We start from the raw sequence: 228,518 nt of genomic DNA, 5'->3' as shown, positions 1-228,518 counted from the left end.
TGCCCGACATGGTGGTGGAAGTGCTGCAGCAACATGCTCCCGGCACCTACAGCCCGACCGTTCAACCTAGCTCCAAGGGCAACTATCACTCGGTACGGGTGACGGTCACCGCCCAGAGCAAGGAACACATCGAGGCCATGTATACCGCCCTTGGCAAGATCGAGCTGGTTCGTTACGTCCTGTAAGTTGCCTCTCTCGCCCCGCCACCGGGGCGACTGATTATTTGCCGCCCGGTCGCAGCGGCGACCGTACCGACACCGCGCCGCCAGTGAGGAAAGATGTCACTCGAAACGCCCGCCGAGCCACAACCGTCAGCCGGCCAACTGCTCGTCAGACAGCTGGGCCGTCGCCCCTACCAGCCGGTGTGGGACGCCATGAAGGCGTTCACCGACAATCGCACCCCCGACACCCCGGACGAGTTCTGGGTGGTGGAGCATGACCCCGTCTACACCCAGGGTCAGGCCGGCAAGGCCGAACACCTGCTCGCCCCGGGCAACATCCCGGTGGTGCAGAGTGATCGCGGCGGCCAGGTGACCTATCACGGCCCGGGCCAGCTGGTGCTCTACGTGCTGGTGGATGTGCGCCGCAGCAAGCTCTCTGTACGGGAGCTGGTGACCTGCCTCGAAACCGCCATCATCAACACGCTCGCCAAAAGCAATATCGAGGCCTACGCCAAGGCCGATGCCCCGGGCGTCTACGTGAAGAGCGATCTGGGCATGGAGGCCAAGCTGGCGTCCCTGGGCTTGCGCATTCGCAAGGGGTGCTCGTTCCACGGGTTGGCCCTCAACGTCAACATGGACATGACCCCCTTCCTGCGCATCAATCCGTGCGGCTATGCGGGTATGGCCATGACCCAGACCAGCGCCCTGGGCGGCCCGCAGAGCGTCGCCGAGGCACAGTCCCTGCTGGTGACGGAGCTGGCCCGCCTGATTGGCTACCAAGAGATCACGAATACCGAAGAGGCGGCATGAGCAACCCCATGCCCCGTGGTCACGAGGGAGCCGCGAGGCCCCTGGTGACCGTCAACCAGACAATAACAAACACCGAGAGTGAATCATGAGCAAACCCGTTCGTATGGAGCCGGGCGTCAAGCTGCGCGATGGCGACAAGATGGCCCTGATCCCGGTGAAATTCATGCCGGATCCCAACGAGGAAGTGCTGCGCAAGCCGGAGTGGATGCGGATCAAGCTGCCGCCGTCGAGCCAGAAGATCGAGCACATCAAGAGCACCCTGCGCAAAAACAAGCTGCACTCTGTGTGTGAAGAGGCTTCCTGCCCCAACCTGGCGGAGTGCTTCAACCACGGCACCGCGACCTTCATGATCATGGGCGCCATCTGTACCCGCCGATGCCCCTTCTGCGACGTGGCCCACGGCCGTCCGTTGCCGCTGGATCCGGAGGAGCCGAAGAAGCTGGCACTCACCATCAAGGAGATGAACCTCAAGTACGTGGTGATCACCTCGGTGGACCGCGACGATCTGCGGGACGGCGGTGCCCAGCACTTCGCTGACTGCATCCGCGAGATCCGCGAGCACAGCCCCCAGACCCGCATCGAGATCCTGACCCCGGACTTCCGTGGCCGGATGGAGCAGGCGCTGGAGGTGTTCCGCGAGACCCCGCCTGACGTCTTCAACCACAACCTGGAAACCGCCCCGCGCATGTACCGGGTTGCCCGTCCGGGCGCCGACTACAAGTGGTCCCTGGAGCTGCTGCGCCGCATCAAGGAGATGCACCCCCACGTGCCGACCAAGTCCGGTCTGATGATGGGCCTTGGCGAGACCAACGAGGAGATCGTCGAGGTGCTCAAGGATCTGCGCGAGCACGGCGTCAACATGCTGACCCTGGGCCAGTATCTGCAACCGAGCCGCCACCACCTGCCGGTGAAGCGTTATGTGCCGCCCGCAGAGTTCGACGAACTCAAGGATGTGGCCATGGATCTCGGCTTCAGCCACGCCGCCTGCGGTCCCTTCGTGCGTTCCTCCTACCACGCAGACCTGCAAGCCAAGGGGGAAGAGGTCAAATAAGCCTCTTTTCCTGCTGGCAGAAAAAAGAGCGCCTCTGGGCGCTCTTTTTTTTATCGCCGTCACCTCGCAGGCAGCGGTTGTCCCTTTGTGATTGGCGCCGTTCTGGCGTAACGTGGCCACTCCTCTTCTCTGGAGTGCTGTGCCGGATGCCGACTCTCACCGTTCGCCTGATCCCCCTGCGTGACGCAGACTTTCACGCCTATCGCGACTACTTCATCGAGGATTACGCCCAGGATCTTGCCAGCAACCACGGGATGGCGCTGCCTGACGCCCACCGTCAGGCCGACGCCTCGTTGCAGCAGCTCCTGCCACTGGGTGTCGCCACCCCGGGTCATCACCTGCTCGCCATGGTACCTGAAGCCTCGAACACGCCGGGCGAGCCTCTGGGCTATCTCTGGCACGCCATCGACGCCGCCGCCGGCACCACCTTCATCTACGACTTCTATGTGACACCGCCCCATCGTGGTCGCGGCCTCGGCAAGGCAGCCATGGCCGCCCTGGAGGCGCAGCTCGCCCCCCTAGGCATCCACCAGATCAAGCTGAGGGTGGCCCATGACAACCCGAGGGCACTGGCGCTCTATCAGGCGCTGGGCTTCACCATCACGGGCTACAACATGGCAAAGCGTCTGGATTGAGCACCTTCATTGGGCCACCACCCGGCCCATGGCTCAGAGCGAGATGCCGGAAAAAGACATGAAGCCGAGGGACATCAGCCCCGCCACGATGAAGGTAATGCCGATACCCCGCAGCCCCTCGGGCACATCCGAATACTTCATCTTCTGGCGCAATCCCGCAATGGCGACGATGGCCAGCAGCCAGCCCAGCCCTGAGCCCGCCCCGTAGACCACGGATTCGATGAAGTCGTAATCCCGCTGGGCCATGAACATGACGCCGCCGAAGATGGCGCAATGCACCGTCAGCAGCGGCAGATAGATGCCGAGCGCGTGATGGAGCGCCGGGAAATGTTTGTCCAGCACCATCTCCATCACCTGCACCAAGGCCGCCAGCACCCCGATGTAGACGATGAAATCGAGAAAGCCCAGATCAAACTCCCCGAGGAAGGTACTCTCGGGACGCAGGATATGGCGGTAGATCAGGTTGTTGAGGGGGATGGCGATCACCATGACCACCAGCACCGTCATGCCCAAACCGAAGGCGGTGTTGATGTTTTTCGAGACGGCCAGGAAGGTGCACATGCCAAGGAAGAAGGCCAGCGCCAGGTTTTCCACAAAAATCGACTGGATGAAGAGATTGACGTAATAGTCCATGAATGAGTTCACCACTTGGTTGCAATAAGAGCACGTCCGCGCCCGGCCAACGGCCAGTCGCGAAGATGACGTCACGGATGACGTTTACAGAGAGAGCTGGCGCAGCACCCAGAATGACCACGGCAGCCGCCAGACTGCCGAGCAGCCCGGTCAGCGGTACTCAATGACGGGGATCAAACGGGCAGGCGCCCGGCTGGTGAACCTAGTCGCCCTGGCAGAAGCGATATTGCAGGTGGTGGCAGCGAAGCCGCCGTGTGTGCAGAGCGCCGAAGTAGTCGGGCCGCTGCCTGAGATAGATGAGAGGCAGGAAAAACAGCAGGCCGCAGAGCAGGCCGAGGATCTCGTGCTGGAACCAGGCCAGCAGCACCTCATAGAGCTCGGCTTGAGCGGCCCCTTCCAACCGTCGACCCTGCTCGAAGCTAAGCCGCCACTGGCCGCCCGGCGGCAGGCTGACGTTGTCGGCAAGCCCCGGGTTCGCTGGCTCATGGAACAGCATCGGCCGCTCCTGCCCTTGCGTCTCCATTCCCGGCGTTGCAACAACCCCTGCCGCCGCCGCAGCGGCAAGCCAGAGAAGGCAGGCGATGGCAAGCACCATCGGCCATGACGAGGGGCGGCGAGAGGATGACAAGGGGGCTGTCCGTCAAGAAAAATTACAGGTGGAATATATCACAATACCGTCACTTATTGCATTTTCCACCATGAGATATCAGAAAGGTTGATATTAAACACCGCCCCATTCCCTAAAACCGGCAAGGTTGCACCACCTTGAGAAAGCGACTTTCATCTTCCTCAAGGTGAGGGCTCACCCCTGCTCGAAGGCCGGGTGATAGCGCACTTCGCCACTGGGCATGGCAGCGCCGAACAAGCGGGCCATGAAGTACTCGGGCGGCACGCCGGGCAGCGTCAACCCCGGCTCGGGCACGAAACCGAAACGGCCGTAGAAGCCGGGATCCCCCAGCACCACGCAGCCAGCCGCCCCCATCCCCTTGAGCTCGGCCAGACCAGCCTCCATCAGCCGTGACCCCAGCCCCCTGCCGTGCAGCTCGGGAGAGACCGAAATGGGACCAAGACCATACCAGTGCGGGCTGCCATCGCTGATGGTCACCGGCGAGAAGCAGAGGTGGCCGACCACTTGCCCCGCCAGCTCCGCCACCAGCGACAGGCTGAGTGCCCCGGCCTGACGCAGGTCACGCACGATCAACTGCTCGTTGTGATCGGTATGGGGGGCATTGAGGAACGCGGCCACGGTCAGCGCTTCAATGGCGTCGTGATCGGCGCCTGCTTCGGGCCGAATGATGATGTTCATAGGTTTTCTCCGTTTGTTATCTTGCAATGGATGGCCTGATCAGACTGCCTGCAGGCAGCAGATCACATAGCCATAGCTGCCCAGGTATTGGCGGTGGATGGCCACTTCCCGGCTCAAGTCCTGCCAGGCTGGGCTATCCCCCAGCTCGGCACTGTGGCGCGCCAGATTGCGCTCGATGGGATCCAGATAGTTGTCCCAGGCCCTTTGCGGCAACGGGGTGTGCCACAGGCAGCGATAACCCGCCTCCTTCACCGCTTTGAGCAGGCCCGCCAGGGTCTGCATGGCGGGATAATCCCGCTGCCAGAACGCCAGCGCCTCCTCTGGGGGCGTGTCCGTCAGCCACACCAGGTCGCTCAGCACGATGCAGGCATCAGGGCCGGCAAGGAGCGCCCGCCAGGCTTTGAGCGCATTGGCCACCCCTATGGTGTAGGCGCTCCCCTCGGCCCAGATGAGATCGGCGGGGGCCAGGTCCGCCGGCAGCGCCGCCATGTTGGCGCACAGGGTAGTGACCTGACTCAGCCCCGCCGCACTGGCCGATCTCGCCACGGCGGCCAGCGCCTCCTCGTCCAGATCGATGGCCACTATGGTGGCGTCCGTCACCTGTGCCAGCGCCAGGGTGGCGGCGCCGCGCCCACAGCCCATGTCGAGGATCCGGCGAGGCTGGCTGGGCAGCGCGGCAAATTGCTGCTGGGTGAAGAGGATATCGCCCGGCCCCCAATAGCTCATGCCATCCAGCAGCAGCTTGAAATCCCGGATGTAACGTTCATGTTCATTCATGTCTTTGCTGAGCCACTGCAGGTGGTAACGCTCTTTTTCACTGAATCCCTGCTTCATCACCCAGGCAAAGTAAGCCTGCGGGGCTTGATGCTGCAGTTGCTGCTGCCAGGCCTTGAACTCGTCGCCGGAGTGCGCACGCAAACCGGCGAGATCCGCCAGCAGATCCCGGGCGCGTTGCATCCGCGCCAGCTCTTCATCCAGCTCCCTGACCCGGGCTTCCAGTGTCGCCTGCTCCAGCTCGCCCGCCAGACAGGCGAGGCACTGCTTGAGGCTGAGCCCGCCGGCCTGCAGGGCCTGTACCATCCGCAGCCGCTGCAGATCGTCATCGTCGTAGTGGCGATAGCCGTTGGTGCCCCTCGTGCCCGCAATCACCCCCAGTTTCTCGTAATAGAGCAGGGTGGAGCGGGCCAGGCCGCAGCGCCGGGCCAGTTCGGATATTTTCATGACAACCACTCGCTGAGGGGTCTGTGACCCGATGAAGGGAAGCTTAAACTGTGAAGCAATAGACGGGTCAACGACAACATCCGGGTTCACACCATAAAAAAACGGCCACCCTGAGGTGGCCGTCATCGGCAGCAAGAGAGACTCGCGGGAATCAGAGGCCGGCGGCTTCCAGATGCTCCACCAGCAGCTGCACGCTGCGGTTGCCGCGCCACTCGTTGACGTCGAGCCGGTAGACCAGCCGCACCCGCTTCACCGAGGCATCGGGCCAGCGCTGCAAGTCGACGCCAAAGGCGATGGCATCCACCGCGTGGCCGGAATCCGTGGTCAGCATCATCTTGAGGTGCTTCTCCCCCACCAGCCGCTGCTGCACCAGCACGAATTCCCCGTCAAACAGCGGCTCGGGAAAGGCCTGACCCCAGGGGCCGGAGGCGCGAATAAGCTCCGCCAGCTCGAGGGTGAGCTCGTCGGGCAGCAGCTCGCCATCGGTGAGCAGCACCCCGGTCAAGAGCTCAGGGGTCACCAGCTCGCCGATGACCGCCTCGAAGGCCCGGCCGAAGGCCTCGATATTGGCCTTGGGCAGGGTCAACCCGGCCGCCATGGCGTGGCCGCCAAACTTGCCCATCAAGCCGGGGTGGCGGGTATCGAGCAGTTCCAGCGCATCGCGCAGGTGCACCCCCGGGATGGAGCGCCCGGAGCCCTTGAGCTCGGTCTCGCTGCTCTCGGCAAAGGCGATGACCGGGCGGTAGTACTTCTCCTTCACCTTGGAGGCCACCAGCCCCACCACCCCCTGATGCCACTCGTTCCGGTGCAGCACGATGCCGGAGGGCACCTCGCCGTCACGAAAACGGATCTGCTCCAAAGTGGCGAGCGCCTCCTGCTGCATCCCCTGCTCGATCTCCTTGCGCTCCTGGTTGAGGCTGTCCATTTCGGAGGCGAACTGGCGCGCCAGGTTGATGTCGTCACAGAGCAGACAGGCGACCCCGAGGGACATGTCATCGAGCCGGCCCACCGCGTTGAGGCGCGGCCCCAGCGCAAAGCCGAGATCGGCAGCGCACAGGCGACGACCGTCGCGGCCCGACACATCCACCAGCGCCTGGATGCCGGGGCGACAACGGCCGGCCCGGATCCGCTGCAACCCCTGATGAACCAGGATGCGGTTGTTGCCATCCAGCGCTACCACGTCGGCCACGGTGCCGAGGGCCACCAGATCCAGGTAATCCGCCACGTTGGGGGCGCGCAGCCCCTGGCGCTCATACCAGCCGCTCTGGCGCAGATGGGTGCTGAGGGCCGCCATCAGATAGAAGGCGACCCCGACCCCGGCCAGGGACTTGGAGGGGAAGTCGCAGCCATGCTGGTTGGGGTTCACTATCGCGTCGGCGTCAGGCAGCTCCTGGCCCGGCAAATGGTGATCGGTAACCAGTACCTGCATGCCGGCCGCCTTGGCCGCCGCCACCCCGGCGATGCTGGAGATGCCGTTGTCCACCGTGATCAGGAACTCGGCGCCGCGGGCCACCGCCAGCTCGACGATCTCCGGGGTGAGGCCATAACCGAACTCGAATCGGTTGGGCACCAGAAAATCGATGTGGTGCCCCCCCATGGCGCGCAAAGCCAGCACGCACAGGGCCGAACTGGTGGCGCCGTCGCAGTCGAAGTCACCGACGATGAGAATGCGTTTTTGCGCCGTCAGCGCCTCGGCCAGCAGCGGCACCGCCTGCGCCATGCCGAACAGACGCTGGGGCGGCAGCAGCTGGTTGGCGCTGCGCTCCAGCAGGGCAGGGTCTTCGACCCCGCGACTGGCGAAGATCTGGCGAAGCAGCGGGTGCAGGGTGGCGGGCAGATGGGAATCATCAACTCGCGGACGACGACGGATTTGCAGGGGCATTGATGTGATCCAGTATCTTGAGCAGTTGTTCGGGGCTCTGGTAACCGCGCACCAGGTCGCCATTGGGCAGGACCCAGCTCGGTGACGCCTTGATCCCGAGCCATTGGCTCAGGCCGATATGATGGGCAAGGATCGCATTACAGCCGCTCTCAGGCAAACGATCGCTGAAGTTGAGTTCGCGCAGCAGACCGGGATCGCACCAGCTAGCCTGATCCGAGGCGGCGACAGGCGCAGGCAGCAGTTGCACGCTCACGCCCCTCGCCTGCAAGCGGGGCAACTCCTCCAGCGCGATGCGGCAAGGACCGCAGGCGAGATCGGTAAACAGGGTGAGGCGGTGGCGTTCAGGGGTGGCCTTGAGCCAGAGCCGGGCCTCCCCTATCTGGGAGAGCGCCAGCCTGCGTTGCTGCTGCTGGCTGAGCCGGGTGAGGTTTCTCATGTCGTGGGCCAGATCCAGCATGGAGCCCTGCAGCACATAGTCTCCCCTGGCATCGCTGTAGAGCAGTCCCTGGGCCGTGCCCAGCAGATAGAGGCCCGGCATGGGGGTCTCGTCCACCAGGTAGACCTGCACACCGAGGCGCTGCTCTATAGTCTGTTTCAACACATGGGGGTCCATCCCCGCGCTGGCCGCAAAAGCGCACAGCAGCATCATTCCCAGCAGTAAATATCGCATCAGCTCATTCACTTGGCATGATTGAAGGGTCTCATAAGGTAACCCAGACAATTCCCTCTCCCAAAGACCTTAATTAGTGATCGATTAATAACGTCCGCAAGAAAAAATCACGGGATGACAGGTTGCCAATCGGGCTTGAGCCCCGCAAGCTAATCAGGACGACGGGAGACATCTTTAGTCATCCCTCTGTTTTGCTGATGTTTTATTATTCAAATCGACGTGCGCTCAGGTGGCACGTCGTCCATTTCTAGGGGGAAAAATGAGTCTGATTCAAGAGTTCAAGGCCTTTGCATCCAGGGGCAATGTGATCGACATGGCGGTCGGTATCATCATAGGTGCCGCCTTTGGCAAGATTGTCTCCTCCTTCGTGGGAGACGTGATCATGCCCCCCATCGGGCTGATCCTGGGGGGCGTGGATTTCAGCGATCTCGCCGTGACCCTGAAGGCCGCCGAAGGGGATGCCCCTGCCGTGGTCATCGCCTACGGCAAGTTCATCCAGACCTGTATCGACTTCCTGATCATCTCCTTCGCCATCTTCATGGGGCTCAAGGCCATCAACACCCTGAAGAAGAAGCAGGAAGAGGAAGCCGCTGCCCCGGCCGGCCCCACCAAAGATCAGGAGCTGCTGACCGAGATCCGCGACTTGCTGAAATCCCAGCAGGGGAAATAACCGTTTCCTCCCTGTCGTGTGCTGAAAAAAACCGCCTTCGGGCGGTTTTTTGTTGCAAGGCCGGTGAGGCGATCAGGCTCTGGGGTGGTGCTGGCCGTGCAGTGCCTTGAGCCGCTCGTTGGCCACGTGGGTATAGATCTGGGTGGTGGAGAGATCCGCGTGGCCCAGCAGCATCTGCACCACTCGCAGATCGGCGCCGTGATTGAGCAGGTGGGTGGCGAAGGCGTGACGCAGGGTGTGGGGGGAGAGTTCCCCCCTGATGCCGGCTCTCAGGGCATAGAGCTTGATGCGGTGCCAGAAGGTCTGGCGGGTCATCATCCGGGCCCGCTTGGAGGGGAACACCACGTCCGAGCTGGTGCCACCCAGCAGCAGAGGGCGCCCCTCCCGGTAGTAGCGCTCCAGCCAGTGCACCGCCTCCTCCCCCATGGGGACCAGGCGCTCCTTGTTGCCCTTGCCCACCACTCGCACCAGCCCCTGGCGCAGGCTGACGTGTTCGGCGGTCAGCCCCACCAGCTCGGACACCCGCAGCCCGGTGGCGTAGAGCAGCTCGAGCATTGCCTTGTCCCGCAGCTCCAGCGGATCGTCCACCAGGGGGGCTTGCAGCAGCGCCTCCACCTCGGCTTCGCTCAGATCCGATGGCAGCTTTTTGGGGAGCTTTGGCCCCTCCAGCAGCACGGTGGGATCGTCGCTGCGCAGCTTCTCGCGATTGAGGTACTGGTAGAAGCGGCGCAGGGCCGAGAGGAAACGGGCCGTGCTGCTGGCCGCGAACTGATGGTCCACCCGCCAGGCGAGGTAGTGCTGGATGTCGTCCAGCCCCGCCAGCAGCAGGGAACAGCCTTGCTCATCGAGCCAGAGGGCAAATTTTTCCAGGTCGGTGCGATAGGAGCTGACCGTGTTGTCGGAGAGCCCCCGCTCCAGCCAGAGGGCGTCGAGAAACGGCTCGATCAGGGGATGGGATTCTGCTTTGCTCATGGTGCGCCGCGCTCAGGGAAACAGGTCGCCATTGTAACGTGCCGACCCACCCGGGCCGCAAGGCAAGGCTGCACATCCCCTCAGGCGGTGAAGAGCCCGGCGCAATCTGCTAGACTGGCGCCCTCCCCCCGGGCGCCGCTGTGCCGGTCACGCCCCTTGCCGACTGCGATCAAGAGAAGAGCGATGAAGATAGGTTTGTTTTATGGCTCCACCACCTGCTACACCGAGATGGCCGCCGAGAAGATCCGCGCCCTCATCGGCCCCGAGCTGGTCGATCTCCACAACATCAAGGATGTGCCCCTCGCCCGCATGCAGGAGTACGACATCCTGATCCTGGGCATCTCCACCTGGGATTTCGGCGAGCTGCAGGAGGACTGGGAGTCTCGCTGGGAAGACATCGCCGACCTGCATCTGGAGGGACGCATCATCGCCCTGTTTGGCATGGGCGATCAGCTGGGCTATGGGGAGTGGTATCAGGATGCCCTCGGCCTGCTGCACGATCAGCTGGTCCCCAAGGGGGTCAAGCTGGTGGGCTACTGGCCCAACGAGGGGTACGAGTTTGACGCCTCCAAGGCGCTCATCGACGATGGCCGTCACTTCGTCGGGCTTGCCCTCGATGACGCCAACCAGTACGACCAGACCGAGTCCCGCATCGAGCAGTGGGTCGACCAGATCCTGAGCGAGATCCACGAACTGCTCTGATCCTGATCGCCCGGATGTTCGACGACGCCAGCCAATGGACGACCAGACCGACCCCGCATCGAGCAGTGGGTCGACCAGATCCTGAGCGAGATCCACGCACTGCTCTGACCCTGATCGCCTGGATGTTCGACGACGCCGGCCAATGGACGACCAGACCGACCCCGCATCGAGCAGTGGGTCGACCTCATATCAAGCGAGCGCCATGAGCGGCGCCAACCTCCCCTGTCGGTAGCCTGCGCTCGGGCTGCCGGGCGCATAAATCGCACCGATTTTCTCGTTCGGTATCATCGGCTGACGCTATAGCGACTTTTTGCTTCTGGTCTGCAACAATGAGGTCGACACCCCATAACAACACAACGCCGGGTGTCGGAAGCAAACGGACAGACCAGAAAAGGATATTCTATGACTTCATTCTCCCTGTTGGCCCCCGCCATCGCCCGCGACGTGCTCGATCACGCGCTGGCGCTGGGTGCCGACTTCGCCGAGCTGTTTGTGGAACGCAAGCGCCGCAGCCAGCTCAGCCTGCTCTCCAGCCAGATAGAGAACATCAGCGGTGGTCTCGACTTCGGTATCGGCGTTCGCCTGTGCTACGGCCACAAGGTGCTCTACGGCTACACCAACCTGGCCGATCGCAACGAGCTCTTGCGCATCGTTACCCTGCTGGCGGCCAAGGACAGGCGTGACCCCGTGGTCACCGCCACTGCCTTTGACTTCACCCGCCTGACCGACCGCAACCCGATCGCTCTGCCGCTGTCGGCCGACAAGCTGCTGGAGCAGAAGATCGCCTACCTGCATGCCATGGACGCTGCGGCCCGCGCCGAGAGCGACAAGGTGAGCCAGTTCTCGGGCAACGTGCTCGGCTGGGAGCAGGAGGTGGAGATCTTCAACAGCGAAGGGGTGCAGGTGAGCGATCGCCGCCACTACAACCGCATCATGGCCCAGACCATCGCCCTGGACGGGGGCGAGCAGAGCGTAGGTTATGAAGCCCCCGGTGCCATGAAGGGATGGGAACATGCCGAGAGCATCGATCCCCGCGAGCTGGCTCTCACCGCCACCCGCCAGGCACTGGTGAAGCTGGGATCCGCCCCCTGCCCGAGCGGCAAGCTGCCGGTCATCATGGAGAGCGGCTTTGGCGGCGTCATCTTCCACGAGGCGTGCGGTCACCTGCTGGAGACCACCTCGGTGGCCAAAAAGGCATCCGTGTTCCACGACAAGATGGGCCAGCTCATCGCCAACCCCGCGGTCAGCGCGGTGGACGAGGGCTTGCAGGGCAACGCCTGGGGCTCCATCAACGTCGATGACGAGGGGATGGCGACCCAGCACACCCAGCTCATCAAGGACGGCGTGCTGACCGGCTTCCTGGTGGACAGAATGGGGGCCCTTCGCACCGGCTACGCCCGCACCGGTTCCGGGCGCCGGGAATCCTACAAGTTCGCCCCCGCCTCCCGCATGCGCAACACCTATATCGAACCGGGCAACTACAGCCTCGACGACATGCTGGCAACCGTGGAACACGGCATCTATGCCAAGCGGATGGGGGGGGGCTCTGTGCAGCCCGGTACCGGCGAGTTCAACTTCAATGTGCAGGAGGCCTACCTCATTGAGGGGGGCAGGATCACCCGGCCCCTCAAGTCGGCCACCCTGATCGGCACCGGCCCGCAGGTATTGAAGGAGATCTCCATGGTGGGGCGCGATCTGGCCCTCTCCGCCGGCATGTGCGGCTCGGTCTCCGGATCCATTCCCGCCTCGGTCGGCCAACCGCCGCTCAAGGTTGACAGCATTCTGGTCGGAGGGAACGCCTGATGAACATCCATGACACTCTATGCGGTTCCTTCTCCCGCCTCATTCGCGTTTCAGTCGGCCAGCCGCCGCTCAAAGTTGACAATATCCTGGTCGGAGGGAACGCCTGATGAGCCAGCTCGACATGAACCAACTGCTTGCCCGTCTGCTGGACCAGGTCGCCGATCTGGGTGCCGAGGCAGACGTCATCGCCAATCAGGAGAAGGCCTTCTCCCTCAAGGCCGACAAGGGCGAACTCAGTGAATACAAGGTCACCAGCAGCCAGCAGATCGGCATTCGCCTCATCAAGGAAGGCCGGGTCGGCATCGCCTATTCCGAGTCCCTCGACGCGTCGGCCCTGGACGCCATGGTGCAGGATGCGCTCGATGCGAGCCGCTTCGCCAAGGTGGACCCGGATCAGCGCATCACAGTGCAGCAGAGCCGGCTCATCACCGACTGCGCCGAGATACATCAGGCCGACACCACGGCGGTGGAAGAGAAGATCGCCCTGACCCTGCACCTCGAGTCCGACATGCTGGCCCTGCCGGACGTGACCGGCGCCCCCTACAACGGCTTCTTCGAGGGGGAGAGCCGCCTCTGGCTTGCCAACAGCCAGGGCAGCCTCTGCGAACATCAGGAGTTCAGCGTCGGCTGCCACAGCTCCGCTCTCATCGAGCGAGAGGGCCGCCAGTCCATGCACTACCAGGGACAGTACGCACGGCGCTTCGACGAGTTGGAGAGCCAGCCTCTCATCCGCCAGATCCACGCCGTGGCCGATGGCCTGCTGATGGGTGAGGCGGTGCCGAGCGGTCGCTACAGCGTCATCTTCAGCACCCACTGCTTTGCCAGCCTGTTTGGCTGCTTCCAGTCCGCACTGTCTGGCAAGTGGGCCCAGCAGGGGATCAACCCCTGGCGCGACAAGCTGGGCCAAAGCGTGGCTTCTCGCTGGCTCACCCTGGAGAGTCGTGCCTATATGCCGGGGGGCATGAAGATCAAGGCGTTTGACGGCGAAGGGGCCGCCACTTCGGATCTCCTGCTCATCGGCGAGGGGGAGCTCAAGACCCTGCTGCACAACAGCGCCACCGCCCGCCACTTCGGCGTGACGAGCAACGGTGCAGCCGCCCGCAGTGCCCGCAGTGCCCTGGACGTGGCCCCTCGTCACCTGGTGTTCGGGCTCGGCCCCCACGGCGAGGCCGAGATACAAAGCGGTGAGTACCTGGAGCTGGTCAAGCTGGACGGCCTGCACTCCGGGGCCGATGCGGTGAGCGGCGACTTCTCGTTCGGCGCCTCCGGCTTCCTCTGCCGAAATGGCGAGCGCGTGGCGCCGGTACGCGGCATCACGGTGGCGGGCAACTTCTATCGTCTGCTCGGGGAGCTGGAAGCGGTCGGCAACCAGCTACACCACGACGATGGCAAGGACTTCTATGCCCCGCTGATCCGCTTTGGCGGGCTCAGCATTGCCGGCAAATAAGAGGGGGAGCCTTACTCGGCTCCTCCCCCTTCAAGCGGCGCCATCAGGCGCCGCTTTTTTTATCCATGGCGCCCCCCGACAGCCACTTCTAACCTCAAAGAGCCACCGACCGCGTTGGCCGGGAACTCTGGAGAATACGACGATGGACAACACCCTGGTCTGGGCCGATATTCCGACACGGGATCTGGATCGCGCCATGGACTTCTACTCGGCCCTGCTCGATGTGCAGGTCACCCCCATCCAGGAAGAGACCATGCGCTTTGCCATGCTGCGCCACGACGGCAGCAACGCGGCGGCCTGTCTCGGCCCCATGGACAAATATCACCAGCCCGGCGGTGCCGGTCCCCTCATCTATCTCTCCCTCGGTGACAGGCTGCAGGAAGCGGAACTGCTGGTCCCCCGTCTCGGCGGGCGGGTGCTGGAGCCTCTGCACAGCATCGGCAGTGGTCATGGCTCCCGGGTCATCATCGAGGATACCGAAGGCAACTGGCTGGCCCTCTATGCCCCACCAGCCAGCTGACGTCCGGATATGCAGAAACAACAACGGCGACCTGATGGTCGCCGTTGTTGTTTAACTGCACTTGCCGGCCATTACGCCTCTGGATTGAGGCGGGTCGGGATGCCGGTACGCTGTTCCAGCACCTGCTTGACCACGTTGGAATCGCTGTCAGCGTGGGCGATGAAGCGGGTAGTAGCCGGGGTCATGGGCAGCGGCACGGAGGCGGTGGAGTTGAACTCTTCCTCGGTGCGCGACAGCGGCTCGTGCACTTCCATGTAGCGACCGCCATCCGGCTCGACCGTGGTCTTGACCGGCTGGTTGACGAACTGGACGCGGGTGCCGACCGGCACGTGATCGAACAGGTACTTGATGTCGTCGGCGCGCAGGCGCACGCAGCCGCTGCTCACCCGCAGACCGATGCCGAAGGTGGCGTTGGTGCCGTGGATGGCGTATAGGTTGCCGATGTAGAGCGCGTGCAGGCCCATGGGGTTGTCCGGGCCGGCCGGCCAGACCGCGGGCAGGGTCTTGCCCTGGGCGGCGTAGCGGCGACGGATATTCTCGGTCGGGGTCCAGGTCGGGTTGGCACGCTTGCGCTCAACCTTGGTGATCCAGTTCTCAGGGGTGTTGACCCCGAGCTGGCCGATGCCGATGGGCAGCACATGCACCACGTTCTTGCCCTTCGGGTAGTAATAGAGACGCATCTCGGCCACGTTGATGACGATCCCTTCGCGGGGAGCGTTGGGCAGGATCAGCTGATGGGGAATGATCAGCGTGCTGCCCGCCTTGGGCAGGTAGGGGTCGACGCCCGGGTTGGCTTCCATGATGTTGGTCAGACCCAGCTGGAAGTCGGAAGCGATCTGCTCCAGCGGACGGTTGTCTGCGGGCACCACGTATTCCTGGTTCTCACCGATCAGGCGGCTGTTGGCTGCAGGCAGCTGGTATTCAACGGCGGCGGCCTGCTGGCTGACCAGCGCCAGCGTACATAAAAGAGCCGAAGCGGCAATGCGAAGGGGATTCATAAAATTCCTGTATGGTTTCCTGTTCCTGTGGGCCTTTGCCCTGCTCATCATCGGTCTCTTGTGGGCCCGTCACCGGGGACCAACAACCGAGCGCGCATTCTTTCCCGAGCAGGGCAAAATTTCAACTTGGAGATGGTCTTTTTCGCCGAAAAGATCCATTTCACTGCCAACTCGGGGGCATCTTTCACCCCTTGCACTCTAGCAACCCCAGTCTGAGCGTAAAATGAACATGGCGCAGACATGCCAAGGCCGTCCCAAATTGCATGACGAGGCGGTCACGAGTACAATCTCGCACCCCGTATATCCGGAGTATCGAGTCACCTCCTGCTCCGATGTACCCCCATCGGATGGCCGTGCGTCGAAGACGGTCGCGCCACCGATGAACCCACACGACGCCATCAGGTGGCGCCGTCCTGATTTGCAATCAGATAAAAGAGTCCAACATGTTCAGACCAGAATTGCTCTCCCCTGCCGGGACCCTCAAGAACATGCGCTACGCCTATGCCTATGGCGCAGACGCCGTCTATGCGGGCCAGCCGCGCTACAGCCTGCGGGTACGCAACAACGAATTCGATCACGAGAATCTGCAGCTCGGCATCAACGAGGCCCATGCCCTCGGCAAGCAGTTCTATGTGGTGGCCAACATTCAGCCCCACAACTCCAAGCTCAAGACCTTCATCCGCGACATGCGCCCTGTGGTGGATATGAAGCCGGATGCACTCATCATGTCCGATCCCGGTCTCATCATGATGATGCGCGAAGCCTTCCCCGACATGCCTATCCACCTCTCGGTGCAGGCCAACGCGGTCAACTGGGCCACGGTGAAATTCTGGCATCAGATGGGCCTGACCCGTGCCATCCTCTCCCGCGAGCTGTCTCTCGACGAGATCGAGGAGATCCGCATGCAGGTGCCGGAGATGGAGCTGGAAGTCTTCGTCCACGGGGCGCTGTGCATGGCCTACTCCGGCCGCTGCCTGCTCTCCGGCTACATCAACAAGCGTGACCCCAATCAGGGCACCTGCACCAACTCCTGCCGCTGGGAGTACAAGGTGCACGAGGGCAAGGAAGATGACGTGGGCCAGATCGTCCACCGCCAGGAGCCCATCGCCGTGCAAAAGGTGGATCCGACCCTGGGCGCAGGCAAGCCGACCGATGCCCTGGTGCTGCTGGAAGAGTCCAACCGCCCGGGCGAGTTCATGACCGCGTTTGAAGACGAGCACGGCACCTACATCATGAACTCCAAGGATCTGCGCGCCGTCGAGCACGTCGAGCGCCTGACCAAAATGGGCGTTCATTCGCTGAAAATCGAAGGCCGTACCAAGTCCTTCTACTACTGCGCCCGTACCGCCCAGGTCTATCGCAAGGCCATCGACGATGCGGTGGCTGGCCGTCCATTCGATCCAACCCTGATGGGCACCCTCGAGAACCTGGCCCACCGCGGCTACACCGAGGGCTTCCTGCGCCGTCACAACCACAGCGAATACCAGAACTACGACTACGGTTACTCCGTCTCCGACACCCAGCAGTTCGTCGGCGAGATCACAGGTCGCAACGGTGACATGGTCGAGGTCGAGGTGAAGAACAAGTTCCTGCTGGGCAACAGCCTGGAGCTGATGACCCCCCAGGGCAACCTCAGCTTCAACCTGGAGCAGATGCAAAACCGCAAGGGCGAGCTCATCGACACCGCGCCGGGCAACGGCCACGTGGTCTACGTGCCGGTTCCCAAGGAGATCGACGTGAATTACGGCATCCTGCTGCGCAATCTCGGCGAGCGAGAGGATACCCGTCAACCTCACTCGGCGGCCTGAGATGGCACTGCTCATCACCGACAAGTGCATCAACTGTGACATGTGCGATCCGGAGTGTCCGAACCAGGCCATCACCCTGGGGAGCAAGATCTACGAGATAGACCCGGATCGCTGCACCGAATGCGTCGGCCACTATGAGAAGCCGACCTGCATCAGCGTCTGCCCCATCGACTGCATCATCTGGGATCCCGCCCACGTGGAAACCGAAGATCAGCTGATGGAAAAGTTTGTGCGGATGCACAGGCAGTAGCAGTAGCAGTAGCAGTAGCAGTAGCAGTAGCAGTAGCAGTAGCAGTAGCAGTAGCAGTAGCAGTAACACCTGCATCAGCGTCTGCTCTACAGGGACTGCATCCTCCGGGATCCCGTCCATAGGATGGAGACCGAAGATCAGCGGATGGAGAAGTTCGTGCGGATGCACAGGCAGTCAGCGTCTGACACTCGCGGGCGCATTATCCAGAAATAGAAAAAGCCGGGCATGCCCGGCTTTTTCTATTGCGCTGCCCTTCCCTCAGGGTTTGACCAGTTTTTGCAGCGCCTCGAGTTCGCGCTGGGCTTCCAGCAACTCGGCCTGGGACTCCTCCAGCTTGGACTGCTTCTTGGCAATCTTGTCCGGCTTGCCCGATACCCGTGCGCTCTGCAACTCGGCCAGCCGCTCTTCCACTTCTTCCCTCTGCTTGACCACCTTGCGTTGCTGCTCCTCAAGGAGCCCGGCATCGGTACAATGGGCCTCCAGGTTGCGCAGTGCCCGCTCAAGGCCGGCTACCTGCTCCTGGTTGTTGTGCGCCCTGGCGAACGCAAGCTGATCCGTCACGGCCTGCTGTCTGGCCTTGCAGCCGATGTTTTCACTACCATAGGCTTGTCCGGCCAACAACAATAAGCCTATTCCGGCGATCTTCCACATAACAACCTCTTTGTTCTGTCATACTGGATGGCCGTCCATGAGACCTGACTCCCTGTGTGAGGTCAAGACACACGGGGCCGGGCTACGACAGAGTGTGCTCTGCATCATGCCGGGCCGCTTTCGCCGAGGCTACAATGGCCCTTTCAATCAGGAGAGCCACATGACCCAACACATTCTCATCATTGCCAACGGCGCCCCCTATGGCAGCGAGTCCCTGTTCAATGCCCTGCGCCTCGGCATCGCCCTCAAAGAGGAGGGAAAGGTAGACCTCAACCTCTTCCTGATGTCGGATGCCGTCACTGCGGCTCTGGCCGGGCAGGCTCCGGCCGAGGGCTACAACCTGCGCCAGATGCTGGAGATACTGCTGGCTCAGGGCACCCGGATCCGGCTTTGCAAGAGCTGCACCGATGCGCGCGGCATCACCCCGCTACCCCTTGTCGAGGGCATAGAGATAGGCACCCTCCCCTTGCTGGCCCAATGGACTCTGGCCGCCGACAAGGTGCTGACCTTCTAGCCGTCAGGGCCCGACCCGGACCAGCGCAGGGCGCGAGGTCCGGGTACTCAGACCATAGAGCATCAGGATCACCAGGCAGAGCAGCGCCATCAGGGCATAAAGCCAGCTCCCGCCCCAGTGGGCCAGCACCCAGCCTCCCAGCAAGGCCCCCATGGCCACCCCGAGTCCGGAGATGGAGGCCGCCCCGAAATAGCTCCCCTTCAAATGACCAGGCGCCATCTGATCGATCAGCACATTGAGCAAGGGGAAGAGGATGCACTCCCCGACGCTCAAGAGGATCACCGCCACTATCCAGTGCCACCAGATGGCGGTATCCCCCAGCGCAAACTGCAACTGGGCGCCGAGAAAGAGCGCCACCCCGAGTTGCAGTTTGCGCCGCGTGGACCAGCGGGCAGTCAGGTGCAGCAGGGGGAACTGCAGCATCACTATGGTCAGCGCATTGGTCGTCACCAGCCAGCCGATGAGCCGCTCCACCTCCGGCGTCCCCGCGCGGGTCAGATACTGGATGAGGGGCGACTCGAACTGGGCGTAGACCAGCATCAGCAGCAGATTGGCCATGATCAGCAGCAGAAACCCCCTGTCCTGCCAGAGCACCCGCAGCACGGCACGCATGCCGGGCCCGGCCGCCTGGCTGGTGTGGCAACCCGCCAGCCTGAACCCGATGACAAAGACCATGCCAAGCAGCAGATAGCTGGCACTGAGCAACAGGAAGGTCTCCTGACGCGCGCTCAGGCCATAGGTGACGCCGAGCAGAGGACCGATGGCCGCCCCCAGGTTGAGCAGGAAATAACGCAGGTGCAGCGCCAGCTCACGGGCTTTGGGCTCGGCCAGATTGTCGGCCATCAGTGCCTTGCCCGGTGAGTCGATGAGTCCGTAGGAGAGTCCGCTGCCGATCACCCCGAGTGCCAGCCAGCCCACCTGGTGGGAGAGGCCGAGCAGGGCCACGCTGGCGGCGGAAACCAGGCAGCCGAACAGCAGGATGTTGCGCCGCCCCCATTTGTCCGAGAGCCAGCCGCCATAGAAGCTGACAAGAGTGGAAAGCGCCGCCGTGGCCCCCAGGATGGCGCCTATCAGGGTCGCCGAAAGTCCGTAGTCACGGTAGAGCAGGATGGAGAGAAAGGGCCAGACCATGAAGAAGGTGGTACGCACCATGAAAGTGCCCAGGATGACGATCCAGACCAGGGAAGGAAACTGCCTGAGGTAGGCCCATGACATGCTGCAATTCCTTTTGCCAACGAAGCGGGGTCGTCCCTTATATCAAGGGGCACCAAAAGGAACAAGGAGACAATCTGCACCATGCCGGGCGGCAGGCACAAAAAAGCCGACCCAAGGGTCGGCTCTTTCACATACGGCAGCCTTATTCGGCAGCTGGCTCTTCGACAGCAACGGCAGCAGGAGCAGCAGCCGCTTCTGTCGGTGCGTTCGCTTCCTTGATGGAGAGACGCACACGGCCCTGACGGTCCACTTCCAGTACCTTCACCTTCACCACGTCGCCGATTTTCAGGAAGTCGGCCACGTTCTGCACGCGGGCATCGGTGATCTGGGAGATGTGCACCAGACCGTCTTTACCCGGCAGGATGTTGACGAAGGCGCCGAAGTCAGCCAGGCGCACGACCTTGCCTTCGTAGATGCGGTTCACTTCGATCTCGGCGGTGATGGCCTCGATGCGGCGGATCGCTTCCATGGCGGCTTCGTTGGCCACGGCGGAGATGCGAACGGTACCGTCATCATCCAGCTCGATGTTGGTGCCGGTCTCTTCGGTCAGGGCACGGATCACGGAACCACCCTTGCCGATCACGTCCTTGATCTTCTCAGGATTGATCTTGATGGTGTGGATGCGCGGGGCGAAATCGGAGATCTGGGCACGGGGAGCCTGGATAGCTTCGTCCATCACCTTCAGGATGTGCAGACGAGCGCCACGAGCTTGCTTCAGCGCAATCTCCATGATCTCTTTGGTGATGCCTTCGATCTTGATGTCCATCTGCAGCGCGGTCACACCTTCGCTGGTACCGGCTACCTTGAAGTCCATGTCGCCCAGGTGATCTTCGTCACCCAGGATGTCGGACAGCACGACGAAACCTTCTTCTTCCTTCACCAGACCCATGGCGATACCGGCAACGGAGGCCTTGATCGGCACACCGGCATCCATCAGCGCCAGGGAGGAACCACAGACAGACGCCATGGAGGAGGAGCCGTTGGATTCGGTGATTTCAGAGACCACACGCACCACGTACGGGAACTCGGCGGCGCTCGGCATCACGGCAGCAACGCCGCGCTTGGCCAGACGACCGTGACCGATTTCACGACGCTTCGGGCTGCCCATCATGCCAGTCTCGCCGACGCAGTAGGGCGGGAAGTTGTAGTGCAGCATGAAGCGATCGGCGCGGTTGCCGGTCAGCTCGTCGATGTTCTGGGCGTCACGCTCGGTACCCAGAGTGGCCACCACGATGGCCTGGGTTTCACCACGGGTGAACAGGGCAGAACCGTGGGCACGGGGCAGGATGCCGGTACCGACGGAGAGGGCGCGGATCATTTCCGGATCGCGACCGTCGATACGCGGCTCACCACGTACGACGCGACCACGGACGATGCGGCTCTCCAGGCTGTGGAACTCTTCGCCGATCTTCTTGGCATCTTCTTCCACGCCGGATGCGATGACTTGCTCGACCACGCGGCCCTTGATGGCAGCGATGGTTTCGTAGCGAACAGCCTTCTCGGTGATGCGGTAGGCTTCACCCAGCTCAGCTGTGGCCAGTTCGGCAACTTTGGCTTTCAGCGCTTCGTTGACGGCAGGCGGGGTCCAGTCCCAGGGCTTGGTACCGACGTCGGCAGCGAATTCATTGATGGCGTTGATCACGGTCTGCATCTGCTCGTGACCGTAGACCACGGCGCCCAACATCACCTCTTCGGAGAGGATGGCCGCTTCGGATTCCACCATCAGCACCGCATTGGCAGTACCGGCAACCACCAGATCCAGATCGCTCTGGGGCAGTTCGGTGGTGGTCGGGTTCAGCACGTACTGGCCGTTCATGTAACCCACGCGGGCTGCACCGATCGGGCCGCCGAACGGGATGCCGGAGATGGCCAGGGCCGCGGAGGCACCGATCATGGCAACGATGTCGGGAGAAACGGCCGGGTTCACGGACATGACGGTGGCAACCACCTGAACCTCATTGAGGAAGCCTTCCGGGAACAGCGGACGGATGGGACGGTCGATCAGACGGGAGATGAGGGTCTCACCCTCGCTCGGACGGCCTTCACGACGGAAGAAACCACCCGGGATACGACCAGCAGCATAGGTACGCTCCTGATAGTTGACGGTCAGCGGGAAGAAATCACGGCCGTGATCGGCCTCTTTCTTGCCAACGACAGTCACGAAGACACAGGTATCGTCCATGCTGACCATGACGGCCGCAGTGGCTTGACGGGCCATCACACCGGTTTCCAGTGTGACGGTGTGTTGACCGTACTGGAATGACTTTACAATAGGATTCACGTGAATTTCCTTTTAACAATTTGGCGCTTTAAATTCGCGTGCAAGTATACTTGATTCGCATCAAAAGGTAAGCGCGGACGTCAATTCTGTGAGGCAGGCAACGGCCTGCATCCTGTTTGAAACGGGTAATAAAAAAGGGGAACCTCGCGGTTCCCCTTTTTTGCGAAATCTGATGGTCGATTAACGACGCAGACCCAGCTTGGCGATCAGAGCAGCGTAACGCTGAACGTCTTTACGCTTCAGGTAGTCCAGCAGCTTACGACGCTGGGAAACCATGCGCAGCAGACCGCGACGACCGTGGTGATCCTTGGCGTGCTCCTTGAAGTGACCTTGCAGATGGTTGATCTGGGCAGTCAGCAGGGCAACTTGCACTTCGGGGGAACCGGTGTCGTTGGCGCCACGAGCGTTGTCGGCAACGATTTGAGCTTTGATCTCAGCATTTAGAGACATGGTATTACTCCAGTAGAGTGTTTAAAGGTTCACAGCCAATCTCTAATTCAGCCGTGAAATGAGGGCGGTATCATAATCGTCCCCGCCCCTTTTCGCAACGGGAAAGACGCGTGACAGACCGATACCGCCTGAGGATCACTCCTCGTCGTGGTAGCGAACAAGACGCTTGGGCGCCACGCGCCCCTCGTCATCGATCTCGCCAACCCCGATGAATTCGCGCTCCGGGCCGACCGTCATGCGGACCTGGCCGCTTTGGGGGCTACCTGCCACCTGCACGGCCTGACCCTGGTTCACATAGGCGGCCACGGCGACCAGCATGTTCACCTCGGGCAGAGAGGCCACGGCAGTGTCCATCGGCAGCAGCAGGGGATCCAGCTGCTCCCGTGGCGGAATGCTTTCGGCCTTGGCCTGCTCGAAGATACACTCGAGCTGCTCCAGGGTCAGCATCCGCTCGTAGGGGTAGCTCGCCACCTGGGTGCGACGCAGCTGGGTGACGTGAGCGCCACAGCCCAGCACTTCCCCCAGATCGTCCACCAGGGAACGGATATAGGTACCCTTGCTGCAATGCACTTCCAGCTTCACCTCGTCCCCCTCGAAGCCGAGCAGCTTGAGTTCGAAGATGGTGATGGGACGGGCTTCCCGCTCGATCTCGATCCCTTCACGGGCATATTCGTAGAGCGGGCGGCCGTTGTGCTTGAGGGCGGAGTACATGGACGGCACCTGCATGATGGGGCCGCGGAACTGGTCCAGCGCCTCGATCAGGGTACCCACGGCCACGTTCACCGGGCGGGTGGAGACCACCTCGCCGTCGGAGTCGCTGGTATTGGTGCGCTCGCCGAGCTTGGCGGTCACCTCATAGCGCTTGTCCGCTTCCAGCAGATACTGGGAGAACTTGGTGGCCTCCCCGAGGCAGATCGGCAACATGCCGGTGGCCAGGGGGTCCAGGGCGCCGGTATGGCCGGCCTTGGCGGCGTTGTAGATCCGCTTGACCTTCTGCAACACATCGTTGGAAGTCAGGCCGGTCGGTTTGTCCAGCAGCAGGATGCCGTGTACGTCACGGCCTTTGAAACGACGTCTACGAGACATCTCAGGCGTTATCCTCAGTCGTGTCATCCGGTGCGGATTGCTCTTCGTCACGACCGGCTTCAGTCATGCGACGCTTGTCTTCACGCACAGTGTTGGTCACCAGGTTGGAGAGGCGCATCCCCTCGACCAGGGTCTGGTCGTAGTAGAAACGCAGCTCGGGCACCACCCGCAGACGCATGGCGCTGCCCAGCAGGCTGCGGATGTAACCGGCAGCCTCGGTCAGGCCCTTGAGCCCTTCCTTGATGCGCTCGGCGTCATTCTCCAGTTGCAAGAAGGTGACATAAACCTTGGCATAGTTGAGGTCCTTGGAGACCTCCACGTCGGAGACGGTCACCATGCCGATGCGCGGGTCTTTCACCTCGCGCTGCAGGATCAGCGCGATTTCACGCTGGATCTGCTGCCCGACCCGACGGGTCCGGCTGAATTCTCTGGCCATATTCTATCCTGCGATAAAAGGGGGCCGCGGCCCCCTATTTTGTCTAACGCTCGGCTTACAGAGTCCGCTGGATTTCAACGGTCTCGTACACCTCGATCTGGTCGCCTTCACGCACGTCGTTGTAGTTCTTGACCGCGATACCACACTCGTAGCCGTTGCGAACTTCGTTGACGTCATCCTTGAAGCGGCGCAGGGATTCCAGCTCGCCTTCATAGATAACCACGTTGTCACGCAGAACGCGAATGCGGTTGGAACGCTTGACCACACCTTCGGTAACCATACAGCCGGCAACGGCGCCGAACTTCGGCGACTTGAAGACGCTACGCACTTCAGCCAGACCGATAATCTCCTGACGATACTCAGGAGCCAGCTTGCCGCTCATGGCCTGCTTCACTTCGTCGATCAGGTCATAGATGACGGAGTAGTAACGCAGATCCAGGCTCTCGGATTCGATGACCTTGCGCGCAGAAGCGTCGGCACGGACGTTGAAGCCCACCAGGATGGCGCTGGAAGCCGCGGCCAGGGTCGCGTCGGTTTCGGTGATGCCACCTACGCCGGAACCCACGATCTTCACCTTCACTTCGTCGGTGGAGAGTTTGACCAGCGCATCGCAGATCGCTTCCACAGAGCCTTGTACGTCGGCCTTGATCACCACGTTCACTTCGGACACTTCGCCCTCGGTCATGTTGGCAAACATGTTTTCCAGCTTGGCCTTCTGCTGGCGAGCCAGCTTGACTTCGCGGAACTTGCCCTGACGGTAGAGCGCCACTTCACGGGCTTTCTTCTCGTCACGCACGACCGTGGCTTCGTCACCGGCAGAGGGAACGCCGGACAGACCCAGAATTTCCACTGGCAGAGAGGGACCGGCTTCCTTGATCTCGCGACCCAGTTCGTCACGCATGGCGCGAACCCGGCCGTACTCAAGACCACACAGCACGATGTCGCCCTGACGCAGAGTGCCTTCCTGTACCAGCACGGTGGCAACCGGACCACGACCTTTATCCAGGAAGGATTCGATCACGACGCCGTTGGCCATGCCGTCAACCACCGCTTTCAGCTCCAGGACTTCGGCCTGGATCAGGATGGCTTCCAGCAGGTCGTCGATGCCTTCGCCAGACTTGGCGGAGACGTGCACGAACTGGCAATCGCCACCCCAGTCTTCGGACATGACGTTGTAACGGGCCAGCTCGGTCTTGACGCGATCCGGATCCGCTTCAGGCTTGTCGATCTTGTTCACCGCAACAACCAGCGGCACACCGGCCGCCTTGGCGTGCTGGATAGCTTCGATGGTTTGCGGCATCACGCCGTCGTCAGCTGCAACAACCAGCACAACGATGTCGGTCGCCTTGGCACCACGAGCACGCATGGAGGTAAACGCCGCGTGACCCGGGGTATCCAGGAAGGTGATCATGCCGCTGTCGGTCTGTACGTGGTACGCACCGATGTGCTGGGTAATGCCACCGGCTTCGCCTGCGGCGACCTTGGCTTTACGGATATAGTCCAGCAGCGAGGTCTTGCCGTGGTCGACGTGACCCATGATGGTCACGACCGGCGCACGCGGCTTGGCTTCGGAGGTCTCGTCACGATCGCTAAGTACCGCCTCTTCCAGCTCGTTCTCACGGCGCAGCACTACCTTGTGACCCATCTCCTCGGCGACCAGCTGAGCGGTCTCCTGGTCGATCACCTGGTTGATGGTGGCCATGGCACCCATCTTCATCATCACCTTGATGACTTCAACGCCCTTGACGGCCATCTTGTTGGCGAGCTCCGCCACTGTGATGGTCTCGCCGATGACGACGTCACGGTTGACCACGGCAGCCGGCTTGTTGAAGCCGTGTTTCATGGCGTTCGGCATGGCCATCTTGCCACGCTTGCCTTTGCGGGCACGGGGATCGCGGGAGTTGCGGTCATTGCGGTCGTCTTCGCGACGGCCGACCTTCTTCGGCGCCTTGGCAGCGGCAGCCGTGCGACGGCTGGTCTCTTCCTTACGATCCAACTCATCTTCGGCCGCTTGCGCGTGCTTGTTGGTGGTCAGATGGTAATCGCTGCTCTCTTTGGCGCGAGCCGCTTCTTCTTCAGCCCAGCGGGCCGCATTCTGTTCCGCCATGATGCGAGCCTCTTCGGCTTTCTTCGCGGCGAGTTCTTCAGCTTTTTGCAAAGCTGTCTGTTCCTGTTGGCGCTTCAGTTCTTCTGCTTCGCGCTTGGCCATCTTTTCTGCCTCTTGCTGAGCTGTGCTAACGGCTGCTTTGGCGGGCTGTTGAGCCTGTCGAGCCTTCTGTTGTGCCTCGATCCGCGCCTTTTCCTCAGCTTCACGACGAGCCTGCTCAGCCTCACGGCGAGCCTTCTCTTCAGCGTCGAGGCGGGCCTTCTCTTCGGCCTCGCGACGAGCTTTTTCTTCTGCTTCCAAACGCGCTGTTTCCTCGGCTTCCGCCTGGCGCTGTTCATCTTCCAGCGCCGAGCGTCTTACATAGGTGCGAGACTTGCGCACTTCTACCTGCACTTCCTTGTTCTTGCCACCAGTCCCCTGAACACTCAGGGTGCTCTTGGTCTTGCGCTGCAAGGTCATGCGAGCAGGTGCGGTGACCTCGTCACCTCCATGCTGTTTCTTCAGATGTGCCAGCAGAGTCTGTTTCTCAGACTCGCTGACCATGTCGTCGGCCTTGCTCTTCACGATGCCGGCATCGACAAACTGCTGGAGAAGACGATCAACCGGCGTGTCGATGTCAGTGGCAAGTTGCTTAACTGATACTTCTGCCATTCATTTTCCTCCGTTTGACCTTATTCAGACTGCTCTTCTCCGAACCAACAGATATTGCGAGCAGCCATAATGAGCTCACCAGCCTTCTCGGCGGTCAACTCTTCGATGTCGGCAAGGTCATCGATACCTTGCTCTGCCAAATCTTCCAGGGTGCCGACACCGCGAGCGGCCAGGGCATAGGCCATTTCACGGCCGAGGCCGGAGAGATTGAGCAGTTCTTCGGAAGGCTCGACGCCTTCAAAGGATTCTTCTTTGGCCAGGGCCTTGGTGGTCAGGGCATCCTTGGCACGCTTGCGCAGCTCTTCGACCATGTCTTCATCCAGACCGTCGATGGCCAGCAGCTCGTTGACCGGGACGAAGGCAATCTCTTCCAGGGTGGAGAAGCCCTCTTCCATCAGCAGGCCGGCGAAATCGTCGTCGATATCGAGGGTGCTGGTGAACAGGTTCATGATGCGGTCGTTCTCGGCCTGGTGCTTGGCACGCATGTCCTCGACGGTCATCACGTTCAGTTCCCAACCGGTCAGCTGGGAGGCCAGACGCACGTTCTGACCGTTGCGGCCGATGGCCTGGGCCAGGTTGGCGGCTTCCACGGCGATGTCCATGGTGTGGTTGTCTTCATCGACGATGATGGAGGCCACATCGGCTGGCGCCATGGCATTGATCACGTATTGGGCCGGGTTGTCATCGTACAGCACGATGTCGGCACGCTCACCGCTCAGCTCGGCGGAGACGGCCTGAACGCGGGCACCACGCATGCCGATACAGGCACCGATCGGGTCGATACGACGATCGTTGGTCTTGACCGCGATCTTGGCGCGGGAACCCGGATCACGGGCAGCGCCCATGATTTCAATCATCTCTTCGCCGATTTCCGGCACTTCGATGCGGAACAGCTCTTTCAGGAAGTCCGGGCTGGAGCGGCTAACGAACAGCTGGGAACCACGGGCTTCCGGACGCACGGCGTAGAGCAGGCCACGGATGCGGTCGCCGGGACGGAAGGTCTCACGGGGCAACATGTCGTCACGGAAGATCACGGCTTCGGCATTGCTGCCCAGATCCAGGATCACGTTGTCGCGGTTGCTCTTCTTGACCACGCCGCTGATGATGGTGCCTTCCTTGTCCTTGAACTGGTCAACAACTTGGGAACGCTCGGCTTCGCGCACTTTCTGCACGATGACCTGCTTGGCGGTCTGGGTGGTGATACGGTCGAAGGTCACAGAGTCAATCTGGTCTTCAACATAGTCGCCGATCTGGATATCCGGCTGCTCGATCTGAGCGGCTTCGAGAGTGATTTCCCCGTACGGGTTCTCCATGGAAGCCTGATCGGCCACCACGACCCAACGGCGATAGGTGTCATAGTCACCGGTCTTGCGATCGATCTCGACACGCACTTCAATCTCGCCTTCGTATTTTTTCTTGGTCGCAGTCGCCAGCGCAGTCTCCAGAGCCTGGAAAATCTTCTCGCGGGGGACAGCCTTCTCGTTGGACACAGCGTCAACGACCAGCAAAATCTCTTTATTCATATCCGATAGCCTCGTTAACCAAAGTTCGGCACTATGTTCGCTTTTTGGATATTGGTGAAAGCCAACACCTCGTCCTTACCATCTACCGTCAGAGTGATCATGTCCCCCTGCACGGCTTTGATTACGCCTTTGAACTTGCGGCGGTTGTTTGTTGCCATCCGAAGCGTTACCGCCGCCTCCTGGCCAACGTATTTTTCGAACTGGGCGACCTTGAACAGTGGACGATCCAGACCCGGGGAAGACACCTCAAGGTAGTACTCCTCGGTGATGGGATCTTCGACATCCATGATGGCGCCGACCTGGCGGCTCACCTCGGCACAGTCTTCCACCGTCACGCCTTGCTCCGAGTCGATGAAAACGCGCAAGGTCGAGTGCTTACCCGCACGGATAAACTCGATACCCCACAGTTCAAAACCCAAGGCAACGACCGGAGCCTCGAGCAGATCGGTCAAACGTTGTTCCAACGTAGCCAAAGTCACCCTCCGAAAAACGAAAAAAGGGCATATAGCCCAGATAGAAATAGATTCAGAGTAAATTGCACATAACAAAAAGCCCCGATGTCAAATCGGGGCTTGGCGCTTTACCCTGATTGTCGCCTCGCAGCGACCGCCTTCCTGAGCGTAGGAAATGCGTGAAATTTGGTTGCGGGGGCCGGATTTGAACCGACGACCTTCGGGTTATGAGCCCGACGAGCTACCATGCTGCTCCACCCCGCGTCCGAAATCGTGCGAGATTATAGCCACTTCACTCTCGTGAGACAAGACTCAGCGGCTATAACATCCCGGTTACCCGGGTTCACTGCTTAATTGGTGCCGTGGGCGGGACTCGAACCCGCACACCCTAGAGCACTACCCCCTCAAGATAGCGTGTCTACCAATTCCACCACCACGGCAAAACTCTTATTCGGGAACGTCAGTATCTTTCTTCACTGGCGCTTTGCTCTGCTCAACTTGTTGAGTCTGTTGCAGATTTTCCCATTCACTACCCTGTTTGACCTTGTTGCTGGACATGGAACCCAGAACCAGACTAATCAAGAAAAACAGAGTAGCCAAAATCGCTGTTGTGCGGGTCAGGAAACTGCCTGAGCCACCGGAGCCGAATACAGTATTCGATGCCCCTGCGCCGAAGGAGGCGCCCATATCAGCCCCTTTACCTTGCTGAATCATCACCAGACCAATCAGAGCCAGCGATACCAGCAGATAAACGACCAAAAGAATCTCGTACATTTAACTTGCACCCTTTGCCGCTTCAACTATTCCTAAAAACGCCTCGCCATCAAGACTTGCCCTGCCTATCAGACCGCCATCAATATCGGGCTGCGCAAACAAATCTTGTGCATTGGCCGGTGTCACGCTCCCACCATAGATGATTCTGACTTTCTCACCTATTACCGGAGTATCCTCCGCCAAGCGACTGCGAATAAAGGAATGAACCTCTTGTGCCTGCTCGGGTGTGGCGCATTTACCTGTACCTACAGCCCAGATTGGCTCGTAGGCGATGATAGCATTATCGAAAGCCATCGCGCCATTTTTCTCTATAACGATGTCCAGTTCCTCGGCAATTACCTCGAAGGTTCTTCTTGCCTGCCTCGCTGCTCCTGACTCACCCAGACAAAGTATGGGTATCAGACCTGCTGCTCTGACTGCCGCAAACTTCTCTGCGACGATAAAACTGGTCTCACCAAAGAGACGCCTGCGCTCGGAGTGACCAACAAGTACATATCGGCAACTTGCCTCAACCAGCATCTCACACGAGATTTCACCCGTATAAGCGCCCTGTCTGTGCTGGCTCACGTTCTGAGCCCCTAGCTTCACTCTTCCCTGCTCACCGAGCAGTTCGGCTGTGAAACCGAGATGCACATGGGATGGACACAAGACCACATCTACGTCTTCATCAATGCGCTCTGTGCACTGACTCGTAAACTGCTCTAACTGCGACCTACTACCGTGTAACTTCCAGTTGGCTGCTACAAACGGCTTGCGATGTCCCATCGGCAACTCCCTTGCGAAAGCGGGGCTGATAATATCCAGAGGATGCTCAGCTGACAAGTGCTATTTTCAAATTTTCGAATCGTTTGAACAAGATACAACCAAGGCGACTAAAAAGCCGCCTTGGTTGTTCATTAAAACGCCGATTCGACCTGTTTGGCGATGCGCTCTGCCATATCGCGCACCTGCTGTTCGTGTTCACCTTCGACCATGACCCGGATCAGGGGCTCGGTGCCGGATTTGCGCAGCAGCACCCGGCCACGGCCGGCCAGTTCCTGCTCCACTGCCGCCACTTCCTGCTGAACGGCACTGGAGGTCAGCGGATCCTTGCCTTCGGCGAAGCGCACATTGACCAGCACTTGCGGGAACTTGCTCATGCCCGAACGCAATTTGGCCAGCGGCATCTCGGCACTGCGCATGGCCGTCAGCACCTGCAGAGCGGCGACGATACCATCCCCCGTGGTGGTCTGATCCAGGCAGATGATGTGACCGGAGTTTTCGCCCCCGATGCGCCAGCCCTTCTCGTTCATCATCTCAAGCACGTAGCGGTCACCCACCTTGGCACGGGCAAAGGGGATGCCCAGGGTCTGAAGCGCCAGCTCCAGCCCCATGTTGGCCATCAGGGTGCCCACCACACCGCCCTTGAGGCGGCCATGGCGCAGGGCATCCCGGGCGATGATGTAGAGGATCTCATCCCCGTCGATGATGTAACCAGTGCTGTCCACCATCACCAGACGGTCGCCGTCACCGTCGAAGGCGACGCCGAGATCTGCCTTGCATTCCTGGACCTTGGAGGCCAGCGCCTCCGGTGCGGTGGAACCGACACCGTCATTGATGTTGAGCCCATCCGGGCTGCAGCCGATGGCGATGACTTCGGCACCCAGCTCGCGGAAGACGGAAGGGGCGATGTGGTAGGTGGCACCATGACCGCAATCCACCACCATTTTCAGCCCTTCCAGGCTCAGATTGGAGGGGAAGGTGCTCTTGCAGAATTCTATGTAGCGACCAGCCGCATCATCGATGCGCTGCGCCTTGCCAAGCTCCGCGGACTCCACGCACTTGAGTTCGTTGTCGAGCTCGGCTTCGATGGCCAGCTCGACATCATCGGGCAGCTTGGTGCCGTCGGCGGAGAAGAACTTGATGCCGTTGTCGTAATAGGGGTTGTGGGATGCACTGATGACGATGCCGGCTTCGGCACGGAAGGTGCGAGTCAGGTAGGCAACCGCCGGGGTGGGCATGGGTCCCATCAATATGGCTTTGAGACCGGCAGCGGAGAGCCCCGCCTCCAGTGCCGACTCCAGCATATAACCGGAGATACGGGTATCCTTGCCGATCAGCACCTTCTTGGTCCCTTTCTTGGAGAGCACCTTGCCGGCGGCCCAGCCCAGTTTCATGACGAAATCCGGGGTGATCGGGTATTCACCCACCTTGCCGCGCACGCCGTCGGTGCCGAAGTACTTTCTGGTCATTGTCTGTTTCTCGTTTTTCTATTTGGATATGAAATCTTGTCCCGTCATGGTCATCCAGCCTGTACGCAAGACATCCATGGTGGCCCGCACGTCGTGCACCCGGATGATCCTGGCACCATGTTGCAACCCGATCAGGGCGCAGGCCAGGCTACCAGCCAACCGCTCGGCTACCGGGCGGTCAAGCAGGTTGCCTATCATAGACTTTCGTGACATGCCCACCAAGAGCGGAAGTTGGTAATCGAGCAGTGACGCCTGCTGTGCCAGCAGCTGATAGTTGTGCGCCAGCGTCTTGCCAAACCCATAGCCTGGATCCAATACCAGATGCTCACGCGGGATACCGGCCCCCAGACAAGCGGCAATCCGCTCGTCAAAGAAGGCTCTCACCTCCCCCACCAGATCGTCATAGTGCGGCTCCACCTGCATGGTACGGGGCTGCCCCTGCATGTGCATGAGGCATACCGGTACGCCAGCCTCGGCCGCCGCGCCCAGCGCTCCCGGCTCTTGCAGGGCGCGGACATCATTGATGAGGTGACCACCTGCAGCACAGCCCTCCCGCATGACAATCGCCTTGGAGGTATCGAGGGAGATCATCACATCCAGCTCGGCGACCATGCGCTCCACCACGGGGATGACCCTGTCCAGCTCCTCCTGCTCGCTCACGTCGGGGGCGCCCGGGCGGGTCGACTCGCCACCTATATCGATAAGGGTGGCCCCATCGGCCACCATGTCGCGGGCATGACTCAACGCCAGATCGATCTGCTTGAAGCGGCCACCATCTGAAAAGGAGTCCGGCGTCACATTGAGAATGCCCATGACATGGGGACGGTCGAGAGAAAGGGGACGTCCCTTGCTGATTAACTGCATTGCTTCAACTACCTCCAACAAGAGCGGCAAACTCTTCGTGCAAAGAAAAACCCCGGGCAAGCCCGGGGTTTGTATCATGGCAACTTATTTGGCCGGGACATCGTTCGCCTTGTCGATGTCACTCAGAGGTGCATTGCTCTCTTCAGCCAGCGCCTTGGCCTCTGGCCCGTTGTTCACGCTGGCACCACCTTGCGGGGTGTCACCGTGCTCATCATGCCAGTTGCTGGGAGCACGCACTTCGCGACGCGCCATCAGATCATCGATCTGCTTGGCATCGATGGTTTCGTACTTCATCAGCGCATCTTTCATGGTGTGCAGCACATCCATGTTGTCCAGCAGGATCTGCTTGGCACGATCGTAGTTGCGATCGATGACCTGCTTGACCTCTGCATCGATGATGCGGGCGGTATCGTCAGACATATGCTTGGCCTTGGCCATGCTGCGGCCGAGGAAGACTTCACCATCCTCTTCTGCGTAAAGCATGGGGCCGAGACGCTCGGACATGCCCCACTGGGTGACCATCTTGCGAGCGATGTCGGTCGCACGTTCGATGTCGTTGGATGCACCGGTCGATACCTTCTCGGCACCGTAGATCAACTCTTCCGCCAGACGACCGCCATACAGGCTGGAGATCATGGACTCAAGATGCTGCTTGGAGTGGCTCCAGCGGTCCTGCTCCGGCAGGTACATGGTCACACCCAGCGCACGGCCGCGCGGAATGATGGAGACCTTGTAGACAGGGTCATGATCCGGCACCACGCGACCAATGATGGCGTGACCCGCTTCGTGATAGGCCGTCATCTCCTTCTCGGACTCTTTCATCACCATGGAGCGACGTTCCGCCCCCATCATGATCTTGTCCTTCGCCTTTTCGAACTCCAGCATGGAGACCACTCGGCGGCTCTCGCGAGCAGAGAAGAGGGCAGCCTCGTTCACCAGGTTGGCCAGATCGGCACCGGAGAAACCAGGGGTACCACGGGCAATCAGCGCCGGATTGACATCATCCGCCAGCGGTACCTTGCGCATATGCACTTTCAAGATCTGCTCACGACCGCGAACATCCGGCAAGCCGACCACGACCTGACGGTCGAAACGACCCGGACGCAGCAGCGCAGGATCCAGTACGTCGGGACGGTTGGTGGCGGCGATGACGATGATGCCCTCATTGCCTTCAAAACCATCCATTTCAACCAGCATCTGGTTCAGGGTCTGCTCACGTTCATCGTGACCACCACCCAGACCGGCGCCACGCTGGCGACCGACCGCATCGATCTCATCGATGAAGATGATGCAGGGGGAGGATTTCTTGGCCTGTTCGAACATGTCACGCACCCGGGAGGCACCGACACCCACGAACATTTCCACGAAGTCCGAACCTGAAATGGTGAAGAACGGCACCTTGGCCTCGCCTGCAATGGCTTTGGCCAGCAGGGTCTTACCGGTACCGGGAGGACCTACCAACAGGACGCCGGTCGGGATCTTGCCACCCAGCTTCTGGAATTTGGTCGGGTCACGCAGATAGTCGACCAGCTCCTTGACCTCTTCCTTTGCCTCGTCACAACCGGCTACGTCGGCAAAGGTAGTCTTGATCTGATCTTCGCTCATCAGGCGAGCCTTGCTCTTGCCGAACGACATGGCACCCTTGCCGCCGCCGCCCTGCATCTGACGCATGAAGAAGACCCAGACACCGATCAGCAACAGCATCGGGAACCAGGAGATGAAGATGGACGTGATCAGAGATGGTTCTTCCGGCTTCTCACCCATCACCTTGACGTTATGGTTGAGCATGTCGTTGAGCAGTTGGGGATCCGGCGCAGGAATGATGGTGGTGAAACGTTCACCGGTGCGCTTGACGCCATTGATGACCTTGCCATCCATCCGCACTTCACGGATCTGCTCCTGGGTCACTTCTTTCACGAAGCTGGAATAGTCCAGCTGGCGACTGGTGGTATCGCTGGGGCTGAAGCTATTGAACACCGACATCAGCACGACGGCGATGACCAGCCACAGGATTAGGTTTTTCGCCATGTCACTCAAATCAATGACCTCGCAGACTGACAGTTAACGATGAGGGTTAGGGTACTACAGTTTAAAACCGGTAGCCACAATGTAGACTTCTCGTGAACGGGCACGGGACGAGTCTGGTTTTCGAATCTTGACGACAGAGAAAAGTCTACGTATTTCATTGAGATAGGCATCGAACCCTTCCCCCTGGAACACCTTGACTACAAAACTGCCATTACTGCTCAGGACCTGATTGCACATGTCCAGCGCCAGTTCCACCAGGTACATGGCACGGGCCTGATCCACCTGCTGGGTACCGCTCATGTTGGGCGCCATGTCGGACATGACGACGTCCACCTTGTCGGGGCCGACTCGCTCCAGCAAGGCGCCGAGTACAGTTTCCTCCCGAAAGTCCCCTTGCAGGAAATCGACACCGGCAATGGAATCCATCGGCAAAATATCGCACGCAATGACGCGCCCCTTGTCACCAACCTGGTCGATGGCAAATTGGGACCAGCCACCGGGAGCAGCCCCCAGGTCCACTACCGTCATCCCCGGCTTGAGCAGCCGGTCTTTGCCCTGGATCTCATCGATCTTGAAAACGGCGCGAGAGCGCAGTCCCAACTTCTGGGCTTTCTTGACGTATTGGTCGTCGAAATGTTCTTTTAACCAGCGGGTTGAACTGGGGGAACGTTTTTTCTGGGTCATGATTGTCGACTTTAAAAAACCACAAGGGTTATTAGTATTAAGGGCTAAGTGGGGGTAGAATACGCCCCTTTCAACCCTGACTTATGAAGAAATTGCCATGATTCTCAACAATAAACAGAAACAGTATCTCAAGGGCCTGGCCCACAGTCTGAAGCCGGTCGTCCTGCTGGGACAACACGGTCTGACCGAAGGGGTGCTGGCCGAGATCGATCTGGCCCTGAACCACCACGAGCTGATCAAGGTTAAGGTTGCGTCTGAAGATCGTGAGATGAAACAGCTGGTGATGGATGCCATCGTTCGCGAGACCGGCGCCATCAAGGTACAGAGCATGGGCCATGTACTGACCATCTACCGTCAGGCCAAAGAGCCCAAGATCCAGTTGCCGCGCAAGTAACAGGAAAGAGCATTCGCTCTTTCCTTCATTTCCCTTCTTCCCAAGTCGCTTGCCAAAATAGTTGTCAGGCCCTTAACCTGCGATGAATAGTCGCGGACACCCACTATGGACAAGCATCAGCTCCTCACCGATGAAGAACTGGCCATGCTGCGGGACCTGGGAAACGATGAAGACATTGCCACCAGCCAATACCTGCGCGGCACCCTGCCCCTTCCTCTCCAAAGCCTGTTGCAGCGAGCCAAGCCTCTGACACTCGAAGCCCGCATCGCCGGCTACCAATTGCGTTTCCCGCTCCACTGCACCCAGGCAGAGGAGGGCCACGCCGAGCTGCGTATCGCCGCGCCGACCATTACCGAGCTGGGTTCGCCCCATCTGCGCGCCTGGCGACTCGACGAAAAGGCCGTGCTCTGCACCGAAGACGCGGAGTACGAGGTATACAGCCTCTCTCTTGGCGGTCTCATCGTGGCCGGCTTGCCGGACTCCTCTGCCAAGGGAGATCCACTTGGCGGATACCTTCGCATCGAGGGTCTCCCTCCCCTGGCCATGGCAGGCACCCTCGTCAGGCACGTGGATGCCAATCAACATCACCATGACTGGGCCGTCCAGTTCCGACTGGGCAAGGAGGATCAGGAACAATTGCGGGACTGGCTCTTCCAGCGCCACCAGGACGCCTTCGTCCAGGCCTATCAGGGTGACTAAAGACAACAGGGGAGCCCGGCTCCCCTGTCTCTTTCCCCGACGTTCAATCAGAGATAGGCAACTTCCAGGATCTCGTACTCCACATCGCCACCCGGCGTCTTGACGATGGCAACGTCATCCACTTCCTTGCCGATCAGGGCGCGGGCAATGGGGGAGTTCACGGAGATCATGTTCTGCTTGATGTCCGCCTCGTCGTCTCCCACGATGCGGTAGACCACTTCCTCTTCCGTTTCACTTTTGAGCAGGGTCACGGTTGCACCGAAGATGACGCGGCCATTGTTGGCAATCTTGGTGACATCGATAATCTGGGCATTGGAGAGCTTGCCTTCGATTTCCTGAATGCGGCCTTCACAGAAACCCTGCTGCTCGCGGGCGGCATGGTATTCGGCATTTTCTTTCAGATCGCCATGTTCACGGGCATCAGCAATCGCTTCGATAATCTGGGGACGCAGCTCGGTCTTGAGATAATCGAGCTCTTGACGCAGCTTTTCAGCGCCGCGAACAGTCATCGGAGTATGATTCATAGTCGAAACCTGGGTTGCTTTATAAAGAGAAGCTGCGGCAATCAAAAGAGAGCCGCAGCTGTCGGTTCGGATGGGGCATCTTAATATGAAGCCGCCACAAAATCCATGTCAGCCCCTGCGAGCGGGATCCCGCTTTGGGCCAGCATTACTTGGATTCCGAGACGCCAAGCGGAGCCGACACCGTCGGTTTGCCCTGCATGATGGCGATCTCGACACGTCGGTTCATGCGCCGATTCTCCGGGCTGTTGTTGGGCACCAGCGGCTGAGAATCCGCCATCCCTTGCACCACCAGACGATTGCCGTCAAAACCGGGCACCTTGATCATCTGGTGGGCAACCGCTACCGCCCGCTGGGATGAAAGCTCCCAGTTGGACTGGAACAACTCGTCCTCGGTGGCCACATTGTCGGTGTGGCCGGAGACGGTGATCTCCCCCGGCACATCCTTGAGCAGCGCAGCCACCTTGCGGATCACCGGCCAGAACTGGGGTTGCAGGAAGGCGGATCCCGCCGGGAACGCCGCTTTCTCGCGAATGCGAATGATGATCTGCTGACCCAGCGCCTCTATCTCGATGGCCCCATCCTGGATCTGGGCCTGCATCTGCTCCGCCAGTGCCTTGGCCAGGGTGTTGGACTGTTCCTGCGCCTTCTGGGCTTCCTGGGCGGTATCGCCGCCGCTCTGCTGACCTTCGGTCTTGTCATGTCCACCCGCCTTGTCCGCATCCCCAGGCTGGAAATCCAGCTCGGTCTGGGTCATGTCGATGGTCTGCTGCATGATGGTGTCAATAGGCGTCGGCTCGGGGCGACCAGGACGAAACTCCTGGGCGATGACGGAGGTTCCCTTGGGGATATCCTTGACCTCCAGGATGTTCTGCACCCCGAACGCCTTTTCCATGGAACCGGCGATCTGCTTGAACTTCTGCACATCCATCTCGGCAAAGGAGAGCAAGAGCACGAAGAAGCACATCAGCAGAGACATGAGATCCGCGAAGGTTCCCATGTAACCGGGCAATCCGGGAGGCGGGCACTTGCACTTTGCCATCTGTGCGCTCCTATTCGGTCCCGTTGTTGCGTTTGGACTGATTCAGGTAGTTCTGCAACATGGCCTGGATCACCCTCGGGTTCTGTCCATCCTGGATCCCCATGATGGCGTCGAGGATCAGGGTGCGGCTCAACTGTTCCTCGCCGCTACGCAGTTCCAGCTTGTCCGCGATGGGGATGGCAATCATGTTGGCCTCGATGGCGCCATACAGGGTCGTCAGCAAGGCCACCGCCATGGCCGGACCGATGGATTTGGGATCGCTCATGTTGGCCAGCATGGCCACCAACCCCACCAGGGTACCGATCATGCCCATGGCCGGACCGAGATCCCCCAGGGAGCGGAACACCTTGATGGCCGTGGCGTGACGCTCGGACGTCAGTTCGATGTCCTTCTCCATCACCGCACGCACTACGTCGGCATCATGACCGTCCACCAGCATGTCGATGCCCTTCTTCATGAAGGTATTGGGGATCTCCGCCGCCTCCAGGGCCAGAAAGCCCCCCTTGCGGGCCGCATCCGCCAGTTCCACCGCCTTGGTGATGAGATCGTCGAGCTTGTCCCCCTTGTACATGAAGGCCTTGCCCGCGACCTTGAAGGCCATCAGAAACTGGCCTAGGTTGAATTTCATCATGCAGATGAACACGGACCCCAGTATGGTGATGTAGACCGATGGCATGTCCACATACATGCTCATGGGGCCGCCCAGCAACATGCCGTACACCACGACCCCGAACCCCAGCACTAAGCCTATCAGACTCCCTAAATCCACATCCCTACTCCTGTCGCCGAACGTGCCGTCTCATTATATTGCGTTGAATTTTCTGCTATTGCGTCCCCGGCAGCAAGCCCGGTACACCGCAATCGCCGATCGGCAATGCGTGGTTGCATGCCCGTTCTTATCGGCCATGGTCAGGATAGTTTGAGGACGCCGCGTTTTTCTGCCTCCCCCCTGTGGCCGGTCGATGTTAAGATGAGCCGTTTTTTTCAATCCCCGAGGATGGACATGGCCAGTAAAAAAATCGACCGTCTGAGTTTTGATGCCACCCTGGAAGAGCTGGAAACCATAGTGCATCAACTCGAACAGGGCTCGCTCCCCCTCGAGGAGGCACTCAAACAATTCGAACAGGGCATCCATCTGGTGCGTGCTGGCCAGCAGAAGCTGGAACAGGCCGAACAGAAGATCCAGATCCTCCTGACCCAGGCCGATGGCAGCGAACAAGCGGTCCCTTTTCGAGCAGAACAAGGAGAGGAGTGAGTGACCCTGGACGATTTCTCCCGCCTGCATCGGCGCCGCATCGACGACTGCCTCTCGGCACAGCTTGACACCCTGCCCGCCATGGCGCCACGCCTGCGGGACGCGATGAAATATGGCCTGCTGCTCGGCGGAAAGCGGGTGCGCCCCTTCCTGGTCTATGCCGTCGGCGAGATGCTGGGCGTCAAGAGCGAACTGCTGGATGGCCCCGCCGCCGCCGTGGAGTGCATTCACGCATACTCCCTCCTGCACGACGACCTGCCCGCCATGGACGACGACGACCTGCGTCGTGGTCAGCCCACCGTACACAAGGCCTTCGATGAAGGCACAGCCATCCTGGCGGGCGATGCCCTGCAGACCCTGGCGTTTTCCATTCTGGCCGACCACCCCATGCCCGATACATTGATGGCCAACCGGGTGCGGATGCTGAGTGCCCTGGCCCGCGCATCCGGCTATCTCGGCATGTGCGGCGGTCAGGCACTGGATCTGGACGCCGAAGGGCGCAGGATCAGCCTCGCCGAGCTGGAGCAGGTGCACCGCCACAAGACCGGGGCCCTCATTGAGTGCGCCGTGACCCTCGGCGCCCTGTGCAAGGCTGACGTGGAACCCGCCACCCTCATCGCCCTGCAAACCTATGCCGCCGCCATCGGACTCGCCTTCCAGGTGCAGGACGACATCCTCGACATCACGGGCGATACTGCCACCCTGGGCAAGCCGCAAGGCTCGGATCTGGCGCTGGAAAAGAGTACCTATCCGGCCCTGCTCGGACTCGACAATGCCCGTGAGCTGGCTCGCGAACTGCATGACAAGGCCTTAACAGCCCTGCAATCCTTGCCCTACAATACCGACATTCTGGAAGCGTTTGCCGATTACATCATCGAGCGAACCCACTAAACGCTGGATAACAGTAACAATATGAGCGTTGATATTAGCGATTTCCCCAACCTGGCCCTCGCGGACACGCCGGTCGATTTGCGATCCCTCCCCTTCGAGCGGCTGCCCGTGGTGTGCAACGAGCTGCGCGAGTATCTGCTGCGCTCGGTGAGCCGCTCCAGCGGCCACTTCGCCTCCGGCCTTGGCACCGTCGAGCTGACGGTCGCCCTGCACTATGTCTACAACACCCCCTTCGATCGGCTGGTGTGGGACGTGGGCCACCAGGCCTATCCCCACAAGATCCTGACCGGAAGACGGGAGCGCATTCACACCATTCGCCAGAAAGATGGCCTGCACCCCTTCCCCTGGCGGGAAGAGAGCGAGTACGACGTGCTCAGCGTGGGCCACTCCAGCACCTCCATCGGGGCGGCGCTCGGCATGGCGGTGGCGGCCGAGAGCGAAGGGCTTGGCCGCAAGGTGGTCGCGGTCATCGGTGATGGCGCCATCACCGCCGGCATGGCCTTCGAGGCCCTCAATCACGCCGGCGACGTCCACAAGGACATGCTAGTGGTGCTCAACGACAACGAGATGTCCATCTCCGAGAACGTGGGAGCCCTGAACAATCACCTCGCCAGGCTGATGTCCGGCAAGCTCTACACCACGATTCGCGAGGGGGGCAAGAAGGTGCTGGCGGGTCTGCCGCCGGTCAAGGAGCTCGCCAAGCGGGCCGAGGAGCACCTCAAGGGCATGGTGGTGCCCGGCACCCTGTTCGAGGAGTTCGGCTTCAACTACATCGGCCCCATCGACGGTCACGACATCCATGCCCTGGTCGAAACCCTGCGCAACATGCGCAATCTCAAGGGTCCCCAGCTGCTGCACGTCAAGACCAAGAAGGGCAAGGGCTACGAGCCGGCGGAAAAAGATCCCATCGGCTATCACGCCGTCCCCAAATTCAACCCGGATGACTGTGCCCTGCCCAAGAGTGCCGGTGGCAAACCCACCTTCTCCGCCATCTTCGGTCAGTGGCTGTGCGATATCGCCGCCAAGGACGAGCGCGTGGTCGGCATCACTCCCGCCATGCGCGAAGGCTCCGGTCTGGTGAAATTCAGCCAGCAATATCCGGATCGCTACTTCGATGTGGCCATCGCCGAGCAACATGCGGTCACCTTCGCCGCCGGTCTCGCCATCGCCGACCAGAAACCCGTGGTCGCCATCTATTCGAGCTTCCTGCAGCGGGCCTATGACCAGCTGATCCACGACGTGGCGCTGCAGAACCTGCCGGTGCTCTTCGCCATCGACCGGGCCGGTCTGGTGGGGGCCGACGGCCCGACCCATCAGGGGGCGTTCGACATCAGCTTCCTGCGCACCGTGCCCAACATGGTGGTGATGACCCCGTCCGACGAGAACGAGTGCCGCCAGATGCTCTACACCGGCTATCTGTGCAACGGGCCAGTGGCGGTGCGCTACCCCCGTGGCAGCGGCACCGGTATCCAGGCCGAGAGCGAGATGCAGGCCCTGCCCCTCGGCAAGGGACGCGTCGTTCGCGAGGGCAAGGGGACCGCCATCCTGGCGTTCGGCACCCTGCTGCAACAGGCCAGAACGGCCGCCGAGGCGCTGGATGCCACCCTGGTGGACATGCGCTTCGTCAAACCCATGGACGAGGCGCTGGTGCTCTCCCTGGCCGCCTCCCACGATCAGTTCGTCACCCTCGAGGACAACGCCGTCATGGGCGGTGCAGGCTCTGCGGTGAACGAGCTGCTGATGGGCAGCAAGCAGTGCAAACCCGTGCTCAACCTCGGCCTGCCGGACCGCTTCATCGAGCAGGGCACCCAGGATGAGATCTACGCCCTGCTGGGACTGGACAGCGTGGGCATTCAGACCCGCATCGAGAGCTGGCTGCAGGCCTGACAAGGGTTATCGCAAGCAATAAAAAAGGGCGCCTTATGGCGCCCTTTTTTTTTGTTATTCACTGTGCCAGACCAAACCTGCTCACACACTGTCGCGAGAAGGCCGTCAACAAGGTTACAAGCCGCTCAGGAACCGAGACATACGTGAGCACTCCTTGGTTCCACATAAGCGAGCAGCACATGAACCTTGATCACGGCCTCGCAGCCAGTTCGTGGAGAGGTTTATCAGCCCTTGTAGATCTTCGGGTTGAACACATCCCGCAGCCAGTCACCCAGCAGGTTGATCACCAGCACCAACACCACCAGGCAGAGGCCCGGGAAGGCGGTGATCCACCAGGATCCGGAGAAGATGTAGTTGAAGCCCACGCTGATGAGCGACCCCAGGGACGGTTGATCAACCGGCATCCCCAGACCCAGGAAGGAGAGGGCCGCCTCGCTCATGATGGCGTTCGCCACCTGCACGGTGGAGATGACCAGGATGGGCGACAGACAGTTCGGCAGAATGTGGCGGAACATGATGCGCGGGGCGCGGAACCCCATCACCTGAGCCGCTTCCACATACTCCTTCTTCTTCTCCGCCAGCACGGAGGCGCGCACCGTCCGGGCATACTGGGGCCACTCGGCGATACCGATGATCACCACCAGCATCAGGATGGCGAACTTCGAGTAGAACTCGGAGCCAAAGGTCGCCTGGAAGATGGCGGAGATGATGATGGCCACCATCATGGTGGAGAACGACAGCTGCACGTCGGCAAAGCGCATCAGCAGGTTGTCGATACGACCGCCAAAGTAGCCGGCCATCAGACCGATGACGATACCGAGCACCAGCTGCAGCCCCACCGCGAACAGACCAATGGTCAGCGAGATGCGGGCACCATAGAGGATGGTGCTCCAGATGTCGCGTCCCTGGTTGTCGGTCCCGAGCCAGAAGCGGGCCTCGCCCCCTTCCAGCCAGGAGGGGGGCAGCTCCGCATCCATCAGATCGAAGCTGGTCTGGTCATAGACGTTGTGCGGTGCGATCCAGGGTGCCAGCAGGGCCGCCAGCACGAAGACCACAAACACCGCAAAGCTGAACATGGCTACCTTGTCCCGCAGGAAGTAGTAGACGATGTCGGAATTTTTGAAGCGTGCCCAACGGCTTGGGCTTGCAGTTACAGCATTAGTCATCTGTTACCCCTTGGCGGTCAGGTTGACGGTCGGGTTGATCAACCCGTAGAGCAGGTCGACCAGGGTATTGGTCACCACGAAGATCAGGCCCACGAAGATGACGTAGGCGGTGATCAGCGGCGTATCGACCCGGTGGATCGCCTCAAGGAAGAGGAAGCCGGTCCCCGGCCACTGGAACACGCTCTCGGTCAAGATGGTGTAGGCCACCATGGTCCCGATCTGCACACCGCCCACCGTGATGACCGGCAGCATGGTGTTCTTCAGGGCGTGCTGGTAGTAGACCTTGTTGTTGTCCAGCCCCTTGGCACGGGCAAACTTGACGTACTCGGAGGAGAGCTGCTCCAGCATCTCCGAGCGCACCAGCCGGATGAACAGCGGCAGCATGATGGACGAGAGGGAGACCGCAGGCAGCACCAGGTGCAGGATACCGTCCCAGGTAAAGAATCCCGACTCCCAGCCCAGCAGGTTGTAAGTCTCGCCACGGCCATAGGCCGGCAGCCAGCCCAGCTGGATGGAGAAGAGGTACATCAGCATGATGGCGGTCAGGAAGACCGGGATCGAGATGCCGATGCTGCTCACCGCCATGATGACCTTGGTGAGGATGCTGCGCGGTCTTATCGCCGAATAAACCCCCAGCGGAATGGAGACCACGACGATGATGAGCGCGGCGGCAAACACCAGCTCAAGGGTAGCCACCAGCTTGTCGAGGATAACCTCGAGGGCTGGTCGCTTGAAGAAATAGGAAGTGCCCAGATCCCCGTGTACCGCGTTCTTCAAGAAGCGGCTGTATTTCACGAGGAAGGGATCATTGAGTCCCATCTTGTCGCGCAGCTCCTGGCGCACGGACTCGGAGACGGATTGTCCCACCAGCTCGCGCAGCGGATCCCCCAGGTTGTCCTGGATGGAGAAGGCGACCAGGCTGATGACGAACATCACTATCACGGCCTGATAGAACCGTTTCAGCAGGAATGTAAACATGCTTGTCCTTCTACGTGGCCTGTGTCTTGGCACAGGCTTCTGTTAATGGCGGGGCAACCATGGGTGCCCCGCCGGGTCCTTCCTTAAGCGCTTCGCTTACTTGTTGACCACCAGGTCACCCAGGTAAGGGAAGTTCATCACGTTGACCACCGGCTTGATGTCGACGTTCTTCTTGGCACCATAGGCCAGATCTTCCCAGTGCAGCGGCACATAGGCGGCGTCGTCGATCAGCATGGCTTCCACCTTCTGCAGGATGGCGGCACGCTTGGCAGGATCGGTCTCGGTGTTGGCTTCCATCACCATCTTGTCAGCTTCCGCGTTGGCATAACCACCGCAGTTGTACTGACCCATGCCGGTCTTGGCATCCTTGGTGAAGGTCAGGAACTCGAAGAAGTTCGCACTGTCTTCGGTGTCGGAGTGCCAGCCGATCAGCTGCATGTCAGCGGCGCACTTGTCAAACTCCGGCCAGTACTGGGCCACCGGCATGGTCTTCAGATCCACCTTGATGTTGATCTTGGACAGCATGGCGGAGACGGCCTGGGCAATCTTGACGTCGTTGACGTAGCGGGCAGCCGGGGAGATGAAGCTCATCTTGAAGCCCTTCTCGTAACCGGCTTCCTTCATCAGCTCCTTGGCCTTGGCCAGATCATACTGGGGCTTGAGCGCCTCGTTGTAGCCTGCGTAGCCTTTCGGGCTCAGCTGGCCGGCCGGGGTACCGAAGCCCTTGTTGATCTTGTCGACGATGCCCACCTGGTTGATGGCGTAGTTGATCGCCTGACGCACGCGCTTGTCTTTCAGCGCCGGGTTGGTGTTCTGGTTCAGCTCGATGATGATGGCACGGGTACCGGACAGGGTGACCAGCTGGGAATCCTTGCCGTTCTTCACGCGCTCCAGATCGTTCGGGGCAACCGGGTAGATCATGTCCACGTCGCCGCCCAGCAGGGCTGCAACACGGGTGGCGTCTTCCTTGATCGGTACCACGGTCAGGTTTTCGACGTTGCCCTTGGAGGCCTTGTCCCAGTAGTTGGCGTTGCGCACGTATTCCAGCTTCACGCCCTGCTCGCGGAACTTGACGCTGAACGGACCGGTACCGGAGACATTGGTAGAGGCGAAGGAGTCACCGTTCTTCACGATCTCGGCCTTATCCTTGCCCGCCTCTGTCTTGCCGCTATAGAACTTGGAGTCCATCGGGAAGATGTAGGTGACGGTCTGCAGCACCAGCGGGAACGGCTTGGCGGTGACGAGATCCACGGTGAAATCATCCACCTTCTTGGCTTCGGCGATGGGGTCGAAGATCGCCTTGAAGTCCGGGGAGGCCTTCAGACGGTTGACGGTCCATACCACGTCATCGGCGGTGAAGTCGTTGCCGGAGTGGAACTTCACACCCTTGCGCAGGTGGAAACGGACGGTCTTGTCGTCGATGCGCTCATACTTCTCGGCCAGACGCGGCTCGAACTGCAGATCCTGGGTGTAACGCATCAGGGGGTCGAACACCAGGTGAGACATCTCCAGGGTCTGACCGGAGAGCTGCTCCTGCGGGTCCAGCGAGGTGGCGTCGGACGCGACGGCGACCTTGATGTCGGCAGCAGAAACGTTGAACGCGAGACCAGCGGCGAACAGCGCCATGGCGATCTTGGATAATCCTTTCTTCATGTCTTTCTCCATGCTTTTGGCTTTTTATTGACAGACAAACCGGCGAACCGGTGCTTTCCTAGCTTGCGATTTCCAGCCCCTCGCGGGACATTCCCTTGAATTCCGGCATGAGGGAGATCAGCTTGCGGCTGTACTCATGCTCGGCATTGGTGAACAGTTTCTCGGTCTCGGCCACTTCCACCAGATGACCGTGCTGCATCACACCGATGCGGTCGCACATCTGGCGGATGACCGGCAGATCGTGACTGATGAACAGCATGGTGAGCCCAAGCTCCTGTTGCAAGTCTTTGAGCAGGTTGAGGATCTGGGCCTGCACCGAGACATCCAGCGCCGAGGTTGGCTCGTCGCAGATGAGGAAGCGCGGGCGGGTCGCCAGGGCGCGGGCAATGGAGATGCGCTGGCGCTGACCACCGGAGAACTCATGGGGATACTTGACCCCGGCGCCGCGGCCCAAGCCCACGTGATCCAGCAGGTCCCCGACGATCTGCTCTATCTGCCGCTCGCTCTCGGCGAGGCGGTGGAAGCGGATCGGCTCGGCGATGATGTCACGCACCTTCATGCGCGGGTTCATCGAAGAGTACGGGTTCTGGAACACCATCTGCATCTGGCGGCGCAGGGGGCGACGCTCGTGCTCCCCTTTCAGGGCGGTGAGATCGACCCCCTCGAAGACAATCTTGCCGGTATCGGGCGGATAGAGCCCGGTGATGGCACGGGCGATGGTGGATTTGCCGGAGCCCGACTCCCCCACCAGACCGAAGGTCTCACCCTCGAAGATCTCGAAGCTGATGTTGTTGCAGGCGCGCACGTACTGGCGGCGGCTCGGGAAGATGGAATCCTTGGTGACGAACTTCAGATCCACGTTCTCCACCCGCAGCAGCGCGCCTTCATAGGTGCGCTCGTCCTGACTCTGGCCGAGCCAGTGGGTCTTGAGATCGATGCTGGTATCCGCCGCACCGGCATCCTCGATATAGGAGACCAGGGGGAAGCGCACCAGCTTCACATCCGAGCGTGGCACCGCCGAGATGAGGCTGCGGGTATATGGGTGATTGGGGCGGCCCAGCACCTGTTCCGTGGTGCCGAACTCCACCAGATCGCCGCGGTACATCACCGCCACCTTGTCGGTGACGTTGGAGACCACCCCCATGTCATGGGTCACCAGCATGCAGCCTACCTGACGCTCTTTGCAGAGGTTGCGGATGAGCTGGAGGATCTGATCCTGGATGGAGACGTCCAGCGCCGTGGTCGGCTCATCGGCGATGATGAGCTCGGGATCCCCGGAGAGGGCGATGGCGATCACCACCCGCTGGCGCATGCCACCGGAGAACTGGTGAGGATACTGCTTGATGCGCACATCCGGGTTCGGGATCCCCACCGCCCCCATCAGCTCGAGGGCCTTGGCAAAGGCCGCCTCGCGGGACAGGTCGGTGTTGGCGAGGATGGTCTCCACCAGCTGCTGCTCCACGGTGAACAGCGGGTTGAGGGAGGTCATGGGATCCTGGAAGATGAAACCGATGCGCGAGCCGCGAATGGCCCGCATCTCGTTCTGGCTCTTGCCGGAGATGAGCTCGCCGTTGAGGTAGATATCGCCACGGGCGATGCGACCGGGCGGGCTCAACAGATCGATGACGGCGTTGCCGATAGTGGATTTGCCAGCGCCGGACTCACCGACGACGCCGACGATCTCGCCCTTTTCAACAGAAAAAGAGAGATCCTTGACCGCGGCAAGCACCCCGTAGCGGGAGGGGTACTCGATCCGCAAGTTTTTTACTTCAAGCAAGGACATGGTTACCTCTGCGGGGGACATCCGTCCCAAATAATTCGTCCGTAAATCAGCCGCAGATGCTGGTTGTGCCTTGGTACTGCTCGAGAGCCGTTGTTGTGTAATTAACGCTCAATCCATGAGGCAGCCAAACCAGCGATCCGGGCGGGTTTTTTGCATTTTTTTGGAATAACCCGCGAGTAAGTTAGTCGGTTTGCCCGCGGGTGTAAATGATCCAGTTATACAATTTCGCAATACTTTGCCCAGAGAATGCCGACACCCTGGGGTTAAAATGTCGATAAAAGTCACATTACCAGAGATTACGCTGGCATTGCGAGACCATCAACCAATTATGTTTCAACAAAATAGCAACAAACCATCTTATTCACTATCAGCATTATGCTGACCAGCCTCGAATGAGTAGTGAATATTTATGTGAAATGATTTTTTGACGGCAGCATATCCGGAGTAAGGAAAAATAGGCAGAGCTAAATAGGGACAATGCAGAAGGATCAACCTGGGCCACAGGCCCGCCGGCACGGCAAGCCGGGAGGGATTGCATACAAAAAAACGCAGGCCCCTCAGGGCCTGCGTGTGCGGTATATCCGACCTCTTTGCAAGAGGAGAGGAGTGAAAAAACAACGAGACGGGCGTTCGGGAGCCGCCTCCCCTCACCAGTGGGCAAGCAGTTGCATGCAGGCCAGGGCAAACAAGCCGGCGATGAGATCGTCCAGCATGATGCCAAGCCCGCCGTGAATGCGGCGATCGAACCAGGAGATGGGCCAGGGCTTGAGCACGTCGAACAGGCGAAACAGCACGAAACCCGCCAGCACCCACTCCCAGCCGGCCGGGGCCGCAATCATGGTGACCCCGAATCCGATCACCTCGTCCCAGACGATGGCCCCGTGATCCGGCATCCCAATGGCGTCGGTGGCGCTCTGGCAGATGCGGATGCCCGCCACGAAACCCACCACCAGCAGGGCGATGAACCAGGAGGTCGGCAGCCCGCTCACCAACAGATAGAGCGGGATGGCTGCCAGGGTCCCCATGGTGCCCGGCGCCTTGGGGGAGAGGCCGGAGCCAAACCCAACCGCCAGGAAGTGGAGCGGGTTTTTAAGGCTCAGCCGCGTCAGTTCGGGCTTTATCTTGAAAGACATCATGCGAAGTGATCCCAGCCCTTGAGGTGCAGTTCGACGGGTTGTTCGTCCTGCAGGTAGTCGATGCCAGGCTCCCCGGCCAGGATGCGACCGATGCGGGTGAACTTCACGCCACAATTGGCCAGCGCCGTGTCCAGGGCGCCGTGGTGCTCCTGGGGCACGGTGAAGCAGAGCTCGTAGTCGTCGCCCCCGGCCAGGGCCAGCTGCCAGGCATCCATGGCCGGCACCGCATCCTGCAACACGGGGGAGAGGGGCAGCAGATTGAGATCGATCTGGGCCCGCACGCCGGACGCCTTGAGGATGTGGCCGAGATCCGAGGCCAGGCCGTCGGAGAGATCCAGGGCGCTGCTGGCCAGCCCGCGCAGGGCCTGACCGGCCAGGATGCGGGGATGGGGATGGTCGAGGCGCGGCAGCACGGCCGCCAGCTGGTTCTCGTTGAGGGTGCGCTTGCCCAGCAGGTGGGAGAGCGCCAGGGCGGCATCTCCCAGGGTACCGGTCACGTAGACCCCGTCACCGGCCTTGGCGCCGCTGCGCATCAGGGCGCGACCTGCCGGGACCGATCCTTTCACCGAGACGGTGATGGAGAGGGGCCCGCGGGTCATGTCCCCCCCCACCAGCGCCACGTTGTAGTACTCGGCGAGCTCGAGGAACCCTTCGGCGAAACCGGCGACCCAGCTCTCGTTGATGGCGGGCAGGGTCAGGGCCAGGGAGACCCAGCGCGGCTCGGCACCCATGGCGGCCAGATCGGAGAGATTGACCGCCAGCGCCTTGTAGCCCAGATCCACCGGATCCATGTCGGGGAAGAAGTGCACGCCGCTCACCAAGGTGTCCGTGCTCACCGCCAACTGGGCGTCGGGGGGCAGGGTCAGCAGGGCACAGTCATCTCCAGGGCCCATCACCACGTCCTTGCGGGCGTGGGGGACCTTGAAGTACTTCTCAATCAGCTCAAATTCACCCATACAGTAAAAAGCCAGCAATAAGCTGGCTCCTCTCTTAATTGCTGACGGACAGCAGGATCAACGCTTGGGCAGCGTCTTGATCACCTTGTCCAGGACGCCGTTGACAAACTTGTGGCTGTCATCGGCGGCGAAAGCTTTGGCCAGCTCGATCGCTTCGTTGATCACCACGCGCGGCGGCACATCTTCACGACGGGTCAGCTCGTAGGTCGCCAGACGCAGGATCGCCTTGTCCACCATGTCCACTTCTTCCAGCGGACGGGAGAGGAAAGGCGCGAACACCTTGTCCAGCTCGTTGCAGTGGACCGCTACCCCGAACAGCAGATCGCGGAAATAGTTCAGGTCCACACCCTTGGTGTCCTGATCGATCTTGAACTGCTCTTCGATGTCGCCCACGTTGGCCTGGGTCATCTGCCACTGGTAGATGGCCTGGGTGGCGCAATGGCGGGCCTTACGGCGCTCGGACGGTTTCAATGCATTTCTCCTCGTTACACGTCCAGTTGTTTCAGGACGTTGATCATTTCGAGCGCGCTCAGTGCAGCCTCTGCACCCTTGTTACCCGCCTTGGTACCGGCGCGTTCGATGGCTTGTTCAATGTTTTCGGTGGTCAGCACGCCGAAGGCAACCGGAATGTCGTATTCCATCATCACCTGGGCCAGACCCTTGCCGTTCTCGCTCGCTACCAGTTCGAAGTGGTAGGTACCGCCGCGGATGACGGTGCCGAGTGCGACGATGGCGTCGTATTGACCGCTCTTGGCCAGCTTCTTGGCCGCCAGGGGAATTTCGACGGCCCCCGGTACGCGCACCAGGGTCAGATTGTTCTCCTGGACCTGACCTTGACGCTTCAGCACGTCCAGCGCGCCGTTCACCAGGCTGTCATTGATGAAGCTGTTGAAACGGGCAACGACAATAGCAACACGCGCCTCGGGAGCGGCGATATTTCCTTCGATAATCTTCATTGGAAATCCTGTCTCTGTGCAATCAATTAGGGGCCGGGCTCAAAAGTGCACGCATTCTAGCACAACAGAGCCGCGACAAAAAACCATGGCCGCAACGGGCGGCCATGGTGATGAATTCAACCGTACGCAGCGCTTACTCGCCGACGTACTCCACCACTTCCAGACCAAAGCCACCGAGGGCATGGTACTTCTTGGGAGAGCTCAACAGGCGCATCTTGCCGACCCCCAGCGCCTTGAGGATCTGGGAACCGACCCCGACCCGGCGCGAGGTGCCCTGCCACTTGGCCCCTTCCGGCGCCAGCCCCTTGTCGGCGGCTTCAAAACCCTTGACCCTGGCCAGCAGCTCGGCGCCATGGGCTTCCGCCCCCAGGATCACCAGCACCCCGCCCTCGTCGGCGATGCGGGCCATGGATTTGGGCAGCGGCCAGCTGCGGGCGCTGTGGCGGTCGGTGAGCAGCAGATCGCTCAGTACGTCGTGCAGGTGCACCCGTACCAGGGTCGGCTGGTCGGCCTTCACGTCCCCTTTCTTCAGGGCGAAGTGCACCTGGTTGTCGATGGTGTCGCGGAAGGTGACGAGGTCGAACTCGCCGTATTCGGTGGGCAACTTGCACTCGGCCACCTTCTCTACCGTGGTCTCGTGCTGGTTGCGGTATTCGATAAGGTCGGCAATGGTGCCGAGCTTGATGCCGTGTTGCTCGGCGAAGATCTCGAGATCCGGGCGCCGGGCCATGGTGCCGTCTTCGTTGAGGATCTCGACGATGACGGAGGCTGGCTCGAAGCCGGCCAGCCGGGCCAGATCGCAGCCCGCTTCGGTGTGGCCGGCGCGGGTCAGCACGCCGCCATCCTGCGCCATCAGCGGGAAGATGTGGCCGGGCTGCACCAGATCGGCGGCCTTGGCATGGGGCGCCACCGCAGCCTGCACGGTGACGGCGCGGTCGGCGGCGGAGATGCCGGTGGTCACTCCTTCCGCCGCCTCGATGGAGACGGTGAAGGCGGTGGAGAACTGGGCATTGTTGCGATCGACCATCAGCGGCAGCGCCAGCTGCTTGCAGCGATCCCGGGTCAGGGTCAGGCAGATGAGGCCACGACCGTAGCGCGCCATGAAGTTGATGTCTTCCGGGCGGACACAGGAGGCGGCCATGATCAGGTCCCCTTCGTTCTCCCTGTCTTCGTCATCCATCAGGATCACCATCTTGCCAGCCTTGATATCGGCAATGATTTCCTGGGTCGTGCTCAGCGCCATGGGCTACTCCATCAACATGCTTGGGGATTGAGCCAGTCGGCTCGACTTGATACTGCGTATTGTGCTCTAGATGGGGGCACGCGGCCCCGTTTCAATCCGCGCGGGATCACAGAACCGCGTTTTCCCGTCAAAACGGCTCACAAGAATCCGGACTGGGCCAGCTTTTCCAGGGTCAGGGTAGAGGCACTGCTCTGCTCGCGCTTGCCCGTCATCAGCCGCTCCAGATAGCGGGCTATCTGGTCCACCTCGAGGTTGACCCGGTAGCCGGGTTTCCAGCGGGCGATGGTGGTCTCCTGGGCGGTGTGGGGCACGATGGTCAGCCGGAACAGATCCCCCTGAACCGCATTGACGGTGAGGCTGATGCCATCCACCGCAATGGAGCCCTTCTCGGCGATGTAGCGCGAGAGCTCCCCCGGCGCCTTGATCCAGTATTCGATGGCGCGGCCGCTGGACGATTTGCTCTTCACCTCGCCGATGCCGTCCACGTGGCCAGAGACCAGGTGGCCGCCGAGGCGGGAAGTGGGCATCAACGCCTTCTCGAGGTTGACCGGATCCCCCACCTTGGCGGCAGAAAAACCGGTGCGGGAGAGGGTTTCCAGGGAGACGTCGGCGGTGTAGCTGTGATCCCCAAGCGCCACCACGGTGAGACAGACGCCGTTGGTGGCGATGGAGTCGCCCAGCTTGACGTCACTGAAGTCCAGGGTCGGCGCGTGCACGGTGAGGGCTATGTCCTCCCCCTGGCGACGCAGCTCGGCCAGGGTTCCCACCGCTTCGATAATTCCGGTAAACATGCAGATCACCTTGCTGATGACGGGGGCGATGGATGCCCCCGTGAACATTGAAAAATCAGGCTATTTTCGCAGTGATGCGAATATCCTGGCCAAGCATGCGCACATCCTTGAGGCTGAGTTTGGGGGCCTGGAACAGCCGGGTCAGCCCCGGCAGATGGAACAGGCCGCGCCCCTCATCCCCCATCAGTTTGGGCGCCTGATAGAGCACCAGCTCGTCCACCAGCCCCTTCTCCAGCAGGGCGCCGCACAGCCGCGGCCCCGCCTCCACCAGTACCGAGTTGACGTTCTGTTTGGCCAGCAGCATGAAGAGGCTGACCAGATCCAGCTTGCCATCCAGCAGCGGCACCTCCAGCTGCTGCACCCAGGCGGGCCACTCACCGGATGCCTTATGGCGGGCCAGCAGTACCGGGCTCTCGCTCTGGAACAGGGGCAGATCCGGGGTGAGCCGGTTTTGCGAATCCACGATGACCCGCAGTGGCTGGCGCAGGGTCTCTTTGGGATAGACCGCCTTGACCGAGGGGGGCAGCTCATCCCAGCGCACGGTGAGGGAGGCGCCATCCGCCAGCACGGTTTCGGCGCTGGAGAGCACCGCATCGTGACGGGCCCGCAGCCGCTGCACGTCCCGGCGCGCCTCCGGGGAGGTGATCCACTGGCTCTCGCCACTCGCCATGGCGGTGCGACCATCCAGGCTCGCCCCCAGCTTGACCGTCACCAGCGGAAACGCGGTGCGCATCCGCTTGAAGAAACCGGGATTGAGGGCCTCGGCTTCCGCGGCCAGCAGGCCGAAATCGGTCTTGATCCCCGCCTCGGAGAGCATCCGCAGGCCACGCCCGCCCACCTGGGGATTGGGATCCACCATGGCGGCGACCACCCGGGTCACCCCGGCCTTGATGAGCGCCTCGGCGCAGGGGGGCGTGCGGCCGTGATGGGAGCAGGGCTCCAAGGTCACATAGGCGGTGGCACCGCGGGCCTCTTCCCCTGCCGCGTGCAGAGCATAGACCTCGGCATGGGGCTCACCGGCCCGCTTGTGCCAGCCCTCCCCCACCACCACGCCGGCCTTCACCAGCACGGCGCCGACGCAGGGGTTGGGGGCCGTGGTGTAACGGCCGCGCCGGGCCAGTTCGAGGGCCCGGCTCATCCATTGGTAATCGTCTTGACTAAACATCCGGGCTCCTGTGTCCAGCAACCTGTCCCCCGTGGCTCGGCCATCCGATGGGACAAGAAAATAGGGTGTACGCGCTTGCCGCACGCCTTCTCGGGCAGATCGGCCATGGCATCTGACGCCATGGCGACGGGCACACACATCGCAGGATGCGGCCGCACGCCCTCATACTTTTTCACCAGTGCAACGATGCGCTATCTGGATGTCTCACTGGTGTAACAACTGGCGCTGCCGCAACGGCAGCCCCTCTCTTATTCACATAGGGAGCGACAGGCCGACGTTACTTCTCCAGCTTGGCGATCTCTTCCCCGAATTCGCGAATGTCTTCAAAGCTGCGGTAGACGGAGGCAAAGCGGATGTAGGCCACCTTGTCCAGGCTCTTGAGCTCATCCATCACCAGATTGCCCACCAGCTGGGAGGCGACTTCACGCTCGCCGGTGGCCCGCAGGCGGGACTTGATGTGGTTGACCGCCTTCTCGATGGCCTCCATGCTCACCGGCCGCTTCTCCAGCGCCCGCAGAATGCCGGCACGCAGTTTGTCTTCGTTGAAGGGCTCTCGGGAGCCGTTGGACTTGATGACGCGGGGCATGACCAGTTCGGCCATTTCGAAGGTGGTAAAACGCTCGTGACAGAGCAGGCATTCGCGACGGCGGCGCACCTGATGGCCCTCGGCCACCAGACGGGAATCGATCACCTTGGTATCAACGGCACTACAGAAAGGGCAATGCATCTGACCTCCGGCGTGGATGAAAATGGGCGCGGGCCCCGGGGGCTGGCGCTAGGCCGGCCAGTGTAACACGGCCATCCAGAACCGGTAAAAGCCCATGAAAACAAGGGACAACCAGCCAGACCTTCGGGCAGGACTCAGTCGTCATAGGGCAACGCCTCGGGGTCGCAATCCTGGTAATCGGGGGCAGGATCCGCCGCGAACCGGCGAGCAGCCACATGGCTGTGACCCAGCATCAGCGCCTTGCCCACCCGGTGCATGCCATCCATCACCCGGCCGGCGCTGTCCAGCAGGATGGGATAGGCGAGATCCGCCGCCATCATGAGCTGGCAGTGCGCCACCACGCTGCGCACCGTGGGCGTGGCGTCGCCATGGCCGTACCAGTGGTCGCGGTCAAGCTCGGCAATCTCGCCGAGTGCCACCGCCTGCACCGGCAGGTTGCGGCTCAGCCGGATCAAGCGGCGCACATCCCAGGCCAGCAGCCCCTGTTCGCTGGCGCGAAAGTGGTACTGGGCGCGAACCGTCTGCCGCAGTGACGCCTCCAGCACGTCTTCTTCCATGTCATCGCACATGATCACCTCTGTCTCATCTTGCCAGACGCTGCAGAAAAACAATGCCACCCGAGGGTGGCATTGGTCTTCAACCTGAAGGTCAGGCTGATTATGCGTAGACCGGGAAGCGGCGGCAGATGTCCAGCACCTTCTCGCGCACGGTCGCCAGCACTTCTTCGTTGTCGTGGCTGTCCAGCACGTCGCAGATCCAGTTGGCCAACTGGATGGACTCGGCTTCCTTGAAGCCGCGGCGGGTGATGGCCGGGGTGCCGATACGCACGCCGGAGGTCACGAACGGGGAACGCGGGTCGTTCGGTACGGAGTTCTTGTTGACGGTGATGTTGGCCTTGCCGAGGGCTGCGTCGGCATCTTTGCCGGTCAGCTCGCGACCGATCAGGTCAACCAGCATCAGATGGTTGTCGGTACCGCCGGAGACGATCTTGTAGCCGCGCTCGATAAAGGTCGCCGCCATGGCCTTGGCGTTCTTCACGACCTGGGCCTGGTAGGTCTTGAACTCGGGCTCCAGCGCTTCCTTGAAGGCCACGGCCTTGCCGGCGATGACGTGCATCAGCGGGCCGCCCTGACCACCCGGGAAGACGGCGGAGTTCAGCTTCTTGTACAGATCTTCGTCGTCGGCGGCGGAGAGGATCAGACCACCGCGCGGACCGGCCAGGGTCTTGTGGGTGGTGGAGGTGACCACGTGAGCGTGGGGCACCGGGTTCGGGTAGACGCCGGCGGCAATCAGACCGGCTACGTGGGCCATGTCCACGAACAGGTAAGCACCGATCTTGTCGGCGATCTCGCGCATGCGGGCCCAGTCGACGATGCCGGAGTAGGCGGAGAAGCCGCCGATCATCATCTTCGGCTTGTGCTCAACGGCCAGGCGCTCCATCTCGTCGTAGTCGATCTTGCCGGACTCGTCGATGCCGTAGGGGATGATGTTGTACAGCTTGCCGGAGAAGTTGACGGGGGAGCCGTGGGTCAGGTGACCGCCGTGGGCCAGATTCATGCCGAGCACGGTGTCGCCCGGTTGCAGCAGGGCCATGTAGACGGCGCTGTTGGCCTGGGAGCCGGAGTGCGGCTGCACGTTGGCGTAGGTGGCACCGAACAGCTCTTTGGCGCGCTCGATGGCCAGGGTTTCAACCACATCCACATACTCGCAACCGCCGTAGTAACGCTTGGCCGGGTAGCCTTCGGCGTACTTGTTGGTCAACTGGGAGCCCTGGGCTTCCATGACGCGGGGGCTGGTGTAGTTCTCGGACGCAATCAGCTCGATGTGCTCTTCCTGACGACGGGTCTCGTCTGTGATGGCCTGCCACAGCTCTGGATCATAGCCGGCGATGGTCATGTCACGTTTCAACATCCGTTTATCTCCTGAAAATCGTTTGCGCGATAGGTGAAGTGGGCCCGCGCATTGTAACGTGAGCTGGATCAAAGAGACAGTCCAACCACCCAAAAAATTGTTTATAAAATGTAAAATACGTCGCAAATTTCGAATCCCGCCCCCTGGCTTCGCTCATCCCCCCGGCCTCCCCACACCCGCAATCCGGCTCCAGCCATCGTCCCCGCTTCCCGGGCAAGGCGATGAAAACCAGAGCCAGATCATGGATATAGCATTTACTAACAGATAACATCTTTAGGCCATGGGACATCTGCACGAGCGGGTGTCGCTCCCTGCCATCCCGGAACACAAGGGGAAACGCCATGATGGATCATCTGATGCTGTTCGTGATTGTCGCGGTCTTCGCTCTCTTCTACTGGGTCTACTACACCGCCAGCCGCAAGGGTGCCTGCACCGCCAACTGGGAGACACTTCCCACCCGGGAGCAGTACCTGGCGGCCCATCCCGGCGCCGCCGACGGGGATCTCATTTTCTGCATCCATTGCGGTCATCATCAGCAGCGGGAGGTCGGCCTGGTGCACCAGATGGATTACCGCCGCCAGCACATCTGCCCCCGTTGCAAGCAGGTGCTCTATCGCGTCGAGGAGTAGGTCGGCCTCCTCGTCGCCCACGGCGATCCCGCGATAGCGACCCCCTCTCCTGGCGCTATCCGGCCAAAAGGCCCCATGAGTTTCCTTTATTTTTAAAGTCGTTAGAATCGGGGGCCATCAAGGCTCCCGATTGTCATCCACGGAGGAAAAATGCAGGAATTCATGGCGACCAGCGAACGCCGGGCCGAGCTTTACTGGTGGTTTTCCACCCTGTTTGCTGCCGAACTCAGTGATGCACAGATCGCTGAATACGACACCTATGACGTGCGCAGCTTCTTGAAGAGCCTCTCTACTCTCGACCCCATGCGCGAAGCCGTGGCCGAGCTCAACGATGCCATCGCCCGCCTGCTGGTGCGCCCCGAGCGCCAGACGGCCCTGGCCGCTGACTTCGCCGGCCTGTTCCTGAGCGCTCCCGGGCAGGGTGCCCTGCCCTACGAATCCCTCTACCGGGGCGAAGGCAAGCAGCTGATGCAGGCCCCCATGACCGAGATGCAGGCACGCCTCGATCGCCTCGGCATCAACGTCAGCGACAAATACAATGAGCCTGCCGATCATCTGGCCATCGAGCTGGATCTGATGGGCAGCCTCATCATCCGCGCCGCCGAGTCGACCACCGCCGACCAGCGCGAGGCGTGGCTTGGCGAGCAGGAGTCCCTGCTGCACGGCCACCTGCTGGGCTGGTTCGAGCGCTTCGAGCAGGCCTGCCGGGCCGCCGACACGTTTGGCTTCTACGGTGCCAGTGCCCGCCTGCTGGGGGTGTTCCTCAAGATGGACGCCAACTACCTATCCCTGGTCAAACCGGCACCGTCCGCCGACTGAGCCCGGCATGAAGACAGCCCTGCTTCTTATCGCATGCTGGCTGCTGGCCCTGATCCCGCTGGATCAGGGCGTCACTCCCCTCGTGACGCTGCTGTTCAACCCGGACCGCGCGCTCTACGGTACCGCCCAGCTCACCGGCTTTGCCGGCATCCTGCTGACCCTCTACCTCGCCAATCTCGGGGTGGAAGTGGTGCTGCGTCGCCGCTTCCAGATAGCGGGCATGCTGGCCCTGCTCGCCGCCTGGACAGATTTCATCAACAGCAGCGGCACCGAGAGCCACTGGCTGGTGCTCTACGCCATGGCGTTGCCGTTTCATCTGGTGGGCTGGCTGGTATTCGTTCGCGGGATCCAGGCGTTTGGCCGCCAGAAAGGCTGACATCTCGTTGATTTCACACCCTTCTCACACTTTCTTTCTCTCCTGACACTTCCTGCCATACTGACACAGTCGTCCAAATGACAAAGCAATCAATTCAGGAGCCTCCATGGAAAAAGTGCTGCCCGAATCGGTTCCGACACGGCATTTGTCAGGCCCGCTCTCTCCCCACGAGTTGCAACAGCTGTTCGCCCAGGCGCCCGTCGGGATTGGGGTCTTCGATCACGAATTCAGGTGTCGCGACGTCAACGGACGCTTTGCCGAACTGACCGGCCTCGCGCGGGCAGAGCACCCGGGCAAGACGCTGTTCGACATTGTCCCTGCCCAGACTCCCCAGCTGCTCCCGCTGTTTCAGCAACTGCGGCAAGGTCCCCCCCGATGCACATTTGAGGTGGAAATGGTCGGTCTCTCCCGCGCGGCCTCCCCGGCACGCTGGCAAGTGAGCGTCAGCTCCGTGCTGGATGAGGAGGGCACCTTCAGCGGCATCTTCCTCGTGATGAGGGAATCCGCGCAGACATGCCCCCACCTCGACGCACCCGCGTCCCCCGGCCTGCAGGAGATGACCCACCGCCATGCACTGCGTCTCTATCAGGCCGAAGCCCGCTTGCTGCACCTCTCCTATTACGATCCCCTCACCGATCTCGGCAATCGCCATCTGCTGCAAGAGCGCCTCACTCTGGAGATAGAGACGGCCAGGGTGAACCGCCACGTCCTGGCGCTGCTGTTCATCGATCTCGACGGCTTCAAGCTCATCAACGACAACCTGGGGCAAAGTGCCGGCGATCTGCTGCTCAAGCTGTCGGCAGACCGCATTCGCCACTGCCTGCGCCCCGGAGACATCGCCATCCGGCTGGGGGCAGACGAATTTCTGGTGTTGCTGCCCGCCATCAGGGAGACCCAGGATCTGCTGGGTCTCATCGAGGGGTTGCAACGCAGGCTGCACGATCCCGCCGACATCGGCCAGGAGCGGGTGAGGCTCTCCGCCAGCATCGGCGTCTCCCTCTATCCGGAGCATGGCCAGACCCCGGACAGCCTCATCAGCGCGGCGGACAACGCCATGCATGAAGCCAAGCGCCGTGGCCGCAACGGCTATCTGTTCCACTCCCCCGACATGACGGCACAGACCAGGGTGCGGATGCTGCTGGAGCAGGGACTGCTCAAGGCCATTGAGCAGCAAGAGTTTCGCCTGCTCTACCAACCCATGACGGATCTGGCGGATGGTCATCTCAGCGGCCTGGAGGCCCTGATCCGCTGGCAGCATCCCAGCCTTGGCATGATATCCCCGGACCGTTTCATTCCGGTGGCAGAGGAGTGCGGTCTCATCGAACCACTGGGCGAATGGGTGATGCGCACCGCCTGCCGGCAAGGGCAGCAGTGGCTGGCCGAAGGGCTCGCCGTGCCCCGGCTCTCGGTCAATGTGTCGGTCAGGGAGATGCGCTCCCACGACTACGTGGAGCGGGTGACAGCCATTCTGGCTGCGACCGGTTTTCCTGCCGAACGGCTGGAGATCGAGGTGACCGAGAGCATCATCCAGAGCGTGGATCACAGTCTGCGGCTCTTCACCCGTCTCAAGGCGCTGGGGGTACAGATCGCCATCGACGACTTCGGCACCGGTTTCTCCTCCCTGAGCCTGCTCAGGAGCCTGCCCATCGATCGCATCAAGATAGACAGGGCCTTCGTCCAGGCGTTGCCCGACGACAAGCACAGCCGCGAGCTGTGCCGTACCATAGTCCAGCTGGCCAGCTCCCTCGGCATGGCCGTCACGGCGGAAGGGATAGAAACCCAGCCCCAGCGCCAGTTCCTGCAATCCCTGCGTTGCGAGGAGGGACAGGGCTACCTGTTCAGCCATCCCCTGCCAGAACCCAGCCTGCCTCCCCTGCTCCCCCTCCGCCATTGAGCCTTGGCCGCGCCACCACGCAAGCAAAGAAGGGAGCCCATGGCTCCCTTCTTTGACCTCAACGTGTCCTCTCACCTGCTATCTTCGTCGCTATCCAAAAGTCTAATTGCCCTCGGGAACCAAAGGTATAAGTTGTTACTCAATCATTAAGAAAATGTATTCACAGGAGTGAGAGATGAGCGAGAGCAAGGTCTACCCGGTCAAGGCCCACATCGGCAACGGCGCCCTGCTGGACAAGGAAGGTTATGAAGCCATGTATCAGGCGTCGGTGCAGGATCCGGACGCCTTCTGGGGGGAGCAGGGCAAGATCCTTGACTGGATGACCCCCTACACCCGCGTCAAGAACACCTCCTACGATCCGGGCCACGTCTCCATCAAGTGGTATGAGGATGGCCTGCTCAACGTCTCGGCCAACTGCCTGGATCGTCATCTGAACGAGCGCGGCGACAAGATCGCCATCATCTGGGAAGGGGACAACCCGGCCGAAGATCGCAAGATCACCTATCGCGAACTGCACGCCGAAGTGTGCAAGTTTGCCAACGTGCTCAAAGCCCAGGGGGTCAAGCGTGGCCACATGGTCTGCCTTTATATGCCCATGGTGCCGGAGGCAGCCATCGCCATGCTGGCCTGTACCCGCATCGGGGCCGTGCACAGCATCGTCTTCGGCGGCTTCTCGCCGGAGGCGCTCTCGGGCCGCATCATCGACTCCGGCGCGTCCGTCGTCATCACCGCCGATGAGGGGTTGCGAGGCGGTCGCCCCATCCCCCTCAAGAAGAACGTGGATGAGGCCCTTACCCACCCGGATACCAAGGTCAGCAAGGTGATCGTCCTCAAGCGCACCGGTGGCAACGTGGCCTGGCACGATCACAGAGACATCTGGTGGCATGAGGCGGTCAACGCCGCCAGCCCGGATTGTCCGCCCGAAGCCATGGGCGCCGAAGATCCCCTGTTCGTGCTCTACACCTCCGGCTCCACCGGCAAACCCAAGGGTGTGCTGCACACCACGGGCGGCTATCTGGTCTATGCCGCCCTCACCTTCAAATACGTGTTCGACTACCACGAAGAGGACATCTACTGGTGTACCGCCGACGTGGGTTGGGTCACCGGTCACTCCTATCTGGTCTACGGGCCGCTGGCCAACGGCGCCACCACCGTCATGTTCGAAGGGGTGCCCAACTACCCGGCTACCAACCGCATGAGCCAGGTGGTGGACAAGCATCAGGTCACCATCCTCTATACCGCCCCCACCGCCATTCGTGCACTGATGGCCAAGGGCAAGGAGGCTGTCGAAGGCACTTCCCGCACCAGCCTGCGCATCATGGGGTCGGTGGGTGAACCCATCAACCCGGAAGCCTGGGAGTGGTACTACCGCACCATCGGCGACGAGCGCTGCCCCATCGTCGACACCTGGTGGCAGACCGAGACCGGCGGCATCCTCATCACTCCGCTGCCCGGCGTCACCGCGCTCAAGCCCGGCTCGGCCACCCGTCCCTTCTTCGGAGTACAGCCTGCTCTGGTGGACAACCTGGGTGAGCCGCTGGAGGGCGCCACCGAGGGCAACCTAGTGATCACCGACTCCTGGCCCGGCCAGATGCGTACCGTGTTCGGCGATCACGAGCGCTTCGAGCAGACCTACTTCTCCACCTTCCCGGGTCGCTACTTCACCGGCGACGGTGCCCGTCGCGACGAGGACGGCTACTACTGGATCACCGGCCGGGTGGATGATGTACTCAACGTCTCCGGCCACCGCATGGGCACCGCCGAAATCGAGTCCGCTCTGGTGGCCCATCCGAAGATCGCCGAAGCGGCGGTGGTGGGTGTTCCCCACGAGATCAAGGGACAGGGCATCTACGCCTATGTCACCCTGATCGCCGGGGAAGAGCCGAGCCGCGAGCTGCACAAGGAAGTGAAGGAGTGGGTGCGCAAGGAGATTGGCGCCATCGCGACCCCGGACGTGATCCACTGGGCCGAGGGGCTGCCCAAGACCCGTTCCGGCAAGATCATGCGGCGTATCTTGCGCAAGATCGCCACCGGCGAAACCGACAGCCTGGGGGATATCTCCACCCTGGCGGATCCGGGGGTCGTGGACAAGCTGATCCGCGAGAAGTCGGAAGCGGCGTGAGTCTCTTCCCCACGTCAACAGAGCCGGCCACGTGCCGGCTTTGTTGTCTTCGGGATCCGGACAGGGCAGAGTTCGGTGGCAGGCCGGGCTTGCGGGCAAACCAGGCCAATAAATAGCCAGATGTAGAGATTAGACCAGTAAAATGCTGCTAATTTTCACGAAATCAATATAATTGCGAAATCTGTGTGTCAGGGCACACCGATTTGTGCAAAAATTGGCTAGATTTTTGGTAGTCCAAAGATAGCTGATAGATAGCAGCATAATCATCGAGGATGTACTCAATATGTCGCAACATCACCGAATCCTCCTGCTTAACGGCCCCAATCTGAATCTGCTGGGCAAGCGGGAACCGGGAATCTACGGCAGCAAGACGCTCGATGAGATCGTCGCCGATCTGACGCGCAGCGCCAGCGAACTCGGTGTCACCCTGGAACATCTGCAATCCAATGCCGAGCACGAGCTGATCGGCCGCATCCATCAGGCCATGGGCCAGGTGGATTTCATCATCATCAATCCCGCCGCCTTCACCCATACCAGCGTTGCCCTGCGCGATGCCCTGCTGGGTGCGGCCATCCCCTTTATCGAGGTTCACCTGTCAAACGTTCATGCCAGGGAGCCCTTCCGTCATCACTCCTATCTGTCTGATGTCGCCAAGGGGGTGATCTGCGGGTTGGGTGCCGATGGTTACCAATTCGCTTTAACCGCGGCCGTGCATCAGTTGCGCGCGGCTTGATAATCACTGATCAGATAAAGAAGAAAGAGAATGCTAATGGATATCCGCAAAATCAAGAAGCTGATTGAACTGGTTGAAGAGTCCGGCATCGCCGAGCTGGAAATCTCCGAAGGGGAAGAGTCCGTTCGCATCAGCCGTAATTTCTCCGGCCAGGTTAGCGTTGCCCCGCAGATGATCATGCCCCAGGCCGCAGCTCAGGTTGCCGCACCGGTTGCCGCTGCTCCGGCAGCAGCCGCTGCGCCTGCTGCCGATGCCGCCCCGAGCGGTCATCTGATGCGCTCCCCCATGGTGGGCTCCTTCTACCGCTCCTCCAGCCCGGAAGCCAAGCCGTTCGTGGAAGTCGGTCAGCACGTCAATGTCGGCGACACCCTGTGCATCGTCGAAGCCATGAAAATGATGAACCAAATCGAGTCTGACAAGGCCGGCGTGATCAAAGCGATCCTGGTTGAAAATGGTCAGGCCGTCGAGTTTGACGAGCCGCTGTTCATCATCGAATAAGGGAAAATGCCACCCATGTTGGACAAAGTAGTCATCGCCAACCGCGGTGAAATTGCCCTGCGGATCCTGCGCGCCTGCAAAGAGCTCGGGATCAAGACAGTGGCCGTTCACTCCACTGCCGATCGGGAGCTCAAGCATGTGCTCCTGGCGGACGAAACCATCTGCATCGGCAAGCCTGCCAGCGGTGAGTCCTACCTCAATGTGCCGGCCATCATCGCCGCCGCCGAGGTGACCGGTGCCGTCGCCATCCACCCGGGCTACGGCTTCCTCTCCGAGAATGCCGACTTCGCCGAAGTGGTCGAGAAATCCGGCTTCATCTTCATCGGCCCGCGCGCCGAGACCATTCGCCTGATGGGTGACAAGGTCTCTGCCATCGAGGCGATGAAGAAGGCGGGCGTGCCCTGCGTACCCGGCTCCGACGGCCCGGTGGACAACGATGCCAAGCGCAACGCTGCCATCGCCAAGCGGATCGGGTATCCGGTGATCATCAAGGCCGCCGGTGGCGGTGGTGGTCGCGGCATGCGCGTGGTGCGCAACGAGGCCGAACTGGCCTCCGCCATCGCGCTGACCAAATCCGAAGCGGGCCAGTTCTTCAAGAACGACATGGTCTACATGGAGAAGTACCTGGAGAACCCGCGCCACATCGAGATTCAGGTGCTGGCTGACGGTCAGGGTACCGCCCTCTATCTGGGTGAGCGGGACTGCTCCATGCAGCGCCGTCACCAGAAGGTCGTGGAAGAGGCGCCGGCCCCCGGCATCACCGAGGAGATGCGCAAGTTCATCGGTGAGCGCTGTGTGCGCGCCTGTCTCGAGATCGGCTACCGCGGTGCGGGTACCTTCGAGTTCCTGTACGAAAACGGCGAGTTCTATTTCATCGAGATGAACACCCGTATCCAGGTGGAACATCCGGTCACCGAGATGGTCACCGGCGTCGACCTCATCAAGGAGCAGCTGCGCATTGCCGCCGGTCAGCCCCTGTCGATCACCCAGCAGGACATCCGCATCCGTGGCCACGCCATCGAGTGCCGGATCAATGCCGAAGATCCGGCCACCTTCCTGCCCTCTCCCGGTCTCATCCAGCGCTTCCACGCGCCGGGCGGCCTGGGCGTGCGCTGGGAATCCCATATCTATGCGGGTTACAAGGTCCCCCCCTACTACGACTCCATGATCGGCAAGCTGATCTGCTACGGGGAGAACCGCGACGTGGCCATCGCCCGCATGCGCCACTCCCTCGACGAGCTGGTGGTGGAAGGGATCAAGACCAACATCGCCCTGCAAAAAGAGATCATGAAGGACGAAAACTTCCAGCACGGTGGCACTAACATCCACTACCTGCACAAGAAGTTGGGTCTGTAATGGCTTGAGGCCCGACCCATTGAGCACGGTGGCAGCACAGAACAGCCACCACCTGCACAAGAAGTCGGGTCTGTAATGGCTTGAGGCCCGACCCATTGAGCACGGTGGCAACACAGAACAGCCACTACCTGCACAAGAAGTCGGGTCTGCAAAGACCCCTTTCATCGGGATATTGCGCGATCCACCCGGATCGCCAACGTAAAAAAGGGCCATGGCGACATGGCCCTTTTTTGTTATTCTTGCGCCCCGCTCACTCGTCGGAGGCCACAGTGAACCGTTTCGCACTCGCTCGTCGGGAAGCAGCCTTCTGCCTGCTGCTGACCCTGCTCTACTTTGTCGCCTGGTATGGCTCGGCTTATTTCATCCCCGAGGATCTCGAGCTGTGGGACCTGCCCCTCTGGTTCCTGCTCAGTTGCATCCTGATGCCCCTGCTGTTCATCGGCCTCTGCGCCCTCATGGTGGATCGCCTGTTCGTCGATATTCCCCTGGATAGCGAGGTACCACCCCATGAATCTTGAGCTGATGCTGCCGCTCTGCATCTACCTGGTGCTGGTACTGGGGGTCGGTTTCTGGGCCAGTCGCCACCGGACCGGCGGCAACTTCATGCAGGAGTACTTCATCGGCAACCGCAGCATGGGGGGGCTGGTGCTCGCCATGACCCTGGTGGCCACTTATACCTCTGCATCGTCCTTCATCGGCGGGCCGGGTGCCGCCTACAAGGTCGGCCTCGGCTGGGTGCTACTGGCGATGATCCAGCTGCCCACCGTCTGGCTCACCCTGGGGGTGCTTGGCAAGAAGTTCGCCATCATCGCCCGCCGGGTCAACGCGGTGACCATCAACGACATGCTGTGGGCCCGCTACCAGAGCAGGGCGGTGGTCGTGCTGGGCTCGGTCACCATCATCCTCGCCTTCATTGCCACCATGGTGGTGCAGTTCATCGGCGGCGCCCGCCTGCTGGAAACGGCGACCGGCCTCAGCTATCAGCAGGGGCTCTTCCTGTTTGCCAGTTGCGTGCTGCTCTACACGGTGATCGGCGGCTTTCGCGCCGTGGTGATGACGGATGCCCTGCAGGGCATCGTCATGCTCATCGGCACTGGCGCCCTGCTGGCGGGCATCCTCATCGCCGGTGACGGGTTGCCGAATCTTGTCCACCAGCTCAAGGAGATAGATCCCAAGCTGGTGAGCCCCCAGGGGGCCGGCGACATGCTGACCCAACCCTTCATGCTGAGCTTCTGGGTGCTGGTCTGCATCGGGGTGGTGGGCTTGCCCCACTCGGCGCTGCGCTGCTTTGGCTACCGGGACAGCAAGGCGCTGCACCGGGGCATCCTCATCGGCACCATCGTCTGCGCCCTGCTGATGTTCGGCATGCACCTGGCCGGGGCGCTGGGCCGCGCCATCCTGCCCGGCATGGACAGCCCGGACAAGATCATGCCCTCCCTGATGATGGAGGTGCTCCCCCCTTGGCTGGCGGGGGTCTTCCTGGCCGCCCCCATGGCGGCCATCATGTCCACCATCGACTCCCAGCTGATCCAGGCCTCCGCCACCCTGGTGAAAGATCTCTACCTCAATTACCTCAACCCCAGGCAGGAGAAGCTGGAGGTCCGGGTGCCGCGCCTCTCCCTGCTCTGCACCCTGATCCTGGGTACCCTGGTGCTGCTGGCGGCGCTCCAGCCCCCCGAGATGATCATCTGGCTCAACCTGCTCGCCTTCGGCGGCCTGCAGGCGGTCTTCCTCTGGCCCCTGGTGCTCGGCCTCTACTGGTCCAGGGCCAACGGCCCGGGAGCCCTGGCCAGCATGGTCTGCGGCATCCTCTGTTACGGCACCTTGAGCCAGTGGGGGATCAAGCTGGCCGGCCTGCACGCCATCGTCCCGAGCCTGGCCCTTGGCCTGGCGGCTTTTGTCCTGGTCAGCCTACTCACTCCTGCCCCGGATCAGCGTGTCCGTCGATTGTTTGATCAAAATTAAGAAAAGGATCAATAAAGGAAGGCTCGCCTATTCCCAAATGGGGGCTCACGGGTAAAATGTGCGCCACGTCACAAATACCGTGCCCCCATGCCAGTCCAGAACGCCAGAAAGATCCTGACCCAGTCCTTGCAGCGCCTAGGCTATGCCCTGTTGCTGCCCGTCTCCATCCTGCCCCTGGCCGCCCTGCTCCACCGGCTCGGCCAGCCGGACGTGCTGGATCTCGCCGTGCTCTCCCTCGCCGGTCGCGCCCTCTTCAGCCAGATGCCACTCATCTATGCGGTGGCCATCGCCTTCGGGTTGAGTCGCCAGGGGCAAGGAGCCCAGGCGCTCGCCGGTGCGGTCAACTTCCTGCTGCTGAGCTCGGCGCTGGGCACCCTGGTGCCCGGGCTGCATGCGGACATGATCTGCGGCCTGCTGGCCGGGCTCGTCACCGCCATGGTCTGCTCCCGGGCCCGCGCTCTGCGGCTGCCAGGCTGGTTGCGCCCCCTGCAGGAAGATCTGCCGGGCATGTTGCTCTCGGCGCTGGCCTGCCTGCTGCTGGTGATCCCCCTCTCCATCCTCTGGCCGCTGCTGGAACAGGGGCTCACCCTGCTCGCCTCCGATCTGCTCACCACGCCATTTGGCGCCTTCTGCTACGGCGTGCTGAACCGGCTGCTGATCCCCCTCGGCCTGCACCAGGTGCTGGGCAGCCTCATCGGGCTCGGGGAGAGCAACCTGCAAGCCCTCTCGACCGCCCAGCCGCTGCATGAAGGCTATGTGGCCGGGCTCTATCCGGTCATCATGTTCGGCCTGCCCGGTGCCTGTTTTGCCATCTGGATCCATCGCCAGCGGATGCAGCAACTGCCCCAGGGAGGGCTGCTGCTCACCCTGGCGCTCACCTCGGCACTGGTGGGCATCACGGAGCCCATCGAGTTCCTGTTTGCCTTCACTGCTCCCTGGCTGTTTCTGGCCCATGCCCTGCTGACCGGGCTGTCGCTGGCCATCTGCAGCGGGCTCGACATCCAGGTGGGCAGCTACTTTTCTGCCGGATTGCTGGATCTGGTGCTGAGCTACCACGCCGGTCTGCACAGCTTCTGGCTCATCCCCCTGGGCATCCTCTTCTTCGTCGTCTATGCCCTGCTCTTCTCCCGGCTGCTGGAACACGCCCCCCTCAGTCTGCCGGGCAAACCCATCGCCGGGGATCTCTCCCGGCTCGCGACCGTGGCCCCCACCGATCCCCAGATGCTGGCTATCCAGTACCTCAAGATGCTGGGGGGCATGGACAACCTGCAGGCCATGAGCGTCTGCCTGACCCGCCTCAGCCTGCGGGTTCGCGACATGGCGCTGGTGGATCAATCCTGCCTGGCCAGACTGGGTTGCCTCTCCTGGATCGTGCTGAACGAACATCAGCTGGTGCTGGTGCTCGGCCCCCATGCCGGCCTCATCGAAGGGCAGATCCGCATGCTGGCGGAACGCCAGTCGGTCCCGCTCGGTCTCGAACCGGCTCAGGCTCCCCTTGGCCAGCACCAGTGATCAGGCGAAGGGAAGACGCTCGGCCACGAAGTCCATCAGGCTGCGAAGGGCGGGGGCCAGGTGTTCCCGGCTCGGGTAGATGAGATAGAAGGGGTTCACCGGAACCAGGAGATCCGGCAGCACCTTGAGCAGTCGCCCCGCCGCCAGATCGTCGCCGCAGACATGGGCCGGCAGCAGGGCAATCCCCCCGTCATGGAGTGCCAGCTCCCGCAGCGCCAGCAGGCTGTTGCTCTGGCAGGCCCCGCGAGGGCGCCAGCCCCCCTCCTGCAATGGCCACACCGGCAAGGAGCCATGTACCAGGCAGGCGTGTCCGGCCAGCTCCGAGAGCTGGAGCGGCGTCCCGTTGGCCGCCAGGTAACCGGGAGATGCCACCAGATGGCGCGCCACCTGGCCGATGCGCCGGCAGATGAGGCTGGAATCTTTCAGCGGCGCCGCCCGCAGCGCCAGATCGTAACCTTCCCCCACCAGATCCAGCTGTTCATCGCAAAGGGTCAGCTCCAGCACCACCTCGGGATAGAGGGCGCGAAATTCGGCCAGTATCCGGCCAAGCAGCAAGGTTCCCGTGGCTTCGGGAGCAGTGATCCGCACCCGCCCTCCAGGAGCCGCGCGCAACCGCGCCATCGCCAGATTGGCGCTACGCGCCAGTGCCAGCAGCTCCTGACAATGGGCCACATAGACCTCCCCCTGGGGCGTCAGGCTGAGCCTGCGGGTGGTGCGTTGCAGCAACCTCACCCCGAGCCGGGATTCGAGGCGCGAGATCTTCTGGCTCACCGAGGACTTGGGCATGCCGAGCACCTCGGCCGCCCCGGTGAAGCTCCCCTGCTCCACCACGGTGGCGAACAGCCCCATCAACTCCAGTTCGACATTGTTCATATATTCAAACAGTCTTTACCAATTACCCATCTTAATCTTGATAATCATCCAGACTAGAGTGAGTGGCAATCCCGAACACTGCTATTTGAAAGGAAAAGCCATGAAAGCCATCGCCCTGACTCACTATCTGCCAAGCAACCACCCCCACTGCTTTATCGAGAGCGATCTGCCCGATCCGACACCGGGCCCGCGGGATCTGCTGGTACGGGTCAACGCCACCTCCATCAATCCGGTCGACACCAAGGTACGCGCCCCCAAGGACAAGGTCGAAAGCAGCCCCCGCGTGCTGGGCTGGGACGCCGTGGGCGAGGTGATCGCCGTCGGTAGCGACGTCACCCTGTTCAAGGCCGGTGACAGGGTCTGGTATGCAGGCGACATCAGCCGCCCGGGCAGCAACAGCACCCTGCAACTGGTGGACGAGCGCATTGCCGCCATCGCCCCAGTCACCCTGACCGCTCTGGAAGCCGCCGCCCTGCCGCTCACCGCCATCACCGCCTGGGAAACCCTGTTCGAGCGCATGAGCCTTACCCGCGAAAGCACCGGGCGACTGCTGATCATCGGGGGCGCCGGCGGGGTCGGTTCCATCGCCATCCAGCTCGCCCGCCAGCTCACCGGCATGGAGGTGATCGCCACCGCATCGCGCCCCGAAACCCGGGAGTGGTGCCTGGACATGGGGGCCCACCAGGTGGTGAGCCATCACCATCTGCAGGCGGAGCTCAAGGCTCTCGGCATCAGCGAGGTGGATGCCATCTTCTGCACCAACGCCACCGAGCAGCACTGGAACACCATGGCCAGCCTCATCCGTCCGTTTGGTCACATCTGCACCATCGCCGAGTCCAGTGACCCCTGGGATCTGGGTCTGCTCAAACCCAAGAGCGTCACCTTCAGCCAGGAGTTCATGTTTACCCGCTCCCTGTTCCAGACCCCGGACATGATCGAGCAGCACAACCTGCTCGGCCGGGTCGCGGCCCTGATCGATGAAGGGGTGCTCAAGACCACCCTCAGCAAGGTGGTGCCCGAACTGACGCCCCTCACCCTGGCCCGGGCTCATGCCGAGCTGGAAGCGGGTCGCATGGTGGGCAAGCTGGTGATCGACATGAGCGGTTTCCATCGCTGAGGCGCAGCCCAGGCGGGCCTTACCGTCCAGCCTATTCCCTTGTAGGTAAATAAATGCACCATCATGGGGTGAAATCACCAGTGACAAGCCCCAAGAGTGCACAGCCCCGCAGGTGACCTTTGTCCCTGACGGGGCATCTCCCCCGAAAAAACCATAAAAAAGAGGCCATCCCGTCGGGATGGCCCTAAAAACCTGAACGTTGGGGTAACAATCACACACATATCCTTATGCAGGACATCTGTAACTTTGCAGATAGCGTGCCAATCTCTGCTTTTCCCTCCCAATTAACCGCTTTTCAGCGCGACGGCATAAAAAAAGCCACCCGAAGGTGGCTGAAAAAAGATGACGGAACTTCATAGAGCAAAGCATTCAGCGGGAACAAGTTGCTTCCCGTCACCCATGAAGGAATACATTAACCGTGCCAACTCGGCAAAGTCCGCATCCTCCACCACACTGCATGGTCAAACCACGACAGCACGGGCCCATGATGATAGAATCCCGCGGTTTCACATTTATGAAGAGCCGACGCCATGCCCTGGATACAAATTCGAATCAACGCCACTGCCAAGACCGCAGACAAGGTGAGCAACATGCTGCTGGGGCGTGGGGCCCAGGCGGTGACCTTTATGGATGCCAAGGATGTGCCCGTCTATGAGCCCATGCCCGGTGAAACCCCGCTCTGGGGCGAGACCGAAGTAATGGGACTGTTCGATGCCGAAACCGATCCGGCTCCCACCATCGCCTTCTTCCAGCAGATCTTCGGCGAAGACGTGGGCTACAAGGTCGAACAGCTGGAAGACAAGGACTGGGTGCGCGAGTGGATGGATCACTTCCACCCCATGCAGTTCGGCGAGCGGCTCTGGATCTGCCCGAGCTGGCGCGACGTGCCGAACCCCGATGCGGTCAACGTCATGCTGGACCCGGGCCTGGCCTTCGGCACCGGTACCCACCCCACCACGGCACTCTGCCTGCAGTGGCTGGACGGGCTGGACCTGGCCGGTAAAACCGTGGTCGACTTTGGCTGCGGCTCCGGCATCCTCGGCATCGCCGCCCTGAAACTGGGTGCCGCCCGCGTTATCGGTATCGACATCGACCCGCAGGCGATTCAGGCCAGCCGCGACAACGCCGCGCGCAACGGCGTCGCCGACCAGATTGAGCTCTATCTACCAGCCGACCAGCCGCAAGATGTCGAAGCGGACGTGGTGGTCGCCAACATCCTGGCCGGCCCGCTGCGGGAGCTGGCGCCGCTTATCGCCGGCCACGGCAAAGCGGGCAGCCTGATGGCTCTCTCCGGCGTGCTGGAAAGTCAGGCCCCGGAGCTGGAAACCATCTACGGCCAGTGGTTCGAGATGGACCCGACCGCCGTGAAGGAAGAGTGGTGCCGCCTTTCCGGCCGCAAACTCGGCTGATAAACAACAAGCCACGGCAGTTGCCAACCCATCAGCCGCACACTCGGCTGATAAACAACAAGCCACGGCAGTTGCCAACCCATCGGCCGCACACTCGGCTGATAAGCAACAAGCCACGGCAGTTGCCAACCCATCAGCCGCACACTCGGCTGATAAGCAACAAACTACTGTGGCAACCAACCCATCGGCCGCAAACTCGGCTGATAAACAACAAGCCACGGCAGTTGCCAACCCATCGGCCGCAAACTCGGCTGATAAACAACAAGCCACGGCGGCAACACTTAGGTCGCTGAACGACAAGGGCACCCCAGGGTGCCCTTGTCGTTTCCGGACGCCGTTCTCCTTCTGCCCACTCTGGGGAGAGCCTCACGCTTCTCTGCCTCCCGATGGCTTATCCTCTCTTCCTCCACCCCATCGAGGCCCAGTCATGACCGAATACGAGAAGATGATCGCCAGCCAGCCTTACAACTGCATGGCGCCAGAGCTGGATCTGTTGCGCCGGGAGACGGCCCGCCTGTACCGCCGCTTCAATCGCAGCGACGAGGAGGATGAACAACTGGCACTGCTGCTGCAGATCGTCGGCGAGCTGGCACAGGGTGCCTTCATCTGCCCACCCTTCTACTGCACCTATGGCCGCCACATCCACCTTGGCAAGGGCAGCTACATCAACATGGGGGCCACCCTGCTGGACAATGCCCCCATTCGCATCGGCGCCGAGGTGATGATTGGGCCGAACGTGCAGATCTACACCGCCGCCCATGCGCTGGACGCCGATGAGCGCATTCAGGGGGTTGAGACGGCGCTGCCGGTCACCATCGAAGACAGGGTCTGGATAGGCGGCGGCGCCATTCTGCTTCCCGGCGTCACCATAGGGCGGGAAGCCGTCGTGGGTGCGGGCTCGGTCGTGACCAGAGATGTACCGGCCGGTGCCAGGGTGGCAGGCAACCCGGCACGGCTGCTGCCAGTCAAAGGTTGAGCGGAAGGCCCGAGGCTCGCTCAGGCGCTTTCCAGCAAGCGGTCGATGCAGTGCACCACCTGCATGCTGGCGTTTTCCATGGTCTTGAGCTGCTCGACCATCCCTTTGATATCCCCCTGCTCGCGCGCGTGCAGGGCGGCCTTGCCGCTCTCGTGGACCCGCTTGTGGGGCCCGTCCAGTTCACGAAAGCCCGGCTTGTGGGCGAAGAGCTCCGCACCCTGCCCCTCTAAATACCATTTGCCCAGCCTGCACTGAGCGTGGTCGCTCACCGGCTCGTGAAAATGCTGCTGATCGATGAGCCGATAGATGGTGTTCTTCCAGACGGCGTGATCCAGCTTGGTGGTATTGAGGAAGGAGGTGGAGGCCGCACTGTGGATCACCTGCTGCATCCGGCCTGATTGTGCCAGCACCTGGGTCACCACCACATCGATCTGGGAGGAGGAGGTCGCCACCTCGGCGGCACTGGCCTGGTTGTCATCGATGATGGACTTGATCTCCTGCGCCTGTGCCACTATCTGTCTGACCAGCACCTCGATCTGGCTGCTGGCTTCATGAGCCTTGCTCGCCAGTTGACGCACCTCATCGGCGACCACGGCGAATCCTCGACCAGCTTCACCGGCCCTGGCCGCCTCGATGGCCGCATTGAGTGCCAGCAGGTTGGTCTGATCCGAAATGCCCTGGATGGCGGTCACGAACTGGTTGATGGCGGATGTACTGGCATCGAGCTGATGGACGGCTGCGAGGCTGCGAGCTGCCTCATCCGTGATGGCATGGGCGCGATCGGAGAGACGGGTGATGGCGCCCCGGGTCTGGGCAAAGAGCTGATCCAGCTCGCAGAGCGCGCCCTTTTCCGCCATCAGGTGCTCGGCACTGCCAGCCAGCGCTTCCCGCACGCTCTGCAGCATCTCACCTCCCTGGTTCTGGCAGGAGATCACCTGATTGAAGAGATCGCCACGTTCCCGGCTGGTGCGCTGCATGTGCTCGTATTCACCGATGGTGGCACGCAATTCGGCCAGCTCGCTCTGGTGCTGCTGCTCTTTGAGAAGCATCGCCTCCCTGAGCTGTTGATTCTCTTTTTCAAGCTTGCGGTTGAACCACATATGGCCTCCGGATGGCAAAGGTGCGGACAGTCGACGTCGAAGGGAAGCCTCTGGCTCTCTTGTCTCTGCCGATGCTGGCGGATCCCGGGCCGGATTTCACCTGCAAATGCAGGATATTTGACCCTGATCCTGATTCCAATCGAGGCCACATCAATGGCTGTGCAAAAGATCGCCGGAAAGAGGCCGGGTGAGGTAGAGAAGAGGCAGAGGAGAAAGAACGCTGACGTGCCGATCCCGCAAAAAATGAAGCCCAATGTCATCAAGACGTTGGGCTCTAAAAAGGTGCTACGGAATTGCGACTCTCATCGCAGAAAATTAGAAGGGGTCACCTTCTAAACTGGCAGTGGGATAATAACGTGGCGCAAACGTTTTACATAGCGTAATAAACCAGGAGTGAGAAGAATCTCTCACAATTCAAAAAATGTCCGGCCAACCCCCTTCTACCCTCTTGGCAAGTGCGCATTTATCAGTACAGCCTGACGGCTTTGTCAGAAAACAAAAAAGCCCTGAATAATCAGGGCTTTTGGCGTTCTGCGCTTCAGAAGTTGCGCACGAAGTCCTGGATGGGCAACTCGCGCAGCTTGCGGGCCTCCAGCATGGGGGTGCCAAGGTAGAGGAAGCCCACCAGTTGATCCTCCGGTGCCAGCTCCAGTGCACCATGGATCTGCTCGTCGAAGATGAACCAGCCGGAGCGCCAGATGCCGTTGAAGCCCTGGGCCTGGGCCGCCATCTGCATCGCCATCAGGGCGCAACCGGCAGAGAGCTCCTGCTCCAGTTTCGGTACCTTGGGGTGCGCCTGATAACGGGTCGCCACCGCGATCACCAGGGGAGCACGCAGTGGCGCGGCGCGGCACTTCTCGACACTGTCCGCATCCTCGCCACGGGCATGGGCGGCATCGGCCAGCAATGTCCCCAGGCGCTCACGCCCCTCCCCTTCAAACAGGATGAACTGCCAGGGGGTCAGAGTGCCGTGATCCGGCGCCCGCAGCCCGGCCTTGAGGATATTGTCGAGCACTTCGCCACTCGGGGCAGGCTCGGCCAGACGACCACAGGAGTGGCGATTGAGTAACAGATGGAGGGCATCCATGGGGCAGTTCCTTGTCAAAGGCGATGATGGCGCTACCTTAGCACAGCACCGGATGAAGAAAACCCCTGAGGTTCAGGGGTTTGTCAGGATACGAAAGGGTCGGGAGGCTAGATGACGGCAGCCAGCTCCGCCCCTTGCCGGATGGCGCGTTTGGCATCCAGCTCGGCGGCCACGTCGGCCCCGCCGATGATGTGCACCGGCTTGCCAGCAGCCTGCAGACCAGCCTGCAACTCCTTGAGGGGTTCCTGTCCGGCACAGATGATCACCTGATCCACCGGCAGGCACTGCTGTTGGTCGCCCACCTGGATGTGAAGCCCGGCATCGTCGATACGCAGGTACTGGACGCCGGAGAGCATCTGCACCTTGCGATTCTTGAGCACGGTGCGATGGATCCAGCCGGTGGTCTTGCCAAGGCCGTCGCCCACTTTGCTCTCCTTGCGCTGGAGCAACCAGATCTGGCGCTCGGGTGCATCGATTTCGGGGGTAGTCAGGCCGCCGCGCTCACCCAGTTGCTTGTCGATGCCCCACTCCTTGAGCCAGTGATCGCGATGGCTTGTAGCATCCGGCGATCCTCTCTTCTCCACCAGGTATTCGGCCACGTCAAAGCCGATACCACCGGCGCCGATCACCGCCACCTTCTCGCCCACCGGCTTGTGATCACGCAAGACATCGAGGTAGCTCAACACCTTGGGGTGCTCGATACCCGGAATGTTGGGAGTGCGCGGGCGGATGCCGGTGGCGAGGATAACCTCGTCAAAACCGCCGCCCAGCAGGCTCTCGGCACTCTGGCGCTGGCCCAGATAGAGCTCGACGCCGCACTTCTCAAGCCGTTTGGCGAAGTAGCGCAGGGTCTCGTGAAACTCCTCCTTGCCCGGGATCTGCTTGGCAAAGTTGAACTGGCCGCCGATTTCGCTCGCCTGATCGAACAGGCTTACCTGATGGCCCCGCTCGGCGGCGTAGCAGGCAAACGCCAGCCCCGCAGGACCCGCCCCCACCACCGCCAGCTTCTTGGGCTGGGGTACCCGGCCAAACGTCAACTCGGTCTCGAAGCAGGCACGGGGGTTGACCAGGCAGGAGGCACGCTTTTGCTTGAACACGTGGTCGAGGCAGGCCTGGTTGCAGGCGATGCAGGTGTTGATCTCGTCCGCCCTGTCTTCAGCCGCCTTGATGACGAACTCGGGGTCTGCCAGGAAGGGGCGCGCCATGGAGACCATGTCCGCCTCACCCCCCGCCAGGATGCGCTCCGCCACCTCGGGGGTGTTGATGCGGTTGGTGGTGATGAGGGGCACCTTGAGGTGCTTTTTCAGCTCGGCGGTCACCCAGCTGAAGGCACCGCGCGGCACGCTGGTGGCGATGGTGGGAATGCGCGCCTCGTGCCAGCCGATACCGGTGTTGATGAGGGTGACCCCCACCTGCTCCAGTGCCCGGCCAAGGGCGATCACTTCCTCAAGGGAGGAGCCCTGCTCCACCAGGTCCAGCATGGAGAGGCGGAAGATGATGATGAAATCCGTGCCCACCCGCTCACGGATGGCGCGGACAATCTCTACCGGGAAGCGCATGCGGTTTTCGCTGCTGCCGCCCCAGCCATCGGTGCGCTTGTTGGTGCGTTCGCAGATGAACTGGTTGATGAGATAGCCTTCCGACCCCATCACCTCGACCCCGTCATAATCGGCCGCCTTGGCCAGCGCCGCAGTGGCGGCGAAGTCGCGAATGGTGCCGCGGATCTGCCGCTCGCTCATGGCCCGCGGCTTGAACGGGGAGATGGGAGCCTTGAGGGCGCTCGGCGCCAGGCTGAACGGATGGTAGGCGTAGCGGCCCGCATGAAGGATCTGCAGCGCTATCTTGCCCCCTTCCCGGTGCACTGCCTCGGTCACCTTGCGGTGTTTGGCTACCTGCCAGGGAAAGCTCAGCTGGGAGCCGTGGGGCACCAGCCGCCCCCGCAAATTGGGGGCGATACCGCCGGTCACGATGAGACCGACCCCGCCACGGGCCCGCTCACCATAGAAGGCGGCCAGCTTGTCAAAGCCCCCCTTTTCCTCCTCGAGGCCGGTGTGCATGGACCCCATCAGTACGCGGTTGCGCAACTGGGTAAAACCCAGATCGAGGGGGGTCAGCAGCGTGGGATAACGGCTCATGATGCACTCCTTGTCGAGGTCGATGTGCACGGGGTCATGCTCCAGCCTTCCTGGCTGCCTCGGGTGACGGGCAGTAAAAAGAAGCGGTGGGTGGAGATGGGGCCGGCTCATCGGGCCTTTCAGTTAATTTTTTGTTATCAAACTGGAGCTAGAGTAAAGAATCGAAAACTCTTTTTCAAACAAATGTTTGGACATTTTTTCAGCGAACAGCCGTGTTCCGAAGTGGCGGGGAGGCAGTCGACTCAAGGGGAAATGGCAATTGGCTGCGCAACTGGTTAATAATGGCTGCTCTCAACCCATTAACAGGGCGACAACGCAGCTATGTCTATTTTCAAAGGTCTGGGATGGCTCTTTCGCAGCCTCTGGCGCCTGCTCAACTTTACCCGCTTGATGCTGGTCAACCTGCTGTTTCTTCTCGTCGTGCTGGTCATTGTCTTCAGCGTCAGCCAGAGCGAGACCCCAAGCACCCCCATCGAGGGGGCGCTCACCCTCAATCTCTCCGGTGTGCTGGTAGAGCAGCGCACCCAGACCGATCCCACGGTGCAACTGCTCAGGCAGATGGACAAGGGGGACGAGCAGCCAAGCGAAATCGTCCTCTCCGATCTGCTGTGGGCCATCAAGAGTGCGGGGAATGACGATCGCATCAAGGCGCTGGTGATCAAACCCCAGGGTCTGCAAGGGGCCAGCCTCTCCAAACTGCAGGAGGTGACGGCCGCCATCGACGCCTTCAAGGAGAGCGGCAAGCCGGTCATCGCCATGGCGGACTACTACAGCCAGGGGGCCTATCTGCTCGCCGCCCACGCCGACCACGTGCTGCTCAACCAGAGTGGTGCCGTGCTGATCGAGGGGCTGGGTGTCTACCAGACCTACTTCAAGTCGGCGCTGGAGAAGCTCAACATCACCCCGCACGTCTTCAAGGTCGGCACCTACAAGTCCTTTGTCGAGCCCTACACCCGGGACGAAATGTCCCCCGAGAGCAAGGAGGCGAACCAGCGCTGGCTGGATCAGCTGTGGCAATCCTATGTGGCCGACGTGGCGGAGCAGCGGGAGATCGAGCCGGATGCCGTCGCGCCGAACAAGGATCACTTCCTCGAACTGCTGCGCAAGGCCGGTGGCAATGCGGCCAACTACGCCCTCGACAACGGTCTGGTGGATCAGCTCGCCACCCGCGACGAGATGACCCAGGCGGTGATCAAGGAAGTGGGCGAGGCCGATGATCACGGCTGGAAGGGCGTGGGCCTGAAAGAGTATCTGGCCGCCATCCCGGAGCAGTACCCCCAGAGCGGCAAGGATGAGGTAGGCCTCATCACCGCCAGCGGCGCCATCATGGATGGCGTCCAGCCTGCCGGCACCATCGGCGGCGACAGCCTTGCCGATCTGCTGGCCGAAGCCCGCCGTGACGATCAGGTGAAAGCCGTGGTGCTGCGAGTGGACAGCCCGGGCGGCAGCGCCTTCGCCGCCGAGCAGATCCGCGCCGAATTGCTGGCCCTGAAACAGGCGGGCAAGCCGGTGGTCATCTCCATGGGCAGCTACGCCGCCTCCGGTGGCTACTGGATCTCCGCCGATGCGGACAAGATCTTCGCCTCTCCCACCACCCTCACCGGCTCCATCGGGGTGTTCGGCATGTTCGCCACCATCGACAAGGCACTCTCCCAGTACGGGGTACACACCGACGGCGTCGGCACCACCGACTTCGTGGGAGTCGGGCTGACCCGTGCCCTGCCGGATCACGTGGGTGAAGCCATTCAACTGAGCGTGGAAGACACCTATCAGCGCTTTGTCGGCCTGGTGGGCAAGGGCCGGGGCCTTAGCCCGGAAGAGGCGGAAAAAGCCGCCGAAGGCCGGGTCTGGACCGGGCAGGATGCCAAGGCACTGGGGCTGGTGGACGAGTTCGGCAATCTGGATGACGCCCTCAAGGCGGCCGCCGATCTCGCCAACCTCAAGAGCTGGCAGGTCACCCCCATCGCACCGGAAGAGTCGGCCAGGGACAAGTTCCTGCGCGAGCTGTTTGACAGCAGCGCCCAGGCGCTGGCCCCGCACCTGCAAAGCTGGCTGCCCGCCGGGCTTGGCAAGGCGCTGCTGGAGATGAACCGCACTCTGGACCCGCTGACCCGCTTCAACGATCCCCAGGGCACCTACGCCTTCTGCCCGGTCTGTCTCCCCTGACGCCGGGGACAGCCATAAAAAAACCGCCGACAGGCGGTTTTTTTATGGGGCAAGCGGCCTTGTCAGGTCAGCAAGCCGGACGCTTGCCAGCGGTGCAACTCTGCCAGCACCCGGGTCTCTCGCGCCGTCCACTGGGGACAGGGACCCGCCAGCTGGGTCTTGTTGGTTTGCAGTGCCTCGGCCAGGGGGAACCAGCCCGGCGTGAAGCCGAGGCGGATTTCGTAGGGCTGGGGGCGCGGCGCACTCCAGTCCTCCCCGACCCGGCAGAGGTAATAGGACGATCGGATGCAGTAGGCATCGTAATCCGGCTCGCGCGCGGCACGATACTCCCGGGTCTCTCCCAACAGGGGGCCCACGGCCACCAGCTCGGCGCCACACTCTTCCCGCAGCTCCCGGGCCAGGGCCGCATCGTGCGCCTCCCCGTGCTCGATGCCGCCACCGGGGAACATGAGATCCCCGTTGACGCGGGAGTGCACCAGCAGCAATCGATCACCGCGCATCACCACGGCCCTCACCGTGGCCCGTTCAAGCACCCTGTCCTCGCCGCGGATCTGGCCGTGGACGAGGCGGATATCGAAGGGATGGGCCCACTCCCGGACCTCTGTCAGGGTCGGATTCATGGTGTGCGGTAGCTCCCCTGCCTGAGTGCGTCGACGATGGTAGCCGCCTGGTCGTCCAGCGTCTCCTGCTCCTCCTTGCCGATGGCATGGTAAATGCCGAGCCGGGTGGCGGAGACCTCGGGGCTCTCCTGGAATGACTCGCTCACCTTGCCCCACAGATAGGCCTGATCAAATCGCTTCTGCCCCATGTAGAGGGTGCTGAGGGCGGTGAGGATCCGGCTGTTGACCTTGTCCCCCTCCCGATAGAGGGAGAGCGCATGGTGCATCAGCCTGATGGCCTTCTCGGGCTCGCTCTTGGCATAGATGCCGCCGAGCGCCAGTTGCAGCTCGGGCTCCTCGAGGCTCGGCGTCCCCTCCTGCGCGAGGAAGCTGGCGCGGGCCTCGGGACTGGTGTTGTTGGTCCAGTGCCAGAGCAGCAGGTAGGGATCCCGGGAACCCCGGGTCTGAGCATCCAGTTGCTCCAGTTGACGGCCGGCGGCCAGCATCCCTTCCACTCTGGGGCTCTTCTGCTCCCTGGCCCGCTTGTACTCGATATTGGTGGAGTGCTCGGCGCACTGCAGATAACGCTCCAGGCCGCGCATCAGATCGTACTTGCGCCTGTCCGTCCCCTCTTCCTGGAGATAGTAACGACCGCGAATGACGTCGCTGCGCTCATAGCGACACCAGCCGTCGTCCACCAGGTCCGCGCACAGGGCGGGATATTGGGAGCAGATGTTGTGGATCCTGTCGTCGTCGCAGGCCGTCAACGTCAGGCAACAAGCGAGGGAAAGCAGTAACGGACGCTGTGAGAATAGGGTCATGGTTCACATCTGGTTGATAACAATCGCAACCCGCACCGGCCACCGCCAACTAGCAAACAGGCTACATATCCATTACAATGCGCGCGCCGTATAAGGCCGCGATTGCAGAATAATATAACGAAACCATCAGCCCTACACTGATCTGCCTTCGACGAATTTCAATTTGCCCAGGCAACTTGCTTCAACAACGTGAAATAAAAGGATCTGGTTAATGACCCACGAGCACTACTTGCAGGCGTGGCAGGAGAGCCAGGAGCTCGCCGAAGCCATGCAACCCTTGATAGGTCGCCTCTACCGACAGCAAGGGATAGAGATCACCCTCTACGGACGCCCGCTGCAAAACGCCTCCACCATCGATATCCTCAAGGCCCACCGGGTCGTTCGCCGCCACCAGGGCACCCCGCTGCCCATCCAGCAAAGCTTCCCTCTCCTGCGCGCCATCGTCGCCTTGAACCCCACCGCCGCCGAAGTCGATCTCGGCAAACTGGCCGTGGGCTACTGGCAGGATCACCAGGATGAAGCCGGCATCGAGGACTATCTGCGTGCCAAGCTGGCACCGGCCCTGAACCGCAGTGCCGTGCCCGCCCCGACCGACGTGGTGCTCTACGGCTTCGGCCGCATCGGCCGCCTGCTGGCCCGTCTGCTCATCGAGCGCACCGGCGCCGCCAACTCCCTGCGCCTGCGCGCCATCGTGGTGCGCGGCGGTCGCGACGGGGATCTGGAGAAGCGTGCCAGCCTGCTGCGCCGCGATTCGGTGCACGGCCCCTTCAACGGCTCCATCGAGGTGGATGTGGAACGCAGCGCCATCATCGCCAATGGCACCTTCATCCAGGTGATCTACGCCAACAGCCCGGCCGACATCGACTACACCGCCTACGGCATCGACAATGCGCTGATCGTTGACAACACCGGCGTCTGGCGTGACGAGGCGGGCCTGTCCGAGCACCTCAAGGCCCGCGGCGCCGCCCGGGTACTGCTGACCGCCCCCGGCAAGGGGGAGATGAAGAACGTGGTGTTCGGGGTCAACCACGAGGTGATAGGTCCGGATGACAAGATAGTCTCCGCCGCCTCTTGCACCACCAACGCCATCACCCCGGTGCTCAAGGTGATGCAGGACAAGTACGGCATCCGCCACGGCCACGTGGAGACGGTCCACTCCTATACCAACGATCAGAACCTCATCGACAACTATCACAAAGGCGAGCGCCGCGGTCGCAGCGCAGCCCTCAACATGGTGATGACCAGCACCGGTGCCGCCAAGGCGGTGGCCAAGGCGCTGCCGGAGCTCAAGGGCAAGTTGACCGGCAACGCCATCCGGGTGCCCACACCCAACGTGTCCCTGGCCATCATCAACCTGTCGCTGGAACAGACCACCGATCGGGAGAGCCTCAACGCCTATCTGCAGCAGATGGCGCTGAGCTCGGCCCTGCATCGCCAGATCGACTTCAGTGCCAGCACCGAGCTGGTCTCCTCCGACATGGTGGGCTCCCGTTTTGCGGGCATCGTCGACTCCCAGGCCACCATCGCCGAGGGGGATCACTGCGTGCTCTACGTGTGGTATGACAACGAGTTCGGGTACAGTTGTCAGGTAGTACGGGTGATGGAGCAGATGGCTGGCGTAGTCCGCCAGGATCTACCGGTATAGTCCGCCAGGATCTGCCGGTATAGTCCGACAGGATCTGCCCGCCGGAACCCGTGTTCATGGCTCAATTTTCAAGGAGAGGCCGGATGTCGTCTCAGCAAGTGACGTTTCAACAAGCGATAGCGCAGATGCCCAAAGAGGTGTACGAGCGGCTCAAGACTGCGGTCGAGCTCGGCAAATGGCCGGATGGCAAGCCCCTCACCGAGGAGCAGAAGGCCACTTCCCTGCAGGCCGTGATGGCCTGGCAGGCGATGCACCTTGAGAACCCCGAGCACATGAACATCGGCCGTGACGGCGAGATCGTGATGAAGAGCAAGAGCGAGCTCAAGCGCCAGTATCGCGATGAGGAAGAGATAGTACGGGTAGACCTTAGCCACTGAGACTGACCCGCCCGCCACAACTAAAAAGGGGAGCCAATATGGCTCCCCTCTCTTTTCCCCTCTCCCCCATGGTAGGGAGGTCAGCAGCTGTTCACGACCTGTCGCGAGAAGACGTCAGCAAGGTGAAGAGCAGCGCAGGAACCGGAGCGTATAGATATACGTGAGGATTCCGAGCAGCACATGAGCCTTGACCACGGCTTCGCAGTAAGGTCGTGGACAGTTTCTCAGGGGGTCAGTTCACCCCGCAGAGACTGCTGCATCAGCTCGCGGATGCGCGGCGCCGGCAGATCCTGGCTCAGCAGGAAGTGCAGCTTGGTGAGCGCCGCCTCGGCGGTCATGTCAAAGCCCGAGATGACTCCCGCACGGGAGAGGGCGTTGCCGGTGGCATAGCCCCCCATGTTGACCTTGCCGTGCAGGCACTGGCTCAGGTTGACGATGATGACGCCCCGGGCAGATGCCTCGGAGAGCAGCGCCAGCATGGCCGGGTTCTGGGGCGCATTGCCCACCCCGAAGGAGAGCAGGATCAGCGCACGCACCGGCTGTTGCAGGATGTTCGCTATCACCTCCGCCGATATCCCCGGATAGAGGGTCACCACCCCGATGGGCTGGGGGGTGATGTCGTGCAGCACCAGGGGGCGATCGCACGGCACGCCCAGCTCACCTGCCTCCAGGGAGATGGCGATACCGGCATTGAGCAGGGGCGGGTAGTTGGGCGAGTCGAAGGCGTGGAAGCCGTCGGCGTGCACCTTCTTGCTGCGGTTGCCGCGATAGAGCTGATTGTTGAAGAAGAGCGTCACCTCGTGGATCGGGTAGTTGGCCGCGATATAGAGGGCGTTGAGCAGGTTCTGCTGACCGTCCGAGCGCAGCTCGGCCAGGGGGATCTGGGAGCCGGTGATGATGACCGGCTTGTGCAGATCTTCGAGTATGAAGGAGAGCGCAGACGCGGTGAACGACATGGTGTCGGTGCCGTGCAGAATGACGAAACCGTCGTACTTGTCGTAGTTGCCCTTGATATCCTCGGCGATGCGCTGCCAGTCTGCCGGCGTCATGTCGGAAGAGTCGATGAGGGGGGCATATTCGTGGATATGGTAATCGGGCATTTCCGGTCGATGGAACTCGGGCATCCGTGCCAGACAGTCCTCCATGAAGCCCGCCATCGGTACATAACCGTGGTCGGAACGCTGCATCCCTATGGTGCCGCCTGTGTAGGCAATGTAGATGGACTTCTTCACACCCTCTCCTCTCTCTGGACTGGAAACCGGCAAATCAAACAGGGCTCAACCGATACAGCCCCCGTCCTTCAGATGGTGCGGGCGGGCTCAATATCGGTCATCAGCAGACCTCTTGAGGGTCTGTGTCCTCCCGTGGGGGCGGAACCGGGCGAATTATAAAGAGTGCCGCTGCAAATGACAGCCACAGCAGCATTGTTGCGATCCGGAGCACACTCGGCGAGGCAGTTTTAAATGCCATGTTAACACCATGTTTTAATCATTAATGTGACATAAGTGGATGTACTTGGTGTTTTTTGCTAGTATCCGGCGGATTTTTCACAAATCTCATCTGGACGCCCGACGAACACGGGCTCGTGTCGACCCCCTCTTTTGCAGAGGGACGGGGCTGCGGCCCCTCTGTCACTGGCGCGTTCGCCACTCTGTTTCATCCCGGCTGGATCCGTGAGTCTTTCTCGCCAAAGACACAGCCGATCAACATGGGAGCACTGAATGCTACAACTTGATGCCTACGCCACCCTGGTCGCCGCGACCCTGGTGCTGCTGCTTGGCCGCCTGCTGGTCAACAAGATAGGACCCCTGCGCACTTTCAACATCCCCAAACCCGTGGCCGGTGGCCTGGTGGTTGCCCTGGTGCTGCTGGTGCTGCGTTCCACCCTGCAGATCGAACTGCAATTTGATACCAGCCTGCAGACGGCCCTGATGCTGACCTTCTTTGCCTCCATCGGCCTCTCCGCCGATCTGGGCAGCCTCAAGCGCGGCGGCAAGGCGGTGGCCACCTTCCTGCTGGTGGTCACCGGCCTGCTGCTGGTGCAGAACAGCCTGGGGGTGGGTCTGGCCACCCTGCTAGGGCTGGATCCCCACATGGGGCTGCTGGCCGGCTCCATCACCCTCTCCGGCGGCCACGGCACCGGGGCGGCCTGGGGCTCCATCTTCACCGAGAAGTACGGCGTGCAATCCGCCGCCGAGCTGGCGATAGCCTGTGCCACCTTCGGCCTGGTGCTGGGGGGCCTCATCGGCGGCCCGGTGGCCCGTTATCTGGTGAAGAAGGTGCAGGTGCCCGGTGAGGAGCACAACCGTGACGGCGCCCCCCAGGGCTTCGAAATGCCGGACATGGAGCGCCCGCTCACCACCTTCAGCCTGATCGAGACCCTGGCACTCATCGCCATCAGCCTGAAAGGGGGCGAAATGCTGGCCCTCTATCTCAAGGGCGGCGTCTTCGAGTTGCCGATCTTCGTCTGCGTGCTGTTTGTCGGCGTGCTGCTGCGCAACCTGCTCACCCTGCTCAACTGGCACGAAGTGAGCGACCGCGAGGTCTCCCTGCTCGGCAACGTCAGTCTGTCGCTCTTCCTCGCCATGGCGCTGATGAGCCTCAGGTTGTGGGAGCTGGCAAGCCTGGCTCTGCCCATCTTCATCCTGCTGGCCGTGCAGACGGTTGCGATGGCGCTCTACGCCATCTTCGTCACCTTCCGGGTCATGGGGCGCAACTATGATGCGGCCGTGCTGGCGGCGGGTCACTGCGGCTTCGGCCTCGGCGCCACCCCCACTGCCATTGCCAACATGCAGGCCATCACCCAGCGCTTTGGCCCCTCCCACCTGGCCTTCCTGGTGGTGCCCATGGTCGGTGCCTTCTTCATCGACATCATCAACGCCGTGGTGATCAAGCTGTTCCTGGCCCTGCCCTTCCTGTGATCCCGGACGCAGGCCCCGTATGACAGAGCCCACCTTGCGGCGGGCTCTGTCATTTCTGCTCGCCAACAGCACGGCATCCCATCCTTCATGGGTGCCCGCTGCGAGACACCTAAACAAAAAGCCCCGCACTCGGCAGAGTGCGGGGCTTTGTCATGGCGGCCTTGCTCGCCGCGTGTCAGTACTTACAGGAGGATGGTCGACACCTGCTGGTTCAGATTGCGGCCTGACCTTCCTTACAAAATAAAGGTCGACACCTGCTGGTTCAGGTTGGTGGCACGCCCCTTGAGGTTGTGCGCCTGATCCAGGTCGCGCATGGCGGAAGCGGTGATCTCGTCGCTCACATCCTTGATGGCGGTGGTGTTCTGGGTGATTTCACCGGTCACCTGGGTCTGCTCCTCGGCGGCGGTGGCGATCTGGCCCGCCATGTCGGAGATGAGGCTGACGGCCTGGGTGATCTCCTCCAGAGCCGCAGCGGCAGCGTCGGCATCCTTCACGCTGTTGTCCGCCAACCCCTGGCTGGTCTGCATCAGGCTCACCGCGCGGGCCGTGGTCTGTTGCAGGGTTTCGATGGTGGACTGGATCTCCTGAGTGGAATCCTGGGTACGGCGCGACAGCACCCGCACCTCGTCCGCCACCACGGCGAAACCGCGACCCTGTTCGCCGGCACGGGCCGCTTCGATGGCCGCGTTCAGCGCCAGCAGGTTGGTCTGCTCGGCGATGCCCTGGATGGTGGAGAGGATGCCGGAGATGGCCTGGGCGTGACGGCTCAGCTCGCCGATGACGCCGGTCGCCTGCCCCACTTCCTCGGCCAGGTTGTTGATGGATTGGCGAGTCTGGTTCACCAGGATCTTGCCCTGTTCACTGCTCTGGGCGGATTGCTGGGCGGCGGCAGCGGTGTTCTCGGCGTTGCCCGCGATCTCCATGGTGGCACTCGCCATCTCGGTGACGGCGGTGGCGACCATGGTCACCTCCTGTTGCTGGCGTTGCAGCTCTTCCACCGCGGCCTGGTTGGTCACCAGACTGCGTTCGGCATCGGCGTTCAGCTCGTTGGCAAGCTGACGGATGTTGGCGATGAGCTGATGCTGGCTGCCCACGAAGCGATTGAAGCTGCCGGCGAGCTGTCCCACTTCGTCATTGGCGTCGATCTTGATGCGCTGGGTCAGATCGCCGTTACCGTCTGCGATGCGGGCCAGGGCCTGGGACACCTTGGTGAGGGGGCCGAGCAGCAGGCTGACCAGCCAGGAGATGGCCAGGATGCTGCCCACCAGCACCAGCAGGGCCAGGCCGAGCTGGGTCATCAGCAGGGAGGAGAGCGGCGCCTCCAGGGTGCTCTTGTCCAGTACCAGCACCAGCTCCCAGTCGGTGTCCGGAATGTCCGTCGCCCACAGCAGCTTGTCACGCCCCTCGCTGTCGAAGAAAGCAGGCACCAGGCTGTTGCTCGCCTTGCTCTGCTCGATCAGGGCATTGGTCAGATCGTTGTCGATCTCGCTGGCTGGCTTCATCGCCTTGGCCGCATCCTTGTAGGCGATGACGGTGCCATCCTTGTGCATCAGGATGGCGAAGCCGTCCGCTGGCAGCTTCATCTTGGTGATGTCATCCACCAGGGAGGCGATGGAGAGATCCCCCCCCACCACGCCGCCCTGGGCAGGCTGGGCCAGGGTCACCACCAGAATGTTGTAGGCCACGTCGAGGTAGGGTTTGGTGACGATCATGCCGCCCTTGGCCATGGCTTCCTGATACCAGCCACGGGAGCGGGGATCGTAACCGTCGCGGTTGATGGAGGGGTCGGAGTCGTTCATCTTGCCGCTGCCCTCACCAAAATAGGTGAGCTGGAAACGGCCGGACACCTGGGCCTGTTGCAGGGCGTTGAGGGGCTCGGCACCGGCCTTGTTGCCAAGGGCCTGGATGACGTCACGACGGGCGGCAAGCCAGTCGCTGACGCTGGCGGCCTGCTGGCTGCCAAGGCGTTGCACCTGTTCCTGACTGCCTTGCAGCAGCATGGACTTCTGGCTGGTGTAGCTCTGCCAGGAGAGCAGCAGGATCACCAGTGACAAGGCGATGACCACAGACAACAGTATCTTCTGCTTGAGTGATAGGTTTTTCATCGTGTTTTCTTCTTGTGGGGGTCGGGAACAGGATCAATCGGGAGTGCGTGGCACTGTGTGTTGTTAGCGGCCAATCTGCGCAAAACTGAAGCGGAGAATGGCGTGAGTGACGATATTTTACGCGGAAATTTTAAAAATGCTGCGGAAAATTGGAGCAGGAAAAAGAGCGGGACTAGCCAACCCTGTTTATTCCTTCTGCAATTGGCTAGAATATCCCGTTTTTAAATCACATCGACCCCGAGAGTTTTCACGATGTTTGAAGTCAATCCTGTATTAAACAAGCTTAAGGAGCTGTCTGAGAGGACCGAGCTGCTTAGGGGGTACCTTTGACTATGACGCCAAGAAAGAGCGTCTAGAAGAGGTCAATGCCGAGCTGGAACAGCCGGATGTCTGGAACGAACCCGAGCGCGCACAGGCGCTGGGCAAGGAGCGCGTCTCCCTGGAGAACGTCGTCAGCACCATCGATACCCTGACCCAGGGCGTCGATGACGTCGAGATGCTGGTCAGCCTGGCCGTCGAAGGCGAAGACGAAGAGACCTTCAACGAAGCCGTGGTCGAAGCGGACGAACTGGAGGCCAAGCTGGTGGATCTCGAGTTCCGTCGCATGTTCTCCGGTCAGCACGACGGTTCCGACTGCTACATCGACATCCAGTCCGGTTCCGGTGGCACCGAGGCCCAGGACTGGGCCAACATGGTGCTGCGCATGTACCTGCGCTGGGGCGATGCCCACGGCTACAAGCCCGAGCTCATCGAATGCTCCGAGGGCGACGTGGCCGGCATCAAGTCCGCCACCATCAAGTTCACCGGCGAGTATGCCTTTGGCTGGCTGCGCACCGAGACCGGCGTGCACCGCCTGGTACGCAAGTCGCCGTTCGATTCCGGCGGCCGTCGCCACACCTCGTTCTGCTCCGTGTTCGTCTACCCCGAGATCGATGATGACATCGAGATCGAGATCAACCCGGCTGATCTTCGCATCGACGTCTACCGCGCCTCCGGTGCAGGTGGTCAGCACGTCAACCGGACCGAGTCCGCGGTGCGTATCACCCACGTGCCGACCGGCGTGGTGGTGCAGTGCCAGAACGACCGTTCCCAGCACAAGAACAAAGATCAGTGTATGAAGCAGTTGAAGGCCAAGCTCTACGAGCTGGAAATTCAAAAGCAGAACGCTGAGAAGCAAGCCCTCGAAGAGACCAAGTCCGACATCGGCTGGGGCAGCCAGATCCGCTCCTACGTACTGGATGATTCCCGTATCAAGGATCTGCGCACCGGCGTCGAAACCCGCAATACCCAATCGGTACTCGACGGCGACTTGGACAAGTTTATCGAAGCCAGCCTGAAATCAGGCCTGTAAACAGAGCAGCAGGAATCACCATGTCTGAACAAACCACCACCCCGGAAGTCGACCAGACTCTCGAACTGAACAACGAGATGCTTGAGCGTCGCTCCAAGCTGGCCGCCTTGCGCGCCCAGGGCAACCCCTTCCCCAACGATTTCCGTCGTGACAGCCTCTCCGGCGATCTGCACGCCGAATTCGGCGACAAGAGCAATGACGAACTGGTCGCCCTGGGTAAACAGGTGAAGATTGCCGGTCGCATCATGACCCGCCGGATCATGGGCAAGGCGTCTTTCGCGACCCTGCAGGACATGGCTGGCAAGATCCAGATCTACGTGACCCGTGACGACCTGCCGGAAGGCTTCTACAACGAGCAGTTCAAGAAGTGGGATCTGGGTGACATCGTCGGTGTCGAGGGCACCCTGTTCCGCACCAACGCCGGTGAGCTCTCCGTACACGTCTCCACCATCCGCCTGCTGACCAAGGCCCTGCGCCCGCTGCCCGAGAAGCACAAGGGTCTGACCGACCAGGAAGCCCGCTGCCGCCAGCGTTACCTGGACCTGATCGCCAACGAAGAGTCCCGCAAGACCTTCGTGACCCGCACCAAGGTGGTGGCAGGCATTCGCAAGTTCCTGAATGACAAGCGCTTCATGGAAGTGGAAACCCCCATGATGCAAGTCATCCCGGGTGGCGCTTCCGCACGTCCCTTCATCACCCATCACAATGCGCTGGACATCGACATGTACCTGCGTATCGCTCCGGAACTCTATCTGAAGCGTCTGGTGGTCGGTGGTTTCGAGCGTGTCTACGAGATCAACCGCAACTTCCGCAACGAAGGCATCTCCGTTCGCCATAACCCCGAGTTCACCATGCTCGAGTTCTATATGGCCTACGCCGATTACATCGACCTGATGGATCTCACCGAAGAGATGCTGCGCACCCTGGCGCAAGACATCCTGGGCGACACCAAGATCCGTTACGCCAAAGAGGGCGAAGAGGGTCTGACCATCGATTTCGGTCAGCCGTTCCAGCGCCTCTCCATGGTTGACTCCATCCTGAAGTACAACCCGGATGTGACCCGTGACGATCTGGCAACCCTGGAGAAGGCCACCGCTGTCGCCAAACGCCTGCACATCGAGCTGATGAAAAGCTGGGAACTGGGCCACGTGATCACCGCGATCTTCGAAGAGACCGTGGAGCACATGCTGCTGCAACCGACCTTCATCACCGAGTACCCGGCCGCCGTTTCTCCGCTGGCCCGTCGCAACGACCAGAACCCGGACGTCACCGACCGCTTCGAGTTCTTCATCGGCGGTCGCGAGCTGGCCAACGGCTTCTCCGAGCTGAACGATGCGGAAGATCAGGCCGAGCGCTTCCAGGCCCAGGTTGACCAGAAAGCCGCAGGGGACGACGAAGCCATGTTCTACGACGCCGACTTCGTCACCGCGCTGGAACACGGTCTGCCGCCGACCGCCGGTCAAGGTATCGGCATCGACCGTCTGGTGATGCTGTTCACCAACAGCCACACCATCCGCGACGTCATCCTGTTCCCGGCCTTGCGTCCACAAAAGTAAGCGCCGCAGAAACAGGGCCGCAGCAAAACGCTGCCGTCCATGGCAATCAAAACGCCCCGTAATTGCGGGGCGTTTTTTTATGCAGAAGTCACACCGTGACGAGCGGTCATCGGTCCGCTGGTGCGACAGGCGGCAGCAGCCACTCCCCCTGCCACAGGGTCAGCGCACGGCCCGCCATCAGCACCCGCCCCTCCTGCAATTCCAGCCTGAGATCCCCGCCCCGGGCCGAGATCTGGCGGGCCCGCAATTGCCGTTTGCCGAGCCGCTCGGCCCAGAAGGGCACCAGGGCGCAGTGGTTGGAGCCGGTCACCGGATCCTCGTCCACTCCGACCCAGGGAGCGAAGTAGCGGGAGACGAAGTCGTCCTCCTTCCGGCTCGACGGCGCCGTCACCATGATCCCCCGGCCCGGCAGCGCCCGCAGGGCGTGAAAATCGGGGGTGAGCGCGCGGACCTCTTCCTCGCTGGCGAGCTCAAGCAGGAACTTGGCCCCGGCCGCCAGTGTGCGCAGCGGCTGGTAGCCAAGAGCCGCCCCATAGGCAGGATCCAGCTCAAGAGGAGCCAGAGAGATACGCGGGAAGTCGAGCCAGATCCAGCTCTCTTCGCGCCTGGCCACCAGCTCGCCGCTGCGGGTCGCGAAGCGGATGGGGAGATCCCCTGACACCTCCCCCGTCTGCCACAGCACATGGGCCGCCGCCAGGGTGCCATGGCCGCACAAGTCCACCTCCACTTGCGGGGTGAACCAGCGCAACCCGTAATGCCCCTCCCCCAGTTGGGTCAGAAAGGCGCTCTCAGAGAGGTTGAACTCCGCTGCCATGGCCTGCAGCTCGGCGTCGGGCCGCGCTTCCCCCAGCACCACCACGGCGGGGTTGCCTCCGAAGGGGTGATGGCTGAAGGCGTTGACATGATAGAGACGGGACATGGTTGCTCCTTGGGGCATGAGAGATCACCGGGACAGGGGGCTCGGCAAGGCCATTTTTATATCACGGCCCCCCCGGGGCTGAGATGGATTTTGGCTTTATAAATTCATAAATCGCATAAAGAAGATATTTTTATTCTTTGTTGTTATTCATTACACCCCTTACCCTGACCAAAAATCAGACCATGGAAGACATGTGTGATGCCATTGACAGCCCCCACCCTGAGCCCGCTCTCTGACGAACAGCAGCGCCAGCTCAACCAAGTTCTCACCACCCTCAATACCCAGCAACTGGCCTGGGTCAGCGGTTATCTCTACGGCCTCTCCCAGGCGGGCGTCCAGCCCGTGGCGAGCGCAGGCGCAGAAGTCGCGGCACCCGGCGGCAGCCTGACCATTCTCTACGGCTCCCAGACCGGGAATGCCAAGGGCGTGGCCAGCGCCATCAAGGCCCAGGCCGAGGCCCGCGGCCTGCCGGTGACCCTCACCTCCATGGCGGACTACAAACCCAAGCAGCTCAAGAAAGAGAGCCACCTGCTGGTGGTAGTGAGCACTTACGGGGAGGGGGAGCCCCCCGAGAGCGCCGTCGATCTGTTCGAGCAGCTTAAAAAAGGCAAGGTCGGCAAGCTGGAAGGGCTCAAGTTTGCCGTGCTGGGGTTGGGTGACAGCTCCTATGAGTTCTTCTGCCAGACCGGCAAGGATTTCGATGGCTTCCTCGCCAAGGCAGGGGCCGAGCGCATCCATGAGCTAGCTAGCCTCGATGTGGATTATCAGGATGCCGCCAAGGCCTGGGGCGAGCAGGCCGTTGCGGCGGTCGCCGCCACCCTCTCTGCCGGCGCCGCGACCGCCAGCGTGGCGGGCTCGGTGCAGGCCGCCGTCGGCCACAGCCAGTACAACAAGGAGAACCCCTTCCCGGCCAGACTCTCGGTGAAGCAGAAGATCACCGGCCGCGACTCCACCAAGGACATCCGTCACATCGAGATCAACCTGGAAGAGTCCGGCATCACCTATCAACCGGGGGATGCGCTCGGTATCTGGTTCGACAACGACGCCGATCTCGTGGGGGAAGTGCTGGCCCTGACCGGTCTGACCGGTGACGAGGCCACCCCCCATGGCAGCCTGCGTGAGGCGCTGACCCGTCACTACGAACTGACCCGGCTGCACGGGGGCCTGATCACTGGCCTCGCCGAGATCACGGACAACGCGGCGCTGAAGGATCTGGCCGGTGACAAGGCCCAGGTCAACGCCCTGGTCGCCTCTGCTCAAGTGGTGGACGTACTGAAACGCTTCCCGGCTTCCTTGAGTGCCGATCAACTGATCGCACTGCTGCGCCCCCTCACCCCCCGCCTCTACTCCATCGCCTCCGCCCAGAGCGAGGTGGAAGAAGAGGTGCACCTGACCGTCGGCGTGGTGCGCTACCGCCAAGAAGATGGCACAGTGCGAAGCGGCGGCGCCTCCTCCTATCTGGCGGACCGTCTGCCGGAAGATGCCGAGGTCCGGGTGTTCGTGGAGCACAACGACAACTTCCGTCTGCCCGCCAATCCCGATACCCCCGTCATCATGGTGGGCCCGGGCACCGGCATTGCTCCGTTCCGCGCCTTCCTGCAGGAGCGGGAAGCACAGGGGGCAGAGGGCAAGAACTGGCTCTTCTTCGGCAACCCCCACTTCACCCAGGACTTCCTCTATCAGGTGGAGTGGCAGCGTTATGTGAAATCGGGCCTGCTGTCCAAGATCTCCCTGGCCTTCAGCCGGGATCAGGCCAACAAGATTTATGTGCAGGACCGCCTGCGCGAGGCAGGGCTTGAGCTCTACCAGTGGCTGGAAGCAGGCGCTCACTTCTATGTGTGTGGCGACGCCAACCACATGGCGAAGGATGTGCAGGAAGCCCTGCTGGAAGTGATTGCGGAACACGGCCACAAGAGCCGTGAGGAAGCAGAAGAGTATCTGAGCGAATTGCGTCGTGCCAAACGTTATCAAAGGGATGTCTATTGATGAGCAAACAACTTATTCCGGGACCGGTCGAAGGGCCGCTGGCTGACAACGAACGCCTCAAGCGCGAGAGCAACTTCCTGCGCGGCACCATCGCCGAAGATCTGCAGGACCCGCTCACCGGCGGCTTCAACGGCGACAACTTCCAGCTGATCCGCTTCCACGGCATGTATCAGCAGGATGACCGCGACATCCGCCCGGAGCGCGCCGCCCAGAAGCTGGAGCCCCTGCACAACGTCATGCTGCGCGCCCGCCTGCCCGGCGGCATCATCACCCCGGCCCAGTGGCAGGTGATCGACAAGTTCGCCGAAGAGCACAGCATGTACGGCAGCATCCGCCTGACCACCCGCCAGACCTTCCAGTTCCACGGGGTACTGAAGCGCGACATCAAGCTGATGCACCAGACCCTCAACAGCACAGGTATCGACTCCATCGCCACCGCGGGGGACGTGAACCGCAACGTGCTCTGCACCAGCAACCCGGTGGAGTCCGAGTTGCACCAGGAGGCCTACGAGTGGGCCAAGAAGATCTCCGAGCACCTGCTGCCCAAGACCCGCGCCTACGTGGAGATCTGGCTGGATGGCGAGAAGCTGGGGGGTGACGAGGAGCCGATCCTGGGCTCCAACTACCTGCCGCGCAAATTCAAGACAACCGTGGTCATCCCGCCCCACAACGATGTGGACATCCACGCCAACGATCTCAACTTCGTGGCCATTGCCGATCACGGCAAGCTGGTGGGCTTCAACGTGCTGGTGGGGGGCGGTCTGGCCATGACCCACGGCGACACCACCACCTACCCGCGCAAGGCGAGCGACTTTGGCTTCATTCCGCTCTCCCACGTGCTGGAGGTAGCGGCCGCCGTGGTCAGCACCCAGCGCGACTGGGGCAACCGGGTCAACCGCAAGAACGCCAAGACCAAGTACACCCTTGAACGGGTGGGGGTCGAGGCCTTCAAGGCCGAGGTGGAGAACCGCGCCGGCATCCAGTTCGGGCCGGTTCACCCCTATGAATTCACCAGCCGTGGCGATCGCTTCGGCTGGGTGGAGGGGATCGACGGCAAGCACCACCTGACCCTGTTTATCGAGAACGGCCGCCTGCTGGACTTCCCGGGCAAGCCCCTCAAGACCGGCATGCTGGAGATCGCCAAGGTGCATCAGGGGGACTTCCGCCTCACCGCCAACCAGAACCTCATCATCGCGGGCGTGCCTGCCGGCGAGAAGGCACGCATCGAGGCGCTGGCGCGCCAGTACGGTCTGCTGGATGACGGCGTGAGCGAGCAGCGCAAGCAGTCCATGGCCTGTGTGGCCCTGCCCACCTGCCCCCTGGCGATGGCCGAGGCCGAGCGCATGCTGCCTGCCTTCGTCACCGACATCGAGGGGCTGCTGGCCAAGCATGGCCTGGCGGATGACGCCATCATCTTCCGGGTCACCGGTTGCCCCAACGGCTGCGGCCGCGCCATGCTGGCGGAAGTGGGTCTGGTGGGCAAGGCGCCGGGTCGCTACAACCTGCACCTGGGGGGCAACCTCGAGGGGACCCGCATCCCGCGCCTGCACCTGGAGAACATCACCGAGCCGCAGATCCTGGCCGAACTGGACGCCCTGATCGGCCGCTGGGCCAAGGATCGCAACCCGGACGAGTGCTTCGGCGATTTTGTCATTCGCGCCGGCATCATCGCCCCGGTTATCGACTCCGCGAGGGACTTCTATGCAGCCTGAACAGACTGATACAGCCCGGCTGGCGCGCACCGCCGACGGCCGGCTCGACCTCGACGCCCTCCTGGCCCTGGGCCGGGAGGAGCAGGTCGAGGCGCTGGCCCCCCTCAACCGGGCGCTGGACGCCATGAGCGCCCCCGAGCGGGTGCGCTGGGCCCTGGCCAACCTGCCGGGGGAGCATGTGCTGTCGTCGAGTTTCGGCATCCAGGCGGCGCTCATGCTGCACCTGGTGAGCCGCGAGCGGGCCGACGTGCCCGTGGTGCTCACCGACACCGGTTACCTCTTCCCCGAGACCTACCGTTTCATCGACGAACTGACCGAGCGTCTCGCGCTCAACCTCAAGATCTACCGGGCCGAACTCAGCCCGGCCTGGCAGGAGGCCCGCTTCGGCCTCCTGTGGGAGCAGGGGGTGGAGGGGATCACCCGCTACAACCAGCTCAACAAGGTGGAGCCCATGGACCGCGCCCTGAACGAGCTGGGTGCCCGCACCTGGTTCTCGGGCCTGCGCCGGGAGCAGTCCGGCAGCCGGGGCAAGCTGCCGGTGCTGGCCATCCAGCGCGGTCGCTTCAAGTTCCTGCCGGTGATCGACTGGAGCAACAAGGACGTCTTCTACTACTTCAAGGAGTTCGACCTCCCCTACCACCCCTTGTGGGAGCAGGGCTACCTCTCGGTCGGCGACGTGCACACCACCGCCAAGTGGGAGCCCGGCATGAGCGAGGAGCAGACCCGCTTCTTCGGCCTCAAGCGCGAGTGCGGCCTGCATGAGGAAGGTGGCGAGAGCGACGGCTCCGGCATCTGATCCCCCGCGGCCCGGCCATGTGCTGCGCCCACAAAAAAACGCCCGGCAACTGCAGGGCGTTTTTCTTTGCGCAAAAGGGTGATGTACCGCCCCTCATTACATGGCGGCGGCGCGCGCCTGATTCAGCCAGTCGTTCACCAGCGCCTCGTGGCCCTTGAGCCAGGCATCGGCATGACGTTCCACGTCCGCCGGCTTGTTCTGCCCCTTGTTCATCAGGCCGTTCTGCACGTTGATGTCATTGAGCGGCAGCTTGACGATGGAGAAGAGCTTGGCGGCGGCCGGATTGGCCTCGGCAAACCGCTTGTTGGCAACGATGTGCATGGTGTTCACCGCAAAGCCGTAGTTCTTGCCGTTCGGCAGCCGGGTCTTGGCCGCATCCTTGGCATCGGCGGGCACCTCCAGCCACACCACATCCTTGCCCGGCACCAGTTCGCTGCTGAGCCAGTAGGGGGTCCAGGTGTAATAGAGCACCGGCTTGCCGGCCTGGTAGCGAGCCAGGGTATCGGCGATCAGCGCCGCGTAATTGCCCTGCTTGTGGGCCACCGTGGGGGTCAGACCAAAGGCATCGAGGTGATGGTTGATCGCCCCCTCGCAGCCCCAGCCGGGGTTGCAACCGATGAGGTCGGCCTTGCCGTCGCCATCCCCGTCAAACAGCGCCGCCACCTCGGGATCCTTGAGCTGGCCCAGGTTGGTGATGCCGTATTGGGTCGCGGTCTGCTTGTCGATGAGGTACCCCTGGGCGGCACCGGCCACATAGGTGCCCTCACGGAAGAACACCTTGTCGCCCCCCGCCTGCTCGTACTTGTTGTCCTGCAGCGGCACCCAGTTGAACGCGAGGAAGGTGCCGTCTCCCTGGGCCACCGAGGCATAAGCCACGTTGTAGTCCACCTCCTGGGCGGGCTGGACATCGTAACCCAGACGCCCCATCAGCTTGCTCACCAGCAGGCTCTGGAAGGCCTCTTCCGGCAAGGAGCTCTGCAGGGGCTGAACGCGAACCCCCTCCCCCGGCAACTCGGCGCTGGCCATGGCGAGCGGGCTCAGCAGTTGGGTACTCAGCAGCAATGTGCCCAGGGTCAATCCTTTGGTGGTCTGTCTCATGCATTTACTCCTTTGTAATCGATTTTCTTGTCACGACCGGCCAGGCGCAGCAGCAGGGCGGCGGGGCCGTGCTGATACCAGCGGCCGGTACGGGTGCGATCCGGTTGCCCCATCGCCTGGGTGAGGCGGTCGAGCACGATGGCCAGCAGCACGATGCCGAGGCCGCCGATGGAGGCGAGCCCCATGTCGAGCCGGCCGATGCCGCGCAGCACCATCTGGCCGAGGCCCCCCACCGCGATCATGGAGGCGATCACCACCATGGAGAGCGCCAGCATCAGGGTCTGGTTGACCCCGGCCATGATGGTGGGCATGGCGAGCGGCAGCTGTACCTTGAACAGCAGCTGGGAGGGGCTGGCACCGAACGAGTGGGCCGCCTCCACCAGATCCGTGGGCACCTGGCGAATGCCCAGCATGGTGAGCCGGATCATGGGCGGCAGGGCGAAGATGACGGTCACCACCACCCCGGGCACGTTGCCGATGCCAAACAGCATCACGATGGGGATGAGGTAGACGAACGCCGGGGTGGTCTGCATGGCATCCAGCAGCGGCCGGGTCCAGGTGGAGAGCCGCTCGCTGCGGGCCAGCAGGATGCCGGTGGGCAACCCCAGCAGCACACAGAAGAACAGCGAGGTCAGCACCAGGGACAGGGTCACCATGGCATCGGACCAGGCCCCGATGAGCCCGATCCCCACAAGAGATACGAGCGTGCCTAGCGCCATGCGGCCGTTCACCAGTTGCCAGGCGATCAGGGTCAGGAGCCCCATCATCAGGGTAGAGGGCACCGTCTGCAGCAGATGGGTCATGGCGTTCAGGGTCAGCTCCACCGGCGCGCGGATCAGCTGGAACAGCGGCCGCAGGTTCTCCACCAGCCAGCCGATGCCCCCTTCCACCCAGGTATCCAGCGGCACCAGCGCCTGCTGGAAAGGATCCAGCCAGTCGATGGCGGTTGTGGTGTCGGCGGCTTCGATCTGGTTCTGCCAGTCGGTGGCCTGGGTGTCGGTACTGCCCCAGGGATCGGTCACCTCGGCGGACGCAGGCGCGCTCCAGGGGTCTGCCGCCACCTCATCGGCCCGCAGAGAAGGGCTCGCCAGCAGCACCAGGGCCAGCAGCCCGCTCAGCAAGAAATGGGGATTCATCAGCTTCATGCCGGAGTACTCCTGTCCAGGGTGTTGAGCAGATTGGCCTTGGAGATGAGGCCGAGGTAAGTGCCATCCTCCTCGACCACGGGCACCTGACAGGGAGCGGCCGCCACCTGGCTGATCAGTTCATTGAGGGCGGTGTCCGCCAGAATGGGCTGAATGTCCGCCAGCAGCGCCTGCTCCAGGCTGCCTTTGGCCCTGACCGCCTGACCGAGCGACTCCACCGAGACGACCCCGAGGAAGCGGCGGCTGCGATCCACCACGTAGCCGAACTCCCGCTCAAGCTCCTTGAGCTGGCGCAGGGCGTTGCCCGGCCCGTCGGTGGTGTGTTTCTTGATGAGGGGCACCTGCTTGCGGCTGGCCACATCGCGGGCGCTGAACACATGGGCCAGATCCACCCCGCGAAAGAAGGCGCGCACATAGTCGTTGGCGGGCTGGTTCAGGATCTCGTCCGGGGTGCCCACTTGCACCAGCTGGCCATCCTGCATGATGGCGATGCGATCGCCGATGCGCATCGCCTCGTCCAGATCGTGGGAGATGAAGACGATGGTGCGCTGCTGACTGGCCTGCAGCTTGAGCAGCTCGTCCTGCATCTCGGTGCGGATCAGGGGATCCAGCGCGGAGAAAGCTTCGTCCATCAGCAGAATGTCGGGGTCATTGGCAAGGGCCCGGGCCAGCCCGACCCGCTGCTTCATGCCGCCGGAGAGGGCATCCGGATAAGCCTCTATCCACTGTCCCAGCCCCACCTGATGGAGCGCCTGACGGGCGCTCTGCTGGCGCTCCGCCAGCGGTACACCGGCCAGCTCCAGCCCGAAGGCGGTATTTTCCAGCACACTCAGGTGCGGCATCAGGGCGAAGGACTGGAATACCATGCTGATCTTCTTGCGGCGCACCTGGCGCAGTTCGCGCTCCGAGATGGCGGCGATGTCCTCGCCATCGATCAGCACCTGGCCGCGGGTCGGCTCGATCAGCCGGTTGAAGAGACGCACCAGGGTGGACTTGCCCGAACCGGAGAGGCCCATCACCACGAAGATCTCCCCTTCGTTGATGGCCAGATTGACATCCTGGACCCCCAGGGTCTGTCCGGTCTTTTTCAGGATGCTGGCGCGATCATGCCCTTTCGCCAGCAATTTGAACGCTTTATCCGGCTGATCGCCGAAGATTTTGTAGAGGGATTTGACCTCGAGTTTGACTGTCATATTGTCCTTTTTTCTTGGCCGACGCCTTGCCTGGCAAACCGTCGAACGTGAGCCAATTACTTTTAACACTAAGCAATTTCACACCCAAACAAAAGAACCAATTGAAGCCAACCTAGAAAGGTTAAATTTAACTCATTGATTTTTATTGGTTATTTTCATTCATAAAAATCCATTAAATCACGATAAAAACGCCTATAACAGACAGGGTCGCCACAGTAGCGATGCACTTTCAGCACATTTCATTAATGATTAAAAGGCGTTAGCAGCAGGCGAAAAGAGAGGGTGGGGACGACTGCGCCCATCGGAGCGATGAATGGCTTATTAATTACATAACTAATCATTTTAATGTCACGCATTCTGGATATTGCTTCAGGCATCTTCAGCAATGTCGGTTCAGCGCTCTTCTCTTTGCGGCAACAGGGCACAAAAAAGCCCCCGGCTGTCGCAAGGGGCTCTTCATGGCATCAGAGGGCTCAGCGCCGCTGCCAGATCTCGAAACAGTAGGGATGGGGGTTCTTCTCGTCGGGGTGATGGGACTCGCGCTCGATGCACGACCAGTCGCCCTCGTCGAAGGCCGGGAAACGGGTATCCCCCTCCACCGCCAGATCGATACGGGTCAGATAGAGCCTGTCGGCCCGTGGCAGTAGCTGGCCGTAGAGATGCCCCCCCCCGATCACCATCAGCTCGGCCACATCGCTGCCCGCCAGCAGCGCCAGCGCCGCTTCCACCGAGTCGATGACCTCCACGCCGTCGGCCCGGTAGTCGGGGTTGCGGCTGATCACCAGATTGCGACGGCCTGGCAGCGGCCGTCCGATGGACTCGAAGGTCTTGCGCCCCATCAGCACCGGCTTGCCCAGGGTGACACGCTTGAAGTGGGCCAGATCCGCCGGCAGATGCCAGGGCATCTGGTTGTCCAGGCCGATCACCCTGTCCTGGGCCATGGCGGCAATCATGGAAATCATCATGGGGTCAACCTCTCGCACCGTCGTCAGATAATGGGGCGGTTACGGTACACGACCAGAGAGGGGATCGCCAAACCGAAACTCAGGGCCCCCACGATAAAGAGCGCCTTGAGGCCGTTCTCCACCGCGCTCTGAAGCAGCTCCATGGTCACCCCGGAGATATTGAGCTCGACGATAGCGATCATGGTCTTGAACGCGTAGCTGCCCGGGATCATGGGGATGATGGAGGCTACGCTGAACACCGGGCGTGGTGCCAGCAAGCGGCGCGACCAGTAGACACAGACAAAGCCGACCGTTGTCGCCGCTGCCAGGGTGGCCCACTCGATGGGCATGCCGTAGTGGATGAGCAGGGTACGCAGGCTGTGGGCCAACGCGCCCCCCATGGCGCAATATTTGAGCATCCGTGGCGGCACGTTGAACAGCATGGCAAAGCCCACCGCCGGAATGGCCGACCAGAAGGCATCCTTGGCCAGCAGCCAGAGCAGTTCCATCATACCTTCCACCCCCAGATACCGGTCACCGACATGGCGAGAATGATCCCGATATGGTTCCACGCGCTGATGGATAGCCGGTTTGCCCCGATCAACAGGGTCGATACAACGTCAAAGATCTTCATACTTTCCACCCCCAGATGCCGGTCACCGACATGGCGAGAATGATCCCTATGGCTGCACTGATGGTCAGCAGTGTCGCCGTGCCCCAGCGGGCCAGCCCCATGTTGAAGTAACCCTTCACCATGTCGGAGACCGCATTGATGAGCGGGAACCCCGGCACCAGCAGCAACACGCTGGCGGCCATGGCGAGATAGGGTTGTTCGCCCCAGCCGAAGAAGGTGGCGCTGGAGGCGAGCAGGGTGGCGATAAACCCGGTGGCGGCAAAGTTGATGAGGGGGCTGTGGTGATGGCGGGCAATGAGCTGGCGCACCCGCATGGCGACCGAGGCCGAGCAGCAGGTCACCAGGAAGATGGGCCAGTCACCGCCAAACAGCAGGCTGAAGGCACCGCAGGAGAGCCCCACCATGGGCACCACCAGCCAGGGGTGATAGTGGAACGGCGTGATGGCCTCGAGGCGCTGACGTACCTCGCGCGCGCCGATAAGCGACTTCTCCGTCATGATGCAGATGCGCTGGATTTCGCACACCACCTGCATGTTGATGCCGTGCTCCCGCACCCGGCGGGTGGTGGTGACGCAACTGCCCTGGTAGAGACTGGTGAGGACGATGGCGCTGGAAGAGATGGCCATCTCGACGCTCTCCAGCCCGAGCGCCATGCCCAGGCGGACCGTGGTCTGCTCGATGATGCGGCTCTCCGCCCCAAACTGGGCCAGCATCTGGCCCGCCTTGACGATGATCCGGGTGATCTCCGTCTGCTGCTCTCGCGACAGCACCCTTCCTGGTGTGATGCTTCTCATGATCCCTTTGAGTCATAGCAAGATGAAATGTGTCTGGATATTACCCCAAAATAAATACACCTTCATCCATCTCTATCGGACTGCGTACACTGGTCACTATTATTCAGCCGCCCGGGGAATATTTGCAGCAAATAAAAAACAATTTACCCAACTTGCTTAACAACTTGTTTGAGAAGGGGTTAAACAAATTAATAAATACCCTGTTTTTTTATATCTTGAACAGGGCCGTGAATTATTTCCGTTTCAGATAACTGGAAAACGCTATCACATTATCCGGCAGCGGGGGCTCTGCCATTTCCTGACAAGATTCGTTCTGCAGATCCAGAATGTGCTGGCGCATGGCGTAGACGGAGTCATGCATCATGTTGGCTATCCGGATGCAGCTGTCGAGGTTGTTTCTTGCCAGGCGGCGCTGGCAGTCGATGCGAAATTGCAGACCTCGCAACCGACGTTGCCGCTCTGGCCCCACCTGGGCGATCAGGGTCTCTATCTGCTGGTGCAGCAGCGCGTCGAGTCGCTCCGGCTCGGCCAGCGCCCAGTACTTCAGGGTATCGAAATCAGGCAGCTCCATATACCCTCCTGGCCGGACCTCGCCCATGGAATGGAACGACGCCGGGCACATCACTATTTCACTGTCCCTAGGGAAGGTTATATAGGATGGTGGCGATTTTGGGTCATTCACCGCCGAGCCACAGGAGTCCGGTTTTTGGCACGGATTGCGCATTGTTGGCGGAAAAGATCATTTATTCCTTATGATTCATGAAATTAACCGAATCCGGCCTGCGTCAGTTTTTTTATAAAATTTCAGCACCATTTTTCTCGGCCTTATGCCTTATTAAGGGACTTTCCTCAAAATTGTTTTTCATTCGACTCTCTCCCTGGCTCGACGCCCTCCCCTTGTACCATCCGGCGGTTTAACATATCTCACTGATTATGTTATTTTATTTACCACTTTATTGCGGCAACCAAGGGCAGACCATGAGCAAGGCAAGAATCGGTATCGTCACCGTCAGCGATCGCGCCAGTGCAGGCATCTACGAAGATCTCTCCGGCAAGGCCATCATCGACACCCTGAACGCCTACCTGACCTCGGAATGGGAGCCCGTCTATCAGGTGATCCCCGACGAGCAGGATCAGATTGAGGCGACCCTGGTTCGGCTGGTGGACGATGAGCAGTGCTGCCTTGTCGTTACCACGGGGGGCACAGGGCCGGCCAGGCGGGATGTGACCCCGGAGGCCACCGAGGCGGTGTGCGATCGCATGATGCCGGGCTTTGGCGAGCTGATGCGGGCCGAGTCCCTCAAGTTCGTGCCGACCGCCATCCTGTCGCGCCAGACCGCCGGCCTGCGCGGCAGCTCGCTCATCGTCAACCTGCCGGGCAAGCCCAAATCGATCCGCGAGTGCCTGGATGCGGTCTTCCCTGCCATCCCCTACTGCATCGACCTGATGGAAGGGCCCTATCTCGAGTGCGACGAGGCCATCATCAAACCGTTCCGCCCGAAGAAATAAGCACTGGGCGGGGATTTCCCCCGCCCTTTGCTTATTTACGCCCGTACACCTTGACCCCGGCCCTGCTCCCTTCCGAATTGCCGTACACCTCGATGCGCTTGATGCAGAGTCGGCTGCCGAGGGATTGCCACCCCGACTCCTGATCCTCTTTCAACACCTTGTCGAAATAGAGGGTCTTGCTGCGATCGTTGCCGTAGAACACCTTGACCCGCTCCAGGGTCAACTCCCGCCCTGCCTTGACCATGATGGATTTGGTCGGTCGGCAGGCGAGCATGGGAATGATGGCGGGATGATCGCCGACCCCGAGCAGAATGGTCTGCCCCAAGCGGATATCCTCGTCGGCCATGGCGGGGGGAACAGCAGCCCCCAGCAGCGCCATGGGTACGCAGATGCGCAACGCGCGGGCAAAAGTGGACAAGGAGTAAAGGGAAAACAGCGCTGACATGATGCTTCCTGAAAAAAGGAGTCATGATAAGGGCCCGATGCCAGACCCAAGCTGTACTGGCCCTGTACCAGGGGCCATGACAATGGCCGGAGGCCCGTGTGGGTAACGGGGGCCTGGGCCCCCGTTACCCCTGCCGGACGCGCTAACCGCCCCACATGGCCGACAGCCGCGACTCCATAGCCTCTTCCTGCTCATCCGGCAGCTCGGTGAAGAAGTCGAGCCCGGTCTGCTCCTCCACCTCATCCACCGTCACCACATAGTCCGCCAGCCTGCTGGCCGAGACGTTCTCTTGCGGCAGGATGAAGGCGATGGCCCGCTTGCCCGCCAGATCCATCACCACCCGGTAGTAGGCGTGGGGCACGGTCACGCCGTTGCCGATGGCGCCATCGGAGTGGGTGAAGATGGGGCCGGTGATCACTTGCACGCTCTTGTAGGTGATGGCCCACTGCCGGGTCTTCTCCTCCAGGATGCGCCAGGCCCCCTGGTTGAGCGCCGGCAGTTGCGGGGTCATGTTGGTCAGCAGGAAGCTCTGCTTCATGGTGTTGGCGGTGGAGCGCATGTCCGCCGCCGGCGCCTGGTGGCCGCGGTCATAGCCCGAGCCCTTGTAGTCCGACAGGGTGGCGCGAAACTGCACCGGCACCTCCTTGTCCTCGGCGAAGGCATCCTTGCGCGGCACCTGGCCCTGGGCGCTGGCGGCCGTCATCCGGTAAGAGACCCAGTCAGAGACCTTAGTGTCGTAGTTGTACCCGGCGGCATAGCCCTCCCGGCACAACAGCTGACTGGATTGACCGGGTACCCCCAGGGTGACGTGCTCCCCGCACTGGAATCCCGCCGCCAGGCTCGGGAAGGTGGTGAGAGTGAATCCGATAGCCAGAACTAATTTATTGATATTATTCATTATTATGCCACTCCTTGTGTTAGGCGGAGTGATTTGACACCAGGTCGGATGAGTAAGGCAATCGCACAAATAGCGAGCAATCCGGAAATGTGAAGAGGACGGCAAAACCGCAAACAAGGCGCCGCCAACCGGGGGATTGTCATCCCGCCGTCACTGTGCTGAGGGGGGAATTTCTCCAGCACTATCAGAGAGATAAGGGGTCAACACCGAGGCACTCTGTCAGCGCAGCGCCCGGCTCCCGCCACGCACGCCCCTGGCCGGGCCAGGGAATATCGAAAAAATCCCAACGAAATAAGGGATCCTCAAGCCCGATAATTAGTCCGCGCTTGTTTGCTCGAGATCAAACGGAGCCATGAAAAGCCCTCTAGAATCAGCCCGTCATCTATTTGGGGCGCCATGAAAGGGGGCCGTTCATGGCAAAAATGCCCGCAGGATTTCTCCTCCATGAATAAGCGGGCCCCGTTGCCGGAATACATCATGGCGCCGCCTCATGCCACGCTTCAAATAACGATGACGACAGACCTTTCATAACAATTAATCCGGTCTGGCACCGCGTACCCTGCGTTTCCAACGATGCCATTGACGAGGCCTTCCTGCCGGAAGGCCAGGAATGGTCGTGCTTTTCAATCAGGATAAGGATGCATGATGAAAAAGTCCCTGCTGGCTGGCGCCCTGCTGCTCTGCCCTGCCGCCTTTGCCGCCACCACACACTGGGAATACAGCGGCGAGGCCGGCCCGGCGAAATGGGCCAGCCTGACCCCGGAATATGGCCAGTGTGCTGGCAGCAACCAGTCGCCGGTCAACCTCTCGGGTCTGGTGAAGGCCGATCTGGCCCCCCTGCAGTTCCACTATCAGGCGGGTGGCAAGACGCTGGTCAACAACGGCCACACGGTGCAGGTCAACTATGCCCCCGGCAGCACACTTGAGCTCGACGGCATGCACTTCGAACTCAAGCAGTTCCACTTCCACGCCCCCAGCGAAAACCTCATCGAGGGCAGGTCCTACCCCCTGGAGGGTCACCTGGTCCATGCCAATGACAAGGGGGAGCTGGCGGTGGTCGCCGTGATGTTCGAGCCGGGCCAGGCCAATGGGGCACTGAGCCAGGCCTGGCAGGTGCTGCCAGCCAAGGCGGGGGAGATCCATGCCTTCAAGGAACCCATCTCGGCAGAGCAACTGCTGCCCGCCCAGCACGACTACTACCGCTTCAGCGGGTCCCTGACCACCCCACCCTGCTCGGAAGGAGTGCGCTGGCTGGTGATGAAGGAGCCGGTCCAGGCCAGCCAGGCCCAGATCGATGCCTTCAAGGCGGTGATGCACCACCCCAACAACCGCCCCGTCCAGCCTCTCAACGGGCGACTGGTGCTGGAATAAGGGGTTATCTCACCGATTTGCGCAATAAAAAGAGGGCTCGTTGGCCCTCTTTTGCATCTTTCGCAAAGGTGTTTACAGGCTGGCGGCAATCTTTGCCCTCTGGGCTATGTTGCTCAACACCCGCTGGTATTGGCCGCCAGGGAGTTGCCGCCGGTCAGCTCGCACATCCGGACGACCGATCACAGGCTGGCAGCGATGCGCGCCCCCAGGGCGGCGTTGTTCAGCACCAGCTGGATATTGGCTGCCAGGGAGTTGCCACCGGTCAGCTCGCACACCCGGGCCAGCAGGAAGGGGGTGGACGCCTTGCCCTTCACCCCCTGCTCGTCCGCCTCACGCAGTGCCTGGGCAATGGCGGCGTCGATGTCGGCCTTGGGCATGGCAAACTGTGTCGGGATCGGGTTGGCCACCACGGCGCCCCCCGCCAGCCCCAGCTCCCACTTCAGACGCAGCGCCTCGGCAATGGCCGCCGGGCTCTCCAGGCGGTAATCCACCTTGAAGCCGCTCTCCCGGGTGTAGAAGGCGGGCAGCTCCTCGGTCTGGTAGCCGATCACCGGCACCCCCTGAGTCTCCAGGTACTCCAGAGTCAGACCGATGTCGAGGATTGACTTGGCACCGGCGCAAACCACGGCCACCGGGGTCTGGGCAAATTCCTGCAGGTCAGCGGAGATGTCGAAGGTCTCCTGGGCGCCGCGATGCACGCCACCGATGCCGCCGGTGGCGAACACCCGGATCCCGGCCATGGCGGCCACTATCATGGTGGAGGCCACCGTGGTCGCCCCCAGCCCCTTGTTGGCCAGCACGAAGGGGATGTCGCGACGGCTGCACTTGGTGGCGGCGTGGCCGGCCCGGCCCAGCGCCTCCAGGGCCCCCGCATCCAGACCCACCTTGAGGCGGCCATCGATGATGGCGATGGTGGCCGGCACGGCGCCGTTGTCCCGCACCACCTGCTCCACCTGGCGCGCCGTCTCCACGTTCTGCGGATAGGGCATGCCGTGGGAGATGATGGTGGACTCCAGGGCCACCACCGGCTTGCCGGCAGCCAGCGCGGCGGCAACTTCAGGTTGGATATCGAGGTAAGCGTTCAACATGGGTACTCCTCCAGCATGCGTTCAACGGCGGCCTTGGATAGGCCGGAAAAGACGGTATCGGAACAATTGACGGTGAGGGCGGCGCAACCGAGGGCGAACCGGGTTGTCTCCATGATGCCCTGCTCCTGCAACCAGGCGTGGGCCAGCCCTGCCATGAAGGCATCGCCGCCGCCGGTCACGTTGACGACCGGGCTGCCGAGCACGGGCAGATGGCCCTGGCAGGCCCCGTCGCTATAGAAGATCCCCTGATCGCCCAGGCTCAGGAAGAGCCGCTGCACCCCGGCGCGGTGGAACCAGGCCGCCGCCATGGGCCAGGTGTCGGGCCCGGCGATGGTGAAGCCGCACAGCTGCTCCGCCTCGGTGCGATTGGGTTTGAGGGTGTGGATGCGGTGCAGCCAGGGGCGGATCTTCTCCACCTTGGCCACCGACACGGTGTCCACGAAGATGATGTGCTCCCCCTGGCGCTCGAACAGCCAGTCCAGGGTGTGGGTGGCTAGGTTGGTGTCGAGCACCCAGAGCCGGGCCGCACCGAGAAAACCGCTCAGGGGGGTGAGCCGGGCCGGGGTGAGCTGCTCGATGATCCCCATGTCGTTGACGGCGCAGCTCATCTCGCCGCTGCCATCGTGCAGGCTGAGATAGCAGGAGGTCGACTGACCCTCCAGTACCAGCACCTGGCGCACATCGACCCCGGCGCGCTGGCTCACCTCCAGCAGGTGGTGGCCGTATTGATCGTTGCCCACCGCAGTCAGCAGCCGGGTGTCGGTGCCAAGGCGCGCCAGGTTCTCGGCGATGTTGCGCCCTACCCCGCCGGCGGAGGTGCGTACCCGGCCCGGGTTGGAATCCCCGATGCGCAGGTTGTCGTGGCTGCAGCCACAGATATCCATGTTGGCGCCGCCGATCACCACGGCGTAGGGGCCTTCGCGCAGCACATAGCCGCGCCCCTGCACATAGCCCTGGCGCATCAGGCTGGAGATGTGGCTCGCCAGCGCGGAACGGCTGATGCCGAGCCTGTCCGCCAGCTCCTGCTGGGCAATCATGGGATCCTGGCGCAGCAGGGCGAGGATCTCTTGCTCACGTTCCGTCATAGACAAACATCCAGTTACAAACGTTTGTCCATTATTTCCGAAAAACGTTTTCCCGCCATCCTCTCGTACAAGAAATGTCGGGTCGCGCACAAAAAATCACCGGGCAGTGCCCGGCGATCACAACATGGTTTTCAGATGGGCCACTCACCCCAGCTGTACCCAGACCTCGCTCCCCTCCAGCCGCACCGGCCAGCAGGCGACGCTCAGGGCAGGATCGTCCAGACAGCGACCGTCCATCAGGGCGTAGCGCTGCTTGTACAGCGGCGAGGCCACCACGGGCTCCCCACCGGCATCCCCCACCAGGCCACGCCCCAGCACGGCGACGCCGGCCAGGGGGTCCACCCCGTCCAGGGCATAGACATGCTCCCCGAGGCGAAACAGCGCCAGTACCCGCCCCTCCAGCCAGGCGCTGCGCCCGGCCTGCTCCGGCAGCGCCGCCAGCTCGCACACCCGGTGCCACTGCCCATGCTCAAGGTGTGCTGTGTCCTCCTTGAAATCCTTCATACCACCTCCTTGATATTGATGGCGGGCGTGCAACCCGTTGTCCCCGCTCATACCACTTCCTTGACAGCGATATCCGGCACCCATTGCCCCCGCTCCTCACGGCGCGGCGGCGTCTCGTCCTCGGGCCGGTTGACGAAGGCCTCGAACAGCTTGAGCTTGTCCGGATCCGCCAATGTGCTCTTCCACTCGCACTGCCAGGTGCCGACGATCCCCTCCATCATGGCCTCCAGCTCGGCACCGATGCCGAGCCTGTCCTCGATGATCACCGACCTGAGATAGTCGAGCCCCCCTTCCATGTTCTCCATCCAGACCGAGGTGCGTTGCAGCCTGTCCCCGGTGCGCACATAGAACATCAGCAGCCGATCGATGTAGCGGATCAGGGTCTGCTCGTCGAGATCCGTGGCAAAGAGGTCGGCGTGGCGCGGCCGCATGCCGCCGTTGCCACACACATAGAGGTTCCAGCCCCGCTCGGTGGCGATGACGCCGATGTCCTTGCTCTGGGCCTCGGCGCACTCCCGGGTGCAGCCGGAGACCGCAAACTTCAGCTTGTGTGGCGCCCGCAGCCCCTTGTAGCGGTGCTCCAGGGTCTGGGTCAGGGTCATGGAGTCCTGCACCCCGTAACGACACCAGGTGGAGCCCACGCAGGACTTCACGGTGCGCACCGACTTGCCGTAGGCCTGACCGGTCTCGAAGCCCGCCGCCACCAGCTCGCCCCAGATGGCGGGCAGCTGGTCGACCCGGGCGCCGAAGAGATCGATGCGCTGGCCGCCGGTGATCTTGGTGTAGAGGCCGTACTTGCGCGCCACCTCCCCTATGGTGATGAGCCCCTCCGGGGTGATCTCCCCCCCCGGGATGCGCGGCACCACCGAATAGGTGCCGTCCTTTTGCAGGTTCGCAAGGAAGGCGTCGTTGGTATCCTGCAACGCGCGGTGGGGCTTCTCCAGCACGTGCTCGTTCCAGAGGGACGCCAGGATGGAGGCCACCGTCGGCTTGCAGATGTCGCACCCCAGCCCCTGGCCATGCTTGTCCCGCAGCGCCTCGAAGCTCTTCAGCTCGCCGACCCGGGCCAGGTGATAGAGCTCTTGACGGCCGTAGGCGAAGTGCTCGCACAACCCCTTGTCCGCCTCGACGCCAAGGTCCGCCAGGGTCTGATCCACCACCTGCTTGAGCAGGTTGCTGCAACCGCCGCAACCCGTGCCGGCCTTGGTGCAGCTCTTCACCGCCGAGAGCTCGTGATTGCCCGCCCGAACGGCGGCCACCACGTCCCCTTTGCTCACGTTGTGGCAGGAGCAGAGGATGGCGCTGTCCGGTAGCACCAGGGGTGCCGGAGCGGTCCCTGCCTCCCCCACCAGCAGGGAGAGCGGCGGCTGGGGCAGCGCCACCCCGTTCTGGTAGTACTGCAGCAGCCGCTCGTAATCGGCCCCGTCCCCCACCAGGATGGCGCCGAGCAGGCGGCTCCCCTCGCCGTCGGTCACCAGCTTCTTGTAGATGCCCTTGACCCTGTCCAGCAGCAGCAGCTCCTGGGCCCCGGCGGTGCTGGCGTGGGCATCGCCGATAGAGCCCACGTCCACCCCCATCAGCTTGAGCTTGGTGGACATGTCGGCCCCGACAAAGCGGGTCTCGCCACCGCACAGGCTGGCCACGGCGGCCCGGGCCATCTGGTAGCCGGGGGCCACCAGGCCGAAGATGCGCCCCTGCCAGAGCGCGCACTCGCCGATGGCGAGGATGGCGGGATCCGAGCTGTGGCAGCCGTCGTCGATGCAGATGCCGCCGCGCTCCCCGACCTCCAGCCCGGATTGCCGGGCCAGGGCGTCGGCGGGGCGGATACCGGCGGAGAACAGCAGCACATCGGTCTCAATGTGAGTGCCGTCCTTGAAACGCAGGCGATGACGGGCCTGCTCCCCCTGCTCGATGCACTCGGTGGCTTTCCCCACCAGCACCTCGACCCCGAGGGCCTGGATCTTGTCCCGCAGCACGGCGCCGCCGCTCTCGTCGAGCTGTACCGGCATCAGCCTTGGGGCGAACTCCACCACCTGGGTCTTGAGTCCGAGCAGGCGCAGGGCGTTGGCCGCCTCCAGCCCCAGCAGGCCGCCACCGATGACCACGCCGCTGCGGGCCTGGGCGCAGGCATCGCGGATGGCGGCAAGATCTCCCAGGGTGCGATAGACGAAGCAGCCCTCTCGCTGATGGCCGGGGATGGGGGGCACGAAGGGGACAGAGCCGGTCGCCAGCACCAGACGGTCGTAAGGGAACTGCTCGCCGTTGGCCAGCGTCAGGGTGCGGGCCGCCCGGTCGAGCACCTCCACCTCGGCCCCCAGCCGCAGCGCAATGCCGCTCTCCTCATACCAGGCGGGATCCGCCATGCGCAGGGCCTGGGGCGCCTTGCCGCCGAATACCTCGGACAGATGCACCCTGTCGTAGGCGGCGTCAGGCTCGGCGCCAAACACCGTCACGTCGAACCGCTCGAGGCCGCCCGCCGCCACCAGTTGTTCGATGAAGTGGTGACCCACCATGCCGTTGCCCACCACCAGCAGCCGTTGCTTGTCGGCCGTGTCGGCGGAACCACTGTTCTGGCGACCGAGCAGGTCCATGCCGCCCCCTGTCACCCACTGTTGCTCTTTGTCAGTCATGTCTCTCTTCCTTGAATCCGGCGGGCTCAGGCGCGCAGCTTGCTGCGCACCTGCCCGGCTGCCTTGAGGGGGGTCACCTTGCGTTGCTTCTCGTAGAGGAAGCGCAGCACCTGCTGACGCAGCTTGTGGTAGTGGGGATCGTCCGCCAGGGCGACCCTGTCTCTGGGCCTTGGCAGGTCCACGGTCAGGATCTCCCCGACGGTAGCGCTGGGGCCATTGGTCATCATGACGATGCGATCGGAGAGCAGCACCGCCTCGTCCACGTCGTGGGTGATCATGATGACGGTGTTGCCAAGCTCCGCCTGGATCGCCATCAGCGCGTCCTGCAAATGGGCCCGGGTCAGGGCATCGAGGGCGCCGAACGGCTCGTCCATCAGCAGCACCTTGGGGGAGAGCGAGAGGGCGCGGGCGATGCCGACCCGCTGCTTCATCCCCCCCGACAGCTCGTGGGGCATCTTCTGGCTGGCGTGATCCATCTGCACCAGGGAGAGGTAGTAGTCCACCCGCTCCGCCACCGCCCGCTTGTCAGACTCCACCTGGGCCACCGCCAGCGCCACGTTCTGCTGGACGCTGAGCCAGGGCAGCAGGGCGTGGTTCTGGAACACCATGGCCCGCTCGGGCCCCGGGCCCGCCACCTCGCGACCATCGAGAATGATGCCGCCCAGGGTCGGCTCCAGCAGCCCGGCCACCAGGTTGAGCACCGTGCTCTTGCCGCAGCCCGAGTGACCGATGAGGGAGACGAACTCCCCCTTCTCGATGCGCAGGTTGACCCGGCTCAAGGCCTCGAAGCTGCCCTGCTCCGTCTCGAACGAGATGCCGACGTCGCTTATCTCCAGATAACTCTTCATTGGCTCTTCTCCTGCCTGAATAGAAATGTGATTAACGCAGCACCTGGCCACTGCTGCAGGGCCTGTGCTGTCTTGGCTGCCCGCAGGCGTCCCTAGCGCAATACCTGGCGCTTGTCCCAGGACAACCACTGCTGCAGGGCCAGCATGCCCCTGTCCAGGGCGCAGCCGATGAGGCCTATGGTGATCACCGCCACCATGATGCGGGCCAGAGACGCAGAGCCGCCGCTCTGGAACTCGTCCCACACGAACTTGCCGAGCCCCGGGTTCTGGGCCAGCATCTCCGCCGCGATCAGCACCATCCAGGCCACCCCCAGGGAGAGCCGTAGTCCGGTGAAGATCATGGGCAGGGCCCCGGGCAGCACGATGCGCCGCACGTGGGTCACAAAGGAGAGACGCAGCACCCGGCTGACGTTGTGCAGATCCCCATCCAGCCCCGCCACCCCCACCGCCGTGTTGATCAGGGTCGGCCAGAGGGAGCAGAGGGTCACCGTCAGGGCCGAGGTGAGGAAGGACTTGGCAAGCCAGGGGGCGGGATTGGCGTAGAGGGCGCTCACCACCAGGGTGATGAGGGGCAGCCAGGCCAGCGGCGACACCGGCTTGAGCAGCTGGATCACCGGGTTGGCTGCGCGATAGAGCCCCTGATTCATGCCGAGCAGCACCCCGCACGGAATGGCGATCAGGGTCGCCAGCGCGAAGCCGCACAGCACGGTGAGCAGGCTGGTGGCTATCTGATCGAAGAAGGTGGGGCGCCCTGTGTAGGGACGCAGCTTCACCTCGGCCGCCGGATCCGCCGCCAGCCTTGCCGCATTGCGCACCTGCTGGCGTTCGAGGAAGGCCGCCGCCTTCTCCCGCTCCTGCAGATGCTCCTGCCCGAGGGACCAGAGCTGGCTGGCGGTGGCGAGCGGCCCCGGCAGGGTGCCCAGACTGGTCTGCACCTGGCTCGCCCCCCACTGCCAGAGGCCGAGGAAGAGCAGCACGCCGAGCAGGGGCTGCACCATGATTTTCCAGTTGATGGCTTTTAAATGGATGAGGGGCCATGTGTGTCGTTTCATCGGGATCTCCTTGCTCATTGCACCCGCTCATCGCCCTTGAGGCCGATGGCGAACTGTTGCAGGTAGGCGTTGGGGTGGCGGCCGTCGTAGATGAGGCCGTCGATGAAGCCATCCTGGGGGCCGCGATAGCCCTGCTCGCTGGCAAAGTCGGGGAAGTCACTGGCCTTGAGCTTGCCCTCGGCGATGAGGGCCTCGGCGGCCTGGCGATAGACGTCCGGTTGATAGACGGCCTTGGCCACCTCCTCGAACCAGGCATCCGGCCTGGCTTCGGGGATCTGGCCCCAGCGCCGCATCTGGGTCAGGTACCAGATGGCGTCGGAGTAGTAGGGATAAGTGGCGTGGTGGCGGAAGAAGACGTTGAAATCCGGCACCTGGCGCTTGTCTCCCCTGGCGTACTCGAAAGTACCCGTCATGGAGCTGGCGATCACCTGCTCGTCGGCCCCCACGTACTCGGGTTTGGCCAGCAGCTTGGCCGCCGCGCGCCGGTTGCCGTTGTCGTCTGCATCCAGCCACCAGGCCGCCCGCAGCAGCGCCTTCACCAGCCGCACATGGGTGTTGGGGTGACGTTCGGCCCACTGCCGGGTGACGCCGAACACCTTCTCCGGGTTGTTGCGCCAGATCTCGTTATCCGTGATGACGGGCACCCCTATGCCCCTGGCGACCGCCTGCTGGTTCCAGGGCTCCCCCACGCTGTAGCCAGCGATGGTGCCCGCCTCCAGGGTGGCGGGCATCTGGGGGGGCGGCGTCACCGACAGCAGCACGTCCGCCTGGCGCTGGCCCGAGTTGTCGCCGAGTCGGGGTGCATAGAAACCGGGATGCAGGCCACCTGCCGCCAGCCAGTACCTCAGCTCGTAGTTGTGGGGGGAGACGGGGAAGACCATCCCCATGTTGAAGGGCTTGCCCCCCTTGCGATACTCCGCCACCACGGGCTTGAGGGCGGCGGCGCTCACCGGGGGCGGCACCTGGCCCGCCTGCGGCCTGGGCAACTGGGGCGCCATGGCGGCCCAGACGCTGTTGGCCACCGTGATGGCGTTGCCGTTGAGATCCATGGCAAACGCCGTCACCAGCTCGGCCTGGGTGCCGATGCCGATGTGGGCCGCCAGGGGCTGGCCCGCCAGCATCTGGGCACCGTCCAGCTCGCCGTCTATCACCCGATCCAGCAGGATCTTCCAGTTCGCCTGGGCTTCGAGGGTGACGTAGAGTCCCTCATCCTCGAAATAGCCACGCTCGTAGGCCACCGCCAGCGGCGCCATGTCGGTCAGCTTGATGAAGCCGAGCCTGAGCTCCTCCTGCTCCGGGGCTCCCAGTGCCAGCACCGGCAGCGACAACGCCGCCAGCAGCAGTCCCGCACATCCTTGTCGTCCGTTCATTGCATCTCCTCCCTCGGTTCCGGGTCAGGGCCATGGCGCCAGGCTGCCTGGAATCGCAGTGCCACCTCGTTGCAGCGCTGCGACCCAAGGTGCGTCGCGACCAAAAAAAGCCCCGCCGATCCGGGATCGGCGGGGCTTCTTTGCCCTGTTGCGGGTGAGTGACCTGACCGGCCCCTCACTGCGCATCGTTACTTCATTGCTATCGTGTTTTTGTTATTCACTTTCCGTGCCAGCTCGTCCAGGGTGCATCAGGCGGCCCTTTGCGGTCTGTGGTGCCCTGATCCTCCCTCAAATTTGCCTCAATTAAGCGCAGTTGCACCAAAACGGTTGGCCACGGGAGCGCTCAGGCGGGCAAAGCCTGCAGCAGTTGCCGCGCCAGCTCCCCCAGGCTCAGGTGACGGCTCATGGCGGTGCTGCGCATCAGGCGATAGGCCTCATCCTCGTCCAGCCCCTGATGGCGCATCAGGCGTCCCTTGGCCTGCTCGATGAGCCGCCTATCCTCCAGCTTCTGGCGCAGCTCGCTCTCGGTCTGCATCAGGGCCTGCACCATGGCGAGCTGACTGCGGGCCAGACGCAGCCACTGCTCCACCGGCTCACGCTCGCCGCAAGGGTGGGGCACCAGCAACACCCCCTGCTGCAACAGGGCGAGCTGGGTATCGCCCCCCAGCCGCTCGCAGAACAAGAGCCGCGGCATGTCGGGCCAAAGGGAGAGGCCAAGGCGTACCTCGGCGCTGAACTGGCGACAACTGACGAGCAGGGCATCCCCCCTCTGCGTCGGAGTCAGCAACTGGCGGGTATCGAGGATCCCGGGCTGATGGCCGTAGTGACTGACCAGCAGGGCCAGGCGGTTCGCCTGGCCCGGGTCATCGGCGTGGATCAACAGCCGGGAAGCGGGGCCGTCCTGGCCCCGGGTGGAAAAAGTGGTCATGGCGCTCCTTGCCGGCGACGATCGCGTTCTGTCTGGCGAAAATGCCGCAACATGAAGGCCAACTCTTTGAATCTACCTCCTTTTTATCTATCAGGAGGTAGTGGGGGTAGAGGGAAAATCGCCCCTCAGGCGACCCGTTCCAGGGCCTCCGTCAGCAGCCCCTGCAGCTCGGCGCGCAGCCGCACCACCTCCCCCATGATGATCAGCACCGGGCTCTGGCCCAGCAGGGCACGGGCGGCCTGCTCCAGGCCATCGAGCGTGGCCTCGTGCACCTGCTGGCGGGGGCTGCAGCCAGCCACCACCAGGGCCACCGGCAGCGCACCCGGAGCCCCCGCCCTCAACATCCCTTCCCGAATGCGGGCCGCCCGCTCCAGCCCCATGTAGAACACCAAGGTGTGGCCCGCCCGGGTCAGCCCCTGCCAGCCCTGATAGTCGCGCTCGTCCATCAGGTGCCCCGTCACCAGGGTCAGGGAGCGGGCCAGCCCCCTGTGGGTCAGGGGAATGAAGCTGCTGGCGGCGCACCCTAGGGCCGCCGTGATCCCCGGCACCAGCTCGGCCTCGATGCCGTGCCGGGCCAGGTGCAGCGCCTCCTCGCCACCGCGCCCGAACACCAGGGGATCCCCTCCCTTGAGGCGCACCACCCGCTTGCCCGTGCGGGCCAGGGCCAGCAGCAGGGCGCTGATCTCCTCCTGGGTCGGGCTCGGCTCACCACAGCGCTTGCCCACGTCGAAGCGGGCCGCCCCGTGGGGAATGCGGGCCAGGATCTCGCTCCCCACCAGGCGGTCATAGACCACGACCTCTGCCGCCTCCAGACGGTGCAGGGCGCGCAGGGTCAACAATTCGAGGGGCCCGGGGCCCGCTCCCACCAGACTGATTTGGCTCATCTCAGGCTCCTTGTGTCCTGGCACCGCACTAAGCGGATGCCAGGAAAACATGTTTGATCAACAGCTTGTCGATTTCGGGCAGACAGGTGCCGCAGTTGCTGCCACAGCCGAGCAGAGCCTGCAGCCCCGCCAGCTCGCTCACCCCCTGCCGGGTGATGGCATCGACGATGCGCTGCTCCGAGACCCGCAGGCAGGAGCAGACCAGCCGGCTCTCCCCGGCCAGGGCCTGGCTCAGGGTCTGGCTCAGGCCCCCCGCCTGGAGCGGCGTGCCGAGCAGACTGGCCAGCAGGTCGACCTTGATGTCCAGGCGCCGCGCCCCCACCAGCAGGATCCCCTCGATGCGATCTCCGGCCAGGGCCACGGCCAGCCACCCCTCCTTCATGGGCAGTCTGAGCCAGTGCCCCTCGGCCCCCAGCCGTTGCCACAGGCTCTCTGTGCTCTCTGACCAGGAGGCCAGCAGGGTGCAGTTCCCCTCGGGCAGGGGACGCCTGGCCCACCAGTCCACCGGCTCGCGCCACTCACCCCGGCCACACCAGAGCCCTTGCCAGCGGGTGGGCTGCGCCCTGGCCTGCACCCGCCCCTGTTTGAACATCGGCTGGCCGGAAAGGGGATCCACCACGGGGGCGATGAGGCGGTTGACCGCCCCCTGGCTGCACTGGCTGTCGGTCCAGTGCATGGGCAGGAAGGCCTCCCCCTCCCTGAGCCCCTCATCCAGTCCCACCAGCAGCAGCGCCTCCCCAAGCCCGTTGCAAAGGCGCACCAGGTCCCCCTCCTTCACGCCAAGCGCCAGCAGGCTGGCGGCCCCCATCCGCACCCTGGGCCAGGGCTCGGCCTCCTGCAACCGGGGCACATGGCCGGTGCGGGTCATGGTGTGCCACTGATCCCGCAGGCGGCCACTGTTGAGGAGCAGGGAGACAGCCCCTGCAAGCGGGGGCGTTTCTGGCTGCTCGGGGAAGCGCTGGGCCAGGGGCAGCAGGCGGGCCCGGCCATCCGGGGTGGCAAAGCGCCCATCCTCGAACAGGCGGGCCCTCCCCTGGGGCCAGTCAGCGTTGACGGGCCAGCGCAGGGGAGAAAGGGCCTCGAATTCGGCACGGGTGAGACCCGCCAGCCCGGAGATGTCGAACTGGCGGGATCCGTCGTTCTCAAAGCCGGAGAGGGCGGCATGCTCGCAGAAGATCTCGTGCTCGTGCTCATAGGCGAACCCCTCGCCAAAGCCGAGCCGACGGGCGAGCCGGGTCAGGGCCCACCAGTCGGGCCTGGCCTCCCCCGGCAGGGGCAGGAAGGCGCGCTGGCGGCTGATGGTGCGCTCGGAGTTGGTGACGGTGCCGCTCTTCTCCCCCCAGGCGGCGGCAGGCAACAGCAGGTGGGCGAGGCGCGCCGTGTCGGTGTTGGCCGTCACCTCGGAGACCACCAGCAGCTCGCAGCGGCTCAGGGCCTCGCGCACCCGGTTGCCGTCCGGCAGGGAGACCGCCGGGTTGGTGCCGAGCACCCAGAGCGCGCGGATCTCCCCCCGGTGCACCGCCTCGAACAGCTCGACGGCCTTGTGCCCCGGCCCGCGCACCATGGTCGGGCTTCCCCAGAAGCGCTGTACCCGATCGCACTCGGCCTCGCCAAAGCCCATGTGGGCGGCGAGCTGGGTCGCGAGCCCTCCCACCTCACGCCCTCCCATGGCGTTGGGTTGCCCCGTCATGGAGAAGGGAGCCGCCCCCGGCTTGCCGATGCGACCGCACATCAGGTGGGCGTTGATGATGGCGTTGGCCTTGTCCACCCCCTGGTTGGACTGGTTGATCCCCTGGCAGAACAGGGTGACGGTCTTGGGGGTGCGGGCAAAGAGCTGGTAGAAACCGAGCAGATCGCTGCGGGAGAGGCCGCAGCTGCGGGCCACCTCGTCCAGTTGCCAGGCCGGATCGTCCAGCGCCGCCGCCAACGCCTCGAAGCCGCTCACGTGCTGCGCCACATAGGCCTTGTCCCAGCCATCGACATCGAGCAGGTAGCGGCACAGGCCGTTCCAGAGCGTCACGTCGCTGCCGGGTTTGAGTGCCAGATGCAGATCCCCCTGCTCCGCCGTCATGGTGCGGCGGGGATCCAGCACCACCAGCCTGAGCTCGGGGCGCCGCGCCCTGGCCTGCTGCAGGCGGCGAAACAGCACGGGATGGGTCCAGGCGGTGTTGGCACCGGTGAGCACCACCAGATCGGCGAGCGCCAGATCCTCGTAACAGGCGGGCACCAGATCCTCCCCGAAGGCGCGCTGGTGGGCCACCACCGCCGACGACATGCAGAGCCGGGAGTTGGTGTCCACGTTGGCACTGCCCAGATACCCCTTCATCAGCTTGTTGGCGACGTAGTAATCCTCGGTGGTGAGCTGGCCCGACAGATAGATGCCGATGGCACCCGGCCCGGACTCGGCCAGGATGGCGGCAAAACGCTCCGCCAGGGTGTCCAGGGCCTCCTCCCAGCCGATGCGCTGCCCCATCCAGCGCGGATAGAGCAGGCGATCGGGAAAGGCCAGGCTCTCCAGCAGGCTGGCCCCCTTGACGCACAGGGCGCCGCCGTTGGCCGGATGCTGCTCATCCCCCTGCAACTGCCAGTTGTCACCCTCCCGGCTCAGCCGGATGCCGCACCCCACTCCGCAATAGGCACAGGTGGTCTTCATTCCCTTGCTCCTTGTCATGTGTCTGACGAAGGGCCCATAAAAAAAGCGTCCGCCCCCCTGCGGGGACGGACGCCTTTGTCCAGATGCCTCATCGTCTTGTATGGGGAAATGACTGCAAACCCCGCGCCAGGATGCAAGGGGCGCCGCCATTGCGCATCAGGGGGTCGGGCTGCGCCGCCACGGTGCAGCCGCCCCCTTGTTGGGCCCGCCTTGCGGGAATCCGCCCCGCACGCTGGGAAAGGGGCCCACCGGGGGTATAATGCGCCGCCACACAGGAGAGAGAGATGAAAGTGTCAGATGAAGGCGCTGCCGGGCAGCACCGGGCAGATACCCGGGAGAGAGGGGACTATTGCGCCATCGGGCTGGTCAATCCCAAATCCCCGGAGAACGTGGGCGCCGTGATGCGGGCCGCCGGCTGCTACGGGGCGGACGAGGTCTACTACACGGGGCAGCGCTTCGAGCTGGCACGCCGTTTTGTCACCGACACCAAGCAGATGGTGGAGAAGATCCCCCTGCTCGGGGTCGAGGCGCTGCTGGACTTCGTGCCCGAGGGCTGCACCCCTGTGCTGGTGGATCTTATCGAGGGGGCCACGCCCCTGCCGGATTACGTGCACCCCGAGAGAGCCTTCTACATCTTCGGCCCGGAGGATGGCACTCTGGAACCCGCCCGCTTCGCGGCGGTGAAGGAGGTCATCTATGTGCCGACTCAGGGTTGCATGAACCTGGCCGCCTCGGTCAACGTCATCCTCTATGACCGGTTGGCCAAGACGCTCAGAGCCAAAGACTAAGGGCGGGGCAAGAGGGGCCCGATGACGGCATCAGGCCCGACAGCTAGGGCTGTGGCTTGTTCGCCCGCACCACCTGCTCCCTGAGAAAGTCCTGGTAGTAGTCGTAGAGCTTGTTCTGCCGATAGATCTCCGCCAGCTTGCCCTGCCTTATCAGGGTGCGCATGCCGGGATCCCAGAGCCCGTGCAACTGCCTGCCCTTCGGGGTATCGGCGAAGATGGGGTAGGTCGGGATCCAGCGCAGGAATACCTGTACCAGCTCGGGGGGAAGGGAGCCTTCGGGGTAGAGGGCGCCGTCGGTCAGGTAGTAGCGGTAACGCCCCTTGATCAGCAATTGCAGCGCCATCTCGTGGCTGTCTATCTCGAACCAGCGCATCGGCTCCGGGATGAACTTGTCAAAGGCCCACCCCCTCAGCCAGAGCACCTCCTGCTCCTTGAGGCTGTGCTCCCCTGCCCAGTGCGGCAGCCAGCGCTTTTGCATCACCACGCTCACGTAGTCCGCCGAGTCGGGGTAGTCGGGCTGATGGACCCCGGGCACCTCTCCCCGATAGACCCCCATCGCCATGTCCCCCTCCTTTTGCGACACCACCGCCAGTGCCCGTTTGTAAGGCACCATATGAAGCTTCACCTCGTGCCCCAGGGGTTCATAGATGGCTCGAACCACATCCAGATAGACCCCCTTGCCGTCCCGGTGACAGAAGCCGGGCCAGTCGTCGCAATAGACGTGTATGGTGTCTGCCCGCACGAACGAGGTGATCAGCAGGCAACAGAACAGAAAAAGACGAACCATGAATATCCTCAGTGATATGGCACTCGGCAGATGCTCACCGCCGGACGGCCCGTTCAGGCATACAGATAGCATAGAAAAACAGAGTCCCGGCCGACATTTTCCCCATTTTGCGAGCGGGTCGAGGGTTATTGTCGCCCCACAGCGTATCATGGCAAACAAGATTCATTAGTAGCCCAACCTGAGGGGAGATTCTCATGCCAACCATCAAATCCCTGCTCTGCCCCGTCGATTTCTCCGAGATGTCCAGAGCGGTACTCGACTACGCCGTCTTCATGGCCAACACCCACCAGGCCGAGCTCAAACTGGTCCACGTGGTGGATCAGCTGCACGGCTTCGACAGCTACAAGATCCTGCACATGACGGCCATCGAGATCACCCACGAGATGGAACGCCAGGCCAAAAGTCAGCTCAAGGAACTGGTCGCCTGCCTGCCCATTCCGGCCAAGTTCGAGGTCCGTTTTGGCCGCGCCGCCGATGAAATCGTCCTCCAGGCGAAGGAAGACAAGGTGGATCTCGTGGTCATGGGCAGCCATGGCCGCTCCGGCATCACCCACCTGCTGGTGGGCAGCGTGGCGGAATCCGTGGTGCGCCACGCCCCCTGCCCTGTGCTGGTGGTCCGCAAATAATCCCCCCCTGATGCGCCAAGGCCAGCATATGCTGGCCTTTTTGCTGTTGATTGCCATGAGATGCTCATCGCAGCACACTCGCGGGCAGGCTCTCAGCCATGGGCATAGATGACGCTCCCTCCCTTGATGGTGTCGATGATCGCCCTGGACAGCTCCCTTGGCAGGGCCGGGCATCCCCAGCTGCGCCCCAGCTTGTCAAACTTCTGCAGATGCCTGGGGCTGGCGTAGTCCGCCCCGTGCACCACGATGGCGCGCTTGCGGGCATTGCTGTTCTTGCCGGGACTGAGGCCGTCGAGACGCAGGGAGTAACCGTGCTTGCCCTGATAGGTCTCGGCGGTGCGATAGACCCCGAGGGAACTTTGCCGGGAATTCATCTGATTGGAGAACTGGCGGGCGGCCAGCTCCCCCGAATTGCGGCCGTGGCTGACCCAGGTGTGGTAGAGCAGCTTGTGGCGCTTGACGTCGATGACGAACAGCCGGCGCATGGTCGAGGGCTTGCTGTAGTCGATGATGGTGAGAATGGGTTTTCGCTTGTGGCGCACGCTCTGGTAACCGTCCAGGGCCTTGCGAAACACGCGGCTGTCGAGCTTGCCAGCCAGGCCGATCTGACGATAGAGATCCTGGTCCCAGCTGGCGTGGCTGGCGCCGCTGAAACAGAGCGCCCCCAGCAGCAGTGGCAGGCTCAGCCAGAGGCTGCCCCACCACGCACTCCTATCCTGTCCCTTCATCCTTGAAGTTGCTCCCCTTGCTGTCGCTGGCCTGATGCCCCGGGTGACACCGCATCCTGCTGGATAGTTATATGCAAGCCATTGATTGCGAGCAATAAAAAAGCACAAAAATGCCGACCTGAGTCGGCATTGTCCTGCTTGCTGAGCGTGCCTGGATCAGGCACGGCTGAGATAATCCGCCTGCCCCACCCACTTGTAGCTGGTGAGTTCGGTCAGCCCCATGGGGCCACGGGCGTGAAGCATCTGGGTCGAGACCGCCACCTCGGCCCCGAGGCCAAACTGGCCGCCGTCGGTGAAGCGGGTGGAGGCGTTGACATAGACCGCCGCCGAACCGGCCCCGTTGACGAAACGCTCGGCATTGGCGAGGGAGTTGGTCAGGATGGCATCGGAGTGGCCGGCGTTGTGCTCGCGCATATGGGCGAGCGCCTCGTTGACGTCCGCCACCACCTTGACCCCCAGGGTCAGCCCCAGCCACTCGGTGTCGAAATCTTCCGGCCCCGCGTCGCACAGGTTGTCGCTGCCAGCCAGCAGCGCCATGGCATTGGGCGCCCCCACCAAGGTCACCTTGCGCTCGTTCATCAGAGCCACCAGTTGCGGCAGCAAGGTTGCCGCCACCTTCTCGTGTACCAGCAGGGTATCGAGGGCGTTGCAGGCGGAGGGGCGCTGCACCTTGGCGTTCTCGATGACCGCCAGGGAACGCGCCAGATCGGCGCTCTCGTCCACGAAGATATGGCTGATACCGAACCCGCCGATGATGACGGGGATGGAGCTGTTCTCCTTGCACATCTTGTGAAGACCCGCGCCGCCGCGGGGTATGATCATGTCCACGTAGCGGTCGAGGCGCAGCAACTCGGCCACCAGCGCCCTGTCCGGGTTGTCGATGTACTGCACCGCCGCCTCGGGCAGGCCGGATGCCGCCAGGGCATGCTGGATCACCCGCACCAGCTCCAGGTTGGAGTGGAAGGTCTCGCGACCGCCACGCAGAATGCTGGCGTTGCCGGTCTTGAGGCAGAGGCTGGCGATGTCGATGGTGACGTTGGGGCGCGCCTCGTAGATGACGCCGATGACCCCGATGGGCACCCGGCGACGGGAGAGGCGCAGGCCATTCTCCAGCACCCGGCTGTCGATTTCGGCCCCGACCGGATCGTCCAGGGTGATCACCTTGCGCACATCCGCCACTATGCCGGCAAGGCGCGCCGGGTTGAGCAGCAGGCGATCCAGCATGGCTTCCGTGAGCCCCGCCTCGCGCCCGGCGGCGATGTCTTTCTCGTTGGCCGCCAGGATCTGGGCACTGCGTGCTTCCAGTTCATCGGCGATGGCCGCCAGCGCCCGGTTCTTCTGTGCCGTGCTGACGGTGGCCAGTTGATAGGCGGCTTCACGGGCCGCCTGCCCCATTTTCTCCAGACTCATCACAGTTCCCTTTTGTTCATGCGGTGCCGCCCTGTTCAGAGCAGCACCATGTCATCACGGTGGATGGCCACGGCCCCATAGCCGTAACCCAATACCTGTTCAATCTGATCCGAGTGGACACCCCGCAGCCGATCCAGCTCCAGATGGTCGTAACGGCAAATGCCGCGAGCCAGCTCGCTCCCCTTGGGATCCAGGATACGCACCACGTCGCCACGCACGAAATCTCCCTTCACCGCGACGATGCCCTTGGGCAGCAGGCTGGAGCCCTTCTCCTGCATGGCGGCCACGGCCCCCTGATCCACCTGCACTTCGCCGTGAGGGGGGGGGCCTGCCAGGATCCAGCTCTTGCGCCCTTCCAGGGGAGATGCCAGGGCCGGGAACAGGGTCCCCACCCGCTCCCCGGCGGCGAGGCGGCCGATCACTTCCGGGATCTGGCCGGTGGCGATCACCACGTCCACCCCGGCGCGGCGTGCCACGTCGGCGGCCTGCAACTTGGTGGCCATGCCACCGGTGCCAAGGCCGCTCACGCTGTCACCGGCAAGAGAGCGCAGGGTGTCATCTATGGTCTGCACCTCTTCGATGAGCTGGGCATCCGGGTTGGTGCGCGGGTCGGCGGTGAAGAGCCCCTTCTGATCCGTGAGCAGGATCAGCAAGTCCGCATCCGCCAGGATGGCGGCACGGGCGGAGAGGTTGTCGTTGTCCCCCACCTTGATCTCGGCGGTGGCCACGGCGTCGTTCTCGTTGATGACGGGGATGATGCGGTGATCGAGCAGAGTGCGCAGGGTGTCGCGGGCATTGAGGTAGCGCTCCCTGTCTTCCAGGTCGGCGCGGGTCAGCAGCATCTGGCCGATGTGCAGCCCGTAGAGGTTGAACAGGTCCTGCCATACCCGGATGAGCTGGGTCTGACCCACCGCCGCCAGCATCTGTTTGTTCGGCAGGGTAGGCGCCAGCGGAGGGTGGCCCAGATGCTCACGACCGGCGGCGATGGCCCCCGACGTGACCAGCACGACACGGTGCCCGTGTCGATGCAAGGCGGCACATTGTCTGACCAGCTCGACCATGTGGGCACGGTTGAGGCGGGCAGATCCCCCGGTGAGCACGCTGGTGCCCAGTTTGACGACTATGGTTCTGTTTTCCATGGGAACGAAGGGTTAGAAAAGTAAGGAATCCCTTTATACCCACGGCCCCCCTGCCCTGCAAGGCAATTAAGCCTCGCCAGGCAGTTGCGGGCTTGGTGACAAAGCATCGGGGTACCCCGCACCGGGAAGATGCGGGGCTTGGGGATCAGGCTGCCGTCACGCTCAGTTCGGCGGTCACCTGCTTCGCGGGGGAGAGGGTGCACTCCAGCTGGGTCAATTTGCCGCTGATGAGCTTGTAGAAATGTTGCAGGGTGCGTTCCACTTCCGCCTGATGCTTCTTGGGCAGCGCCTTGTCGATCCACTCCCCGTCCGCGTTGTAGAACCCCGTCTGATAGTGGTAGCTGAAGCTGTGATCCGCCTGCTCCAGCACCAGCCACCAGCCCCAGAACTCCCGCTTGTCCGGGGCAGGCTTGGCGCTGACGCAGACGGACAGGCAGTCAAAGCGGTAGCGGCCCTCCTCGCACAGGTCTTCACGCAAATAGGGGCCAATGGCCGCGAACTGCCGCAGCAATCGCTTGTAAGTCACTCTTTCTGACATGCTAACCTCCCTGTTGAACAAGCCATACCATCACATGGTGATGTTACATTTTTAGTTTTATATCATGTACATAAGTGCTTTTTGAGCCAATCTACCGTCTCTTTCAGTGCCTCGTCATAGACCTCGAGCAGTGGTTGCTTGTCAAACACCACCGCCTTGCCGTTGCGACTCGCAGCGGCCAATGCCCGGACATCCTGCTCGGGACAAATAAAATCTTTCTTGTGCCCGATACTCAATATCGGCACGGAAGTGCGACTCCCCAGCAATCCCTGGGTCTTGAGGGAGAAGACCTGACACTTGGTGCGCAGCAGATCCCACTGGGCCGCGTCCGCCCCCAGCCGGTTCGCCAGCCCGTCGCGCATCATGCGCGGGCAGCGGGCGAACATCTCCTGATTGGTGAACACCTGGTTGATGCCGGCACCGATGCAGACCACGGTCCTAAGCTTGAACGGCTCGACGAAGGCGAGACGGGCCGCCACATTGCCGGCGAGGCGGAACCCCACCATGGCGATGCGCTGGTGATCGACCCAGGCCACCTCCGAGAGGTAGTTGAGCACCGCCTGGTGCAGGCGGCTGGTGTCCTGCACCAGGGGCCAGTGCTCGGCATAGCCGGTGCCCGGCATGTCCAGGGAGAGCATCCCGATGCCGTGGGGCTCGAGACACTTGAAATAGAAGTTGAGGAAGTCCACCTGAAGCGAATCGATGCCACCGCTGACGATGACCAGGGGCACAGGTTTCTCGGTGGTGGGCAGATGCAGGTAGCCCTGGATGGTCTTGCCCCGAAACGGGACCTGCAACTCCTTGAGGGGCACCTTGAACAGGCGTCCGGCCTCGCGATAGGCCATGTTGCCGAGCAACTGGGCCTGATCCGCCAGCTCGTCGTGCTTGAGGTGGGGGTAGCTTGCGATGGAGTAGTAGCGCACTGCCTTGAGCAGGCTCTTCAGCGCCGCGGCGCGATCCCCTTCCCCCAGCAGCGTCCGCCCCGTATTGAAATAACGGCCGGCGAGCTGACTCCACTCATAGACCCAGTTGCCGGGCACATAGCCCTTGATGGTGTCCAGATAGCGTTCGTGACTGCGCTCCCCCTGCCCCATGGCGATGTGCGCCAGGGTCTGCTCCACCTCGACGGGATCGGCCCCCTGCCAGGCCCAGGTCGGTCTGCGCAGCAGGCGATACCAGCGGGGCGACAGGGCGCCATCGATGAAGCTGTCAGACAGTGCGCTGTCTTGCTCGTCGACTGGGCTCGAGTTGGAGACTTCGGAAGTTTCCAATACCTTTTTGACCCGGGTAAACAGCTTTTCCGTCAGATTGGTATCGTCGTTTGGTTCCAAAATGGTGGCTCTTCTGTCTCAAACAATGTCCCATCTTAACCACTTTTCACATCGAGCAGCCACACCAGAAACGCATTGAGCCCCAAAAGGGGCTCAATGCGGTCAACCTTGCATCACGACGGATCAGTCCGCTCCCGAATGCCGGGGAGTCACTGGTCGCGACCGGTACAGCGATTACGCTTCGTCGCAGATCGGCTTGGCAAACTCCAGCGCCATGTCCCAGGGCTGTTCAATCCAGGTGTCCTGCGGAATGGCGACTTCGAAGTCATCCACCAGGGGTTCGCCCATGGGCTTGGCGAAGATGGTGATGAACTTGGCTCTGGGGTAGAGCTCGCGGATCGCCTTGGCGGTGCCGCCGGTGTCCACCAGATCGTCCACCACCAGCCAGCCTTCGCCGTCACCTGCGGTGGTGGCAGCCTTCACCACCACCAGCTCGCGCTGGTTGTCGTGGTCATAGCTGGAGATGCAGAGGGTTTCGACATTGCGAATGCCAAGTTCGCGGGCCATCAGGGCCGCAGGCACCAGACCACCGCGACTGACGGCGATGATCCCTTTCCACTGGCTGACAGGCAGTTGACGACGGGCCAGACGGCGCGCTTCGCGTTGCAGGTTATCCCACGATACATAGAACTTTTTTGGCATGCTATCGATCTCAACGAGTTATAAAGCAATCACTTATGAGGCGAAACCCGGCAAAGAGACGGGTTCAGGTCAATTCTGGCACCCCGTTTCCCGAATTTTGCTTGCACTTTTTCGGCCTCGGGGCTGACGCCTCGGCGGCAAAAACGGATGCAATGCGAACAGGGATGGGATGTAGCTGGCGGCCATCTCGGGTGGACTCCCGATCTCGGGCCGGCTGTTGGGCCGGTATGATAGCACTCTTTATGAATAAATTGAGCGGCAAACGTATGCGAAAAACAGGAAATGTCCGCCATCTTCCGCTCTGTCGCCCTTTTGGGAGGGCTCCGGCGACACCGACCGGTTAGCCGTTTGACACACATTCCATGACATTCGGGCAAAAAAATAGCAGGGGGAGGAGAGGATCCTCACGCACCTGCTGCTGTTACCTGTGACGCCTGCGAGCCTTAACGGCGGGTGGCGTAGGGATTCGGGTAGTTGAAGCCCTGGGTATAGAGAGATTGGGCAAACCAATAGGTTGAATTGCTGCCTGACATCATAAACTCCTGATTGCTTAACAAGTTACGTACCTTAATGCGGGTTCACATCCTTGAACTGACACTCGGTTCCATGGAGGCGCACTTGCTTTGCTTCGGTTCCCTGGAGGCATTGATTGTCATCCTGACAAGTGGGCTGGCCACGGCGGCTAATTTACCACCCGCCGCCAAAAAGACAATATATTTGTGACTGACGTCACAAAATTGATGTTGTGCTGACACAAATAAGGCAGGTAGTGAAGTTCGCCATCCACGCTCCCTTTCCCAGCACAAGCAGAGCGTCATTTGCGCTGATCGCTCACATTTTTGCGTGATTGACTGTATTATCGTTATCCTCTTCCCCGGCCCGCAGAGTGGGGCCCGACATTTTCCATGCTGGTAAGGAGTCCCGACGTGGCACAGCTCAGTTCTCTGTCTCCCAAGTTGATTTGGCAATTCTTCGAGCAGATCTGCTCCATCCCCCACCCCTCCAAGCACGAAGCCCAGCTGAGCGCCTGGATCGTGGCGTGGGCCCAGGGAGAAGGCCTGGCGGTCAAGCAAGATGCCGTCGGCAACATCATCATCAAGAAACCGGCCACGCCGGGGATGGAAAACCGCAAGGCCGTGGTGCTGCAAGCCCACATCGACATGGTGCCCCAGGCCAACGCCGACACCCAGCACGACTTCACCACCGATCCCATCGATGCCTACATCGATGGCGAATGGGTCACCGCCCGTGGTACCACCCTGGGTGCCGACAACGGCATGGGCATGGCGGGTTGCCTGGCCGTGCTGGCCGACAAGACCATCAAGCACGGCCCGCTGGAAGTGCTGCTGACCACCGACGAAGAGACCGGCATGACCGGCGCCTTCGGTCTGGAAGCGGGCTGGCTGGAAGGCGAGATCCTGCTCAATACCGACTCCGAAGAGGATGGCGAGGTCTACATGGGCTGCGCCGGCGGGGTGGATGCCAATATCCGCTTCCCCCTGGAGCGGGTCGCTGCCACCGAGGGTGAAGGTTTCGAGCTGCAGGTCAAGGGCCTGCGCGGCGGCCACTCCGGGGTCGACATCCATCGCGGCCGCGGCAACGCCAACAAGCTGCTGGTCCGTCTGCTCAAGGCCGCCGAACCGCTGGGGGTGCGCCTTGGCGATCTCAGTGGCGGCACCTTGCGCAACGCCATCCCCCGCGAGGCCCGCGCCAGCCTGCTGGTGCCCGCCGCCAGCGTGGCTGACTTCAAGGCCCTGGTGGACCGCTACGCCGGCATCTATCAGAGCGAGCTGGCCGCCACCGAGGCCAACCTCACTGTGCTGCTCACCGCCCGGGAGAAACCGGCCCAGCTCATGAGCGAGTCCCTGCAAAGCCGCCTGCTGGATGCCCTGATGGCCTGCCCGAACGGGGTGATGCGCATGAGCGACGCCATCCCGGGCGTGACCGAGACCTCCACCAACCTGGGTGTCATCAAGACACTCGAGGGGGAAGTCTATGTGCAGTGCCTGATCCGCTCCCTCATCGATTCCGGTCGCGAGAACATCGAGCAGATGACCCGCTCCCTGTTCACCCTGGCCGGCGCCAGCTGCGAGTTCACCGGCGCCTACCCGGGTTGGGCCCCGAACGTCGACTCACCGGTCATGGCACTGGTGCGAAGCAGCTACCAGACCCTGTTTGGCGAGATGCCGAACGTCATGGTGATCCACGCAGGCCTCGAGTGCGGTCTGTTCAAGAGCGCCTACCCGGAGTGGGACATGGTCTCCTTCGGCCCGACCATCCGCGGCGCCCACGCCCCGGGTGAGAAGGTGCACATCCCGGCGGTCGAGCGTTTCTGGCAACTGCTGGTTCACGTGCTGGAACATATCCCGGCCAAGTAAGCCAGCTCACGACCATACCGATGCCCCGCCCCGTGCGGGGCATCTTTTTTGTGCTCCCTCCTCGGCCACCTCTCTCATATCCCCGATTCCACGCGTGGCACTGGCTTGAAACCGTATCCATGAACAGGTCTGCATTTGAAAACCCTTTCCATGATTTATGTAAATTTACAACACAAAAAGTTGATCCAGCTCACATATGCCCCTAGGATCAGAACGTGACCAAGGTCACACAACCCATGAACCACAGAGAAACGAGGTCATCATATGTTCGAGAATCTGGCAGTGCTGTTCCACCTGAAGGGTGCAACCAGCAAGAAAGGTGCTGAAGAGAAAGACACTTATGCGCCTGCAACCCGCAATTACTACTTCCGTTATGGCGCCTGATATCGCCTGTCCGGAAGTTGAAATTAGCAACGTAATAAAACTACAAAACAACTCAGCAATCCACACAACAGCCACCCCCATCGGGGCGCTGTCCTGCCCGGGCCAGAATTCCCACGGCCAAACCTGAACTCCAACCATGAAGATGGGGCCCGCAGGCCCCATTTTTTTATCCCGTTTCCGCTTTTATTGCGCCTCCTCGGTGCCACCTTGCAGCGATGCCGGTCGCGACGCGACGGGCGCCGGCATCATATCGCCTTTCCCAGTGGCACCGCCTCCTGCACGGTCAAGGGGAAATGGCAGGCTACCTGATGCCCCTGCCCGCCGCACGCCTCAAGGGCGGGCGAGAGGGTGCGGCACAGATCCGTTGCATGGGGGCAGCGCTGGTGAAAGTGGCAGCCACTCGGCGGCGAGATGGGGGACGGCACATCCCCCGTCAGCAGGATGCGCTGGCTGCGCCGCCGCGGATCCGGCACCGGAATGGCGGAGATGAGCGCCTGGGTATAGGGATGGCGCGGTGCCAGGTAGAGAGCTTGGGCCTCGGCCAGCTCGACGATCCGGCCCAGATACATCACCGCAATCCTGTCCGAGATGTGCTTGACCACCGACAGGTCATGGGCGATGAAAATGATGGCGAGGTTCATCTCCCGCTGCAGATTGAGCAGCAGGTTCACGATCTGGGACTGCACCGACACGTCGAGCGCCGACACCGCCTCGTCACACACCAGCAGCTTGGGCTTGAGGGCGATGGCGCGGGCGATGCCGATGCGCTGTCGCTGGCCGCCAGAGAACTCATGGGGATAGCGATCCACCGCGCTGCCGGGCAAGCCAACTTTCTCCAGCAGCTCCTGCACCCATGTCCGACGCTGTTCGGCGTTGCCCTTGCCGTGGATGATGAAGGGCTCCTCCAGGATCTGCCCAACCGTGTGGCGGCTGTTGAGGGATTCTGCGGGATCCTGGAACACGATCTGCATCTCCTGACGCAGGGATCGCATCTCCTTGGGCGAGAGGTGGGTGATGTCACGCCCCTCGAAGGTGATGGAGCCGGCGCTCGGCTCGAACAGCTTGAGCAACGAACGCCCCAGGGTGGACTTGCCGCATCCCGACTCCCCCACCAGGCCAAGGGTCTCCCCCTGCCTGAGATCAAAGCTGATGCCATCCACCGCGTAGACAGTGTATTGCTTGCGCAAGAAACCGCCACCCATCTTGAAATGCTGCTTTAAATTGCTTACCGACAACAAGCTGGTCATGACTTCCATCCCCGACGATTCATGGCAGCAGACGACCTGGTCGCCTTCCCGCCGCCTGGCTGTCCTGCGACACCCCGTCCCCGCACCAGGCCGTTCATAGGCTCACCTCCTTCCAGTGGTGGCAGGCCACCCCGTGGCGTTCGCTCAACTGCTCGGTCACCGGTATGGTCTCCACGCAAAGGGGCGTGGCATGGGGGCAGCGGTTGGAGAAACGGCACCCCGCCGGCATCTCGTGCAGGGCGGGCACCTGACCCTTGATGGTCTTGAGCAGGCTCTTTGGCACATCTTCCAGACGCGGGATCGAGGCCATCAAACCATGAGTATAGGGATGGCGCGGGTGGTCAAACAGTTCATAGATATCGGCCCGCTCCACCGCACGCCCGGCATACATCACCACCACCTCGTCGCACAGCTCCGCCACCACCCCGAGATCGTGGGTGATGAAGATGATGGCCATGCCGGTCTGGGCTTGCAGCTCCTTCATCAGATCCAGGATCTGGGCCTGGATGGTCACATCGAGCGCCGTGGTCGGCTCGTCGCAGATGAGCAGGGCCGGTTCGCAGGCCAGCGCCATGGCGATCATCACCCGCTGGCGCATGCCGCCGGAAAGATTGTGGGGATAAGCCGCGAAACGCTGGGCAGGCTCGGGGATCCCCACCTTCTGCAACATGGCGATGGCGGCGTCACGGCGCTGGGCCTTGCTGTAATCGGGGCAGTGGAGGCGAAACACCTCCATCAGCTGATCGCCGACCGTCTGCACCGGGTTGAGGGCCGTCATGGGCTCCTGAAAGATCATGGAGATACGGTTGCCACGCACCTTGTACATCTGCTCCGGCGGCAGATTGAGCAACTCCTCCCCCTGAAAGCGGATGGAGCCCGCCACCACCTGACCGTGGGGCCTTGGCAGCAACCCCATGATGGCCAGCGAGGTGACGCTCTTGCCGCAGCCGGACTCGCCGACTATCCCCAGGGTCTTGCCCGGGGCGACCTGGAAGCTGACCCCGTCGAGCACCTTGATCTTGCCGTCGTCGACGGCGAACTCCACCTCGAGATCCCGCACCTCGAGGATGGGGGACAGAGACTGCCCCTCATGATCGCTGGTGCCGGGGGCGGTGGCCTGTGTGTTGGGCATGACTGCTGCTCCCTTCTGGGCCACATCAATGATGTGCATAGGTCTTGTCGATCAGGGTGATGGGGGCCAGCGCCTTGCCGTCAGCCTTGGCCTTCTGGGTCTCCTCCTTCACTTTGGGATCGATCCAGAGCAGGCCGCCACTGCTGTGGGGGTAGCCATCCATGGGCCAGTAGAGCAGATCCGGGGTGTTGCGGGTGGCGGGCACCTCCGGCAGCATCACATAGCGCCAGCTGCTGGCTCGCACGTAGTTGAGCTGGACGCCGGGCACGAAGATGGCGAGATCATAGATGCGCTGCTGGATCTGGTGGGAAAGCGCGGCCCGCTTGTCCATGTCGAACTCGACGTTGTAGGCGTCGATCAGGCTGTCGAGCTCTTTGTCAGCCACGTTGAACAGGTTGTTGGTCTGGGGCTTGTTGGCATTGTCGGAGTGGAAGGACTCCCAGTATTGCGGATAGAGACCACCGCCCCCCCAACCAAGCCAGGCCGCCTCGTGTTTCTTCTCCAGCATCACCTTGAAGCCGGTGGCGCCATCCACCAGATTGAGCTCCAGATCCAGGCCCGCCTTCTTGGCCTCTTCCTTGAGCACGGTCAGCCGCTTGGAGTGCTCCTGGCTGGTGTAGGTGAGGGCCAGGGTGAGCCGCTCTCCCTTGTCGTTTTGCAGGATGCCGTCCGGTCCCTGCTTGCCGTAACCGCCCTTGGCGAAGTACTCCCGTGCCTTGGCGATGTCGTAGGCCCGCTCAGGGAGCGCGATGTCGGTGAAGGCCCCAAAGCCAGAGCCGAAGGTGGTAGCGCGGTCATAGTCGCCGTGCAGCACCGTCTCTATCATCTTGTCGATGTTGAAGGCGTGCTGGATGCCGAGCCGCACGTTGAGATCCGCCAGCTTGGGATTGGCCACGTTGAGGTGAACCCCCTGCCCCCCCTGCTTGGTGTCGGTCATGGCCATCACCTTCTGCACGTATCCCTGCTTGTACTCCGGGGTGACCGCCTTCTCATGCCACCAGTTGGGCAGGATCATCTCGAAGGTGTCCAGCTCCCCCTTGAGGAAGTGGCGGAACGCGATGTTGTGGTCGCGGATCACCTGCACCTTGATGGTGTCGAGGTTGAACCTGTGCTGGTTGTAGCGATCGTCTTTTGCCCACCACTCCTTCTGCTTGCTGAAGGTGACGGATTTGCCCTTCTTCACGTCGCTCATCACGTAGGGGCCCGTGGTGGGTACCACGGCCCAGTTGTACTGCTTCACCCAGTTCGGGCCCATCTTGTAGTAGTGCTTGGGCTGGGGCCACAGTTCGGTGGTGTTGAGGAGATCGAGCTTGGCCTTGCGGCTGCCCGCCTTGACCAGGATGGTGTGGTCGTCAATCTTCTCCACCGCCACCACCTCGGTGGTGTAGTAGTTGTTGAACCAGGGGCCCTTGATGTCCTTGGAGCGCATCATCTCGTAGCCGAAGGTGTAGTCATCGGCGGTGACCGGCTTGCCGTCGGACCACTTGGCGCGCGGGTCGAGCTTGAAATAGACGGTCTGGCTGTCCGGCGCGATGGCCCAGGCATTCGCCAGGGCCGGAATGGGGTTGCCCGTGTTGGGATGGAAGCTGATGAGCCTCATCTGGTTGTCGAGGATGAAGGAACGGAACGAGCCGTTGGAATCCGGCCCCACGGTGCGAAACGTCAGCGGGAAGCTGTCGACGAAGAGATTGAGGTTGCCGCCGGGCAGCGCCTTGGGAGAGGCGAACACGGGGTCGGTGTCGTTGGTCTCCCACGTCAGATCCGCGGGCAGGCTGGCCGCCCACACCCAGGATCCGTTCAACAGCAGAAAGAGAGCACCTGTCCATTTGATTTTATTGTTCATGTTTGACTTCCTGGTCATGCCCCTGCACTGGGGGCGTCTTCATTAAGGGTCCTGTCGATGTGCCCTGGCAAGGCGCCACCGCTCACTGATAACGGGTAAATTTGCGCGGATCGAACGCCTCCCGGATGGCCTCCCCGATAAAGGAGACCATGATGAGCACCAGGCTCACCGCCGCCACCACCGAACTCACGATCCAGATGGCGTCGAGGTTGTTGATCCCCTGGGAGAGCAGCTCCCCCCAGCTCGGGGTCGGCGGCGCCAGGCCAAAGCCCAGGTAGTCCAGCGCCGTCAGGGTGGAGATGTTGCCCACCACGGCAAACGGGGCCAGGGTGACGATCATCATCAGGGTATTGGGCAGAATGTGGTTGAAGATGATGCGCCTGGTGCTCGCCCCCTGGGCCCGCGCCGCCATCACGTAGTCCCGCGCCCGCTCCTTGTAGGTGAGGGTGCGCATGTACCAGGTGATCCCCATCCAGCCGAACAGCACGTTGATGCCGACGAACAGGCCGAAGTTCGGCTTGGCCAGGGAGACCAGGATCATGATGACGTAGAGGAAGGGCACCTGGGACCAGATCTCGATGAAACGCTGCATCAGGAGATCGAACCGACCGCCAAGGAACCCCATCATGCAGCCGATGCTGACCCCGATGACATAGCTCGCCACCAGCGCGATGAAAGCAAAGCCGATGGCAATGCGAAAGCCGTAGACCAGCCGTGCCAATACGTCGCGACCGCTGGTGTCGGTGCCGAGGAAGTGGCGCTCCGCCAGGCTCGGGGCATAGGGCGGGTAGGCTTCCTCCTTGAAGTCCTGTTCATAGGGGTTCCAGGGGACCAGGGGCAGCAACACCCAATCCCCCTTATCTTCCTTCGCAAATTGGCTCTTGAGCTGGCGGTAGTTGGTCTCGTACTCGTAGTCGAGCCCGAAGTGCTGGCCCGGGATCACGTCCCCATAGGTGGGGAAATAGAGCTCCCCCTGATAACTCACCGCCAGGGCCCGGCTGTTGACCAGCAGTTCCGCCAGCAGAGAGATGACCACCAGGACCGAAAAGATGACAAAGGAGTAGTAGCCGCGCTTTATCGACTTGAAGCGCTTGAGTTTTTTCAGAGTTACCGGATTCAGGTTCATGCTCACTCTCCAAACCGCACGCGGGGATCGACCAGGGCAACGCAGATGTCGGAGACAATGTTGCCCACCAGCATCAGCATGGAGGTGATGGCCAGAATGCCCATGACGGTGGGGTAATCCCGCTCGACGATGGCCTCGTAACCGAGCAGGCCGATGCCGTCGATGTTGAAGATGGTCTCGATGAGGAAGGAGCCCCCGAAGAAGACGGTGAGCACCGACCCTAAGTGACTCGCGATGGGGATCAGGCTGTTGCGCATGGCGTGATCGGTCACCGCCTTGCGAAACGGCAACCCCTTGGCCACGGCGGTGCGCACATAATCCGCCGACAGGTTCTCCATCAGGCTGTTCTTCATGGTCATGGTGAGGATGGCGAAATCCCCGATGGCGTAGGCGATGAGCGGCAGCAGGGCGTGGGCGAAGACGGTGCGGATCTGATCCCAGCTGCTCTCCATCCCGTCAAACTCGTCCCCCGGGAAGCCCCCCATGGGCAGCCACTCCAGATGGAACGCAAAGACGGTGATGAGGAAGATCCCCACCACGTAGGCGGGCAGCGCATAGGCCATGTAGATGAGCATCGAGCTCAGGGAATCGAAGCGGCTGTTGTGCCTGAGCGCCTTGGCCACCCCGAGCGGGATGGAGACGGCATAACTCAGCAGAAAGGTGGCGAGCCCGAAGAAGGCGGTCACCGGCAACCTCTCCTTGATGAGATCCCACACCGGCTCGTAATAACGGGTCGACTCCCCGAGATCCAGCACCGCCAGCTTCTGCAACCAGTCCCAGTAGGCGACCAGCATGGGCTTGTCGAGGCCGTAGAACGCCTTGAGCTCTTCAATCTGTTCGTCGGAGAGTGCCTGCGCCCCCTTGCTGCCACTGGAGCGGCCGGACTCGTTTTGCGAGACCTGCGCCTGCAGCAGCATGCGCTCGACCGGGCCGCCCGGCACGAAGCGGGTGATGGTGAAGACGAGCAGGGTGATACCGAGAAACGTCGGGATGATCAAAAGCATCCGACGTAGGAAATACGACAGCATGGTGGAACCTCGTCCTTGTTGTTCTTTTATGGCCAGTCACATCCGGTGACGGGCCTATCCTTACCTGGCATTACTCACTGAATTGACTGGCATTGACAGACAATCCGGCTCGGTCACTGTAAAAGCTCTGCAACAAAAATCAAGTAGAACCCGGTCTGCGACCAGGAATGTCCCCCCGCAGCATATCCCGCGGATGATTTTTTCCAAAAAACCCAACTTCAATATAAAAAACTGCTACGCCTACCCGTCAAACTCGATTTTAATTATTAAAAAATTAATTACACAGGTGTTTTAATTCATGCCAATCAGAACAAAATCAACAAGTTAATAGCGGTTCGGGGTATTTTCTCATTTACCTATAAAAGAAGAGGGATAGCCGCCCCCACCCTCCGTTCCCCGGAAAACGCTCTCGCCATAAAAGCAGATGAAAATACTGCAAAAAACCATTTTCTCGATATCGACACTGGAGTGACAAGCGACTTATCGATAAGTTCAAAAATAATCAATAAAATTGTAAAAATCGAACTTAACAACATCTTTACATAAGTTGACGCGGCATTTACGGAATAAAACGCCAAAAATATTCCATCAAGTGCATCTTCCCATCTAATTCCCCCTGCAGCCCCCATCCCCGCCGCTCCATTTGACGTCCATCACCAAACCTTGATAAGCCTTACGCACCGCTCCAACGAGGGCGGTAATGGAAGCAAACAATAAACAATCAGGAAGGATACTAGCGATGCTTAGGAAAAGCAGACTCTCTGCTGCCGTAGCGTTTGCCTTGGCGAGCGCGGCAGTTGTGGCTACCCCTGTCCTGGCCGAAGAGGGCCAGAACGTAGAAAAACTGCAAAAAATCAAGGTCACCGGCTCCCGGATCTCCCGGGTCGATGTGGAAGGCGCCACCCCGGTCGTCTCCGTGACCAAGGCGAAAATCGAGCAATCCGGTCAGCAGACCGTCGCCGATTACCTCAAGCAAGCCTCCTACAACTCCTTTGGCGGCGTCTCCCCTGCCTCCGGCAGCTCCTTCCAGTCCCAATCCACCGTCGGCCTGCGCGGCCTGGGTTCCGAGCGTACCCTGGTTCTGCTGAACGGCAAGCGGGTAGCGGGTTCCCCCACCATGGGCGGCACCTCCATCAACCTCAACACCATCCCCATGGCCGCCGTTGAGCGGGTCGAGGTCAACCTGGACGGCGGCTCCGCCATCTACGGTTCCGACGCCATTGGTGGCGTAATCAACGTGGTGCTCAAAGAGGGCTACGAAGGGCTGGACTTCCAGGGCCGCATTGGCTCCCCGAGCGAAGAGGGCGGCGACGAGAAGAGCGGCTCCATCGTGGCAGGGGTGGCCGGCGAGAAGGGCTCCCTGATGGCGGTCTACGAGCACGACAAGAAGGACGTCATCTACAGTCGCGATCGGGACTATCTTGCCAAGCAGGGCAACGACTCCCCCAGCCCCTACGGCCGCAACGTGGAAGGGATCACGGGCCTTGACGCCAACGGCGACCCCATCTGGAAATACGGCCCCCTGGCCGGCGCCACCAATGCCGACGGCTCATGCAAGGAGCCCTTCGTCGGCTTCGAGGGCGGCTGTAACTTCAACTACGGCCAGGTCGCGGCCACCACAGCCTCCCGCAGCCGTGACACCCTGTACGTGAACGGTCGCTACCACATCAACGACAACGTGGACTTCGTGCCGCAGATCATCGGCTCCCGAGTCGAGAGTTTTGGCCGCTTCGCCCCGGCCGCCGGCGCCTTCACCATTGACCCGGCCAACCCGAAGAACGCCCAGTTCTTCACCGACAACGGCCTGGATGCCGCCGCCACCCAGGGTCTGGGTGAGGCTGCCTACGCCTACTACCGCTTCAGCAACGTCGGTCCCCGTGACAACTATGTCACCGACACCACCGGCAGCATGAACCTCGGCTTCGAAGGCACCATCGCCACCGAAAGCGTCGGCGACATGCAGTGGAACGCCGGCTACATGTACTCCAAGACCGACAACAAGGAGAACGGCACCGGTTACGTGCTGAAGTCCGCTGCCCAGCAGGCGATCGCCGACGGCAAGTTCGTCGGTGGTGAGTTCGACCCCCAGAGCACTGCCTCCATGGCCGCCGACACCAGCCGCCGCGCCACCATGGACTTCTACCAGTGGTACGCCGGTGTCCAGTGGGACATGGGTGAACTGCCGGCCGGTCCGGTCAGCTGGTACGCCGGTGCCGAGTACAACGACTGGGTCTATGCCGACAAGTACGACGCCCAGTCCGAAGCAGGCAACATCATCGGCTCCGCAGGCAACTCCTCCGGTGGCGTGCGTGACGTGACTGCCGCCTACATCGAGTCACTGGTGCCCATCACCGAGCAGATCGAGCTGAACGTGGCCGGTCGCTTCGACAAGTACAGCGACTTTGGCAGCGCCTTCTCCCCCAAGGCGAGCCTGCGTTACCAGCCGCTGGACAACCTGATGCTGCGCACCTCCTGGTCCCGTTCGTTCCGCGCCCCCAGCCTGAGCGATCTCTACTCGGCTGATTCCGAGTCCGCCGACTGGGCGAAGGATTACGTCTACTGCGAGGCCAACGGCATCTCCGCGGCAGACTGCCCGAACCGCCAGTACACCACCACCCGTACCTCCAACGAGGATCTGAAGGAAGAGACCGCGGACACCTGGAACTTCGGGGTGGCCTACAGCCCGGTGGATGACCTGAACCTCTCCCTGGACTACTACACCATCAAGATCGAGGACCTGATCCAGCTGAACTCCCTGCAGTCTCTCATCTATGACGAACTGAACAGCGGCAGCTCCAGCAGCATCATCCGCAACAGCCAGGGCAAGATCGGTAGCGCCATCGCGCCCATGGTCAACCTGGGGACCCTCGAGACCTCCGGCCTCGACCTGAAGGTGGATTACACCTACGACCTGAACTACGCCACCGTGCGTTATGACCTGGGCGGTACCTACATCCTGAAATACAAGGAAGGTCTGTACGCCGGTGGTCCCGTCATCGACAAGATCGGCCAGAACGGTCTGCCCCAGATGCGCTTCAGCTCCGGTGTGGGTGTCAATGTTCCCCAATGGTGGAACATGGATACCTACCTGAGCGCGAACTACATCGACTCCCAGAGCCAGGACTACATCGCCGATACCGGCGAGGAAGTGGGCCACATCGCGTCCCAGACCACCTGGAACCTGAACGTCGGCGTGGAAGCGCCCTGGAACGGCAAGATCCAGGTCGGCGTGAAGAACATGTTCAACGTGGGCCCGTCCCTCGAGAGCGATGGCTTCACCTATGACGACGAGCTCTACAGCATCGACGGTCGCATCTACTACCTCGACTACAGCCAGAAGTTCTAATCCACCAGCAAACCACAAGCCGGCCCGTTCGGGCCGGCTTTGCCCAAGGTCCCAAGGAAGTTACGGAGATAGGGTAATCCTATGAAGACAAGGACAATTACAATGAAGAAAGCGCTCCTCGGCAGCCTGATTACGGCTGCCTTGCTGACCAGCTTCAATCTGAGTGCCGCCTCTGCCAGCCAGGCCGTGGACGCTCAAGCCGCCACCGACAATGCATCCAAAGTTTCCCAGCAGAAGATCGACAGCTACGCCGAGTCTGCCGAGTCTGCCCTGGCCCAGTACAAGGCCGCCCTGCGCCAGGTAGACAGCCTGCGCGCCTACAACGAGCAAGTGGGCAAGATGGTCGACTCCCAGAGCGCCGAACTCGCCTCCATGCAAAAGCAGATCGCCCAGATCGACCAGACCAGCACCGAAGTGGTGCCCCTGATGCTCAAGATGATCGACTCCCTCGAGCAGTTCGTCTCCCTGGACCTGCCGTTCCAGAAGGTGGAGCGTGAGGACCGCGTGGCGGCCCTGACCGATCTCATGAACCGGGCCGACGTCACCATCTCCGAGAAGTACCGCAAGATCCTCGAGGCCTACCAGATCGAGGAGGGCTTCAGCCGCACCATCGAAGCCTACAAGGCGAGCCTGGACAAGGATGGCGGCGAGAAGACCTACGAGTTCCTGCGCGTCGGCCGCATCGCCCTGCTCTACCAATCCCCGGATGGCAACGAGACCGGCATGTGGAACAAGAAGACCCGCCAGTGGGAAGTACTGCCCCAGGAGTATCGCAGTGCGGTTGAACAAGGCCTTCGCATCGCGAAGAAGCAGGCGCCCCCCGCCCTCATCAAGCTGCCGGTTCAAACTGCGGAGAAAGCATCATGAAAGGAATCAAACTTGCCATCGCCTCGCTGATCGCGGGCGCCACCCTGGTCACTCTGCCGGTGACCGCTGCCGAGAAGCCGGTGGATCTCAACGCCCTGCTCAATCAGGTCAAGGCCGCCAGCACCAGCGAATCCCAGCTCAACAAGGAGCGGGAAGCCCGCTTCCTGGCTGACAAGAACGAACAAGGGGCCCTGCTCGCCAAGGCCAAGGCGGATCTCGCCACCGAAGTCGCCAGGGGCGAAAAGCTCAAGGCTACCTTCGATGCCAACGACAAGCAGCTCACCGAGCTGACCGAAACCCTGCGCCAGCGCTCCGGCAACATGGGCGAGATGTTTGGCGTGTTGCGCCAGTTCGCCGGTGAATTCAAGGGGATCTTCAATGCCTCCGCCCGCCGGGTCGAACATCCCGAGCAGACCGCCCTGCTGACTCGCCTGGCCGAGAGCAAGGAGCTGCCCTCCAGCGATGACCTGACCGCCTTCTGGACCACCACCCTCAGCCGCATGGTCGACGGTGGCAAGGTGAGCCAGATCCCGGCCACCGTGGTCTACGGCGAGGGCAACCAGGCCCAGAAGACCGTGACCCAGATAGGCGAGTTCAACACCGTCTCCGAAGGCAAGTACCTCACTTTCGTGCCGGAGACCGGCAAGTTCGAGCAACTCTCCCGCCAACCCGAGAACGCGGTGCTGGAACCGGTCGCCAAGTTTGAACAGGGTGGCGGCAGCGTCGAACCCATCTTTATCGACCCGTCCCGCGGCGTGATCCTCTCCCTGCTGGTGCAGTCGCCGACCCTCAAGGAGCGCATCGATCAGGGTGGATCCGTGGGCTACGTGATCCTGGCGTTGGGTGTCATCGGTACCCTGCTGGCCCTGTTCTGCGGTGCCCGTCTCTCCCTCATCGGCGGCGCCATGCGCAAGCAGCTGAAATCCGAGCAGATCATCAAGGGCAACCCCATCGGCGAGATGCTGGGGGCCTACCAGGATCACCGGGGTGACAACATCGAGGATCTGGAATCCAAGCTCGACGAGATCATCCTGCGCAACGTGCCCAAGCTGGAGAAGGGCATCAGCCTCATCAAGCTGATCGCCTCCGTCGCCCCGCTGCTGGGCCTGCTGGGTACCGTGGTCGGGATGATTGCCACCTTCCAGGCCATCACCCTGTTCGGTACCGGCGATCCCAAGCTGATGGCGGGGGGTATCTCCGAAGCCTTGGTCACCACCATGCAGGGTCTGGTGGTCGCCGTGCCCATGCTGTTCCTCTACACCATCGTGCAGACCCAGAGCCGTCGTCTGATCCAGGTACTGGAAGAGCAGAGCGCCGGTTTCGTCGCACGCTACCAGGAACGTCTGCACGCCGCCAAAGCCGCAGCCTAAGGAGTCACCCATGTGGTTCTGGTTGATTGAAGAAGTCGAGTCGGTCCGCCGGTTTCTGGGATTGGGGGGCGACGTGCTGGTCGCCCTGTTCTTCCTGACCCTGATGATGTGGGCCCTGCTGCTGGAGCGCTGGTTCTACTTCATGGCGGTCTACCCCAAACAGGTGAAGCAAACCAAGGCGGCCTGGCTGGCCCGCACCGATCACCTCTCCTGGTCCGCCAGGCAGATCCGCCGCGAGCTGGTCTCCCGGGTCGCCATGGCGGTGGACAAGGGGATGCCGGTCATCAAGGTGCTGATCGCCCTCTGCCCGCTGATGGGGCTGCTCGGGACCGTGGTCGGCATGGTGCAGGTGTTCGATACCCTGGCCATCACCGGCACCGGCTCCCCCAGGGCGATGGCCTCGGGGATCTCCAAGGCGACGGTACCGACCATGGCGGGCATGATTGCCGCCCTTTCCGGCCTGTTTTTTGTCAACCAGCTCGATCACAAGGCCAAGTTGGCGGTGCAGAAGCTGGAAGACAACCTGAAACACGGCTGATGCAGGATGCACATCCCCGGCCGGGCCATGCCCGCCGGGGCACAGAACAAGCAAGGAGTTTTTTGCCATGAGAAAACGTCACAGCGACAGCGGTGCTGACGAGGCGGCCATCGATTTGACCCCCATGCTGGACATCGTGTTCATCATGCTGATCTTCTTCATCGTCACCACCTCGTTCGTCAAGGAGTCCGGCGTGGAGATCAACCGCCCGAGCGCCAGCACGGCCGAGACGGTGAAGAAGGGGAACATCATGGTCGCGGTCCGCGAGAACGGTCAGGTCTGGGTCGACAAACGGGTCGTCGAAGTGGGTGCCGTGCGCGCCAACATCGAGCGGCTGCGGGCGGAGAACCCGGAGAGCGCCGTGGTGATTCAGGCCGATACCGAGTCCCGTTCCGGGCTGGTGGTGCAGGTCATGGACCAGATCCGCATGGCCGGTGTCCAGAACATCTCCATCGCGGCGAGCAAGAGCAGCTGATGCCGGAGCGAGCCCTATGAGATACCTGATATCGTTGGCGGTCTCCTGCGTGGTGGTGTTCTTCCTGTTTCTGGGAATGAACAAGCTCATCACGCCGGATCACCGGGAGCTGACGGAGCGGGAGGACGTCACCATGACCGACTTCATCCGCCTCAAGCCTCAGGAGACCCTGCAAGAGAAACAACGGGAACTGCCCAAGCCGCCGCCCCCGAACCGCCCGCCGCCCCCGCCCGAGATGGAGGTGGCGAGCACGGACAGGCCGCAGATGGAGAGCTCCCCCATGGACATGCCCAAACTCGACATCCCGGTCAACATCGGTGGCGGCAACGCCCTGGGTGCCTACAGCACCGGCGGCGGTGGCGGCGGCATGGGTGGCAACAACGGCGCCATCCCGATGGCGACCTTCGAGCCCATGATGCCCCGCAAGGCGGCCCTGGCCGGTCTCGCATCCGGCAAGGTACTGGTGGAGTTCACCGTCACCGAGCGCGGTACCGTGAGCAACATCCGCATCGTCAAGGAAGAGCCCCGCAGCTATGACCTCGGCAAGGCGGCGCGCCAGACCATTGCCAAGTGGACCTTCAAGCCGGCCATGGTGGACGGCAAGCCGCAGGCCAGTCGCATGCAGCAAGAGATCGAGTTTGCGACCAACTAAGGAGGGTGGCGATGAAAAAGTTACATACCCTGATCCTCGCCCCGGTGGCCATGGCGGTGCTGCTCAGCACCGCCACCTGGGCCGCCGAACAACCCGCCCTGTCTGACCGCGCCTACCGCGCGGTCAACAAGGCCCAGGCGTTGATCACCGAGAAGAAATACGGCGAGGCCAATGCCAAGCTGCAGGAGGCGCTGTCCGGCGCTGGCGAGCGGGTCTACGACAAGGGGGTCATTTTGCAGACCCTGGGCTTCGTGGCGGCGCAGCAGGAGAAGTACGGTCAGGCGACCAAGTACTTCGCCGACGCCATCGCCACCGGCGGCCTGCCGCCCCCGGTGGCCCAGCAGGTGCGCTACAACCTGGCCCAGCTCTACATGGCGGAGGGGAACTTCAAGGGTTCCATCAACACCATGAAGGAGTGGTTCGCAAACCTCGGCAAGGACGAGAAGCCGACCCCGCACGCCTACATCACCCTGGCCAACGCCCATGTGCAGCTCAAGCAGTACCGGGAAGCCATTCCGGCAGTGGACAACGCGATCAAGCTCTCCGCAGGCAAGGCGCCGGAGTCCTGGTACCTGCTGAAGATGGCTGCCCACTACGAGCTGAAACAGTACAAGCCGGCCACCGAGGTGCTGACTGCCCTGGTGGACCGCTACCCGGAGAAGAAGAAGTACTGGACCCAGCTCTCGGCCATGCACATGCAGGCGGGCAACGATGCCAAGGCCTTGGCGGCACTGGAAGGGGCCTACAACCTCGGCATGCTGACCGAAGCCAACGAGTTGCAGCGGCTCGCCAACTACCTCGCCTTCGCCGGCATTCCCCACCGCGCCGCCCGCGTGATGGAGAAGGCCATGAAGGAGGGGCAGATCGAGAGCACCGCGGCCAACTACAAGACGCTCGCCAACTACTGGCATCAGGCCAAGGAGCTGGACCCGGCCATCGACACCCTGGCCAAGTCCTACAAGCTGGCCCCCAATGCAGAGCTGCAGCTCAAGATGGCGCGCATGATGATCCAGAGCAAGCGCTACCAGGATCTGGTGGCCTTCGCCGCCAAGCCTGCCGCCAACGCCAGCGGCGAGCAGCGGGCGGATCTGAAGTTCCTGACCGGGGTCGCCTATTTTGAGCAGCAAAAGCCCAAGGAGGCGCTCTCCGCCTTCACTCAGGCTGCCCAGAACGGCAACGTCAGTGGTCGTGCTTCCCCCTGGATCAGCTTCTTGAAAGAGCAGCAGGGCGGCGCCGTCACCCAATAAAGCTGCGCGGCCCGGCTGGCGGAACGGGGATCTCCCCGACTCGGCATCCGGGCCGCGACACATCGACAAGGGGGTCACCCCGCAGATTGCCTTGGTGGCAATTGGCCGCTCTTCGGAGCGGTCTTTTTTATGGCACCGCCCCTGCCCTTTTCCCCCTCCTTCTCCTGATACAAGGCACAAAAAAATCCGGAGCCTGGGCTCCGGATTGGATCGTTGCGTTGGGAGGGGGCAACCCCTTCAACAGGTCATCAGTCACTGCATACCAGCGTCCAGCTGCCGTCGCCCGCTCTGAGCTCGTGGCTGGTACAGCAGCCGGGACAACTCAGTAGCTGCACACCAGCGTCCAGCGCCGTCGCCCGCTCTGAGTTCGCTGCAGGTACAGCAGCCGGGACAACTCAGTAGTTGCATACCAGCTTCCAGCTTCCATCGCCCGCCTTGGGCTCGCTGCTGGTCCACCAGTTGGCCTGCCACACCGCCTTGCCGTTGGTCATGCGGTCGTTGCCATTGGCGTGATCCCCGCGCGGCCAGGTCGGATAGGCATTGTAGTCCGCCGGGTTGACGTTCTGGCTGGCACAGGTGGTGCCACCGCTGCCGCCGTCACCACCGCCACTGCTGCCCAGCACCGCCTCGGCCAGGGCCGGGAAGTCGGACTTCAGGCCTATGGTCTGACTGCCGGCAATCAGACGCATGCCACTCGGCACGCCAGCAGCCGGCAGGTAGTAAGTCATGGCCACTTCGACCTCGGTGCCCGGCGTCCAGGCTTTCCAGGCCGGCAGCGTCAGGGCCACCTTGTGGAAGTCCTTCTCATTGGCGATGCCGTCCGAGTTCTGGTTGCCACCGCTCTCCACCACTTTCAGCCCCATGCCGCTCTGGTCGGTGATGGTGTCTGAGGTGGAGGTGGGGACCAGGAACTCGATGCGGGTGCCGCCCGGAATGGTCTGGGTCGACTTGTTGGTGAGCTTGAGGGTCGGGTTGATCGGGTAGTTGGAGTCCCCTTCCTTGAAGCCGGAGAGGCTCACGCCGATGTCGAGCTGGGCGGCTGGCGCCGGCAGATCGTTCTGCTTCAGGGCCGCCTTGTCGGCCTTGCTGAACTTCTCGTAGGCGAGGCTGGTGAGGGTGCTGCCCATCACGTACTCGTTCTTCGCGGCGTCGAAGTCATAGTCCCCCGCCATCTCCCAGAACATGACGCCCCCCAGGCCCCGCTTGACGATGTAGTCGAGCTTGTGACCCATGGACTCTTCATCTTCGGTGGAGAGGAACACCTTCTTCTGCTCGTTCCAGAGCCAGGGCGCATGAGCCTTGTCGTCGTAGTAACGCACATACTGGCCTTGCATCACGTGGGCCGGGTTGTTGGGATCCAGACCCCAGGCCTGGCCGTAGCTCGGCAAGGTGGTGATGCCGAGGCTGGCCGCATGCTCCAGGTTCTTGGCATGCCACATGGGCACGGCGCCGCCGCCAATCTCCTTGCCGTTCTTGTCAAGGTCATGCCAGATGTTGTCGATGCCCACCGCCCCGTTGCCGCACGGAATGGTGCTGCCACCGGTTCCCGGCTGGCAATCGCTCTGGCTCGGCAGCGCCGCCTTGCCACCCAGACCGTGGGTGCCACCGGTGACCCCCTGCCAGCCACGGGTGTAATAGGGCACCCCTATGTTGATCTTGCCCGCCGCCAGGGCACCGCGGAAGTAGTGGGCCGCCCAGGCGGAGTTGAGATAGCCGATGCCGCCAAACTGGGCCTGGGTGTAGACACCCCACTGGGACAACTCGGGATCCGCCTTGTTGTCGAACAGGGCGGCGTTGTGACCGACGAAGTGGTTCCAGGCACCGTGGAAGTCATAGGTCATCAGGTTGACGTAGTCGAGGTACTGGGTGACCTGGAAGTTTTCCATGCCGCGCAGCAGGTAGGCCGAGGCCGGCGAGGCGATGGTCAGCATGTACTTGCGACCGTCCTCGGTGCCGGCACTGTCGAGCTTGTTGCGCAGGGTCTTCATCAGCACTTCATAGTTCGCAAAGAGCTTGCCGCGACACTGGTTGGAGAGCGGGAAATCATTGGGGTTGCCCGCATCCTTCATGGAGGTGGGGTACTCGTAGTCGATATCCACCCCATCGAAGCCGTACTGGCGGATGAAGCCCACGGCCGAGTCGGCAAAGGCGTTGATGCCGGCGGTGTTGACCGAGCAGTCGCCCTTGGTGGTGGCGGCGTAGAAGCCGCGGGTATCGGCCCAGCCCCCGACGGAGATGAGGGTCTTCACGTCCGGGTACTGCTTCTTGTACTTGGACAGCAGGTTGAAGTGACCCTGATAGGCGAACTCCGGATCCATCTCGGCGCCCGGCACCCCGTTCCAGGTCAGCTTGGTGGCGGCGTCATCCACCTTGATGGTGTGACTCTGCTCGTCCACCGCCGCGAAGGCGTAGTTGATGTGGGTGATCTTGTCCCAGGGAATGTCACTCACCAGGTAGGCGGGCAGGCCGTTCTTGCCGGTGCGCCAGGAGGTGAAATACCCGATGACGCGGCGGCCGTGGTCATCCCCCATGCACTCGCTGCCGTCGGCGCGGTAGATCTGGCGCACGTCGCAGGAGAGGTTGCCGCCGGTAGGGGGCAGGGCCGCTTCTTCCACCTGCACGTCCACCTGGGCCGACTCGCCAGAGAGGTTGGTCTTGTCGGTCGCCACCAGCTTGAGGCCGGTCAGCCCCTTGTTCTGGGGCGTCCAGCTCAGTTGCCAAGGGGCGCTGGTGTCCTCGCCCACCTTCTGGCCATTCACGAAGAGCTCGACCTTGGCGACGTCGTCATTGGCGTCGGTGACATTGCCGCTCACGGTGAGGGCGCGGCCCAGGGTCACCCTGGCACCGGCGGCCGGGCTTGCGATGCTCACCCTGGGCGCCTCTGGCGCCACCACGGCGGCGACCTTGAAGCTCGAATCCGCCTCGCTCAGCACCTTGCCGTCTTTATCCAGCGCCCGGGCCTTGAGGGCGTGAGCGCCCGCACCGGCGGCAGACCAGCTCGCACTCCAGGGAGAAGCCGTGGCGGTGGCGACCAGAACGCCGTCGATGAGGTATTCCACCCGGGCGAGCGCCGTGACCGGGCCGCTCAGCGTCACCGCCAGGGCCACACTGGCCCCCTCGCTGACGCTGGCACCCACGGCGGGGGAGCCGATGGCGACGACCAGGGCCGGTGGCGGCACCTCGCCACCATACAGCTTCCAGGCATCGGCCCAGACCACCCCCACCCCGGGGGCGTAGTGATAGGGGGACGCGCCGCACCAGCCGGAGTAAGGGAATTCCTTGCATTCATAGAGGGCGCCTGCGTTGCTGACGATGTCGCCAGCCTTGTAGGCGGTGCCGGCCTGATAGGCGGGGTAAGCGGCCTGCGCCCAGGCAGGGACGGCCGCAAGGGCGACCAGCATGGCAAGCCTGCTGGGCCTCAAGATCTGTTGCATATTGTTATCTTCCTTGTTTTGTCTTGGCTTCAATACCGGGAAAAGCGCAATCGCAACAGGGAACAAGGGAGCGACAACAGGCCATGGACGGGCCACAAACCCTCAAGTCACCCTGGGTAACCCCGCTGTCTGGCCCGGATGGGACAGATCGGAGGCTTTGCGTCCCGGCATCACTGCCGGTTTGCCCTTTGCCTGGGTTCCGTGAGGAACGGCTCGAGTATAGGAAGCAAGTGACCACTGCTCAATCTTTATTCTCGAAGGAAAATATGTGAATGCTGGCGGCCTCACACTTTTCGCTCCCACCTGATGACAAATAGATCATCAATATCAAACTGTTAGCCACGTCAAAAAATGGCAGATGGGCTCCTTTGTCTCCTCATAATGTGCGTTGGTTCACTGGTCAGAGCTGCCAGAAATGTGACAATGCGCGCCCTTGGCCACGATGCCAAGGCTATGGAAACACTGGCAAAAATAAAAAAAGGAATACCCATGAAAGGAACACCTACCCTGCTGGCGCTGGCCGTGGGGCTCGCGCTCGCGTCCCCGTCTCTCTACGCCGCCGGCTTCAGTTGCCCGGCCGACAGTGCCCTCACCCCCATCCCCGCCATCCAGGGCAGTGGCGACAAGAGCCCCCTCGTCCCGGACGATCAGTTCGAAAGCGCCCAGAGCGTCTCGGTCAAGGCGGTAGTCTCAGGTCTGGGGGAAAGCCTCAACAAGGGCTTCTACCTGCTGGATGTGCAGGGGGACGGCAACCCCGAGACGTCGGACGGCATTTTCGTCTACCTCAACGACAAGCACTTCGCCAGCAAGTACCCGGACATCCAGCCGGGCGCCCTGGTCTGTCTGGAGGCCAAGGTCGAGGAGTATTACGGCCACACCCAGCTCAAACCCCTGTTTGACGGCAGCACGCCGCGCCTGACAACCCTGGCCCAGGGCGCCGCCCCGGCCGCCACGGCGCTGCGGGTACTGGAGGGGGAAACCCTGGCCCGGGCCCTAGAACGTCACGAAGGGATGCGGGTGCGCCTTGACGCCGACAGCGCCCTCCAAATCAGCCGCAACTTCAGCTACGACTATGCCGCGCGGCGCAACAACCTGGTGCTCGCTCACGGCGCCCCGCTGATGAAGCCGACCCAGCTCCATGTGGCGAGCAGCCCCGAGGCCGTGGCGCTGGCCGAGGCCAACGCCAGCAACCGCGTCTTCCTCGAGTCGGACTTCAAGGCGGGGGACGGCAAGCTCCCCTGGCTGCCCGCCTGGGAGCCGGAGCAGGGTTACCTGCGCATCGGCGATGCCCCGGTCAATCTGGAGGCCATGGTCGGCTACAGCTACAACGAGTACCGCCTGATCGTGCCCCGGGATCAGACCATCACCGCGGGGGATCTGCTGCGCACCGCTGACAACGACCGCCAGAGCGCCCCGGCCCGCCTGGATGGCACTGATCTTCGCATCGGCAGCTTCAACGTGCTCAACTACTTCACCAGCCACTCCAGCGTGGGGGGCGCCCTCAACGTGCTCTGCGCGGATCAGGCGGATGCGGACAGCGCCAAGGGTTGCAACCGCGGCGCCAAGAGCCTGGAGGAGTTCCAGTTGCAGCGCGCCAAGATCGTCAACGCCATCACCGAAATGGACGCAGACCTGCTCGGCCTGATGGAGATGGAGAACAACGGCTTTGACGAGCACGCCGCCCTCCACGATCTGGTGGAGAGCCTCAACGCCAGGCAGAAGGAGGCGAGCAAGCACTACGCCTTCATCACCCTGCCCAAGGCCCTGCTCACGGAGGATCGCTTCTTTGGCGGCGACGCCATCATGGTGGCCATGATCTACCGCCCCGCCCTGCTCACCCCGAGCGGGGATGCCGACGTCATCCCCCTGCCCCAGCAGCGCTACACCACGGGCGGCGTCACCAAGAGCGCCGGTCAGCGGGACTCCCTGGTCCAGCGCTTCACCGTGGCGGGCAGCGACGCCCCCCTGACCCTGGTGGTCAACCACCTCAAGTCCAAGGGGTCGGGCTGCTATGAGAACGGGGATGGCAAGACGGAGCCTGCGGATCTGCAGGGCAAGTGCACCGAGTTTCGGGTGAGCGCCGCCAAGGTGTTGGGGGAGGCGGTGAGCAAGATGCCGGGGCAGGTGCTGCTGGTGGGGGACTTCAACTCCTACGCCAAGGAGGATCCCATCCGGGTGCTGACCGACTATGCGCCGGTCGCGGGGGAGCGCCAGATCCGCTCCGCCTCCCACACCTACATCGGCGATAAGCCCTATGAGCAGATGGGCCAGACGGTGGCCAAGGGTTACGGCCTGGTGGATCTGAACGTCAAGTTCAACCAGGAGAAGGCCATCTCCTACAGCTACGAGGCCGAGCTCGGCACCCTGGACTACGCCCTCGCCAACCCGGCGCTGGCTGACAAGGTGGTGGCGGTGGCCGACTGGCACATCAACTCCTTCGAGAGCAACCTGTTCGAATATGGCAGCGCCTACACCGGCGATCTCATCAAGTCGGACAACCCCTTCAGCGCCTCGGACCACGACCCCGTCATCGTCGACCTCAAGCTCAAGGAAGCGAGCAAGGGGGGTGGCGGCGCCATGGGCGCCCTGCTGCTGGCCCTGTTGCCGCTCGCCTGGCGGCGCCGTCGCTAAGACGCGGCATCCTCGATGCCAGGTGCAAAGCCCGCGATGATCGCGGGCTTTTTTTGTGCCATGGCCATTTGAAAAACAAATGCAAAGGGCCACATCATGGGATGAATAAATACCCTGTTGCCCCGCCTCACCCCTTTCCCGAGGGGCTGGCACCCTGTCGACGGGGAAACCCGGTGCTGACACCAGGGGCCGGATAGCGTATCCCGCAGGTTGCCGAACGAACCAACCGCCACACGGCAGAGGATGGCATCGCGCAGCCCGCGCCATGGCCATGGCGGCATCGGCGCCAATCCCCACCCTCACCCCCGTCAGCGGCGGCCAGGGCCGCTGATGCCCTCGCGGACAGTGTGAAGCACCATCGCAGGCTGCCGAACGAGCCAACCGCCACGCGGCAGAGGATGGCATCGTGCAGCCCGCGCCATGGCCATGGCGGCATCGGCGCCAATCCCCCCCTCACCCCCGTCAGCGGCGGCCAGGACCGCTGATGCCCTCGCGGACAGGGTGAAACGCCATTTGCCAGACAAATGCAAAGGGCGAGATCATGGGAAATCCAAATGACAGGCAAACAAAAAGGCCACCGTGATGCGGTGGCCTTGGTGCTTTCTTGCGAAAGATGGTGGAGCTACGCGGGATCGAACCGCGGACCTCTTGCATGCCATGCAAGCGCTCTCCCAGCTGAGCTATAACCCCGGTGTGTGTGAGTGATACTGAATCACTCTGAATTTGGTGGAGCTACGCGGGATCGAACCGCGGACCTCTTGCATGCCATGCAAGCGCTCTCCCAGCTGAGCTATAACCCCAAATTCGGTACTCAATGAATGGTTCTGGCGGCCATTCATCCTCAATAATGGTGGAGCTACGCGGGATCGAACCGCGGACCTCTTGCATGCCATGCAAGCGCTCTCCCAGCTGAGCTATAACCCCACAAAGGTCGGCCTGGGTGATACACACCGCACTGCCCTGGGTACTTCATGTCAATCGGGAACCTGGTGGAGCTACGCGGGATCGAACCGCGGACCTCTTGCATGCCATGCAAGCGCTCTCCCAGCTGAGCTATAACCCCTTGGATTCCAGATTGTGCGAGGAGAATTTGGTGGAGCTACGCGGGATCGAACCGCGGACCTCTTGCATGCCATGCAAGCGCTCTCCCAGCTGAGCTATAACCCCAACTCACCTCGGCGCTACCAAAGTTATCTCTGGCAACGGAGGCGCATGATAGGCATCACCCGCTTTGCTGTCAACCCAAAATTCTCGCCCGCTGGAGCGTTTAGTCAAAATTCAGGCAGTTAGCTGTTTTTACCGCCAACCTCGTCGCTATGTCGCTGTTTTACGTCGCAAATCCGCTTGAGGCCAAAATACGAAGGGCCCCCGTCAGGAGGCCCTTTTCATGCCATGGCCGATGTTTATGCAGCGGCCATGCGCGCTTCGATATACGCCAGGGCGCGGTCGATACGAGCGAGGACCCGCTCCTTGCCCACCAGCGCCATCACGGCGTCGATGGCAGGGGAAAGATTACCCCAGACCGGTGACGGCAATGTGCGGCGGCAAGTTTACTCGGCGGCCATGCGCGCTTCGATATACGCCAGGGCGCGGTCGATACGGGCGAGGACCCGCTCCTTGCCCACCAGCGCCATCACGGCATCGATGGCAGGAGACTGGCCCAGACCGGTGACAGCCACACGCAGCGGCATGCCGACCTTGCCCATGCCCTGACCCAGCTCGGCGGCGGTCGCTTCAATCAGCTCGTGCAGCGCCTCGGTGGTCCAGGTCTCCAGGGCCGCCAGCTTGGTCTTGGCCAGCGCCAACGGCTCGGCAGCCACACCGCGCAGGTGCTTCTTGGCAGCGGCTTCGTCGATGGCCTCAAAATCTTCGAACAGGTAGCGGCTCTGGGCGGCCACCTCCACCAGGGTGTTGCAGCGCTCAGCCAGCAGGGTGACCACGTCGGCCAGCGCCGGGCCATTGCTGGTGTCGATCTGCTGGTGTTCCATGTGCCAGGCCAGGTGCTTGGCCACATAGGCCGGATCCAGGTTGCGCATGTAGTGGTTGTTCAGCCACAAGAGCTTGTCGGTGTTGAAGGCGGAGGCAGACTTGGAGATGGCATCCAGGCTGAACAGCTTGATCATCTCGTCGAGGGTGAAGATCTCCTGATCCCCGTGGGACCAGCCCAGACGCACCAGATAGTTCAGCAGCGCTTCCGGCAGGTAGCCGTCGTCGCGGTACTGCATTACGGAGACGGCGCCGTGGCGCTTGGAGAGCTTGGCACCGTCGTCGCCCAGGATCATGGAGACGTGGGCAAATTCCGGTACCGGCGCGTTCAGTGCCTTGTAGATGTTGATCTGGCGCGGGGTGTTGTTGATGTGGTCTTCGCCACGCACCACGTGGGTGATCTCCATATCCCAGTCATCGACTACAACACAGAAGTTGTAGGTCGGCGCGCCGTCGGTACGGCGAATGATCAGATCGTCCAGCTCGGTGTTGGCGAACTCGATGCGGCCACGGACGTGGTCATCGAACACCACGGAGCCTTCGGTCGGGTTGCGGAAGCGGATCACGTGCGGCGCATCGGCCGGGTGATCGTGGTCGTGGTCGCGGCACTTTCCGTCATAACGGGGCTTCTCGCCGTTGGCCATCTGGCCTTCACGCAGCGCTTCCAGACGCTCTTTGGAGCAGTAGCACTTGTAGGCGCGGCCGTCAGCCAGCATCTCGTCGATCAGCGCGTTGTAGCGATCGAAGCGCTTGGTCTGGTAGTAGGGGCCCTCATCCCAGTTCAGCTCCAGCCATTCCATGCCCTCAATGATGGCGTCGATGGCCTCCTGAGTGGAACGTTCCAGATCGGTATCCTCGATACGCAGCACAAACTCACCGCCCTGATTCTTTGCAAACAACCAGGAATAGAGTGCGGTACGGGCACCGCCGACATGCAAAAAGCCGGTCGGGCTGGGAGCAAAACGGGTTTTGACTTTCATCTTTAAGCCTTGTGTAGAGGGCCTTGGGCCAATTCGTTAAAAAAACCGTCGCATTTTAGCACCGACAATGACGGATGGGAAAACCATGGCGAGGCAGAGGGGAAAATAGGGTCTATTCCCGCAAAAACCGCTGTTTTAGAGTGATGTCTCAGAATTTTCCCTTTTTTCCCGCTTAGCTAGGCGAGGTCGCTGGAGAGATCTCCCGCACAGCCGATACTTCAGTCACCCCGTCAACGAACCCTCAACGATACAAGGAACGCGCGATGCAGTTTCGTTCTATCCAGAATCGTATCCTGGTACTGGCCGGTGTCGCCATGACCACGGCCCTGGTCATCCTGATCCTGCTCAACCAGTATTCAGGCCGGCAGACCCAGCAGCTCACCATCGACTCCAGCCGCGCCGCCCTGCAACAGGAGGCGTGGCAGAAGGTGAGCGCCAACGCCCGTGCCGAGGCCGCCACCATCACCCAGCTGCTGCAAAAGGGGCTCTCCTACACCCAGCAGATGGCCAGCGTCTTCGCCCGCCAGCAGGAGGGCAAGCTGCCGCTGGATCGCCAGCAAGCCACCGACCTGCTCAAGGCCCAGCTTGCTTTGGAGCCCCAGCTCTATGGCGCCTTCGCGGGCTTCGAACCCAACGGCTTCGACGGCCAGGACGAAAGCTTCGCCGGCCAGAGCGCGCTCGGCAGTGACGACAAGGGGCGCTTCGTTCCCTATTTCTATCGCGACAAGGAGAGCATCGGCACCGACCTGCTGCTCTCCATCGAGAAGAGCGATCCGGACGAGTTCGGCAACCCGGCCAACGACTACTACGCCTGCCCGAAACGGGAGGGGCGCCCCTGCCTCATCGACCCCTTCAAGGTGGACATCAACGGCCAGCAGGTGCTGGTGAGCACCATCACCACCCCCATCCTGGTGGATGGCCAGTTCAGGGGCATCGCCGCGCTGGATCTGGCGGTGGACTCCATCAGCCGCCAGGCCCAGTCCCTCAACAGCAACATCTATGACGGCAAGGGGGAAACCTTGATCGTCAGCGCCGCCGGCGTCATCACCGGTACCAGCGGCGACGCCAGCCTGCTCGGCAGCCGCGCCGACAAGGTGCTCGGCAACGGCTGGCAGCAGTACCTCAAACCGGACGTGCAGCGCCAGGAGCTCGACGATGCGTTTCGCATCTCGGTGCCCATCGCGGTGCCCGGCATGGCCCGCAACTGGGCCATCATCGTCACCCTGCCCTACAAGGTGGTGCTGGCGGGAGCGGACGAGCTGGCACGCCAGCTCACCGACATGAACCGCGCCGCCATGACCCAACAGCTCATCGGTGCCCTCATCGTACTGGCGCTGGCCCTTGGCACCATGCTGGTCATTGCCCGCAGCATCACGGGCCCCATCCGCCAGATGGTGAGCCTGGTGGATGACATCGCCGACGGCGAGGGGGATCTCACCAAGCGCCTGGAGAGCCGCTCCCGGGACGAGCTGGGGGCCCTGGCCCGGGGCATCAATCGCTTCATCGACAAGCTGCAGGCCTTGCTCGGGGATGTGCAGAAGACCGCGAGCGAGGTCCATCGCCACGCCGGGGATACCGATCGCATCGCCGGCCAGACCGACAACAACCTGCAGCATCACCAGGCGGAAATGGAGCAGATGCTGACCGCGGTGCAGGAGATGTCCTATGTCAGCCAGGAGGTGGCCACCCACGCCAACAACACCGCCGACTCCGCCAAGCAGGCCCAGAGCGCGGCGGACGAGGGCAAGGTACGCTTCCAGCGGGTGATCCACTCCATGCACAAGGTGGCTGCCGAGGCGGGCAAGGGAGCCGAGGTGGTGGAAGGGCTGGCTCACGACAGCGAGCAGATCACCAGCATCCTCACCGTCATCCAGGGGATCGCCGATCAGACCAACCTGCTGGCGCTCAACGCCGCCATCGAGGCGGCTCGGGCCGGGGAGCAGGGGCGCGGTTTTGCGGTGGTGGCCGACGAGGTGCGCAAGCTGGCGGGCAACACCCAGCAGGCGGTGCAGAATACCCAGGAGCTGATCGACAAGATCCGCCACAGCTCCACCAACGCGGTCAACGCCATCCAGCAGAGCCAGCAGCTGACCCATCAGGCGGTGGGGGAAGCGGATCAGGCGGAGGCGGCCCTCGGCAGCATCTTCCAGGCCATCGCCACCATCAACGACATGACCTACCAAATCGCCTCCGCCGCCGAGGAGCAGAGCTCGGTTTCCGAGACCGTCTCCGGCAATCTGTCAAAAACCAGCGCACTGGCCAACGACATCGCCAGGGACGCCACCAGCACGGCCAACGCCAGTCAGGCCTTGCGTCAGGCGGCGGAACGTTTGCAGCAATTGTTGGGTCAGTTTCGTCTCAGCTGATAATTTTCATGCTCCGGACTCTCCCCCTCGGGGGCGAGTCCGTTTACCATAGGCGGCATATTTGCCTGATGGCAGGCAATGTAGTGAGAGGTAAATGCCGTGCCCACCCCGGACCGTCGCCCACGTGGCCATAACAGACGAGCCCAGCAGCGTCGCCAAGACGAATCACAAGGAACCCTGCTCCAACGTATCAACGCGGCTACCCTGCCCCTGCGCCAGCGTCTCGGCCAGGGTATGAGTGGCCTGGGTCAGCGCAACAAGGAGCCGAAGGCGGCCTCGTTCAAGCTGGCAAGCCCCCTGCCGCGCAAGCACACCATTGGCCTGCTGGTGCTGGTGCCGCTCTGGCTGTTGCTGCTGGCCTGGGAACCCGCCCCCGCCGCCCCGACCACGGCGCCGTCAGGCTCTCTGGCGGTCCCTCTGGCCGTGCCGGCCCAGGCCCTGACCGTCGGCAACGCCGGTGAGCCACAGGCCGCCAAGCCCGTCGAGGAGAAAGTGGATGGCACCTGGTTGCAGCACGACGTGCAGGCCGGTGAAACCCTCTACTCCATCTTCCGCAAGTTCGAGCTGCCGGGGGCCGAGCTCAGCCGGCTCATCGCCATCGAAGGGCCGGACAGGCCGCTGACCCGGCTGCAGTCGGGCAAGTCGGTGTTCATCCTGGTGGACACCAGCCGCCGCATCCAGCGGGTCGAGGTCCGCTCTCTGGGTCAGGTCAGCTACCGCTACGACCGCCAGGGGGAAGGGTTCGCCCTCAAGGAATAAGGGGGCTCGACCACCCCCTCTTATGCAGACGGGAGGCCATGGCCTCCCGTTTTTTTTGATGTGAAGCATGAAACAAGCTGCTGACTTCACAATACTTTTAGCTCGCTCAAAAAATGAAAAGTGCCAAATTGACAAGGGATCGGGCTCCAGTACAATCGGTCAGGCTTTAGACAGGGATTGTGCTACATGCTACTGGGACAAAGAGACGTGGTCAGTCATGCTTCAACCCCTGACTTCCAGGCAAATGCTGCCCAACCAGGCTTAGTTTCATTTTGTTATAGATAGGACTTACCACATGTCTGACATTCGCACCGGCCAAGTAAAATGGTTCAACGAAACCAAGGGTTTTGGCTTCATCGAGCAATCCCAGGGACCGGACGTTTTCGTTCACTTCTCCTCCATCCAGAGCGCAGGTTTCAAGACCCTGGCTGAAGGTCAAAAAGTCCAGTTCACTGTGACCCAGGGCAAAAAAGGCCCTCAGGCCGAGAACGTCACCGTTATCTGAGCCAGCGCCAGTGAACCCGTAGGAGGAGCCATCGCCCCTCCTATTTTTTTGCCCGCGATTTCCCCTCCCCGATCGGCTGAGCTCTTGCCGGGCTTGCCATCCCCACCTGCAAGCCGTTTATGGCCGCCACCAGCCGCTATAAATCAAAATTATGAGTTTTGGTTAAATGCCCCGGTTTTAACTTATACCGAGCCACTGTCTGTCATTCAGGCCCTGCCAAGCCTGTTAGCCGACCGCAAAGGGTTGTACCCGATCTCCGGGAGGCTATTAGCAAGCAATACATCTTGGTCTTATGACTTGGGATGTGCGGGGAAGAGAGAAAGCAGGCAAACGCCGGATACGACAAATCATCGCGGCGCGATGTGATGGGCAATTCAAAGGGATTATGAGGACGTCGAAGAGAGATTGGAGCGGGAAACGAGACTCGAACTCGCGACCCCGACCTTGGCAAGGTCGTGCTCTACCAACTGAGCTATTCCCGCAACAGAATGTCATATGCAAGTGATTGGAGCGGGAAACGAGACTCGAACTCGCGACCCCGACCTTGGCAAGGTCGTGCTCTACCAACTGAGCTATTCCCGCAACGGAATGTCACTTACATATATTTACTGGACACTGTTTGGAGCGGGAAACGAGACTCGAACTCGCGACCCCGACCTTGGCAAGGTCGTGCTCTACCAACTGAGCTATTCCCGCAACAGAATGTCATCTGCAAGTGATTGGAGCGGGAAACGAGACTCGAACTCGCGACCCCGACCTTGGCAAGGTCGTGCTCTACCAACTGAGCTATTCCCGCATCGGAATATCACTTACATATTTTTGGAGCAAGCAACGAGACTCGCGCTCGCTACCCCGACCTTGGCAAGCACTGAACATGCTCTACCAACGCGGTGACTCCGGTACTGCATATTGGAGCGGGAAACGAGACTCGAACTCGCGACCCCGACCTTGGCAAGGTCGTGCTCTACCAACTGAGCTATTCCCGCAACATGGATTGTCTTGAGGCTGTGCTGATGATTGGAGCGGGAAACGAGACTCGAACTCGCGACCCCGACCTTGGCAAGGTCGTGCTCTACCAACTGAGCTATTCCCGCATCGGAACGTCATCAGCAAACATTTTGGAGCGGGAAACGAGACTCGAACTCGCGACCCCGACCTTGGCAAGGTCGTGCTCTACCAACTGAGCTATTCCCGCAAAACCTGAAAACAGACCGTACAGCATTTGGTTGCTTGCGCTACTGTACGGGAGCCGAATTATAAGAGCAGACATTCCAATTGCAAGGGCTTTTTTGTCTGGTTGCAGCCGTTCGCTCAAAAGCTGGCCGAACTGCTGATTTTAGCAACCGAACGACGGCAAACCCTTGCCAACCACTCAGATTTTGAAGACGTGGGCGCGGTAGAACTGCAGTTCGGCAATGGATTCGCGGATGTCGTCCAGCGCCTGGTGGGAACCGCTCTTCTTGAACTGATCCAGCAGTTCAGGCTGCCAGCGACGGACCAGCTCCTTGATGGTGCTGACGTCCACGTTGCGGTAATGGAAGAAGGCTTCCAGATCGCTCATGTGCTTGACCATGAAGCGGCGATCCTGGCCGATGCTGTTGCCGCACAGGGGGCTGGTGCGCTCCGGCACCCACTGGCGAATGAAGGCGAGGGTCTCGGCAACGGCCTTGGCCTCGTCGTATTCACTCGCCTTGACCCGGGCCACCAGCCCGCTCTTGGTGTGGGTGTTGACGTTCCAGTCATCCATCTTGCCCAGCTCTTCCTCGCTCTGGTGGATGGCGATGACCGGCCCTTCGGCCAGCACGTTCAGGTCCTTGTCGGTGACGATGGTGGCGATCTCCAGTACCACGTTCTCTTCGGGGTCCAGACCCGTCATCTCCATGTCGATCCATACCAGGTTCTGCGCGCTGACTGTCATGATTGCTCTCTCTATTGGGAGGAATGGCGGAATTTTGCCAATTTGCATGTATCATACTGGCTTTGAATCTGTTCATAAACTGGCAAACCCCGTGGCAAAGAAAGCAAAACTCAATCTGGGTCAACAAAGGCGCGTCCAGGCCAACCGCGAGCGGCGGCTGCAAAAAGAGCACACCACAGTGGTAGATGACACCCTGTTCGGCCCCGCCATCGAAGGGGTGGTGATCAGCCGTTTCGGCCAGCACGCGGATGTCGAGGCGAGCGATGGTGCCATCCACCGCAGCAACCTGCGGCGCAGCAGCATCAGCAGCCTGGTGTGCGGCGACAAGGTGGTGTGGCGCCCCGGCCTCAATGCCGCGACAGCCGGCGTCATCGAGGCGGTGCACCCGCGCCACTCGGTGCTGACCCGGCCGGACTTCTACGACGGGGTCAAACCCATCGCCGCCAACATCGACCAGATCATCATCGTCTCGGCGGTGATGCCCGAGTTCTCCACCAACATCGTCGACCGCTACCTGGTGGCGGCAGAAGATGTGGAGATAGCGCCCCTCATCGTGCTGAACAAGGTCGACATGCTCGATGACGCGGCCCGCGCCCGTATCGAGCGCCAGCTCGAGACCTACCGCAAGCTCGGTTACGAGGTGCTGCTGGTGAGCTGCGAGAGCGGTGAGGGCATCGACGCCCTCAAGGCGGCGCTCACCGACAAGATCAGCATCTTCGTGGGCCAGTCCGGGGTGGGCAAGTCGTCCCTCACCAACGCCCTGATGCCGGGGCTGGACGTGCTCACCGGCGAGATCTCCGAGAACTCGGGGCTCGGCCAGCACACCACCACCACGGCGCGGCTCTACCACTTCCCGAGCGGCGGCGATCTCATCGACTCCCCCGGGATCCGCGAGTTCGCCCTCTGGCACCTGGAAGCCGACCGCATCACCTGGTGCTTCGTCGAGTTTCGCGACTACCTGGGTGGCTGCAAGTTCCGCGACTGCACCCACAAGGATGATCCCGGCTGCGCCCTGCGCGCCGCGGTCGAAGCGGGCGCCATCAGCGCCGATCGCTTCCACAACTACCACCGCATCCTGGAAACCATGCAGGAAGCCCGCCACGGTCGCCAACAGGCGCGGCTGTGACCCGTTCAACTCATTCCCAGATGAAGATCATGAGCATCACTGACAACCTGAAAATTGCCGGTCAATACTGCCTGCCCAAACACGCCCTCTCCCGCCTGATGGGCAAACTTGCCGCCGCCGAAGCGGGCAACCTCACCACCAAAGTGATCGAGGCCTTTATCAAGCAGTACCAGGTCGACATGAGCGAGGCGCTGCACGAGAGCCCTGCCCACTACAAGAGCTTCAACGAATTCTTCACCCGCGAGCTCAAACCCGGCATCCGCCCCGTGGTGGAAGACGCCATGACCCTGGCCCTGCCGGTGGATGGCACCGTCAGCCAGCTCGGGCCGATCAGCCAAGGTCGCATCATTCAGGCCAAGGGCCACGACTACAGCGCCCGCGAGCTGCTGGGGGGCTATGAGGATCTGGTAGCCCCGTTCAAGGATGGCGACTTCGCTACCATCTATCTGGCACCCAAGGATTACCACCGCATCCACATGCCGCTGGACGGCGTGCTGGAGAGCATGGTGTTCGTGCCGGGGGATCTCTTCTCCGTCAACCCCCTCACCGCCGAGAACGTGCCCAACCTGTTTGCCCGCAACGAGCGGGTGGTGGCCACCTTCCGAACCCCCCACGGCCCCATGGCCCTGGTGCTGGTCGGTGCCACTATCGTGGCCAGCATCGAAACCATCTGGGCCGGCAACATAGCGCCGACCAAAGAGAAGAAGGTGGTGCGCTGGGACTACACCGGCGATGAAGCCATCACTCTGCAAAAGGGGGCCGAGATGGGCCTGTTCAAGCTGGGCAGCACAGTCGTCTGCCTGTTTGGCCCGGGCATGCTGGCCGGTTTCGAGCCGCACCTGGCCAACGGGGTCACCACCCGCATGGGTCAGCCCTTTGCCACCCTGGCGGCGCAGGTATGAGCGATCAACCCGCTTCCCAGAAGAACAACCCGCTGCACGGGCTGACCCTGGAGGCCATCGTCACCGCCCTGGTCGCGCACTATGGCTGGGAAGCGCTGGGGCAGCAGATCAATATCCGCTGCTTCACCGATAATCCCAGCATCAAGTCCAGCCTGAAGTTCTTGCGCAAGACCCCCTGGGCCAGAGAGAAGGTCGAAAGCCTCTATCTGTACGTCCAGCGCAAGCAGGCCAAAGAGAAGGAGTGACGCCATGGCGTTCAAGATTACCTACACCTACAAGAAGCAGGCCAGGGAGATTGGCTACGCCAACGACAAGTTCAACAGCATCTATGATGCCGTTGCCGCCGCCGAGGGGATCGATCTGACCCGCTTCCACGCCATGGAAGAGCAGCTGGCCCAGGTGTGCCGCCGCGACAAGAAGAGCGTGAAGGATTACCGGGAGAACTACTTCAAGGAGCTGGGCTTCTCCAACATCGTCATCGAACGGGACGCCAAGGAGTAAGCATGCGCACCCTGACCCTGATGGCCGCCTCCCTGCTGCTGGCCGCCTGCAACACGACACCGAGGGAGCCCCTGGTCGGCGCGGATCGCGACGAACATGGCTGCATCGGCAGCGCGGGTTATCAATGGTCGGCGCTGGCAGGCAAGTGCGTGCGGCTGTTCGAGCAGGGCATTCGCCTCAATCCGACCGATGCCGGTCAGACCGTCAGCGCTTTCGTGCTGTTCAATGCCGATCAGAGTCAGGCCGAGCTGACCCTGCCAGAGGGCGAGCCGATCCGGCTGATCCGCCAGGGCGAAGAGGGCAACTGGTCCTGGCAGGGCGGTGGCTATCAGCTCTTCCCCTGGAAGGGCTATGTGCTCAAATCCGGCGACCATGTGCTCTATCACGGTGATCTGACCCCCTGATCCTCTGGCGCCATCCCTCCCCTCACGCCCTGATGGGCGCGGAGCAGGCATAAAAAAACCCCGTTGCACGCAACGGGGTTTTTCATGATACCCGGCAGGATCAGTTGCCGAGGGTGGAGAACAGGCTCTGTTCCAGGCTGCCGCGGGAGACGCACACCGGGGTGATGGAGGGAGCCAGTACCCGCTCGCCGGAGGACTCGACGAAGTAGAGCTGGGTATTGCCCTTGACATTCACGGTGGCGACGCTGTTGTTGCCGCTCTGGGTGATGATCAGGTTGATCTGCAGGTTGGGGTTGCCCAGCGCCACCTTGGACCCCATGGTGCCGCAATCCAGCCACTCCAGACCATCGGCCGAGTTTTCCACGTTGGCGGTCATCAGACCGGCACCACGCTGGCTGTTCTCGATGTTCAGGCCGTGATCGCCGAACCACTTCTCGGCACGGGCCCACACCAGATCCACCGGGATCGCCATCTCCTGGGTGTTGTTGGTTGCCTTGGCAACCGGCGGGGTATAGCGATACTGCTCGCCGCCGTTGTTGTCGCTCGCACAACCCACCATCAACAGGGCCAGGGCGCCCCCCATTATCTTCTTCATGCTGCTTCTCTCATCCATAAGGCCATAGGCCAACCGGCGGCTATTATGGCGATCGCGACACAGGCTGTCAGCAGGGATCCGCACAAATGGCGTACTCTTAACCCAGGCTTTACAAAACCCACCTGTTATCATAGATTTGCTCGAAGTCTCCCCCGTGAGTGCTCTCGTGACTTCTTCGCTCTCCCTGGCGCTGCTGCAGCAGATCATCGACCAGTTACCCATGAATATCTTCTGCCGGGACAAGCACGGACGGTACCTGTTTGCCAACAAGGCATTCGCCAGGGAAGCCGGCCTGCAAGACCCGAGCGAACTCATTGGCAAAAGCGATGCCGAGATGCCCTGGGGGGATGTATTCCGGGAGGAAGATGACCGCCTGCTGGCCGACGGCAAACCCCTGCTGCACCAGCAGCTCCATTGCCACAGCGGCGAAGGCGCCAGCTGGATGGAGATCAACAAGGTTCCCCTGTATGACGAGCACGGCGACCCCATCGCCCTGTTTGCCATGGTCAGCGCCATCGATCAGCGCAAGGAGCTGGAGCAAACCTTCCGCCAGCAGCAGTTGCTGCAACGCCGCCTGCTGGATGCCATTCCCGACCTCATCCGTCTCGAGGATCATCAGGGCGTGCTCATCGACTGCAACCAGGCCTTTCTCGACTTCATGGGGCTGGTGGCAAGCGAGGCTCTGGGTCGGCGCGTCCCGCCCCGGCTGCCCGTCGAACAAACCCTGGGTCAGGGGGAGTATTGCGTGGTGGATGCCCAGGGCAGAGGCCGCCATCTGGAGGTCACCCGGGTCGAGGTGCCGGATGACGAGGGCAACTCCCTCGGCATCCTTACCCTGAGCCGCGACATCACCGGGCTGCGCACCACCCAGGCCCAGTTGCAGCAGGAGCAGCACTACGACAGCCTGACCGGCCTGCTCAAGCTCTCCCACTTCCTCCAGACCAGCCGTCATCTGGGCGCCCGCAAGGCCAGCCTGCTGCTGGTGGATCTGCAACATTTTCGCGAGATCAACGATCGCTTCGGCATACGGGTCGCCGACCGCCTGCTGAGCCAGGTGGCCCGTCGCCTGCAACGACTGGCGCCGCCCCAGTCCCTGCTCTGCCGGGTCGCGGCGGATGACTTCGCCCTGCTGCTGCCCGAGCTCCCCCTCTCTCTGGATACGTGGAGCCGCAACCTGCAGCAGGAGCTGATGACGCCCTATCAGGTGGAAGAACACAGGATCCAGATCCCGGTGTTCCTCGGCATCGCCCATGGCAAGGCCAAGGATGCCGAGCGTCTGCTGAGCCACGCCGAGGCCGCCCTGGCCCAGGGCAAGCGCCAGCAGCAGCACTGTACCCTGTTCGACCCCGCACTCGATGCCAAGCTCAAACGCCGCCAGCTCATCGCCGCCCAGTTGCCACTCGCCATCAAGTCCGCCGAGCTGACCGCCGTCTACCAGCCCATCATCTGTACCCACAGCAACCGGCTGCACGGGGCTGAGCTGCTCTGCCGCTGGCCCCATCCCGAATTCGGCATGATCTCCCCCGACGAGTTCATTCCGCTGGCGGAGGAGCTGGGGCTCATAGGCCAGCTCGGCCAGCTGATGCTGGAGCTCGGCTGTGCCCAACTTGCCCGCTGGCAGGTGGCGGCCCCGGATCTGGTGCTCTCCATCAACCTCTCGCCCCTGCAGTTCCGCGATCCCGAGCTCTGCCCGCAGATCTTCGACTGCATCGCGCGCCACGGGCTCGCCCCCTGGCAACTGGAGCTGGAGATCACCGAAGGGGTGCTGATGGAGAATGCCGACGAGATAGAGAGCAACCTGGCCAGCCTCATCGAGGCGGGCTTCCAGCTCGCCATCGACGACTTCGGCACCGGCTACTGCTCCCTCGCCTATCTTCCCAGGCTGCAGGTGGCGACCCTCAAGCTCGACAAAAGCTTCACCCAGGGGCTGGCCACCAACCAGGCCACCACCGCCATCGTGCGTTCCGTCATCGGGTTGGGCCATGAGCTTGGCATCAAGATCACCGCCGAAGGGGTGGAGACGCCGGAGCAGCAGGCCTGGCTGGTGCAGGTCGGTTGCGATCGGCTGCAAGGCTATCTGTTCAGCCGCCCCCTCCCACCGGCCGACTTTGCCCGCAGCTACCAGCTGCCGGAGCAGTAAGCCAGCAACAACAAGGCCACCCGAGGGTGGCCTTGTTGTTTTTGCAAAGCGTACGTGATCTGACGCACTTACTCCTGGAAGTAGGTGCCCCAGCCGTCGTAGTCCACCCCGTATTTCTCGAGGATGGGCAGCATCTTCTCGATGTCGGCGACGATGGTGTCGATGTCCAGCTTGCACTCCACCATGGCGTCGAAACAGAAGATGGTAGCGCCGTCGTCCAGCTCCATCTCCTCGGCGTCGGTCACTTCGAAACCGGCCTTGAACAGATCGACCGCCGCCTTCTCCAGCAGATCGAACTTCTGGCAGGCAAAGTGGTGCTCAATCTCGTAATCCAGATCCGGGTTGCTGCCATCGGCCAGCAGCTCGTTGACGATGGCGGCGGTCTCTTCGCGCCACTCTTGCATATTGGTATTCATATAAACCCCAGGCGATGTTGGATGGATGTCACCCCTGCCAGCCGCGTCGGCCCGGACCATGGCCAGGGGATGAGTGCGGCAAAGCATACCCGCAGAGCGCGGCAGGCTCAATCGATGGGCCAAGATAACTGGCGCCTCTCCCGGCTTGGCGCCAGCGGGCAGCCCTCGGCACGTCAGACAGCTCGCCCCCCTTCATGATATTCTGCTGGCCGTCGGCCCCCCCTGCCCCACAGGTGCCCCTCTTTTCATGGTTAAAACGAGAAAACCGGTCCAATCACGGGAAGATTGCTCGGATATCGAGCGAACGGTACATCAATCTGCGGCCTGTGGTTGACACCTCAGTCCAGAAAGGGTTTAATGCGCGCCGTTGCCCAGATAGCTCAGTCGGTAGAGCAGGGGATTGAAAATCCCCGTGTCGGCGGTTCGATTCCGTCTCTGGGCACCAACTATTCCTCCTTAGTTCAGTCGGTAGAACGGCGGACTGTTAATCCGTATGTCACTGGTTCAAGTCCAGTAGGAGGAGCCAAATTCGAAAGGCCCGCTCAGATGAGCGGGCCTTTTTGCATCTGTCATTTACTCACATGCCGGGGCTAGTAGTGGTTTTCGTCCCCATGCCATACGTGTCCAGCCGAGCAGGCACGGGCGACTTCGTGACAGGGGTCGTCCGCATGGCGGCGGAAGAAGTGCTGATCCTGTTGCAGCAGGAGCGAACTCATCGAGTGGCTCATGCCAGCCAGTGCCTCGCCAGCGGTCAATCCTGCAACCCGGTGATCTGTGGCCAAATGAGCCAGGACTTTTTCACGACTGTTCATGATCGCCTCCCTCTGTGGATCCGGTCGTAAATTGACCATAGCAGCCGTACTCTGCATACCGCAAACCCGCGTCAGCAAAGGGCTACAGGCAGGTCCCGACCTTCTGCTCCGGCATGAAAAAACCCGCTCATGACAAGCGGGTCTGTTTCACTCAGCTAACCGCCATTGCAGGCCGCCAGCAACAGAGTGGCACCACAGGTGGCGCTGAACACCAGCAAACCCACCTGCAGCACCCCCTCCGGATCCCTCTGTGTGCGTCTCTTGCGAACACGTATCCATCTCGGCTTCATCGAGCCAACTCCATCCAGTTTCCTGCACCCGGGGTGCTGACCTATCCCTGCCCGTCCCGGCAGGCGGCTCATCTTTGTCCAGTTGCAGCCAGCCGTCAACAGCGGCGAAACCACACCTTGTACGGCACCGACCTCAGGCTCCATCTCTGTTAACAATCTGGAAAACCGGCGTGACCCGCCCCTGCGCCAGGGCTATGATGAGCCCGACGATTTTCCTACCCTCAGGGAGACCCCAGATGAGCAGCCCCTTGCACTATGTGCTGGATGGCATCCATTGCGAGCCACACTTTTTTACCGTGCCCCTCGACCACCAGCATCCCGACGAGGAGGCGACCCTCACCCTGTTTGGCCGCACCCTCTGCCGCAAGGACAAGCTGGATGATGATCTGCCCTGGCTGCTCTATTTGCAGGGGGGCCCGGGCTTTGGCGCTCCTCGCCCGACCGCCGATGGCGGCTGGATCAAGCGGGCTCTGCAGGAGTTTCGGGTGCTGCTGCTCGATCAGCGCGGCACCGGCCACTCCACCCCCATCAGTGCTGACGCCCTGGCGGGGATGACCCCAAGTGAGCAGGCGGACTACCTCGGCCATTTTCGCGCCGACAGCATAGTGCGCGACGCCGAATGCATTCGCGAGGTGCTGAGCCCGGGGCGCCCCTGGAGCCTGCTCGGCCAGAGTTTCGGCGGCTTTTGCAGCCTCACCTACCTCTCGTTGTTCCCGCGGAGCCTGCACGAGGTCTACCTCACCGGCGGCGTGGCCCCCATCGGGCGCAGTGCGGATGAGGTCTACCGCGCCACCTACCAGCGGGTGGCGGACAAGAACCGCGCCTTCTTCACCCGCTTCCCCCATGCCCAGGCCCTGGCCAACCGGCTGGCCAACCACCTGCACCACCACGACGTGCGCCTGCCCAACGGCCAGCGCCTGACGGTGGAGCAGTTGCAGCAGCAGGGGCTGGATCTGGGGGCCAGCGGCGCCTTCGAGGCACTTTACTTCCTGCTGGAAGACGCCTTCATCGGCGAACGCCTCAACCCCGCCTTCCTCTATCAGGTGCAGGCCATGCAGCCGTTCAACACCAACCCGGTGTTCGCCATCCTGCACGAGCTCATCTATTGCGAAGGGAGTGCCAGCAACTGGGCGGCCGAGCGGGTGAGAAGGGAGTTCCCTGCCCTGGCCTGGGCGCCAGGCAAGGATTTTGCCTTCACCGGCGAGATGATCTTCCCCTGGATGTTCGAGCAGTTCCGTGACCTCATTCCCCTGAAGGAGGCCGCCCACCTGCTTGCCCAGAAAGCGGACTGGGGCCCCCTCTACGATCCGGCGCAGCTGGCCCGCAACACTGTGCCGGTGGCCTGCGCCGTCTATGCCGAGGACATGTACGTGGAGTTTGACTTCAGCCGCGACACCCTGAAGGGGCTTGGCAACAGCCGTGCCTGGATCACCAACGAGTACGAACACAACGGCCTGCGGGTCGATGGCGAGCGGATCCTGGACCGTCTCATCCGCATGAACCGGGATCGCTGATCCCGCCGGGCGCACGCCCGCAGCAAGACGACAAGTTCGAGGGCGGCCCATGAGCCGCCCCGCCCATGGAAGCAACACAAAACAACAAGGACACCCATTGGATCATCCGGAAATCTCGGCCGGCTGGCTGAGTCGCCTCTTCTATCGCTGGACCGGCCCGCTGCTGCGCAAGGGGCTGACCCAGCCCCAGGTCAGTCTCGACGATCTCTATCCCCTGCTGCCGGAAGACAGGCGCGACGGCCGCGCCGACGCCTTCCTCGCGCTCACCGCCCGCCAGCCGGTGCGCCCCTGGCCTCTGACCGCCTTTATCTGGCGTCATTACAAGGGACGGATTGGCCTGCTCACCCTGCTGCAACTGCTCGGCATGCTCGCCACCCTGACCAGCCCCTGGCTGCTCAACCACAGCATGACCCAGCTCGGCACCGATGCCACCACCGGCCACAAGCTGCTGCTGGCCCTGGCCCTGTTCGCCTCCGTGCTCGCCGCCGGCATGCTGGCGGAGCACTCCCTGCAACTGGCCCTCAAGATGCACGTGCCCATCCGCCGTCTGCTGGCCGAGTCCCTGCTCGCCAAGGTGATGAAACAGGGTGGCAAGAGCTTCGACGACAGGGCCGGCGGCCGGGTGCAGAACCTCATCAACCGGGACGTATGGGATGTCACTTGGATCCTGGCTGACCCCGCCATGCCGGTCACCATGGCGCTGCAACTCATCGGCACCATCACCCTGCTGGTGTGGCAGGTGGGCAGTGCCGGTCTGGTGGGCTTCGCGGTGCTGGCCCTGCTGCTGCTCATCTCCACCCGGGTGGTACGGCGCATGAACCAGCAGGAGCAGCAGCTCAAGCGTCAACAGGACGAGCGCAACGGCATCCTGGCGGAATACATCAAGAAGCTGCGGCTGGTGCGCCAGAACGGGCTTGGCCCCTTCTTCACCCGGGCGGCCAACACCAAGCGCCAGCAGGAGCTGGGGGTGCTGGGCCGGGTGCTCAGGCTCGATGCCATCAACGAAGGGCTGATGCTGAGCACTCCCCTGCTGGTGACCCTGGCCACCTTCACCACCTACCTGGCGTCGGGCAACACCCTCACCCTGCCCCAGGTGTTCACCACCATCGCCCTGTTTACCGTGCTGCGCATCCCCATGATGCGACTGCCCTACCTCATCCGCACCCTGATCAACTTCAACACCGGCTTCAACCGGCTGTGCGAGTTCCTGAACAGCCCGGAGCAGCACCGGGAACTCGATGATCCCGCCCTGCCGGCGGGGACCCTCCACCTGGAAGGCGTCAGTGCCCTGCACCAGCAAAAACCGGTGCTCGAGGGAGCCAACCTCGCCATCGCACCGGGGGAGCTCGTGGGGATCACCGGGGCCACCGGGGCGGGCAAGAGCTGCCTGCTGCATCTGGTTGCCGGCTTTGACAGCGAGTTTGCCGGCAGCATCCGTCGCCACGGCCGGGTTGCCCATCTGGGCCATAAACCCTGGCTGATGAACGACACCATCCGCAACAACATCCTGTTCGGCCAGCCCTGGCACGCCGAGCGCTATCGTTGGGTGCTCGGCGCCTGCGCCCTCACGGCCGATCTCGCGCTGCTCAGCCACGGGGATCAAACCCTGGTGGGGGAGCTCGGCACCCGCCTCTCCGGCGGCCAGCAACAGCGGGTCGCCCTGGCTCGCGCCCTCTACGCCCGGGCCGATATCCTGCTGCTGGACAACCCCTTGTCTGCGCTCGACCCCATGGTCGCGGCCCAGGTACTGGAGCAGGGGCTCGCCTTCAAGCCGGGGCCGACCCGGCTCCTGGTAAGCCACGACCCGGATGTGCTGGCCAGGTGCGATCGGGTGATCCGCATTGAGCAGGGGCGCCTGGTGGAGCTCGATGCCCACCAGTTGGCGGATCTTGTCCAGCATCCCCAGCCCGCCCCGCCGGTGCCCCCTCAGGAGGCGGAGCAGTTCAGCGAGGAGAAAGTGGTGGAGGGCAAGGTGGACTGGGGACTGTTTGGCTTCATGTGGCAGCGCCTCGCCGCCCCCGGTGCCATCCTGCTCGTCCTGCTGCTCACCCTGGGCCAGGAAGGGCTGCGCATCGCCTCGGATCTCTGGCTCGGCGGCAAGGCCGAGGTGAGCGACGTCACGACCCTGCTCGGCATCTATGTGCTGCTGGGGGCGGGCTCCCTCGCCTGCATCATGGCGGTGCGAGTCATCAACTACAAACTCGGCCTCAAGCTGGCCTGGACCCTGTTTGACGGCATGCTGGGGCGCATCAGCCGCGCCCCCATGGCCTTCTTCGACAAGGTACCCCAGGGGCGCATCCTCAACCGCTTCGACCGGGATCTGGGGGAGGCGCAGGAGATGCTGCTCTCCATGCTGGTGGGACTGTTCGGCATGCTGGTGTCCGTGGCCTTGCAGGTGGTGGTGATCGGCATCAATATTCCCCTGCTGCTGCTCATCGCCCCCCTGGTGGGATGGGCGCTCTATGTGTTGCAGCGCCGCTACCGGGCGGTGCAACTCAAGCTGCGGCGCCAGTCCTCGGTGCTGCGCTCCCCGCTCTACATCAGCATCAGCGAGACCATCCGCGGCGCCCCCGCCCTGCGCCTGGCCGGGGCCGAGCGTTTCGCGCTGGACCAGGTGCTGCACCACTATGACAACAACCTGCGCAGCTGGTACACCACCACCTCCATCAACCGCTGGCTCGGCATGCACCAGACCCTGCTCTCCGCCACCCTGGTGGGGGCCGTGGCACTCATGGTGGCCTTTGGCAACAGCCCGCTGCTGGGGGCGGTTGCCATCACCTATGCCTTTACCGCTTCCGCCATGCTCAACTCCCTCATCCGCACCTTTGCCGAGGTGGAACAGGTGATGAACGCGGTGGAGCGGGTGCGCGAATATAGCGAAATAGAGAGCGAACGCCAGGAGGGAGAGGCCCTCGCCACCCCTCACCCCGCAGTGCGCTTCGACAACCTGGGGCTGCGCTACCCCCAGACCAGCCAGTGGGCGCTGCACAAGGTGAGCTTCGAGCTGGCCCCAGGTGAAAAGGTGGGTGTGTGCGGGCGTACCGGGGCAGGCAAAAGCTCCCTGCTCGGGGTATTGCAGGCCATGTATCCCGCCTCCCAGGGAGAGATCTTCTACGGCAATCAGCCACTGTCACGACTTGCACCGGAGGCGGTGCGCGATCTCTACGACACCGTCTCCCAGATCCCGCTCACCTTCTTTGGCTCCTTGCGGGCCAATCTGACGCCCCTGACCGAGCATGAGGACGCCGTGCTTGAGCAGGCGCTGGCCCGGGTGGGCCTCGCCGAGCGCTGCGCCGGGCGGCTGGATGAGGATCTCGACAGGCTGCAACTCTCCGCCGGCGAGACCCAGTTGTTGGTGATCGCCCGCATCCTGCTGTCGCGCCGACCGCTCATCGTGCTGGACGAAGCCACCTCGGATCTCGATCACGGCGGCATGCGCAAGATGGCGGAGCTGCTCTACCGCTACCGGCCGGAGGCCAGCTATCTGGTGATCGCCCACCATCTGGAGCCGCTCTTGTCGGTGGACAAGGTGGTGGTGATGGAGGCCGGCACCGTGGTGGAGCAGGGTTCGCCGGTGAGCCTGCTGGCCAACTCCCACTCCCGCTTCCACCAGCTGTTTGCCGGCCAGGTCAACCGTCAGGTGCCCCAGACGGCATGAGCGCCAAGAATAACAAGGGCTGCCCGCGGGCAGCCCTTGCTGCTTGAGAAGGGCCTCATCGCTCCATGATCTGGGTGATGTCGTCCTTGTTGATGTGCACTTCCCTCCCCTCTTCATCGTAATAGCGATACATGCCTGTGGTCTCGTCCAACCTGGGTTTGCTGTCGGTGGCAATCATCTTGCCATCCTTGGTGCTCATGATGTATTGGGAGCTGCACCCCGCCAATCCCAACAGACAAACCAGCATCATCACAGCTTTCATCACTCTCCCCTTCTTCACGCTCACCCTGGCGGTGATAGATGAAGCCTAGCTCAGGGTGGGTTTCAGACTGCAGCAACCACAAAATTAGAGCAAAAAGTCAACCCCACCAGACAAAATCCATACGACACCCCGCACAGATACCAGAAACAAAGTCATTACGTCCGGCATGCTGAATTATCAACACGCAGTCACATACCCGGTCATTTATTGTGCCTTCTGTTCAAAGAAAGGAATAATCCGAGATTGGTCATAGGAATTGTCTGATATATGTTGCAAAAAAATACACTTTTGATAAATTTCCGCGCGGAAAACAAATGTCATTGTCATTGCCAATACAATCAATAATTTGACGCTTTGACCATCGGGTGCGACGCACACTGTCGTCCAACCTGAAAAAAATAACAAAAAATACACATCCCATGCCGATTTGCCCTTCGGATGCGGTAGCCATGTCTTTTTACTCCCGACCAGCATGGACGTTGTGACACTCATAATGAGTGAAGACACAATAATTACCGTGCACGGGGCAACACGCTGACGCCAAGTACCAGTCATACCATCCCTGCCCCTGCGGGTGGTTTGCTCCTCATGCTGACAACACTGAGCATACCCGGACCTTCCATATACCTGGGTGCCTTGCATATAAAAACGTCACACAAGCATGTTCTAATATACGGGGCTTGTTATTTTTCACGGATATATAAAGAAAGTCTAATTTACTCGATGACCGAGTCAACACCCTATTTATTACCCACCATCTTCAGCAATCTGAACAAACACATTGCAAGGCTTTACCTAAAATGAAATTTATAACAGCGCCATGGATATTAGCTGCGATTAGTTTAAATGTATTGGCTGCGCCGCAAATCAGCCCGCAGATGATGGAACAATTCAAGCGCCTGCCCGCTGATCAGCAACAGGCTCTGGCCAAGCAATACGGTATTTCTGTCGACCAGTTCCAGAATGCCAGCGCCATGACCCCTGTCACCCCGTCAACACCGGTAGCTGCGCCACGGGAGGTCGACTATAGCCAGGTATCCCAGCGCCCGCTGATCGCAGGGGTAGCCCAGCCAGGGGAGCTCCAACCATTCGGTTACAATGTGTTCGCCGGTGAACCCATTCTGGATGCCCCCGTGACCGATATGCCCGTTGCTGATGATTATGTCATTGGCCCGGGGGATGAAATCCATGTGCAGCTGTATGGCAAGGAAAACGCGGTCTATGACCTGAGCGTCGGTCGAGAAGGCTTCATCGACTTCCCCAGTCTCGGTCCTATCTCTGCCAGTGGATTGACCTTCCAGCAATTCAGAAGCGACCTTGAAACCCGGATCAAGGAGCAGATGATAGGCGTCAATTCCTTCATCAGCTTTGGTTCCATGCGTGCCATGCAGGTATTTGTGATGGGGGATGCCTATCGCCCCGGTGCCTACAATGTCAGCGGCATGGCGACCGTCACCCAGGTCTTGCAGGCGGCAGGCGGCATCGACACCGTCGGCTCCCTGCGCAAGATCCAGGTCAAGCGGGCCGGACAGAAAGTCATCGATGTGGATTTGTACAAGATGCTGGTCTGGGGGGATACCAGCCAGGATATTCGCTTGCAGGCGGGGGATACCGTCTTCGTCCCGGCCAAAGGCAGTGAAGTGTCCATCAGCGGACTGGTCAAGCGCCCCGCCATCTACGAATTGAGAAATTCGGCGCCCCTGGCGGACGTGCTCGCCCTGGCCGGTGGCGTAAAGGCGTCAGCCTTGCAGGAAGTCTCGGTAGAACGTCATACGGACACCGGTCTGAAAGTCTTCAACCTGACGCTGGCCAATGGCCATGATCGTCAGTTCAGCATCCGGGACGGTGACAAGATTTCGGTCAAACCGAGCAGCACCGAGTACAGCCAGGCCATCGTCGTCAAAGGGGCCGTGGTACGTGATGGCGTCTACAGCTATACCCCGGGCACCCGCATCAGCAACCTGCTCAAGAGCGTTCAGCGGGATCTCCTATCAGCGACCGACCTGAGCTATGCCCTGGTCGTCAGGGAAGTGGATTCCCAACGCAATATCAGCGTGATCCAGTTCAACCTGGGCAAGGCGCTGCAACAGCCGGGCAGCAAAGACGATGTGGTACTCCAGGCCAGGGACCAGGTACTGGTGTTCCGCAACGATGCCACTGACCGGCTCAGAGAGACTGCCGCAACCTCGACCAGAGTGAAGGATCTCAAGACCAAGACGAGGGAGCTGGACAACGCCGCCATGATGCGGACCGATGTTTCCACCGGCGCCGATGTCAAGAGTGACGAGCTCAACAATGACTCTCAGATCAAGCTATCCTCCCTGTCCGACAAGACCGCCACGGACGCAGTGGTCGCCGATTCACGGCAAGCCCTTCTGGCGCCTGTCATCGAGCGCCTGAAGGCACAGTCTACCCTGGGTCAGCCGGTGAAGATCATGGAAGTGCGTGGCGAAGTGAAATACCCGGGTCTCTACCCGCTGACCGACAACAGCCGCATGTCCGATGCCATCCTGGCCGCTGGCGGATTCAACGAGCAGGCCAACGTGGTCGAACTCTCCCGCGTCAATGAGCGGGGCGACAGCATCCTGGTACAGAACGAGCGATTCTCGCTGGATACCGCCAACAGCCCTTACGGTTCACCGCTGCTGCAATCCAAGGACAACATCAACGTCCTGCCCCATCCCCAATGGCGGGAAGAGGCGACCGTCCAGGTCTTCGGTGAAGTGAAATTCCCAGGCACTTACACCGTGCGCAGGGGAGAGAGCCTGCACGATCTGATCGAGCGCGTGGGTGGCATCACGACCTACGCCAACCCCAACGGGGCCATCTTCGCCCGCAAGGCCCTGCGCAAGCAGGAGGAAGAGCGGCTGGTGATGCTGCGCGATGAACTTCGCCAGGAGATCTCGACCATGACCTTGCGCAGACAGAGCACCATTGCCAACTACAGCAGCTCCCCTGCCGAAGCCATGTCGGTGGTCAACCAGCTGGAAAACAGCAAGGCCATCGGACGCATGACCATCGACATGCCAGCCCTGCTGGCCGGAGAGAAGCAGTCAGACGTCCTGCTTGAGGATGGCGACAAACTCTATATCCCGACCATGCAGAACGTGGTCTCCATCGCGGGCATGGTGCAGTTCCCCTCTTCCCATATCTACAAAGAGGAGACCAGCATCAACGAGTACATCAGCCTGGCCGGTGGTACCAAGAAACAAGCCGATACCGATCGCGTCTATGTCATCAAGGCCAATGGCAGCGTGATGCTGCCCAATGACAGCTGGTTTGGCGGACGCAAGAGCCTGGAGCCGGGGGACACCATCATAGTGCCGGTGGATTCCGACTATCTGGACAACCTGAGCATCATGTCTTCGGCGACCCAGATCATGTATCAGTTGGGCGTCGCCTGGTCCGCCATCAAATAACGCGCTGGACGCGTCCAGTCATATTCCATAGGACTCATCAAATCATCATGGAAGCACAAAAAGCGAACGTCATTCCCTTGCCGAGGGATCTTGCTCCGGCAAGCGATGAAATCGACCTGCGAGAGCTGGCTATTGCCCTGTGGCAAGGCAAGTGGTGGCTCTTTGCCATCACATTGATCGCGACCTGTCTCGCCGTTGCCTTCGCACTGTGGAGTCCCAACATCTATCGTGCCGAAGCGCTCCTGACCCCCTCCCTTGAACAACAGGGGGGAGGACTCTCCGCGCTGGCCTCCCGCTTCGGCGGGCTGGCCAGCCTGGCCGGGGTCGATCTGGGCAACAAAGGAGGAGACAAGGCGTCCATCGCCATCGAGGTGGGCAAGTCGCGGCTGTTTCTCGGGGAGTTCATTCGCCGCCATCAACTGGCCGTCCCCCTGATCGCCGCCACCGGCATGGATAAAACCACGGGTGAGCTGCTAATCGACCCCGAGATCTATGACACCCAGTCCCAACAGTGGGTCCGCGAGATGCCGCCCGGCAGGTCTCCCGAGCCCACTGACTGGGAGCTCATCAAAGAGTTCAGGAGCCTGGTCAATCTCAACAGCGACCCCAAGACAGGGCTGCTGACCGTCAGCGTCGACTTCTACTCTCCGCAACTGGCAAAACAGTGGGTGGACTGGTTGATCGACGATCTCAACAGCACCATGAAACAGCGGGATCAGGAGGAGTCAAAACGCAATATCGCCTATTTGACCGAACAACTCTCCAAGACTTCCGTGGCCGATATGCAGAAAGTCTTTTATCAATTGATAGAAGAGCAGACCAAAACCTTGATGCTCGCCGAAGTCAATCAGGAATATGTCTTTAAAGTGCTTGACCCTGCCGTTATCGCTGAAGAGAAAATAAAGCCGAAACGGGCACTCATCGTCGTATTGGGTGCCCTCTTGGGCGGCATGTTGGGGGTGATGATAATTTTGGTTCGATTTGCATTCCGTCATGATAAAAAATAATGGATGCAAATTGATCAAAAACGATGGCTTGCCATCACAATAGAGTAGAACGATCGTCGACTATTCTGATTTTATAAGGGAAATATATGAAGAAGAGTGTTTTGATTATGACTGCACTGCTGGCCCTGTCCAGCCCGACCATGGCTGTTGAAGAAGCTGCTGCTGGCGCAGGCGCCAGCACTGGTGGCGCCGCTGCCGGTGCCGGTGCTGCTAGCGCTGCTGCTGTCGGTGGCATCACCGCTGGTGCCATCGCCGTTGGCGTAGCCGCTGCTGCTGCAATCGGTGTTGCCGTTGCCGTTGCCAGCAACAACAACGACGACAACCCCTCGACTGTCACCAGCACAGCTCGTTGATATAATGAAATAAAGACTGCCTCAGGGCAGTCTTTATTGTTTTTCTATTTATTCAGTGATGCTTTCATGCTAATCAAGCGCATTCTTTTATTGCTATCAATGTTGTTGTTTGGCTGTGCAGACAGCAACGTTGATAGCTATCAACAGCTCAAATATATCTTCACTGCGGATGATGAGATAACCATTTCCCCGGAAGCCATCGAAAAGCTGCCCTATGCCAGTGCATTGCTCACCGTTGACGACAGACCACCTCTATTGCTCGTGCTCGCCTTTGCCGACGGAGACCGCCTCTCCTGGGTCAGCAGCGACAGAGGCTTGATAGTGACCGAGCATGGTCGAATTACCAAGACGCTCAAGCTGGATAATGATCTTCGCTATTTCGCCGCCACCATGGCGGATCCCTTGAGTCAGGCCGTCATTCCTGGCGATGCCCAATTCAGTTATCTGGCCGAATGGGCGCAACTTCGCCACAGCGGAAGAAACCTCCACACCACCTTCAAACAGCTGGTCGATGAAAATCTGGATATCAATGGCGCCGTGCTGACGACCTCCCTCTACGAAGAGACGGTCCAGTCGGGGAAGGATGACCTGACGTGGCAGAATTATTACTGGCTGGACAAAAAGACGGGCTTGGTCAGAAAAACCATTCAGCACATCGGCCCTGACAACAGCACCATCGAGATGGTCTTCACCAAGCCCTATGCACCATGAAAAAAATCATACTCTCGCTTCTGATTGGCTATGCCCCATGGCTTCATGCCGACAGCATCACCCGGGTGATGGTCGGCCATGCCAGCAAGACCACCATTTCCCTCTCCGATAGCCAGCGTCTGGAACAACTGTTGAATGCGCCCGGCTTGCCCGGCGACGTCTACTGGCCTGCCGCCATCATCTCCTCCCCCGCCCAAGATGAGTCTGCACAGCAAGCCAAAGAACAACTGCTCAGCGATCTGAAAGCCCTCCAGGTTCTCTGGATGAGAGCGCATCAGGGCGGTCTGGTTCAGGCCACCCAGCAACTGCTGCGCGAGTTGGATCAGCTCGATGTGGCCGGCCGGATTGACATCAAGCTGGATCCGGATCTCAGCAGAGTGGAGCCTGCAAACAACCCCCGTCTGTCTGGCGACTATTCTCTCTATCTCTCTCCCAGGCCATCCAGCCTCTACCTGCTGGGATTGATCAACAGTCGCAGGTCCATGCCCCATGAACCCGCCAAGGGGCTGGCTGAATATTGGCAGGGCCACAGTCTGCTACCCGGCGCCAACCCTGGCGAGGTATATCTCATCCAGCCGGATGGCCGCGTCCAGTTGTCCCCCGTCGCGGTGTGGAACGAATACCATATCGAGCCCATGCCGGGTGCAACCCTGTTTGCCGGTTTCGATCCGGCGTTGTTGCCTGCCCAGTTCAAGAACATCAATCTCCGTATTGCCGACATGATTGCTAATCGGATACCCGAGTAATGCTGACCAGAATCGCCACTCTCTCGCTGCTTGCCTCCCCCTTCGCGTTTGCCAACACGGACAGCTCCTCGCCTCTCCTCCCCACCCAGAGTGATTTTGGTGGCGTGGGCCTGCTCCAGATGCCGACGGCACGCATGGCTCCGGAAGGCGAGTTTTCATTCAACTACATGGATGACCAGGAATACCGGCGCTGGTCCATCTCCATGCAGCCATTCTCCTGGCTGGAAGCCACCCTGAGATACACCGACATTCGCACCCGGCTCTACAGCAATGACGAGAATTTCAGTGGCGACCAGACCTACAAGGACAAGGGGCTGGATGTCAAAGCCCGACTCTGGACCGAATCCACCTGGCGCCCACAGGTCTCTGTGGGCCTGCGCGATGTGATGGGGACCGGGCTCTTTGACAGCGAATACATCGTCGCCAGCAAACGCTACAAGAACCTTGATTTCACCCTGGGAATGGCGTGGGGGAACATGGGTCAGAGCGGCAACATCAAGAACCCTTTCTGTGAAGTCCGTGAAGGCTGGTGTCAGCGCGATGAAGGCTCCTCGGGCAACGGCGGCAAGTTTGAATTCGGCAGCCTGTTCCATGGCCCGGCGGCCCTCTATGGAGGGATTGAGTACCAGACCCCCTGGCAGCCCCTCAGGCTCAAGCTCGAATACGAGGGCAACGACTACAGTCACGAGTCGGCGGGGGCCATCGTTCAGAGCACTCCCATCAATGTGGGCATCGTCTACCAGCCTTACGATGTGTTCGACATGCACCTCAGCTATCAGCGCGGCAATACCCTGATGTGGGGGCTGACATGGCATACCAACTTCAACGACCCCTCCCTGTCGCTGCCCAAGGTCATGGATCCCCCCGTTCCGGCCTATCAGGCCAGCCAGGTCGACTCCCTGGAGCAGGTCGACTGGTCGACGCTTTCTTCCCAGCTGGCCAGCAATGGGGGCTGGCAACAGGCCTCACTCTACAGTGACAAGGAGACCCTGACGCTGGAGGCAGAGCAGACCCGATACAGGGATCAGGCCCAGAGCGAGCAGCGAGCCACCCTGCTGGCCGTCAATGCCCTGCCTTCCACGGTGAAAGAGCTGCGCATCATCGAGCAGAAGCAGGGGATGCCCCTGCAGGAGAGCCGAGTCGATCTCGACTCCGTGCGTCGTGCCAACAGCGATCTCCCCCTAGGCCAGACACAAGAGATCGAGGTCAGCCGCCAGCCACCAGCCCCCGTCGAAGGCACACTGCGCCATGGAGCCGAACCCCGCTCATGGGATTTCAAGATAGTGCCCAAGCTGAGCCAGTCCATCGGGGGAGCCGAGAGTTTCTACATGTACCAGCTCGGGTTGAATGCCAACACCGACTGGCACATGACCGAGCACGACTGGGTGAGCAGCACCGTCTTCGTCAACCTCGTCAACAACTACGACAAGTTCAATTACACCGAGCCGCCGCCCGATGGAGAGGCCCTGCCCCGGGTCCGTACCTGGGTGCGGGAGTACGTGACGTCATCGAATGTGCTGCTCAACAACCTGCAGCTCACCCACATGGACAAGTTTGCCGATGGCTGGTACGGCCAGGCCTATGGCGGTTATCTGGAGATGATGTATGCCGGTGTTGGCGGGGAGGCCCTGTATCGCCCCTTCAACCGCAACTGGGCCATCGGCGCCGATCTCAACCTGGTCAGGCAGCGGGACTGGGAGAACACCCTCCAGCTCGCCGATTACCAGATCGCCACCGGCCATGTCACCACCTACTGGCAACCGGCGTTTCTGGACAAGGTGACAGCCCAGATCTCGGTGGGTCGCTACCTCGCGGGGGACTATGGCGCCACGTTCAACTTCGCCAAGACCTTTGATTCGGGGATCAGCGCCGGTTTCTTTGCCACCTTCACCAATGTGTCGGCAGAAGAGTATGGCGAAGGGAGCTTCACCAAGGGCCTCTACATCACCATCCCGTTCGACCTGATGATGTTCAAGTCCACCATCGACAGCGCCAACATCAGCTGGGTCCCCCTGACCCGGGACGGCGGCCAGATGCTGTCGAGGAAGTACGGCCTCTACGACCAGACCAGCGTGGCCTCCTTCTGATCCCGGTTCACCATGCCTTGCAGACAAAAAAAGCACCTTCCATGAAGGTGCTTTTTTATTTCCGCTGCTCGGCATTGCCGTCTTAGTTGCCTGGCTTGCGCTCGCCGGTGACGGTGGGGTTGGCCGGATCCATGCTCCACTCGAACCAGCCGCCGTCGTAGACGCTGATCCGCTTCCAGTCCATCAACCAGGCGTAGAAGAACGCCTCGGAGGCGCGCCAGCCGGTGCCGCAGTAGAAAGCGGCCTGCTGGGTCGGCTCGATATTCCACTCATCCCACATGGCGAGGATCTCGCGGGCGGGCTTCATGGTGCCGTCCGGGTTGTGGAAGTCGCTCATGCTGTTGGCATCCACCCCGCCATGACCCCATCTGGCCCCGGGAATGTCCCCCTTGGGCTTGATGTAGCTGTAGCCCGAGGTATTGCCCACGAACTCGTCCCAGGTGCGCACGCTGACCAGGGCGCCGTCCGGCTGCTTGAGCAGGGCCTTGGCCTGGTCAAGGGTGGTGTAGTACTCGGGATGGGCCGGGATGGCCACGCCAAACTCCTTGGCCGGGGTGAACTTGTTGGCCAGCCCGGTCTCGGTGCGCAGATGCTGCACGAACCAGGCCTCCAGCCCGCCATCCAGCAGCCGCACATCCTCGACCCCCGCATACATCATCAGATGGGCCGCACGGGCCGCCGCCATGGTGTTGCGGCCATAGAGGATGACGGTGGTGTCATGACGGATGCCGTTCTCCAGCAGCAGCGCCTTGAGCGCCTCGTCAGAGACCTTGTTCCACAGCGGCTCCCCTTCCAGCCGGTTGGTGTCGATGTAGCCGGCTCCCGGAATGTGGCTCAGCAGATAGGCCTTGGGGGATCCCCAGTCCACCTCGAACACCTTCCACTCCCCCTTGGGGGCGGCGATGACCGACTTGCCTGCCTGCAAGTCTGCCAGCCAGAGCGGATGGACCAGCTGCTGCCAGCGTGCCAGGTGCTCCCGGGGCGCCTCTTTCCATCCCTGCAGCTCGAACAGCTGCTTGATGCCCTGCTGGCGCAGCAGACGGGCCACCTCGGCCACCTCGCGAGGGGTGCCATAGAGAGCGACGGGTTTGTCGGCCTTCAGCCCCTTGCTCGCAAGCGCCACAGGCCACTCCTCGTCACTGTATTTCCACTCTGCGGAGAGCAGCTCGGCACCGGCCACATGGCCCCCCTGCTTCTCCCCGTCCATGGGCCAGCCCTGGTAGAAATAGCTCGGGCGGGTATCCAGGATCACCGCCTCCTTGCCCTTGGCATCCGCCAGGGAGAGCGGGGGCAGCTCAGCGGCCAGCGCGGGCCAGGCACACCAGAGCAGCAAGGCGGTCAGGCAGCTTCGCCACAGTCCAGTCATTCGTTTCATGATGTCGTCTCGATGCATAGTGAAGAGAGTTAAAAAATGGAGCGGCCCAGGCGCTCGGCCAGCAGCTCCAGCGCCGCCGTCCCGGCCAGGGAGTTGCCCGCCTTGTTGAGCTCGGGTGACCAGACGCAGATGGAAAGCTCTCCCGGGATCAGCGCCATGATGCCGCCCCCCACTCCGGATTTCCCCGGCATGCCGACCCGGTAGGCGAAGTCGCCCGCCTCGTCATAGAGGCCGCAGGTGGCGAGCAGGGCATTGACCTGCTTGGTGGTACGGGCCGGCAGCAGGGGCGTGCTCTCGCCAAGAGGGACACCCCGGTTGGCCAGATAGACGAAGGCTCGTGCCAGATCGACGCAGCTCATGCGGATCGCGCAGGCATTGAAGTAGCTCTGCAATACCTTGTCCACCTCGTTCTCGAAGTTGCCATAGGCCTTCATCAGATAGGCGATGGCGGCATTGCGGGCGGAGTGCTGGTACTCGGAGCGCGCCACCACCTGATCAGCCATGATGGCCGGGTTGCCGCACAGGCGGCGCACCAGCTCCAGAGTACGTTGGCGAGGAGCGGTGAGCCGGGTTTCCAGCAGATCGCTCACCACCAGGGCACCGGCGTTGATGAAGGGGTTGCGGGGAATGCCCTGCTCGAACTCCAGCTGGACGAGGGAGTTGAACGGCTGACCGGAGGGCTCCTTGCCCACCCGGGCCCAGATCTCCTCCTCCTGATAGAGGGTCAAGGCCAGCGTGAGGCTCAGGGCCTTGGAGATACTCTGGATGGAGAAGGGCTCGAAAGCGTCACCTGCGGTGAACAATTCCCCTTCAACGGTACAGACCGCGATCCCCAGCCGGTCGGCAGGCACCTGGGCCAGGGCGGGAATGTAATCGGCCACCTTCCCCTGCCCGAGCAGCGGACGCACCTCTTCCAGGATGCCGGCCAGTAATTCGGATGACAACACCATTGGCTATTCCATGACGTGAAACGAGGCGGGGCCAGCCCACCGACAAAAATCCCGCCGGCGGCGGGATTTTCTATCTGCCCGGGAGGCAGTCAGATATCAGGCCGGCTCGCCGTACCAGAGATCGAACAGCTCGGTGACCACCACGGCCTCCAGCCCTTTGCCTTGCAGCCAGGTCTGAACGGCGGAACGGTCTTCGTCGGTGCACTTGCCGAGCTGCTGGGTGCAGATCATCCCTTCCCAGGCCAGGTGACCCGAGCCGGCGAAGGCCAGCTTGCGAGGCTCAATCACCTCGTCGATCAGCGCATCGACCACGGCATCAATGGTCTCTTCGGCGGTGCCGACCGGGAAGTTGAAACTGATGTCGAACCCCATTTCCTGGAATTCATCGACGCGCAGTTTCTTGCGCAGACGGCGGCTACGGTTGGCCATGATAGCTCCTTAGTTGATACGTTGACTCAGTTGACTCGTTTGAAAATCAGATCCCAGACACCGTGGCCCAGACGATGGCCACGCTGCTCGAATTTGGTCAGGGGGCGCCAGTCGGGACGGGGCACCCAGTTGCCGGTGGCGGAGGTGTTCTCGTACCCCTCGGCGGCGCTCATCACCTCCAGCATGTGCTCGGCGTAGTTCTCCCAGTCGGTGGCCATGTGGAAGACGCCACCGATGGCAAGCTTCTGGCGGATATCCTGGGCAAAGGCAGGCTGCACGATGCGACGCTTGTGGTGGCGGCTCTTGTGCCAGGGGTCAGGGAAGAAGAGCTGCAGGCAGGAGAGAGAACCGTTCGGGATCATGTGCTCCAGCACTTCCACCGCATCGTGGCAGATGACGCGCAGGTTGGTGACGCCCGCCTCCTGGGCGGTGCCAAGGCAGGCGCCCACACCCGGAGAGTGCACCTCGATGCCGATGAAGTTCTTCTCGGGGGCGTTCTTGGCCATCTCCACCAGGGAGGCGCCCATGCCGAACCCGATCTCCAGCACCACGGGTGCCTCGCGGCCAAACAGGGCCACCATGTCGAGCGGCTCTGGTGCGAAATCGATGCCCATGACCGGCCAGAGCTCTTCCAGGGCCTTCTCCTGCCCTTTGGTCAGGCGGCCTTCGCGACGGACGAAGCTGCGGATCTTGCGCATGAACTTGCCGTCTTCGTTAAACACATCTTGGGTCACAGACATAGTAAATTGCTCGTTATTGCATCGCTCTGGAACAGAGCCGACATAAATGGATCGCTCGTTATTGCATCAGTTCGCAAAAACAGGGGAGCGAATTATCCCAAGATAGGCACAAGGCGCAAGTGTTTCCCACAACAAATCCCCCGGGACTGCCCACATCTACCGGCAAGGTTGACAAATGCCACCCCCTTCACAGAATCTGCCGGACGTCGGGTTCATCCTGACGCGGAAAAATAAAACCATATACAACAAAGGATTGCAGTATGAAGAAAACCCTGTTGGCCCTCGCCCTGCCTGCCCTGCTGGCCGGTTGCAACCCCTCTGACAACGACTCCCAACCCCCTGCCCCCGCGGCTCAAGCCCATGAATTTCTGGTGCAACTGAGCTCTGGTGCAGAAGGGATAGGCGCTCGTCCCACAGGCACCGAGGCCGAAACCCGCGCCGCCGCCTGGATCCAGGATCACCTGGCCGGTTGGGGCTACGAGGTGCAGAACCAGCCGTTCACCTACACCCGGGGCGGCACCGAACGCACCTCCCAGAACATCGTCGCCGAGCTCAAGGGTCAGAGCGACAGGGTGATCCTCATCGGTGCCCACTATGACAGCACCGGCGAGAAGAAAGGATCCGAAGGCGCCACCGACAACGGGGCTGGCGTCGCCGCCCTGCTGGCGGTTGCCGAGGCACTCAAGGGAGAGACCCTGCCCTACACGGTGCGCTTCGCCTTCTTCGGCGCCGAGGAGAACGGCCTCAACGGCTCCAGAGCCTATGCCGCCAGTCTCGACACCGATGCCGTCGCCAAGCTGCTGGCCATGGTGAACTACGACACCATCGCCGGGGGCGACATCGTCTATGTCCACTCGGCCCACTCCGACGTGGCCGAGTACAACTGCGCCGACCCAAGCCGCTACAGTTTCGATCCCAAGGTGCGCGATCGCCTGCTGGCCATCTCCCAGCAAACCGCCACCCCGTTCGCCATTCACCCCAGCTACAGCGGTTACCCGGAAGGGGAGACCGGCAGTTGGTCCGATCATGCGCCGTTCGCCTGCCTGGGGGTGCCCATCGCCTACGTGGAGGCCACCAACTTCACCATCAACGGGGAAGATGGCTATGACGGCTACTCCCAGAGCACCAATCCGGCGCTGTGGGACTGCTACGACGACGCCACCAAGAGCGCCTGCGACCGGGACAGCGAGACCCAGTGGGGCAAGATCTGGCACACGGAGCATGATCGCCTCGACAAGATGGCCGAGCTCTTCCCGGGCCGGATCGAGCAGCAGCTCGGGGCCAACACCGACCTGATGATCCGCTTCCTCAAGGCACCGGGGCTCTGAGCCCCATCCCGCCCGATGTCCCCCTGACAGGGGTTTTTGCGCCCCTGACCGGGGTCGGGACGATAAAATTCGGGCAGGTGCCAAACCTGCCCTTTTTTATGGATTTTTGTGACAGCCATTGCCTCATTTCTGAAATCTGATACAAACGGATAACCTGGCGGTTGAATGGAGCGACCGCCACCTAGTCAGAGAGAACCCTATGCAGCCGTTTTTTGCCCAGCGCTTCGAGAAGGTCGAACCTTCCTTTATCCGCGAAATCCTCAAAGTTGCCGCCAATCCGGAGATCATCTCCTTCGCCGGCGGCCTGCCCAACCCTCATCTGTTCCCGGTCAAGGCCATCGAGCAAGCGTGCCAGGACGTGCTGCGCGAGCAGGGAGCCGCCGCGCTGCAATACGCCACCACCGAGGGCTTTGCCCCGCTGCGCCAGTACATCGCCGATCGCTACCTGAGCCGCCACGGCATGGCCGTCAATCCTGACAACATCCTCATCACCAGCGGCTCCCAGCAGGCGCTGGATCTGCTGGGCAAGGTGCTGGTGAACGAGGGGCAGGATCTCATCATCGAAGAGCCGGGCTACCTTGGCGCCATCCAGGCGTTCTCCGTCTATCAACCGAATTTCAAGCCCATCACCCTGGCGGAAGAGGGGCTGGATCTGGCCGCGCTGGATGCGCTGCTGGAGCAGGGCTCCAGCGCCAGGCTGCTCTACGGCGTGCCCAACTTCCAGAACCCGAGCGGTGTTTCCTACAGCCGCGCCAACCGGGAAGCCCTGGCGGAGCGCCTGGTGCGCCACGATTTGCTGATGGTGGAAGACGACCCCTATGGCGAGCTGCGCTTCGAGGGAGAACACCTCCCTCCCATCGCCAAGCTGGCCCCCCACAACACCGTGCTGCTCGGGTCCTTCTCCAAGACGGTGGTGCCCGCCTTCCGCCTGGGCTGGATGGTGGTGCCGGACTGGCTGCGCAAGAAGGTCACCATCGCCAAGCAGGCCACCGACCTGCACAGCAACGCCTTCAGCCAGCAAGTGCTGCACCGCTTCCTGACCGACAACTCCCTCGACGCTCACCTGGAGAAGATCAAGGAGGTCTATGGTCGCCAGCGTGCCGCCATGGAAGCCGCCCTCGCCCGCCACTGTCCGCCCGGCGTCAGCTACACCCGTCCCGAAGGGGGCATGTTCCTCTGGCTGACCCTGCCGCCCAGCGTCAGTGCCATGGCCCTGTTCGACGAGGCCATCAAGGAGAAGGTGGCCTTCGTGCCCGGCGCCCCCTTCTATGTGCGCCCCGAGATCCAGAATACCCTGCGCCTGAGCTTCTCCTGTGTGGATGAGGCGACCACGGAAGAGGGTGTTCAGCGTCTTTGCCGCGCCCTGGCCCGCATGCTCTGAGCCATCCGGCCATAAAAAAACCAGCGATCCTGTCGCTGGTTTTTTTTTGCCTCGCGCTTTCCCCTCAGCGCCCCTGGCCGGCCAGCTGGCTGACAAACTCCTTCATGGGCATGGGCCTGCCAAACAGGTAGCCCTGCAGGAAGGTCACCTCGCGGGCCTTCAGATAGTCGGCCTGCACCTGATTCTCCACCCCTTCCGCCACCAGTTGCAGACCGAGCCGGGTCGCCAGATCGATGACGTTCTCCACGATGTGGCTGGAGAGCGCGTCCGACCCAATCATGCCGACGAAGCTCTGATCGATCTTGAGGAAGTCGACCTGGAAGGTCTGCAGGTAGGTCAGGCTGGAGTGGCCGGTGCCGAAATCGTCGATGGCGATGAAGACCCCGAGGGCATGCAGCTCGGCAAAGAGCCGGTCCGTCGTCTCGTCCGCCACGATGAGCTCGCGCTCGGTCAGCTCCAGCACCAGCTTGATGGGATTCCCCTTGAAGGCGTTGATGAAATCCCGGCAATCTTCCACCAGGCTCAGATCCTTGCAGTGGCTGGCGCTGATGTTGAAGCCGAAGTGGAACCCTCGCGGCAGATGGTGCGCCTTGCCCGCAAACTGTTCGCGCACCTGCGCCATCAGCAGCCGGGTCATGGGCACGATGAGGCCACTGTCCTCTGCCAGGGGAATGAAGCGATCAGGCGAGATCATCCCCTGACGGGGGTGTTGCCAGCGCATCAGCACCTCGCAACCGCTCCATTGGCCGTCCTCCCCGTTCACCACGGGTTGCAGATAGGGGATGAACTCCTGCTGGGACAGTGCCCGTTTCAGCTCCTGGGCCGGCGACGTCGAACGGCCCATCAGCCAGAAGACCGCCACCCCGAGCAGCAGGCTCAGCAGAGGATAGATAATGACGCCCACCTTGGAGTAGTCCCAGATGTGGGCACGGTACTCATCCACCGACACCGTGGTCACTACCTTGAACGGGTACCTGGTCGAGACCTGTTCGAGATAGCCATTGCGATCCTTGGGGATCAGCTTGTCGGTGAGTTCGCTGTTTCGCAGCAGCATCTCGTTGCCGACCACCAGCCCCAGTGGGGAGTTGCGGCTCAGCATGTCCAGGATGTTGAGCAGGTAGTAGCCGTCGACCCCCACCAGCACGCTGAACTCGCCCACCTCTTCCCGGTAGGCGATGAGGGGGCGATTCGGGGTGACCGGGTTGCCCTTCATCAGGTCGAGCCTGCCCCCGACATAGTCATCCAGCTTGATGCCGCCATCGACCGGGCCATAGAGGGAAGAGCAGTAGATCCGATCCCCCCTGGCCAGGTTGACGCTGCGCACATCCGGCACCGTGGCCACCTGATCCCTGAGCCCCTGCACCACCTCGAGACAGGGCCTGCCCAGGCTGCCGGTGAGGGCCGACGCCGCCAACTGGGCATTGTCCAGAGTGCGGTCGAACATGACCCTGGCATGTTCCAGGCGCGCCACCGCATCCTGTTTCACGCCGGTGGCGGTCTGCCAGATGACAATGACGAGCCCAAGGAGCATGGGCAACAGACCGGCCAGCAAGGCACAGAGCAGCCGGACATAGAATTGACGCACCTTCAAACGTCGAAATGGCATAACGGCCCTCATGAACATGGCGAAAAAGCGCTCGAGTTTACCCGCTGGCGCCCGTTTGGCAAGCCGGAATGAGCCCCTGATACCGCCGCGCCACGGCGCCCCCCGTGGTCGCAAAGCCCGGCAACCCCGTGGACAAAGGGGGCGGCGTCTTAGGAGACAAAAATCATAATGCTCATAAAAACAGGAGCTTGTCCATCGGGCACCCAGGCTCTAGAGTAGACCCTAGAGCGTCAGGGAGGCAGGACATGAAGATACTGATCACGGGGGGCACGGGGTTTATCGGCCGCCGTCTGGTGGCACACCTCAAGGTGGCACACGAAGTAGTAGTGCTGACCCGCCAGGGCAGCCGGGCCTACGAGCTGCTCGGCCACGATGTCACCCTGCTGGACAGCCTGGACAGGCTGGATCACCTCAATGACGTGGACATCGTCATCAACCTGGCCGGCGAACCCATCGCCGCCGGACGCTGGAGCGAGTCCCGCAAGCAGTTACTCTGCAACAGCCGCTGGCTGCTGACCGAACAGCTGGTGGATCTCGTCAAACTCTCCAGCACGCCCCCCAGATTGCTGCTCAATGCCTCCGCCATCGGCTGGTATGGCCGCCAGGATGACGCTCCTCTGGATGAAACATGCCAGAGCCCTCACGACGAATTCACCCACCGTCTCTGTCAGCAGTGGGAGCAGCTTGCCCAGCAGGCCCGCTCGGCCCAGACCCGGGTCTGCATCCTGCGCATCGGCCTGGTACTCGGCATGGAGGGGGGCGCCTTGCCCAGGATGCTGCCCCCTTACCGCCTGGGCCTCGGCGGCCCCATGGGCAGCGGCACCCAGATGATGAGCTGGATCCACGTGCAGGATCTGGTGCGGGCCATGCTGTTTCTCATCGAGCACGGCGAGTGTGACGGCATCTTCAACGGCACGGCCCCGCAACCGGTCAGCAATCGCCGGTTCAGCGAGACCCTGGCCGCCACGCTCCATCGCCCGCACCTCTTCTTCGTACCGGCCCCTCTCCTGCGACTCCTGATGGGAGAGGCGGCGGATCTGCTGCTCACCGGACAGCAGGTACTGCCCGCCCGCTTGCAGCAGGCCGGTTTTCACTTCAGCTTCCCGGCTCTGCCCGGCGCTCTGGACAATCTGCTGCACTCACCCCGTTGACCCAATGACACATCCCGACCGAGGTCGGGATGTGTCGAGCCATCAGAGCAGCCCCTGCCCCAGTCCCCTGAGCCGGTCGCTCAGGGTACCCGCCAGCAGTTGGCGGCGCATGCCCTGTCCGGCCAGGGTCACCAGCACGGCCCCAAGCAGGGGGAGTGCAACCCAGATGGCCAAGTGGAACTGCCACTGCGCCCCCTCCCACCACCACTGCAGACCGAAGGAGCAGAGCTCCACCACCATGGCGGCGCAGAGCCCTGCCAGGGCACCGCTCGCCACCAGCTCCCAGCGCAGCATCTTCTCGAGCAGGGCGCTGCCCGCCCCCAAGGTGCGCATCAGCAGCAGCTCCCGGCGCCGATGGGCCATGCCGGCCTGGGTCTGGGTCAGCAGCACCAGCAGGGCGGCTACCGTCACCAGCCCGAGCATCAACCCCAGGGCGCGGCTCACCTGGTCGGAGACCAGGGTCAGGCGGCCTATCAGATCCTCCACATCGATGAGGCTCACCGTGGGGTGGCGGCGGATGAGTTCCACCTCTGCCCCTCTCCCCTCAGGCGGCAGACGATAGCTGCCGAGCCAGGTCTGGGAGAAGGGGGCCAACACATCCGGCGAGAAGATCATGTAGAAGTTCGGCCTCATGTTGTCCCACTTGATGGACCTCAGGCTGGTCACCCTGGCCTCGAACGCCCGCCCCTCTATGGTGAAGCCGAGCACGTCTCCGAGCGCGATGCCGATCCGTCCCGCCAGTGCCTCGTCGACAGAGACCTCCCCCTTGCCGGCTAGCCATTGACCGGCAGTGACCTTGTTGTCGGCGGGCAGGGCCGATGTGGTGGTGAAGTTGAGCTCTCTGTCCACCCCCTCCCGCGCCGCATCCTCCCCCACCGCCTCACCGGCGATACGGGTCAGGCGCCCGCGCACCATGGGGTAGAAGTCCGAGGTGATGGCCCCGGCCTGATGCAGATCGGCCAGGATCCCTTCCCGCTCGCTGTCCGCCACATTGACCAGGAAGCGGTTCGGGGCATCGGCAGGCAACCGGGTGGAAAAATCCTCCAGCAGATCGACCCGCGCCGCCCACAGCAGCCCGAACAGCATCAGGGCCAGGGCGAAGCCCGCCAGCTGGAACAGACCACTGCCCCGCTCCCGGGAGAGGTGATTGATGGCCAGGCGCAGGGCATGGGGCCCCTTGAGCCGACTGCCAAGACGCAGCAGCACGGAGGCGAGCAGGGCCAGCAGCGCCATCAACACCCCCATGCCACCAATGAGCCCGCAGGCCAGCCTGATGTCGGCGGTAAAGCCCCACACCAGGGCAAACAGCCCGATGAGCCCCACGGGCACCGTCAGCCAGGGGGGGATCCCCGCCTCCAGCTCCCGGCGCAGCACCCGCAGCGGCGGTACCTTGAGCAGCCTCAGGAAGGGAACGAACGCCAGCATCAGGGTGATGAAGAAGGCGACCGCGAGGCCAAGGGCAAAGGGTCGCCAGGAGGGGGGCGGCAGATCCGCAGGCAGCAGATCCCCCAGCAGGTTCAGGGTCAGCCACTGCATGGCGCTGCCCGCCACCAGCCCCATCAGGGCCCCCACCAGGGTCAGGGAGAACAGCAGGGTGCCCATCAGTTGCCACAGGGTGCGCCGGGAAGCGCCGAGCGTCTTGAGCAGGGCCACCATGTTGGTCTGGCGCTCGGCGAAATGGCGCACCGCTATCCCCATGGCCAGAGCGCCGAGCAACACGCCGGCAAGGGATGCCAGACGGAAGAAGCGCTCGGCATTGCCCAGGGATTTCCCCACCTGGGTACCCTGATCATCGGGTTTGACGAGCTTCTGCCCGGCGCTCAGCCTGGGGTTGAGCCAGGCCTCATAGCGGGCGATGGCGTCACGGGGCCCCTTGACGAGATAGCGCCACTGCTGGCGACTGCCCGGCAGCAGGGCCCCGGTCGCCTCGATATCGGCGCTGTGGATCAAGGCCCTTGGCGCCATCTGGAAGGGGCTGAACCCCTGATCCGGCTCCTGGCCCAGCTCCCCTGCCACCGTCAGCCGGGTGTTGCCGACCTCAAGTGCCTCCCCCACCTTGGCGCCGAGCAGTTGCATCACCCTGGCGGAGAGCCAGATCTCGCCGGGCGCCGGGGCGCGCTGGGGAGTGAGCTCCAGCTTGCCGTAGAAGGGAAAATCCCCGGGCACGGCGCGGATGGAGGCCAGTTGCAGGGTATCGCCGTGAAACAGCATGCTGTTGAAGCTGACCGTGGTCTGCACGGCCAGCCCCTCCTGATGCGCCTGCGCCAGCCACTCTGCCGGTGCCGGCGTCGCGGAGCGCAGCACCCTGTCCCCTCCGATGAAATCCCGCCCGGAGGCCTTGAGCCCCGCATCCAGCCGATCCGCCACCAGAGCCACGCTGAGCACGCAGGCGACGCTCAGCGCCAACGCCAGCACAAACCAGCGCAACTCCCCGCTGAACCCTTCCCGGCGCAGCAGCTTCAATCCCAGTCGCCACTGACTCATGACGCCTCCCTCACCGTCCATGCTGCTGCCAACGATCCCCTGGTGCAGCTCTGTCTCCACTGACTCATGACAGCTCTCCCACCCTGGCCGCCATGACAGCCTGTGCCTCCAGCCGCCCGGCTGACATCACCAGCTGCCGCTGGCAGCGCTGGGCCAGCTCATGGTCATGGGTCACCACCACCAGGGTGGTGTTGTGCTCGCGGTTGAGACGAAACAGCAGTTCGATCACCGTCTCCCCGGTCTTGCTGTCGAGGTTGCCGGTGGGCTCGTCCGCCAGCAGCAGGCTGGGGCGGGTCATGAAGGCACGGGCAATGGCGACCCGCTGCTGCTCGCCGCCGGAGAGGCGCGGCGGCAGGTGGTGCAACCGCTCTCCCAGACCGACCTGGGCCAGCAGCTCCCGGGCACGGGGCTCGCTGTCGGTCTCCCCCCGCAGCTCGGCCGGCAACATGACGTTCTCCAGGGCGCTCAGGGTGGGCAGCAGCAGGAACGACTGGAACACGAACCCCACCTGCTCGGCCCGCAGCCTGGCGCGTCCCTCCTCGTCCAGCCGGGTGAGGGAGTGGCCGAGGATCTCTATCTCGCCACTGCTCGGCAGATCGAGACCGGCCAGCAAACCGAGCAGGGTGGACTTGCCGGAACCGGACGCACCGACCAGCGCCAGCGTCTCGCCGGTATTGACTTGCAGATCGATCCCTTCAAGGATGGTGAGGCTTTCCTGACCGAGGCGAACGGTTTTACCGAGCCCCCTGACGGCGATAATGGGCGTTGAACTCATCTTGGGTATCCTGTTTGCCTGAACCTGTAATGACAATAGAACGTGGGAGTTGACTGCATGATGCGTCTCTTGTTTGCCGTGAGTTGCCTGTGCTGCTGGGCAGCGTCCGTCCAGGCCCAGACCCTGCTGGTACTGGGCGACAGCCTGAGCGCCGGCTACCAGATGCAGGCCGAACAGAGCTGGCCTGCCCTGCTCAATGAAAAGTGGCAGCAGCAGGGGGGAGAACACACCCTCATCAATGCCAGCATCAGCGGTGAAACGACCCAGGGCGGCCTGGCCCGCCTGCCCGCTCTGCTCGAAACCCACAAACCGGACTGGGTGTTGATCGAACTCGGCGCCAACGACGGGCTGCGGGGCTTTGCTCCCGCCATCACCCGGGCCAACCTGACCAAGATGATCGAGCTCACCCGGGCGCACCAGGCGAAGACGGTGCTGACCCAGATCCTGCTGCCCCGCAACTATGGGGCGCGCTATCTGCAACAGTTCGAGCAGATCTTCCCGGATCTTGCCAAGGCCAACGACCTGCCGCTGATGCCCTTCTTTCTGGATGATATTGTGCTGCGCCCTGAACTCATGATGAACGATGGACTGCACCCGACGGCCGCCGCCCAGCCCCGGATCCGCGACAAGGTCGCCCGCTTTGTCGAGCCTCTGCTGACTCAGTAGCCCGGTGGCCGGGCCCATGGCCCTTCCCCTTGCCCATGAAAAAGCCCCCGCATGGCGGGGGCTTTTTCATGGTTCGGCGTGCCGGGTTCAACGGCCCAGGATCTGCCGCATCCGCTGCTGAGCCACGTCCACCAGCAAGTCGGGCTGGAATTTGGAGATGAAGCGATCACACCCCACCTTCTTGACCATGGCCTCGTTGAAGTTGCCGCTCAGGGAGGTATTGAGGGTGATGAAGAGATCGGACATGCGCGGATCGCTGCGCACCTCATGAGTCAGGCGATAACCATCCATCTCCGGCATCTCGGCATCCGTGATCATCAGCATGATCTCGTCGGTCACCTTCTTGCCCGCATCGCACCACCCCTTGAGCAGCTTGAGGGCCTGCAAGCCGTCCTGGCACTCGATGACCTCGAGCCCGAGCTGGGCGAGGGTCTCGCGCACCTGGTTGCGGGCCGTGCTGGAGTCATCGACGATGAGCACCCGGCGTCCCTGCATCTGGGGCAGGATCTCCTCGTCCAGCACCTCGGACGAGATGCGCACGTCATAGGTGATGATCTCCGCCAGCACCTTCTCCACGTCGATGATCTCGACGATCTGGTCGACCCCCCCTTCCGGGATGCGGGTGATGGCGGTGAGGTAGTTGGCACGACCCGCCGAACGGGGCGGCGGCAGTATGTCCTTCCAGGTCATGTTGACGATGTGGGCCACCTGCCCCACCAGGAACCCCTGAATGGTGCGGTTGTACTCGGTGATGATGAGATTGGACTCCTGATCGATGGCCATGGGACGCATCCCGATGGCACCGCGCAGGTTGATGACGGGGATGGAGACGCCGCGAATGTTGGCGACGCCGCTGATGTTGTGGTGGGACCCCGGCATCTTGTTCAGATGGGGCAGCTTGACCACTTCCCGCACCTTGAAGACGTTGATCGCAAACAGTTGCTGGGCACCCAAACGGAACATCAGCAGTTCCAGGCGATTCTCCCCTACAAGCTGGGTACGTTGATCCACTGAATCCAATATGCTCGCCATATAACGCCCTTACGTCCATTTCCCGAAATTGCCCCGCACCGGAGCTGCGACATGCCAACCAGCCCCGCTTTCCCTGTCGGGACAACGCAAGCCTATATAGAAATAATGAAAAGCGTCGAGGAAAGATAGGATCTTGACCACGGGGCGTGATCATCGCCCCATCACTGCCTCATGGCAAGCACAGCCATGCACCGGCCCCGACAACAAGGGTATCGACCACACGGGGCCATTGCTGAACCCCGGCGTGCCGCTCTTGTCATCCAGCGCGGTCCGCCAGCAACAAAAAGACCGGCCACATGGGCCGGTCCTGGGATGTGCAGTGCGTCCGGGACGACTTAGAAGTTGTACTGCAGGGCCACGGCGACGATGTCGTCGGTGGACTTGTTCAGGCTGTTCTTGCCGGTGGAACCCACTTCGTCCAGCAGGTTGATCTTGTAGTCCACGTAGGCATTGAAGTTGTCGGTGAAGTTGTACCAGGCACCCACGGAGACGTATTCGGTCGCGGTGTCATCGATGCCGTGAGCGCTGTCCTTCACGTCGGTACGCAGGTAGGCCAGGGAGGGCTTGAACTTCGGCGTGATGTTGTACTGCACGACCGCTTCGTAGCCATCCATCTTCTCGGCGTAACCGCGCAGGGAGCCGGTGTCCACGAAGAGGTGATCTTCACCGTGGGAGTAAGTGGCAGCCATGTAGAGGTTGCCGACGGCGTACTTGGCGCCCACCCCGAACAGCTTGGCGTCGCTGTCGCCGCCGAAGCTCACGTTCTCGGCCTGCTCGTCGGTCTTGCCTGCCTGGTTGTAGGCAGCACCCAGGCTCAGGCCCATGTTGAAGTCATAGTTGGCAGAGAGGGCATACCCCTCGGAAGAACCTTTCGGGCTCCAGGTGCTGTTCGGGCCGACGCGCTCGCTGCGGCTCGCGTTCTGCGGGTCGTTGTTGCCGGTGAACTGGGCACCCAGGGTCAGCCCCTGCCAGTTGTACATGTACTGGGCCAGGCCGTTGGTACGACCGGTGCCGAACACCTCGGTGTCCTTGCCCAGACCATCACCACCCCACTCCGGCAGCACGTCGGTGTAGTTGTTCACCGCCTTGGTGAACAGACCGTCCTGGCGGCCGTAGCTGAAGGCACCGAAGCGATCGTGCTTGATGCCCGCATAGGCGTAACGCAGCTCGTCGTTGTCAGAACCGGAGACCGGCAGGTTGTACTCGGCGAAGCCGAACGCGGTCAGATCCTCGTCAACCTTGGTTTCACCTGCGATGTGCAGACGCAGGTAGCTGGCATCGCCTTCGGTGGCGTTGTCATCGGTGCCGTAGTACATGCCGTTGACGCGGCCGCCGATGTCCAGTTTGGTACCATTCTGATCGTAAACGTTGGCGGCCTGTGCACCACCGGCCAGCAGCAGGCTGGAGATGGCCATCGTCAATGCTGTCTTTTTCATTGTTCTTTCCTCAGGTGTAAGCACTCTCTGTCAGACCAGAGTTCGGTCGTGATGATCGGTTGATGTGCCGATGGCCTAAGGTAGATCCGGAAACCTTGATGGGAACTGAAGCGGCGAACGATTAATTATAAAAGCATCAATTCGAGCTGACGCCGCGACATATAGTGTCACATGAAATGACAATGGTGGAATTTATTACCATAAAAATCATTTTCGCAACACAAGTGAGCTGTAAAATTTGATGAATGCAGTTTAATGCTTCAGAAAAGCGAGAAGCAGGGAAGCCCTGCCGGGCGACACGGACTCCCCGCTTATGTTCCCCGCCTCGTCAGACCGGCTGCCAGCCGCGCATGACCCTCAGCAGGTCCTTCCAGCTCACTATGCCCACCAGGGCGCCGTTTTCCAGCACAGGCAGACAGGAGATCTGGTGCTCCAGCATGAGGCCGGCGGCCTCTTTCAGGGAGCGTTCGGGGGAGACGGTGATGGGTTCACGGCTCATGATCTGGTGGGCGCGCCGGTTGAGGGTCTCGGTGTCCCGGTTCATCTCGGCATCCGTGTCCAGATAGGGGCTGATGGCACGCAGCAGATCCCGGTCCGAGATGACCCCCACCAGCTCCTCTTCTTCCACCACCAGAAGGTGGCGGAAATGGGCCTGCTCGAAGATCTCCTTGATGACGCTCAGCCTGTCATCCATGGAAACGGTCGCGACCCGGGTCGTCATGATCTCTTTAATCAACATGGTCAGCCTCCTGCCCCCCAGATGTCTCTGTTATGACACGTTTTTCCGGCGGCAGCCATCCCCCCCGCCCTCAAGTGCAAATTTGTGTCATTTCACGTAAGATCCGCGCCAGTTTCTCTCCTTCAATCGAGCCAAGCAGACCCATCCATGATAGTTGCCAGTCAAATCGAACTGATCCGCGGCGGCCGCACGCTGCTGGACAATGCGTCCGCCACCATACACCCCGGCCACAAGGTGGGCCTGGTGGGCAAGAACGGCTGTGGCAAGTCCACCTTCTTTGCGCTGGTGCGGGGCGAGCTGGCCATCGACAACGGCAGCTTCAGTCTGCCCGCCGGCTGGCAGATTGCCGGCGTGGCCCAGGAGACCCCGGCGCTGGACTGCTCCGCCCTGGAGTACGTGATCGACGGCGACAAGGAGTTCCGCGCCCTGGAGGGCGAGCTCGCCCGGGCCGAGGCGGATGACAACGGTCTGCTGGTGGCCGAGCTGCACGGCAAGCTCGATACCATAGGTGCCTACAGCATTCGCGCCCGCGCCGCCGAGCTGCTGCACGGTCTGGGTTTTGGCGGCGATCAGCTCGACTCGCCGGTCAGAAGCTTCTCCGGTGGCTGGCGCATGCGCCTGAACCTGGCCCAGGCGCTGCTCTGCCGCTCCGATCTGCTGCTGCTGGATGAACCGACCAACCACCTAGATCTGGACGCCGTCATCTGGCTGGAGAAGTGGCTCAAGGGCTATCAGGGCACGCTGGTGCTCATTTCTCACGACCGCGACTTCCTCGATTCCGTGGTGAATCGCATCATCCATATCGAGAACGGCAAGCTCAACGAATACAGCGGCGGCTACTCCGACTTCGAACTGCAACGGGCCGAGCACCTGGCCCAGCAGCAGTCCATGTACGAGAAGCAGCAACGGGAGATGGCCCACATGCAATCCTATGTGGACCGCTTCCGCTACAAGGCCTCCAAGGCCCGTCAGGCCCAAAGCCGGCTCAAAGCCATGGAGCGGATGGAGAAGATCCTGCCCGCTCACGCCGACTCCGAGTTCAGCTTCGAGTTTCGCGAGCCGTCGGCCCTGCCGACCCCGCTCATCGCCATGGAGAACCTCAGCGCCGGTTACGGCGACAAGGTGATCCTCGAGAAGATCAAGCTCAACCTGGTGCCGGGCTCGCGCATCGGCCTGCTCGGTCGCAACGGCGCCGGCAAGTCCACCTTTATCAAGATGCTCTCCGGTAGCAACCCGCCGCTGTCGGGCAAGCTGGAGGTGAGCGCCGGGGTGAGCATCGGCTACTTCGCCCAGCATCAGCTCGAGACCCTGCGCCTCGATGACAGCCCCCTCGATCACCTGGTGCGCCTGGCCCCGGACAAGACCGAGCAGGAGCTTCGCAACTACCTCGGCAGCTTCGGTTTTCACGGCGACAAGGTACTCGACAAGGTAGCCCCCTTCTCCGGCGGTGAGAAAGCGCGTCTGGTGCTGGCCCTCATCACCTGGCAAAAGCCCAACCTGCTGCTCCTGGATGAACCGACCAACCACCTGGATCTGGAGATGCGCCACGCCCTGACCATGGCCCTGCAAGGGTTCGAGGGCGCCATGGTGGTGGTCTCTCACGACCGTCATCTGCTGCGCACCACCACGGATGACTTCTATCTGGTCCACGGCGGCCGGGTCGAGCCCTTCGATGGGGATCTCGACGACTACCACAAGTGGCTCGGCGAGCAGGAGAAAGAGGCCAATGCCAAGCCGGCAGATGGCCCCGTCTCCGCCAACTCGGCGGTGGCGCGCAAGGATCAGAAGCGCCTTGAGGCCCAGTTCCGGCAAGCAACCCGGCCGCTTCGCCAGAAGCTCGAGAAGCTCGAGGCCAGCATGGAGAAGCTGCAAGGCAGGCTCGCCGACATCGAGCACCAGCTGGCCGATCCCGCCATCTATGAAGAGAGCGCCAAGGGCAAGCTCTCCGAGCTGCTCAAGTCCCAGGGCCCCCTCAAGGAGGAGCTGGAGCACGTCGAGCTGGAGTGGATGAGCCTCTCTGAAGAGCTGGAAACCATGGAGCAGGCCTTCTTTGCGTGATGAAGCCTTGATGGCCAGCGAGCGGGTCAGCCCCGACGCCCTGCCCACCCCTTCCGAGTTCTGGACATGGAGCACAGGCGCTTATGGCCAGCGCAGCCAGGACTGGCTCCACGTACAGAGCCAGGGGGGCAACGTCAACCTGGCGCTCCTGCTGCACCACCTCGACCTGCTCCGGATCCCGGTCGACCTCACGGACTTGCAACCGGCCCTGGTACAGACCGAGGCGGTGCTGCTCCCCTGGCGCACCCTGCGCCAGCAGGCCAAGTCACGGGTGGGGGCCGAGGAGTACCAGACCATGCTGGCCCACGAACTGGAGCTGGAGCGGCTGCAACAGGGGGTTTTGCTGCAGACCCTGCGCACCCTCGCCCTGTTTCGCGGCGACAGCCGCAACCTGTTTCACTATCTATCGTTACTGGGTGCCCAGCAGGGCCCCCTCAGAGATCTCATATGCTGAGCTACCGCCACGCCTTTCACGCCGGCAACCACGCCGACGTGCTCAAACACGCCGTCCAGGCCCTGATCATCGAGTCCCTCAAGAAGAAGGAAAAACCCTTCATCGTGCTGGACACCCATGCCGGTGGCGGTCTCTACGACCTGCGCGGCGACTGGTCCCAAAAGAAGGCGGAATACGCCGACGGAATCAAACGCCTGTGGGATGAGCGGGCCCAGTGGTCTGCCATGGCCCCCTATCTGGGTGTCATCGAGGAGATGAACAGCGATGGCCAGCTGCACTACTACCCCGGCTCGCCGGAGCTCTCCCGCCGCCTTATCCGCGATCAGGACAAGCTGGCGCTGATGGAGCTGCACAACAACGAGGTGGAGGATCTTCGCGCCAACATGGGGTACGACCCCCGCGTCGCCGTCCACCATCGCGACGGCTTCGAAGGGCTGGTGGCCCTGCTGCCCCCCACCCCGCGCCGCGGCCTGGTGCTCATCGACCCCCCCTATGAGCTGAAGGAAGATTACTTCGCCGTTGTCGATACCCTTAAAAAAGCGCAAAAGCGCTGGGCCACCGGCATCTACGCCCTCTGGTATCCCATCCTCGGGCAAGAGGCGGACAAGTCCCGCGACATGCTCAAAGCGATCAAGCGCGAGAACTTCGGCAACGTCCTGGTAGCGGAGTTGGAAGTGGCCGGCCAGACTGCCGATTGGGGCATGAACGGCTCCGGCATGCTCATCGTCAGCCCCCCCTGGATGCTGGACGAGCAGATCGAGGCCTTCTTGAAACCCCTGTGCGCCAGGCTGGCCCAGGGCGCCGGCGCCCAGTACAGGGTGGAGTGGCTGAACAAGGCCGAAGCCTGACCCTCGGAACCACAGAAAATGAAAAAGGGCCTGCCACAGCAGGCCCTTTTTCATTGGGGCAGATGATCCGGCCCGCTCACGCTGGCCAGCCGCTCGGGCAGGTGGCTCACCAGCCAGTCGATGGCGAGCCGGGTCTTGAGAGGCAGATGCAGGCCATGGGGCCAGAGGGCGTTGATGGGATAGCGCCGACCCGGCAACCGGGCCAGCAGCTCGCGCAGCTCGCCCCGCTCAACGTGGGGCCGCGCCAGCCAGGTCGGCAGCCAGGCGAGACCAAAGCCCGCGATAGCCGCCTGGGTGATGGCGTTGAGATCGTCCATCTGCAACCGCCCTCTGGGCTGAACCTCGCGCCATGCCTCGGCCTCCTGCCACCACCACGACAGCACCCGCCCCTGGCGCAGATAGGCGATGCACTCGTGCTCCGGTAACTCAGCCAGGGTCACAGGTTCTCCCCGCTCGGCCAGATAGGCGGGCGAGGCGCAGAGCGTCATGCCGTGCTCCCCGAGCCTGCGCGCCGCCAGATCCAGGCTGTCCGGCGGCTCTGCGTTGCGGATCACCAGATCCACCCCCTCCTCCACCAGATCCACCTTGCGATCGCTGAACGACAGCTCCAGGGCCAGCCCGGGATGCGCCTTCGCCAGCGCCAGCAAAATGGGGGCCACGCACTGCTGGCCGAACAGCACCGGCATGGAGACCTTCAATCTGCCGTTGAGGGTGAGCTTGTTGCTGGCCAGCGCCGCTTCCCCAAGACGCACCTCCTCCAGCGCCCGCAGGCAGTGGCGATAGAAGAGCGCCCCCTCCTCGGTCAGGCTCTGGCTGCGGGTGGTGCGATGAAACAGTTGCACGCCGAGACGCAGCTCCAGCCGCGCCACCCCCTTGCCCACCGCCGAGCGGGTGAGGTGAAGCCGCTCCGCCGCCTGGGCGAAGCTGCCCGCCTCCACCACGGTGGCGAAGAGATCGATGCCGTTGAGCGTGTTTGCCATCTATTGCATACCTTTTGGAACCAATATGGCGAAATACTATCAGCACTGCAGAAAAAAATGACTGGTAAGCTCCCTTCATTCTTCACACGTTTCAGATGGAGTTCCCCTCATGAGCCAGATCCTGCTGCTGCAATCCAGCCTCAACGGCCCCGCATCCCGCACCAACCAGTTGATGGAGCACTTCCTGCAAACACGCCGGGAGCAGGGCCACCAGGACCAGGTGGTGGTGCGCGACCTGACCGCCCTCGACTTGCCCGTCCTCGACAGCCCGTTGTTTCACGCCCTGCGCGGGGCTGAACCGGCCAATGAGGCCATCCGGCAGGCGGTGGCGCTGTCGGATCGGCTGATTGCCGAACTCAAGGCCGCCGACCTGCTGCTGATCGGCGCCCCCATGTACAACCTCAATGTACCGACACCCCTCAAGAACTGGTTCGATCTGGTGGCACGGGCTGGGGTGACTTTCCGTTACACCGACACCTACCCCATGGGGCTGGTGGAGGGGGTCAACGCCCTGGTGTTCAGCAGCCGCGGCGGCGTGCATCAGGGACAGACGACAGATGCGGTCACCCCCTACCTCAAGTCCGTGCTCGGCCTGATGGGCATCCCGGTGGACTTCGTCTACGCAGAGGGGATGGATCTGCGCCCCCACGGGGCGGAACAGGGAATGCGCGAGGCCCATGCTCGGATCGCTGGCCTCGGCAGGTAGGGCCATCACCCTATCTTGCCCCTTCCAACCGGCCACCTGCTGCGCGGGACATTCCAAGTAAAAAAGCCCCGCAAGGGGCTTTTCTATGACTGCGGCAGTAGCGGAAGAGACTAGGCTTGCCTCGCATCGGGGCCTGCGGGCATGTCCCGCCAGAGCGCCAGAATGAGCAGCGCCAGCAGGGCAAAGGGCGGCACCAGGCAGAGCAGCACGCACAGGAAGGTGACAAGCCCCGGGTGGCGGCTCTTGCGCCGGGCCAGTCGCCAGGCCACCACGCCGACGACGATCATCATCAGCAGCATGAAGAGAACAAACAGGTTGGAGTTGATGGTCATGAAAGCTCCTTTTTCATGGCAAAAGGCACACTCTAGCGCCGCCATGGTCCCGGGCAACTCCCAATCTGGTGGTGCCTCCCCCGGTCGATAGGCATTTTCTATTTCGCCGATAGATGAGAATGGTTTTCATTTAATGGAGTTCTGGGTGATACTGCCTTCATCGCCAGAGGAGACACCACCATGAAAAAGACCATCAGCTTCGCCATCCTGCACTTTTGTGTCGCCTTCACCGTGGCTTACCTGCTGACCGGCGAACTGCTCACCGCCAGCCTGATCGCCCTCATCGAGCCCGCCGTGAACACGGTCGCCTTCTACTTCCACGACCTTGGCTGGCACAAGCTCAAGCCCCACCACAGCCTGCAGGCCAAGACCAGCAGCTTCGCCCTGGTCCACTTCTCGGTGGCCTTCGGTGTCGCCTACCTGCTGAGTGGCGAGCTGCTCACCGGCGGCGTGATGGCACTGATCGAACCTGCCATCAACACCGTCGTCTTCTTCTTCCACGAGCGGCTGTGGCGCAGCCGCCAGACCTTGGCGCTGGCCGGCGTCTGATTGCCATGCAGGGCCGCCCGGCACCCAAAAACACGGGGTGCTCCTGCCTACTTCGGGTGTAAAGTGTGCTCTGGTCACGGGGCATCATGCCCCCTGTTGGAGCCCTGTCGATGAACAAGATCTTGCTTGGAACCCTGCTGTTTTCCCCTCTGCTGGCCGTGGCGGCCACCCCGTCCTTCGAGTGCGCCAAGGCGAAAGGCGCCGCCGAAACCCTCATCTGCAAGGATGCCGGACTGGCTGCGCTGGATAACGAGCTGTCAGCCCTCTATCCCAAGGCGATTGCCGGGTTCTCCCCCGAGCAGCAGAAGAGCGAGCGCGCCATCCAGCGCGGCTGGATCAAGGGGCGCAACGACTGCTGGAAGGCGGGCGACCTGCGCCAGTGCGTGGAAGAGAGCTACCAGTTGCGGATCACCGAGTTGCAGATAAAAGGCGGCCAACTGAGGGTGCCGACGCCGATTGATTACCAGTGCGGCAAGAGCCTCACCCTCTCCACCTACTTCTACAACGAGGCCAAGCGGCCCGCCGCCATGATCAATTTGAGCGAGGGGAACGACCAGCAGCAGGTGCTCGCCTATGAGACCCCCAGCGCCAGCGGCGCCCGTTACGAGGGGCAAAACCTCACCCTCTGGACCAAGGGGAGCGACGCCATGCTGGAGCGCTACGGTCAGCCCACCCTCAACTGCAACGAGATCCCGGGCAACTGATCCCCCACCCGGCCAGAGGCCGGGCAAGCACTTCCGTACAGGCAGCAAGAGGGTCACCGACAGGTGACCACTCGCCCCCTTTTACCTATGCCCAGCCCCCTCTCGCCAATCCAGCCCGGGCGCCAGGCTTCGGGCTGGCCTCCATTTGTTGATCTTGCCCGGCAATTCGCCATTTCCTCCTTTTCCTTCGCTCGCGGGCCGTTAATATAGCCAATTGGCAACACACGCCTCGTCGGAGTCTCCCATGAGCCATGCCAACCACGCCCTTTTGGTCAATCGCAGCAAGCTGGAAGCTGACATTCAGGGCGGTAGCGTCGCCAAAGGGCACAACCGGCAAGAGGTAAGTGACTGATTCAACCATGTCGAGTGGAGTGAATGTATGGAAACGCACACACTGCATCGGGGTCGGCTGATCGACCATCTCCAACTGGTGGTGAAAGACCTGACCGCCAGCGAGCGCTTTTACAGGGCCATACTGGCCACCCTCGATGTGCCAATCGGCGGCGCGGGTGAGGGTTACTTCTGGGCTGACGAGCTGTTTGTCACATCCATCGACAGCCCGGCGGCGCTTGGCGTACTCACAGGTCGCCATCACCTCGCCTTTCAGGCGCAGGACCGCGCCACAGTCGATCGCTTCTATCAGGCAGCGCTGGCCAACGGCGGCCAAGACAACGGCGCCCCCGGCGAGCGGGTCTATCACCCCGGCTACTACGCCGCCTTTGTGCTCGATCCGGACGGCAACAATATCGAAGCGGTGTATCACGGCGAGGCAAAGCGCAGTGCGGAATCGGTGGAGATTCGGTTTTAGCAAGAAGGCGGAGTACTCCAAAAGGTGGGTGTCCTAATTGTCCACTGCGTTGATGCACTCCTCATTCATCACCACAAAGCTGCGCCCGACTCAAGAGCAAGCCATGTCATTCGCCAAAGGCTATGGCAGTTACATCGGCGAGGTCTACCGTCGCAATCACGGTGGGGAGTGGGGCATCGTCAATTTGAATGGGCATAAATTCCCGGGACTTAAAACCAAGTCAGTCGTCAACTTCTGGCCTTGGGGGCGTGCGCTCAATCGCATCATGCAAGGGCCGGAAAATAACGTCGCAGATTACTACAGTGCCTTACTTGAAAAATAGCCCTAACAATTCCGTCGAAAGGGAACCCAAAGCTGCGCTTTGGGTTCCCTCCGCCTGCGGCTACGGCCGTCCCTCACGTCAAACGTTAAGTTTATGGAGTAAATAGTGGATATAGCAAAATGTACGTTAGATGGTAACACGTATAACGCGGTAGATTTTTCACAGTTGCCGCCAAACGAAATGTCTGAGAAGCGGCAAAATTTAGTATGTACTGAATGTGAAAAAGATGCTTTTTTCCGAAAGGCCTCTCGGACAGGTCAAGCAGCTTGTTTTGGAGCTAGACCGCATGAAGCAGATTGCTCTTTTGCTTCAGCAGAGACTCAACGAGTGGAAAATGAGGGCGGAGATGAAGACCGCATCAGAAATCCAGGCCAGAATATTATCATTGACTTAAATTATGGTGCAGCGCCAAGAGTAAATACAGATGTTGAGCCAAATAATCAGGAAGGTGGCAACGAGGGGCGTGGCCGTCATGTTGGCAACAGGCCTCGTCCTAATGCAAATATGCAAAGGCGCTTAAGCACACTTTTGCGTAACCTAATTAACTCAGAAGAATTTAGAAACTCTCAGCAACAAATCACACTCGGTGAAAATGAGCCAACGACAGTGGCTAACTTTTTCGTTAACTTTGCCGACGTAGATGAACAGCATGACGATCAATTCCATGGTTATTGGGGACTACTAGCTGACGCTCGATTGGGAAATAACGGCAATCTGTGGTTAAATTCGGGTGGTCGGGGAAATATCAGTTGTCTAATTCGGGCAGAAAATGTAGATGCATTTTATCAGCGACACAATATTGATGATGTTGAAGATTTTGCCGGAGCATTTCTTTTAATCCTTGGTGAAAAGAACACATCGCAAAATGGTAAGCCTTACGTTGTGGCCAGTGGGTTAGAACGAGTGGCGCTTCAAAGATAAACTTAACAAACGCCTCAAGAGGGACTGTCAACGCGTGGCGTTTCCAGTCCCATTGAGCCGCGGTGGTTGCAGTTGTTGTATTTGAGTTTAGTGATAATGCGTTGCCAGCCCCTTAGGCGGGCGTTAGGTGTCACTCGCCACACATGAAGGATTATGTATGAAACTAGACAATCAAGAATTACATGAATTATTAGTTCAAAAAGGTGTTACGCACTTTCATCATGCAAACTCACTTGCAACAGCAATTACATTTATCGAAGAAGGGGGATTGCTGTCTCGTGGTGATGTAGAGAAAGAGGATTTAATCCAAACAAATCAAAGCTCAGATGACGATGATAAATATTTTGACGTATGGGATGACGTCTTTATTGATGTTGTCGATCTCCATGGTTATTTCCCTCGTCAAAATCTATATGGACCAGTACTATTTAAATTTAACATAGACTTTTTGTTAGATGATGATTTAGATATTTGGGTGACAAAGAACAACCCTATCTACTGGAACAATAAACTTAAGCACTCTGATAAGTACTTTAAAAGCGTTAAAGAGTTGAGAAAGTCGTGGGAAGACTATCTGACTCAGCAAAAGATGTTCACTATCCGAAAACCTGACCGACCAGTGTTGTTTGAAAACTTGGAGGAGATAATACTGGACAACCCCAAAGTTATAATTCACGATGATATTTCTTTGCGAAAAGAGGCTATGAGGGCACTCAAAAAAGCTACTCGAAGAGACAAAAGTCTTTGGGGTATTATTACGCTACGTGAATGTCGCCACTGCTTTTGTCACAACAACTATCTCAACCAAGTACCAGTTGAAGATCTAGAAAGATTGTTCTTGCCAGCATGGCATGAATATTTCCGCTATTAAGCATCTAACAAACTGTTCAAGAGGGATTCGCAACGCATGGCATTTTTTATTCCGTCGTTGGGTTTTGTGTTTACGTTAGTATGATTAAGTTTCGTGGTGGCGTTGCTCACTACTTAACGCGGCGTTATGCAACTAGTGCGATCTATGAAGTTCCGTTCTAGCCCCAAAATTTATGGAGACGCAACTTGGAAAATAAACGTTTAAAGGACTTATTGACACCTCCCGAGGAAACAAAACCATTTTGGTATCAGCAACGAGGTAGAGATTTTGAACGAATTTTAGTCCAAATGTTTTTCAATGAAGATATGGACCCTAGTACGAGTATGCGCCCCTCGGGTGAAGAGATTGATGGCTCTTTTTCAATTGGAAATAGTTTTTTCTTGTTAGAAGCCAAATGGCATAAGGATCCAATACCTGCATCTGCTCTATACTCATTCAAAGGTAAAGTTGATGGGAAACTGATCGGAACTATTGGGGTTTTCTTTTCCATGTCTGATTACAGTAAAGACGCTATAGATGCATTGTTAAATGGAAAAGAACTTAACCTGATTCTATTTGGTCACACGGATCTATGCCTCATAGATGCGGGGGAAATCACTATGAGAGAAGCTATGCGCGCAAAGCTTCGTTATGCTGCAAATTATGGGCAACCTTTCTATCCCCTAGAAACATACTTAAATGGTGCTAAACAAGAGAGTGCATATTCAACAACTAAAGATACAATCGCCAAAAAGTGGAATATATTAGTAGAAGGAGAGCAAGATGTGCGCACAATTCAAGCTTTACTTGATCGTTTTGAAATTAGTGCACAGTATAGCGTTATACCTGCGGGCGGCCAACTGGCAATAGCACAACTTGCTGAATCTATAAGTAAAAATAATACAGTTAATGTAGCGACTATTATTACACCATTGTCAAACCCTGAAAAACAGCAAGAGCAAATAAATAAACTAAAGGCTCTTGGAGCTGAAGTAATAGTGTTATCTCAAGAAATTGAAGGGTGGCTAGAGAGCTTTGTTTCGGCAGATTATTACAATGCAACACTAATGCTCACAAATCGAAATGGGAAGATGGCTCGCAGGTATGCTCGCAATTCAGACTTAGATCTTCTGCTCTCAAATACTCCATCGTTTTCTACTTTAGTTGAGAAAATGGGGGCAAAGAAGAAGTGATAAATTGCATAACAAGGTCGTCAACGCGGACAAAAAACTTGTTGGCGGTTACGCTTCGCTTCACATTTTAGCCAACAATTTTTTGCCGGTTACAACGGCGTTATGTGGGATCGCAGAGAAACGAGCATGGAAAGAAAATTGGGACCCCCACCGCTCTGAGCGCCGCATAGCGGCCAACTGACTCGCAAAAGCCCCCTTGGTGACTGTCGGGCACGGTATTGGCTCCCCCTCCAATCCGCCGAGGGGAGGGAACAAGGTCAGGAGCGCCATCAGGGATGATGGCGCAGCCGCAGCGGGGCATGGATGCCCCATCTGCGGCGGCCCGCCCGACCTGGCGACTGACCCGAGGGCAACCGCGAAGCGGTCGGATTGGCGGGGGGTGGCCTTTCTTTTGGTGACTTTTCTTTGGCCACGCAAAGAAAAGTCACTCGCCACAGCCCGCAGGGCGGGCGAAACCCCGCATAGCGGCAATCCCGCAGGGATTGTGATGCTTGCCATAGGCTAGGAGCTTGGCTGAGCGCCTCCAGAATGGTGGGCGAAACCCCGTCGAGGGCAAGGCCCTCCCATTCGATGGAGCATCGCCATATCCAGAGCGCAGTCGGCGCAATACACTGCTCCTGCGCCGTGCCAGGGACGCGGCGATGCCGTCACAGAACCATCCCCCTATCCTCCCTGCACTGCGCCGACAACTCCCCCATGGGGATTCTCTCCCGCCAGCCACTGACCTATAGTGAGCCCCTACTCAAACCACCTTTGCGAGCAGCAAGATGTATATCGGCGAGTTTGCCCGGCTGGCGGGCACCACCCCAAAGGCTGTCCGTCTCTACGAGCAGCTCGGGCTGCTGCCCGAGCCCAGGCGGCGCGGCAAGTATCGCGTCTACCGGGCCGAGGATCTGGAGTGGGTCGGCTTTATCCGCGAGGCCCAGCGGCTTGGCTGCAGGCTCGGGGAGCTGGTTCCCCTGCTCGCGGGCGTCACCAGCCTCGACCACTTCCCCTGGCAGAAGGTGGAGCAGCTTATCGCGGACAAGCTGGCGCAGATCGAAGCGGAGGTCGCCAGGCTGCAACGCCAGCATCAGGGCTTGAGCCAGTGCGCCACGCTGCTGGCGCAGCACCCCTGCCGCTATGGCGCCCCGGCGCGGCAATCCCCCGACGCTCAGGATCATCCCGCCGCCGCGGATCGGGGGCAAAAGGTGGCTTGACTCTGTCCCATGGGACAAGGGGTGTAATGGGGGCTCACTTCAAGGAGCCATACCATGACCCCCAACCTGCTTGTTCTCAACGGCAACCCCAAACCCGACAGCCTCTGCCACGCCCTCGCCCGAGAGTATGCCCGCAGTGCCGAGCAAGGGGGCGCGCGCGTCACCCTGCATCACGTGGGGGAGCTCGCCTTCGCGCCGGATCTTCACCATGGCTATGACGAGGTGCAGCCCCTCGAACCCGATCTGCAGGCGGTGCAGCAGAGTCTGACGCAAGCCCACCATCTGGTGATCGTCGCCCCCGTCTGGTGGGGCCACCTGCCAGCCCGGCTCAAGGGGCTGCTGGATCGCACCCTGCTGCCGGGTTTCGCCTTTCGCTACCAGCCGGGGAAGGCCCACCCGGAGCAATTGCTCGCCGGCAAGACGGCGCGCCTGCTGCTCACCATGGACAGCCCCCCCTGGTATTACCGCTGGTGGCAGGGAGCCCCCCTGGAGCGCACCCTGGACAAGCCGGTGCTGGGGCTGTGCGGCATCCGGCTGACCCACCGCCAACATCTGGGGCCCGTCCACACCTCGGATGAGGGGGCCCGCCAGCACTGGCTCCGCCAGGCCGGGGCCGCCGCCCGCCAGGATGTGCAGCGGCTGGGCAGGCGCCCCGCCTAATCCCTGCCATGGGCATGTTTTGCCCATTAAAAAGCCCCGCAGTTGCGGGGCTTTTGTCGTCGAGGCGGGGGTTATTTTGCCGCGATGGCGTCTGCCATGGGGCTCTGGAACTCCTGCTCGGCTTCTGCGAAGCGATCCTGCATGGCCTTGGAGGGGGCCTTGTCCAGCAGGCTGAACAGCACGATGGCCAGGGTGGCAAACAGGAAGCCCGGGATGATTTCGTACAGACCCAGCCAGCCGAACTGCTTCCAGATGATAACGGTCAGGGCACCGACCAGCATGCCAGCCAGAGCGCCGTTGCGGGTCATGCGGGACCAGAGCACGGAGAGCAGCACCACGGGGCCGAAGGCGGCACCGAAACCGGCCCAGGCGTAGCTCACCAGCCCCAGCACCCGGTTTTCCGGGTTGGTGGCGACGGCGATGGCCACCAGGGCGATCAGCAGCACCATGGCGCGGCCGACCCACACCAGCTCTTTCTGGGAGGCGTTCTTGCGCAGGAAGGGCTTGTAGAGATCCTCGGTGATGGCGCTGGAGCAGACCAGCAACTGGCAACTGAGGGTACTCATGACCGCCGCCAGGATGGCGGAGAGCAGTACGCCGGCAATCCAGGGGTTGAACAGGATCTTGGAGAGCTCGATGAAGACTCGCTCCGGGTTGGCGGTCACGCCGCCCGCCTGCTCGGTGAAGGTGGAGAAGTAGGCCAGGCCGAAGAAGCCGATGGCCACGGCACCGCCCAGGCAGAGCACCATCCAGGTCATGCTGATGCGACGGGCGCTGGCCATGGAGTGGTGGGAGTCCGCCGCCATGAAGCGCGCCAGGATGTGGGGCTGACCGAAGTAGCCCAGACCCCAGGCCATCAGAGAGATGATGGCGATGAAGTCCAGGTTCTTGAACATGTCGAGGTTGCTGGCGTTCTGCGCCGCCACTTGCACCATGGCGGTGTCGATGCCGCCCACGGCGATGATGACGAACACCGGGGTGAGGATGAGGGCGAAGATCATCAGGGTCGCCTGCACTGTGTCGGTCCAGCTCACCGCGAGGAAGCCGCCGAAGAAGGTGTAGGTGATGGTGGCCGCGGCACCGATCCAGAGGGCGGTGTCATAGCTCATGCCGAAGGTGCTCTCGAATAGGCGGGCACCGGCCACCACACCGGAGGCGCAGTAGATGGTGAAGAACAGCAGGATCACCAGGGCGGAGAGGATGCGCAGCACCCGGCTCTTGTCTTCGAAGCGGTAGGTGAAGTAGTCCGGCAGGGTCAGGGCGTTGCGGTTCTTCTCGGTGTGAACCCGCAGCCGACCGGCCACCCAGCGCCAGTTGAAGTAGGCGCCGATGACGAGGCCGATGGCGATCCAGCTCTCGGAGATGCCGCCGATGAAGACGGCGCCTGGCAGGCCCATCAGGAGCCAGCCACTCATGTCGGAGGCACCGGCGGAGAGGGCGGTCACCCAGCTCCCCATCCGGCGGCCGCCGAGAATGTAGTCGTCAAAGTTACGGGTGGCGCGATAGGCGATGAAGCCGATCAACACCATCCCGAGGATGTACACCAGAAAGGTGATGAGCATGGGGGTGCTAGCTGTCATTCAAAACTCCGTTATGTGACGTCTGTGCCCGTTCTTGCGACGGACTCTTCCTTAAAAAAACCGGCCTAGAGTAATCAGCAGATCGCCGGACCACAACCACTTTTAACAAATAAAAAACACACGGAAAACGTTTAACACCTAACCAAGCAACCACTCAATTGCAATAAGGCCGGATTTTATCCCGGCCTGCCAAGGGTTTACCCTGATGATCCCCTCCCCCGCGCCATAAAAAAGCCCCGACAGTGGCCGGGGCTCGGGATACCGACGGGCGGGATCAGCGGTTGATGGCGATGGGCATGCCGCTGCGCTGCTCCAGGGCCTGCTTGACCAGCTGGGAGTCGCTGTCCGCGTGGGCGATGAAGCGGGTCACGGCGGTGGACATGGGCAGCGGGGCCGGCAGGCTGGAGTTGAACTCCTCCTGGTTGCGGGAGAGGGGCTGGTGCACTTCCAGGTAGCGGCGGCCATCCGGCTCGACAGAGGCCTTGATGGGCTGATTCACGAACTGGACGCGGGTACCGACCGGGACCTGCTTGAACAGGTACTCGATGTCGTCGTTGCGCAGACGCACGCAGCCGTGGCTCACCCGCAGGCCGATGCCGAACTGGGCGTTGGTGCCGTGGATGGCGTACATCTTGCCGATGTAGAGCGCGAACAGCCCCATGGGGTTGTCCGGACCGGCCGGCCAGACCGCAGGCAGGGTCTCGCCACGGGCGGCGTACTCGGCGTGCATCTTCGCGGTCGGGGTCCAGGTCGGGCCCGCCTTCTTGCGCTGCACGCTGGTCACCCAGTCTTCCGGGGTGTCGGTGCCGAGCTGGCCGATGCCAATCGGCAGCACTTCCACCACCTTCTTGCCTTTGGGGTAGTAGTAGAGGCGCATCTCGGCGACGTTCAGCACGATGCCTTCACGGGGGGCATCCGGCAGGATCAGCTGATGCGGCACGACCAGCTTCTCGCCCGCCTGCAGCAGCAGGGGGTCTGCCTTGGGGTTGGCTTCCAGCATGTTGGTCAAGCCGAGCTGGAATCTGGCCGCTGCCGCTTCCAGGGGTTGGCCCGCCTCTTCCGGGGACACCACGTAGTCCAGGTTCTCCCCCACCAGGCGGCTGTTGGCTGCGGGCAGGGCATATTCGATGGCGAGGGCGGGCATGGCGGCCAGGATCAGGGAGCAGCACAGTGCGGCCGCCGTGTTGTGGAGGAGCTTCATAACTTTCCTGTGATAAAGGGGGTGGTTCAGCACTCTGGCCAGCGCGGAGGCGACGGGCGCGCCCGGGGCGAAGAGAAGGCCGCCATTTTTCTCCTCTGTCATGCAAATTTCAACCGCCACGTGCTGACGGGTCGGTGATTAAATACGGTGCCGCGCTGCGCCGCGGCACCTTGTCATAAGCGGGATCAGCCGTTTTTCCAACTGTGCATGTCATAACCGGTTGGCGACTGATGCAAACGCAGATGGAATTGCTCAATTATCGCAAATATGTGGTCGAAAATATCAGCCTGTATCCCTTCATACTCGGCCCAGGCGGTGGTCGCCGTGAAGCAGTAGATCTCCAGCGGCAGGCCGTCCGTGGTCGGTGCCAACTGGCGCACCATCAGGGTCATGTCCTTGCGAATGCCCGCATGAGCCCGCAGGTAGGCGTCCAGATAGGCGCGCAGGGTGCCGAGGTTGGTTAGGTGGCGACCATTGATGGGGCAGCTGATGGCATCGCTGAGCTGCTGGTTGTAGCTGCTGAGCTCCTGCTCCTTGCGGCTGAGGTAGGGTGCCAACAACCTGGCCTGCTTGAGCTGCAACTGCTCCTGCGAGGTGAGGAAGCGCACGCTGGTCATGTCGATGTTGACGCTGCGCTTGATGCGGCGCCCGCCGGATTCGGTCATCCCCTGCCAGTTCTTGAAGGAGTCGGAGATGAGGGCATAGGTGGGGATGGTGGTGATGGTCTTGTCCCAGTTCGACACCTTGACCGTGGTGAGGCCGATGTCGGTCACCTCGCCGTCCGCGCCGTACTTGTCCATCTGCAGCCAGTCACCGACGCTCAGCATGCGGTTGGCGGAGAGCTGGATACCCGCCACCAGGCCGAGGATGGGGTCCTTGAACACCAGCATCAGGACCGCGGTCATGGCCCCCAGGCCGCTGAACAGGAAGAGCGGCGACTTGCCGAGCAGCAGGGCGATCATCAGGATGCCCACCAGGATGCTGGCCACCAGTTTCACCCCCTGGAAGATGCCGCGCAGGGGCAGATCCCGCCCAAGCCGGGTATGACGGCTCAGGGAGAGCAGGCAGTCGAGCAGGGCGAACAGGGCCAGCAGCAGGAACAGCAGGATCCAGATCTGGGCCAGCAACTCGATAAGCGCCAGGCTCTCGGACGCTTTGGGCAGCCAGATCTCCGCCTGACCGAGCAGTACGGCCCCCTGGAACACGAAGGCGAGCCGGTAGAAGAGGCGTTGCTGCAACTGGGGCGGCAGCCACATCTGCTTGGTCTTGCCAAGCAGCCCCACCAGGCGCACCAGCAGGATGCGGTGCAGCACCAGGTGCAGCACCATGGCGGTCAGCACGATGAACCCCAGGGCGATCACCAGGGCCATCATGGGGGTCACATCGACCCCCAGGCCTGACAACCAGTTGAAAAACATCTCTTTCATCGTTACCTCCGCAATATCACACAGCGGTCAGGGTACGTATCTGGTCCCCCATGTCAAATGACAGGCCGATCACTATTGCCGAAACGACAACGCCCGGCAGGGGCCGGGCGTTGTCATCACCAGAGGGTGCCTTAGCCGACCAGGCTCAGGGCATCACGGGCGATCACCAGCTCTTCGTTGGTGGGCATCACCAGGGCCAGACGGCTGCCTTCGACGGTGATGGGGCCTTCACCGCCCAGCACGGCGGCGTTGTTCGCCTCCTTGTCGATCTTGAAGCCGAGCAGGGCCAGTCGGGCCAGCACCATCTCGCGCACCATGGCGGCGTTCTCGCCGATGCCGCCGGTGAACACCAGGGCGTCCAGGCGACCATCCATGGCGGCAGCATAGGCACCGACGTACTTGGCAACGCGATAGGTGAAGACGTCCAGTGCACGCTTGGCACCGGCGTCGGTGGCGTAGTTGCCGGTGACGTAGCGGCAGTCGCTGCTCTCCTCGGTCATGCCCAGCAGGCCGGATTCGCGGGTCAGCACCTGGTTGATCTTGTCCACGCTGTAACCCAGGTTGTCGTGCATGAAGAAGACGATGGCAGGGTCGATGTCACCGGAGCGGGTGCCCATCGCCAGCCCTTCCAGCGGGGTCAGCCCCATGGAGGTGTCGACGGACTCGCCGTTCTTGATGGCGCAGACGGAGGCACCGTTGCCCAGGTGGCAGTTGATGATGTTGAGCTCATGGAGCGGTTTGCCCAGCGCCTTGGCGGTCTCTTCGGCGATGAAGCGGTGGGAGGTGCCGTGGGCGCCGTAACGACGGATGCCGTTCTCGCGATAGAGCTTGTAGGGCAGCGCGTAGAGGTAGGCTTCCTCTGGCAGGGTCTGGTGGAAGGCGGTGTCGAACACGGCCACGTTCTTGTCGGCCAGGGCCGGGAACACCTTGAGGGCGGCACGGATGCCGATGAGGTGCGCCGGGTTGTGCAGGGGGGCAAACGGAATGGCGGCCTCGATGCCGGCAATCACGCCGTCATCGATGCGCACGGAGCGGGAGAACTGCTCACCGCCGTGCACGATGCGATGGCCGATGGCGACCAGCTGATCGGCCAGGGCGGGATCCTGGGGCAGGATGTGGCCCACGATGTGGTCGAGGGCTTCCTGGTGCGCGGCACCGGCGCCCAGCATGGCGTCGCCCTTGACCCCGTGGAGTTTCCATTTGATACGTGCGTCATCCAGATTGAAGCATTCGGCCAGGCCGGACAGCATGTCCTCGCCCGTTTCAGCGTCCATTACGGCAAATTTCAGGGAAGAGCTACCGCAGTTAAGGATCAATACCAACTTGCTCATGTTCTACATCTTCCTGTGCTTCGGCTTTACGCCGACAGTGTCGTGTCATCCAGCGATGGATGGGATTCCCCTGCCGGGGGCTTATGGTCGCAGGAGGGTGCGTCCAATTTTTCAAATCGTTGGGCGCAGACCGTTCGTCTGGCGCGCGCGTCGAATCAGCGATTCGCAACGGGCCTCTGTTGGCCCAATCACTCGGGACTCCAGGCCCCGGTTGCCACTCAGGCGCCGGTCAGCAGCGACTGGTGAACCTTGACGACCAGCTTCTTGACCGAACCTGGGGTCGTCAGGGTACAGAGGGGGCGATGCAGTTCTCCCGGCCAGAAGATGGCGAAGTCGCCGGGCTGCAACGCCAGATAACTGGTCTGCTCGTCATCGACGAACCAGAGATCGGGGTGAGGATGGTCGGCACCGTCCCGGCTGTAGGTGTGAGGGCCCACGCCGATCCACTCCTCGCCGCGCAGCAGCAGCTGGATGTCCAGATACTGCTCATGAAACTCGCCCCGGCGATCCGCCACCGGCTCTGTCAGATCCTCGCTCACCAGGCAGAACAGCGTGAGGCCGTCGACCTCCTGCTTGCCGAGGGGGGCGTGCAGCCAGCGTTCGACGCTTTGCACCACCTCGGCCACGATACGGTTCAGGGGGGCGGGCAAGGGGGTGCGTTGCAAGGTATCCAGACTGCCGGTGATCATGAGGTTCGCATCCTTAGATATATCTGTGTTCTATCTTTGTGCACCAATGAAAAAGGACCATTGAAGGTCCTTTTATCGTCTCGTCTGCCATCCGTGCAGACGGGGGCGCTGTCGCTTCCAAGCCGATGGCGCCGAGTCACTGTTGCATACTCGTCCGCCCCTGCCAAGAGATACTCGCCCATTCACCCGATGATCGTACCAGTTGAAACAATATTATTCACTACCCAATCTCCCCCGACTTTGACCAGACGCAAAAACGGGAGCATCTGCTCCCGTTTTTTTCCATCGCCCGCTCAAAAGCGGTGCCATTCAAACCTTGCCGGCGTTTTCCACCGGCTTGGCGTACATGGCGCGCCAGATGGCCTTGTGCTCTTGTGGCACCTCGGACTGGCGAGTCAGGAAGGCACTCTGCTCTATGGTGCTGGCCTTGCCGGGCACATCCGCCGCGAGGTAGTTGCCCGGGAAGAGGCGATAGCTGCTCCAGATCGCCTTGTCGATAAGCGCCGCCAGCTCGTCCGGATCGCTGAAGCCCTCGGTGATGGGAGCGCCGAAGGAGACATGTACCCGCCCCTTCTGGCCGACGATGCCCGCGACGATACTCTCGATGTCCTCGAACTCGCCCTTCTCGTAGCTGCCGTTGACCGACTTCTCGTAGAGCTCACGCGCCTTGGCCTTGTCGGTGGGATCCAGCTCGTAGCTGATGCTCACCGGCACGATGTTGAGGCTGCGCATGTAGTCGACGAAATCGATCTTCTGCTTCTTGCCGTCCACGTAGAACATCTTGAGGATGGCAGGATCGGTCTTGTCATCCCCGTCCTTGGCGCGCCCCTCCTTCTGGGCGATCCAGATGGAGTGCCCCTCGTGCACCGACTGGCCGATGTAGGCCGACAGCTCTCCGAGGGCCTTCATCATCTCCCGCGGTCCCTTGGCGGAGCGCTTGACGATGAAGCTCTTGTTGAGCTTCATCAGCTCGGTGGCGCAGGGCTTGCGCAGCAGGTTGTCGCCGATGGCGATGCGCACGGTATCGAACCCGTGGGTGTGCAGCCCCCAGTTGACGAACGCCGGATCCATGGCGATGTCCCTGTGGTTGGAGACGAACAGGTAGCCCTGCTCCTTCTTGAGGTGTTCGAGCCCGGAGAAGCTCACTCCCTGGGTGGAGGTGGCGATCATCCGGGTCATGTAGCGGGTCACCCCCATCTGTACCTGATGGATGGTGCTGACCTTGGCCCACTTGTGGCGCAGGAACTGGCGGATCAGCGGGCGAATGGCCCAGCCCAGCCAGCTCATCAGGGAACCGAAGCGGTATTTGGCGATGGCGCCGATAAACTCGTCATCCTGGATCAGCCGCTCGATGGCAGCCGGTACTTCTTCATCGCGATAGGGGCGAATGTCCGCGAATCTATCTACTTCTGTCACAATGTCTGCCTTGCATGTATGGGGTCGCGGCCTGCGTCTGCCGGCCGGGAAAATTCAGGGCGCAATTTTACACGCTTTTATCCCCAGGGGTATGAGAGGCGTACAGATAGTGCGATCTTGCAGTGAAAAAGCGATGGCGGTCACCCGCCAGCCCCCCTTTCGACAACGGCTCTGCTAGCCAGCGGGGTTGATGAGCGCGGTGAGGACGTGGTCCTCCCAGCGGCCGTTGATCATCAGATAGTCCCGAGCGTATCCCTCCTGCTCGAACCCCAGCCGTTCGAGGAGCGCGCCGCTTCGCAGGTTCGCGGGCATGTAGCTGGCCATGATGCGATGCAGGCCCCGCTCCCGGAACAGGTGATCGATGCCGGCGGCCACCACCTCCTGCATCAGGCCCTGCCCCTCGTGCTCCTTGTCGATGGCATAGCCCAGGTGGCACGCCTTGAACATGCCCATCACAATGTTCGTGAAATTGCAGGTGGCGATCACCCGCTCCCCCCTGGGATCGAGCGCCACCAGTTGCACGGCACTGCCCTCGAAATAGTGGCCGTAACCGTCGCGCAAGCGGGTCTGCCAGTGGGCGAGGGTGTAGAAGCTCTCCTCCCGCCTGGGCTCCCAGGGGGCCAGGTGGGCGCGATTGCGCAGATAGAAATCCACCATCAGGCAGGCCCGCTCCGGGGTCAGCACGGTCAGCCGGGTGCGAGGGGTGGCAATGTGGGGCAGCGTCGTCATCTTGCCCTCAGGAGGTTGGAAGCGGACAGAAGGGTCATCAGAGATCCCTCAGCCTCAGCCACTCGTCCCGCAGCAGGCCGTAGTGCACGTGATCCACTACCCTGTCCGCCAGCCGCTCCGCCCGCCGGGTGATCCCCTCCTGGGTCATTCCCAGCCGCTCGCACACGGCCCGGCTCGCCTCGTTCTCGAGGGCGGCGCTGATCTCCACCTTCTCCATCCCCATCTCCTCGAAGGCGTGATGGAGCAGGGCCTGGCAGGCCCGGGTGATGATGCCGTGCCCCTGCCAGCGCTCCGCCAGCCAGTAGCCGATGGTCACCTTGCCGAGATCCTGATCGATCTGGTTGTAACCGATGACGCCGACCACCTCCCCCTGATACTCGATGGCCGTGGTCAGCCCCTCCCCCCGGGCAAACTTCTCGATGGCGTGGCGAATGAAGGTGGCGCTGTCGGCGGGCTGCTGGATGTGGGGCACCCAGGGCAGCCACTGGGAGAGGTAGTCGCGGTTGCGCTGGCAGAGGCGAAACAGCTCGCTGGCCATGTCGGGTTGCAGGAACAGGAGCGCCAGCTCGTCATCCAGTTGCCATGAAAACATCGCCACTCCTCCCCGGTTCCACTCCGGCCATCTGCCGTCATGGGAGCCAATGTAGTCAATCAATCCCTTGTTTGCCAAGGACTTTTCAACCGACTTCCCCGCTGGCAACCCCCATATGGCGATCCCCATGCGGGCACCTTGCCCCCAAGGTCATCAATCACCCCTCACAGTGGTTCAACATGCTGCCATTACCAGTATTTATGGATGATTGGCGCTGTAAAAGTGAATCGTGCTACCTGTTTTCGCTGTCCTGTGACAAATGACAGGCCGTTATTTTCCCCCTTCCCACTAGTGTAAGAGCGCCGGGCAACGGACCCGGCGTGTAATCTTCATCGACTAAGGAAAGACGAGATGAACAAAGTCTATTTGGCCGTCATGCTGGCCTGCTGGGGAAGCGCCGCCATGGCGGCAGAACAGGTGGAAGTGAACCAGGTCTCCGACCTGGCCGGTGCGGTGAGTGGCGCCGCCAAGATTGGCGCCCTTGGCGCCGGGGATGGCGAGTTTCGCAAGGTGCGGGCGGTGACGCTGCCCAATGGCCAGCAGCGGATACGCTATGAGCAGACCTGGCAGGGGATTCCGGTGTGGGGCCAGGTTCTGGTGGCCGATCAGGCGCTGGGGGGCCAGGTCAACCAGGTGTCCGGCACCATGCTGCGCAAGATCGATGCCGACCTGACGGGCCCGGCCGTTGCCCTCTCCGCCAGCGACGCCGCACGCCAGGCTCGCAGCGGTGCCAAGGGGAGCAACGAACAGGTTAAGCTGTTCGTGATGCAGGATGAGACCGGCCAGGCCAGACTGGTCTATCTGGTCTCCTGGCTCGCCGCCAGCAAGGAACCGAGCCGCCCCTTCGTGATGATCGACGCCCAGACCGGCAGCGAGCTCAAACGCTGGGAGGGGATCAACCACAAGGACGCCACCGGCCCAGGGGGCAACGTCAAGACCGGCAAATATTTCTACGGCGCCGACTTTGGCCCCCTGCAGGTGGATGATAACTGCCGCATGACGGGGACCAACGTGGACACCCTCAACATGAATCACGGCACCACGGGGGGCGCCATCCACCAGTTCACCTGCCCGGAGAACACGGTCAAGGAGATCAACGGTGCCTACTCCCCTCTCAACGATGCCCACTACTTCGGCAACGTGGTGTTCGACATGTACCGCAACTGGTACAACACGGCGCCGCTCAGCTTCAAGCTCAAGATGCGGGTGCACTACAGCCGCAACTACGAGAACGCCTTCTGGGACGGCAGCCAGATGACCTTCGGCGATGGGGCCACCACCTTCTATCCGCTGGTGAGCCTGGATGTGGCGGCCCACGAGGTGAGCCATGGCTTCACCGAGCAGAACTCAGGACTGGTCTACTCCGGTCAGTCTGGCGGCATCAACGAGGCCTTCTCCGACATGGCGGGGGAAGCGGCCGAATACTACATGAAGGGCAGCAACGACTGGCTGGTGGGGGCCCAGATCTTCAAGGGCAACGGCTCCTTGCGCTACTTCGAGGACCCGGCCCGGGACGGCAAGTCCATCGGCCACGCCAGCGATTACTATGACGGCATCGACGTGCACCACAGTTCCGGGGTCTACAACCGCGCCTTCTACCTGCTGGCCAACACCAGCGGCTGGCAAACCCGCAAGGCGTTCGAGGTGTTCGTGCTGGCCAACCGCCTCTACTGGGGCCCCAACACCACCTTCGATCAGGGGGCGTGCGGGGTAACCAGGGCCGCCACGGATCTCGGCTACAGCGTGAGCGACGTGGCAGCCGCCTTCACCGCCGTCGGGGTCAATGCCACCTGCGGCGGCACCACGCCCCAACCGGGCAGCGTGCTGCAAAACGGGGTACCGGTGGGCAATCTCACCGCCGCCAAGGGGGGCAAGCTGAACTTCACCGTCGAGGTGCCCGCCGGCAGAAGCCAGCTGGTGGTGACCAGCAGCGGCGGCAGCGGGGATGCGGATCTCTACGTGAAATTCGGCAGCGCGCCGACCGCCAGCAGCTATGACTGCCGCCCCTACAAGAGCGGCAATGCCGAAACCTGTACCCTGAACGCCCCCAAGGCGGGGACCTGGCACGTGCAGCTGAGCGGGTTCAGCGCCTTCTCCGGCGTCACCCTCAAGGCCAGCTACTGAGTCTGAGCGGGCATCAAGGGGAATTAGCGAAGAGCGCCGGCCTGGTCCGGCGCTTTTTTATGTCCGCTTGCCCGACCAGCGCCGGGCCAGGGTACGGGCCGCCTCCAGCACCCGCTCCTTGGCGGGATTGGGGCGCTTGCCGCTGCGCCAGGCCATCATCACGTCCCAGTGATCCGGTGGCAGATCCACCACGTCCAGCTTCACCAGGCGACCGAACTCCAGATCCCGGGTGATGGCGAGCGCCGGCATCAGGGTGATGAAGCCGTGCTCCAGCGCCAGCTCCCGCGCCGCACTCGCTGGCTGGATGGCGTGCAGCGGACTCGCCACCTGGCGCAGCAAACGCAACTGCAGGATCAGCTCGTCGCAGCCCGTCCCCCACTGCTGGGGCGCCAGCCGCTCGTTGGCAATGTCCTGCAGGGTCAGCCCCTGCCGCCCGGCCAGCGGGTGGGTGGCGCAGGCCACGGCGATGATCGGGGAACGGTAAAGCAGTTCGAGCTGGATGCCCGCGATGGCAGGGCACTTGAGAATGAAGCCCACGTCGGTCTCGCCGGTCAGCAACTCCTGCATGATGATGCCAGAGTGATCCGTGTTGCAGCGGATCTCGAAGGTCTCGTCCACCAGGGCCAGCAGCAGGGGGCCGAACACCGCCGTGGTCAGAGAGGGGAGGCAGGAGAGCCGGATCCGCGGCAATGCAGGCGCCCCCTGCATCGCCAGCCGCCCCCCTTCCAGTGCGCTCAGGGCCGCAGTCGCGGCAGGCAGAAACTGCTCGCAGGCCGGGGTCGGGGTGGCCCCCCGACGATGGCGACGGAACAGGGACTGGCCCAGCTCCTGCTCCAGCACGGCAATGCGCTGGCTCACCATGGGTTGTGACCAGCCGCGAATGGCGGCCACCTTGCTGAAGCTGCCACGGTTGGCCACATCCAGCAGCAGTTGCAAATCGTCGAGGGTCATAGCCATAACCAAATCCAATATGAAATATAGCCAGTTGTCGGCTACCACTATATCTGGAGCCCCACCAGAATAGCAGCATCAATCGTCATGAACCGGCTGAACGCCACCGAGCCAGGGAGTTGTCATCCCCCTTGGCTCTGTTTGGTGACGGCGCCGTTCGGGCAAGAAAGACAACAATATCAGCGAAGCAAACAGAGGTATCAGGGTCATGGTGGATCGGGCGAGGCGGTTGGGGCGGTGGTTCTTGGCATTGGATTCCCTGCTGGTGATCCTGGGCTTTTTCGTGGTGATGCCCATGATCAGCCTGCGCTTCGTCGACCAACTGGGCTGGGCCGCCGGTGTGGTCGGACTGGCACTGGGGCTGCGTCAGCTTACCCAGCAAGGGCTGGGGGTCTTTGGCGGCTCCCTCGCCGACAAGTTCGGGGCGCGCCCCCTCATCGTCTGCGGCATGCTGCTGCGGGCGCTGGGGTTTGCCAGCCTGGCCTATGCCCAGAGCGGATTGGAGCTGATCCTCTCCTGCATCATCTCGGGGCTGGGTGGCTGCCTGTTCGATCCCCCCCGCGCCGCCCTGGTGATCAAGTTCACCCGGCCACGGGAGCGGGGTCGCTACATCTCCCTGCTGATGATGCTGGAGAGCGCCGGCGCCGTGGTGGGAGCCCTGCTCGGCAGCTGGCTGCTCAACTTCGATTTTGAATATGTCTGCTTGCTGGGTGCCGGCCTGTTCGTCTGCGCCGCCCTGTGCAACCTGCTGATCCTGCCCCCTTACAAGCTTTCGGTGCGTCCGACGCCGATCCGGGACGGCCTCGGCCAGGTGCTGGCGGACAAGGCTTTCTGCCGACTGGTGCTGATCTTGAGCGGCTACTACGCGCTCTGGGTGCAGGTCATGCTGATCTTCCCCATTCTGGTCAAACAGATGGCGGGCAGCACCACGGCGGTGGGCTGGATGTACACCCTGGAGACGGCCATCTCCCTGGCCCTGCTCTACCCCCTTGCCCGGTTCGGCGAGCGCCACTTCAAGCTGGAGAACCGTCTGATGGCGGGGGTGCTGCTGATGACCACGGGGATCGGGCTGGTGGCCTTTGCCACCACCTTGCCCGCCGTCTTCCTGCTGCTCGCCTGCTTCTATCTCGGCATCGTCATCGCCGAGCCGGCGCGGGAAACCCTGATGACCAAGCTGGCACAACCGGGGGCGCGGGGCAGCTACATGGGCTTCAGCCGACTGGGACTGGCGCTCGGGGGCATGACGGGTTACGTGGGGGGCGGCGCCCTGCACGACTACGCCATGGCCCAGGGGCAACCCTGGTTGCCCTGGCTGGTACTCGGCACCGTCGGTGTCACCACCTTGCTGCTGCTGGCCAACTGCTTCCAGCGCGGCTCTCGCCTGGCAGGGGTCAACGCCTGATCCTCTGGCAATCATCCCGTCTACCCCGGGCGCCCTTCTCTTGAAGGGCGCTCTTTTTTACCTTCTTCTTGCATTGCCCTTCCCCTCGTCTGCGTCCATCCACCCGAAAATCCCCCATAAAAAAAGCGGCAGATTGCTCTGCCGCTTTTGCCCAGCCCGCTTGGCTGTTACTTGTTGATATCCAACATGTTGTTTTGCAACATGAAGTCGATCACCTGGTTGGCAGTCGTCCCTGAACCGCCCGTCAGAGTGTCGAAGGTGTGGTTCATCAGCACTATCTCCTGGGTCACCGGCGCGGCACTGCTCTCCTTGACTTGCAGATGCACCCCTTCGCTGTCCTGGAACACCGAGAGCAGGCTCTTCAGGGAGCTCTCGCTCTTGCTGCCATCGCTGTCTAGCAAGTCGCTCAGATCCAGCTTGTCCCCTTCCGACTTGCTGAAATCGACGATGTAGTCCTTGGCCACCTTGCCAGCCTCGGTATCCCCCTTCAGCCAGGTGAAGGTATCAGCACCTGCATCCCCCATGAGGATGTCGTTGCCGGCCCCCCCGATCAGGATGTCGTTGCCCAGCCCGCCGCTCAATATGTCGTTGCCGGTACCGCCATAGAGGGTGTCGTTGCCACTGCCGCCATAGAGGCGATCGTTGCCGCTTTCCCCATAGAGGGTGTCGTTGCCGCTACCACCGAACAGGGTGTCGTTGCCGGCACCGCCGTACAGGAAGTCATCACCCCCCTGACCGAACAGGATGTCATTGCCATCACCGCCGAGGAGGGTGTCACCCTTGTCATTGGCCGACGACTGATCGAACTCGCTGGCGTGATCCGTGATGTAGGCGTGCACCTGGGCATCGGTCACCGACCCTGCCCCCAGCTTGCCACTCACATACTGCTTGATGGCCGCATACCCTTCCCCGCTGATGCCGGTGAAGCGTACTGCGTCGCCAAACAGGATGTCGTCGCCCGCACCGCCATCCAGCCTGTCAACGCCGGGCAGGTTGCTGACCGGCGTCCCCAGGATGGCATTGGCGAGATCGGAGGCAGACACATTGGACTGTACGACCTTGTCGCTATCAAACAGCTTGAGAATATCGCTCGATACCCCGCTGCCGATCCCGATGGCCGCCAGCACCACATTGTTTGCCTCCAGCAGCGGCAGCACATTCAATGCGTTGTCCCGTGCCGTGCTGTTGGTCGACCCCGAGGTGTAACTGGTTGAGATCTCGAAGGTTCCATCCCCTTGCGCCTTGATCTTGCCGATGTTCTGGGAGTTCCAGTTACCATTTCCGTTCTGTGACCACTGCTTGACGTTGCCGCTGGCATCCACAATCACCCGCTGGGTGCCCCCGATATTGGCGTAGAAAGCCGTACCCGGTACGTAGTTGTTGACGTTGACAAAGGTATCCAGACCTTCCTGGGTCTTGGTGTTCACCACCGGATTGATCTCTTCGTTGTAGAAGTAGGAGTTCGGAGCCCCATCGGTGATGAAATAGGCCTGATTCTTCGCATTGGTGTTGTTCTTGGCCAGGTCGCTGTTGAACCAGTTGGAGGTGACCTTGAGCGGATCCTCGTAGTTGGTCAGCCCCGAGGTACCATCCATGCTGGTCAGTACATCACCCAGTAGCTTCAACGCATTGGGATCTTTGAGATCCACGCTGACGGAACGATTGACCTGAGTATCAAAATCGATCAGGAAGACGTTGACCTTGCCCGCCGCCTCCTTGCCCGCACTCCCCTGGAGCTCTTTGAATACCTGGGTCAGTTGATCCCGGATGGTCTTCATCGCCGACGAACCGATACTGCTCGAGGTGTCGATCATGAAGGCGAGGTTGTAGTTCTGGCCCGGCAGCATCACGCTGCCATCCAGATCCCCCACCACGATATTGTGCTCGCTGCCATAGGTCCGGTTCTGGTCCCCCGGCTCCCCTTCGGTGGCGTTGAAGTAGCTCAGGCGGATGCTGTCGTCATCGGTCGCGGTACTGGTCAGATCGGTCCCGACCTCCTTGGCGATGACATCGACCTTGAGATTGACCAGGCCCGCCTTGTCACCCGGTACCCGCAGAGTCAGACCGCTCAGGTTCAGATCCAGTGCATTGCTGCTCCACAGCTTGTCCGACGCGGTGAAGGTCAGCTTGCCATCGTCCCCGACGGTACCCAGCAACTGGCTGCCCTTGTAGAGCTCGGAGCCTTTGGGCATGCCGCTCAGCACCAGGCTGTCAAACACCTCGCTGCCATCCCTGTCAGTGAGGGAGGCCGTCAGCTCGACCGGGTAATCCACCTTGGTCGGCGGAACCAGGGTCAGCTCACCCGTGGTCTGGTTGATCTGGTAGATGCCGTCTGCGAACTGGACATATTCCATGTCGTGCAGGGCCTTGGTCACCCCGACGCCTCGCTCGGACACGACGAAGTCGAACCACTTGTCGTTGTTCGAATAACCCTCGCCCTTCTTGATGGAGTAGTCGGCACGATTGCCGGGCAGCACGGCGATATCCGTGCCAGTCCCGCCATAGAGGCCATCGTTGCCAAGACCGGAGACCAGGATGTCGTTGCCTTCACCACCGTAGAGGGAATCACCCTGGATGGCATCGCTGCCCACCAGAATGTCATCCCCCTGGTTGCCGACCAGGCTGTCGCCGCCTCCCTTCTGGCTCACGATGTAGTCGTTGCCGCTGGTGCCATTGACCAGATCCTGACCAGAAGAGCTATCGGTCAGGGTCTTGGTGATCCCGAGGGCCCCCTTGTCGAAGCTGCCGGACTGGAACTGGCCCGTGGTGATCCCCGCGCTCGGGAAGCTCAGGTTGTAAAGGGGAATACCGTTGCCCACCAGACTCAGGTTGACGGTCGGCTTGTCGGCCACCGCCGCCACGTCGATCACCAGCTTGCTGCCGTTGCTGAGGTTGGCACCGTCGCTTATCTGATAGCCGATGCTGGCATAGTCGCCCTTCATGTTGCCGACCACGGCGCCGTTGCCGTTGGCGGCATGGGTGCTCGATTCGTTCAGACCGGGCACGAAGCGCAGATGGCCTGCGTTCACCTCGGCATAGGAGATGAGGGATCCGGTTTGCACCGCAACCCACTGCCCAGCCGCATTGAGGTATTCGAGGGTACCGTTCAGCGGCAGGGTGTTGATCTGCACCCCGAGATCAGTCGCGTCCTGATCGTCGCTGGCACCGAACTGGGCCCAGGTCAGGACCTGGGGCTGATCTTCAGCACCGGCGCTGTGGCCGCCAGCCGCCGTCGGCGCCCGATCATTGTCCACTATGGTACCGGTCCCGCTCTGACCACCGATGGTCACCGAGAGGGTCTCGTTCGTCTCGGCCAGACGATCGTTCACCGTCGGGATGGTCACCGTGAAGTCTGTCACGCCCGCCGGTACCGTGATCTTGCCGGTGGTGCTGTTATAGGTCACGCCGTTGCTGAACTGGGCATTGCCCCAGTCCTGGTTGGAGGCGGGGTTGTTGCCCGATCCGCGAATGGCGAAATCGTATTCGGTCGCTTCCTGGGTCGCATCGGACAAGGTGACCTTGTGCAACAGGTTGCCCCCTTCAGTCACGCTCTCGCTGGAGACACCCTGAACCAGCGGCGTGAAGAGAGGCTTGGTGGCGAAGGAGCCAATGCTGGCGTCACCGTCACCATCCACCACCCGGATCTGGAAGTCGATGTCACCATCACCCAGGGGTTTGGACATGCGCTGGTACTGGAAGAACTCCCACTTGCCGGTGGCTGGCGTGAACTCCAGCTTGAAGACGAGGTTGCCGCCCGCATCCTTCCCGAGCAGGGTGTTGGCCCCGCTGGCGGTGATGGCGATGGCTGAGCCGGAAGCCGTCCGCAGACCATTCTCGAAGGTCGCCGGGTCCAGTACCAACCCGATGGAGCCCTTGCCGTCCGCCCCCCACTGCGGGGTCACGGTGCCGGAACCATAGGCGATGGCCTGAGCCGTGTTGGCACCGAGGAACTCGATGCTCTGTACGGTGAAGTCGCTGTTGTCGGAGGTATTGGTGTTGCCGTTGTTGGTCGCCTTGATCACCATGGTATCGAAGCCACCCTGCTGCACCTGGAAGTTCTGGTTGAACTCCCCACCCGATGCGTTGGAGTTGAATACCAGGGTGCTGATCAGCACACCACCGCGATAGAACTCCACGACCCCGCTCTCCAGCTCGCCGCCAAACATCTTGCTGAACTTGATGTTGGCGCCGTAGGCAACCTTGCCCGCATCCAGCCTGACGATCAGCTGCTCGGAGGCGGACGATCCGTCAGCAAAGTGACGGAAGTCAATCTCGTTGGCGAGGTTGTGGTAAGGCGCAGCACCGCTGGCTACCCCCAGCCCCGAGCTGGAGCCGTTGACATCCGCCGTTACCAGTGAGGAATCGGTTGCCGACTTGAAGCCCAGGGCGCTGATGGTAAAGCCCGCCATGTTCAGGGTGCTCTGGTTGCCACTGTACTTGGTCAGGTCGAAGAGCCCGGTCAGCACGTTCGGAATATCGGTCTTCACCACGGAAACGGCATCGCTGTTACCGGCAATGGGGGAGTCGTCCTCGACGCTGACATCCAGCTTGCCCTTGGTGACGCCACTGCCATCGGAGACCTCCACGTCCAGCTGGAACGACAGCTTGTCTTCCGAGGTCGCATCTCCGTGGTCGAGGGGGCCCTTGAGGGTCACGTCATAGGTCCATTCTCCCTTGCCGCTGGCATTGGGTGCCGTCAGCTTGACCTCGACCACCGCCTTGTAATCGGCGCCGCCAATCGCCCCCGTGTAGCCGACCAGCGTCTTGCTGCCCGCATCCCAGCTCCACTGGACCTTGGCCCCACCGGACGTCAGCCCGGCCGGTCCGTTCAGGGAGATGCTGAGCGTGCTGCTGTCGATGTCGCCCACCGAGAGGGTACCGGACGCCTTGATGGCGTTGGTGGTATCCGGGTTGCCGACCGTGTCGGCAATACCGTTTGCCAGCCCCTCTTCGGAGACGACAGCCCCATTGGAGATGGTCAGCGTCGGCAGATCGTTGACCGCATCCACCTTGATGGTCACGGTTGCGGGACTCGCATCCACGGCGCCGTCGTTGTCTACCGCCGCATAGTTGAAGGTGGTGTTGCCGTTCCAGTTCGCATTCGGAGTGAAGGTGAGCTTGCCGGCGTCCGCCACCGCAATGCTCTGCTCCACCGTCACAGCCACCCCGTTCAGATAGAGGATGCCGTTGGCAGGCAGGCTCTTGATGGTGAAACTCACCACGTTGCCATCGATGTCGCTGCCACTGAGGGTCGGAATGGCGATGCTGGCGGCATCTTCCTGACCGTTTGCCTGCTTGTTCGCCGTCTCCGGCGCTTCATTCAGGATCTGCGCGTTGTCGCTGCCCGGCAGGGAGACATTGCCCGCCTTGTCGGTCTGGGTCGCCGTCACCGTCAACGACTTGCCGTTGGCCGGGGTCGTCTCCGTCCAGCTGATGGTGCCATTCTGATAGCTGTAGCTCTTGCCATTGCTTGCCAGCAGGGTGCCATCGGCCTTGAGCGTCAACTGGACAGTGCTGTTCACCCCGCCATTGTTGATGGTCAGCGTCACCTTGCCGCCCGCAACCAGGTCTGCGTGATTGATTCCGGCGCGAACCTGGATCTGATCATTGCCAATCTCGGCCTTGGTCAGCATCTGGTCGTTGTTGGCATCATCCACGATAACCACGGTCGGGGCATTGGGGGCCAGGGTGTCGATCGCGCTGTCGTCACTGCCGCCAGTGCCCACGTTGCCGTTGAGATCGGTGTAGCTGCCCTCGTTCACGGTGACGCTGGCGGTGCCTTCGAAGCCCGGCGTCGGCGTGAAGGTGCCGGTCCAGGTCTTGCCGCCGTCAGTGGTCTTGAGGTCGGTAACCGTGCCGCCCACCACGGTCAGGTCGCCCACTTCGAAGCCCGTGACCTGCTCGCTGAAGGTGAAGGTGACCTCGCTGGTCTCGCCCACGGTCAGCTTGTCGTCAACGATGTTGACTTCCACGCTCGGGGCCGCCGTG

General features: G+C 61.9%; 200 protein-coding genes, 16 tRNA genes and 1 riboswitch (1 of these 217 running past the window's edge). Of the genes, 91 read left to right on the top strand and 125 right to left on the bottom strand.

Going from position 1 to position 228,518, the window contains the following annotated elements; genetic code table 11:
* The 4 genes from ybeD to AB5Y53_RS16410 all read left to right on the top strand — a co-directional run.
* A protein-coding gene (ybeD, locus tag AB5Y53_RS16425; protein WP_010673756.1) for a DUF493 family protein YbeD crosses the window boundary here: on the top strand, window positions 1-185 show its 3' portion. The gene continues 79 nt to the left of window position 1, outside the view; only the last 185 of its 264 coding nucleotides appear in the window; its start codon lies beyond the left edge, outside the window; it ends in the stop codon at window positions 183-185.
* 93 nt (window positions 186-278) lie between these two features.
* Window positions 279-971, top strand: coding sequence for a lipoyl(octanoyl) transferase LipB (gene lipB, locus AB5Y53_RS16420; RefSeq protein WP_010673755.1), 693 nt, complete (start codon window positions 279-281; stop codon window positions 969-971).
* An 85-nt stretch (window positions 972-1,056) separates the two neighbouring features.
* Window positions 1,057-2,022 (top strand): lipoyl synthase, encoded by a 966-nt coding sequence (gene lipA, locus AB5Y53_RS16415; RefSeq protein ID WP_039041111.1) that lies wholly within the window; start codon window positions 1,057-1,059, stop codon window positions 2,020-2,022.
* A 146-nt stretch (window positions 2,023-2,168) separates the two neighbouring features.
* The gene (locus AB5Y53_RS16410; RefSeq protein ID WP_368182581.1) at window positions 2,169-2,657 is read left to right on the top strand and encodes a GNAT family N-acetyltransferase; all 489 of its coding nucleotides are present in this window, start codon (window positions 2,169-2,171) and stop codon (window positions 2,655-2,657) included.
* A gap of 33 nt (window positions 2,658-2,690) precedes the next feature.
* Here the strand turns inward: AB5Y53_RS16410 and nqrE are convergent, their stop codons facing one another.
* The 6 genes from nqrE to AB5Y53_RS16380 form a co-directional block, all read right to left on the bottom strand.
* The gene (gene nqrE / locus AB5Y53_RS16405; RefSeq protein ID WP_010673752.1) at window positions 2,691-3,290 is read right to left on the bottom strand and encodes an NADH:ubiquinone reductase (Na(+)-transporting) subunit E; all 600 of its coding nucleotides are present in this window, start codon (window positions 3,288-3,290) and stop codon (window positions 2,691-2,693) included.
* A 202-nt stretch (window positions 3,291-3,492) separates the two neighbouring features.
* A complete protein-coding gene (locus tag AB5Y53_RS16400) occupies window positions 3,493-3,786 on the bottom strand; it encodes a hypothetical protein (RefSeq protein WP_113977477.1) in 294 nt (97 codons plus the stop codon).
* A 306-nt stretch (window positions 3,787-4,092) separates the two neighbouring features.
* The gene (locus AB5Y53_RS16395) at window positions 4,093-4,596 is read right to left on the bottom strand and encodes a GNAT family N-acetyltransferase (RefSeq protein WP_368182579.1); all 504 of its coding nucleotides are present in this window, start codon (window positions 4,594-4,596) and stop codon (window positions 4,093-4,095) included.
* A 39-nt stretch (window positions 4,597-4,635) separates the two neighbouring features.
* Window positions 4,636-5,817, bottom strand: a complete 1,182-nt coding sequence (locus AB5Y53_RS16390) for a MerR family transcriptional regulator (protein WP_368182578.1) — start codon at window positions 5,815-5,817, stop codon at window positions 4,636-4,638.
* Between the two features lie 151 nt (window positions 5,818-5,968).
* Window positions 5,969-7,699 (bottom strand): single-stranded-DNA-specific exonuclease RecJ, encoded by a 1,731-nt coding sequence (gene recJ / locus AB5Y53_RS16385; protein ID WP_368182577.1) that lies wholly within the window; start codon window positions 7,697-7,699, stop codon window positions 5,969-5,971.
* Window positions 7,665-8,369, bottom strand: coding sequence for a disulfide isomerase DsbC N-terminal domain-containing protein (locus AB5Y53_RS16380; protein ID WP_039041117.1), 705 nt, complete (start codon window positions 8,367-8,369; stop codon window positions 7,665-7,667). The genes recJ and AB5Y53_RS16380 overlap by 35 nt, the downstream gene beginning before the upstream one ends.
* Before the next feature lie 259 nt (window positions 8,370-8,628).
* Between AB5Y53_RS16380 and mscL the strand changes: the two genes are divergently transcribed.
* Entirely contained in the window at window positions 8,629-9,039 is a 411-nt protein-coding gene (gene mscL, locus AB5Y53_RS16375; RefSeq protein WP_010673746.1) for a large-conductance mechanosensitive channel protein MscL, read from the top strand.
* Between the two features lie 72 nt (window positions 9,040-9,111).
* Here mscL and xerD read toward each other — a convergent pair whose 3' ends face one another.
* Entirely contained in the window at window positions 9,112-10,011 is a 900-nt protein-coding gene (gene xerD, locus AB5Y53_RS16370; protein ID WP_213319641.1) for a site-specific tyrosine recombinase XerD, read from the bottom strand.
* A gap of 183 nt (window positions 10,012-10,194) precedes the next feature.
* Here xerD and fldB point away from each other — a divergent pair, with 183 nt between their 5' ends.
* The 4 genes from fldB to AB5Y53_RS16350 all read left to right on the top strand — a co-directional run bounded on the left by fldB (window position 10,195) and on the right by AB5Y53_RS16350 (window position 14,483).
* A complete protein-coding gene (fldB, locus tag AB5Y53_RS16365) occupies window positions 10,195-10,713 on the top strand; it encodes a flavodoxin FldB (RefSeq protein WP_041212516.1) in 519 nt (172 codons plus the stop codon).
* Between the two features lie 402 nt (window positions 10,714-11,115).
* Window positions 11,116-12,516: a TldD/PmbA family protein gene (locus AB5Y53_RS16360; RefSeq protein ID WP_368182576.1), complete on the top strand. Its 1,401-nt coding sequence runs from the start codon at window positions 11,116-11,118 to the stop codon at window positions 12,514-12,516.
* Window positions 12,517-12,622: 106 nt separating this feature from the next.
* The gene (locus AB5Y53_RS16355; RefSeq protein ID WP_368182574.1) at window positions 12,623-13,963 is read left to right on the top strand and encodes a TldD/PmbA family protein; all 1,341 of its coding nucleotides are present in this window, start codon (window positions 12,623-12,625) and stop codon (window positions 13,961-13,963) included.
* Window positions 13,964-14,105: 142 nt separating this feature from the next.
* Window positions 14,106-14,483 (top strand): VOC family protein, encoded by a 378-nt coding sequence (locus tag AB5Y53_RS16350; protein ID WP_010673739.1) that lies wholly within the window; start codon window positions 14,106-14,108, stop codon window positions 14,481-14,483.
* Window positions 14,484-14,554: 71 nt separating this feature from the next.
* On the opposite strand, the gene AB5Y53_RS16345 is transcribed toward AB5Y53_RS16350, so the two are convergent.
* Window positions 14,555-15,481: a L,D-transpeptidase family protein gene (locus AB5Y53_RS16345; protein WP_041212511.1), complete on the bottom strand. Its 927-nt coding sequence runs from the start codon at window positions 15,479-15,481 to the stop codon at window positions 14,555-14,557.
* Between the two features lie 443 nt (window positions 15,482-15,924).
* Between AB5Y53_RS16345 and yegQ the strand changes: the two genes are divergently transcribed.
* On the top strand, window positions 15,925-17,289 hold the full coding sequence (gene yegQ / locus AB5Y53_RS16340) for a tRNA 5-hydroxyuridine modification protein YegQ (RefSeq protein ID WP_010675357.1): 1,365 nt from the start codon (window positions 15,925-15,927) through the stop codon (window positions 17,287-17,289).
* A gap of 1 nt (window position 17,290) precedes the next feature.
* On the top strand, window positions 17,291-17,539 hold the full coding sequence (locus AB5Y53_RS16335; RefSeq protein ID WP_010675358.1) for a YfhL family 4Fe-4S dicluster ferredoxin: 249 nt from the start codon (window positions 17,291-17,293) through the stop codon (window positions 17,537-17,539).
* 258 nt (window positions 17,540-17,797) lie between these two features.
* Here AB5Y53_RS16335 and AB5Y53_RS16330 read toward each other — a convergent pair whose 3' ends face one another.
* On the bottom strand, window positions 17,798-18,190 hold the full coding sequence (locus AB5Y53_RS16330; RefSeq protein WP_039041125.1) for a DUF1090 domain-containing protein: 393 nt from the start codon (window positions 18,188-18,190) through the stop codon (window positions 17,798-17,800).
* 160 nt (window positions 18,191-18,350) lie between these two features.
* Here AB5Y53_RS16330 and AB5Y53_RS16325 point away from each other — a divergent pair, with 160 nt between their 5' ends.
* Complete coding sequence (locus AB5Y53_RS16325; RefSeq protein WP_010675361.1) at window positions 18,351-18,704, top strand: DsrE/DsrF/TusD sulfur relay family protein; 354 nt, start codon at window positions 18,351-18,353, stop codon at window positions 18,702-18,704.
* Window positions 18,705-18,707: 3 nt separating this feature from the next.
* Here AB5Y53_RS16325 and AB5Y53_RS16320 read toward each other — a convergent pair whose 3' ends face one another.
* The 16 genes from AB5Y53_RS16320 to rlmE form a co-directional block, all read right to left on the bottom strand.
* A complete protein-coding gene (locus AB5Y53_RS16320; RefSeq protein ID WP_368182572.1) occupies window positions 18,708-19,919 on the bottom strand; it encodes an MDR family MFS transporter in 1,212 nt (403 codons plus the stop codon).
* 142 nt (window positions 19,920-20,061) lie between these two features.
* Entirely contained in the window at window positions 20,062-22,200 is a 2,139-nt protein-coding gene (gene pnp / locus AB5Y53_RS16315; RefSeq protein ID WP_029314766.1) for a polyribonucleotide nucleotidyltransferase, read from the bottom strand.
* A 180-nt stretch (window positions 22,201-22,380) separates the two neighbouring features.
* The gene (rpsO, locus tag AB5Y53_RS16310; RefSeq protein ID WP_010675364.1) at window positions 22,381-22,650 is read right to left on the bottom strand and encodes a 30S ribosomal protein S15; all 270 of its coding nucleotides are present in this window, start codon (window positions 22,648-22,650) and stop codon (window positions 22,381-22,383) included.
* Between the two features lie 135 nt (window positions 22,651-22,785).
* A complete protein-coding gene (gene truB / locus AB5Y53_RS16305) occupies window positions 22,786-23,736 on the bottom strand; it encodes a tRNA pseudouridine(55) synthase TruB (protein WP_010675365.1) in 951 nt (316 codons plus the stop codon).
* 1 nt (window position 23,737) lies between these two features.
* Window positions 23,738-24,172, bottom strand: a complete 435-nt coding sequence (rbfA, locus tag AB5Y53_RS16300; protein ID WP_010675366.1) for a 30S ribosome-binding factor RbfA — start codon at window positions 24,170-24,172, stop codon at window positions 23,738-23,740.
* A gap of 55 nt (window positions 24,173-24,227) precedes the next feature.
* The gene (gene infB, locus AB5Y53_RS16295) at window positions 24,228-26,930 is read right to left on the bottom strand and encodes a translation initiation factor IF-2 (protein WP_041212506.1); all 2,703 of its coding nucleotides are present in this window, start codon (window positions 26,928-26,930) and stop codon (window positions 24,228-24,230) included.
* A 20-nt stretch (window positions 26,931-26,950) separates the two neighbouring features.
* On the bottom strand, window positions 26,951-28,453 hold the full coding sequence (gene nusA / locus AB5Y53_RS16290) for a transcription termination factor NusA (protein WP_010675369.1): 1,503 nt from the start codon (window positions 28,451-28,453) through the stop codon (window positions 26,951-26,953).
* 14 nt (window positions 28,454-28,467) lie between these two features.
* Window positions 28,468-28,926, bottom strand: coding sequence for a ribosome maturation factor RimP (gene rimP, locus AB5Y53_RS16285; protein ID WP_010675370.1), 459 nt, complete (start codon window positions 28,924-28,926; stop codon window positions 28,468-28,470).
* A gap of 166 nt (window positions 28,927-29,092) precedes the next feature.
* A tRNA-Met gene (locus tag AB5Y53_RS16280) sits at window positions 29,093-29,169 on the bottom strand.
* 91 nt (window positions 29,170-29,260) lie between these two features.
* Window positions 29,261-29,345 (bottom strand) — tRNA-Leu (locus AB5Y53_RS16275).
* Window positions 29,346-29,352: 7 nt separating this feature from the next.
* Window positions 29,353-29,679, bottom strand: a complete 327-nt coding sequence (secG, locus tag AB5Y53_RS16270) for a preprotein translocase subunit SecG (protein WP_010633113.1) — start codon at window positions 29,677-29,679, stop codon at window positions 29,353-29,355.
* A complete protein-coding gene (gene tpiA, locus AB5Y53_RS16265) occupies window positions 29,680-30,444 on the bottom strand; it encodes a triose-phosphate isomerase (RefSeq protein ID WP_368182570.1) in 765 nt (254 codons plus the stop codon). It abuts the gene before it with no gap.
* A 131-nt stretch (window positions 30,445-30,575) separates the two neighbouring features.
* On the bottom strand, window positions 30,576-31,910 hold the full coding sequence (gene glmM / locus AB5Y53_RS16260) for a phosphoglucosamine mutase (protein WP_368182568.1): 1,335 nt from the start codon (window positions 31,908-31,910) through the stop codon (window positions 30,576-30,578).
* A gap of 18 nt (window positions 31,911-31,928) precedes the next feature.
* A complete protein-coding gene (folP, locus tag AB5Y53_RS16255; RefSeq protein WP_103244669.1) occupies window positions 31,929-32,774 on the bottom strand; it encodes a dihydropteroate synthase in 846 nt (281 codons plus the stop codon).
* 84 nt (window positions 32,775-32,858) lie between these two features.
* Entirely contained in the window at window positions 32,859-34,811 is a 1,953-nt protein-coding gene (ftsH, locus tag AB5Y53_RS16250; protein WP_368182565.1) for an ATP-dependent zinc metalloprotease FtsH, read from the bottom strand.
* Window positions 34,812-34,856: 45 nt separating this feature from the next.
* The gene (gene rlmE / locus AB5Y53_RS16245) at window positions 34,857-35,486 is read right to left on the bottom strand and encodes a 23S rRNA (uridine(2552)-2'-O)-methyltransferase RlmE (RefSeq protein WP_010675375.1); all 630 of its coding nucleotides are present in this window, start codon (window positions 35,484-35,486) and stop codon (window positions 34,857-34,859) included.
* A 97-nt stretch (window positions 35,487-35,583) separates the two neighbouring features.
* Here rlmE and yhbY point away from each other — a divergent pair, with 97 nt between their 5' ends.
* Window positions 35,584-35,880: a ribosome assembly RNA-binding protein YhbY gene (gene yhbY / locus AB5Y53_RS16240; protein WP_010675376.1), complete on the top strand. Its 297-nt coding sequence runs from the start codon at window positions 35,584-35,586 to the stop codon at window positions 35,878-35,880.
* Window positions 35,881-35,985: 105 nt separating this feature from the next.
* Window positions 35,986-36,579 carry a PilZ domain-containing protein gene (locus AB5Y53_RS16235; RefSeq protein WP_368182563.1) on the top strand — a complete coding sequence of 198 codons (594 nt, stop codon included), beginning with the start codon at window positions 35,986-35,988 and terminating at the stop codon, window positions 36,577-36,579.
* 47 nt (window positions 36,580-36,626) lie between these two features.
* Here AB5Y53_RS16235 and greA read toward each other — a convergent pair whose 3' ends face one another.
* The 3 genes from greA to pomA form a co-directional block, all read right to left on the bottom strand.
* Window positions 36,627-37,103, bottom strand: coding sequence for a transcription elongation factor GreA (greA, locus tag AB5Y53_RS16230; RefSeq protein ID WP_010675378.1), 477 nt, complete (start codon window positions 37,101-37,103; stop codon window positions 36,627-36,629).
* 145 nt (window positions 37,104-37,248) lie between these two features.
* Window positions 37,249-38,142, bottom strand: a complete 894-nt coding sequence (locus AB5Y53_RS16225; RefSeq protein WP_042878323.1) for a flagellar motor protein MotB — start codon at window positions 38,140-38,142, stop codon at window positions 37,249-37,251.
* A 10-nt stretch (window positions 38,143-38,152) separates the two neighbouring features.
* The gene (gene pomA / locus AB5Y53_RS16220) at window positions 38,153-38,911 is read right to left on the bottom strand and encodes a flagellar motor protein PomA (protein WP_029314770.1); all 759 of its coding nucleotides are present in this window, start codon (window positions 38,909-38,911) and stop codon (window positions 38,153-38,155) included.
* 234 nt (window positions 38,912-39,145) lie between these two features.
* Here pomA and xseB point away from each other — a divergent pair, with 234 nt between their 5' ends.
* From xseB to dxs, 3 genes are read left to right on the top strand one after another with little or no spacing between them, the layout of a single operon-like run.
* On the top strand, window positions 39,146-39,397 hold the full coding sequence (gene xseB, locus AB5Y53_RS16215) for an exodeoxyribonuclease VII small subunit (protein WP_010675381.1): 252 nt from the start codon (window positions 39,146-39,148) through the stop codon (window positions 39,395-39,397).
* The gene (ispA, locus tag AB5Y53_RS16210) at window positions 39,398-40,288 is read left to right on the top strand and encodes a (2E,6E)-farnesyl diphosphate synthase (protein ID WP_368182562.1); all 891 of its coding nucleotides are present in this window, start codon (window positions 39,398-39,400) and stop codon (window positions 40,286-40,288) included. It abuts the gene before it with no gap.
* Between the two features lie 21 nt (window positions 40,289-40,309).
* Window positions 40,310-42,175 (top strand): 1-deoxy-D-xylulose-5-phosphate synthase, encoded by a 1,866-nt coding sequence (gene dxs / locus AB5Y53_RS16205; protein ID WP_368182560.1) that lies wholly within the window; start codon window positions 40,310-40,312, stop codon window positions 42,173-42,175.
* A gap of 224 nt (window positions 42,176-42,399) precedes the next feature.
* On the opposite strand, the gene AB5Y53_RS16200 is transcribed toward dxs, so the two are convergent.
* The 14 genes from AB5Y53_RS16200 to glyA form a co-directional block, all read right to left on the bottom strand.
* Window positions 42,400-43,341, bottom strand: coding sequence for an ABC transporter permease (locus AB5Y53_RS16200; protein ID WP_029314771.1), 942 nt, complete (start codon window positions 43,339-43,341; stop codon window positions 42,400-42,402).
* 3 nt (window positions 43,342-43,344) lie between these two features.
* Complete coding sequence (locus AB5Y53_RS16195) at window positions 43,345-44,319, bottom strand: ABC transporter permease (RefSeq protein WP_039040297.1); 975 nt, start codon at window positions 44,317-44,319, stop codon at window positions 43,345-43,347.
* Between the two features lie 96 nt (window positions 44,320-44,415).
* Complete coding sequence (locus AB5Y53_RS16190) at window positions 44,416-45,972, bottom strand: ABC transporter substrate-binding protein (RefSeq protein WP_010675386.1); 1,557 nt, start codon at window positions 45,970-45,972, stop codon at window positions 44,416-44,418.
* A 58-nt stretch (window positions 45,973-46,030) separates the two neighbouring features.
* The gene (locus AB5Y53_RS16185) at window positions 46,031-47,755 is read right to left on the bottom strand and encodes a dipeptide ABC transporter ATP-binding protein (RefSeq protein WP_368182558.1); all 1,725 of its coding nucleotides are present in this window, start codon (window positions 47,753-47,755) and stop codon (window positions 46,031-46,033) included.
* Window positions 47,756-48,402: 647 nt separating this feature from the next.
* Window positions 48,403-48,891 carry a phosphatidylglycerophosphatase A gene (locus AB5Y53_RS16180; protein ID WP_128313240.1) on the bottom strand — a complete coding sequence of 163 codons (489 nt, stop codon included), beginning with the start codon at window positions 48,889-48,891 and terminating at the stop codon, window positions 48,403-48,405.
* Window positions 48,888-49,847 (bottom strand): thiamine-phosphate kinase, encoded by a 960-nt coding sequence (gene thiL, locus AB5Y53_RS16175; protein ID WP_368182555.1) that lies wholly within the window; start codon window positions 49,845-49,847, stop codon window positions 48,888-48,890. The genes AB5Y53_RS16180 and thiL overlap by 4 nt, the downstream gene beginning before the upstream one ends.
* 57 nt (window positions 49,848-49,904) lie before the next feature.
* Complete coding sequence (gene nusB, locus AB5Y53_RS16170) at window positions 49,905-50,318, bottom strand: transcription antitermination factor NusB (RefSeq protein WP_010675390.1); 414 nt, start codon at window positions 50,316-50,318, stop codon at window positions 49,905-49,907.
* A 14-nt stretch (window positions 50,319-50,332) separates the two neighbouring features.
* Window positions 50,333-50,803 (bottom strand): 6,7-dimethyl-8-ribityllumazine synthase, encoded by a 471-nt coding sequence (ribE, locus tag AB5Y53_RS16165; protein ID WP_368182553.1) that lies wholly within the window; start codon window positions 50,801-50,803, stop codon window positions 50,333-50,335.
* Between the two features lie 133 nt (window positions 50,804-50,936).
* Window positions 50,937-52,046: a bifunctional 3,4-dihydroxy-2-butanone-4-phosphate synthase/GTP cyclohydrolase II gene (gene ribBA / locus AB5Y53_RS16160; protein ID WP_039040299.1), complete on the bottom strand. Its 1,110-nt coding sequence runs from the start codon at window positions 52,044-52,046 to the stop codon at window positions 50,937-50,939.
* A 137-nt stretch (window positions 52,047-52,183) separates the two neighbouring features.
* Window positions 52,184-52,837 carry a riboflavin synthase gene (locus AB5Y53_RS16155; RefSeq protein ID WP_368182552.1) on the bottom strand — a complete coding sequence of 218 codons (654 nt, stop codon included), beginning with the start codon at window positions 52,835-52,837 and terminating at the stop codon, window positions 52,184-52,186.
* Window positions 52,838-52,892: 55 nt separating this feature from the next.
* Entirely contained in the window at window positions 52,893-54,002 is a 1,110-nt protein-coding gene (gene ribD, locus AB5Y53_RS16150; RefSeq protein WP_368182550.1) for a bifunctional diaminohydroxyphosphoribosylaminopyrimidine deaminase/5-amino-6-(5-phosphoribosylamino)uracil reductase RibD, read from the bottom strand.
* Between the two features lie 277 nt (window positions 54,003-54,279).
* Window positions 54,280-54,729 carry a transcriptional regulator NrdR gene (gene nrdR / locus AB5Y53_RS16145; protein WP_010675395.1) on the bottom strand — a complete coding sequence of 150 codons (450 nt, stop codon included), beginning with the start codon at window positions 54,727-54,729 and terminating at the stop codon, window positions 54,280-54,282.
* A gap of 134 nt (window positions 54,730-54,863) precedes the next feature.
* On the bottom strand, window positions 54,864-55,298 hold the full coding sequence (locus AB5Y53_RS16140; protein ID WP_052224829.1) for a hypothetical protein: 435 nt from the start codon (window positions 55,296-55,298) through the stop codon (window positions 54,864-54,866).
* Window positions 55,299-55,386: 88 nt separating this feature from the next.
* Window positions 55,387-56,640, bottom strand: a complete 1,254-nt coding sequence (gene glyA / locus AB5Y53_RS16135; RefSeq protein ID WP_010675397.1) for a serine hydroxymethyltransferase — start codon at window positions 56,638-56,640, stop codon at window positions 55,387-55,389.
* A gap of 341 nt (window positions 56,641-56,981) precedes the next feature.
* Here glyA and AB5Y53_RS16130 point away from each other — a divergent pair, with 341 nt between their 5' ends.
* The 11 genes from AB5Y53_RS16130 (at window position 56,982) to AB5Y53_RS16080 (ending at window position 68,544) form a co-directional block, all read left to right on the top strand.
* Window positions 56,982-57,269: a hypothetical protein gene (locus AB5Y53_RS16130; protein WP_010675399.1), complete on the top strand. Its 288-nt coding sequence runs from the start codon at window positions 56,982-56,984 to the stop codon at window positions 57,267-57,269.
* Window positions 57,270-57,419: 150 nt separating this feature from the next.
* Window positions 57,420-58,088, top strand: a complete 669-nt coding sequence (gene torD, locus AB5Y53_RS16125) for a molecular chaperone TorD (protein ID WP_039040303.1) — start codon at window positions 57,420-57,422, stop codon at window positions 58,086-58,088.
* Window positions 58,089-58,095: 7 nt separating this feature from the next.
* A complete protein-coding gene (locus AB5Y53_RS16120) occupies window positions 58,096-58,464 on the top strand; it encodes a hypothetical protein (protein WP_201996374.1) in 369 nt (122 codons plus the stop codon).
* A 106-nt stretch (window positions 58,465-58,570) separates the two neighbouring features.
* The gene (locus AB5Y53_RS16115) at window positions 58,571-60,358 is read left to right on the top strand and encodes an EAL domain-containing protein (RefSeq protein ID WP_368182549.1); all 1,788 of its coding nucleotides are present in this window, start codon (window positions 58,571-58,573) and stop codon (window positions 60,356-60,358) included.
* Between the two features lie 175 nt (window positions 60,359-60,533).
* On the top strand, window positions 60,534-62,480 hold the full coding sequence (acs, locus tag AB5Y53_RS16110; RefSeq protein WP_368182547.1) for an acetate--CoA ligase: 1,947 nt from the start codon (window positions 60,534-60,536) through the stop codon (window positions 62,478-62,480).
* A gap of 283 nt (window positions 62,481-62,763) precedes the next feature.
* Window positions 62,764-63,213 carry a type II 3-dehydroquinate dehydratase gene (aroQ, locus tag AB5Y53_RS16105; RefSeq protein ID WP_368182545.1) on the top strand — a complete coding sequence of 150 codons (450 nt, stop codon included), beginning with the start codon at window positions 62,764-62,766 and terminating at the stop codon, window positions 63,211-63,213.
* Window positions 63,214-63,249: 36 nt separating this feature from the next.
* Window positions 63,250-63,711 (top strand): acetyl-CoA carboxylase biotin carboxyl carrier protein, encoded by a 462-nt coding sequence (gene accB / locus AB5Y53_RS16100; protein ID WP_010675405.1) that lies wholly within the window; start codon window positions 63,250-63,252, stop codon window positions 63,709-63,711.
* Between the two features lie 15 nt (window positions 63,712-63,726).
* The gene (gene accC / locus AB5Y53_RS16095; RefSeq protein ID WP_039040308.1) at window positions 63,727-65,067 is read left to right on the top strand and encodes an acetyl-CoA carboxylase biotin carboxylase subunit; all 1,341 of its coding nucleotides are present in this window, start codon (window positions 63,727-63,729) and stop codon (window positions 65,065-65,067) included.
* A gap of 269 nt (window positions 65,068-65,336) precedes the next feature.
* Window positions 65,337-65,585 carry a YhdT family protein gene (locus AB5Y53_RS16090; protein ID WP_039040309.1) on the top strand — a complete coding sequence of 83 codons (249 nt, stop codon included), beginning with the start codon at window positions 65,337-65,339 and terminating at the stop codon, window positions 65,583-65,585.
* Window positions 65,575-67,032 carry a sodium/pantothenate symporter gene (gene panF / locus AB5Y53_RS16085; protein WP_043153258.1) on the top strand — a complete coding sequence of 486 codons (1,458 nt, stop codon included), beginning with the start codon at window positions 65,575-65,577 and terminating at the stop codon, window positions 67,030-67,032. Before AB5Y53_RS16090 ends, panF begins: the two co-directional genes overlap by 11 nt.
* 87 nt (window positions 67,033-67,119) lie before the next feature.
* Complete coding sequence (locus tag AB5Y53_RS16080; protein ID WP_368182544.1) at window positions 67,120-68,544, top strand: PTS transporter subunit EIIC; 1,425 nt, start codon at window positions 67,120-67,122, stop codon at window positions 68,542-68,544.
* Here AB5Y53_RS16080 and AB5Y53_RS16075 read toward each other — a convergent pair whose 3' ends face one another.
* On the bottom strand, window positions 68,545-69,417 hold the full coding sequence (locus tag AB5Y53_RS16075; protein ID WP_042014452.1) for a LysR family transcriptional regulator: 873 nt from the start codon (window positions 69,415-69,417) through the stop codon (window positions 68,545-68,547). It lies immediately after the preceding gene.
* Between the two features lie 100 nt (window positions 69,418-69,517).
* Between AB5Y53_RS16075 and AB5Y53_RS16070 the strand changes: the two genes are divergently transcribed.
* The 3 genes from AB5Y53_RS16070 to AB5Y53_RS16060 all read left to right on the top strand — a co-directional run bounded on the left by AB5Y53_RS16070 (window position 69,518) and on the right by AB5Y53_RS16060 (window position 72,919).
* A complete protein-coding gene (locus AB5Y53_RS16070; RefSeq protein ID WP_368182543.1) occupies window positions 69,518-70,534 on the top strand; it encodes a zinc-binding alcohol dehydrogenase family protein in 1,017 nt (338 codons plus the stop codon).
* Between the two features lie 530 nt (window positions 70,535-71,064).
* Window positions 71,065-71,943 (top strand): 50S ribosomal protein L11 methyltransferase, encoded by an 879-nt coding sequence (gene prmA, locus AB5Y53_RS16065; RefSeq protein WP_045525764.1) that lies wholly within the window; start codon window positions 71,065-71,067, stop codon window positions 71,941-71,943.
* Between the two features lie 427 nt (window positions 71,944-72,370).
* Window positions 72,371-72,919 (top strand): sugar O-acetyltransferase, encoded by a 549-nt coding sequence (locus tag AB5Y53_RS16060; protein WP_201968618.1) that lies wholly within the window; start codon window positions 72,371-72,373, stop codon window positions 72,917-72,919.
* A gap of 20 nt (window positions 72,920-72,939) precedes the next feature.
* On the opposite strand, the gene AB5Y53_RS16055 is transcribed toward AB5Y53_RS16060, so the two are convergent.
* From AB5Y53_RS16055 to AB5Y53_RS16045, 3 genes are all read right to left on the bottom strand, one after another.
* Window positions 72,940-74,019, bottom strand: coding sequence for a methyl-accepting chemotaxis protein (locus AB5Y53_RS16055; RefSeq protein WP_368182541.1), 1,080 nt, complete (start codon window positions 74,017-74,019; stop codon window positions 72,940-72,942).
* 538 nt (window positions 74,020-74,557) lie between these two features.
* Complete coding sequence (locus AB5Y53_RS16050) at window positions 74,558-75,106, bottom strand: NAD(P)H nitroreductase (protein ID WP_368182540.1); 549 nt, start codon at window positions 75,104-75,106, stop codon at window positions 74,558-74,560.
* A 107-nt stretch (window positions 75,107-75,213) separates the two neighbouring features.
* Window positions 75,214-77,241 (bottom strand): FAD-dependent oxidoreductase, encoded by a 2,028-nt coding sequence (locus AB5Y53_RS16045; RefSeq protein WP_368182538.1) that lies wholly within the window; start codon window positions 77,239-77,241, stop codon window positions 75,214-75,216.
* 321 nt (window positions 77,242-77,562) lie between these two features.
* Between AB5Y53_RS16045 and sppA the strand changes: the two genes are divergently transcribed.
* Window positions 77,563-79,407: a signal peptide peptidase SppA gene (gene sppA, locus AB5Y53_RS16040; RefSeq protein ID WP_368182537.1), complete on the top strand. Its 1,845-nt coding sequence runs from the start codon at window positions 77,563-77,565 to the stop codon at window positions 79,405-79,407.
* Window positions 79,408-79,469: 62 nt separating this feature from the next.
* On the opposite strand, the gene AB5Y53_RS16035 is transcribed toward sppA, so the two are convergent.
* Both AB5Y53_RS16035 and AB5Y53_RS16030 read right to left on the bottom strand, forming a co-directional pair.
* On the bottom strand, window positions 79,470-80,027 hold the full coding sequence (locus AB5Y53_RS16035) for an NUDIX domain-containing protein (protein WP_010675420.1): 558 nt from the start codon (window positions 80,025-80,027) through the stop codon (window positions 79,470-79,472).
* Entirely contained in the window at window positions 80,024-80,827 is an 804-nt protein-coding gene (locus AB5Y53_RS16030) for a DUF2989 domain-containing protein (RefSeq protein ID WP_042865069.1), read from the bottom strand. The genes AB5Y53_RS16035 and AB5Y53_RS16030 overlap by 4 nt, the downstream gene beginning before the upstream one ends.
* Before the next feature lie 211 nt (window positions 80,828-81,038).
* Here AB5Y53_RS16030 and AB5Y53_RS16025 point away from each other — a divergent pair, with 211 nt between their 5' ends.
* On the top strand, window positions 81,039-82,472 hold the full coding sequence (locus AB5Y53_RS16025) for a glyceraldehyde-3-phosphate dehydrogenase (protein WP_043154263.1): 1,434 nt from the start codon (window positions 81,039-81,041) through the stop codon (window positions 82,470-82,472).
* 83 nt (window positions 82,473-82,555) lie between these two features.
* The gene (locus AB5Y53_RS16020; protein ID WP_010675423.1) at window positions 82,556-82,849 is read left to right on the top strand and encodes a YeaC family protein; all 294 of its coding nucleotides are present in this window, start codon (window positions 82,556-82,558) and stop codon (window positions 82,847-82,849) included.
* A 224-nt stretch (window positions 82,850-83,073) separates the two neighbouring features.
* Here the strand turns inward: AB5Y53_RS16020 and ansA are convergent, their stop codons facing one another.
* The gene (gene ansA / locus AB5Y53_RS16015) at window positions 83,074-84,081 is read right to left on the bottom strand and encodes an asparaginase (RefSeq protein WP_368182536.1); all 1,008 of its coding nucleotides are present in this window, start codon (window positions 84,079-84,081) and stop codon (window positions 83,074-83,076) included.
* A 489-nt stretch (window positions 84,082-84,570) separates the two neighbouring features.
* Here ansA and gltS point away from each other — a divergent pair, with 489 nt between their 5' ends.
* Complete coding sequence (gene gltS, locus AB5Y53_RS16010; protein WP_041212483.1) at window positions 84,571-85,770, top strand: sodium/glutamate symporter; 1,200 nt, start codon at window positions 84,571-84,573, stop codon at window positions 85,768-85,770.
* A gap of 233 nt (window positions 85,771-86,003) precedes the next feature.
* Here the strand turns inward: gltS and AB5Y53_RS16005 are convergent, their stop codons facing one another.
* Complete coding sequence (locus AB5Y53_RS16005) at window positions 86,004-87,875, bottom strand: methyl-accepting chemotaxis protein (protein ID WP_049636568.1); 1,872 nt, start codon at window positions 87,873-87,875, stop codon at window positions 86,004-86,006.
* A 252-nt stretch (window positions 87,876-88,127) separates the two neighbouring features.
* Here AB5Y53_RS16005 and prfB point away from each other — a divergent pair.
* A protein-coding gene (gene prfB / locus AB5Y53_RS16000; protein WP_102948437.1) for a peptide chain release factor 2 occupies window positions 88,128-89,226 on the top strand; the annotation gives its coding sequence in 2 pieces (ribosomal slippage) (window positions 88,128-88,202 and window positions 88,204-89,226; 1,098 coding nt in all).
* Window positions 89,227-89,303: 77 nt separating this feature from the next.
* Complete coding sequence (lysS, locus tag AB5Y53_RS15995; protein ID WP_223915917.1) at window positions 89,304-90,782, top strand: lysine--tRNA ligase; 1,479 nt, start codon at window positions 89,304-89,306, stop codon at window positions 90,780-90,782.
* A gap of 106 nt (window positions 90,783-90,888) precedes the next feature.
* Here lysS and AB5Y53_RS15990 read toward each other — a convergent pair whose 3' ends face one another.
* Window positions 90,889-91,701 (bottom strand): PhzF family phenazine biosynthesis protein, encoded by an 813-nt coding sequence (locus AB5Y53_RS15990; protein WP_368182535.1) that lies wholly within the window; start codon window positions 91,699-91,701, stop codon window positions 90,889-90,891.
* Window positions 91,702-91,899: 198 nt separating this feature from the next.
* Here AB5Y53_RS15990 and AB5Y53_RS15985 point away from each other — a divergent pair, with 198 nt between their 5' ends.
* From AB5Y53_RS15985 to AB5Y53_RS15975, 3 genes are read left to right on the top strand one after another with little or no spacing between them, the layout of a single operon-like run.
* Window positions 91,900-93,687, top strand: a complete 1,788-nt coding sequence (locus tag AB5Y53_RS15985; RefSeq protein ID WP_368182883.1) for an assimilatory sulfite reductase (NADPH) flavoprotein subunit — start codon at window positions 91,900-91,902, stop codon at window positions 93,685-93,687.
* The gene (gene cysI, locus AB5Y53_RS15980) at window positions 93,687-95,399 is read left to right on the top strand and encodes an assimilatory sulfite reductase (NADPH) hemoprotein subunit (RefSeq protein WP_048207036.1); all 1,713 of its coding nucleotides are present in this window, start codon (window positions 93,687-93,689) and stop codon (window positions 95,397-95,399) included. The genes AB5Y53_RS15985 and cysI overlap by 1 nt, the downstream gene beginning before the upstream one ends.
* Window positions 95,389-96,195, top strand: a complete 807-nt coding sequence (locus AB5Y53_RS15975; RefSeq protein ID WP_045525747.1) for a phosphoadenylyl-sulfate reductase — start codon at window positions 95,389-95,391, stop codon at window positions 96,193-96,195. The genes cysI and AB5Y53_RS15975 overlap by 11 nt, the downstream gene beginning before the upstream one ends.
* Window positions 96,196-96,291: 96 nt before the next feature.
* Here AB5Y53_RS15975 and proX read toward each other — a convergent pair whose 3' ends face one another.
* The 8 genes from proX to AB5Y53_RS15935 form a co-directional block, all read right to left on the bottom strand.
* The gene (gene proX / locus AB5Y53_RS15970) at window positions 96,292-97,293 is read right to left on the bottom strand and encodes a glycine betaine/L-proline ABC transporter substrate-binding protein ProX (RefSeq protein WP_368182534.1); all 1,002 of its coding nucleotides are present in this window, start codon (window positions 97,291-97,293) and stop codon (window positions 96,292-96,294) included.
* On the bottom strand, window positions 97,290-98,438 hold the full coding sequence (gene proW / locus AB5Y53_RS15965; RefSeq protein ID WP_368182533.1) for a glycine betaine/L-proline ABC transporter permease ProW: 1,149 nt from the start codon (window positions 98,436-98,438) through the stop codon (window positions 97,290-97,292). The genes proX and proW overlap by 4 nt, the downstream gene beginning before the upstream one ends.
* Window positions 98,435-99,631 (bottom strand): glycine betaine/L-proline ABC transporter ATP-binding protein ProV, encoded by a 1,197-nt coding sequence (gene proV / locus AB5Y53_RS15960; protein ID WP_041212476.1) that lies wholly within the window; start codon window positions 99,629-99,631, stop codon window positions 98,435-98,437. Before proV ends, proW begins: the two co-directional genes overlap by 4 nt.
* Window positions 99,632-100,104: 473 nt before the next feature.
* Window positions 100,105-100,596: a type 3 dihydrofolate reductase gene (folA, locus tag AB5Y53_RS15955; RefSeq protein ID WP_368182532.1), complete on the bottom strand. Its 492-nt coding sequence runs from the start codon at window positions 100,594-100,596 to the stop codon at window positions 100,105-100,107.
* Window positions 100,597-100,619: 23 nt separating this feature from the next.
* Window positions 100,620-101,087 (bottom strand): threonine/serine exporter family protein, encoded by a 468-nt coding sequence (locus tag AB5Y53_RS15950; RefSeq protein WP_010675437.1) that lies wholly within the window; start codon window positions 101,085-101,087, stop codon window positions 100,620-100,622.
* The gene (locus tag AB5Y53_RS15945; RefSeq protein ID WP_264204142.1) at window positions 101,084-101,209 is read right to left on the bottom strand and encodes a hypothetical protein; all 126 of its coding nucleotides are present in this window, start codon (window positions 101,207-101,209) and stop codon (window positions 101,084-101,086) included. The genes AB5Y53_RS15950 and AB5Y53_RS15945 overlap by 4 nt, the downstream gene beginning before the upstream one ends.
* Window positions 101,206-102,003: a threonine/serine exporter ThrE family protein gene (locus AB5Y53_RS15940; protein WP_042014428.1), complete on the bottom strand. Its 798-nt coding sequence runs from the start codon at window positions 102,001-102,003 to the stop codon at window positions 101,206-101,208. Before AB5Y53_RS15940 ends, AB5Y53_RS15945 begins: the two co-directional genes overlap by 4 nt.
* Window positions 102,004-102,235: 232 nt before the next feature.
* A complete protein-coding gene (locus tag AB5Y53_RS15935) occupies window positions 102,236-102,574 on the bottom strand; it encodes a DUF3135 domain-containing protein (protein WP_010675440.1) in 339 nt (112 codons plus the stop codon).
* 407 nt (window positions 102,575-102,981) lie between these two features.
* Between AB5Y53_RS15935 and mog the strand changes: the two genes are divergently transcribed.
* Window positions 102,982-103,512 carry a molybdopterin adenylyltransferase gene (gene mog, locus AB5Y53_RS15930; RefSeq protein WP_041212474.1) on the top strand — a complete coding sequence of 177 codons (531 nt, stop codon included), beginning with the start codon at window positions 102,982-102,984 and terminating at the stop codon, window positions 103,510-103,512.
* Between the two features lie 31 nt (window positions 103,513-103,543).
* Here the strand turns inward: mog and AB5Y53_RS15925 are convergent, their stop codons facing one another.
* Both AB5Y53_RS15925 and AB5Y53_RS15920 read right to left on the bottom strand, forming a co-directional pair.
* Window positions 103,544-103,891 carry a DUF2541 family protein gene (locus AB5Y53_RS15925; RefSeq protein WP_103255340.1) on the bottom strand — a complete coding sequence of 116 codons (348 nt, stop codon included), beginning with the start codon at window positions 103,889-103,891 and terminating at the stop codon, window positions 103,544-103,546.
* 208 nt (window positions 103,892-104,099) lie between these two features.
* Window positions 104,100-104,855, bottom strand: coding sequence for a DNA/RNA non-specific endonuclease (locus tag AB5Y53_RS15920; protein WP_010675443.1), 756 nt, complete (start codon window positions 104,853-104,855; stop codon window positions 104,100-104,102).
* Window positions 104,856-105,500: 645 nt separating this feature from the next.
* Between AB5Y53_RS15920 and AB5Y53_RS15915 the strand changes: the two genes are divergently transcribed.
* Entirely contained in the window at window positions 105,501-106,226 is a 726-nt protein-coding gene (locus AB5Y53_RS15915; RefSeq protein ID WP_039040335.1) for a carbonic anhydrase, read from the top strand.
* Between the two features lie 179 nt (window positions 106,227-106,405).
* On the opposite strand, the gene AB5Y53_RS15910 is transcribed toward AB5Y53_RS15915, so the two are convergent.
* From AB5Y53_RS15910 to AB5Y53_RS15865, 10 genes are all read right to left on the bottom strand, one after another.
* Window positions 106,406-107,314 carry a pseudouridine-5'-phosphate glycosidase gene (locus AB5Y53_RS15910; RefSeq protein ID WP_039040336.1) on the bottom strand — a complete coding sequence of 303 codons (909 nt, stop codon included), beginning with the start codon at window positions 107,312-107,314 and terminating at the stop codon, window positions 106,406-106,408.
* Window positions 107,308-108,399: a PfkB family carbohydrate kinase gene (locus AB5Y53_RS15905; RefSeq protein WP_214004368.1), complete on the bottom strand. Its 1,092-nt coding sequence runs from the start codon at window positions 108,397-108,399 to the stop codon at window positions 107,308-107,310. The genes AB5Y53_RS15910 and AB5Y53_RS15905 overlap by 7 nt, the downstream gene beginning before the upstream one ends.
* A 144-nt stretch (window positions 108,400-108,543) precedes the next feature.
* Window positions 108,544-108,903 (bottom strand): nitrite reductase small subunit NirD, encoded by a 360-nt coding sequence (gene nirD, locus AB5Y53_RS15900; protein WP_042865446.1) that lies wholly within the window; start codon window positions 108,901-108,903, stop codon window positions 108,544-108,546.
* A 47-nt stretch (window positions 108,904-108,950) separates the two neighbouring features.
* The gene (gene nirB / locus AB5Y53_RS15895; protein ID WP_368182530.1) at window positions 108,951-111,533 is read right to left on the bottom strand and encodes a nitrite reductase large subunit NirB; all 2,583 of its coding nucleotides are present in this window, start codon (window positions 111,531-111,533) and stop codon (window positions 108,951-108,953) included.
* 26 nt (window positions 111,534-111,559) lie between these two features.
* Window positions 111,560-112,381: an ABC transporter ATP-binding protein gene (locus tag AB5Y53_RS15890; RefSeq protein ID WP_010675449.1), complete on the bottom strand. Its 822-nt coding sequence runs from the start codon at window positions 112,379-112,381 to the stop codon at window positions 111,560-111,562.
* Between the two features lie 92 nt (window positions 112,382-112,473).
* The gene (locus AB5Y53_RS15885) at window positions 112,474-113,433 is read right to left on the bottom strand and encodes an ABC transporter permease (protein WP_052815472.1); all 960 of its coding nucleotides are present in this window, start codon (window positions 113,431-113,433) and stop codon (window positions 112,474-112,476) included.
* Between the two features lie 14 nt (window positions 113,434-113,447).
* Window positions 113,448-114,803 carry a CmpA/NrtA family ABC transporter substrate-binding protein gene (locus tag AB5Y53_RS15880; protein ID WP_368182529.1) on the bottom strand — a complete coding sequence of 452 codons (1,356 nt, stop codon included), beginning with the start codon at window positions 114,801-114,803 and terminating at the stop codon, window positions 113,448-113,450.
* 343 nt (window positions 114,804-115,146) lie between these two features.
* Complete coding sequence (locus AB5Y53_RS15875) at window positions 115,147-115,731, bottom strand: ANTAR domain-containing response regulator (protein ID WP_010675452.1); 585 nt, start codon at window positions 115,729-115,731, stop codon at window positions 115,147-115,149.
* A 125-nt stretch (window positions 115,732-115,856) separates the two neighbouring features.
* Window positions 115,857-116,615, bottom strand: a complete 759-nt coding sequence (gene cobA / locus AB5Y53_RS15870; RefSeq protein ID WP_368182526.1) for a uroporphyrinogen-III C-methyltransferase — start codon at window positions 116,613-116,615, stop codon at window positions 115,857-115,859.
* Between the two features lie 28 nt (window positions 116,616-116,643).
* Window positions 116,644-119,268, bottom strand: coding sequence for a molybdopterin-dependent oxidoreductase (locus tag AB5Y53_RS15865; RefSeq protein WP_368182525.1), 2,625 nt, complete (start codon window positions 119,266-119,268; stop codon window positions 116,644-116,646).
* 284 nt (window positions 119,269-119,552) lie between these two features.
* Here AB5Y53_RS15865 and AB5Y53_RS15860 point away from each other — a divergent pair, with 284 nt between their 5' ends.
* Window positions 119,553-120,056, top strand: coding sequence for an RNA methyltransferase (locus tag AB5Y53_RS15860; RefSeq protein WP_368182524.1), 504 nt, complete (start codon window positions 119,553-119,555; stop codon window positions 120,054-120,056).
* A gap of 43 nt (window positions 120,057-120,099) precedes the next feature.
* Here the strand turns inward: AB5Y53_RS15860 and AB5Y53_RS15855 are convergent, their stop codons facing one another.
* Window positions 120,100-120,843 carry a hypothetical protein gene (locus AB5Y53_RS15855; protein ID WP_042865053.1) on the bottom strand — a complete coding sequence of 248 codons (744 nt, stop codon included), beginning with the start codon at window positions 120,841-120,843 and terminating at the stop codon, window positions 120,100-120,102.
* 194 nt (window positions 120,844-121,037) lie between these two features.
* Between AB5Y53_RS15855 and AB5Y53_RS15850 the strand changes: the two genes are divergently transcribed.
* On the top strand, window positions 121,038-121,469 hold the full coding sequence (locus tag AB5Y53_RS15850) for a universal stress protein (RefSeq protein ID WP_041212463.1): 432 nt from the start codon (window positions 121,038-121,040) through the stop codon (window positions 121,467-121,469).
* 92 nt (window positions 121,470-121,561) lie between these two features.
* Here the strand turns inward: AB5Y53_RS15850 and AB5Y53_RS15845 are convergent, their stop codons facing one another.
* From AB5Y53_RS15845 to gpt, 6 genes are all read right to left on the bottom strand, one after another.
* Window positions 121,562-122,197, bottom strand: a complete 636-nt coding sequence (locus tag AB5Y53_RS15845; protein WP_368182521.1) for a murein L,D-transpeptidase catalytic domain family protein — start codon at window positions 122,195-122,197, stop codon at window positions 121,562-121,564.
* 156 nt (window positions 122,198-122,353) lie between these two features.
* Window positions 122,354-123,610, bottom strand: a complete 1,257-nt coding sequence (locus AB5Y53_RS15840) for a glutamate-5-semialdehyde dehydrogenase (RefSeq protein WP_262512438.1) — start codon at window positions 123,608-123,610, stop codon at window positions 122,354-122,356.
* Between the two features lie 32 nt (window positions 123,611-123,642).
* The gene (gene proB, locus AB5Y53_RS15835; RefSeq protein WP_010675460.1) at window positions 123,643-124,746 is read right to left on the bottom strand and encodes a glutamate 5-kinase; all 1,104 of its coding nucleotides are present in this window, start codon (window positions 124,744-124,746) and stop codon (window positions 123,643-123,645) included.
* A gap of 145 nt (window positions 124,747-124,891) precedes the next feature.
* Window positions 124,892-125,284: a sigma factor-binding protein Crl gene (gene crl / locus AB5Y53_RS15830; RefSeq protein WP_039040346.1), complete on the bottom strand. Its 393-nt coding sequence runs from the start codon at window positions 125,282-125,284 to the stop codon at window positions 124,892-124,894.
* Window positions 125,285-125,346: 62 nt separating this feature from the next.
* The gene (gene frsA, locus AB5Y53_RS15825) at window positions 125,347-126,615 is read right to left on the bottom strand and encodes an esterase FrsA (RefSeq protein ID WP_010675462.1); all 1,269 of its coding nucleotides are present in this window, start codon (window positions 126,613-126,615) and stop codon (window positions 125,347-125,349) included.
* Between the two features lie 174 nt (window positions 126,616-126,789).
* A complete protein-coding gene (gene gpt, locus AB5Y53_RS15820) occupies window positions 126,790-127,257 on the bottom strand; it encodes a xanthine phosphoribosyltransferase (RefSeq protein ID WP_039040347.1) in 468 nt (155 codons plus the stop codon).
* 926 nt (window positions 127,258-128,183) lie between these two features.
* Between gpt and AB5Y53_RS15815 the strand changes: the two genes are divergently transcribed.
* Window positions 128,184-129,635 carry an aminoacyl-histidine dipeptidase gene (locus tag AB5Y53_RS15815; protein WP_368182520.1) on the top strand — a complete coding sequence of 484 codons (1,452 nt, stop codon included), beginning with the start codon at window positions 128,184-128,186 and terminating at the stop codon, window positions 129,633-129,635.
* 629 nt (window positions 129,636-130,264) lie between these two features.
* On the opposite strand, the gene AB5Y53_RS15810 is transcribed toward AB5Y53_RS15815, so the two are convergent.
* The 5 genes from AB5Y53_RS15810 to AB5Y53_RS15790 all read right to left on the bottom strand — a co-directional run bounded on the left by AB5Y53_RS15810 (window position 130,265) and on the right by AB5Y53_RS15790 (window position 136,395).
* Window positions 130,265-131,266, bottom strand: coding sequence for an ABC transporter ATP-binding protein (locus tag AB5Y53_RS15810; protein ID WP_368182519.1), 1,002 nt, complete (start codon window positions 131,264-131,266; stop codon window positions 130,265-130,267).
* Between the two features lie 94 nt (window positions 131,267-131,360).
* Window positions 131,361-132,398, bottom strand: a complete 1,038-nt coding sequence (locus AB5Y53_RS15805; RefSeq protein WP_368182517.1) for an ABC transporter ATP-binding protein — start codon at window positions 132,396-132,398, stop codon at window positions 131,361-131,363.
* Between the two features lie 25 nt (window positions 132,399-132,423).
* A complete protein-coding gene (locus AB5Y53_RS15800; RefSeq protein WP_216987650.1) occupies window positions 132,424-134,241 on the bottom strand; it encodes an extracellular solute-binding protein in 1,818 nt (605 codons plus the stop codon).
* A gap of 82 nt (window positions 134,242-134,323) precedes the next feature.
* Entirely contained in the window at window positions 134,324-135,367 is a 1,044-nt protein-coding gene (locus AB5Y53_RS15795) for an ABC transporter permease (protein ID WP_041212459.1), read from the bottom strand.
* A gap of 2 nt (window positions 135,368-135,369) precedes the next feature.
* The gene (locus AB5Y53_RS15790) at window positions 135,370-136,395 is read right to left on the bottom strand and encodes an ABC transporter permease subunit (protein ID WP_010675471.1); all 1,026 of its coding nucleotides are present in this window, start codon (window positions 136,393-136,395) and stop codon (window positions 135,370-135,372) included.
* Window positions 136,396-137,134: 739 nt separating this feature from the next.
* Here AB5Y53_RS15790 and AB5Y53_RS15785 point away from each other — a divergent pair.
* The 7 genes from AB5Y53_RS15785 to AB5Y53_RS15755 all read left to right on the top strand — a co-directional run bounded on the left by AB5Y53_RS15785 (window position 137,135) and on the right by AB5Y53_RS15755 (window position 144,890).
* The gene (locus AB5Y53_RS15785; protein WP_368182515.1) at window positions 137,135-139,741 is read left to right on the top strand and encodes a TonB-dependent receptor plug domain-containing protein; all 2,607 of its coding nucleotides are present in this window, start codon (window positions 137,135-137,137) and stop codon (window positions 139,739-139,741) included.
* Between the two features lie 102 nt (window positions 139,742-139,843).
* Window positions 139,844-140,608 carry a DUF3450 domain-containing protein gene (locus tag AB5Y53_RS15780; protein WP_368182512.1) on the top strand — a complete coding sequence of 255 codons (765 nt, stop codon included), beginning with the start codon at window positions 139,844-139,846 and terminating at the stop codon, window positions 140,606-140,608.
* A complete protein-coding gene (locus tag AB5Y53_RS15775; RefSeq protein WP_368182511.1) occupies window positions 140,605-141,978 on the top strand; it encodes a MotA/TolQ/ExbB proton channel family protein in 1,374 nt (457 codons plus the stop codon). The genes AB5Y53_RS15780 and AB5Y53_RS15775 overlap by 4 nt, the downstream gene beginning before the upstream one ends.
* Before the next feature lie 10 nt (window positions 141,979-141,988).
* Window positions 141,989-142,516: a MotA/TolQ/ExbB proton channel family protein gene (locus AB5Y53_RS15770; RefSeq protein WP_039040355.1), complete on the top strand. Its 528-nt coding sequence runs from the start codon at window positions 141,989-141,991 to the stop codon at window positions 142,514-142,516.
* A gap of 67 nt (window positions 142,517-142,583) precedes the next feature.
* On the top strand, window positions 142,584-142,991 hold the full coding sequence (locus tag AB5Y53_RS15765; protein WP_005327075.1) for a biopolymer transporter ExbD: 408 nt from the start codon (window positions 142,584-142,586) through the stop codon (window positions 142,989-142,991).
* 16 nt (window positions 142,992-143,007) lie between these two features.
* The gene (locus tag AB5Y53_RS15760) at window positions 143,008-143,643 is read left to right on the top strand and encodes an energy transducer TonB (RefSeq protein WP_039040356.1); all 636 of its coding nucleotides are present in this window, start codon (window positions 143,008-143,010) and stop codon (window positions 143,641-143,643) included.
* 11 nt (window positions 143,644-143,654) lie between these two features.
* Window positions 143,655-144,890 (top strand): lipopolysaccharide assembly protein LapB, encoded by a 1,236-nt coding sequence (locus AB5Y53_RS15755; protein WP_042014300.1) that lies wholly within the window; start codon window positions 143,655-143,657, stop codon window positions 144,888-144,890.
* A 395-nt stretch (window positions 144,891-145,285) separates the two neighbouring features.
* On the opposite strand, the gene AB5Y53_RS15750 is transcribed toward AB5Y53_RS15755, so the two are convergent.
* A complete protein-coding gene (locus AB5Y53_RS15750) occupies window positions 145,286-148,291 on the bottom strand; it encodes a glycosyl hydrolase family 18 protein (protein WP_368182882.1) in 3,006 nt (1,001 codons plus the stop codon).
* Between the two features lie 145 nt (window positions 148,292-148,436).
* Window positions 148,437-148,520: riboswitch (cyclic di-GMP riboswitch) on the bottom strand.
* Between the two features lie 293 nt (window positions 148,521-148,813).
* On the opposite strand from AB5Y53_RS15750, the gene AB5Y53_RS15745 reads away from it, so the two are divergent.
* A complete protein-coding gene (locus tag AB5Y53_RS15745) occupies window positions 148,814-150,955 on the top strand; it encodes an ExeM/NucH family extracellular endonuclease (RefSeq protein ID WP_368182509.1) in 2,142 nt (713 codons plus the stop codon).
* A gap of 614 nt (window positions 150,956-151,569) precedes the next feature.
* On the opposite strand, the gene AB5Y53_RS15740 is transcribed toward AB5Y53_RS15745, so the two are convergent.
* From AB5Y53_RS15740 to gltX, 6 genes are all read right to left on the bottom strand, one after another.
* Window positions 151,570-151,645: transfer RNA gene (locus tag AB5Y53_RS15740), tRNA-Ala, on the bottom strand.
* A gap of 34 nt (window positions 151,646-151,679) precedes the next feature.
* Window positions 151,680-151,755 (bottom strand) — tRNA-Ala (locus AB5Y53_RS15735).
* 48 nt (window positions 151,756-151,803) lie between these two features.
* A tRNA-Ala gene (locus tag AB5Y53_RS15730) sits at window positions 151,804-151,879 on the bottom strand.
* Window positions 151,880-151,942: 63 nt separating this feature from the next.
* A tRNA-Ala gene (locus AB5Y53_RS15725) sits at window positions 151,943-152,018 on the bottom strand.
* 28 nt (window positions 152,019-152,046) lie between these two features.
* A tRNA-Ala gene (locus tag AB5Y53_RS15720) sits at window positions 152,047-152,122 on the bottom strand.
* A 383-nt stretch (window positions 152,123-152,505) separates the two neighbouring features.
* Window positions 152,506-153,921, bottom strand: a complete 1,416-nt coding sequence (gltX, locus tag AB5Y53_RS15715; RefSeq protein WP_368182508.1) for a glutamate--tRNA ligase — start codon at window positions 153,919-153,921, stop codon at window positions 152,506-152,508.
* Between the two features lie 263 nt (window positions 153,922-154,184).
* Here gltX and AB5Y53_RS15710 point away from each other — a divergent pair, with 263 nt between their 5' ends.
* From AB5Y53_RS15710 to AB5Y53_RS15700, 3 genes are all read left to right on the top strand, one after another.
* Complete coding sequence (locus tag AB5Y53_RS15710; RefSeq protein WP_368182506.1) at window positions 154,185-156,287, top strand: methyl-accepting chemotaxis protein; 2,103 nt, start codon at window positions 154,185-154,187, stop codon at window positions 156,285-156,287.
* A 99-nt stretch (window positions 156,288-156,386) separates the two neighbouring features.
* Window positions 156,387-157,046, top strand: a complete 660-nt coding sequence (locus AB5Y53_RS15705; protein ID WP_319900950.1) for a LysM-like peptidoglycan-binding domain-containing protein — start codon at window positions 156,387-156,389, stop codon at window positions 157,044-157,046.
* Between the two features lie 295 nt (window positions 157,047-157,341).
* On the top strand, window positions 157,342-157,551 hold the full coding sequence (locus AB5Y53_RS15700; RefSeq protein WP_005297820.1) for a cold-shock protein: 210 nt from the start codon (window positions 157,342-157,344) through the stop codon (window positions 157,549-157,551).
* A gap of 406 nt (window positions 157,552-157,957) precedes the next feature.
* Here AB5Y53_RS15700 and AB5Y53_RS15695 read toward each other — a convergent pair.
* From AB5Y53_RS15695 to orn, 8 genes are all read right to left on the bottom strand, one after another.
* Window positions 157,958-158,033: transfer RNA gene (locus AB5Y53_RS15695), tRNA-Gly, on the bottom strand.
* Window positions 158,034-158,057: 24 nt separating this feature from the next.
* Window positions 158,058-158,133 (bottom strand) — tRNA-Gly (locus AB5Y53_RS15690).
* A gap of 38 nt (window positions 158,134-158,171) precedes the next feature.
* Window positions 158,172-158,247, bottom strand: a tRNA-Gly gene (locus AB5Y53_RS15685).
* 24 nt (window positions 158,248-158,271) lie between these two features.
* Window positions 158,272-158,347: transfer RNA gene (locus AB5Y53_RS15680), tRNA-Gly, on the bottom strand.
* A gap of 114 nt (window positions 158,348-158,461) precedes the next feature.
* A tRNA-Gly gene (locus AB5Y53_RS15675) sits at window positions 158,462-158,537 on the bottom strand.
* Between the two features lie 32 nt (window positions 158,538-158,569).
* Window positions 158,570-158,645: transfer RNA gene (locus AB5Y53_RS15670), tRNA-Gly, on the bottom strand.
* A gap of 25 nt (window positions 158,646-158,670) precedes the next feature.
* Window positions 158,671-158,746, bottom strand: a tRNA-Gly gene (locus AB5Y53_RS15665).
* Window positions 158,747-158,923: 177 nt separating this feature from the next.
* Window positions 158,924-159,469 carry an oligoribonuclease gene (gene orn, locus AB5Y53_RS15660; protein ID WP_042014296.1) on the bottom strand — a complete coding sequence of 182 codons (546 nt, stop codon included), beginning with the start codon at window positions 159,467-159,469 and terminating at the stop codon, window positions 158,924-158,926.
* 91 nt (window positions 159,470-159,560) lie between these two features.
* Between orn and rsgA the strand changes: the two genes are divergently transcribed.
* The 5 genes from rsgA to AB5Y53_RS15635 are packed head-to-tail and all read left to right on the top strand — an operon-like array spanning window position 159,561 to window position 162,402.
* Window positions 159,561-160,595: a small ribosomal subunit biogenesis GTPase RsgA gene (gene rsgA, locus AB5Y53_RS15655; RefSeq protein WP_041215718.1), complete on the top strand. Its 1,035-nt coding sequence runs from the start codon at window positions 159,561-159,563 to the stop codon at window positions 160,593-160,595.
* Window positions 160,596-160,624: 29 nt separating this feature from the next.
* Window positions 160,625-161,497 (top strand): archaetidylserine decarboxylase, encoded by an 873-nt coding sequence (asd, locus tag AB5Y53_RS15650; protein ID WP_368182504.1) that lies wholly within the window; start codon window positions 160,625-160,627, stop codon window positions 161,495-161,497.
* Window positions 161,494-161,742, top strand: coding sequence for a VF530 family DNA-binding protein (locus AB5Y53_RS15645; RefSeq protein ID WP_041212447.1), 249 nt, complete (start codon window positions 161,494-161,496; stop codon window positions 161,740-161,742). Before asd ends, AB5Y53_RS15645 begins: the two co-directional genes overlap by 4 nt.
* Window positions 161,743-161,746: 4 nt before the next feature.
* Entirely contained in the window at window positions 161,747-161,998 is a 252-nt protein-coding gene (locus AB5Y53_RS15640) for a DUF2960 domain-containing protein (protein WP_010675489.1), read from the top strand.
* Between the two features lie 2 nt (window positions 161,999-162,000).
* Window positions 162,001-162,402: a hypothetical protein gene (locus AB5Y53_RS15635; protein ID WP_201996414.1), complete on the top strand. Its 402-nt coding sequence runs from the start codon at window positions 162,001-162,003 to the stop codon at window positions 162,400-162,402.
* A 100-nt stretch (window positions 162,403-162,502) separates the two neighbouring features.
* Here AB5Y53_RS15635 and AB5Y53_RS15630 read toward each other — a convergent pair whose 3' ends face one another.
* Window positions 162,503-162,997 carry a hypothetical protein gene (locus tag AB5Y53_RS15630; protein ID WP_029314787.1) on the bottom strand — a complete coding sequence of 165 codons (495 nt, stop codon included), beginning with the start codon at window positions 162,995-162,997 and terminating at the stop codon, window positions 162,503-162,505.
* Between the two features lie 166 nt (window positions 162,998-163,163).
* Between AB5Y53_RS15630 and AB5Y53_RS15625 the strand changes: the two genes are divergently transcribed.
* Window positions 163,164-165,137, top strand: coding sequence for an EAL domain-containing protein (locus AB5Y53_RS15625; RefSeq protein ID WP_069652056.1), 1,974 nt, complete (start codon window positions 163,164-163,166; stop codon window positions 165,135-165,137).
* Window positions 165,138-165,205: 68 nt separating this feature from the next.
* Here the strand turns inward: AB5Y53_RS15625 and rraB are convergent, their stop codons facing one another.
* Window positions 165,206-165,541 (bottom strand): ribonuclease E inhibitor RraB, encoded by a 336-nt coding sequence (rraB, locus tag AB5Y53_RS15620; protein ID WP_010675493.1) that lies wholly within the window; start codon window positions 165,539-165,541, stop codon window positions 165,206-165,208.
* Between the two features lie 381 nt (window positions 165,542-165,922).
* Here rraB and AB5Y53_RS15615 point away from each other — a divergent pair.
* Window positions 165,923-165,998 (top strand) — tRNA-Phe (locus AB5Y53_RS15615).
* A 5-nt stretch (window positions 165,999-166,003) separates the two neighbouring features.
* Window positions 166,004-166,079: transfer RNA gene (locus AB5Y53_RS15610), tRNA-Asn, on the top strand.
* A gap of 64 nt (window positions 166,080-166,143) precedes the next feature.
* Here the strand turns inward: AB5Y53_RS15610 and AB5Y53_RS15605 are convergent.
* Window positions 166,144-166,269, bottom strand: a complete 126-nt coding sequence (locus AB5Y53_RS15605) for a hypothetical protein (protein ID WP_257713785.1) — start codon at window positions 166,267-166,269, stop codon at window positions 166,144-166,146.
* A 251-nt stretch (window positions 166,270-166,520) separates the two neighbouring features.
* Window positions 166,521-166,655, bottom strand: coding sequence for a hypothetical protein (locus tag AB5Y53_RS15600; protein WP_080560565.1), 135 nt, complete (start codon window positions 166,653-166,655; stop codon window positions 166,521-166,523).
* A 236-nt stretch (window positions 166,656-166,891) separates the two neighbouring features.
* Between AB5Y53_RS15600 and AB5Y53_RS15595 the strand changes: the two genes are divergently transcribed.
* Entirely contained in the window at window positions 166,892-168,169 is a 1,278-nt protein-coding gene (locus AB5Y53_RS15595) for an alpha/beta fold hydrolase (RefSeq protein ID WP_368182502.1), read from the top strand.
* Window positions 168,170-168,266: 97 nt separating this feature from the next.
* Window positions 168,267-171,827, top strand: a complete 3,561-nt coding sequence (locus AB5Y53_RS15590; RefSeq protein WP_368182501.1) for an ATP-binding cassette domain-containing protein — start codon at window positions 168,267-168,269, stop codon at window positions 171,825-171,827.
* 55 nt (window positions 171,828-171,882) lie between these two features.
* On the opposite strand, the gene AB5Y53_RS15585 is transcribed toward AB5Y53_RS15590, so the two are convergent.
* The gene (locus AB5Y53_RS15585; RefSeq protein ID WP_041215736.1) at window positions 171,883-172,089 is read right to left on the bottom strand and encodes a YgdI/YgdR family lipoprotein; all 207 of its coding nucleotides are present in this window, start codon (window positions 172,087-172,089) and stop codon (window positions 171,883-171,885) included.
* A gap of 878 nt (window positions 172,090-172,967) precedes the next feature.
* Between AB5Y53_RS15585 and AB5Y53_RS15580 the strand changes: the two genes are divergently transcribed.
* From AB5Y53_RS15580 to AB5Y53_RS15555, 6 genes are all read left to right on the top strand, one after another.
* On the top strand, window positions 172,968-175,508 hold the full coding sequence (locus tag AB5Y53_RS15580; protein ID WP_201925313.1) for an SLBB domain-containing protein: 2,541 nt from the start codon (window positions 172,968-172,970) through the stop codon (window positions 175,506-175,508).
* Between the two features lie 47 nt (window positions 175,509-175,555).
* The gene (locus AB5Y53_RS15575) at window positions 175,556-176,515 is read left to right on the top strand and encodes a Wzz/FepE/Etk N-terminal domain-containing protein (protein WP_368182499.1); all 960 of its coding nucleotides are present in this window, start codon (window positions 175,556-175,558) and stop codon (window positions 176,513-176,515) included.
* Between the two features lie 101 nt (window positions 176,516-176,616).
* Window positions 176,617-176,868, top strand: coding sequence for a hypothetical protein (locus AB5Y53_RS15570; RefSeq protein ID WP_368182497.1), 252 nt, complete (start codon window positions 176,617-176,619; stop codon window positions 176,866-176,868).
* Window positions 176,869-176,934: 66 nt separating this feature from the next.
* On the top strand, window positions 176,935-177,579 hold the full coding sequence (locus AB5Y53_RS15565) for a YjbF family lipoprotein (protein ID WP_368182496.1): 645 nt from the start codon (window positions 176,935-176,937) through the stop codon (window positions 177,577-177,579).
* Complete coding sequence (locus tag AB5Y53_RS15560) at window positions 177,576-178,325, top strand: capsule biosynthesis GfcC D2 domain-containing protein (RefSeq protein WP_368182495.1); 750 nt, start codon at window positions 177,576-177,578, stop codon at window positions 178,323-178,325. Before AB5Y53_RS15565 ends, AB5Y53_RS15560 begins: the two co-directional genes overlap by 4 nt.
* Window positions 178,325-180,412: a YjbH domain-containing protein gene (locus tag AB5Y53_RS15555; protein WP_368182494.1), complete on the top strand. Its 2,088-nt coding sequence runs from the start codon at window positions 178,325-178,327 to the stop codon at window positions 180,410-180,412. Before AB5Y53_RS15560 ends, AB5Y53_RS15555 begins: the two co-directional genes overlap by 1 nt.
* Before the next feature lie 82 nt (window positions 180,413-180,494).
* On the opposite strand, the gene AB5Y53_RS15550 is transcribed toward AB5Y53_RS15555, so the two are convergent.
* The 4 genes from AB5Y53_RS15550 to trmB all read right to left on the bottom strand — a co-directional run bounded on the left by AB5Y53_RS15550 (window position 180,495) and on the right by trmB (window position 183,906).
* Entirely contained in the window at window positions 180,495-181,787 is a 1,293-nt protein-coding gene (locus tag AB5Y53_RS15550; protein WP_368182493.1) for a sulfurtransferase, read from the bottom strand.
* Window positions 181,788-181,816: 29 nt separating this feature from the next.
* The gene (gene glsB / locus AB5Y53_RS15545) at window positions 181,817-182,737 is read right to left on the bottom strand and encodes a glutaminase B (protein ID WP_010675499.1); all 921 of its coding nucleotides are present in this window, start codon (window positions 182,735-182,737) and stop codon (window positions 181,817-181,819) included.
* Window positions 182,738-182,833: 96 nt separating this feature from the next.
* Complete coding sequence (locus tag AB5Y53_RS15540; protein WP_039040181.1) at window positions 182,834-183,166, bottom strand: YggL family protein; 333 nt, start codon at window positions 183,164-183,166, stop codon at window positions 182,834-182,836.
* Window positions 183,167-183,192: 26 nt separating this feature from the next.
* Entirely contained in the window at window positions 183,193-183,906 is a 714-nt protein-coding gene (gene trmB / locus AB5Y53_RS15535; RefSeq protein ID WP_010675501.1) for a tRNA (guanosine(46)-N7)-methyltransferase TrmB, read from the bottom strand.
* A gap of 260 nt (window positions 183,907-184,166) precedes the next feature.
* Between trmB and AB5Y53_RS15530 the strand changes: the two genes are divergently transcribed.
* Both AB5Y53_RS15530 and AB5Y53_RS15525 read left to right on the top strand, forming a co-directional pair.
* Complete coding sequence (locus tag AB5Y53_RS15530) at window positions 184,167-185,234, top strand: M28 family metallopeptidase (RefSeq protein ID WP_368182492.1); 1,068 nt, start codon at window positions 184,167-184,169, stop codon at window positions 185,232-185,234.
* A 199-nt stretch (window positions 185,235-185,433) separates the two neighbouring features.
* A complete protein-coding gene (locus tag AB5Y53_RS15525) occupies window positions 185,434-186,615 on the top strand; it encodes a PLP-dependent aminotransferase family protein (protein ID WP_368182490.1) in 1,182 nt (393 codons plus the stop codon).
* 64 nt (window positions 186,616-186,679) lie between these two features.
* Here AB5Y53_RS15525 and AB5Y53_RS15520 read toward each other — a convergent pair whose 3' ends face one another.
* Window positions 186,680-188,221 (bottom strand): cyclic diguanylate phosphodiesterase, encoded by a 1,542-nt coding sequence (locus tag AB5Y53_RS15520; protein WP_039040184.1) that lies wholly within the window; start codon window positions 188,219-188,221, stop codon window positions 186,680-186,682.
* Between the two features lie 245 nt (window positions 188,222-188,466).
* Here AB5Y53_RS15520 and AB5Y53_RS15515 point away from each other — a divergent pair, with 245 nt between their 5' ends.
* Window positions 188,467-189,372: a TIGR01777 family oxidoreductase gene (locus AB5Y53_RS15515; protein WP_041215747.1), complete on the top strand. Its 906-nt coding sequence runs from the start codon at window positions 188,467-188,469 to the stop codon at window positions 189,370-189,372.
* Between the two features lie 42 nt (window positions 189,373-189,414).
* Here AB5Y53_RS15515 and AB5Y53_RS15510 read toward each other — a convergent pair whose 3' ends face one another.
* Window positions 189,415-191,856 (bottom strand): ABC transporter permease, encoded by a 2,442-nt coding sequence (locus AB5Y53_RS15510; protein WP_368182489.1) that lies wholly within the window; start codon window positions 191,854-191,856, stop codon window positions 189,415-189,417.
* Between the two features lie 64 nt (window positions 191,857-191,920).
* Window positions 191,921-192,631 (bottom strand): ABC transporter ATP-binding protein, encoded by a 711-nt coding sequence (locus tag AB5Y53_RS15505; protein WP_042016058.1) that lies wholly within the window; start codon window positions 192,629-192,631, stop codon window positions 191,921-191,923.
* 57 nt (window positions 192,632-192,688) lie between these two features.
* Here AB5Y53_RS15505 and AB5Y53_RS15500 point away from each other — a divergent pair, with 57 nt between their 5' ends.
* The gene (locus AB5Y53_RS15500) at window positions 192,689-193,297 is read left to right on the top strand and encodes an arylesterase (protein WP_039040186.1); all 609 of its coding nucleotides are present in this window, start codon (window positions 192,689-192,691) and stop codon (window positions 193,295-193,297) included.
* Window positions 193,298-193,384: 87 nt separating this feature from the next.
* On the opposite strand, the gene AB5Y53_RS15495 is transcribed toward AB5Y53_RS15500, so the two are convergent.
* The 3 genes from AB5Y53_RS15495 to AB5Y53_RS15485 form a co-directional block, all read right to left on the bottom strand.
* Entirely contained in the window at window positions 193,385-194,329 is a 945-nt protein-coding gene (locus tag AB5Y53_RS15495; protein WP_041212426.1) for a chemotaxis protein CheV, read from the bottom strand.
* A gap of 335 nt (window positions 194,330-194,664) precedes the next feature.
* Complete coding sequence (locus tag AB5Y53_RS15490; RefSeq protein ID WP_043156284.1) at window positions 194,665-195,765, bottom strand: porin; 1,101 nt, start codon at window positions 195,763-195,765, stop codon at window positions 194,665-194,667.
* Window positions 195,766-196,093: 328 nt separating this feature from the next.
* A complete protein-coding gene (locus tag AB5Y53_RS15485) occupies window positions 196,094-196,504 on the bottom strand; it encodes a CBS domain-containing protein (protein ID WP_010675511.1) in 411 nt (136 codons plus the stop codon).
* A 147-nt stretch (window positions 196,505-196,651) separates the two neighbouring features.
* On the opposite strand from AB5Y53_RS15485, the gene AB5Y53_RS15480 reads away from it, so the two are divergent.
* The 3 genes from AB5Y53_RS15480 to AB5Y53_RS15470 are packed head-to-tail and all read left to right on the top strand — an operon-like array spanning window position 196,652 to window position 199,864.
* Complete coding sequence (locus tag AB5Y53_RS15480; RefSeq protein ID WP_368182488.1) at window positions 196,652-198,562, top strand: ABC transporter ATP-binding protein; 1,911 nt, start codon at window positions 196,652-196,654, stop codon at window positions 198,560-198,562.
* Window positions 198,555-199,016: a DUF2390 domain-containing protein gene (locus AB5Y53_RS15475; RefSeq protein WP_045525673.1), complete on the top strand. Its 462-nt coding sequence runs from the start codon at window positions 198,555-198,557 to the stop codon at window positions 199,014-199,016. The genes AB5Y53_RS15480 and AB5Y53_RS15475 overlap by 8 nt, the downstream gene beginning before the upstream one ends.
* Window positions 199,010-199,864: a 23S rRNA (adenine(2030)-N(6))-methyltransferase RlmJ gene (locus AB5Y53_RS15470; protein WP_010675514.1), complete on the top strand. Its 855-nt coding sequence runs from the start codon at window positions 199,010-199,012 to the stop codon at window positions 199,862-199,864. The genes AB5Y53_RS15475 and AB5Y53_RS15470 overlap by 7 nt, the downstream gene beginning before the upstream one ends.
* A 50-nt stretch (window positions 199,865-199,914) precedes the next feature.
* Here the strand turns inward: AB5Y53_RS15470 and AB5Y53_RS15465 are convergent, their stop codons facing one another.
* The gene (locus AB5Y53_RS15465; protein ID WP_368182486.1) at window positions 199,915-200,844 is read right to left on the bottom strand and encodes a LysR family transcriptional regulator; all 930 of its coding nucleotides are present in this window, start codon (window positions 200,842-200,844) and stop codon (window positions 199,915-199,917) included.
* A 109-nt stretch (window positions 200,845-200,953) separates the two neighbouring features.
* Here AB5Y53_RS15465 and AB5Y53_RS15460 point away from each other — a divergent pair, with 109 nt between their 5' ends.
* A complete protein-coding gene (locus AB5Y53_RS15460) occupies window positions 200,954-201,550 on the top strand; it encodes an NAD(P)H-dependent oxidoreductase (protein WP_368182484.1) in 597 nt (198 codons plus the stop codon).
* Between the two features lie 110 nt (window positions 201,551-201,660).
* On the opposite strand, the gene AB5Y53_RS15455 is transcribed toward AB5Y53_RS15460, so the two are convergent.
* Window positions 201,661-201,882, bottom strand: a complete 222-nt coding sequence (locus AB5Y53_RS15455) for a hypothetical protein (protein ID WP_041212421.1) — start codon at window positions 201,880-201,882, stop codon at window positions 201,661-201,663.
* 180 nt (window positions 201,883-202,062) lie between these two features.
* On the opposite strand from AB5Y53_RS15455, the gene AB5Y53_RS15450 reads away from it, so the two are divergent.
* The 9 genes from AB5Y53_RS15450 (at window position 202,063) to AB5Y53_RS15410 (ending at window position 209,088) form a co-directional block, all read left to right on the top strand.
* Entirely contained in the window at window positions 202,063-202,431 is a 369-nt protein-coding gene (locus AB5Y53_RS15450; RefSeq protein ID WP_039040193.1) for a DUF2061 domain-containing protein, read from the top strand.
* Between the two features lie 110 nt (window positions 202,432-202,541).
* Entirely contained in the window at window positions 202,542-203,135 is a 594-nt protein-coding gene (locus tag AB5Y53_RS15445) for an MliC family protein (RefSeq protein WP_368182482.1), read from the top strand.
* 379 nt (window positions 203,136-203,514) lie between these two features.
* On the top strand, window positions 203,515-203,943 hold the full coding sequence (locus tag AB5Y53_RS15440; protein WP_368182481.1) for a VOC family protein: 429 nt from the start codon (window positions 203,515-203,517) through the stop codon (window positions 203,941-203,943).
* A 103-nt stretch (window positions 203,944-204,046) separates the two neighbouring features.
* Window positions 204,047-204,265, top strand: coding sequence for a hypothetical protein (locus AB5Y53_RS15435; protein ID WP_368182479.1), 219 nt, complete (start codon window positions 204,047-204,049; stop codon window positions 204,263-204,265).
* 105 nt (window positions 204,266-204,370) lie between these two features.
* Window positions 204,371-205,186 carry a hypothetical protein gene (locus AB5Y53_RS15430; RefSeq protein ID WP_368182478.1) on the top strand — a complete coding sequence of 272 codons (816 nt, stop codon included), beginning with the start codon at window positions 204,371-204,373 and terminating at the stop codon, window positions 205,184-205,186.
* A gap of 157 nt (window positions 205,187-205,343) precedes the next feature.
* A complete protein-coding gene (locus tag AB5Y53_RS15425) occupies window positions 205,344-206,057 on the top strand; it encodes a hypothetical protein (RefSeq protein ID WP_368182476.1) in 714 nt (237 codons plus the stop codon).
* Between the two features lie 185 nt (window positions 206,058-206,242).
* Window positions 206,243-207,229, top strand: a complete 987-nt coding sequence (locus AB5Y53_RS15420; RefSeq protein WP_368182474.1) for a hypothetical protein — start codon at window positions 206,243-206,245, stop codon at window positions 207,227-207,229.
* A gap of 767 nt (window positions 207,230-207,996) precedes the next feature.
* Window positions 207,997-208,428 (top strand): MerR family transcriptional regulator, encoded by a 432-nt coding sequence (locus AB5Y53_RS15415; protein WP_368182473.1) that lies wholly within the window; start codon window positions 207,997-207,999, stop codon window positions 208,426-208,428.
* 54 nt (window positions 208,429-208,482) lie between these two features.
* Window positions 208,483-209,088, top strand: a complete 606-nt coding sequence (locus AB5Y53_RS15410) for an NAD(P)H-dependent oxidoreductase (protein ID WP_368182472.1) — start codon at window positions 208,483-208,485, stop codon at window positions 209,086-209,088.
* Between the two features lie 71 nt (window positions 209,089-209,159).
* Here AB5Y53_RS15410 and putP read toward each other — a convergent pair whose 3' ends face one another.
* From putP to AB5Y53_RS15370, 8 genes are all read right to left on the bottom strand, one after another.
* Window positions 209,160-210,668: a sodium/proline symporter PutP gene (gene putP, locus AB5Y53_RS15405; RefSeq protein ID WP_069652037.1), complete on the bottom strand. Its 1,509-nt coding sequence runs from the start codon at window positions 210,666-210,668 to the stop codon at window positions 209,160-209,162.
* Window positions 210,669-210,942: 274 nt separating this feature from the next.
* Window positions 210,943-211,869 carry a L,D-transpeptidase family protein gene (locus AB5Y53_RS15400; RefSeq protein ID WP_010675523.1) on the bottom strand — a complete coding sequence of 309 codons (927 nt, stop codon included), beginning with the start codon at window positions 211,867-211,869 and terminating at the stop codon, window positions 210,943-210,945.
* 185 nt (window positions 211,870-212,054) lie between these two features.
* On the bottom strand, window positions 212,055-213,296 hold the full coding sequence (locus AB5Y53_RS15395) for a mechanosensitive ion channel family protein (protein ID WP_368182471.1): 1,242 nt from the start codon (window positions 213,294-213,296) through the stop codon (window positions 212,055-212,057).
* 131 nt (window positions 213,297-213,427) lie between these two features.
* Window positions 213,428-214,627 (bottom strand): acetate kinase, encoded by a 1,200-nt coding sequence (locus AB5Y53_RS15390; protein WP_010675525.1) that lies wholly within the window; start codon window positions 214,625-214,627, stop codon window positions 213,428-213,430.
* Window positions 214,628-214,845: 218 nt separating this feature from the next.
* A complete protein-coding gene (locus AB5Y53_RS15385; protein ID WP_368182468.1) occupies window positions 214,846-215,316 on the bottom strand; it encodes a YhcH/YjgK/YiaL family protein in 471 nt (156 codons plus the stop codon).
* 309 nt (window positions 215,317-215,625) lie between these two features.
* Window positions 215,626-216,732, bottom strand: coding sequence for a 1-acyl-sn-glycerol-3-phosphate acyltransferase (locus tag AB5Y53_RS15380; protein WP_042016043.1), 1,107 nt, complete (start codon window positions 216,730-216,732; stop codon window positions 215,626-215,628).
* A gap of 174 nt (window positions 216,733-216,906) precedes the next feature.
* Window positions 216,907-217,461 (bottom strand): GNAT family N-acetyltransferase, encoded by a 555-nt coding sequence (locus AB5Y53_RS15375; protein ID WP_266140593.1) that lies wholly within the window; start codon window positions 217,459-217,461, stop codon window positions 216,907-216,909.
* A gap of 37 nt (window positions 217,462-217,498) precedes the next feature.
* On the bottom strand, window positions 217,499-218,053 hold the full coding sequence (locus AB5Y53_RS15370) for a GNAT family N-acetyltransferase (RefSeq protein WP_368182467.1): 555 nt from the start codon (window positions 218,051-218,053) through the stop codon (window positions 217,499-217,501).
* A gap of 351 nt (window positions 218,054-218,404) precedes the next feature.
* Between AB5Y53_RS15370 and AB5Y53_RS15365 the strand changes: the two genes are divergently transcribed.
* On the top strand, window positions 218,405-220,177 hold the full coding sequence (locus AB5Y53_RS15365; RefSeq protein ID WP_368182465.1) for a M4 family metallopeptidase: 1,773 nt from the start codon (window positions 218,405-218,407) through the stop codon (window positions 220,175-220,177).
* 57 nt (window positions 220,178-220,234) lie between these two features.
* Here AB5Y53_RS15365 and AB5Y53_RS15360 read toward each other — a convergent pair whose 3' ends face one another.
* The gene (locus tag AB5Y53_RS15360) at window positions 220,235-221,134 is read right to left on the bottom strand and encodes a LysR family transcriptional regulator (protein WP_029314793.1); all 900 of its coding nucleotides are present in this window, start codon (window positions 221,132-221,134) and stop codon (window positions 220,235-220,237) included.
* 202 nt (window positions 221,135-221,336) lie between these two features.
* On the opposite strand from AB5Y53_RS15360, the gene mdtH reads away from it, so the two are divergent.
* A complete protein-coding gene (gene mdtH / locus AB5Y53_RS15355; RefSeq protein WP_029314794.1) occupies window positions 221,337-222,530 on the top strand; it encodes a multidrug efflux MFS transporter MdtH in 1,194 nt (397 codons plus the stop codon).
* A gap of 167 nt (window positions 222,531-222,697) precedes the next feature.
* Here mdtH and AB5Y53_RS15350 read toward each other — a convergent pair.
* Window positions 222,698-228,518 (bottom strand): Ig-like domain-containing protein (locus tag AB5Y53_RS15350; protein WP_368182464.1); only part of this gene is annotated, 5,821 nt, incomplete at its 5' end.

Origin of the sequence: Aeromonas sp. R7-5, assembly GCF_040908015.1 — a bacterium.
In the GTDB taxonomy this organism is placed as follows: domain Bacteria; phylum Pseudomonadota; class Gammaproteobacteria; order Enterobacterales; family Aeromonadaceae; genus Aeromonas; species Aeromonas caviae.
The sequence above is the reverse complement of the archived record's forward strand: the minus strand, read 5'-3'. Positions and strand labels throughout refer to the sequence as shown.

Bases quoted from the DNA above. Each gene is read 5' to 3' on its own strand.
- AB5Y53_RS15485 (WP_010675511.1), bottom strand. From the start codon at position 196,504: ATGTTGATTAAAGAGATCATGACGACCCGGGTCGCGACCGTTTCCATG.
- AB5Y53_RS15415 (WP_368182473.1), top strand. From the start codon at position 207,997: ATGTATATCGGCGAGTTTGCCCGGCTGGCGGGCACCACCCCAAAGGCT.
- AB5Y53_RS15795 (WP_041212459.1), bottom strand. From the start codon at position 135,367: ATGAACCTGAATCCGGTAACTCTGAAAAAACTCAAGCGCTTCAAGTCG.
- AB5Y53_RS16020 (WP_010675423.1), top strand. From the start codon at position 82,556: ATGTCGTCTCAGCAAGTGACGTTTCAACAAGCGATAGCGCAGATGCCC.
- AB5Y53_RS16035 (WP_010675420.1), bottom strand. From the start codon at position 80,027: ATGAATCCGACCCTGACAGAGGTCCGGGAGTGGGCCCATCCCTTCGAT.
- AB5Y53_RS15880 (WP_368182529.1), bottom strand. From the start codon at position 114,803: ATGAACGGACGACAAGGATGTGCGGGACTGCTGCTGGCGGCGTTGTCG.
- ribD (WP_368182550.1), bottom strand. From the start codon at position 54,002: ATGTTTAGTCAAGACGATTACCAATGGATGAGCCGGGCCCTCGAACTG.
- AB5Y53_RS15455 (WP_041212421.1), bottom strand. From the start codon at position 201,882: ATGACCATCAACTCCAACCTGTTTGTTCTCTTCATGCTGCTGATGATG.
- AB5Y53_RS15845 (WP_368182521.1), bottom strand. From the start codon at position 122,197: ATGAAGGGACAGGATAGGAGTGCGTGGTGGGGCAGCCTCTGGCTGAGC.
- AB5Y53_RS15630 (WP_029314787.1), bottom strand. From the start codon at position 162,997: ATGAAGAAGATAATGGGGGGCGCCCTGGCCCTGTTGATGGTGGGTTGT.
- nqrE (WP_010673752.1), bottom strand. From the start codon at position 3,290: ATGGACTATTACGTCAATCTCTTCATCCAGTCGATTTTTGTGGAAAAC.
- AB5Y53_RS16180 (WP_128313240.1), bottom strand. From the start codon at position 48,891: ATGATGTCTTTCAAGATAAAGCCCGAACTGACGCGGCTGAGCCTTAAA.
- AB5Y53_RS15365 (WP_368182465.1), top strand. From the start codon at position 218,405: ATGAACAAAGTCTATTTGGCCGTCATGCTGGCCTGCTGGGGAAGCGCC.
- AB5Y53_RS15400 (WP_010675523.1), bottom strand. From the start codon at position 211,869: ATGAAGCTCCTCCACAACACGGCGGCCGCACTGTGCTGCTCCCTGATC.
- AB5Y53_RS15460 (WP_368182484.1), top strand. From the start codon at position 200,954: ATGAGCCAGATCCTGCTGCTGCAATCCAGCCTCAACGGCCCCGCATCC.
- AB5Y53_RS15750 (WP_368182882.1), bottom strand. From the start codon at position 148,291: ATGCTGGTCGCCCTTGCGGCCGTCCCTGCCTGGGCGCAGGCCGCTTAC.
- proW (WP_368182533.1), bottom strand. From the start codon at position 98,438: ATGAAGCTGATGAATCCCCATTTCTTGCTGAGCGGGCTGCTGGCCCTG.
- AB5Y53_RS15875 (WP_010675452.1), bottom strand. From the start codon at position 115,731: ATGACCACTTTTTCCACCCGGGGCCAGGACGGCCCCGCTTCCCGGCTG.
- AB5Y53_RS15360 (WP_029314793.1), bottom strand. From the start codon at position 221,134: ATGGCTATGACCCTCGACGATTTGCAACTGCTGCTGGATGTGGCCAAC.
- AB5Y53_RS16335 (WP_010675358.1), top strand. From the start codon at position 17,291: ATGGCACTGCTCATCACCGACAAGTGCATCAACTGTGACATGTGCGAT.
- AB5Y53_RS15940 (WP_042014428.1), bottom strand. From the start codon at position 102,003: ATGAGAAGCATCACACCAGGAAGGGTGCTGTCGCGAGAGCAGCAGACG.
- AB5Y53_RS15385 (WP_368182468.1), bottom strand. From the start codon at position 215,316: ATGATCACCGGCAGTCTGGATACCTTGCAACGCACCCCCTTGCCCGCC.
- accB (WP_010675405.1), top strand. From the start codon at position 63,250: ATGGATATCCGCAAAATCAAGAAGCTGATTGAACTGGTTGAAGAGTCC.
- mdtH (WP_029314794.1), top strand. From the start codon at position 221,337: ATGGTGGATCGGGCGAGGCGGTTGGGGCGGTGGTTCTTGGCATTGGAT.
- glsB (WP_010675499.1), bottom strand. From the start codon at position 182,737: ATGGTGTTGTCATCCGAATTACTGGCCGGCATCCTGGAAGAGGTGCGT.
- AB5Y53_RS15945 (WP_264204142.1), bottom strand. From the start codon at position 101,209: ATGAAGATCTTTGACGTTGTATCGACCCTGTTGATCGGGGCAAACCGG.
- AB5Y53_RS15520 (WP_039040184.1), bottom strand. From the start codon at position 188,221: ATGCCATTTCGACGTTTGAAGGTGCGTCAATTCTATGTCCGGCTGCTC.
- lipB (WP_010673755.1), top strand. From the start codon at position 279: ATGTCACTCGAAACGCCCGCCGAGCCACAACCGTCAGCCGGCCAACTG.
- recJ (WP_368182577.1), bottom strand. From the start codon at position 7,699: ATGCCCCTGCAAATCCGTCGTCGTCCGCGAGTTGATGATTCCCATCTG.
- folA (WP_368182532.1), bottom strand. From the start codon at position 100,596: ATGATGATTTCCATGATTGCCGCCATGGCCCAGGACAGGGTGATCGGC.
- xseB (WP_010675381.1), top strand. From the start codon at position 39,146: ATGGCCAGTAAAAAAATCGACCGTCTGAGTTTTGATGCCACCCTGGAA.
- AB5Y53_RS15580 (WP_201925313.1), top strand. From the start codon at position 172,968: ATGATGGAACAATTCAAGCGCCTGCCCGCTGATCAGCAACAGGCTCTG.
- AB5Y53_RS16190 (WP_010675386.1), bottom strand. From the start codon at position 45,972: ATGAAGAAAGGATTATCCAAGATCGCCATGGCGCTGTTCGCCGCTGGT.
- AB5Y53_RS16045 (WP_368182538.1), bottom strand. From the start codon at position 77,241: ATGAGCCGTTATCCCACGCTGCTGACCCCCCTCGATCTGGGTTTTACC.
- AB5Y53_RS15910 (WP_039040336.1), bottom strand. From the start codon at position 107,314: ATGTTGAACGCTTACCTCGATATCCAACCTGAAGTTGCCGCCGCGCTG.
- AB5Y53_RS15560 (WP_368182495.1), top strand. From the start codon at position 177,576: ATGAAAAAAATCATACTCTCGCTTCTGATTGGCTATGCCCCATGGCTT.
- AB5Y53_RS15490 (WP_043156284.1), bottom strand. From the start codon at position 195,765: ATGAAAAAGACAGCATTGACGATGGCCATCTCCAGCCTGCTGCTGGCC.
- AB5Y53_RS16070 (WP_368182543.1), top strand. From the start codon at position 69,518: ATGAAAGCCATCGCCCTGACTCACTATCTGCCAAGCAACCACCCCCAC.
- torD (WP_039040303.1), top strand. From the start codon at position 57,420: ATGCAGGAATTCATGGCGACCAGCGAACGCCGGGCCGAGCTTTACTGG.
- glmM (WP_368182568.1), bottom strand. From the start codon at position 31,910: ATGACCAGAAAGTACTTCGGCACCGACGGCGTGCGCGGCAAGGTGGGT.
- AB5Y53_RS15525 (WP_368182490.1), top strand. From the start codon at position 185,434: ATGCAGCCGTTTTTTGCCCAGCGCTTCGAGAAGGTCGAACCTTCCTTT.
- AB5Y53_RS16400 (WP_113977477.1), bottom strand. From the start codon at position 3,786: ATGCTGTTCCATGAGCCAGCGAACCCGGGGCTTGCCGACAACGTCAGC.
- AB5Y53_RS15800 (WP_216987650.1), bottom strand. From the start codon at position 134,241: ATGAACAATAAAATCAAATGGACAGGTGCTCTCTTTCTGCTGTTGAAC.
- thiL (WP_368182555.1), bottom strand. From the start codon at position 49,847: ATGGGTGAATTTGAGCTGATTGAGAAGTACTTCAAGGTCCCCCACGCC.
- AB5Y53_RS15865 (WP_368182525.1), bottom strand. From the start codon at position 119,268: ATGAAGACCACCTGTGCCTATTGCGGAGTGGGGTGCGGCATCCGGCTG.
- AB5Y53_RS15495 (WP_041212426.1), bottom strand. From the start codon at position 194,329: ATGGCGAGCATATTGGATTCAGTGGATCAACGTACCCAGCTTGTAGGG.
- AB5Y53_RS16325 (WP_010675361.1), top strand. From the start codon at position 18,351: ATGACCCAACACATTCTCATCATTGCCAACGGCGCCCCCTATGGCAGC.
- AB5Y53_RS16080 (WP_368182544.1), top strand. From the start codon at position 67,120: ATGCCAGTCCAGAACGCCAGAAAGATCCTGACCCAGTCCTTGCAGCGC.
- AB5Y53_RS15905 (WP_214004368.1), bottom strand. From the start codon at position 108,399: ATGACGGAACGTGAGCAAGAGATCCTCGCCCTGCTGCGCCAGGATCCC.
- crl (WP_039040346.1), bottom strand. From the start codon at position 125,284: ATGTCAGAAAGAGTGACTTACAAGCGATTGCTGCGGCAGTTCGCGGCC.
- nrdR (WP_010675395.1), bottom strand. From the start codon at position 54,729: ATGCATTGCCCTTTCTGTAGTGCCGTTGATACCAAGGTGATCGATTCC.
- AB5Y53_RS15600 (WP_080560565.1), bottom strand. From the start codon at position 166,655: ATGAAGCCGAGATGGATACGTGTTCGCAAGAGACGCACACAGAGGGAT.
- secG (WP_010633113.1), bottom strand. From the start codon at position 29,679: ATGTACGAGATTCTTTTGGTCGTTTATCTGCTGGTATCGCTGGCTCTG.
- yhbY (WP_010675376.1), top strand. From the start codon at position 35,584: ATGATTCTCAACAATAAACAGAAACAGTATCTCAAGGGCCTGGCCCAC.
- AB5Y53_RS16395 (WP_368182579.1), bottom strand. From the start codon at position 4,596: ATGAACATCATCATTCGGCCCGAAGCAGGCGCCGATCACGACGCCATT.
- AB5Y53_RS15565 (WP_368182496.1), top strand. From the start codon at position 176,935: ATGCTAATCAAGCGCATTCTTTTATTGCTATCAATGTTGTTGTTTGGC.
- lysS (WP_223915917.1), top strand. From the start codon at position 89,304: ATGCTTGAGCGTCGCTCCAAGCTGGCCGCCTTGCGCGCCCAGGGCAAC.
- AB5Y53_RS15975 (WP_045525747.1), top strand. From the start codon at position 95,389: ATGCAGCCTGAACAGACTGATACAGCCCGGCTGGCGCGCACCGCCGAC.
- aroQ (WP_368182545.1), top strand. From the start codon at position 62,764: ATGTCGCAACATCACCGAATCCTCCTGCTTAACGGCCCCAATCTGAAT.
- nirD (WP_042865446.1), bottom strand. From the start codon at position 108,903: ATGAAGGATTTCAAGGAGGACACAGCACACCTTGAGCATGGGCAGTGG.
- ribBA (WP_039040299.1), bottom strand. From the start codon at position 52,046: ATGGCGCTGAGCACGACCCAGGAAATCATTGCCGATATCAAGGCTGGC.
- gpt (WP_039040347.1), bottom strand. From the start codon at position 127,257: ATGCCAAAAAAGTTCTATGTATCGTGGGATAACCTGCAACGCGAAGCG.
- tpiA (WP_368182570.1), bottom strand. From the start codon at position 30,444: ATGGGACATCGCAAGCCGTTTGTAGCAGCCAACTGGAAGTTACACGGT.
- AB5Y53_RS15370 (WP_368182467.1), bottom strand. From the start codon at position 218,053: ATGTTTTCATGGCAACTGGATGACGAGCTGGCGCTCCTGTTCCTGCAA.
- mscL (WP_010673746.1), top strand. From the start codon at position 8,629: ATGAGTCTGATTCAAGAGTTCAAGGCCTTTGCATCCAGGGGCAATGTG.
- rbfA (WP_010675366.1), bottom strand. From the start codon at position 24,172: ATGGCCAGAGAATTCAGCCGGACCCGTCGGGTCGGGCAGCAGATCCAG.
- AB5Y53_RS15745 (WP_368182509.1), top strand. From the start codon at position 148,814: ATGAAAGGAACACCTACCCTGCTGGCGCTGGCCGTGGGGCTCGCGCTC.
- AB5Y53_RS15805 (WP_368182517.1), bottom strand. From the start codon at position 132,398: ATGCCCAACACACAGGCCACCGCCCCCGGCACCAGCGATCATGAGGGG.
- xerD (WP_213319641.1), bottom strand. From the start codon at position 10,011: ATGAGCAAAGCAGAATCCCATCCCCTGATCGAGCCGTTTCTCGACGCC.
- AB5Y53_RS15440 (WP_368182481.1), top strand. From the start codon at position 203,515: ATGGAAACGCACACACTGCATCGGGGTCGGCTGATCGACCATCTCCAA.
- glyA (WP_010675397.1), bottom strand. From the start codon at position 56,640: ATGTTGAAACGTGACATGACCATCGCCGGCTATGATCCAGAGCTGTGG.
- AB5Y53_RS16320 (WP_368182572.1), bottom strand. From the start codon at position 19,919: ATGTCATGGGCCTACCTCAGGCAGTTTCCTTCCCTGGTCTGGATCGTC.
- dxs (WP_368182560.1), top strand. From the start codon at position 40,310: ATGAGCGTTGATATTAGCGATTTCCCCAACCTGGCCCTCGCGGACACG.
- AB5Y53_RS16380 (WP_039041117.1), bottom strand. From the start codon at position 8,369: ATGCGATATTTACTGCTGGGAATGATGCTGCTGTGCGCTTTTGCGGCC.
- AB5Y53_RS15760 (WP_039040356.1), top strand. From the start codon at position 143,008: ATGAGATACCTGATATCGTTGGCGGTCTCCTGCGTGGTGGTGTTCTTC.
- AB5Y53_RS15445 (WP_368182482.1), top strand. From the start codon at position 202,542: ATGAACAAGATCTTGCTTGGAACCCTGCTGTTTTCCCCTCTGCTGGCC.
- infB (WP_041212506.1), bottom strand. From the start codon at position 26,930: ATGGCAGAAGTATCAGTTAAGCAACTTGCCACTGACATCGACACGCCG.
- orn (WP_042014296.1), bottom strand. From the start codon at position 159,469: ATGACAGTCAGCGCGCAGAACCTGGTATGGATCGACATGGAGATGACG.
- AB5Y53_RS16050 (WP_368182540.1), bottom strand. From the start codon at position 75,106: ATGGATGCCCTCCATCTGTTACTCAATCGCCACTCCTGTGGTCGTCTG.
- acs (WP_368182547.1), top strand. From the start codon at position 60,534: ATGAGCGAGAGCAAGGTCTACCCGGTCAAGGCCCACATCGGCAACGGC.
- AB5Y53_RS15515 (WP_041215747.1), top strand. From the start codon at position 188,467: ATGAAGATACTGATCACGGGGGGCACGGGGTTTATCGGCCGCCGTCTG.
- AB5Y53_RS16355 (WP_368182574.1), top strand. From the start codon at position 12,623: ATGAGCCAGCTCGACATGAACCAACTGCTTGCCCGTCTGCTGGACCAG.
- AB5Y53_RS15885 (WP_052815472.1), bottom strand. From the start codon at position 113,433: ATGAAACGACACACATGGCCCCTCATCCATTTAAAAGCCATCAACTGG.
- gltS (WP_041212483.1), top strand. From the start codon at position 84,571: ATGCTACAACTTGATGCCTACGCCACCCTGGTCGCCGCGACCCTGGTG.
- AB5Y53_RS16155 (WP_368182552.1), bottom strand. From the start codon at position 52,837: ATGTTTACCGGAATTATCGAAGCGGTGGGAACCCTGGCCGAGCTGCGT.
- AB5Y53_RS15505 (WP_042016058.1), bottom strand. From the start codon at position 192,631: ATGAGTTCAACGCCCATTATCGCCGTCAGGGGGCTCGGTAAAACCGTT.
- AB5Y53_RS15575 (WP_368182499.1), top strand. From the start codon at position 175,556: ATGGAAGCACAAAAAGCGAACGTCATTCCCTTGCCGAGGGATCTTGCT.
- proV (WP_041212476.1), bottom strand. From the start codon at position 99,631: ATGACAGTCAAACTCGAGGTCAAATCCCTCTACAAAATCTTCGGCGAT.
- proB (WP_010675460.1), bottom strand. From the start codon at position 124,746: ATGGAAAACAGAACCATAGTCGTCAAACTGGGCACCAGCGTGCTCACC.
- AB5Y53_RS15540 (WP_039040181.1), bottom strand. From the start codon at position 183,166: ATGGCCAACCGTAGCCGCCGTCTGCGCAAGAAACTGCGCGTCGATGAA.
- AB5Y53_RS15920 (WP_010675443.1), bottom strand. From the start codon at position 104,855: ATGAATAATATCAATAAATTAGTTCTGGCTATCGGATTCACTCTCACC.
- AB5Y53_RS15530 (WP_368182492.1), top strand. From the start codon at position 184,167: ATGAAGAAAACCCTGTTGGCCCTCGCCCTGCCTGCCCTGCTGGCCGGT.
- AB5Y53_RS16025 (WP_043154263.1), top strand. From the start codon at position 81,039: ATGACCCACGAGCACTACTTGCAGGCGTGGCAGGAGAGCCAGGAGCTC.
- nusA (WP_010675369.1), bottom strand. From the start codon at position 28,453: ATGAATAAAGAGATTTTGCTGGTCGTTGACGCTGTGTCCAACGAGAAG.
- AB5Y53_RS15770 (WP_039040355.1), top strand. From the start codon at position 141,989: ATGTGGTTCTGGTTGATTGAAGAAGTCGAGTCGGTCCGCCGGTTTCTG.
- AB5Y53_RS16360 (WP_368182576.1), top strand. From the start codon at position 11,116: ATGACTTCATTCTCCCTGTTGGCCCCCGCCATCGCCCGCGACGTGCTC.
- AB5Y53_RS16200 (WP_029314771.1), bottom strand. From the start codon at position 43,341: ATGACTAATGCTGTAACTGCAAGCCCAAGCCGTTGGGCACGCTTCAAA.
- AB5Y53_RS15985 (WP_368182883.1), top strand. From the start codon at position 91,900: ATGCCATTGACAGCCCCCACCCTGAGCCCGCTCTCTGACGAACAGCAG.
- rraB (WP_010675493.1), bottom strand. From the start codon at position 165,541: ATGCAAGAGTGGCGCGAAGAGACCGCCGCCATCGTCAACGAGCTGCTG.
- proX (WP_368182534.1), bottom strand. From the start codon at position 97,293: ATGAGACAGACCACCAAAGGATTGACCCTGGGCACATTGCTGCTGAGT.
- asd (WP_368182504.1), top strand. From the start codon at position 160,625: ATGAGCATCACTGACAACCTGAAAATTGCCGGTCAATACTGCCTGCCC.
- cobA (WP_368182526.1), bottom strand. From the start codon at position 116,615: ATGAGCCAAATCAGTCTGGTGGGAGCGGGCCCCGGGCCCCTCGAATTG.
- yegQ (WP_010675357.1), top strand. From the start codon at position 15,925: ATGTTCAGACCAGAATTGCTCTCCCCTGCCGGGACCCTCAAGAACATG.
- mog (WP_041212474.1), top strand. From the start codon at position 102,982: ATGAGCAAGGCAAGAATCGGTATCGTCACCGTCAGCGATCGCGCCAGT.
- AB5Y53_RS15780 (WP_368182512.1), top strand. From the start codon at position 139,844: ATGAAGAAAGCGCTCCTCGGCAGCCTGATTACGGCTGCCTTGCTGACC.
- prmA (WP_045525764.1), top strand. From the start codon at position 71,065: ATGCCCTGGATACAAATTCGAATCAACGCCACTGCCAAGACCGCAGAC.
- AB5Y53_RS16195 (WP_039040297.1), bottom strand. From the start codon at position 44,319: ATGTTTACATTCCTGCTGAAACGGTTCTATCAGGCCGTGATAGTGATG.
- AB5Y53_RS15635 (WP_201996414.1), top strand. From the start codon at position 162,001: ATGCGCACCCTGACCCTGATGGCCGCCTCCCTGCTGCTGGCCGCCTGC.
- AB5Y53_RS16120 (WP_201996374.1), top strand. From the start codon at position 58,096: ATGAAGACAGCCCTGCTTCTTATCGCATGCTGGCTGCTGGCCCTGATC.
- AB5Y53_RS15765 (WP_005327075.1), top strand. From the start codon at position 142,584: ATGAGAAAACGTCACAGCGACAGCGGTGCTGACGAGGCGGCCATCGAT.
- AB5Y53_RS15595 (WP_368182502.1), top strand. From the start codon at position 166,892: ATGAGCAGCCCCTTGCACTATGTGCTGGATGGCATCCATTGCGAGCCA.
- AB5Y53_RS15640 (WP_010675489.1), top strand. From the start codon at position 161,747: ATGGCGTTCAAGATTACCTACACCTACAAGAAGCAGGCCAGGGAGATT.
- AB5Y53_RS16075 (WP_042014452.1), bottom strand. From the start codon at position 69,417: ATGAACAATGTCGAACTGGAGTTGATGGGGCTGTTCGCCACCGTGGTG.
- AB5Y53_RS15550 (WP_368182493.1), bottom strand. From the start codon at position 181,787: ATGAAACGAATGACTGGACTGTGGCGAAGCTGCCTGACCGCCTTGCTG.
- AB5Y53_RS15755 (WP_042014300.1), top strand. From the start codon at position 143,655: ATGAAAAAGTTACATACCCTGATCCTCGCCCCGGTGGCCATGGCGGTG.
- AB5Y53_RS16345 (WP_041212511.1), bottom strand. From the start codon at position 15,481: ATGAATCCCCTTCGCATTGCCGCTTCGGCTCTTTTATGTACGCTGGCG.
- AB5Y53_RS15935 (WP_010675440.1), bottom strand. From the start codon at position 102,574: ATGGAGCTGCCTGATTTCGATACCCTGAAGTACTGGGCGCTGGCCGAG.
- AB5Y53_RS15435 (WP_368182479.1), top strand. From the start codon at position 204,047: ATGTCATTCGCCAAAGGCTATGGCAGTTACATCGGCGAGGTCTACCGT.
- AB5Y53_RS16055 (WP_368182541.1), bottom strand. From the start codon at position 74,019: ATGTGGTTCAACCGCAAGCTTGAAAAAGAGAATCAACAGCTCAGGGAG.
- AB5Y53_RS15700 (WP_005297820.1), top strand. From the start codon at position 157,342: ATGTCTGACATTCGCACCGGCCAAGTAAAATGGTTCAACGAAACCAAG.
- accC (WP_039040308.1), top strand. From the start codon at position 63,727: ATGTTGGACAAAGTAGTCATCGCCAACCGCGGTGAAATTGCCCTGCGG.
- rlmE (WP_010675375.1), bottom strand. From the start codon at position 35,486: ATGACCCAGAAAAAACGTTCCCCCAGTTCAACCCGCTGGTTAAAAGAA.
- AB5Y53_RS16390 (WP_368182578.1), bottom strand. From the start codon at position 5,817: ATGAAAATATCCGAACTGGCCCGGCGCTGCGGCCTGGCCCGCTCCACC.
- AB5Y53_RS16005 (WP_049636568.1), bottom strand. From the start codon at position 87,875: ATGAAAAACCTATCACTCAAGCAGAAGATACTGTTGTCTGTGGTCATC.
- AB5Y53_RS15605 (WP_257713785.1), bottom strand. From the start codon at position 166,269: ATGAGTTCGCTCCTGCTGCAACAGGATCAGCACTTCTTCCGCCGCCAT.
- lipA (WP_039041111.1), top strand. From the start codon at position 1,057: ATGAGCAAACCCGTTCGTATGGAGCCGGGCGTCAAGCTGCGCGATGGC.
- AB5Y53_RS15850 (WP_041212463.1), top strand. From the start codon at position 121,038: ATGCCAACCATCAAATCCCTGCTCTGCCCCGTCGATTTCTCCGAGATG.
- AB5Y53_RS15775 (WP_368182511.1), top strand. From the start codon at position 140,605: ATGAAAGGAATCAAACTTGCCATCGCCTCGCTGATCGCGGGCGCCACC.
- AB5Y53_RS15410 (WP_368182472.1), top strand. From the start codon at position 208,483: ATGACCCCCAACCTGCTTGTTCTCAACGGCAACCCCAAACCCGACAGC.
- AB5Y53_RS15860 (WP_368182524.1), top strand. From the start codon at position 119,553: ATGAAAGTGTCAGATGAAGGCGCTGCCGGGCAGCACCGGGCAGATACC.
- sppA (WP_368182537.1), top strand. From the start codon at position 77,563: ATGTCTATTTTCAAAGGTCTGGGATGGCTCTTTCGCAGCCTCTGGCGC.
- AB5Y53_RS15645 (WP_041212447.1), top strand. From the start codon at position 161,494: ATGAGCGATCAACCCGCTTCCCAGAAGAACAACCCGCTGCACGGGCTG.
- AB5Y53_RS15925 (WP_103255340.1), bottom strand. From the start codon at position 103,891: ATGGCGCTGCTGGGGGCTGCTGTTCCCCCCGCCATGGCCGACGAGGAT.
- AB5Y53_RS16410 (WP_368182581.1), top strand. From the start codon at position 2,169: ATGCCGACTCTCACCGTTCGCCTGATCCCCCTGCGTGACGCAGACTTT.
- panF (WP_043153258.1), top strand. From the start codon at position 65,575: ATGAATCTTGAGCTGATGCTGCCGCTCTGCATCTACCTGGTGCTGGTA.
- AB5Y53_RS16330 (WP_039041125.1), bottom strand. From the start codon at position 18,190: ATGTGGAAGATCGCCGGAATAGGCTTATTGTTGTTGGCCGGACAAGCC.
- AB5Y53_RS15710 (WP_368182506.1), top strand. From the start codon at position 154,185: ATGCAGTTTCGTTCTATCCAGAATCGTATCCTGGTACTGGCCGGTGTC.
- AB5Y53_RS16235 (WP_368182563.1), top strand. From the start codon at position 35,986: ATGGACAAGCATCAGCTCCTCACCGATGAAGAACTGGCCATGCTGCGG.
- truB (WP_010675365.1), bottom strand. From the start codon at position 23,736: ATGTCTCGTAGACGTCGTTTCAAAGGCCGTGACGTACACGGCATCCTG.
- greA (WP_010675378.1), bottom strand. From the start codon at position 37,103: ATGAATCATACTCCGATGACTGTTCGCGGCGCTGAAAAGCTGCGTCAA.
- AB5Y53_RS15465 (WP_368182486.1), bottom strand. From the start codon at position 200,844: ATGGCAAACACGCTCAACGGCATCGATCTCTTCGCCACCGTGGTGGAG.
- AB5Y53_RS15390 (WP_010675525.1), bottom strand. From the start codon at position 214,627: ATGAGCAAGTTGGTATTGATCCTTAACTGCGGTAGCTCTTCCCTGAAA.
- AB5Y53_RS16115 (WP_368182549.1), top strand. From the start codon at position 58,571: ATGGAAAAAGTGCTGCCCGAATCGGTTCCGACACGGCATTTGTCAGGC.
- AB5Y53_RS15790 (WP_010675471.1), bottom strand. From the start codon at position 136,395: ATGCTGTCGTATTTCCTACGTCGGATGCTTTTGATCATCCCGACGTTT.
- AB5Y53_RS16225 (WP_042878323.1), bottom strand. From the start codon at position 38,142: ATGGCAAAGTGCAAGTGCCCGCCTCCCGGATTGCCCGGTTACATGGGA.
- cysI (WP_048207036.1), top strand. From the start codon at position 93,687: ATGAGCAAACAACTTATTCCGGGACCGGTCGAAGGGCCGCTGGCTGAC.
- AB5Y53_RS15585 (WP_041215736.1), bottom strand. From the start codon at position 172,089: ATGAAAGCTGTGATGATGCTGGTTTGTCTGTTGGGATTGGCGGGGTGC.
- fldB (WP_041212516.1), top strand. From the start codon at position 10,195: ATGAAGATAGGTTTGTTTTATGGCTCCACCACCTGCTACACCGAGATG.
- AB5Y53_RS16030 (WP_042865069.1), bottom strand. From the start codon at position 80,827: ATGACCCTATTCTCACAGCGTCCGTTACTGCTTTCCCTCGCTTGTTGC.
- AB5Y53_RS15990 (WP_368182535.1), bottom strand. From the start codon at position 91,701: ATGTCCCGTCTCTATCATGTCAACGCCTTCAGCCATCACCCCTTCGGA.
- AB5Y53_RS15470 (WP_010675514.1), top strand. From the start codon at position 199,010: ATGCTGAGCTACCGCCACGCCTTTCACGCCGGCAACCACGCCGACGTG.
- AB5Y53_RS16350 (WP_010673739.1), top strand. From the start codon at position 14,106: ATGGACAACACCCTGGTCTGGGCCGATATTCCGACACGGGATCTGGAT.
- AB5Y53_RS15785 (WP_368182515.1), top strand. From the start codon at position 137,135: ATGCTTAGGAAAAGCAGACTCTCTGCTGCCGTAGCGTTTGCCTTGGCG.
- AB5Y53_RS16140 (WP_052224829.1), bottom strand. From the start codon at position 55,298: ATGTGCGATGACATGGAAGAAGACGTGCTGGAGGCGTCACTGCGGCAG.
- folP (WP_103244669.1), bottom strand. From the start codon at position 32,774: ATGCAGTTAATCAGCAAGGGACGTCCCCTTTCTCTCGACCGTCCCCAT.
- ribE (WP_368182553.1), bottom strand. From the start codon at position 50,803: ATGAAGATTATCGAAGGAAATATCGCCGCTCCCGAGGCGCGTGTTGCT.
- AB5Y53_RS15890 (WP_010675449.1), bottom strand. From the start codon at position 112,381: ATGAAGAGTTATCTGGAGATAAGCGACGTCGGCATCTCGTTCGAGACG.
- AB5Y53_RS15510 (WP_368182489.1), bottom strand. From the start codon at position 191,856: ATGAGTCAGTGGCGACTGGGATTGAAGCTGCTGCGCCGGGAAGGGTTC.
- AB5Y53_RS15950 (WP_010675437.1), bottom strand. From the start codon at position 101,087: ATGATGGAACTGCTCTGGCTGCTGGCCAAGGATGCCTTCTGGTCGGCC.
- AB5Y53_RS15500 (WP_039040186.1), top strand. From the start codon at position 192,689: ATGATGCGTCTCTTGTTTGCCGTGAGTTGCCTGTGCTGCTGGGCAGCG.
- AB5Y53_RS16185 (WP_368182558.1), bottom strand. From the start codon at position 47,755: ATGTCCTTGCTTGAAGTAAAAAACTTGCGGATCGAGTACCCCTCCCGC.
- rpsO (WP_010675364.1), bottom strand. From the start codon at position 22,650: ATGTCTCTAAATGCTGAGATCAAAGCTCAAATCGTTGCCGACAACGCT.
- gltX (WP_368182508.1), bottom strand. From the start codon at position 153,921: ATGAAAGTCAAAACCCGTTTTGCTCCCAGCCCGACCGGCTTTTTGCAT.
- AB5Y53_RS15395 (WP_368182471.1), bottom strand. From the start codon at position 213,296: ATGAAAGAGATGTTTTTCAACTGGTTGTCAGGCCTGGGGGTCGATGTG.
- trmB (WP_010675501.1), bottom strand. From the start codon at position 183,906: ATGTCTGTGACCCAAGATGTGTTTAACGAAGACGGCAAGTTCATGCGC.
- nirB (WP_368182530.1), bottom strand. From the start codon at position 111,533: ATGACTGACAAAGAGCAACAGTGGGTGACAGGGGGCGGCATGGACCTG.
- putP (WP_069652037.1), bottom strand. From the start codon at position 210,668: ATGACAGCTAGCACCCCCATGCTCATCACCTTTCTGGTGTACATCCTC.
- AB5Y53_RS15810 (WP_368182519.1), bottom strand. From the start codon at position 131,266: ATGACCAGCTTGTTGTCGGTAAGCAATTTAAAGCAGCATTTCAAGATG.
- AB5Y53_RS15450 (WP_039040193.1), top strand. From the start codon at position 202,063: ATGAAAAAGACCATCAGCTTCGCCATCCTGCACTTTTGTGTCGCCTTC.
- AB5Y53_RS15855 (WP_042865053.1), bottom strand. From the start codon at position 120,843: ATGGTTCGTCTTTTTCTGTTCTGTTGCCTGCTGATCACCTCGTTCGTG.
- AB5Y53_RS15915 (WP_039040335.1), top strand. From the start codon at position 105,501: ATGAAAAAGTCCCTGCTGGCTGGCGCCCTGCTGCTCTGCCCTGCCGCC.
- AB5Y53_RS15555 (WP_368182494.1), top strand. From the start codon at position 178,325: ATGCTGACCAGAATCGCCACTCTCTCGCTGCTTGCCTCCCCCTTCGCG.
- AB5Y53_RS15375 (WP_266140593.1), bottom strand. From the start codon at position 217,461: ATGACGACGCTGCCCCACATTGCCACCCCTCGCACCCGGCTGACCGTG.
- AB5Y53_RS16130 (WP_010675399.1), top strand. From the start codon at position 56,982: ATGATGGATCATCTGATGCTGTTCGTGATTGTCGCGGTCTTCGCTCTC.
- AB5Y53_RS15425 (WP_368182476.1), top strand. From the start codon at position 205,344: ATGAAACTAGACAATCAAGAATTACATGAATTATTAGTTCAAAAAGGT.
- AB5Y53_RS16060 (WP_201968618.1), top strand. From the start codon at position 72,371: ATGACCGAATACGAGAAGATGATCGCCAGCCAGCCTTACAACTGCATG.
- AB5Y53_RS15480 (WP_368182488.1), top strand. From the start codon at position 196,652: ATGATAGTTGCCAGTCAAATCGAACTGATCCGCGGCGGCCGCACGCTG.